This is a genomic window from Microbulbifer maximicatervae (SeqCode) (assembly GCF_052467325.1).
In genome coordinates this window covers 2020583-2251268 of record NZ_CP174310.1, presented here as the reverse complement: position 1 = coordinate 2251268, position 230686 = coordinate 2020583, and the positions used below count along the sequence as shown (strand labels likewise).

General features: G+C 46.8%; 196 protein-coding genes, 11 tRNA genes and 1 riboswitch (2 of these 208 cut by a window edge). Of the genes, 126 read left to right on the top strand and 81 right to left on the bottom strand.

The features are described from left to right. The 3 genes in view from ACJJIE_RS10160 to arsC are tightly spaced (at most 10 nt apart) and all read right to left on the bottom strand, a layout consistent with a single transcriptional unit that may run on beyond the window. On the bottom strand, nucleotides 1-68 hold the beginning of the coding sequence (locus tag ACJJIE_RS10160) for a DUF2069 domain-containing protein (protein WP_413664962.1). It extends 280 nt beyond the left edge of the window; 68 of the gene's 348 nt are visible here — the first part of the coding sequence; the start codon lies at nucleotides 66-68; its stop codon lies off the left edge, out of view. Nucleotides 69-78: 10 nt separating this feature from the next. Beyond that, entirely contained in the window at nucleotides 79-699 is a 621-nt protein-coding gene (wrbA, locus tag ACJJIE_RS10155) for an NAD(P)H:quinone oxidoreductase (protein WP_282931886.1), read from the bottom strand. After that, nucleotides 699-1043 carry an arsenate reductase (glutaredoxin) gene (gene arsC / locus ACJJIE_RS10150; RefSeq protein ID WP_282931887.1) on the bottom strand — a complete coding sequence of 115 codons (345 nt, stop codon included), beginning with the start codon at nucleotides 1041-1043 and terminating at the stop codon, nucleotides 699-701. The genes wrbA and arsC overlap by 1 nt, the downstream gene beginning before the upstream one ends. A 172-nt stretch (nucleotides 1044-1215) precedes the next feature. Here arsC and ACJJIE_RS10145 point away from each other — a divergent pair, with 172 nt between their 5' ends. The 12 genes from ACJJIE_RS10145 to ACJJIE_RS10090 all read left to right on the top strand — a co-directional run bounded on the left by ACJJIE_RS10145 (nucleotide 1216) and on the right by ACJJIE_RS10090 (nucleotide 10431). Then, the gene (locus ACJJIE_RS10145; RefSeq protein ID WP_444894512.1) at nucleotides 1216-2619 is read left to right on the top strand and encodes a YihY family inner membrane protein; all 1404 of its coding nucleotides are present in this window, start codon (nucleotides 1216-1218) and stop codon (nucleotides 2617-2619) included. After that, nucleotides 2537-2998, top strand: coding sequence for a TlpA family protein disulfide reductase (locus ACJJIE_RS10140; RefSeq protein ID WP_444894511.1), 462 nt, complete (start codon nucleotides 2537-2539; stop codon nucleotides 2996-2998). The genes ACJJIE_RS10145 and ACJJIE_RS10140 overlap by 83 nt, the downstream gene beginning before the upstream one ends. Nucleotides 2999-3160: 162 nt before the next feature. Beyond that, nucleotides 3161-4525: an L-cystine transporter gene (locus ACJJIE_RS10135; RefSeq protein WP_444894510.1), complete on the top strand. Its 1365-nt coding sequence runs from the start codon at nucleotides 3161-3163 to the stop codon at nucleotides 4523-4525. Nucleotides 4526-4674: 149 nt separating this feature from the next. Beyond that, nucleotides 4675-5091 carry a hypothetical protein gene (locus ACJJIE_RS10130; RefSeq protein WP_444894509.1) on the top strand — a complete coding sequence of 139 codons (417 nt, stop codon included), beginning with the start codon at nucleotides 4675-4677 and terminating at the stop codon, nucleotides 5089-5091. Between the two features lie 360 nt (nucleotides 5092-5451). Beyond that, entirely contained in the window at nucleotides 5452-5976 is a 525-nt protein-coding gene (locus ACJJIE_RS10125; protein WP_282931891.1) for an RNA polymerase sigma factor, read from the top strand. Further along, nucleotides 5973-6359, top strand: a complete 387-nt coding sequence (locus tag ACJJIE_RS10120; RefSeq protein ID WP_282931892.1) for a hypothetical protein — start codon at nucleotides 5973-5975, stop codon at nucleotides 6357-6359. Before ACJJIE_RS10125 ends, ACJJIE_RS10120 begins: the two co-directional genes overlap by 4 nt. Then, complete coding sequence (locus ACJJIE_RS10115) at nucleotides 6343-6582, top strand: hypothetical protein (RefSeq protein WP_282931893.1); 240 nt, start codon at nucleotides 6343-6345, stop codon at nucleotides 6580-6582. Before ACJJIE_RS10120 ends, ACJJIE_RS10115 begins: the two co-directional genes overlap by 17 nt. After that, nucleotides 6575-7276, top strand: a complete 702-nt coding sequence (locus ACJJIE_RS10110) for a DUF3106 domain-containing protein (RefSeq protein ID WP_282931894.1) — start codon at nucleotides 6575-6577, stop codon at nucleotides 7274-7276. Before ACJJIE_RS10115 ends, ACJJIE_RS10110 begins: the two co-directional genes overlap by 8 nt. Nucleotides 7277-7411: 135 nt before the next feature. Then, nucleotides 7412-7975, top strand: a complete 564-nt coding sequence (locus ACJJIE_RS10105) for a glycine zipper 2TM domain-containing protein (protein WP_444894508.1) — start codon at nucleotides 7412-7414, stop codon at nucleotides 7973-7975. A gap of 65 nt (nucleotides 7976-8040) precedes the next feature. Beyond that, entirely contained in the window at nucleotides 8041-8358 is a 318-nt protein-coding gene (locus ACJJIE_RS10100; RefSeq protein WP_282931896.1) for a PepSY domain-containing protein, read from the top strand. 34 nt (nucleotides 8359-8392) lie between these two features. Next, nucleotides 8393-9067 (top strand): response regulator transcription factor, encoded by a 675-nt coding sequence (locus tag ACJJIE_RS10095; RefSeq protein ID WP_282931897.1) that lies wholly within the window; start codon nucleotides 8393-8395, stop codon nucleotides 9065-9067. Beyond that, entirely contained in the window at nucleotides 9064-10431 is a 1368-nt protein-coding gene (locus ACJJIE_RS10090; protein WP_282931898.1) for an ATP-binding protein, read from the top strand. The genes ACJJIE_RS10095 and ACJJIE_RS10090 overlap by 4 nt, the downstream gene beginning before the upstream one ends. Before the next feature lie 28 nt (nucleotides 10432-10459). On the opposite strand, the gene ACJJIE_RS10085 is transcribed toward ACJJIE_RS10090, so the two are convergent. The 5 genes from ACJJIE_RS10085 to ACJJIE_RS10065 form a co-directional block, all read right to left on the bottom strand. After that, the gene (locus tag ACJJIE_RS10085) at nucleotides 10460-12262 is read right to left on the bottom strand and encodes an acyl-CoA dehydrogenase (protein ID WP_282931899.1); all 1803 of its coding nucleotides are present in this window, start codon (nucleotides 12260-12262) and stop codon (nucleotides 10460-10462) included. Nucleotides 12263-12432: 170 nt separating this feature from the next. Further along, on the bottom strand, nucleotides 12433-13506 hold the full coding sequence (locus ACJJIE_RS10080) for an MJ1255/VC2487 family glycosyltransferase (protein ID WP_282931900.1): 1074 nt from the start codon (nucleotides 13504-13506) through the stop codon (nucleotides 12433-12435). Then, nucleotides 13503-13988 (bottom strand): phosphatase PAP2 family protein, encoded by a 486-nt coding sequence (locus ACJJIE_RS10075; protein ID WP_444894507.1) that lies wholly within the window; start codon nucleotides 13986-13988, stop codon nucleotides 13503-13505. Before ACJJIE_RS10075 ends, ACJJIE_RS10080 begins: the two co-directional genes overlap by 4 nt. Before the next feature lie 401 nt (nucleotides 13989-14389). Continuing rightward, entirely contained in the window at nucleotides 14390-14611 is a 222-nt protein-coding gene (locus tag ACJJIE_RS10070) for a DUF1653 domain-containing protein (RefSeq protein WP_444894506.1), read from the bottom strand. Nucleotides 14612-14619: 8 nt separating this feature from the next. Further along, on the bottom strand, nucleotides 14620-14982 hold the full coding sequence (locus tag ACJJIE_RS10065; RefSeq protein WP_444894505.1) for a DUF3301 domain-containing protein: 363 nt from the start codon (nucleotides 14980-14982) through the stop codon (nucleotides 14620-14622). Between the two features lie 13 nt (nucleotides 14983-14995). Here ACJJIE_RS10065 and ACJJIE_RS10060 point away from each other — a divergent pair, with 13 nt between their 5' ends. The 3 genes from ACJJIE_RS10060 (at nucleotide 14996) to tmpT (ending at nucleotide 17423) form a co-directional block, all read left to right on the top strand. Continuing rightward, a complete protein-coding gene (locus tag ACJJIE_RS10060) occupies nucleotides 14996-15694 on the top strand; it encodes an SDR family oxidoreductase (RefSeq protein ID WP_282931904.1) in 699 nt (232 codons plus the stop codon). A 333-nt stretch (nucleotides 15695-16027) separates the two neighbouring features. Further along, nucleotides 16028-16537, top strand: a complete 510-nt coding sequence (locus ACJJIE_RS10055; RefSeq protein WP_282931905.1) for a DUF1097 domain-containing protein — start codon at nucleotides 16028-16030, stop codon at nucleotides 16535-16537. Between the two features lie 247 nt (nucleotides 16538-16784). Then, nucleotides 16785-17423, top strand: coding sequence for a thiopurine S-methyltransferase (gene tmpT / locus ACJJIE_RS10050; protein WP_282931906.1), 639 nt, complete (start codon nucleotides 16785-16787; stop codon nucleotides 17421-17423). 18 nt (nucleotides 17424-17441) lie between these two features. Here tmpT and ACJJIE_RS10045 read toward each other — a convergent pair whose 3' ends face one another. The 3 genes from ACJJIE_RS10045 to ACJJIE_RS10035 all read right to left on the bottom strand — a co-directional run bounded on the left by ACJJIE_RS10045 (nucleotide 17442) and on the right by ACJJIE_RS10035 (nucleotide 19439). Further along, nucleotides 17442-17744, bottom strand: coding sequence for a GIY-YIG nuclease family protein (locus tag ACJJIE_RS10045; protein WP_444894504.1), 303 nt, complete (start codon nucleotides 17742-17744; stop codon nucleotides 17442-17444). Between the two features lie 4 nt (nucleotides 17745-17748). After that, the gene (locus ACJJIE_RS10040) at nucleotides 17749-18840 is read right to left on the bottom strand and encodes a PA0069 family radical SAM protein (RefSeq protein ID WP_444894503.1); all 1092 of its coding nucleotides are present in this window, start codon (nucleotides 18838-18840) and stop codon (nucleotides 17749-17751) included. Nucleotides 18841-18971: 131 nt separating this feature from the next. Further along, nucleotides 18972-19439, bottom strand: a complete 468-nt coding sequence (locus tag ACJJIE_RS10035) for a hypothetical protein (RefSeq protein WP_282931909.1) — start codon at nucleotides 19437-19439, stop codon at nucleotides 18972-18974. A gap of 431 nt (nucleotides 19440-19870) precedes the next feature. On the opposite strand from ACJJIE_RS10035, the gene ACJJIE_RS10030 reads away from it, so the two are divergent. Continuing rightward, nucleotides 19871-21163 carry a hypothetical protein gene (locus ACJJIE_RS10030; protein WP_444894502.1) on the top strand — a complete coding sequence of 431 codons (1293 nt, stop codon included), beginning with the start codon at nucleotides 19871-19873 and terminating at the stop codon, nucleotides 21161-21163. 1377 nt (nucleotides 21164-22540) lie between these two features. Next, nucleotides 22541-23785, top strand: a complete 1245-nt coding sequence (locus ACJJIE_RS10025) for a cation:proton antiporter (protein ID WP_444894501.1) — start codon at nucleotides 22541-22543, stop codon at nucleotides 23783-23785. 14 nt (nucleotides 23786-23799) lie between these two features. On the opposite strand, the gene ACJJIE_RS10020 is transcribed toward ACJJIE_RS10025, so the two are convergent. From ACJJIE_RS10020 to ACJJIE_RS10005, 4 genes are all read right to left on the bottom strand, one after another. Next, nucleotides 23800-24429, bottom strand: coding sequence for a LysE family translocator (locus tag ACJJIE_RS10020; RefSeq protein ID WP_444894500.1), 630 nt, complete (start codon nucleotides 24427-24429; stop codon nucleotides 23800-23802). Nucleotides 24430-24558: 129 nt separating this feature from the next. Next, nucleotides 24559-25377, bottom strand: coding sequence for an AraC family ligand binding domain-containing protein (locus tag ACJJIE_RS10015; protein ID WP_444894499.1), 819 nt, complete (start codon nucleotides 25375-25377; stop codon nucleotides 24559-24561). 155 nt (nucleotides 25378-25532) lie between these two features. Next, nucleotides 25533-26222, bottom strand: coding sequence for a hypothetical protein (locus ACJJIE_RS10010; protein ID WP_444894498.1), 690 nt, complete (start codon nucleotides 26220-26222; stop codon nucleotides 25533-25535). A 29-nt stretch (nucleotides 26223-26251) separates the two neighbouring features. Then, entirely contained in the window at nucleotides 26252-27256 is a 1005-nt protein-coding gene (locus ACJJIE_RS10005) for a chromate resistance protein ChrB domain-containing protein (RefSeq protein ID WP_444894497.1), read from the bottom strand. 524 nt (nucleotides 27257-27780) lie between these two features. Here ACJJIE_RS10005 and ACJJIE_RS10000 point away from each other — a divergent pair. The 5 genes from ACJJIE_RS10000 to ACJJIE_RS09980 all read left to right on the top strand — a co-directional run bounded on the left by ACJJIE_RS10000 (nucleotide 27781) and on the right by ACJJIE_RS09980 (nucleotide 43560). Continuing rightward, nucleotides 27781-36678 (top strand): right-handed parallel beta-helix repeat-containing protein, encoded by an 8898-nt coding sequence (locus tag ACJJIE_RS10000; RefSeq protein WP_444894496.1) that lies wholly within the window; start codon nucleotides 27781-27783, stop codon nucleotides 36676-36678. 87 nt (nucleotides 36679-36765) lie between these two features. Further along, nucleotides 36766-37656, top strand: a complete 891-nt coding sequence (locus ACJJIE_RS09995; RefSeq protein ID WP_444894495.1) for a TolB family protein — start codon at nucleotides 36766-36768, stop codon at nucleotides 37654-37656. Further along, on the top strand, nucleotides 37653-38789 hold the full coding sequence (locus ACJJIE_RS09990; protein WP_444894494.1) for a FlgD immunoglobulin-like domain containing protein: 1137 nt from the start codon (nucleotides 37653-37655) through the stop codon (nucleotides 38787-38789). Before ACJJIE_RS09995 ends, ACJJIE_RS09990 begins: the two co-directional genes overlap by 4 nt. A 37-nt stretch (nucleotides 38790-38826) precedes the next feature. Further along, complete coding sequence (locus ACJJIE_RS09985) at nucleotides 38827-39336, top strand: tetratricopeptide repeat protein (protein ID WP_282931919.1); 510 nt, start codon at nucleotides 38827-38829, stop codon at nucleotides 39334-39336. 66 nt (nucleotides 39337-39402) lie between these two features. Beyond that, nucleotides 39403-43560: an RHS repeat-associated core domain-containing protein gene (locus tag ACJJIE_RS09980; protein ID WP_444894493.1), complete on the top strand. Its 4158-nt coding sequence runs from the start codon at nucleotides 39403-39405 to the stop codon at nucleotides 43558-43560. A 289-nt stretch (nucleotides 43561-43849) separates the two neighbouring features. On the opposite strand, the gene ACJJIE_RS09975 is transcribed toward ACJJIE_RS09980, so the two are convergent. Then, nucleotides 43850-44836 carry a transposase gene (locus tag ACJJIE_RS09975; RefSeq protein WP_444894492.1) on the bottom strand — a complete coding sequence of 329 codons (987 nt, stop codon included), beginning with the start codon at nucleotides 44834-44836 and terminating at the stop codon, nucleotides 43850-43852. 348 nt (nucleotides 44837-45184) lie between these two features. Here ACJJIE_RS09975 and ACJJIE_RS09970 point away from each other — a divergent pair, with 348 nt between their 5' ends. Both ACJJIE_RS09970 and ACJJIE_RS09965 read left to right on the top strand, forming a co-directional pair. Further along, on the top strand, nucleotides 45185-46642 hold the full coding sequence (locus tag ACJJIE_RS09970; protein ID WP_444894491.1) for an RHS repeat domain-containing protein: 1458 nt from the start codon (nucleotides 45185-45187) through the stop codon (nucleotides 46640-46642). A 62-nt stretch (nucleotides 46643-46704) separates the two neighbouring features. Further along, on the top strand, nucleotides 46705-46890 hold the full coding sequence (locus tag ACJJIE_RS09965; RefSeq protein WP_444894490.1) for a hypothetical protein: 186 nt from the start codon (nucleotides 46705-46707) through the stop codon (nucleotides 46888-46890). A gap of 228 nt (nucleotides 46891-47118) precedes the next feature. Here the strand turns inward: ACJJIE_RS09965 and ACJJIE_RS09960 are convergent, their stop codons facing one another. Continuing rightward, nucleotides 47119-48105 (bottom strand): transposase, encoded by a 987-nt coding sequence (locus tag ACJJIE_RS09960; RefSeq protein ID WP_444894489.1) that lies wholly within the window; start codon nucleotides 48103-48105, stop codon nucleotides 47119-47121. On the opposite strand from ACJJIE_RS09960, the gene ACJJIE_RS09955 reads away from it, so the two are divergent. Then, on the top strand, nucleotides 48104-48427 hold the full coding sequence (locus ACJJIE_RS09955) for a hypothetical protein (protein ID WP_444894488.1): 324 nt from the start codon (nucleotides 48104-48106) through the stop codon (nucleotides 48425-48427). The genes ACJJIE_RS09960 and ACJJIE_RS09955 overlap by 2 nt on opposite strands. 17 nt (nucleotides 48428-48444) lie before the next feature. Further along, entirely contained in the window at nucleotides 48445-48765 is a 321-nt protein-coding gene (locus ACJJIE_RS09950) for a hypothetical protein (protein ID WP_444894487.1), read from the top strand. Nucleotides 48766-49066: 301 nt separating this feature from the next. Here ACJJIE_RS09950 and ACJJIE_RS09945 read toward each other — a convergent pair whose 3' ends face one another. The 11 genes from ACJJIE_RS09945 to ACJJIE_RS09895 all read right to left on the bottom strand — a co-directional run bounded on the left by ACJJIE_RS09945 (nucleotide 49067) and on the right by ACJJIE_RS09895 (nucleotide 60107). Next, a complete protein-coding gene (locus ACJJIE_RS09945; protein ID WP_444894486.1) occupies nucleotides 49067-50497 on the bottom strand; it encodes an amidohydrolase family protein in 1431 nt (476 codons plus the stop codon). Between the two features lie 90 nt (nucleotides 50498-50587). Continuing rightward, nucleotides 50588-51664, bottom strand: coding sequence for a helix-turn-helix domain-containing protein (locus ACJJIE_RS09940; RefSeq protein WP_444894485.1), 1077 nt, complete (start codon nucleotides 51662-51664; stop codon nucleotides 50588-50590). 230 nt (nucleotides 51665-51894) lie between these two features. Further along, the gene (locus tag ACJJIE_RS09935) at nucleotides 51895-52176 is read right to left on the bottom strand and encodes a hypothetical protein (protein WP_444894484.1); all 282 of its coding nucleotides are present in this window, start codon (nucleotides 52174-52176) and stop codon (nucleotides 51895-51897) included. A 78-nt stretch (nucleotides 52177-52254) separates the two neighbouring features. Next, on the bottom strand, nucleotides 52255-52572 hold the full coding sequence (locus ACJJIE_RS09930) for a hypothetical protein (protein ID WP_282933636.1): 318 nt from the start codon (nucleotides 52570-52572) through the stop codon (nucleotides 52255-52257). A 208-nt stretch (nucleotides 52573-52780) separates the two neighbouring features. Further along, complete coding sequence (locus tag ACJJIE_RS09925; protein WP_282933635.1) at nucleotides 52781-53119, bottom strand: hypothetical protein; 339 nt, start codon at nucleotides 53117-53119, stop codon at nucleotides 52781-52783. 92 nt (nucleotides 53120-53211) lie between these two features. Beyond that, the gene (locus ACJJIE_RS09920; protein WP_444894483.1) at nucleotides 53212-53568 is read right to left on the bottom strand and encodes a hypothetical protein; all 357 of its coding nucleotides are present in this window, start codon (nucleotides 53566-53568) and stop codon (nucleotides 53212-53214) included. A 617-nt stretch (nucleotides 53569-54185) separates the two neighbouring features. Next, entirely contained in the window at nucleotides 54186-55211 is a 1026-nt protein-coding gene (gene tdh, locus ACJJIE_RS09915; RefSeq protein ID WP_282933633.1) for an L-threonine 3-dehydrogenase, zinc-binding type, read from the bottom strand. Nucleotides 55212-55296: 85 nt separating this feature from the next. Further along, a complete protein-coding gene (locus tag ACJJIE_RS09910; protein WP_444894482.1) occupies nucleotides 55297-56496 on the bottom strand; it encodes a glycine C-acetyltransferase in 1200 nt (399 codons plus the stop codon). Between the two features lie 78 nt (nucleotides 56497-56574). Beyond that, on the bottom strand, nucleotides 56575-56790 hold the full coding sequence (locus ACJJIE_RS09905) for a hypothetical protein (RefSeq protein ID WP_108732493.1): 216 nt from the start codon (nucleotides 56788-56790) through the stop codon (nucleotides 56575-56577). A 58-nt stretch (nucleotides 56791-56848) separates the two neighbouring features. After that, a riboswitch (SAM-I-IV-variant riboswitch) is annotated at nucleotides 56849-56975 on the bottom strand. A gap of 65 nt (nucleotides 56976-57040) precedes the next feature. Further along, complete coding sequence (locus ACJJIE_RS09900) at nucleotides 57041-58474, bottom strand: aldehyde dehydrogenase family protein (RefSeq protein ID WP_444894481.1); 1434 nt, start codon at nucleotides 58472-58474, stop codon at nucleotides 57041-57043. A 28-nt stretch (nucleotides 58475-58502) separates the two neighbouring features. Further along, nucleotides 58503-60107, bottom strand: coding sequence for a 5-guanidino-2-oxopentanoate decarboxylase (locus ACJJIE_RS09895; protein ID WP_444894480.1), 1605 nt, complete (start codon nucleotides 60105-60107; stop codon nucleotides 58503-58505). Between the two features lie 267 nt (nucleotides 60108-60374). Here ACJJIE_RS09895 and pdxH point away from each other — a divergent pair, with 267 nt between their 5' ends. The 3 genes from pdxH to ACJJIE_RS09880 all read left to right on the top strand — a co-directional run bounded on the left by pdxH (nucleotide 60375) and on the right by ACJJIE_RS09880 (nucleotide 64272). Continuing rightward, nucleotides 60375-61013: a pyridoxamine 5'-phosphate oxidase gene (pdxH, locus tag ACJJIE_RS09890; RefSeq protein WP_282933629.1), complete on the top strand. Its 639-nt coding sequence runs from the start codon at nucleotides 60375-60377 to the stop codon at nucleotides 61011-61013. Between the two features lie 236 nt (nucleotides 61014-61249). Continuing rightward, the gene (locus ACJJIE_RS09885; RefSeq protein ID WP_444894479.1) at nucleotides 61250-62941 is read left to right on the top strand and encodes an Hsp70 family protein; all 1692 of its coding nucleotides are present in this window, start codon (nucleotides 61250-61252) and stop codon (nucleotides 62939-62941) included. Beyond that, nucleotides 62941-64272, top strand: coding sequence for an RDD family protein (locus tag ACJJIE_RS09880; RefSeq protein ID WP_444894478.1), 1332 nt, complete (start codon nucleotides 62941-62943; stop codon nucleotides 64270-64272). Before ACJJIE_RS09885 ends, ACJJIE_RS09880 begins: the two co-directional genes overlap by 1 nt. Nucleotides 64273-64848: 576 nt before the next feature. On the opposite strand, the gene ACJJIE_RS09875 is transcribed toward ACJJIE_RS09880, so the two are convergent. Next, nucleotides 64849-65181, bottom strand: coding sequence for a hypothetical protein (locus ACJJIE_RS09875; protein WP_444894477.1), 333 nt, complete (start codon nucleotides 65179-65181; stop codon nucleotides 64849-64851). Between the two features lie 690 nt (nucleotides 65182-65871). On the opposite strand from ACJJIE_RS09875, the gene ACJJIE_RS09870 reads away from it, so the two are divergent. After that, the gene (locus ACJJIE_RS09870; RefSeq protein WP_444894476.1) at nucleotides 65872-66918 is read left to right on the top strand and encodes a hypothetical protein; all 1047 of its coding nucleotides are present in this window, start codon (nucleotides 65872-65874) and stop codon (nucleotides 66916-66918) included. Between the two features lie 674 nt (nucleotides 66919-67592). Here ACJJIE_RS09870 and ACJJIE_RS09865 read toward each other — a convergent pair. Further along, complete coding sequence (locus ACJJIE_RS09865) at nucleotides 67593-67943, bottom strand: hypothetical protein (protein ID WP_282933623.1); 351 nt, start codon at nucleotides 67941-67943, stop codon at nucleotides 67593-67595. 1342 nt (nucleotides 67944-69285) lie between these two features. Here ACJJIE_RS09865 and ACJJIE_RS09860 point away from each other — a divergent pair. From ACJJIE_RS09860 to ACJJIE_RS09850, 3 genes are read left to right on the top strand one after another with little or no spacing between them, the layout of a single operon-like run. Further along, nucleotides 69286-71814 (top strand): hypothetical protein, encoded by a 2529-nt coding sequence (locus tag ACJJIE_RS09860; RefSeq protein ID WP_444894475.1) that lies wholly within the window; start codon nucleotides 69286-69288, stop codon nucleotides 71812-71814. A gap of 16 nt (nucleotides 71815-71830) precedes the next feature. Then, the gene (locus tag ACJJIE_RS09855; protein ID WP_444894474.1) at nucleotides 71831-76174 is read left to right on the top strand and encodes a DUF637 domain-containing protein; all 4344 of its coding nucleotides are present in this window, start codon (nucleotides 71831-71833) and stop codon (nucleotides 76172-76174) included. After that, on the top strand, nucleotides 76171-76902 hold the full coding sequence (locus ACJJIE_RS09850; RefSeq protein ID WP_444894473.1) for a hypothetical protein: 732 nt from the start codon (nucleotides 76171-76173) through the stop codon (nucleotides 76900-76902). Before ACJJIE_RS09855 ends, ACJJIE_RS09850 begins: the two co-directional genes overlap by 4 nt. Nucleotides 76903-78061: 1159 nt before the next feature. Here ACJJIE_RS09850 and ACJJIE_RS09845 read toward each other — a convergent pair. From ACJJIE_RS09845 to ACJJIE_RS09825, 5 genes are all read right to left on the bottom strand, one after another. After that, nucleotides 78062-78961, bottom strand: coding sequence for an alpha/beta hydrolase (locus ACJJIE_RS09845; RefSeq protein ID WP_444894472.1), 900 nt, complete (start codon nucleotides 78959-78961; stop codon nucleotides 78062-78064). 245 nt (nucleotides 78962-79206) lie between these two features. Continuing rightward, complete coding sequence (locus ACJJIE_RS09840; protein WP_444894471.1) at nucleotides 79207-80139, bottom strand: ROK family protein; 933 nt, start codon at nucleotides 80137-80139, stop codon at nucleotides 79207-79209. A 198-nt stretch (nucleotides 80140-80337) separates the two neighbouring features. Then, a complete protein-coding gene (locus tag ACJJIE_RS09835) occupies nucleotides 80338-82842 on the bottom strand; it encodes a TonB-dependent receptor (RefSeq protein ID WP_444894470.1) in 2505 nt (834 codons plus the stop codon). Nucleotides 82843-83195: 353 nt separating this feature from the next. Beyond that, a complete protein-coding gene (locus ACJJIE_RS09830) occupies nucleotides 83196-84182 on the bottom strand; it encodes a glycoside hydrolase family protein (protein WP_444894469.1) in 987 nt (328 codons plus the stop codon). A gap of 114 nt (nucleotides 84183-84296) precedes the next feature. Further along, nucleotides 84297-85517 carry an ROK family transcriptional regulator gene (locus tag ACJJIE_RS09825; RefSeq protein ID WP_444894468.1) on the bottom strand — a complete coding sequence of 407 codons (1221 nt, stop codon included), beginning with the start codon at nucleotides 85515-85517 and terminating at the stop codon, nucleotides 84297-84299. A gap of 246 nt (nucleotides 85518-85763) precedes the next feature. On the opposite strand from ACJJIE_RS09825, the gene ACJJIE_RS09820 reads away from it, so the two are divergent. The 3 genes from ACJJIE_RS09820 (at nucleotide 85764) to ACJJIE_RS09810 (ending at nucleotide 88737) form a co-directional block, all read left to right on the top strand. After that, a complete protein-coding gene (locus tag ACJJIE_RS09820; RefSeq protein WP_444894467.1) occupies nucleotides 85764-87365 on the top strand; it encodes a sodium:solute symporter in 1602 nt (533 codons plus the stop codon). Nucleotides 87366-87523: 158 nt separating this feature from the next. Continuing rightward, nucleotides 87524-88009, top strand: coding sequence for a hypothetical protein (locus ACJJIE_RS09815; protein ID WP_444894466.1), 486 nt, complete (start codon nucleotides 87524-87526; stop codon nucleotides 88007-88009). 95 nt (nucleotides 88010-88104) lie between these two features. Next, a complete protein-coding gene (locus ACJJIE_RS09810) occupies nucleotides 88105-88737 on the top strand; it encodes an aerolysin family beta-barrel pore-forming toxin (RefSeq protein ID WP_444894465.1) in 633 nt (210 codons plus the stop codon). 609 nt (nucleotides 88738-89346) lie between these two features. Here the strand turns inward: ACJJIE_RS09810 and ACJJIE_RS09805 are convergent. Both ACJJIE_RS09805 and ACJJIE_RS09800 read right to left on the bottom strand, forming a co-directional pair. Further along, on the bottom strand, nucleotides 89347-92448 hold the full coding sequence (locus ACJJIE_RS09805) for an efflux RND transporter permease subunit (protein ID WP_444894464.1): 3102 nt from the start codon (nucleotides 92446-92448) through the stop codon (nucleotides 89347-89349). Continuing rightward, nucleotides 92445-93524 carry an efflux RND transporter periplasmic adaptor subunit gene (locus ACJJIE_RS09800; RefSeq protein ID WP_282933608.1) on the bottom strand — a complete coding sequence of 360 codons (1080 nt, stop codon included), beginning with the start codon at nucleotides 93522-93524 and terminating at the stop codon, nucleotides 92445-92447. The genes ACJJIE_RS09805 and ACJJIE_RS09800 overlap by 4 nt, the downstream gene beginning before the upstream one ends. Nucleotides 93525-93904: 380 nt before the next feature. Here ACJJIE_RS09800 and ACJJIE_RS09795 point away from each other — a divergent pair, with 380 nt between their 5' ends. Beyond that, nucleotides 93905-94279, top strand: a complete 375-nt coding sequence (locus ACJJIE_RS09795) for a hypothetical protein (protein ID WP_282933607.1) — start codon at nucleotides 93905-93907, stop codon at nucleotides 94277-94279. A 99-nt stretch (nucleotides 94280-94378) separates the two neighbouring features. On the opposite strand, the gene ACJJIE_RS09790 is transcribed toward ACJJIE_RS09795, so the two are convergent. Next, nucleotides 94379-94717, bottom strand: coding sequence for a DUF5992 family protein (locus ACJJIE_RS09790; RefSeq protein WP_444894463.1), 339 nt, complete (start codon nucleotides 94715-94717; stop codon nucleotides 94379-94381). 510 nt (nucleotides 94718-95227) lie between these two features. Between ACJJIE_RS09790 and ACJJIE_RS09785 the strand changes: the two genes are divergently transcribed. The 3 genes from ACJJIE_RS09785 to ACJJIE_RS09775 all read left to right on the top strand — a co-directional run bounded on the left by ACJJIE_RS09785 (nucleotide 95228) and on the right by ACJJIE_RS09775 (nucleotide 104167). Beyond that, nucleotides 95228-102709 carry an RHS repeat-associated core domain-containing protein gene (locus ACJJIE_RS09785; RefSeq protein WP_444894462.1) on the top strand — a complete coding sequence of 2494 codons (7482 nt, stop codon included), beginning with the start codon at nucleotides 95228-95230 and terminating at the stop codon, nucleotides 102707-102709. After that, on the top strand, nucleotides 102690-103058 hold the full coding sequence (locus ACJJIE_RS09780; protein ID WP_444894461.1) for a hypothetical protein: 369 nt from the start codon (nucleotides 102690-102692) through the stop codon (nucleotides 103056-103058). Before ACJJIE_RS09785 ends, ACJJIE_RS09780 begins: the two co-directional genes overlap by 20 nt. 776 nt (nucleotides 103059-103834) lie before the next feature. Next, nucleotides 103835-104167 carry a hypothetical protein gene (locus tag ACJJIE_RS09775; RefSeq protein ID WP_444894460.1) on the top strand — a complete coding sequence of 111 codons (333 nt, stop codon included), beginning with the start codon at nucleotides 103835-103837 and terminating at the stop codon, nucleotides 104165-104167. A gap of 253 nt (nucleotides 104168-104420) precedes the next feature. Here the strand turns inward: ACJJIE_RS09775 and ACJJIE_RS09770 are convergent, their stop codons facing one another. Next, a complete protein-coding gene (locus tag ACJJIE_RS09770) occupies nucleotides 104421-104777 on the bottom strand; it encodes a hypothetical protein (RefSeq protein ID WP_444894459.1) in 357 nt (118 codons plus the stop codon). Between the two features lie 557 nt (nucleotides 104778-105334). On the opposite strand from ACJJIE_RS09770, the gene ACJJIE_RS09765 reads away from it, so the two are divergent. Together ACJJIE_RS09765 and ACJJIE_RS09760 are read left to right on the top strand one after the other, a co-directional pair. After that, nucleotides 105335-105682: a hypothetical protein gene (locus ACJJIE_RS09765; RefSeq protein ID WP_444894458.1), complete on the top strand. Its 348-nt coding sequence runs from the start codon at nucleotides 105335-105337 to the stop codon at nucleotides 105680-105682. A gap of 352 nt (nucleotides 105683-106034) precedes the next feature. After that, a complete protein-coding gene (locus ACJJIE_RS09760; protein WP_444894457.1) occupies nucleotides 106035-106274 on the top strand; it encodes a hypothetical protein in 240 nt (79 codons plus the stop codon). Between the two features lie 518 nt (nucleotides 106275-106792). Here ACJJIE_RS09760 and ACJJIE_RS09755 read toward each other — a convergent pair. Further along, the gene (locus ACJJIE_RS09755) at nucleotides 106793-106999 is read right to left on the bottom strand and encodes a hypothetical protein (protein ID WP_444894456.1); all 207 of its coding nucleotides are present in this window, start codon (nucleotides 106997-106999) and stop codon (nucleotides 106793-106795) included. 717 nt (nucleotides 107000-107716) lie between these two features. On the opposite strand from ACJJIE_RS09755, the gene ACJJIE_RS09750 reads away from it, so the two are divergent. Then, nucleotides 107717-115189: an FG-GAP-like repeat-containing protein gene (locus ACJJIE_RS09750; protein WP_444894455.1), complete on the top strand. Its 7473-nt coding sequence runs from the start codon at nucleotides 107717-107719 to the stop codon at nucleotides 115187-115189. Beyond that, nucleotides 115179-115637 (top strand): hypothetical protein, encoded by a 459-nt coding sequence (locus ACJJIE_RS09745; RefSeq protein WP_444894454.1) that lies wholly within the window; start codon nucleotides 115179-115181, stop codon nucleotides 115635-115637. Before ACJJIE_RS09750 ends, ACJJIE_RS09745 begins: the two co-directional genes overlap by 11 nt. A gap of 656 nt (nucleotides 115638-116293) precedes the next feature. Here the strand turns inward: ACJJIE_RS09745 and ACJJIE_RS09740 are convergent. Then, nucleotides 116294-117280 carry a transposase gene (locus ACJJIE_RS09740; protein ID WP_444894453.1) on the bottom strand — a complete coding sequence of 329 codons (987 nt, stop codon included), beginning with the start codon at nucleotides 117278-117280 and terminating at the stop codon, nucleotides 116294-116296. A gap of 573 nt (nucleotides 117281-117853) precedes the next feature. Between ACJJIE_RS09740 and ACJJIE_RS09735 the strand changes: the two genes are divergently transcribed. Both ACJJIE_RS09735 and ACJJIE_RS09730 read left to right on the top strand, forming a co-directional pair. After that, the gene (locus ACJJIE_RS09735; protein ID WP_444894452.1) at nucleotides 117854-118336 is read left to right on the top strand and encodes a hypothetical protein; all 483 of its coding nucleotides are present in this window, start codon (nucleotides 117854-117856) and stop codon (nucleotides 118334-118336) included. 369 nt (nucleotides 118337-118705) lie between these two features. Continuing rightward, nucleotides 118706-119362, top strand: a complete 657-nt coding sequence (locus ACJJIE_RS09730) for a hypothetical protein (RefSeq protein ID WP_444894451.1) — start codon at nucleotides 118706-118708, stop codon at nucleotides 119360-119362. Nucleotides 119363-119771: 409 nt separating this feature from the next. Here the strand turns inward: ACJJIE_RS09730 and ACJJIE_RS09725 are convergent, their stop codons facing one another. After that, nucleotides 119772-119969 carry a hypothetical protein gene (locus ACJJIE_RS09725; protein ID WP_282933600.1) on the bottom strand — a complete coding sequence of 66 codons (198 nt, stop codon included), beginning with the start codon at nucleotides 119967-119969 and terminating at the stop codon, nucleotides 119772-119774. A 135-nt stretch (nucleotides 119970-120104) separates the two neighbouring features. On the opposite strand from ACJJIE_RS09725, the gene ACJJIE_RS09720 reads away from it, so the two are divergent. From ACJJIE_RS09720 to ACJJIE_RS09700, 5 genes are all read left to right on the top strand, one after another. Continuing rightward, the gene (locus tag ACJJIE_RS09720; protein ID WP_444894450.1) at nucleotides 120105-120446 is read left to right on the top strand and encodes a hypothetical protein; all 342 of its coding nucleotides are present in this window, start codon (nucleotides 120105-120107) and stop codon (nucleotides 120444-120446) included. Between the two features lie 653 nt (nucleotides 120447-121099). Continuing rightward, nucleotides 121100-121447 (top strand): DUF5992 family protein, encoded by a 348-nt coding sequence (locus ACJJIE_RS09715; RefSeq protein WP_444894449.1) that lies wholly within the window; start codon nucleotides 121100-121102, stop codon nucleotides 121445-121447. 405 nt (nucleotides 121448-121852) lie between these two features. Further along, nucleotides 121853-122221: a hypothetical protein gene (locus ACJJIE_RS09710; RefSeq protein ID WP_282933596.1), complete on the top strand. Its 369-nt coding sequence runs from the start codon at nucleotides 121853-121855 to the stop codon at nucleotides 122219-122221. Nucleotides 122222-122640: 419 nt separating this feature from the next. Then, the gene (locus ACJJIE_RS09705) at nucleotides 122641-122982 is read left to right on the top strand and encodes a DUF5992 family protein (RefSeq protein ID WP_444894448.1); all 342 of its coding nucleotides are present in this window, start codon (nucleotides 122641-122643) and stop codon (nucleotides 122980-122982) included. Between the two features lie 37 nt (nucleotides 122983-123019). Then, the gene (locus ACJJIE_RS09700; RefSeq protein ID WP_282933594.1) at nucleotides 123020-123352 is read left to right on the top strand and encodes a response regulator receiver protein; all 333 of its coding nucleotides are present in this window, start codon (nucleotides 123020-123022) and stop codon (nucleotides 123350-123352) included. A 124-nt stretch (nucleotides 123353-123476) separates the two neighbouring features. On the opposite strand, the gene ACJJIE_RS09695 is transcribed toward ACJJIE_RS09700, so the two are convergent. Both ACJJIE_RS09695 and ACJJIE_RS09690 read right to left on the bottom strand, forming a co-directional pair. Continuing rightward, nucleotides 123477-123773 carry a hypothetical protein gene (locus ACJJIE_RS09695; protein WP_282933593.1) on the bottom strand — a complete coding sequence of 99 codons (297 nt, stop codon included), beginning with the start codon at nucleotides 123771-123773 and terminating at the stop codon, nucleotides 123477-123479. 22 nt (nucleotides 123774-123795) lie between these two features. Further along, a complete protein-coding gene (locus tag ACJJIE_RS09690; protein WP_444894447.1) occupies nucleotides 123796-125367 on the bottom strand; it encodes a VCBS domain-containing protein in 1572 nt (523 codons plus the stop codon). A gap of 1131 nt (nucleotides 125368-126498) precedes the next feature. Here ACJJIE_RS09690 and ACJJIE_RS09685 point away from each other — a divergent pair. The 9 genes from ACJJIE_RS09685 to ACJJIE_RS09645 all read left to right on the top strand — a co-directional run bounded on the left by ACJJIE_RS09685 (nucleotide 126499) and on the right by ACJJIE_RS09645 (nucleotide 135375). Continuing rightward, nucleotides 126499-127668: a hypothetical protein gene (locus ACJJIE_RS09685; RefSeq protein ID WP_444894446.1), complete on the top strand. Its 1170-nt coding sequence runs from the start codon at nucleotides 126499-126501 to the stop codon at nucleotides 127666-127668. Between the two features lie 9 nt (nucleotides 127669-127677). Next, nucleotides 127678-128688 (top strand): sensor histidine kinase, encoded by a 1011-nt coding sequence (locus tag ACJJIE_RS09680; RefSeq protein WP_444894445.1) that lies wholly within the window; start codon nucleotides 127678-127680, stop codon nucleotides 128686-128688. Then, the gene (locus tag ACJJIE_RS09675) at nucleotides 128676-129437 is read left to right on the top strand and encodes a LytR/AlgR family response regulator transcription factor (RefSeq protein WP_444894444.1); all 762 of its coding nucleotides are present in this window, start codon (nucleotides 128676-128678) and stop codon (nucleotides 129435-129437) included. Before ACJJIE_RS09680 ends, ACJJIE_RS09675 begins: the two co-directional genes overlap by 13 nt. A gap of 467 nt (nucleotides 129438-129904) precedes the next feature. Continuing rightward, nucleotides 129905-130261 (top strand): glutaredoxin family protein, encoded by a 357-nt coding sequence (locus ACJJIE_RS09670; RefSeq protein WP_444894443.1) that lies wholly within the window; start codon nucleotides 129905-129907, stop codon nucleotides 130259-130261. Between the two features lie 461 nt (nucleotides 130262-130722). Further along, a complete protein-coding gene (locus tag ACJJIE_RS09665; RefSeq protein ID WP_444894442.1) occupies nucleotides 130723-131616 on the top strand; it encodes a hypothetical protein in 894 nt (297 codons plus the stop codon). Nucleotides 131617-132073: 457 nt separating this feature from the next. After that, nucleotides 132074-132688, top strand: a complete 615-nt coding sequence (locus tag ACJJIE_RS09660; RefSeq protein ID WP_444894441.1) for a hypothetical protein — start codon at nucleotides 132074-132076, stop codon at nucleotides 132686-132688. A gap of 23 nt (nucleotides 132689-132711) precedes the next feature. After that, on the top strand, nucleotides 132712-133395 hold the full coding sequence (locus ACJJIE_RS09655; RefSeq protein WP_444894440.1) for an ABC transporter ATP-binding protein: 684 nt from the start codon (nucleotides 132712-132714) through the stop codon (nucleotides 133393-133395). Further along, nucleotides 133383-134597: an ABC transporter permease gene (locus ACJJIE_RS09650; RefSeq protein WP_444894439.1), complete on the top strand. Its 1215-nt coding sequence runs from the start codon at nucleotides 133383-133385 to the stop codon at nucleotides 134595-134597. The genes ACJJIE_RS09655 and ACJJIE_RS09650 overlap by 13 nt, the downstream gene beginning before the upstream one ends. After that, nucleotides 134590-135375: an outer membrane lipoprotein-sorting protein gene (locus tag ACJJIE_RS09645; RefSeq protein WP_444894438.1), complete on the top strand. Its 786-nt coding sequence runs from the start codon at nucleotides 134590-134592 to the stop codon at nucleotides 135373-135375. The genes ACJJIE_RS09650 and ACJJIE_RS09645 overlap by 8 nt, the downstream gene beginning before the upstream one ends. Before the next feature lie 66 nt (nucleotides 135376-135441). Here the strand turns inward: ACJJIE_RS09645 and ACJJIE_RS09640 are convergent, their stop codons facing one another. After that, nucleotides 135442-136446 (bottom strand): tRNA dihydrouridine synthase, encoded by a 1005-nt coding sequence (locus ACJJIE_RS09640; protein ID WP_444894437.1) that lies wholly within the window; start codon nucleotides 136444-136446, stop codon nucleotides 135442-135444. A 565-nt stretch (nucleotides 136447-137011) separates the two neighbouring features. Here ACJJIE_RS09640 and ACJJIE_RS09635 point away from each other — a divergent pair. The 4 genes from ACJJIE_RS09635 to ACJJIE_RS09620 all read left to right on the top strand — a co-directional run bounded on the left by ACJJIE_RS09635 (nucleotide 137012) and on the right by ACJJIE_RS09620 (nucleotide 141115). After that, nucleotides 137012-137248 carry an OadG family protein gene (locus ACJJIE_RS09635; RefSeq protein ID WP_282933580.1) on the top strand — a complete coding sequence of 79 codons (237 nt, stop codon included), beginning with the start codon at nucleotides 137012-137014 and terminating at the stop codon, nucleotides 137246-137248. Nucleotides 137249-137301: 53 nt separating this feature from the next. After that, nucleotides 137302-139092 carry a sodium-extruding oxaloacetate decarboxylase subunit alpha gene (gene oadA, locus ACJJIE_RS09630; protein ID WP_444894436.1) on the top strand — a complete coding sequence of 597 codons (1791 nt, stop codon included), beginning with the start codon at nucleotides 137302-137304 and terminating at the stop codon, nucleotides 139090-139092. Between the two features lie 19 nt (nucleotides 139093-139111). Continuing rightward, a complete protein-coding gene (locus ACJJIE_RS09625) occupies nucleotides 139112-140428 on the top strand; it encodes a sodium ion-translocating decarboxylase subunit beta (protein WP_444894435.1) in 1317 nt (438 codons plus the stop codon). 240 nt (nucleotides 140429-140668) lie between these two features. After that, a complete protein-coding gene (locus ACJJIE_RS09620) occupies nucleotides 140669-141115 on the top strand; it encodes a hypothetical protein (RefSeq protein ID WP_444894434.1) in 447 nt (148 codons plus the stop codon). 81 nt (nucleotides 141116-141196) lie between these two features. Here ACJJIE_RS09620 and ACJJIE_RS09615 read toward each other — a convergent pair whose 3' ends face one another. Further along, on the bottom strand, nucleotides 141197-141859 hold the full coding sequence (locus tag ACJJIE_RS09615; protein WP_444894433.1) for a type 1 glutamine amidotransferase: 663 nt from the start codon (nucleotides 141857-141859) through the stop codon (nucleotides 141197-141199). Further along, entirely contained in the window at nucleotides 141860-142408 is a 549-nt protein-coding gene (locus ACJJIE_RS09610; RefSeq protein ID WP_444894432.1) for a hypothetical protein, read from the bottom strand. Nucleotides 142409-142601: 193 nt separating this feature from the next. Here ACJJIE_RS09610 and ACJJIE_RS09605 point away from each other — a divergent pair, with 193 nt between their 5' ends. Further along, nucleotides 142602-143483: a LysR family transcriptional regulator gene (locus ACJJIE_RS09605; protein ID WP_444894431.1), complete on the top strand. Its 882-nt coding sequence runs from the start codon at nucleotides 142602-142604 to the stop codon at nucleotides 143481-143483. Here ACJJIE_RS09605 and atzF read toward each other — a convergent pair. Further along, on the bottom strand, nucleotides 143480-145297 hold the full coding sequence (atzF, locus tag ACJJIE_RS09600; RefSeq protein ID WP_444894430.1) for an allophanate hydrolase: 1818 nt from the start codon (nucleotides 145295-145297) through the stop codon (nucleotides 143480-143482). The genes ACJJIE_RS09605 and atzF overlap by 4 nt on opposite strands. A 403-nt stretch (nucleotides 145298-145700) precedes the next feature. Further along, nucleotides 145701-146306 carry a hypothetical protein gene (locus tag ACJJIE_RS09595; RefSeq protein ID WP_444894429.1) on the bottom strand — a complete coding sequence of 202 codons (606 nt, stop codon included), beginning with the start codon at nucleotides 146304-146306 and terminating at the stop codon, nucleotides 145701-145703. A 236-nt stretch (nucleotides 146307-146542) separates the two neighbouring features. On the opposite strand from ACJJIE_RS09595, the gene djlA reads away from it, so the two are divergent. The 3 genes from djlA to ACJJIE_RS09580 all read left to right on the top strand — a co-directional run bounded on the left by djlA (nucleotide 146543) and on the right by ACJJIE_RS09580 (nucleotide 148959). Then, nucleotides 146543-147328 carry a co-chaperone DjlA gene (djlA, locus tag ACJJIE_RS09590; protein ID WP_444894428.1) on the top strand — a complete coding sequence of 262 codons (786 nt, stop codon included), beginning with the start codon at nucleotides 146543-146545 and terminating at the stop codon, nucleotides 147326-147328. A gap of 46 nt (nucleotides 147329-147374) precedes the next feature. Then, on the top strand, nucleotides 147375-147683 hold the full coding sequence (locus tag ACJJIE_RS09585) for a BolA family protein (protein ID WP_282933570.1): 309 nt from the start codon (nucleotides 147375-147377) through the stop codon (nucleotides 147681-147683). A gap of 430 nt (nucleotides 147684-148113) precedes the next feature. Beyond that, a complete protein-coding gene (locus ACJJIE_RS09580; RefSeq protein WP_282933569.1) occupies nucleotides 148114-148959 on the top strand; it encodes an OmpW/AlkL family protein in 846 nt (281 codons plus the stop codon). Between the two features lie 108 nt (nucleotides 148960-149067). Here ACJJIE_RS09580 and ACJJIE_RS09575 read toward each other — a convergent pair whose 3' ends face one another. The 3 genes from ACJJIE_RS09575 to recQ all read right to left on the bottom strand — a co-directional run bounded on the left by ACJJIE_RS09575 (nucleotide 149068) and on the right by recQ (nucleotide 152999). Further along, the gene (locus ACJJIE_RS09575; RefSeq protein WP_444894427.1) at nucleotides 149068-149310 is read right to left on the bottom strand and encodes a hypothetical protein; all 243 of its coding nucleotides are present in this window, start codon (nucleotides 149308-149310) and stop codon (nucleotides 149068-149070) included. Between the two features lie 273 nt (nucleotides 149311-149583). Beyond that, a complete protein-coding gene (locus tag ACJJIE_RS09570) occupies nucleotides 149584-151095 on the bottom strand; it encodes a CoA-acylating methylmalonate-semialdehyde dehydrogenase (protein WP_444894426.1) in 1512 nt (503 codons plus the stop codon). A gap of 98 nt (nucleotides 151096-151193) precedes the next feature. Then, nucleotides 151194-152999, bottom strand: coding sequence for a DNA helicase RecQ (gene recQ, locus ACJJIE_RS09565; RefSeq protein WP_444894425.1), 1806 nt, complete (start codon nucleotides 152997-152999; stop codon nucleotides 151194-151196). A gap of 153 nt (nucleotides 153000-153152) precedes the next feature. Between recQ and ACJJIE_RS09560 the strand changes: the two genes are divergently transcribed. Then, on the top strand, nucleotides 153153-153581 hold the full coding sequence (locus ACJJIE_RS09560; RefSeq protein WP_282933565.1) for a hypothetical protein: 429 nt from the start codon (nucleotides 153153-153155) through the stop codon (nucleotides 153579-153581). Here ACJJIE_RS09560 and ACJJIE_RS09555 read toward each other — a convergent pair. Next, entirely contained in the window at nucleotides 153565-154377 is an 813-nt protein-coding gene (locus ACJJIE_RS09555; RefSeq protein ID WP_282933564.1) for a glutaminyl-peptide cyclotransferase, read from the bottom strand. The two genes, ACJJIE_RS09560 and ACJJIE_RS09555, sit on opposite strands and share 17 nt — an antisense overlap. A gap of 9 nt (nucleotides 154378-154386) precedes the next feature. Between ACJJIE_RS09555 and ACJJIE_RS09550 the strand changes: the two genes are divergently transcribed. Then, nucleotides 154387-155022, top strand: coding sequence for a DUF502 domain-containing protein (locus tag ACJJIE_RS09550; RefSeq protein ID WP_444894424.1), 636 nt, complete (start codon nucleotides 154387-154389; stop codon nucleotides 155020-155022). Here the strand turns inward: ACJJIE_RS09550 and mnmC are convergent. The 4 genes from mnmC to ACJJIE_RS09530 all read right to left on the bottom strand — a co-directional run bounded on the left by mnmC (nucleotide 155015) and on the right by ACJJIE_RS09530 (nucleotide 158657). Further along, nucleotides 155015-157003: a bifunctional tRNA (5-methylaminomethyl-2-thiouridine)(34)-methyltransferase MnmC2/FAD-dependent 5-carboxymethylaminomethyl-2-thiouridine(34) oxidoreductase MnmC1 gene (gene mnmC, locus ACJJIE_RS09545; protein WP_444894423.1), complete on the bottom strand. Its 1989-nt coding sequence runs from the start codon at nucleotides 157001-157003 to the stop codon at nucleotides 155015-155017. The two genes, ACJJIE_RS09550 and mnmC, sit on opposite strands and share 8 nt — an antisense overlap. A gap of 13 nt (nucleotides 157004-157016) precedes the next feature. Further along, entirely contained in the window at nucleotides 157017-157556 is a 540-nt protein-coding gene (fldB, locus tag ACJJIE_RS09540; protein ID WP_444894422.1) for a flavodoxin FldB, read from the bottom strand. A gap of 14 nt (nucleotides 157557-157570) precedes the next feature. Further along, a complete protein-coding gene (gene trmL / locus ACJJIE_RS09535) occupies nucleotides 157571-158044 on the bottom strand; it encodes a tRNA (uridine(34)/cytosine(34)/5-carboxymethylaminomethyluridine(34)-2'-O)-methyltransferase TrmL (protein WP_108732553.1) in 474 nt (157 codons plus the stop codon). 82 nt (nucleotides 158045-158126) lie between these two features. Beyond that, nucleotides 158127-158657, bottom strand: a complete 531-nt coding sequence (locus ACJJIE_RS09530) for a glycine cleavage system transcriptional repressor (protein ID WP_282933559.1) — start codon at nucleotides 158655-158657, stop codon at nucleotides 158127-158129. Between the two features lie 131 nt (nucleotides 158658-158788). Between ACJJIE_RS09530 and ACJJIE_RS09525 the strand changes: the two genes are divergently transcribed. From ACJJIE_RS09525 to ACJJIE_RS09510, 4 genes are all read left to right on the top strand, one after another. Continuing rightward, complete coding sequence (locus ACJJIE_RS09525) at nucleotides 158789-159169, top strand: MTH1187 family thiamine-binding protein (protein WP_444894421.1); 381 nt, start codon at nucleotides 158789-158791, stop codon at nucleotides 159167-159169. Between the two features lie 207 nt (nucleotides 159170-159376). Then, on the top strand, nucleotides 159377-160189 hold the full coding sequence (locus ACJJIE_RS09520) for a class I SAM-dependent methyltransferase (protein ID WP_282933557.1): 813 nt from the start codon (nucleotides 159377-159379) through the stop codon (nucleotides 160187-160189). A 62-nt stretch (nucleotides 160190-160251) separates the two neighbouring features. Further along, the gene (locus ACJJIE_RS09515) at nucleotides 160252-160476 is read left to right on the top strand and encodes a YheU family protein (RefSeq protein ID WP_108732557.1); all 225 of its coding nucleotides are present in this window, start codon (nucleotides 160252-160254) and stop codon (nucleotides 160474-160476) included. Then, the gene (locus ACJJIE_RS09510) at nucleotides 160469-161107 is read left to right on the top strand and encodes an alpha/beta family hydrolase (protein WP_444894420.1); all 639 of its coding nucleotides are present in this window, start codon (nucleotides 160469-160471) and stop codon (nucleotides 161105-161107) included. The genes ACJJIE_RS09515 and ACJJIE_RS09510 overlap by 8 nt, the downstream gene beginning before the upstream one ends. Here the strand turns inward: ACJJIE_RS09510 and ACJJIE_RS09505 are convergent. Then, a complete protein-coding gene (locus tag ACJJIE_RS09505) occupies nucleotides 161082-161369 on the bottom strand; it encodes an antibiotic biosynthesis monooxygenase family protein (protein ID WP_444894419.1) in 288 nt (95 codons plus the stop codon). The genes ACJJIE_RS09510 and ACJJIE_RS09505 overlap by 26 nt on opposite strands. 118 nt (nucleotides 161370-161487) lie before the next feature. Here ACJJIE_RS09505 and tusA point away from each other — a divergent pair, with 118 nt between their 5' ends. Then, nucleotides 161488-161718, top strand: coding sequence for a sulfurtransferase TusA (tusA, locus tag ACJJIE_RS09500; RefSeq protein ID WP_282933554.1), 231 nt, complete (start codon nucleotides 161488-161490; stop codon nucleotides 161716-161718). Between the two features lie 75 nt (nucleotides 161719-161793). On the opposite strand, the gene ACJJIE_RS09495 is transcribed toward tusA, so the two are convergent. Continuing rightward, a complete protein-coding gene (locus ACJJIE_RS09495; RefSeq protein WP_108732560.1) occupies nucleotides 161794-162480 on the bottom strand; it encodes a hypothetical protein in 687 nt (228 codons plus the stop codon). A gap of 293 nt (nucleotides 162481-162773) precedes the next feature. Here ACJJIE_RS09495 and ACJJIE_RS09490 point away from each other — a divergent pair, with 293 nt between their 5' ends. From ACJJIE_RS09490 to ACJJIE_RS09470, 5 genes are read left to right on the top strand one after another with little or no spacing between them, the layout of a single operon-like run. Further along, nucleotides 162774-163358 (top strand): elongation factor P hydroxylase, encoded by a 585-nt coding sequence (locus ACJJIE_RS09490; RefSeq protein WP_444894418.1) that lies wholly within the window; start codon nucleotides 162774-162776, stop codon nucleotides 163356-163358. After that, nucleotides 163355-164248, top strand: a complete 894-nt coding sequence (locus tag ACJJIE_RS09485; RefSeq protein ID WP_444894417.1) for a 5'-3' exonuclease — start codon at nucleotides 163355-163357, stop codon at nucleotides 164246-164248. The genes ACJJIE_RS09490 and ACJJIE_RS09485 overlap by 4 nt, the downstream gene beginning before the upstream one ends. Then, on the top strand, nucleotides 164245-165366 hold the full coding sequence (locus ACJJIE_RS09480) for a 4-phosphoerythronate dehydrogenase (protein ID WP_444894416.1): 1122 nt from the start codon (nucleotides 164245-164247) through the stop codon (nucleotides 165364-165366). Before ACJJIE_RS09485 ends, ACJJIE_RS09480 begins: the two co-directional genes overlap by 4 nt. Then, nucleotides 165357-166508: an ATP-NAD kinase family protein gene (locus ACJJIE_RS09475; RefSeq protein WP_444894415.1), complete on the top strand. Its 1152-nt coding sequence runs from the start codon at nucleotides 165357-165359 to the stop codon at nucleotides 166506-166508. The genes ACJJIE_RS09480 and ACJJIE_RS09475 overlap by 10 nt, the downstream gene beginning before the upstream one ends. A gap of 3 nt (nucleotides 166509-166511) precedes the next feature. Further along, nucleotides 166512-167453 carry a class I SAM-dependent methyltransferase gene (locus ACJJIE_RS09470; protein ID WP_444894414.1) on the top strand — a complete coding sequence of 314 codons (942 nt, stop codon included), beginning with the start codon at nucleotides 166512-166514 and terminating at the stop codon, nucleotides 167451-167453. 34 nt (nucleotides 167454-167487) lie between these two features. Here the strand turns inward: ACJJIE_RS09470 and ACJJIE_RS09465 are convergent, their stop codons facing one another. Together ACJJIE_RS09465 and ACJJIE_RS09460 are read right to left on the bottom strand one after the other, a co-directional pair. Further along, the gene (locus ACJJIE_RS09465; RefSeq protein ID WP_444894413.1) at nucleotides 167488-167889 is read right to left on the bottom strand and encodes a hypothetical protein; all 402 of its coding nucleotides are present in this window, start codon (nucleotides 167887-167889) and stop codon (nucleotides 167488-167490) included. Further along, entirely contained in the window at nucleotides 167889-169103 is a 1215-nt protein-coding gene (locus ACJJIE_RS09460) for a pyridoxal phosphate-dependent aminotransferase (protein WP_444894412.1), read from the bottom strand. The genes ACJJIE_RS09465 and ACJJIE_RS09460 overlap by 1 nt, the downstream gene beginning before the upstream one ends. 186 nt (nucleotides 169104-169289) lie before the next feature. On the opposite strand from ACJJIE_RS09460, the gene msrB reads away from it, so the two are divergent. From msrB to cyoD, 19 genes are all read left to right on the top strand, one after another. Further along, the gene (msrB, locus tag ACJJIE_RS09455) at nucleotides 169290-169706 is read left to right on the top strand and encodes a peptide-methionine (R)-S-oxide reductase MsrB (RefSeq protein WP_444894411.1); all 417 of its coding nucleotides are present in this window, start codon (nucleotides 169290-169292) and stop codon (nucleotides 169704-169706) included. Continuing rightward, nucleotides 169703-170479, top strand: a complete 777-nt coding sequence (locus ACJJIE_RS09450; RefSeq protein WP_444894410.1) for a DUF1499 domain-containing protein — start codon at nucleotides 169703-169705, stop codon at nucleotides 170477-170479. The genes msrB and ACJJIE_RS09450 overlap by 4 nt, the downstream gene beginning before the upstream one ends. Nucleotides 170480-170638: 159 nt before the next feature. Further along, a tRNA-Glu gene (locus ACJJIE_RS09445) sits at nucleotides 170639-170714 on the top strand. Between the two features lies 1 nt (nucleotide 170715). After that, nucleotides 170716-170791: transfer RNA gene (locus ACJJIE_RS09440), tRNA-Gly, on the top strand. Between the two features lie 117 nt (nucleotides 170792-170908). Then, nucleotides 170909-170984, top strand: a tRNA-Glu gene (locus tag ACJJIE_RS09435). A 33-nt stretch (nucleotides 170985-171017) separates the two neighbouring features. Continuing rightward, a tRNA-Gly gene (locus ACJJIE_RS09430) sits at nucleotides 171018-171093 on the top strand. 118 nt (nucleotides 171094-171211) lie between these two features. Beyond that, nucleotides 171212-171287 (top strand) — tRNA-Glu (locus tag ACJJIE_RS09425). 33 nt (nucleotides 171288-171320) lie between these two features. Continuing rightward, a tRNA-Gly gene (locus ACJJIE_RS09420) sits at nucleotides 171321-171396 on the top strand. Between the two features lie 117 nt (nucleotides 171397-171513). Next, a tRNA-Glu gene (locus tag ACJJIE_RS09415) sits at nucleotides 171514-171589 on the top strand. A gap of 33 nt (nucleotides 171590-171622) precedes the next feature. Further along, nucleotides 171623-171698 (top strand) — tRNA-Gly (locus ACJJIE_RS09410). Nucleotides 171699-171901: 203 nt separating this feature from the next. Continuing rightward, nucleotides 171902-172837: an ABC transporter ATP-binding protein gene (locus ACJJIE_RS09405; RefSeq protein WP_282933543.1), complete on the top strand. Its 936-nt coding sequence runs from the start codon at nucleotides 171902-171904 to the stop codon at nucleotides 172835-172837. Further along, entirely contained in the window at nucleotides 172834-173607 is a 774-nt protein-coding gene (locus tag ACJJIE_RS09400) for an ABC transporter permease (RefSeq protein ID WP_444894409.1), read from the top strand. The genes ACJJIE_RS09405 and ACJJIE_RS09400 overlap by 4 nt, the downstream gene beginning before the upstream one ends. Before the next feature lie 8 nt (nucleotides 173608-173615). Further along, nucleotides 173616-174446 (top strand): NADPH-dependent 7-cyano-7-deazaguanine reductase QueF, encoded by an 831-nt coding sequence (gene queF, locus ACJJIE_RS09395; protein ID WP_444894408.1) that lies wholly within the window; start codon nucleotides 173616-173618, stop codon nucleotides 174444-174446. A gap of 179 nt (nucleotides 174447-174625) precedes the next feature. Further along, on the top strand, nucleotides 174626-176158 hold the full coding sequence (locus tag ACJJIE_RS09390; RefSeq protein ID WP_444894407.1) for a DcaP family trimeric outer membrane transporter: 1533 nt from the start codon (nucleotides 174626-174628) through the stop codon (nucleotides 176156-176158). Nucleotides 176159-176192: 34 nt separating this feature from the next. Continuing rightward, nucleotides 176193-176774, top strand: coding sequence for a hypothetical protein (locus ACJJIE_RS09385; protein WP_444894406.1), 582 nt, complete (start codon nucleotides 176193-176195; stop codon nucleotides 176772-176774). 255 nt (nucleotides 176775-177029) lie between these two features. Then, complete coding sequence (locus ACJJIE_RS09380; RefSeq protein ID WP_444894405.1) at nucleotides 177030-177995, top strand: cytochrome c oxidase subunit II; 966 nt, start codon at nucleotides 177030-177032, stop codon at nucleotides 177993-177995. Beyond that, complete coding sequence (locus ACJJIE_RS09375) at nucleotides 177992-180067, top strand: cbb3-type cytochrome c oxidase subunit I (RefSeq protein ID WP_444894404.1); 2076 nt, start codon at nucleotides 177992-177994, stop codon at nucleotides 180065-180067. Before ACJJIE_RS09380 ends, ACJJIE_RS09375 begins: the two co-directional genes overlap by 4 nt. Continuing rightward, a complete protein-coding gene (locus ACJJIE_RS09370; protein WP_444894403.1) occupies nucleotides 180068-180694 on the top strand; it encodes a cytochrome c oxidase subunit 3 in 627 nt (208 codons plus the stop codon). Then, nucleotides 180687-181007: a cytochrome o ubiquinol oxidase subunit IV gene (gene cyoD, locus ACJJIE_RS09365; RefSeq protein ID WP_444894402.1), complete on the top strand. Its 321-nt coding sequence runs from the start codon at nucleotides 180687-180689 to the stop codon at nucleotides 181005-181007. Before ACJJIE_RS09370 ends, cyoD begins: the two co-directional genes overlap by 8 nt. A gap of 29 nt (nucleotides 181008-181036) precedes the next feature. Here cyoD and ACJJIE_RS09360 read toward each other — a convergent pair whose 3' ends face one another. Continuing rightward, the gene (locus ACJJIE_RS09360) at nucleotides 181037-182434 is read right to left on the bottom strand and encodes an adenylate/guanylate cyclase domain-containing protein (RefSeq protein WP_282933535.1); all 1398 of its coding nucleotides are present in this window, start codon (nucleotides 182432-182434) and stop codon (nucleotides 181037-181039) included. A gap of 802 nt (nucleotides 182435-183236) precedes the next feature. On the opposite strand from ACJJIE_RS09360, the gene ACJJIE_RS09355 reads away from it, so the two are divergent. The 3 genes from ACJJIE_RS09355 (at nucleotide 183237) to ACJJIE_RS09345 (ending at nucleotide 186001) form a co-directional block, all read left to right on the top strand. Beyond that, nucleotides 183237-183324 (top strand) — tRNA-Ser (locus ACJJIE_RS09355). Between the two features lie 1091 nt (nucleotides 183325-184415). After that, on the top strand, nucleotides 184416-185291 hold the full coding sequence (locus ACJJIE_RS09350; RefSeq protein WP_444894401.1) for an RbmA family biofilm matrix protein: 876 nt from the start codon (nucleotides 184416-184418) through the stop codon (nucleotides 185289-185291). A gap of 622 nt (nucleotides 185292-185913) precedes the next feature. After that, nucleotides 185914-186001, top strand: a tRNA-Ser gene (locus tag ACJJIE_RS09345). Nucleotides 186002-186129: 128 nt separating this feature from the next. On the opposite strand, the gene ACJJIE_RS09340 is transcribed toward ACJJIE_RS09345, so the two are convergent. The 10 genes from ACJJIE_RS09340 to ACJJIE_RS09295 all read right to left on the bottom strand — a co-directional run bounded on the left by ACJJIE_RS09340 (nucleotide 186130) and on the right by ACJJIE_RS09295 (nucleotide 194198). Next, nucleotides 186130-186381 carry a hypothetical protein gene (locus ACJJIE_RS09340; RefSeq protein ID WP_444894400.1) on the bottom strand — a complete coding sequence of 84 codons (252 nt, stop codon included), beginning with the start codon at nucleotides 186379-186381 and terminating at the stop codon, nucleotides 186130-186132. Nucleotides 186382-186950: 569 nt separating this feature from the next. Next, nucleotides 186951-187466, bottom strand: a complete 516-nt coding sequence (locus ACJJIE_RS09335; protein ID WP_444894399.1) for a hypothetical protein — start codon at nucleotides 187464-187466, stop codon at nucleotides 186951-186953. Nucleotides 187467-187743: 277 nt separating this feature from the next. After that, a complete protein-coding gene (locus ACJJIE_RS09330) occupies nucleotides 187744-188151 on the bottom strand; it encodes an HAD-IA family hydrolase (RefSeq protein WP_444894758.1) in 408 nt (135 codons plus the stop codon). 53 nt (nucleotides 188152-188204) lie between these two features. Beyond that, a complete protein-coding gene (locus tag ACJJIE_RS09325; protein ID WP_444894398.1) occupies nucleotides 188205-188372 on the bottom strand; it encodes a hypothetical protein in 168 nt (55 codons plus the stop codon). A 34-nt stretch (nucleotides 188373-188406) separates the two neighbouring features. Then, nucleotides 188407-188706, bottom strand: coding sequence for a hypothetical protein (locus ACJJIE_RS09320; protein WP_444894397.1), 300 nt, complete (start codon nucleotides 188704-188706; stop codon nucleotides 188407-188409). A gap of 29 nt (nucleotides 188707-188735) precedes the next feature. Further along, nucleotides 188736-190544, bottom strand: a complete 1809-nt coding sequence (locus ACJJIE_RS09315; protein WP_444894396.1) for a hypothetical protein — start codon at nucleotides 190542-190544, stop codon at nucleotides 188736-188738. A 121-nt stretch (nucleotides 190545-190665) separates the two neighbouring features. Then, nucleotides 190666-191283, bottom strand: coding sequence for a LysE family translocator (locus tag ACJJIE_RS09310; RefSeq protein WP_444894395.1), 618 nt, complete (start codon nucleotides 191281-191283; stop codon nucleotides 190666-190668). Between the two features lie 139 nt (nucleotides 191284-191422). Further along, nucleotides 191423-191854, bottom strand: coding sequence for a hypothetical protein (locus tag ACJJIE_RS23245; RefSeq protein WP_507021869.1), 432 nt, complete (start codon nucleotides 191852-191854; stop codon nucleotides 191423-191425). Between the two features lie 88 nt (nucleotides 191855-191942). Further along, the gene (locus ACJJIE_RS09300; protein ID WP_444894393.1) at nucleotides 191943-192821 is read right to left on the bottom strand and encodes a CPBP family intramembrane glutamic endopeptidase; all 879 of its coding nucleotides are present in this window, start codon (nucleotides 192819-192821) and stop codon (nucleotides 191943-191945) included. Between the two features lie 678 nt (nucleotides 192822-193499). After that, the gene (locus ACJJIE_RS09295; RefSeq protein ID WP_444894392.1) at nucleotides 193500-194198 is read right to left on the bottom strand and encodes a hypothetical protein; all 699 of its coding nucleotides are present in this window, start codon (nucleotides 194196-194198) and stop codon (nucleotides 193500-193502) included. A 263-nt stretch (nucleotides 194199-194461) separates the two neighbouring features. Between ACJJIE_RS09295 and ACJJIE_RS09290 the strand changes: the two genes are divergently transcribed. From ACJJIE_RS09290 to hdeA, 4 genes are all read left to right on the top strand, one after another. After that, nucleotides 194462-194962 carry an HNH endonuclease family protein gene (locus ACJJIE_RS09290; protein WP_444894391.1) on the top strand — a complete coding sequence of 167 codons (501 nt, stop codon included), beginning with the start codon at nucleotides 194462-194464 and terminating at the stop codon, nucleotides 194960-194962. Between the two features lie 379 nt (nucleotides 194963-195341). Further along, complete coding sequence (locus ACJJIE_RS09285) at nucleotides 195342-196022, top strand: hypothetical protein (RefSeq protein ID WP_282933524.1); 681 nt, start codon at nucleotides 195342-195344, stop codon at nucleotides 196020-196022. A gap of 108 nt (nucleotides 196023-196130) precedes the next feature. After that, a complete protein-coding gene (locus tag ACJJIE_RS09280) occupies nucleotides 196131-196358 on the top strand; it encodes a hypothetical protein (protein ID WP_282933523.1) in 228 nt (75 codons plus the stop codon). Nucleotides 196359-196360: 2 nt separating this feature from the next. Further along, nucleotides 196361-196789 carry an acid-activated periplasmic chaperone HdeA gene (gene hdeA / locus ACJJIE_RS09275; protein ID WP_282933522.1) on the top strand — a complete coding sequence of 143 codons (429 nt, stop codon included), beginning with the start codon at nucleotides 196361-196363 and terminating at the stop codon, nucleotides 196787-196789. 301 nt (nucleotides 196790-197090) lie between these two features. Here the strand turns inward: hdeA and ACJJIE_RS09270 are convergent. Continuing rightward, nucleotides 197091-197166 (bottom strand) — tRNA-Arg (locus ACJJIE_RS09270). Nucleotides 197167-197576: 410 nt separating this feature from the next. On the opposite strand from ACJJIE_RS09270, the gene ACJJIE_RS09265 reads away from it, so the two are divergent. After that, nucleotides 197577-197756, top strand: a complete 180-nt coding sequence (locus ACJJIE_RS09265) for a PA3496 family putative envelope integrity protein (protein ID WP_108735213.1) — start codon at nucleotides 197577-197579, stop codon at nucleotides 197754-197756. Between the two features lie 339 nt (nucleotides 197757-198095). On the opposite strand, the gene ACJJIE_RS09260 is transcribed toward ACJJIE_RS09265, so the two are convergent. Then, entirely contained in the window at nucleotides 198096-198788 is a 693-nt protein-coding gene (locus tag ACJJIE_RS09260; RefSeq protein ID WP_444894390.1) for a 2OG-Fe(II) oxygenase, read from the bottom strand. A gap of 304 nt (nucleotides 198789-199092) precedes the next feature. Here ACJJIE_RS09260 and ccmA point away from each other — a divergent pair, with 304 nt between their 5' ends. From ccmA to ACJJIE_RS09220, 8 genes are all read left to right on the top strand, one after another. Beyond that, nucleotides 199093-199761, top strand: a complete 669-nt coding sequence (gene ccmA, locus ACJJIE_RS09255; RefSeq protein WP_282933520.1) for a cytochrome c biogenesis heme-transporting ATPase CcmA — start codon at nucleotides 199093-199095, stop codon at nucleotides 199759-199761. Further along, nucleotides 199748-200461: a heme exporter protein CcmB gene (ccmB, locus tag ACJJIE_RS09250; RefSeq protein ID WP_282933519.1), complete on the top strand. Its 714-nt coding sequence runs from the start codon at nucleotides 199748-199750 to the stop codon at nucleotides 200459-200461. The genes ccmA and ccmB overlap by 14 nt, the downstream gene beginning before the upstream one ends. A 14-nt stretch (nucleotides 200462-200475) precedes the next feature. After that, the gene (locus ACJJIE_RS09245) at nucleotides 200476-201219 is read left to right on the top strand and encodes a heme ABC transporter permease (protein WP_282933518.1); all 744 of its coding nucleotides are present in this window, start codon (nucleotides 200476-200478) and stop codon (nucleotides 201217-201219) included. 1 nt (nucleotide 201220) lies between these two features. After that, nucleotides 201221-201463: a heme exporter protein CcmD gene (gene ccmD / locus ACJJIE_RS09240; RefSeq protein WP_444894389.1), complete on the top strand. Its 243-nt coding sequence runs from the start codon at nucleotides 201221-201223 to the stop codon at nucleotides 201461-201463. An 87-nt stretch (nucleotides 201464-201550) separates the two neighbouring features. Further along, the gene (locus ACJJIE_RS09235) at nucleotides 201551-202000 is read left to right on the top strand and encodes a cytochrome c maturation protein CcmE (protein WP_413665106.1); all 450 of its coding nucleotides are present in this window, start codon (nucleotides 201551-201553) and stop codon (nucleotides 201998-202000) included. Continuing rightward, nucleotides 201997-203988, top strand: a complete 1992-nt coding sequence (locus ACJJIE_RS09230; protein ID WP_444894388.1) for a heme lyase CcmF/NrfE family subunit — start codon at nucleotides 201997-201999, stop codon at nucleotides 203986-203988. Before ACJJIE_RS09235 ends, ACJJIE_RS09230 begins: the two co-directional genes overlap by 4 nt. A 15-nt stretch (nucleotides 203989-204003) precedes the next feature. Continuing rightward, nucleotides 204004-204588, top strand: a complete 585-nt coding sequence (locus ACJJIE_RS09225) for a DsbE family thiol:disulfide interchange protein (protein ID WP_444894387.1) — start codon at nucleotides 204004-204006, stop codon at nucleotides 204586-204588. After that, a complete protein-coding gene (locus tag ACJJIE_RS09220) occupies nucleotides 204551-205150 on the top strand; it encodes an IMPACT family protein (RefSeq protein WP_444894386.1) in 600 nt (199 codons plus the stop codon). The genes ACJJIE_RS09225 and ACJJIE_RS09220 overlap by 38 nt, the downstream gene beginning before the upstream one ends. A gap of 5 nt (nucleotides 205151-205155) precedes the next feature. On the opposite strand, the gene ACJJIE_RS09215 is transcribed toward ACJJIE_RS09220, so the two are convergent. Next, nucleotides 205156-206355 (bottom strand): CaiB/BaiF CoA transferase family protein, encoded by a 1200-nt coding sequence (locus tag ACJJIE_RS09215; RefSeq protein ID WP_444894385.1) that lies wholly within the window; start codon nucleotides 206353-206355, stop codon nucleotides 205156-205158. A 281-nt stretch (nucleotides 206356-206636) separates the two neighbouring features. Here ACJJIE_RS09215 and ACJJIE_RS09210 point away from each other — a divergent pair, with 281 nt between their 5' ends. The 6 genes from ACJJIE_RS09210 (at nucleotide 206637) to ACJJIE_RS09185 (ending at nucleotide 211931) form a co-directional block, all read left to right on the top strand. Then, the gene (locus tag ACJJIE_RS09210; protein WP_444894384.1) at nucleotides 206637-207488 is read left to right on the top strand and encodes an HpcH/HpaI aldolase/citrate lyase family protein; all 852 of its coding nucleotides are present in this window, start codon (nucleotides 206637-206639) and stop codon (nucleotides 207486-207488) included. Nucleotides 207489-207544: 56 nt separating this feature from the next. Further along, nucleotides 207545-208072 carry a MaoC family dehydratase gene (locus ACJJIE_RS09205; RefSeq protein WP_444894383.1) on the top strand — a complete coding sequence of 176 codons (528 nt, stop codon included), beginning with the start codon at nucleotides 207545-207547 and terminating at the stop codon, nucleotides 208070-208072. A gap of 35 nt (nucleotides 208073-208107) precedes the next feature. Then, entirely contained in the window at nucleotides 208108-208626 is a 519-nt protein-coding gene (locus ACJJIE_RS09200) for a MaoC family dehydratase (protein WP_444894382.1), read from the top strand. Between the two features lie 420 nt (nucleotides 208627-209046). Further along, nucleotides 209047-209469, top strand: coding sequence for an RDD family protein (locus tag ACJJIE_RS09195; protein WP_282933508.1), 423 nt, complete (start codon nucleotides 209047-209049; stop codon nucleotides 209467-209469). 90 nt (nucleotides 209470-209559) lie between these two features. Further along, complete coding sequence (locus tag ACJJIE_RS09190; protein WP_444894381.1) at nucleotides 209560-209694, top strand: hypothetical protein; 135 nt, start codon at nucleotides 209560-209562, stop codon at nucleotides 209692-209694. A gap of 1448 nt (nucleotides 209695-211142) precedes the next feature. Further along, nucleotides 211143-211931: a DUF4393 domain-containing protein gene (locus ACJJIE_RS09185; protein ID WP_444894380.1), complete on the top strand. Its 789-nt coding sequence runs from the start codon at nucleotides 211143-211145 to the stop codon at nucleotides 211929-211931. A gap of 599 nt (nucleotides 211932-212530) precedes the next feature. Here the strand turns inward: ACJJIE_RS09185 and ACJJIE_RS09180 are convergent. From ACJJIE_RS09180 to fes, 6 genes are all read right to left on the bottom strand, one after another. Then, the gene (locus ACJJIE_RS09180; protein ID WP_444894379.1) at nucleotides 212531-213634 is read right to left on the bottom strand and encodes a 3-deoxy-7-phosphoheptulonate synthase; all 1104 of its coding nucleotides are present in this window, start codon (nucleotides 213632-213634) and stop codon (nucleotides 212531-212533) included. Between the two features lie 51 nt (nucleotides 213635-213685). Next, nucleotides 213686-214408 carry a 4'-phosphopantetheinyl transferase family protein gene (locus ACJJIE_RS09175; RefSeq protein ID WP_444894378.1) on the bottom strand — a complete coding sequence of 241 codons (723 nt, stop codon included), beginning with the start codon at nucleotides 214406-214408 and terminating at the stop codon, nucleotides 213686-213688. Further along, nucleotides 214405-215703 carry an enterobactin transporter EntS gene (entS, locus tag ACJJIE_RS09170; RefSeq protein WP_444894377.1) on the bottom strand — a complete coding sequence of 433 codons (1299 nt, stop codon included), beginning with the start codon at nucleotides 215701-215703 and terminating at the stop codon, nucleotides 214405-214407. Before entS ends, ACJJIE_RS09175 begins: the two co-directional genes overlap by 4 nt. Next, nucleotides 215700-222950 carry a non-ribosomal peptide synthetase gene (locus tag ACJJIE_RS09165; protein WP_444894376.1) on the bottom strand — a complete coding sequence of 2417 codons (7251 nt, stop codon included), beginning with the start codon at nucleotides 222948-222950 and terminating at the stop codon, nucleotides 215700-215702. Before ACJJIE_RS09165 ends, entS begins: the two co-directional genes overlap by 4 nt. A 273-nt stretch (nucleotides 222951-223223) precedes the next feature. After that, entirely contained in the window at nucleotides 223224-223418 is a 195-nt protein-coding gene (locus tag ACJJIE_RS09160) for an MbtH family protein (protein ID WP_444894375.1), read from the bottom strand. 7 nt (nucleotides 223419-223425) lie between these two features. Next, nucleotides 223426-224790: an enterochelin esterase gene (gene fes / locus ACJJIE_RS09155; protein ID WP_444894374.1), complete on the bottom strand. Its 1365-nt coding sequence runs from the start codon at nucleotides 224788-224790 to the stop codon at nucleotides 223426-223428. 458 nt (nucleotides 224791-225248) lie between these two features. On the opposite strand from fes, the gene ACJJIE_RS09150 reads away from it, so the two are divergent. From ACJJIE_RS09150 to ACJJIE_RS09130, 5 genes are all read left to right on the top strand, one after another. Then, a complete protein-coding gene (locus ACJJIE_RS09150; RefSeq protein ID WP_444894373.1) occupies nucleotides 225249-226442 on the top strand; it encodes an isochorismate synthase in 1194 nt (397 codons plus the stop codon). After that, complete coding sequence (locus ACJJIE_RS09145; protein WP_444894372.1) at nucleotides 226442-228067, top strand: (2,3-dihydroxybenzoyl)adenylate synthase; 1626 nt, start codon at nucleotides 226442-226444, stop codon at nucleotides 228065-228067. The genes ACJJIE_RS09150 and ACJJIE_RS09145 overlap by 1 nt, the downstream gene beginning before the upstream one ends. Before the next feature lie 13 nt (nucleotides 228068-228080). After that, nucleotides 228081-228968 (top strand): isochorismatase family protein, encoded by an 888-nt coding sequence (locus ACJJIE_RS09140; protein ID WP_282933498.1) that lies wholly within the window; start codon nucleotides 228081-228083, stop codon nucleotides 228966-228968. Between the two features lie 7 nt (nucleotides 228969-228975). Continuing rightward, entirely contained in the window at nucleotides 228976-229722 is a 747-nt protein-coding gene (gene dhbA / locus ACJJIE_RS09135; protein ID WP_282933497.1) for a 2,3-dihydro-2,3-dihydroxybenzoate dehydrogenase, read from the top strand. Nucleotides 229723-230179: 457 nt separating this feature from the next. Further along, on the top strand, nucleotides 230180-230686 hold the beginning of the coding sequence (locus ACJJIE_RS09130; protein WP_444894371.1) for an FG-GAP repeat protein. It continues 1194 nt past the right edge of the window; only the first 507 of its 1701 coding nucleotides appear in the window; the start codon lies at nucleotides 230180-230182; the stop codon falls past the right edge of the window.

The following is a 230686-nucleotide window of genomic DNA, read 5'->3' as shown; positions in this document are numbered from 1 at the left end:
ATGCCGATATAACAAATCCAGTTAATTCGCAGCGCTATCTTGAGCTTGCGCTGTACAGAATCGTTCACACTTTATCCTCTAGTTGTCGCCGTTATGCGAATTATCCAGCGTCTGTGCCAGGCTGCCGACTCGCTTGCCCAGTGCCCGGCACAGGGTTACTTCGTCATCGGAAAGCGATGTGGCGTGTTCACCGGACCAGTGTGAGGCACCATAGGGTGTGCCGCCAGTGCGGGTGCGCATTAAGGCGGCTTCGGAGTACGGGATGCCGGCGATCAACATGCCGTGGTGCAGCAGCGGCAGCATCATGGATACCAGCGTAGTTTCCTGACCACCGTGAAGACTGCCAGTGGCGGTAAATACCGCAGCCGGCTTACCGGTAAGGCTGCCATCGAGCCAAATATCACTGGTTTGGTCAAGGAAATAGCGCAGCGGAGAGGCCATGTTGCCAAAGCGGGTGGGGCTGCCCATCAGTAAACCGGAGCAATTGCGCAGGTCCTCGATTGTACAGTAGGGGGCACCTTCGGAGGGGACCGGCGGCTCGCTGGCTTCGGTGTCTGGGGATACGCCGGGCACGGTGCGCAGGCGAGCGGTAATCCCGCTGGCCTCTACGCCGCGAGCCAGTTCGGTGGCCATGCGCGCTGTGGCGCCGGTGCGGCTGTAGTAGAGGATGAGGACATAGCCTTCGTTGTCCCGATCCATCAGATCAGCCCCAGTACATTTTCAGGGGGTCGTCCTATCACTGCTTTGTCGCCTTTTATAACGATCGGGCGTTGGATCAAAATAGGGTTTTGAGCCATTGCGTCAATTAACTGGGATTCGGCCAGATCTTTGTCTTTCAGGTTTAACTGCTTGTAGGGTTCTTCACCAGTGCGCAACAACTGTCGTGCATCAATATCCAGTTTGTGCAGCAACTGCTGAATATCCTCGGCAGAAGGTGGGGTTTGTAGATAGAGAACCACCTCCGGTTCAATACCGTTATCCTGCAATAGCTGTAGGGTTTGGCGGGATTTTGAGCAGCGGGGGTTGTGGTAAATCGTCCACATTGTGGCGGCATCCTGTTACTGTTTGGCGTATTCTAACCGAAGAATGTTGCGGAGTTCTAAGGCGCTTCTGAATAATCCCCCCAACGTCCTGCGGGATTTTCGGGAGCTCCTTGGCTATTTGGGGCAGTAATACTGCGGCCTGGGCGAGATGTCCAGGCATAGAGAGATCACGATGAGAAGCACCGTTAAGGATTGGGGAAACCACTGGCTGCGCTTTGCGACGTCACTGTGGAAACTGTTTGATGAAAAGGATTGTCGGCAACGCGCGGCTGCTCTTACTTACCTGACACTGTTTGGCATAGTTCCCCTAGTGACGGTCAGCTACGCCATGTTGTCACTGTTTCCCGACTTTGCCGGCTTGCAGAGTAGGTTACAGGATCAACTGTTCACCCACTTTTTGCCTCAGAGTGGGCGCGAGATCCAAAAATATATCAGCAGTTTTTCCGAACAGGCACAGCGTTTGACTGGCGTTGGTATCGCGATGCTGATTATTACTGCCGGTTTGACCCTTCGCGGTATCGAGGGGACCTTTAACTCTATCTGGGACGTCCAAAAAGGCCGCAGCGGCGTTTCGAGTTTTCTTTTGTATTGGGCGATATTAAGTCTGGGTCCAATCCTATTGGGGGCGGGCCTGGCGACAAGTACTTTTGTCTTTTCACAAAAATTTTTCGTGGGTGGGGCCGATTCCTTTGAGGTAACTTCGTTGTTATTCAGGGTTCTGCCGTTTATTTTCAGCTCCATAGTTTTTACCCTACTGTTCATAGCTGTGCCCAATTGCAATGTCCCGTTGCGCCACGGAATAGAGGGGGGGATCATAATCTCGATTGCTTTCGAGGTTATGAAGTACTTATTCGGCTTGTTGGTAGCGCGGAGTTCAGTCCAGGCAATTTATGGGGCATTCGCTGTTGTTCCCCTGTTCCTGCTTTGGATTTATCTGATGTGGATACTGGTACTGGCCGGCTGTGTGTTGGTGCGCACACTATCGGTATATCAAGCTGCGACCCAGGAGCGGGAGCATTCTGACCTGGTTGCCCTCCTTATTGTTCTCTGGCAGATGTATAAGAAATGCGCGCAGGGGAGGCCTCTGAAGGAGCGCGATATTTCCCGTATGGGAATCAAGTTTGTTCAGTGGCGAAGGTTGCGGAATATCCTTCAGGCTAATCGTATGGTGACCCAGACTGATCGCAATGATTATGTTTTGCTGAGGGACCTGAATACGGTGTCCCTGGTTGAATTGGCAGGTTGGCTGAGTTCGGATTGGATGCCCAGTGGAATTCCTGCGAGTCTGGATGGATTGCCCTGGTATGGAGAGGTAGAGCAACGCTTTGCCAATGCCAGAGAGTCAACCCGGGAGCAATTAGGTATCACTGTTGGAGAGTTGTTCCTGGAGGCCGAGCAAAAGGAAGCTGAAGATAAGCCCCTTGAGCTGGGCCACGACGGCGGGACTGATGATAAGCAAACAAACTCTGAAACCGGGGGAGAAAGTGGGCCTGATGAAAATAGTCAAAGTAAAGATGGCAAGAGCAGCAGCGGTCACCTTTCTTTTGTTGGTATGCGGAATAAGCGCCTGCGCTAAAGACGATAAATCGCTTCTAGCCATTGATGGGGAAGAGTTGGATGTATCGGGTAAGGTTTTGCTGGTTAACTATTGGGCAGAGTGGTGTAAGCCCTGTCGAGAGGAGATCCCGGTCCTTAACCAACTGGCCGACGGTAACAACAATGTCGTTGTTGTTGGGGTGAACTTCGACAATTTACCGATTGCGGAAATACAAAAACAGGCGGATAAGTTGGGTATTACTTTTCCCGTTCTAGTGGCCGAACCGCAAGGGCGCTGGGGGCAGGAGAAGCCGGAGGTGCTGCCTTCTACGTTCATTATTGGTACCGATGGTCGCTGGCATAAAACATTGGTTGGGCCGCAGGATAGAGACGACTTCATTTCGGCTCTCAATCTATAGCGAGTACTAATGGAGTGTTGGTAAAAGCCGGCGGGGTAACAGTGGATTATTAGAAGCTCCCAAACTTTATAAAACTATAACTAACACATCTATAGGCTTGTGGCGGTTCGCTGATAGCATGCCGCCACTTTCCCCTTTTGTTCCGGGTGGGACCCAGACCTTATGCATATCAGTTCATTTGCTTTCCTGCTTCTATTTATTGTTTTTATATACGGACTTTTTCGCTGGCAGCGAGGCCGTGACTCCCTCGCACCAGCAGTGCTGGCTGGCCTGATTCTTGGGGTTATCTTTGGAGGCACCCTGCAACTGTCTCGCGGATGGGGGGCTGCACCCGCAGAGGTGATACCTTGGGTAGAGATGATAGGGGACAGTTACGTAAACCTATTGTATTTACTCGTGATGCCCCTGGTGCTGACTTCCATATTAGTGGCGGTAGTTAAAGTCAGCCATACCCAGGCGCTGGGCAAAATCAGTATTTCAGTCCTGGGGGTGCTATTGGGAACAACGGCGGTGGCCGCTCTAATTGGCGTGGCTATGGCCGAGCTATTTGGTTTGTCGGCTGCGGGATTGGTTGAGGGTTCCAGGGAAGCTGCGCGAGTGGAAGTACTGAATGAGCGCATTGGCAAGGTCACAGACCTTTCCATTCCTGAGATTATTACCTCTTTTGTGCCGCGCAATATTTTTCTGGACCTGACCGGAGCTCGCTCTACTTCTGTTATAGCGGTGGTTATATTCGCGGTGCTTTTAGGGCTGGCAGCCTTGGCGGTGCGCCGTGAATTTCCCGAAGAGGGCGCAGCGATTGAACGCTTCGTTCATGTGGCTCAAGTCTGGGTTATGAAGCTGGTGCGACTAGTGATGGCTTTTACCCCTTACGGCGTGATGGCTTTGGTTACAGGCCTGATCGCTAAATCCAGTATGGGGGATATTCTTAACTTATTGAGTTTTGTGCTGGCTTCCTTTACCGCTATTGGTTTGATGTTCCTGGTGCACGGTCTGCTGCTACTGTTTAATGGTATCAATCCGCTGCACTATTTCACCAAGGTATGGCCGGTGCTGGTTTTTGCCTTTAGCTCCCGCTCCAGTGCTGCAACTATTCCCCTGAATGTCGAGACTCAGGTGGACCAGCTGCGTACGTCTCCAGCAATTGCCAATTTCTCTGCATCTTTCGGTGCGACTATTGGGCAAAACGGCTGCGCCGGTATTTATCCGGCTATGCTGGCAGTGATGGTGGCAGTGCCGATGGGGATCAATGTATGGGACCCGGTATGGATTGCTACTTTAGTGGCGGTTGTAATGATCAGTTCTTTCGGAATAGCGGGCGTTGGTGGAGGGGCGACCTTTGCAGCCTTGGTGGTACTGCCGGCAATGGGGTTGCCAGTTACTATCGCGGCACTGCTAATTTCTGTTGAACCTCTGATTGATATGGCGCGAACCGCGCTGAATGTTAACGGCGCTATGACCGCTGGCACCCTGACACAACGCTGGCTTGGCGATGAAGTGCCCGGCCCGGAAGTTGTAGAGGGGTAAGTTAAAGGGAGAGTATCCGGCTTTCAGTTATGTGTGCTTTTTGAATTTGCTGACGTTTACCAGTTCCCTGTCAACCGGTTTCAGTGATCGACGTTATAGTCAGTGCTGTTAACTTGTTGAGTTTTTTGTTCACGGAACTGGAGCAACTTATGAATAAACTGATAGGGCTGTCAGTACTGGCGTTAAGTCTTGGTTTTCCACTCGCACTGCAGGCGGAAAGCAGCAGTGGGGGCGATGGACACGATCACGGTGACCATATTGAAAATCGACTTGACCGCAAGGGGGATCGTATTGAAGATCGCCTGGATGAGAAGGGTGACCGTATTAACGAGCGCTTGGATCAGCGGTCTGAGCGGGCGGCAGCTAATGGGAGAGATAAATTAGCTGCACATTTGGATAAAAAAGGTGATCTTATCGATAGTCGTCTGGACAATAAAGGTGAGAAAATTAACGAGCGCCTCGATGAAAAGGGTGAGCGAATAGATAATAGATATGATCGTAAGAATGAGCGCGGCGAGCGGAAAAAAAAGCACCACCGCAGATCCCGTGACAACGATAACGATTAATCATTACCGGTTTTAGCTGGCATTATCTATTGGGTTGTGGCGAACTGAGGAGCTTCTGACTAATTCCGTAATATTTCTGTGGGCCTTGAAGACTGCAGATGTTAGACGCGGCTTACTGTGCATGGCCTTTGCCCTTTGCAAGAATAACGCAGTAGCTGCGGTTTTTGAGGCCCGCCCCATGGGGTTTTCAGAGCAACTCATACTCTATGCTGCGACTGCTTAAAAGGTCTAGACATTCCTATAAAGCCGCGCCTTGGCTGTTAGTTGCCCTGAGATTCTGATGTATCACGGAATTATTTAGCAGCTCCTCAATCGCTGTAGAAGGGTTTCATCCTCGTCAAGGGACCTCAATCGGCTTTTATGGATCAGTTTCTCGCTTCAGTAGAAAAGCGGGCATTCACTATGGCGAAATATGCTGTAGGGGACCGTGATGATGCGCTGGATATAGTTCAGGACTCTATGCTTGCACTCGTCAAAAGCTATAGCTGCCGAGACCGTGCTGAGTGGCGCCCATTATTTTTTACCATTCTTAATAACCGCATAACCGATTGGCATCGTCGCAAGAAAAACCTGTCCCGTTGGCAGCTGTTGAAAGATAAACTTCCTATTAATAGCGAAGGCGATGAATGGGATTTGAGTGAATTTCCCGACCCCAACGGCCGCAGCCCAGATAGTGCCTTGATCGGTGAACGTACGATTGATGCCATTGACCGCGCCATTGAAAAGTTACCTCTGCGTCAACAGCAGGCTTTTTTATTGCGCTGCGTTGAAGGCTTTAATGTCAGTGAGACAGCAGGGGCTATGACTTGTAGCGAGGGAAGTGTGAAAACTCACCTATCTCGAGCATTGCGCAGCCTGCGGGTTTATTTGGAGGCGATGGAATGAGTAATTTGGGTAATAATTCATCGACTAACCAGAAGCGTATACTCGGAGCCGCCAGTGCCGCTGTTATACGTAGAGAGAAGTCACTCGATACGGAAACCCTGGCCGAGTTACGAAGAATCCGCTCCGCAGCGCAAGATCAAAATAATAAAAAACGGTACTTTTTACCCAGCACTTTGTATCCCTACCTTCCAGTTACCGCGGCTTCTGCCGCAGTGCTATTTCTTGCTCTATGGTGGCCCAGTTCTGTGACTAACAATGAGAATCGTACAGAGCTATTAGTGAGCGGTGATTGGCTCCTGGACGAAGATATGGATATCGAGATGATTGAGGATATGGAGTTTTATCAGTGGTTGGCGGAGGAGTTGGATGGACACTCTTCGTAGTGTTTTATTCATCATATCTATGTGTGCGCTCATATTTCCAGGTATTACCGAGGCGGAGGACGCTGAGCCTCTGCCGGAGGAATTCCTGCTATTCCTGGAAGAGTGGGTCGATCAACAAGGTGATGTTGTTATCCCAGAAGAGCCCGAGTTGGTTCAGGGCCGCAGGCAAACCCAGGAAGATACCAAAAGCAGAGATATATGGCTGGGGGACAGTCATGACTAAAACCCTGGTCGCAACTTGTTTGATGGCAGCCTCGCTACTTTGGGCTGGTATGGCATGGTCGGTGGAGTGGAGCAGCCTAAGTGAAAGTGATCGGAAGCTGTTACAGGGCATGGAAAAACGCTGGCCCAATATGTCTGAGAGCCAGCAGGAGAGGTTGTTGCGGGGTGCCCGCCGATGGAACTCAATGAGCCCTGAGCAGCGTGACAATGCTCGGCAGCGCTATGAAAAATGGCAGTCTCTGCCCCAGGAACGTCGTAATCAGCTGCGGGAATCTTATCGACAGTACCGCGACCTGCCGGAAGGTAGGCGTGAGAGTATCCGTGAGGCCCGTGAGAGATATCGACAGATGTCCCCCGAACAGAGAGAGCAAATGCGTGAGCGCTGGCGTGAAGCTAGGGGCGATAGGGGTGAATTGCCGAGGCCCAGAGGTGATAGGGCTCGGGGAGAGCGAGCGCAAGGGGATAGACTCAGGGAAGATGGGCCGAGGAGGGATAGGTCCGATGAGAATAGACCTAGAGGAAACCGGCACAGAGAAGACCGACCAAGGGGCGACCGGGCGAGAGGAGATAGGCCCAGAAGGGAGCACGAAAGGGGGAGAAGGCACCAGGATTCTCGGCCAAGGCGTGATCGAGAGGCCAGTGACCGACGAGAGGGTGATGAGGAGACTGATAGTTCATCTGGGGCTCCTGAATAGTGCCCTGCCATTCAAATTCCAATCCTGAGAGGCTGGCTTATCGTTTTACCTCGCTGCTACGACAGTGTAATTCAGCGTCTATTCAGATCATCTTAAGTAATCTGGCTCCCGTTGATGACTAGCGGGAGAGATATCGTGCAACTATACAAACAGCTAATCGCGGGTGCGGCAGTTGCGGCACTGGTGGGTCTAAGTTCTACTGCCAGCGCGGGCCCCCGAGGCTATGCTGCGGGTGGCTATGATTATGCGCGAGTTACCGAGGTTACTCCCGTCTACACCGATGTTCAGGTTGTTACACCGACGACTCAGTGTCGCGATGAACAGGTTGCCTATCGCGAGCCGACTTCCCCGGCAGGTACTGTAGTGGGGGGACTTATAGGTGCTGCAATCGGCAATAACTTAGGCGATCACGGCCACCGTGGACGCTACGGTTATCATCGCAGTCACAATCGTGGCGGCGCCACAATCGCAGGGGCTTTGGTGGGCGCCCTGGTAGGTAACCAGATCAGCCGTGCCAATGCTCCAATCCACTATGCAACAGAGTCCCGTTGCCATGTTGTAGATGAATACTCTACAAGAAGGGAATTAGTCGGATACGATGTCCGCTATCGGTATAATGGGCAAGTTTACTTGACCCGCACTGACCATCATCCGGGCGATAGAATCCGGGTCCATGTCGACGTCTCACCGGCTCTTTGAGCCCGGTTGAGGGCGGCAGGGAGTTTATAAAGGGTGGAAAATTGGATATCCACAGGAGCCGCACCGTGAAACTGAATCGTACCTTACTTGGCTTTATTGCTTTTACCGCTGTGTTTTTGCCGGCGCTCTGCAGTGCCACGGTACACAGCTACCCCGCTTATGAGCGGGAGAGTTTCCAGCCCCACTTTCTTCGTGTGCAAGGGGGAGAAATCTCAAGGGATCGGGCTGCTTCAATCGTAAAACAACGCTTCGGTGGAAAAATTCTCGCCATTTCTGAGACCAAGAAACAGGGGCGAGCCGTGTATCGGGTGAAAGGACTGTCGGCCAAAAGCCAGGTTTATGTGGTGTTTGTCGATAAACAGAGCGGCCGTATATCCCGCTAGCAGAATAATTGCGAGCCGCAATAAGGTAATTACTATGCGCGCACTATTAGTTGAAGATGAAGCATTACTGCGGCAGCAGCTGGCAGAGTCCCTGCGCACGGCCGGGTACACCGTTGACGAAGCCCCCGATGGAGAAGAGGCACTTTATCTGGGAAGGGAATATCCCTACGACGTTGCAGTAATGGACCTGGGTTTACCCAAAATTGATGGTATCCAGGTTATTGAAACACTGCGCCGTGAAGAGAAGCATTTTCCTATCCTGATTTTAACGGCTCGGGGACACTGGCAGGAAAGGGTCTCCGGCCTGGAAGCTGGCGGGGACGATTACCTGGTCAAACCCTTCCATACTGAAGAACTGCTCGCACGGTTGAATGCCCTGGTGCGCCGTTCCGCAGGTTTCTCATCGCCGACGATTAAAGCCGGACCTATCGTTCTGGATACCAGTGCTCAACGGGTTAGTGTGGATGAAGTTGAATTGGACCTGACTTCGTTTGAGTACAAGGTACTTGAATACCTGATGCTACATCCGGATGAGGTGGTGTCAAAAACCACCCTGACAGAACATATCTATGAACAGGACTGTGACCGGGACAGTAATGTGATAGAGGTTTTTATTGGACGCCTGCGGAAAAAAATTGATGCGGCAGCCAAGCTTAAGCCTATCGAGACTCTGCGCGGGCGCGGCTATCGCTTTGTGATTCCGCAGTGAGATCCATCAATTTCCCCCTGCTCTCCTATATTCTGGGTTCCTTAAAGGGGCGTCTGGCCCTGGTTACCAGTCTTGTGCTGGTCGGCTTTATTCTTCTTATCTCTGGAGTCCTCGAGCACGCCTATCGCACGTCCCTGAATGAAGCCAAGCAGCGGGAGCTGCAGGTTTACATTTACACCCTGCTGGCGGTTGCTGAGCCGGAAGGTAAAACCCTGATTCTGCCCCCGAGTTTGCCCGAACAACGCTTCAACCAGCCTGATTCCGGCTTGGTGGGCGCTGTTATTGATCGGGAGGGTGAGATTATCTGGCGTTCGGAGTCAGCCCTGGCAATGCCGCAGCTGGAGTTCTATCCGCTTTCCCAGGGGCAGGAGTCCTATTCGCAGGTATCGGTTCCGGGAGAAGAGGGAAGTTATAGCAGTTTCCGCCAAGGGGTTGCCTGGGGGCTGGAAGATGAAAATTTGTTTACCTTTGCAGTGCTCGAGGATGCGGCCCCGCTACAGGCTCAAGTGGGGCAGTTTCGCTCAACCATGTGGCACTGGTTGGGGTTGGGGGCATTGTTATTAATCCTTGCACAGTGGTTGGTTCTGCGCTGGGGGTTTGCCCCGCTGACAGCCCTGGCTAATGCGCTTCAGGAAATACAGCGTGGGGGTGCTGATCGATTGGAGGGTAATTTTCCTCGGGAGCTGCGCCCACTGACAGATAACTTAAATCTGTTGATTGAAAATGAGCGCCGCCAGAGAGAGAAAACCCGGCATACATTAGCTGACCTGGCCCACAGCCTGAAGACGCCATTAGCGGTATTGAAAGGTCTCAAATTTTCTGGAGATTCAACAACTGCCGGCAAGACGCTAACGGATCAGGTGCAGCGGATGGACAGTATTATCAGCTATCAACTGCAGCGGGCAGTAACCAGTTCGCCGAAATCCATTATAAGGGGGACACCGGTCGCGCCACTGCTTCATAAAATACTGGATGCGCTTGAAAAGGTGTATCGCAGTAAGCCGTGTGATGTCGAAAGTTCCTGTGCTGAAAACGCCTTGTTTTATGGTGACGAAGGTGACCTGATGGAAGTCCTGGGTAACTTGCTGGATAACGCTTATAAATATGGTGACGGGAAATTATCGATTGCTGTTGAGAATATGGAGGATACTCGCAAACTGTCTATTCGGGTTAAAGACAATGGCCCAGGGCTGGACAGTGAGAAATGGCAAGCGGTTACCCAGCGGGGCGTTCGCGCTGATGAACAGCAACCTGGGCAGGGTATTGGACTTGCCGTGGTAGTGGATATTGTTGAGAGCTATGAAGGGCAAATAAATGCAGCCCCCCTTCCTCAGGGAGGTACGGAAATTACGGTACAACTGTAATTTCCGTTTTGCTCGACAAGTCGTTTAACTAGAACCAATTTTCCTGCATGTCGAAAGGAACGCTATTGCCTGATTTCAGCAGTGCGATAGCTGTCTCTGTTTTTGGCAGCTCCCATTCAAAATAGTATTTTGCAGTGTGTAATTTGCCCAGGTAAAAATCCTGAGCTTCACTGTTAGGATTCTTTTCCAGTGCTTTTTCTGCGATAACTGCCTGCTGTAGCCACAACCAGGCGACTACGGTACAGCCAAATAAATCCAGGTATAGGGTGGCATTACCCAGGCCGCGATCCACATCTTCCTGAAGCTGGGAGAATAATGCAAAACTTGTCTCATCCAACTTTTCCAGGGCTTCTTCCATCATTTTGGCCATAGATTCGAGCTTAGGTTTATCCCTGGCCTGCATAATCGTATTGCGGATCTCTGCCTGTAACAGTTGGTAGCCAGCAAGATTTTTTGACGGTACTTTCCGGGCCAGTAAATCCAGGGCATGGATGCCTTCTGTACCTTCGTGAATTGCGTTAAGGCGATTGTCTCGATACAACTGCTCTACCGGGTATTCACGAATATAACCCGCTCCCCCCAAAACCTGAATCGCCAATTCATTAGCTTTTAGGCAGTACTTGGAGGGCCAGGATTTTACTACGGGAGTTAGTAGATCGAGCAGTGTTGCAGCATTGTTGCGCTGCTCTTCTGTAGGGGCTGTATGCTCATCCTCGTAAAGTGAAGTGGCATAAACACTCAAGCTTAAGCCACCTTCAGCATAGGCCTTTTGCATTAGTAGCATACGGCGAACATCGGTATGCTGGACGATAGGGACCTGTTTGGATTCAGGATCTCGATTGGAGGGCATGCGCCCTTGTGGGCGGCCCTTGGCGTACTCAAGGGAGTAAGTGTAACCCTGGTATCCAAGTACAGAAGCGCCAGCTCCCACACTGATACGAGCCTCATTCATCATCTGGAACATATACTTCAGGCCCTGATGGGGTTCACCGATCAGGTAGCCTACAGCGCCACCATCCTCACCAAAGCTCAAAACCGTTGATGTGGTATTACGGTAGCCCATTTTATGTAGCAGGCCTGCGAGTTTTACATCATTGCGTTTTACCGGTTTCTCCTGCTCGTCCAGAAGGAATTTGGGAACCAAAAAAAGTGATATTCCCTTCACACCTGCGGGTGCGCCTTTAATTTTTGCCAGAACCAGGTGAACGATATTCTCAGTGAGGTTTTGATCGCCACCAGAAATATACATTTTCTGCCCGTGAATGCGGTAGCTGCCGTCTTCTTCTGGTAGGGCGCTAGTGCGAATGTCTGACAGCGCGGAGCCCTGATCCGGTTCAGTTAGTGCCATAGTCCCGGCAAAACGCCCGTCCAACATTTGTGGAAGGAATTGTTTTTTAAGCGACTCGCTGGCGAAAGTGCGCACCAAATTGGCCGCGCCAATGGTCAAGAATGGGTAGCTAGCACTGGCAACGTTTGCTGCAGCCATATAAGCGAGTGCTGTGCGCAGAATAACTTCTGGCAATTGCAGCCCGCCTTCCTCAGCATCACAGTGAGCGGCAAGAAATCCTGCAGAGGCAAAAGCATCCCAGGACTGTTTGGTTTCTTCGATAACGCTGACGTTTTCACCATCAAAGCTCGGTTCAATCTCATCGCCTTTGGCGTTGTGATTAGCGAAAAACTTTTCTGCAATGGTATGTGCAGTATTCAGTGTTGCATCAAAAATTTCACGGGAATGCTCACTGTACCGAGGGCGATTGATTAGGGCCTCGGTATCTAAAAATTCGTAAAGCAAAAAATCGATTTCACGCTCGTTGAGCAGCTGATGGGCCATGTTTACCTCTTACATTATTCTTTTTGGGTAATCCGTTTAATTTCCAGGTAGTTTTCCATTGAATATTTTTATGCTGGAACACTACGATTCAAGTGTATATGTAAACGTGGAGAGGGTGCACTGGGCAATGACTGATTCTATGAATAGACTTGGCGATTATTAGAGTGCTTTTACTCGGATATTCTTTGAAATACTGGTGCTGCTTCTGCAACGGGCTTTGGAACCACCTTGCGCCACAGTTGGGAGGATAGTTCAGTTGAGCTTTGTCGGCACCCGGAAGCAATCCAGTTGCCCAGTGCTTGAGCTACATCAGGCCATACTATCCGAAGTGGAGGGGGGCAGTTGGTTAGCCACTTGTCGATCGTATAGGCATTTATCTGTTTTACGATTGTGGCCAGTTTGAGCTGATCGAGCGCTTTGGCATTGGCTTCCTGCTCAAATTGATTGGCGAGAGGCCTACTGAGAATGGGTTTTCCCAGAGCCAGGGTTTCAGCCAATAATTCAAATCCGCTATTGCAGATTACTGCTTTAGAGGTTGCCAGATCCTTTTGAAAACCATTAATTGAGGGGGCCTTAACTTGAATATTACTAGAGGTAGGTAAATTGTGGGGTATACCGTAGACGATAAACCGATAGGGCAGCCTGGAAAGTTCGTCCAGCATCGGAATAGGCTGTTCGAAAGGCAAGTAAACTAGAATATGTTCACCCAATTCTTGGGAGAGTTCAGGTTTCTGAGGGACGATTGGCGGTAGTATTGGGTTGCCGAAGTGGTGCCAATGCAAACCGATACTCTCTTGTGTTGGGGCAAATGATTTTAGTACTGTGCGGGATGCCCACTTATTGCGAGGTGCAGGGATCGGGAATTCAAAGGCGTATTGATGGCCGATACCGATGCTGCGTTTTTTCTTAAATTTTGCTGCCCAGGCCGTAACAGGTTCATAGTCACTGATAATTAAATCAAAATTATTAACCGGCAGTGTTCTTGTATCCTTGATGAATCTTACTGCATTGATGTTTCGTAGTGTTGCGAAACTATTCAAGCGGCCGTGACTGTGGATAAAAGTCATTCCCTCCCGCCACCAATAGTCTCCAAAAGAAGACATCTCAAATAAGCTTTCTCTTGGACGGCCTGAAAATAACCACTGGACCTCGAGATTTGGATACTTTTCGAATTGCTTGGCCAGCGCGCGGGAGCGACTTATATGTCCGTTACCCGTGGATTGAACGCCATAAAGTATCTTCATAAAAAGGCGGCACTCACAATTAAGCTAACGCTGGTCCCCAAAATGGCACCAGCACAAATATCGGATGGAAAATGAACCCCTAAGCCAACCCTGGCAGCTCCCACCCCTGTGGCCCAGATATAACCAAAACTCCACATGGGACTTACCTGTATAGACATTGCGGTTATGAATAAAAAGGCGCATGAGGTATGGCCTGATGGCAAACTGAATCGATCATGCGCCACAATTACCGGACGCATACCGGGAATTGCCTGAGGCGGCCTAAGGCGACGAGTTGTATTTTTTATTCCCCAGTACAGGCTGCGTTCTAGAGCGACGGCTGTACATGCCAGGTACAGTAGTTGAATGGCTGAATTAAGCCATACATAAGTGAAAAAAAGTGCCCCGGCCGCCCATCCATCCCCAGATTTGGATAGCCATAAATAGCGCCGGCGTGAGCTGGGGCGGGATGCCCGCTCAACCATATACAGTACGGCGGACACATCAAAACTCTTCAAATTCATCGGTAAGCCTCGCATGCCGACAAGTTACAAATCGATTATTGCACGGACTTGACCGATTTATGTCGCAATAATGAAATCTAGATTAGGCTGGAGGGAATGTGCGAAAGGGCATATTTTGAAGTGGGAAAGCAAAGAAATATCTGACGTGCAATTCCTTTAAATCTGAAATGGAAAGTAATTTGGTTAATTAATGTCAGTAATCTACAGGTCTATTTTGTAGCATTTAATACACTTACTTATTTGAAAAATATTGAAAAATTAATATTGGATAAAGGTTGTGATAATTGCGCGTTTTAACTTAGTTTAAGTAAGAGTCAAGAAGAGGAGGGGGTTGGAGGGGCGATAGCACCTCCAAAAAATAGTTGATATGTCAGTCCCACCTAGGCGGCAATATCAAATGCCTGAATCAATTCAAAGCGTGGCACGCAAGTACCATTTTTAGAAACCGATTCTTTAAACATACTTTGTGGCCACACCCAGACACCATAGCTCCCATAAAGGGCGCGATAGACAACCATTACCTCTTCAGTTTCACTGTGTTTTGCTGTATGTAAAACCTCGTAAAGATTTCCTTTGTAGTGGCGATATAGGCCGCGTTGCATAGATACCTCTAACTCACGTGATGGGGGGCAAGCTGTAATTGTTCGATGCGATTTGCATGTAGCACTGCAGTGCCTGAGTAACGATGTTCGCCTGTAGAAGTAAACTCAAACTTATAGCTGCGGTGAAGACTGAAAAACCCTCTCTTATCTTTTCTGATTCGAGTACGCACCAAAAGCACGGTGTCATCTAGCAGTTGAACACCGAGCTGTCGGCAATGTTCAGAGGCTGCTCGCCGGACATGTTCCTTAGCTGCCATACTGGCCCAGATATACCAGAGAACCAAAAAGAACAGGGAGAGCCACAGTATGTCGCTAAGAGTGTAATACATTGCTATACAGTTGCTATGATCGCTTTCTTGCAAGAATAACACCTAAGGAGCGCCAATGTCCGGCACGATTTTAATAACCGGTTGTAACCGTGGAATTGGGCTCGAAATGTGTGCTCAGTTTGCCGAGATCGGCTGGAAGGTTCTGGCTTGTTGCCGGGAGCCTGAAAAGGCAGTGGAACTTGAGGTACTTCAGCAGCGCTACCCCTCCTCAATACAGTTGATACGATTAGATGTAACCGACTATGAGCAGATGATCTCGCTGGGCAAGGCATTCCAGGGGGAGCCAATTGACATATTGCTTAACAATGCGGGCTACTACGGACCCAAAGGAGTAGGGTTTGGGTCTGTTGATCGTGGAGAGTGGCGGCGAGTCTTAGAGTCCAACACTATTGCCCCCTATATGATGGCTGAAACATTCTGCGAAAACGTTGCGGCTAGTGAGCACAAATTGATCGCGGTCATGAGTAGTAAGGTGGGTAGTATCGCCGATAATCGCTCTGGTGGCGGGTATATTTATCGAACATCTAAAGCTGCCGTTAATCAGGTAGTTAAGAGTCTATCTATTGATTTAGAGCCTAGAGGAATCACGGTTCTCACTTTACACCCGGGATGGGTGAAAACGGCTATGGGAGGCCCGGGAGCCCTTATTTCTGCTGAGGAAAGTGTTGCTGGAATAAAAAGGCTGCTTTTAGCTGCAAATTTGGCAAAAACAGGTCGATTTTTTAACTATGACGGAGCAGAAATTCCTTGGTAATGCTTGTAATGGCGTGTGACAAAACTTCGCCAAGAATCCTCTAGAATGCGGCTCCCGCACACAGTATACAGGTCTGATACAAGGTCTTGAGAATCTGCTCGATTTAAGTGCCGAACTCATTGTATTTACTTCTGAGCGCACACCTGCTTGTCCTGCAACGAGGTTTTCTATTGATTGCAAGATTAGGCAAGAATGTGGAAGAAGCCTTCTATCGCCTCGGGTGAAAACTCCTTGAAAATGACTCCCATACCACGGAGTGACACAAGAAAACCCTTTTACTGAATTGGCGGGTTTTACGTTTTAGGCAAGGATGCCTACGAAGGAGTGAAAATCATGAAATGGCTCGGTAGTTTAACCCGCAGTGAGAACTTTTCCCCCAGGTTACTGAAGTCGCCAATTCTAGCGGTTCTTATAGTCGCGGCATTGGTGGGTTACCTGGGAGGGATGCCAATTTGGGTAGCGGTACTGGGAGTTGTTGCTTATTACTCCAGAGGTCGTGATTTGCGGGCCGGTGCCTATAACCTCGCTTGTGTAGTGACCGGACTTGGATTGGGTCTAGGGGCACAAGCGGCAGCTTATAAATGGCAGATTGATCCAAGTATATTGATTGGACCAATTGCATTGATTTTTTCCATTATCAGCGTTTGGGCTATGGGGTTGGTGACAGGTGTTCGGAATATTCCCAGCTATACCATTGGCATCCTTATTGCGTTTCTCGCTCAGTTGGATGTCACACTGGATACCTACTTTCAATTAATCGCTACCGTATCTATTGGGGCAGTATTTGCCGGGCTGATCGATATTTTTTGGCCTCGTCAGGAAAGTACAGTGGGGACTTGTTGATTACTAAATTTTCTGCAGTGAGTATTGCGCGAAAAAGATGATCAGGTGCTAAATAAGTTTGTGTAGAGATATTATCCGGTGTTAAAGCGTATAGTGGTGTCAACGGCAATGGTGTTCGTTATAGCTTTGGCCTTTACTGAGCCCTATGAGCCCGAATTTAGTATTGAACAGAAATACTACAGAATAATTCTTCTTTGATGTAACTCGTTTTTTCGATTTTTTCAGCTTGAATTATGGGGAGGTAGGTGTGAAAGAAGATTTTTGGCATGATAAGTGGGAAAGAAATGATATTGGTTTTCATGAGACTTCCGGAAATTCATTGCTGATAGAGTTCTTTCCCAGGCTCGATTTGTCTTCAAGTGGTCGTATTTTCTTGCCGCTATGCGGAAAGACCAAAGATATCGCTTGGTTACTGCAGCAGAATATCTCAGTTGTAGGCTGTGAACTTAGTGAAGACGCAGTCAGGCAACTATTTATTGAAATGTCAGTGGCACCCAAAATAAGAGAAGTTGGCAGCCTGAAGTGTTACTCCAGTTTAAATATTGATATTTTCGTTGGTAATATTTTTGAACTGAGTAGGGAAGAGTTGGGGCCGGTTGCAGCCATTTATGACCGAGCTGCTCTGGTAGCCTTACCTACAGATATTCGCGAGCGATATGTCAGGCATTTACTGGATATTACCCAGGTCGCACCGCAACTTTTAATATCCTTTCAATATGAACAAGCCCGGATGCCAGGCCCTCCATTTTCTGTCGGCAGTCATTTGATTTATGAATATTATGATGCAGATTATGACTTGCAGGTTTTGACGGTAAGAGACGTTGTCGGGGGGCTAAAAGGAAAGGTTCCTGCTAGAGAAGAGGCGTGGCTGTTAATACCAAAGTGATAAAGGTTTCTCTGCAAGCTAAGTTTCTGGCAGAGAATGAGAGCCAAGTATTAGTTTTTCCTTTTTTGATTTTGGCCACTTCTTAATGGCTATCTCCATTTTCAAGGCGGTTGATTTATCGGGTAGCTCTACAGAGAACACGAGCGTAAGGGGCCCCTTGCCTCGTAGTGCTTTTGCCGCTTTTGGGCCATCACTACAGTGCTCAGCAAAGCGCCTCTCCAAATCATTGGTTATACCGGTATAGAGTGTTCCTCTGGCCGTTCGAACAAGATAGAGAAACCAATTCACGCCCAGCTCTTCCTTCTTTTTTACATAGCCCATAGATTCAAGAGAATAAATCCTGCTGCTCATTAGTGCGAGGTGGCGGCTTGAACTGGGAGCAATCCAAGGTTAGGCGCCGATGATCCAAGCCCAGCTTCTTAACTGCTACCTGAAAGCGTCCTTGGAGTAGTTGAGCAAATATTCCTGTGCCAATGCGCCTTTGGGAAAACTCACTTTGATAGTCCTTACCTGCACGGCTTTGCTGTACCAAGCTCATGACATGCTTTGCCCTTTCTGGGTAGTGTACCTCTAACCATTCCCGAAATAGAGGGGCAACTTCATGGGGGAGACGCAATAGGATATATGCGGCTCTTACAGCCCCTGATTTCCGCGCAGCTGAAAGAATCGATTCCAGTTCGCAGTCATTGAGAGCGGGGATCATAGGTGCAGCGAGCACCGCAGTAGGAATACCCGCTGAACTCAGCTGTTCAATTGTTCGCAGACGAGCTGCAGGGCCAGCGGTCCTTGGTTCAAGCTTGCGCTTAAGGCCGTTATCTAGTGTGGTTACGCTGATAGCGACTTGTACTAGGTTGTCTTGTGCCATTTCAGCCAGAATAGGGAGGTCCCGCAAGATTAGTTGGCTTTTGGTGATAATGGTGACCGGATGGCGAAATTCCAGCATGATTTTTAGGAGGCCTTGAGTTATCTGCTTTTCCCGCTCCAAGGGTTGATAGGGGTCGGTATTGGCTCCCAGTGCGATGGGGCTGCACTGGTAGTGTTTCTTTCGTAAAGCCCGCTCTAGCAGTTCAGCTGCGTTCGGCTTATAGAAAATCTTGGTTTCAAAGTCTAGGCCGGGTGACAAATCCATATAAGCGTGGGCAGGACGGGCGTAGCAATAGATACAGCCATGTTCACAGCCTCTGTAGGGATTTATCGATTGAGAGAACGGAATATCAGGTGATTGATTGGTTGAAATGATAGTTTTCGATTTTTCTTCAATGGAGGAGGTTTTTAACCTCACCGGCTCATCTGGTTCCGTTTGCCAGCCGTCATTTTCACTGGAGCTGTACTGCTTAGCAAAGCGCCCTGGGAGGTTGTTGGCAGTTCCTCGGCCTCTATACAATGGCGCTGATTTGTTGTGAGAGTGATCTGACATTGCGATAACAATAACTGTATTAATGTACAGTTTACGCTGTACTTTTGACGAATTGCAAGGCCTTGTGGATTTAACTGGATAGTGTGAATACGGTTCCCTGAGAGGCTGAGCCCCTCAGGGTTTACCTGTTTTTATAAGCTGGACTCAGGCAGTGCTGCAGGATTGTATTTTGAATCCATTGTTAGACCTGATCTTTCGTCATCCCAAATCATGTGTACTACTTTCCATGACTCGCCATCATTAAGGAGCTGAATACTATTTACTCCTCTTTTAATGAACTGAGTTCTTTCTTTATCGGACCAGGCTTCATAGATGCTGAAGGCATGGGCAATATTCCCAAATCGCTCAATGATGTTGTGGATCTCTATCTCGTAAAACGGACGGCCGGCAATCAGATTTTCAAAATTTTCGGGATATTCCTGTACGGTTAGGATTGTTGATTGAGGCATACCATTGCTATCAACAAATGTACGAATCATTTTTGCGTCAGAAGTAAATAATGATTCCTGCCTCTTCCAGTCCCGTTTAAATCCCGCAGGACCAGAAATTCCGCTGTAAAGTTCATCTATAACCTTTTGTATTTTTAGCTTGTCCTTCATGGTCTTCTCCTTGTTATGCTTCAGTATGAAATCCAACTGTCGGAATGTAGCTATATCAGTACCAATTGGCGTTAAAAGTAGATTGTTGATGGGGTGAATTTTCGGAGTGCCAATAGTATTTTATTAGTTTAAGTTGAGCTTAGTGTTTTTTGTTGTTTGTGTCATCAGCTCTATGCGGGTTCGATATTGTTTGCCTTTAGGATCTGTGAGGCATTTGTACCTATTGGTAATCGGCTGAATAACTGGTTGATATATAGCAACATTGCTTTTTCTATTTCTAATCTCCTTTTTCTGGCGGGCTAGCAATAGCCACTAATTTGATATGTGAACCCTTTTCGGCGAGTTTTTATAGGAGCATCACTTAGATAATGTTTTTTGGTCCCTGTTTTTGTCTAAGATGAGTAAATAGGCCATTTGCTTTTATGTGAAGTATGAGTCGAGAGCATTACTCCAGAGAGTTGGGGCCGCAAGAAGCGCTATATATTGAATTGACCAGGCAGTCACGAGGTGGATTGCAGCTTATTTCATTTATTAGGGTTTGTGAGCCATTAAGTGTAGAGGATGTACGCCAAGGCTTTAGCTACTTGCATTCGCGCCACCCGTTTTTGCGTGCCCGAGTAGCTAGGGGGCAGCGACTACGATGGGTGTGCGATGTTGATTTTTGTGACATTCCGAATCAAATCATTCCGCTAGAAGAGGCGATAAAGTTTGAAGAAGCATTTATGTTTCATGGGATGAGTTGTTTAGATAGTGAAAAATGCGTTTACAGTCTTACCTTGTACACCAATCAAATGGGAGATGTAGAATGGATTGTTATTGCTAGTATCCATGCCGCACTTGATGGAAGAGCCATAGTGACGCTTTTTTTGGACCTTGATAATTATCTATGCTCCCATAAAAAACCTATTGGAGTTCCATCACTCCCATTATTGGAGAGTATTGCTGATAGGCTTGGAAGTGCAGGGTTTTCTAGTGAGGAAGAATTTCAACACAAGAATAAAGCCGGATTTTTTTGGGCAACAGAAAAGAGTGCAAGCGTTCATGAGCGGAGAGCATGTGCTACCTCCTACTCTGTACCAATGGAAAGTGTCGGCCGGATTATAAAGGTTGCAAAGAATAACCTTATAAAGCCAACAGCACTATATAGTGCCGTAGCAGTACTGGCAGCGCGAGTTTTAGAAACTGAAAAAAACTTGTCAGAAATAATTATTGCCTTGGATGCGAGGCAGCTTTGTACTCCGCCGATTCCATTTGAGTCTGTTGGCTCATTCTCCCAAACGGTTAGTTTAAATGTACCGCTAGAGAGTACCTCGATGGGAGTTATCAAGATCGCTAAATATTTACAATCTCAAATTGACTCAGTGATGATTGGAAAGTTGCCTCTGACCAAAAATCTGAGTGCTGGGTATAATATAGAAGAAATTATTCAGGTGGCTCATGAAATTACAGCAAAGCATGATACTTTTTTGTCAGGAATTTGCCTGTCAAACTTGGGGAGTATGAGGTTTGTGGCTGAAAATATGCGTTACTTTGAGCTGGAGAGGGGAATGGTTACCCAGCATAATGGTATAAGTCCATTAATGATTGTTACTTATACAACATATCGCCATGGAGTTTTTGTGTTGGGGTATTGTGAGCCCTTAATGAGTAAGAAAAATGTGAGCCTTTATGTCGATGAATATAAAAAAATAATAAATAGTACCGTTTCTGAAGTGCAAGATTGAGCAAGATGGAAAAGTTGATTTTTCTAGCCCTCTAATTTGTCAGGGGATGGCAGCTATTGTCTTGTTGTGGTTTTTGTGTCTGTAATTTTAAATTTAATTCTTTTGTTGTTTTGTGTGCGAATAACTTTTATATAAAAAGCTAAATCTTGAGCTTAAAGAGGTGATATAAATTGCAAAACTCAGATGGGCGTAAAGTTGCAAAGGGTTTCAAGTTGAAATTTTATCAATGAGGTTTCTTTCGGGGCGGGTTTAGTTGTGAGGGTATGGGATGTTAATATGCTAATTCATAATATTGTCTATACTGAATGACTGTCCTCGCTGTGAAAGGATGTAAGCCTAGCTAATTTTCTAGACCATGCAGAAGATCTGCAGTACCAGGTGCTTTCTGCCCTGGCTAAAAAGATCCCATTAGCTAAAAGGTAGAGTCTGTTTACACAATCTTCGATATAGAAAAATGGCTGCAGGAACTACTTTAAAAAACAATGTTGCGTTCATAGGTCGATATATGGAGGTGTTACATGATCTCTTTTCTAAGGGCTAGAGTATTTGTTTTTGATAAGCAGATTTTATTTTTTTAGCTTAGTGGCTGATTATGCGAGGTCTCTAGTTGGTGGTTTGGTAATAATTGTGACCAGCTTGGCGATGAACATTGATTCAGTAGACAGGTCTCGATATTTTCTGCGAGAAGGGGAGAGGTCGGATAATTACACTTGGATGCCATAATAAATGGCTTAGGAGGTTTTTGGGTGTAATAAAGGATAGAATTACGAAGTAGAGATTTAATCGCAAATGGTTATATCAGGACATTTTTCCAGTCATCGGCTTATGAGTAGACGATGGCTGCTTAGAAAGAATAGGTGACAATGGTAGCTACTTATGCGACTTTAATGATTGATAGACAGAAAAAACGCTAGGAATGATTTTATTAAAGAGCGAATGAGAAACTTATGAGTCATAGCGTAGGAGAATGATCTTGGATGCCTATACTGAAGCAGTCGGCTTGTTGCTAGGCCCCAAAGTGCAACGACTGAACCTTACTGGATAGGCTTGGAGTTTGTATGAATAGTGGATCCCTACTAGTACAAAACAAGTTCTGTATAAAATATATTTTGAAATTTAGCATGGTGTGTTTATATGTTGGCACGGTGATCATTGTATGTTGGCAGTGACATGTATGACTTATCGAATAGTAAATGTGTCTTTGAATGCTGTGTCTCATTAACCAGTCAATAGATTGTTTAGTGCTTCTTAGAGAGCTACAGGAACACTTTAAATGATTTAATTGTAGATGGTAGTTCCAGATGAGCTTGTTGTCGGATTTTAGCGTGAGCGTTGCTGTATTTGAGTCTTGGATATATTGGCAAAGGGAGTGGCTCGGTGAGTGATGTAGTCACTGTTGTAGGGCAAGGATTATACCTTGCTGTCGCTGCAGTTATAGGTTTGGGTATCGCGAGAATATTGCGGATTGATAATACGCTTGGTTGTCTTGTTGCCGGAGTGCTGGCAGCTTTATTGCTACCCATAATTGACTATGATACAGGTTTGCGCGCAACCAGTATCAGGGAGTTGGTTTTTTTTGTTATCTTGCCGGTGTTAATTTTTGAGTCTGCATGGCAATTGGAGCCAAAAATTTTAAAGCGCTGGATTGGTCCTGTACTGTTATTTTCTACGGTAGGTTTGGTGATTTGTGCCGTTCTTATCGCAACAATTACTTATTACGGTATCGGCCATCCAGAGGGTTTTCCCTGGGTGGCGGCTATGTTAACGGGAGCTATTTTAGCGGCTACAGATCCAGTTTCTGTAGTTAATAAGTTGCGCCAGGAAAAAGCGGGAGAGGATCTCTTAACTTTGGTGGATGGAGAGAGCCTCTTCAATGACGCCGCAGCGGTAGTTTTCTATTCCTTAGTGTTGGGCTTGGCGACTTATGGTCTCGTTGAAAATTCTTCGATGGCGGTCGAAGCTCCATCGTTGGGTGTAACTTCCGTAACGTTATATTTTTGTATGGTATTTTTTGGGGGGGTTGCTATTGGGCTTATATGTGGCCTGATAACCACTCTAATCATATTATTTTTACGCTCCTCTAGTGCGGCACTTATGACTTTAGTGATCGCTGCGTTTGGGAGTTTTTATCTGGCAGAGAGTATTTTTCATGTATCAGGTATTATTTCGGTAATGGTATGTGCAATTGTTGCTCGAGGGTGTTTAAGTAAGCAAAATGATACCTATTTGGTTCATGCAGGCCCAACTTGGGAGTGGATGGGATTATTTTTTACCGGCATTATTTTTGTAATCATGGGGTTGGTAATTACCTTTGAAATGTTTAGCCATCAGTGGCTGGCAATGATTATTGCTACAGCGGCCGCTCTAGGAGCCAGAGCATTATCCGTATTCTTAGTGTCACCTTTAACTCGCTTTGTTGGCCCTCCAATACCTAAATCCTGGCGGTTGTTGATGAGTTGGGGGGGGCTGCGAGGAGTTATTGCGGTCGCCTTGGTGCTTTCTCTTCCGGTTGAATTGCCCTATTGGTGGACAATTCAATCTATGGTATTTGGTGTAGTTCTTTTCTCCTTGTTGGTACAGGGTACCACCAGTGGTCGCCTAATTCACAAATTAAACCTTTGAGTTAGTCGCCTTAATTATCCTGCAGTTAGGCTAATAGCGGCGGGATTATCAGCTGCCAACCACACGGCAACAAGAAGCAGGCTGAGCGCGAAAAACTTATTTTGTAAACTTCTATTTTTATCACTCGCAAGTGCTTTTGATAAAGTCCGGCCAAAAGTGATCCATGAAAAGTGTGTTATAAGGTTAAGTATAGTAATCATAATAATTAAGGTGATAACACTACTCTCGGCACCTTCCCCCTGTTTTGGTGCAAATACGGAAAACATGGTAATTACTATCATCCAAGCTTTAATGTTCATGCTTTGAATAAGCATTCCCTGCCAAATACTGACTGATTTTATTGTGGTATCACCAGGCGCTTTACTGGGTTGTATGAAAACGTAAGCAAGGTAAATTAAATAGATGGAGCCAGTCCATTGTAGGATGGTCATTACCAAAGGGTAGTGAATGAGCCAGCCCATAAATCCGAAGCCGACTAATAAGGCCTTAACTAGAAACACAATGTCGATGCCCGCCAGCAAAGGTAAGGAGCCGCGAATGCCCAAGCTAGCCCCAGCTGCAGCAAAAGTGATATTGGCTGGGCCTGGGCTAAAAATTAGGGGGAACATTACTGCTAACCAGGCCAACACAAACTCTAAGCTCATATGTATTACTCGTATTGATTCAGTGAGGTAACCAAGAGATATAGGCACACTCCCTGAAGGTGAACTTTATTTTCTTGGTGGTAGATGAGGTTAAGGGGAGTGGGGGCGAGTTTCTTGTACAAAATTGCGCTACACAGATTTTAGGTAGCGAGCGGGTGTAATGCCGAATGCACGTTTGAAGTTACGGCTCAAATGGCTCTGGTCAAAGAACCCACAATCGATAGCTACATCTGCAATCTGAGCCCCTGTGCGAAATAATGTGCGGGCCTTTTGGGCTTTCAGGAGTATTAGGAATTGGTGGGGGGGAACACCAAATTGGGTATTGAAACTACGGATAAGCTGATATCGATTCATGCCAGTTACTTGACATAGCTCATCCAGAGTCACATTTCTCTGCCAGTTTTCTTGTAAGTAAGCGCGGGCTCTCAAGGCGCCCTGCTTATTTGGCGATGACTTTGGGTAGATTTTTTGGTCGCCATGTCGAGCAAAAAGTTGACTGATTGCTAAGGTAAGTAAAGTGTCTGTTGATAGGGATAGAGTGCTCACTTCAAGGCTACTATGCAGCTTGTAAAGTAGCTGAAACAGCTCAGGGTCATCCAGTAGCGGCCCTTTTAGAAATGGTACGGGTGTTTGGTTGACTTGACTGTGCTCCCTAAGGGTCTCCTCAATAAGAGCTGTGTCAAAGTAAAACATACGGTAGTGCCAACCGGAGTCACTGCCGGAAAAGCCGGTGTGAATTTCCCCTGGGTTGAGTGCAGCGAGGGTTCCTTGGGGGAGGGTTACAGTCTCCCCGCGATAATCGAGCTTCTCTACACCGGAGAGGAAGATCCCGATAGCAAGCTCATCGTGCCAATGCTTGGCAAAGGAAAACTTGTGAAAGTAGGCGTGAAAAAGCTCTACGCCACTATGGCTTGGGCTCCGCCAGGCTTTAGAGAATTCCTTTTTCATTGATATTTCCCATATGAGAAGTGACTATTACCATACAGAAAGGAAGGGTGGTAACGCAAAGTTACAGGTGAGAGTGGAGAAATGAAAGAGCGGGAGGAAAATAGCTGCGGTTATATCCGCAGCTATTTGTGCTTATTATTAGCTAGGGATTATCTTTAGCTGGGTTTGGTGCCCCTCATATACTTGAGGTAGTTAGCTAGAGCTAAAGTTATGACACTGGAGATCATCAAGCAATAAGTGGCGATGATCATGACTGATCCAGCTTCAGTGCCAATTAGAATGCTGTGTAACAGACCCAAAATTAGGCCCGGTAAGCTGAGGCGGTGTAGCCAGATTGCAATGAGCTTTCGGTTCGCGCGCATTGTTCCAGCCAAGGCTGACCCAATTAACGCCCAAAATGCAATAGCTCCTATTGAAACGCTGGTTTTATAGAATCCATGAGAAAAAGTAGGTATTAGGTTGCCGAGTGTAGAGTGTCCAGTTCTAATAGATGTGGCAGCAATAAATAAGCCTGCATGCAGAAGAAAGGTAACACAAACCATACTTCCAAGAATGATATGCACCTTTCTGGTAACTATTTTCCGGGAGGCTAGTGGATTGGCCAGTGCCAAGCATACTTGTAGCCACAGTAAGAAAATACTGTGAAGCCCGAATAGTTTTGAGAGTATGTAGGCTAATTGTCCCTTAGGTATTTCATAAGTAAAGTAGTCGGCAATACTGCCAGTCGTATCACTCCAGAGTACAACTGGTGTTATTAGGGTAAAGCATAGTGCTAGAGCTTTAAAAGCTGTAAGAGTGATCGGTGCAATAAAAGTTGCTTCCGTGGATGTATTGGCTTGCTGCATGATGTCGCTTTTATAAGTGAGTGCAAATATTAAATATTCTTAATGCATTCTTTGTCGTTAATGCATTGCTCTAAGTTGGCCTTAGCTTGCTGTTCGGTCAGCGCTTTAGTGCCAGCAACGGGAAGCTCAGCTTCAATCCAACCTCTTATGCCGTAGGGATTGAGTATGGCAGTTTGCTGCAATCCCCGCCGGCGAAGTATTTTAGCCATCTCAAAGCCCCTAAAGTCTTTAACGCAATAACTTATAATGATGTCGGCGCTCTCCAGTGATTTGGGGAGCTGCTTGCCTAAGCTGCGTATGGGAATGTTTACAGCTCCTGGAATATGGGCCTCGGCAAATTCATTGCTTTCTCTAGTGTCAACAAAGACAACGTTCTTGCCGCTTCTTATGTGATCGAATAGCTCCGAGGCTTTAATCTCAGGTACAAGCCTTGTAGAACTGTTAAAAGCTACTTTAGTATTTTTTGTGCATTGCTGATCTGGTATTAGATTGGTTTGGCTGGCTATAACCTGTTCTTGGCTATCACTGTCTATCCACTCGTAAATGTTGCTAAAAAGCTGGCTGTAGCAGTCAAGTGTAATATTTTCTTCACCATAATCTCGTTGCAGCTTCCTAAATGCAGTTTCTACGACGATGGATTCCGGATTTCTATTGGGGCGCCATAGATTTACTTCAATATCATTGATAACGCTTGCTAGCTTTACCAGCTTTGGATCTGAAACTTCGAAGGACTCTACTAGTACTTCAAATGTTGATTGGTGCTGGGTGCGATGGAAGGTTGCACCTTCGGAGTCAAAACTTGCTGATTTTTTTGGCTCAAAAGTATCGCCATGTAGGGGGTGGATAATTATTCGGCTGCCGGGATCCAAGTGCTGTGAAAGTAACCATGCAGATGCCCACTTGTCTGGCCCAAGTCCATGCGTGGTGTGGTAGGTGGGTTCAGGCTCCCTGGGGGATGGGGAAATTTCAGCACGGGATGAAAGAGATATTGCAGTTGTTAGCAGGAAGAAGGGTAAAAATCTTAACTTGAACACAGAGCATTCCACTACTAAGGCACAAAAATTGCTAATTTGTATGCGGTAAAGTTTATTTGTCTTGAAAGCTTAGCAAGAATTTATTTTGTGGTGGAAGTGGTTTTTTACTGGTGCTCAGTAATAGTGAGAAGTAGTTTCACTGAAATTATATTTATCCCGTCTTGCTATTTTTGTCACTATTGACAGGTGAGTAGAATTTCCTAACTTCCTTATTTCTTGCACATTGCTTGGCGTTTCTTTTTGTATACTGCAGAAAATTGCGTCATCCAGCGCATTCAGTAATGTGTTGGTTGTGGTTTTACGGAAAAAGACACACAAACCTTGGTTTAGTGTGTGATGCATATAGGGTGTATGGATTACTGTTGGAAGTGCAGTTTTGAGCAAGTGGTATCAGTACCTATTTAGTTCTTTTAATTTCTGCAGAGCTTTCTTTCAGTTGACTGTGTGGATGGCCGAGTTGCTTGGCTTTCTAGCTGCCCGTTGTGCGTCGATTAGTTCAAGGTGCAAATTGGGAAGGCATGTTCATGCGCAGCTCAGCTTATAATCATTCACGGCTTTTGGTGTTTCAAAATAATGCCAGGCAGCTGTTGCAATACTTGTTTGTCTCATTGGTATGTGTTTCGGCATTTACGTACGCTGAAGTGGCAGTGGATGAGGATGTTTCTCCCTGGCAGCTTTCTATCGTTGGTGCCAGCACCGGTGATGTGATTCTAAGTGGTGATGATGCGGCATTAAGCCTAGGAATTTCAGAAATTTGTGTAGCTGAAAACCAGGTTTCCGAAGAGTTTTCCTCCAGTTCTAGTGAAGATCTCTCCTCGCTTGGGTTTCATAGCTTTGGTAGTGAAGCTCTATCGTTACGCAATGAGCGCGCCACTGTAACTGCCCAAACTGATCAAGTCCTGCTGGCCCCAACGGTGCTCAGCGATTCAGATGAAATTACTCTCAGCGCCCTCATTAATTCATCAACGGACGCTGGAGCCGGTACTGATTCACTCACTATCTATCTGACTGATTCTGAATATGTTGGTTATGGAGTCCAGTATCAAGGCGATGGTTCAACCGGCGTATGGGCTCTGGTTCAATTTACAGATGCCGAGAGTCAATCCAATTTAGCTCAGGTGGCTGCAACTGATAATCATCCAACAACTGGACAAACGGTTACTTTAAATCGTTCTGGCGATACGTTGACGGTTACTGTAGGAGGAAGTGATATTGGTCTTACCTATACTGTAGGTGAGGGCATTGGTGATCTTTCTCGCTACGGCATACGTTCTACCTCACTTGGCGTTAGCGACAATAATTACCTAGATGACCTAACGCTGACTTTCTCTTCTACTGCTACTTGTCCAGCCTTGGCTGATACAGGTGAGTGGGATGATGCCTACTCTCTGCACTTTGTATATCAAGAGCTGTTGCAGCAGGGAGAATTGATTGCACGTTTATCCAGCCATACCAATAGTGGATCTGGCATTGCTGGTATCGCCCTACGAAATGGCACGGAAGCAACTGATAAAGCCATTGCATTGGTAGTGGACCCGTCTGATAACAGTATTGGACTTTTCACCCGAGATACGGATGATACAGTCAACACGCTAATTACCACCGGACAGACTGGCGCCTTGCCCCAGTGGTTAAGATTAGTGCGTGATGGCGACACGATTACAGCTTATATCTCTACTGATGGTGCAAGTTGGACTCAGGTAGATAGTGTTTCGATCAGCTTCGACGATATTGTTAAGGCTGGAATTGCAGTGGCAGTTACCGGCAGTGAAGCGCAAACGCTGGAATACGATAACCTGAGTGTTTTAAATGAACTATCTGGCGATATTACTTCAGATATAGAGCTTGCTGCACATCAAACCTATGTAGTGACAGGGGATGTGGATGTTAATAGTGGGGTGACTCTAACTATTAATGAAGGCGTGACAGTCCTATTTGAGGATTATTTCACCTTTGAGGTGAACGGCAATCTCACAGCTACTGGTGAAGCAGACGCGCCGGTAATATTTACTAGTGCACAGGCCTCGCCAGCTAAAGGTGATTGGTCTGGCATTGAAGCAAAAAGCGGTAGCGTAGTGAGCTTGGACTATGTGACTTTGGAATACGGAGATCGTGCTCTTTACGCAGCCCCTGGTAGCACCTTTAGTCTCAGCAATAGTACATTACAGAATTTTTCAAAGAGCGGTATTTATGCCTACAATTCTACTGGCGTAATTAGTAATAACACCATTCAGTATGCAGATAATGCTGGACTGTATTTGCATCTCGTTGCAGATGTAACCGTCAGTAATAATATTGTCAGTGATAATAAATACGGTATTTACATTCATGGTGCTAGTGGTGGAGTTACCACCCCAACCATTACCGACAATCAAATTATCGATAATAGTAGTTACGGCTTTTATTTATATGGTGCAGGAAATGCCAGCTACGACCCCCTTCCAGTAATTAATGGAAACAGTATTTACAGTAACGGTACCTACAACGTATATACAAAAAACTATGGAAGTGGATCAACGACAAACGTTGATGCAACAGGTAACTGGTGGGACGCCACCGATCCTGGTTCTATTTCTCCAACAATTTATGACCATACCGATACTGGTAGTGACTCCAATCCATTTATCGATAATGGTGGGTTCTTGGATGCTGAAGATGGAGTGGCAGTAGTCAGTCATTCATTGATAGGTACCCTAACAGAAGATACTACTTTGCTTTCGGGCAATACCTACACCATGTTAGGACACCTCTACGTTGGTTCAGGTACGGTACTAACTATAGAGCCAGGTGCGCGTATTGAGTCGGGTGGAGGCTATCGAATTGTTGTTGATGGAACTCTAAAAGCCATAGGCACCAGTGAATCGCCAATTGTATTTACCAGTGATGAAGAGTCTGCATCCAGTGGTCAGTGGAAAGGTATTCGCGTTGACGAAGGCGGCTCGGTAGAACTGGACTATGTGACGTTGGAGTATGGAGAGTATGGTCTTTATGCGCAGTCAGGTAGTAGCTTTAGTTTGAGCAACAGTGTTGTGCAATATATTGAGGAAGATGGTGTTTATGCCTATAACGCCAGCGGCTCAATAATTAACAATACTATTCAGTATGCTGAAAATTCTGGGGTATACCTATACGGTGTAGCAGATGTCACCGTCAGTGATAACGTAGTTATTGATAACAAATACGGGTTTTACATTAAGGGCTATAGCGGTGCTGCTACCACCCCAACGATCACGGGTAACACCGTTACCGGTAGCAGTAGCTACGGCTTCTATTTGTATGGGGTAAAGGACGCAGGCTACGATCCACAGCCTACGATTACGGGCAACAGCATTTACAGTAACAACAGTTACGATTTATATACCAACTATTACGAAAGTGGTGTGCTTACCGTTAATGCCACGGGCAACTGGTGGAACACCACGGATCCAGGAGATATTGGTCCAGAGGTTTACGATTATAACGACAGTACCTCTTATCGTCCGATAGTAGATTTCAGCGGTTTTCTGGATGCGGAAGACGGTAGTGCAGTAATCACGAATGGCTTAAGTGGTTATTTAACAGAAGATACCACCTTGGTGGCGGGTACAACTTACACCTTCGAGAGCCACGTACATGTGCAGAGTGGAGTAACTTTGACGATAGAACCCGGCGCTCGTATTGAAGTGGGGGGAAGGTTTCGTCTCAAGGTTTATGGCACTTTGGATGCACAGGGCACCAGCGATAGCCCGATTGTATTCACCAGTGATGAGAGCGCACCCGCTGCCGGAGATTGGTATGGCATCGTGGCACAAAGTGGCGGCACGGTGGATTTGGATTATGTAACAATAGAGTACGGGGATTACGGTCTTTATGCTGCCTCGGGCAGTACCTTTAGTCTCAGCAATAGTACCTTGCAGCACTTTGATGGGAACGGTGTTTATGCCTATAACGCTAGTGGCTCAATTAATAACACGACTATTCAATATGCAGGTAATGCTGGGGTATACCTATATGGTGTAGCGGATGTCACGGTCAGTGATAACTCAGTAATCGATAACAAATATGGATTTTATATTAAGGGCTATAGCGGTACTGTTACCACCCCAACGATCACGGGTAATACCGTTACTGGTAGTAGTAGCTACGGCTTCTATTTGTATGGGGTAAAGGACGCAGGCTACGATCCACAGCCTACGATTACGGGCAACAGCATTTACAGTAACAACAGTTACGATTTATATACCAACTATTACGAAAGTGGTGTGCTTACCGTTAATGCCACGGGCAACTGGTGGAACACCACGGATCCAGGAGATATTGGTCCAGAGGTTTACGATTATAACGACAGTACCTCTTATCGTCCGATAGTAGATTTCAGCGGTTTTCTGGATGCCGAAGATGGTAGTGCAGTGATCGACAATGGCCTGATTGGCTACCTAACCGAAGATACCACTCTGTTAGCAGACACGACTTACACCTTAGTGAGTTCGCTGCACGTAAAAAGTGGTGTGACCTTGACGATCGAGCCGGGTGCGCGTATAGAAGTGGGTGGACGATTTAGCCTCAAGGTTTACGGTACCTTAGATGCACAGGGCACCAGTGATAATCCGATTGTATTCACCAGTGATGAAAGTACACCTAGTGTCGGAGACTGGTTTGGCATCGTGGCGCAAAGTGGCGGCACGGTAAATTTGGATTATGTAACAATAGAGTACGGGGATTACGGTCTTTATGCTGCCTCAGGCAGCACCTTTAGTCTCAATAATAGTACCTTGCAGCACTTTGATGAAAGTGGTGTTTATGCCTATAACGCTAGTGGCTCAGTAAGTAATAGCACCATTCAGTATGCTGAAAATGCAGGGGTATACCTATACGGTGTAGCGGATGTCACCGTCAGTGACAACGCAGTTATCGATAACAAATATGGATTTTATATTAAGGGCTATAGCGGTACTGCTACCACCCCAACGATCACGGGTAATACCGTTACTGGTAGTAGTAGCTACGGCTTCTATTTGTATGGGGTAAAGGACGCAGGCTACGATCCACAGCCTACGATTACGGGCAACAGCATTTACAGTAACAGTAGTTACGATTTATATACCAACTATTACGAAAGCGGTGTGCTTACCGTTAATGCCACGGGCAACTGGTGGAACACCACGGATCCAGGAGATATTGGTCCAGAGGTCTACGATTATAACGACAGTACCTCTTATCGTCCGATAGTAGATTTCAGCGGTTTTCTGGATGCCGAAGACGGTAGTGCAGTGATCGACAATGGCCTGATTGGCTACCTAACCGAAGATACCACTCTGTTAGCAGACACGACTTATACCTTAGTGAGTTCGCTGCACGTAAAAAGTGGTGTGACCTTGACGATCGAGCCGGGTGCACGCATAGAAGTGGGTGGACGATTTAGCCTCAAGGTTTACGGTACCTTAGATGCACAGGGCACGAGTGATAGCCCGATTGTATTTACCAGTGATGAGAGCGCACCCGCTGCCGGAGATTGGTATGGCATCGTGGCGCAAAGTGGCGGCACGGTGAATTTGGATTATGTAACAATAGAGTACGGGGATTACGGTCTTTATGCTGCCTCAGGCAGCATCTTTAGTCTCGATAATAGTACCTTGCAGCGTTTTGATGAGAGCGGTGTTTATGCCTATAACGCTAGTGGCTCAATTAGTAACAGTACCATTCAATATGCGAATGAATATGGGGTGAATCTGATCGGTACTGCGGATGTCACCGTCAGTGGCAATATGATCATGAATAATCGTGTCGGCATTCGTATTTCAGGGTTCAGCAGTGGGGTTACCACTCCAGTTATTACTGGCAATACCATTGCTGGTAATAGCAGCTACGGCTTTTATTTGTATGGAAGGAGGGACGCAGACTACGATCCGCAACCCGTGATCACTGGTAACAGCATTCATAGTAATAGTGGTTACGATATATTCACTGATTATTACGAAAGTGGGGCGCTCACTGTCAATGCCACGGGCAACTGGTGGAACACCACGGATCCAGGAGATATTGGTCCAGAGGTCTACGATTATAACGACAGTACCTCTTATCGTCCGATAGTAGATTTCAGCGGTTTTCTGGATGCCGAAGACGGTAGTGCAGTGATCGACAATGGCCTGATTGGCTACCTAACCGAAGATACCACTCTGTTAGCAGACACGACTTATACCTTAGTGAGTTCGCTGCACGTAAAAAGTGGTGTGACCTTGACGATCGAGCCGGGTGCACGCATAGAAGTGGGTGGACGATTTAGCCTCAAGGTTTACGGTACCTTAGATGCACAGGGCACGAGTGATAGCCCGATTGTATTCACCAGTGATGAGAGCGCACCCGCTGCCGGAGATTGGTATGGCATCGTGGCGCAAAGTGGCGGCACGGTGAATTTGGATTATGTAACAATAGAGTACGGGGATTACGGTCTTTATGCTGCCTCAGGCAGCATCTTTAGTCTCGATAATAGTACCTTGCAGCGTTTTGATGAGAGCGGTGTTTATGCCTATAACGCTAGTGGCTCAATTAGTAACAGTACCATTCAATATGCGAATGAATATGGGGTGAATCTGATCGGTACTGCGGATGTCACCGTCAGTGGCAATATGATCATGAATAATCGTGTCGGCATTCGTATTTCAGGGTTCAGCAGTGGGGTTACCACTCCAGTTATTACTGGCAATACCATTGCTGGTAATAGCAGCTACGGCTTTTATTTGTATGGAAGGAGGGACGCAGACTACGATCCGCAACCCGTGATCACTGGTAACAGCATTCATAGTAATAGTGGTTACGATATATTCACTGATTATTACGAAAGTGGGGCGCTCACTGTCAATGCCACGGGTAATTGGTGGAATACTACGGATACGGAATCGATTGAAGCAGAAATCATAGATTACGCTACCAGTTCCTCCAGCGCCAACTATAAGCCGATCGTGGATTACAGTGGCTATTTAAATAGAGCTAATGGAAGTTCAGTATATGATCACTACCTCCGCTTCGATATCGACACCGATACGAGTTTGGTCGCAGGTTCCTATATTGTTGTTGACAATATAAACGTAAATAGTGGTGTGAGTTTAACCCTAGAAGCAGGAGCAGTATTGGTATTCCCTGCTGGTCACTCACTAACAGTAGAGGGAGATCTGGTAGTTAGTGGTTCCAGCTCCCAGCCGGTACTATTCACCAGTGAGGCCCAATATCCTGCGGCAGGTGATTGGCAGGGTATCGTCGTAGCAAGTGGTGGCAGTGTCAGTATTGATAATGCTTACATCCAATATGCAGAAACTGCAGTTTCTGCGACTTCACCCTCTGCGTTCAGTGTTACCAACAGCATTATTACTGACTTTAGCGAAAGCGGAATCAGTGTTAACAATCTTGCTGGTGGCACTATTGCCAATAACTTAATCCAAAATACGGATTACACAGGTATAGGGATAGCCCTGGATACTGCATCGTCAGCAGTAACTGACAATATTGTTACTGGCTTGAATTACGGTGCATATATTACCGGGGCCTCTTCACCGAGCTTAACGGGTAATAGTTTTATCGATAATAATTATGGTATTTACCTGAATGGTTCGGGCAGTGATGCAACCAATCCCACCCCCACGATTACCGGCAATGATCTCTATGGTAATACCAACGGCAGCTTGTACCTTAATAACTATGGTAGTAGCTCGGCGCTGGTGTTGAATGTTACTGGCAACTGGTGGGGCAGTGCTTTACCAGAGTGGGGTGTAGATATTATCGGGGTTGATTCGCCAGAGACTGTCGTAGATCACAGTAATGCCCTTGCTGCAGAGAGCCGCGTAATAACATCTAACTTAAATGGGAATTACGAATATTTCTCCCCGAATAGTGATGGCAACCAGGATACATTAGCCATTACTGCCACCTTGAGTTCAAGTAGCACTTGGAGTCTGGAAATCAGTAATAAATCCGGAACTGTTGTGAATACTTTCTCTGGAACTGGTACAGCTATTAATATCGATTGGGATGGTACTGACAGTGGCAGTACCGTATTGAATGATGGTCGTTACTATTTATTCTTGAAGGTAACTGATGCGGAGAATACCAGTTATCGCGCGGGTGCTATTTGGGTAGAGCTGGATAATACCGCCCCTATAGCATTAATGAACAATGTTAATGATGGCGATACTTTATCAACTGGGACCACGACACTGGAGATTGAAGGTAGTGCTATCGACAATTTCTTCGTTGACTACTCCGTGGATTACCAATTGAGCGGTGATATCGATAACTGGGTAAGTCTTAAGTATTCAACATCAGAGATCAGTGAAAGCACCTTGGCTGAGTGGGTACTTAACTCCGTTGATGGTACAGTTGAGGCGCCGGCCAGTGGTGACTATCAAATACGTTTGATTGCCACTGATCGGGCTGGCAATATCACAACTATTATTCGCACAATCACCCTTGATCTACTCAGTATTACCAATGTCAGCCGCAATCAAACCACAGTGAATCCGATTGCCGATGAAAGCCTGATAATCAGCTTTGACTTGTCTGCCGGCGCTACCGTTACGTTGGATATTAAAGACGAGCAAACTGAAGAGCTGGTTCGCAGTGTGGTGGAAACCTTTGATAGTGCGGGTAGCTATTCCCTGAGTTGGGATGGCAAGGATGACGAGGGTAATTATGTTCCGGAAGAAGCATATACCTACTTCCTGACTGCAGTGAGTGGCAGTGTGGAAGGGGTGTATGTTATTGAAGATGGTGGAAGTACCAGCGATATCTTAATGGGAAGCATGGATACCACCATGAATGCGGTACAAAACGACTTTATGAAAACTGAAGTTACGCCCACGGCGAATGTGCGTGTCTATATGGAGGTCACGCCAGATGGGGGAGATACTCATATTGTCTATGATAATGTCCCCATGGAGGCCGGTACCCACTATATGACTTGGGATGGTCGCACCGCTGATGGCGTACTTACTACTGGGTCTTTTTACACCTATGTGCCAGCACCTGAAGTTCTGCCCACCAACGTGGTAATTATTGACGGCATAAACCCAAGTATCAGCGGCACACTGGACGCACCCAATATCGAAGTTAAATCCGATCCTTATTTGATGTACCACAGCTACGATCAAATCTCGAAAGTAGCTTACTTGTTGGATCAGGACTCCTACGTAACCTTCAAACTGTTACCGCCGGATATCGGTGACCCGACAGATGCCGGAGCGATCACCTTGATCGATAACCAGCTGCAAGCCGCTAATGACAGCGATGGTGCAGTAGCCACTCACGAGGTGGAGTGGACCGGTTATGAAGAGAGCGATGGCAACGCGATTATGGTCTCGGATGAAGGTGTGTACAGTTTCTGGATAGAAGCGACTTCGGCAACTACCGGAGCCAGTACCACTTACTACGGCGCATTGCAGCTGTATCAATAATGATTAGGGCGCTAGCGGTGTTTTAGTTCACCGTTAGCGCCTAACTGACAAGTCGGCGTTAAATCAAAAAACAACCAAGAGAACAACGTGAAAGCCTTACTAAAGTCCAACGTGGTCATTGTGACTTGTGCATTGCTATGGTGTGCCTGCGTTTACGCAGAAGAGGATATTGCTTACCTGGCCCCGGGCAAACAGGGGTACTGGCAGGTATGGGTAATGGATACCGAGGGCCAACAACACCGGCAACTCACCCACTCAGCCTTCGATAAAAATAGCCTTAGCTGGTTTCCCGATGGCAAGCGTTTGCTGGTAAATGGCAGCCAGGGTGAACTGCATGAAGTGGGGCTGGCCAGCTCCAAAGAATTGCCAATAACAATGCCGCTTAAAGGTTTTATTGATGCGAGCCTAGCGCCGGATGGAAAATCTGTAGTCTTTTCTCTCAGCACCTCCGACAGTGTTGACGATAACAACTTGTGGCGATTGCCATTGGATGGCAGCGACCAGCAAAAACTCACCAATATGCGTCATATGCAGCACGAACCCCGCTGGCATCCAGATGGCAAGACCGTGTATTTCTTATCCGGGGATGGTGGCGAAGCCCACGATATCTGGGCGCTGGATTTAGTTTCCGGAAGCAAGCGGCAGCTGACTTTTAACAGTCTTTACAACTTTGATGTTGTCGCCGATACAAAAGGCCGATTGGTATTTTCCAGTAACCGTGCCGGTAACTACGACCTGTGGTTGCGCGAGAGCAACGGAAAACTCAAACAGCTCACCACCGATGCCGCACTGGATGCCGCCCCCAGCTGGTCTCCAAAAGGTGATGCCGTTGTATTTCAGTCTACCCGCGACGGTGCCTATAACCTGTGGAGGTTAACGCTCGATGATGGTGAGTTAACCCAGCTGACCCAATTTACCAGCGGTGCCCGTAAACCCCTATGGCGGCCACAGCCCGCGCAAGGCAAATCAGTACTATGAATAAGATGTTAAAAAAAATCGGCCTCACCGCAGTATTGGCCGCTCTGGTTACACCCTTGGCTGGCTACGGGCTGTCTATTTCCGGGGTCAATATTGAATCCCGCTCGTTTGCCCCCGCCCAGGGGGAACAGTTCGCTCTGAATTACCATATTGATACACAGGCCAACGTCACGATTAATATCTACGACGCTCGCGACCTGCTGATCAAAACGGAATACCGCGAACAGCTGGCGGTGGGCGATCACCAGTGGCAGTGGGACGGCACCGACCAGCAGGGGCGCCCGGTACCCGCAGAGGCTTATCACTACACCATCAGTGCAAAAGCCGGCGAGCAAACTGCCGAGTACGACCTGACTGATATTACCGGTGGTGAAAGTGTTGCGGTCAACGATCTGAGTTGGAATGCGGAGCAGGGCAGTGTGGATTACACCCTGCCGCAAATGGCCCGCGTCGCAATTCGGGTGGGATTAAAAAATAACGGCCCACTGCTGAATAATATTATTGACTGGGTGCCGCGTGGGTCTGGCCAACAAACAGAAGCCTGGGATGGGGAGGATGCCTCCGGTGCCCTGAATTTAAAGGGCCACCCAGCACTGGAATTAATTCTCAATGCCTTCGCCTTGCCCCGCAATACCATTCTGGTGAGCGGGGATAAATTATCTTCTGACGCCCGTTTTGTGCAGGATATGCCGTGGGGACAAAGCCCACGACAAAAAAAGAAATCCCATCGCCCGCGTATTCACGCCCCCGCGCAACGGGACGCATTGAGCCGGGGAGATTTCCCGCTAGAAATTTCACTGGTGGGGGACTACCGCAAAAATAGCGAAGGCACCCCGATAGTTAGCGGCACTGTACCGGTACGCATTAATGTACAGCCGGAGCATATCGCGCAGCTGGCCTCAAAAAGGTTTGAGCCGGTGTACTTTGTCGACGGACAGTACATTTATGAGAACGAGGTGGGTTACTTCCCCACCACTTATCGCTGGGACAGCCGCAACCACAACCCTGGCGAGCACTATCTCACGGTAAATTTACGCGGCTACCTGGGCAACTTTGGTATGGCCACCCTAAAAGTGGTTATTGAAAAACCCCAAACTGAAGGCTCAGCGAACACTCTCGCTCATAAAGATTAACTCTAATGCGAATTAGATATTCAGAAGGATGTGAACCATGAAGCGAACGACGGAATTAATCCAGATTCTATCCCTGGCAATCATTGCGCTTTTTGCCAGTACTGGAGCTTACGCAGCCAAGCCGAGCGCCCATATCCAGCAGGTCTCCCAAGCTGAAGCCCAAGCGGCGGTTGAACAAAAGGATTACAAGCGGGCGCGAGCCTTGTACAACCGCCTGCTGCGACAGCAACCGCAAAACTACCCGGCCATGATTGAATTGGCCCAGCTGGAAAAGAAGTTAGGCAAGTACGAAAAAGCCAAGAAGCACGCTTCAGTGGTATTGAAACAAAATAGAACCCATCGCCAAGCCCTGCAATTATTGGCCCAAATCGCCATTCAACAGCAGCAGTGGGCAGAAGCGGAAACCTATTTCAGCCGCCTAATAAAAAACCACCCGGAGCACGGCCACGCCTATCTTGGCTTGGCCCAGGCTTACCAGGCACAGGGCAAGGATGAGCAGGAACAAACCGCTTTGAAAGATTATCGCCTGTGGCGTGCCGCACAATAATATCGTCCGATTTGTACTGAATAAGAATCACACTCCTGGCCAGTAGTTGGGGGATAGGGAATACCCATGAGCAGTTTTGCCAACAAAATACTAAAAACACCGCTAAAAGCCCTTGCTGGATTTAGCAAAACCTTGGAAGGCGCCCGGCGCGTCTGCGCAAGCGCGAACTCGATTCGTCCGCCCCTAGCTTCAGCGATGCTGGCTTTAACCCTGGCTATTGCTGCCAGCCCTACCCAGGCGCACACCTTTGGTGGTGGTACCGGCTCTAACAGTGATGATAGCGGTGGCGGTGATAGTGGTGTTGGGGGAGGCTGCCCCAAAGAGTCCGTTGAGGGGGGGACGGTCGTACTTTTCAGCGGTCAGGAACGCCATAAAGAAACTGATATGGTGGTGAAAGGCAGCTACCCGATTCAAATTATACGTAAATACAATAACCAGTCAGATTACGATAGTGCCCTGGGGTATGGCTGGGCTTTCGATCACGACTACCGCTTGTATGAGTATCCCGATGATAAAGTAATAATCCGCTATTGTGCCGGGCACCGCGCTGAGTTTGTTTACAGTGGCGGTGCCTATGTAAGCGATGTTGCAGGTTTGCGCGGTACCCTTAGCGAAGATAGTGACGGCACCTATACCTTTGCCCATAATAATGGGCGCAAGGATTACTACGATGCAGAGGGCCGACTAACTGCGCGGGAAAATAAAAGCGGTCAGCGCTTAGAGTTTACTTACAGCAGTGAACGTTTCCCTATCGTTGGTACTTCCCTCTATTCCGTTGATCCCTCTAAGCCGATGACGGTGGCCTATAGCTATCAGTTGCAAAAAATTGAAGAGCGCCTGGCAGATGGCAGCCTGAGTGGTAATTACGTTAGCTTTAGTCACGACAGTGACACCGGTCGTGTTACCCAGGCGGTGGATCACACCGGCCGTACTGTTGTTTATAGCCACGACACGCTGGATGATAGTGAAGGCAATACCCTAACTTCAGGCAACCTGATTAAAGTCACCGGCCTGGAAGGGCTGGTATCTACCTATAAATACGAAGACAGTAACGATAGCCACAACCTGACCTATTTCCAAGTGGGTGAAAACGCTACGCCCTATGAGGAAACCTACGATTCTGAAGATCGGGTGATCAAAGAGGTCTACGGCAATCTAACCTTCGAGTTTGACTATGTTACTGAGGGTTATGAAACCAAAGTCACTACCACCATTACCGATGCTGATGGTAATAACCCCTATACCACCACTGAGCGCTATGTGTTTAACGAGGATGGCCGCACAGTGGAGTACGAGGACCAAGCGGGCTACCTCACGGTAAAAACCCGCGATGCTAACAACAATGTTACCCGTGAAGAACGTTATGGCCTGGCTGATGATAATGGCGATCGCACCTTGGCCCGAGCTATTGATTACACCTACAACACTGATAACCGTCGTCTGAGTAAAGCGGTTAACTTGGCTAGTGGTGAAATCATCACCACTAGCTGGACTTACGAAGGTGGCTGGATAGCCAGTAAAGAGGTGGTCTCCTCTGCTGATGAAACCACTGTATTCCGCACCGAGTACACTTTTAACTACGATAGCGATGGAAGTCCCGAGACCTTAGCCAGCACCAAGCAATTAAAGGCCGACGGCAGTTATCAAACTACTAGCTATAGCTACAATACTCGTAACCAGCTCATTGCTACCACCTACGCTGATGGTAGTCAGAATGTGCTGGAATATGAGGGTGATAGCCTTTATCCCACTCGTGTGTATTGGAAAGACCAAAACGGCAATGCTTTGACCACCGGTGAGCAATTCTATACCTATGACCAAGCGGGTAATCGGCTGACCGCTACTGATGCTATGGGTAACACTACTACCTACACCTACGACGATAAAAACCGCCTGGTGCAGATTACTAACGCCTTGAACGAGGAAACTCATTACACCTACACAGATAATAATTTGGTTCAGGTGGAAATAGGGCGCAATACCGATAGCGCTACCGAAGAGATTACTGTTGGGCAGATCACTTTGTTCAACTACGATGGTAAAGACCGACTTATTAGCATTGAACGTCAGGATAGTACTGGAGCTAAGACTACCTACCAGAACTACACCTACGATAGCTTGGGGCGGAGTTTAAGCATCAGTGATGCATTAGGAAATACTACTGCCTCTAGTTATGATGTACGTGGCAATCTGGCTAGCACCACTGACCCTGAGGGTAGTGTGGTCAATTATAGTTATGATGCCTTTGGTAATGCCGTTAGCACTACTGACCCCTTAAATCGCGCTACTCTATATGCTTACGATGCACTGGATCGTTTGACTACAACGGAACAGCAAGGGATTAGCCCGGGTCTTGTCACATCTTATAGTTACGATGCTATCGGAAATCTACTGACTGTAACCGACCCAGAAAATAACACTACAACTTACACCTATGATCGCTTAGGGCGTAAAACTAGAGAAGCTCGCCCTGGCGGAGAAACTATTACTTATAGCTACGATGATCGTGATCGCCTTGCCATCAAAATTGGAGCTCGTGGGCAGATATTGGCTTACAGTTATGCAGATTGGGGTGCGCTGACTAGTATTGAGCATTTTGCCAGTGCTACAGATCATACCAGCAATAAGACTGAGCGTACTCAGAGTTTTTCCTACAATGATAATGGACAACTTACTCAGGCTTTTGACTCAGCCATACAGAGTACTGCGCTTTATACAAATATTTATGACGCATTAAATCGTATATCCCAAACCGCTAACCACTATATTCCTGGTGGAGATCGTATTCTTAACTATTCCTATAATTCTCTAGGTAAACTTAGTGGACTTAGTCTTGATAATACTGCCGAAACGAGTGGTGTAATCACTAGCCATAGCTTTGACTATGACGATTACGCTCGCTTAACTAATGCTACATTGGCAGGTAATGGTCACACTATAGGCTATAATACCGCCGATCGTTTGATCAGTATTACATATGCCTCTGGCGCCAGCCGCACCAATAATTACAATAGTGATGGCACTTTAAATAGCTCTAGTGTCGTTGACTCATCCAATACTACATTGGAAGCCTTAGGTTACAGTTTTGATGCAGCAAAAAATATCACAACTTACAGTGACAATGATGGTACTCAGTTATTTACTTATGATGGGGTAGATCGGCTTACTAGCGCTGACTATCCAGATAATACAGTCTTCACTGACGAAACCTTTGCCTACGATGGGGTAGGTAACCGCGAAGACCCAGTTGATAGTGAGGCCTACGAATACAACAGTAATAACCAGTTGATTAGCCAAAATAACGAGGCGTTGATTCGTAGCTATGATGATGATGGTAATTTAATCTCCGTTAAAGGAGCGGAAAGTAAATCTTTTACTTATGATTTGGGTAATCGACTTACGAGTTACACTGATGGCACTACTATCGCCAGTTATGGTTATGGAGTTAGTGGCCGCCGCCTTTTTAAGACTGTGGATGGTACTACCACTTGGTTTTTATGGGATGGTTCCCAATTAATAGCAGAGTTTGAGGAAGATGGTGGAACTACAAAGCTTATTCAGCGCTATGATTTCTTTCCCGGTGCTTACTCTCCGCTTCAGGTTGCAGATACCAATGGTACTTACGCAGTTTACAGTGATCATCTGGATACACCGAGACTGTTGATTAATGACGACGAAAAAATTATCTGGCGTAGTTCTCGTACTGTCTTTGGGGAAACCACTGTCGAAAATGATGTGGATGGAGATAGTCAAACTGTTGAATTCAATAATCGCTTCCCGGGACAGTATTACGATGGTGAGAGTGGCTTGCATTATAACTATTATCGGGATTATGACCCTATTATTGGACGGTATATACAGTCTGATCCTATCGGCCTGAGTGGTGGGTTGAACACCTATGAGTACGTGGGTAGCAATCCATTGATGTATATAGATTTACTAGGACTCGATAAATGTAATTGTCGGGCACCTCAAACAGGGACTCGAATTGACGGTGAAAAGATATGCACTTATAACTGTTTATGTAAAGATGATTGCGGAAAAGAATACAAAAAAACTATAAAGGTTTCTGCTGGTTCTAATGGGTCTGCGCGCTGCAGAGGGCAAACGGGTGATCCATGGCAACCTAGCCAAGACACTCAGTTTCATGACTTTGAAGTAGATACAGATAGTTTTCTAAATAAAATATTTGATAGTGATTTCGTCGACGCATTAGAGAATTGATCATCGATGGGGCAGGTTATAAAAGTAGTAAATTCCTGGACACCCAAAGATTGAATAAAAGTAGTAAATTCCTGGACACCCAAAGATTGAAGATTCTAGGACTCTAGGACTCTAGGACAGCCAAAGAAGGGAGGAGGGTATCAGTAATTGAACTGACTCCCTCTCTGGCGGCTCTTTCTCTTTGATTAAGAGGTAAAGAAGGCGAAATGCTGGGAATTGGTAGTTAGGTTTTGGGAATCGCTATTTTTGGATAAAAGAGCAGCTATCGAGCACTTGGAGTAGGGATAAATTAGAAGGGCGTAGCTGAGAGGAAGCGCCGGCAATCAGCTATACCATGTACCCAGCGTTTATCGAGTTGGATGCAAGCTTGCTTTACCGCCTCCACCGATCCCACTAAGCCTTTAAAGCGACTTTCAAAATTTCGATTGAGATATCGCCAGTGTTTGGGTGAAATACTGAGCCGTTCAAGGATAGGGGGCGTGTTTTCGGTAATACAGCCTCGTTTTCTGGGGTCTAAATGCCGACCACTCCAGTCTACCAACTCCAAATAGTGATCCAATTGAAAGGGTAGCCCTTTTGGCATATTCAAACGATCACCGCCGACAAATGGAAGTAAATTTTTTGGCTGCTTGCCTGAGACTGTCGTACGAATACGCTGTTGAATCGAAGTGTAATCAGATTCTTCAGGTGTCTTGGCAATATTGGCACGGATCGGGTTGAGGTCTACATAAGCCATACAGGCGGCGAGGGCCCTTTCATCCAGTAAGGCCTGGGACTTAAAACGGCCTTCCCAAAAGCGGCCTGTACAGTTGTCCTCAGCATTGGCCTGGCGAGCGATAGATTCATTTAAGCAGCGCATAAACCAGCTAATATCCATTAGGCGCTCCCGCCATAGGGAAACAACTTCTTTTAGTTTGGTTACCTCACAGTGATCGAGGGCATCGCCCTGAAGATAGCGCTGAGCTAAGCTGGAAGCCTTAAATAGCTTTTGCCAGCGAGTAATTACCTCTGGAATAGACCACTTGTTAGCCGATTCTGTGTCAATATATAGCACTATATGGTAGTGATTACTCATTACCGCATAGGCGGCAATATCTAGAGCAAACACCTCGGCCAACTTATACATACGGCTTTCAATCCATTCGCGCCGATGCTCATAATCTTTTCCGGATTCAGTATCTCTACCACACAGAAATGCACGCCGCACACAGCGGGAAACGCAGTGATAATAGGGTGTTGTATCCAGAGATATCTGGGCACTTCGCGGTAGAGTCATTGGCTGTACGCACAAAATGCTGTATGAACATACAGCATTTTGTGAGGTTTTAATCTTTTGTCAATAGGGCTGGCGGTTTATACTTTCTATTTCGTGGGTGTCCAGAACTGTTGAGTTTTCCATAATGCAGAGCGTACCCAGAGTTTTACCTACAATGATAATGGACAGCTGACTCAGGCAGTTGACTCGGCTATACAAGACACCGCGCTTTACACAAATAGTTATGACGTATTAAATCGACTATCCCAAACGGCTAACCACTATATTCCTGGTGGAGACCGTATTCTTAACTATTCCTATAACTCTCTAGGCAAACTTAGTGGGCTTAGCTTTGATAATACTGTTGAAATGGGCGGCGTACTCGCCAGTAACAGCTTCAGCTATGATGATTATGCACGTTTAACTAATGCTACTTTGGCTGGCAGTAGTCATACCTTCGGTTACGATAATGCTGATCGCTTGATTAGCCTTAGTTACGCCTCCGGCATAACTCGAACTGATAACTACAATACTGATGGTACTTTAAGTAGCTCCTCTGTTACCGATTCTTCCAGTACGACATTGGAAGCCTTAACTTATAGTTTTAATACGGCAAAAAATATCACTAGCTATAGCGATAACGATGGTACTCAATCATTTTCTTATGATGGGTTAGGCAGGCTTACAGGTGCCGACTATCCTGATAGCACGTCTCTTAACGATGAGGCTTTTACTTACGATGGAGTAGGTAACCGGGAAGATCCAAGTGATGGTTCCGCTTATGAATACAATAATAATAATCAGTTGGTCAGTCAAAATAACGAAGCGTTGATCCGAAGCTATGATGATGGTAGTTTAACGTCTATTACTGGGGCGGAAAATAAAACCTTTGCTTATGACTTGGAAAATCGCCTTACGAGTTATACCGATGGCTCTACTATTGCCAGTTATGGTTATGGAGTTAGTGGCCGGCGCCTCTTTAAAACTGTGGATGGCACTACTACTTGGTTTTTATGGAATGGTGCTCAACTAATCGCTGAGTTTAAAGAAGACGGTAACACTGTAAGCCTTACCAAGCGTTATGACTTCTTACCTGATAACTACACTCCGCTTCAGGTTACTGATGCCTATGCATCATATTCGGTTTACAGCGATCACTTAAGTACGCCCAGACTAATAATAAATAGAGACGGAGAGTCCATCTGGCGTAGTTCACGTACAGCATTTGGCGAAACCGTTACCAATAATGATGTAGATGGGGACGGTCAAGTTGTTGTATTTAATATGCGATTCCCTGGACAGTACTACGATGAGGAAAGTGGATTGCATTACAACTACTTTAGGGACTACGATCCGAGCACTGGACGTTACTTGCAGAGTGATCCGATTGGGCTTCAAGGTGGGTTAAATATTTACGGATATGTAGAAGGTAATCCCGTATCTAATATTGATCCATTTGGCTTACTTACCGTGCCAGGTGGAGCTGAATGTAAAATAGTTGGAAATAAAATGGTTTGTACTGAGCCTCGTGAATATGAAGGCCTTTCTTGTGAGCAAAAGGCTAGCAGTGCTTATAGACAGTGTTTAGATAATGCAAGTACTACTAGGCTTTTATGTGGAACAGCATTGGGACTTTTATCAAAGGGCGCTGCTTCAACACGTTTTGCTAAAGATGTCTTAGGTCCGGCAGGTGGGGCTGGTATAGGTCTTGCTGGTGGTGGTGGTGGAGGTTTTGCTACATTTTGTAGTGACATACAGAAGGACTTTGGTCAGAAGTGTGAGATACTTAAAGAAAAAGTTCGTGAAGACTGTGAATGTAGTGAATAGATTGGTCAGGATGATAAATGTATAAAAGGAAGGGTTTTATTGCTTTAAAGGAGAAGGTTTTTGTGAAAATCTTTTCCATTGTTAGTGTGGCGCTAACAATTTCCGCAGCTTTAATTTTCGCAATGCCCGATTATTTTCGAGTTGAAGAATATCTTGATAATATTTTGGGGTATTACTTTTTTATTGAGGCTGTATTGACAACTTATATTGCTGTTGGAGTTTTTAATTATTCTGCTGATGATGGCTGAATTTAAGATTTTTGATGTGGAGAATAAAAAAAGCAAAAAGGACAGTCATGGATTGGAGGGTAAAAACTGAGCGAGAACTTCTGTGCCATTGAACAGGTAGATGGAGTGCCTACAGCAAAGTGGGTGGCGAATTGGTGCCAATAACGTTTTTAGATCGTAGGTAAAAAGATGCGGGGGCAGGTAGGGATACCAGTACTCTGGGGATAACTAGGGTTTGAAATTATCTGTTCAGCTGGGCGCGGGGCTAAGAAATTGTTGGCAGTCTCGCAGCCCATGTATCCAGCGTTTATCGAGCTGAACACAGGCTTTTCGTACAGCCTCTGCTGATCCCACCAAGCTTTTAAATCGGCTTTCAAAGTTCCGGTTGAGGTAGAGCCAGTGTTTTACTGAGATACCCAGCCGATCCAGGATCGGGGGTGTATTTTGAGAAATAGCGCCGCGCTTCCTCGGGTCTAAATGCCGACCACTCCAGTCCACTAATGCCAAATAGTGATCCAGCTGAAAGGGCAGTCCTTTCGGCATATTAAGGCGCTCGCCGCCTACAAACGGCAGTAGTTCCTTGGGCTGTTTACCTAAGACCGCAGCACGAATGCGCTGCTGAACGGAGGTGTGATTAGAGTCTTCTGGAGTGATTGCCATCTTGGCACGGATAGGATTGAGATCAACATAGGCCATGCAGGCAGCCAAGGCGCTTTCATCCACTAGTGCTTGAGACTTGAAGCGGCCCTCCCAAAAGTGACCAGTGCAGCGGTCTTCTGCATTTGCTTGGCGGGCGATAAATTCATTTAAGCAGCGCATAAACCAGCTGATATCCATTAATCGCTCCCGCCATAGCTCAATCAGCTCTTTAAGTTTGTGCTTTTCATTGAAGTCTAGTGAGGCGCCCTGAATAAAGCGCCGAGCCAAATTAGAAGTTTTAAATAGCTCCTGCCAGCGAAGAATAACCTCAGTGTCAGACCAAGCCCTAGCGGTCTTAGCATCGATATAGAGCACGATATGATAATGGTTGCTCATCACGGCATAGGCTGCAATATCAAGTGAAAAGACACTAGCCAGTTGTTGTATTCTGGCCTCAATCCACTGGCGTCGATGCTCATAATCTCTCCCAGAGTCAGCATCTTTCCCGCAAAGGAATACTCTGCGCACACATCGGGAGACACAATGGTAGTATGGGGTTGCATGGAGGGAGATTTGCGAGCGGCGAGGCTGGGTCATGGGACTGGAGCCTAACTGTTTTAATATACAGTATTTCTATACTGCTGTTCGTATAGTGTCAATGGGTGTGGCGCCTTACGATCTTTCTTTAGTGGGTGTCCAGAATTGTTTCCAGAATTGTTACAAAGACCATGGCGCTGAAGTTGGTGCAAATAGCCCTGAGCAATATTTACGAAAAGCAGAGGGATTTAAGCAAAACCTGAGAGGGGCATCAAAAAGTAACGTAAATGGATTCACTTCTGGAGTGGTTAGGTTTTCAAAAAATGGGAAATATATTAATCTTGCACCAGATGGTAGGATAGTTTCTTTTGGTCTGAAGTAGTTCAGAGAAGACGAGTTATGACTGATTTTAAAGATATAGATTTGAGAGGGGGGACTTGCATTAGGAAGCAAGTTGCCCTGTTTGAAATTCAAGACCATCATAGGATTCCATATGGAAAGTACAAAATAAAAGTTTTAATGGATGCTAATAACCACTATTACGCTTTTCCTAATGTGGCCTTCAAGGATTCAAATGATAATGTTGATTGGGTGTGTGGCATGGGGCCAACAATCTTGACAGCGGTCCAAGAATCAATTGATAGCCTTGTGCGGTCAATACCAAGTTTTGTTTACTCTGATGGTCAGTATTTTGAGTGGTCCTCACCGGAAGATTTCTAATTAAATAGAAATTACCCTGGACACCCAAAGATTGAAGATTCGAAATCTTGGTAGAAACTTTTACGCCATTTTCTAGTAATTAAGGTATCTATTCCAAAATAGATATCTATTTGGCGTAAAAAATTAACACGGAATGTTATTCAGAAGTGGATAGAGAGTCCGAGGAACCAAAGAAAAGGACAAGCCAAAGAAAAGGACAGCCATGGATTGGCACTACCTTTTAATATGGAATTCCCTTCTAATTCGGCTGGTCTTTCTCTTTTGTGGGTTACATTCTTAGTTTATTTAATTGGTATCGTTGCTAATAAATATAATTATCCACAATCCACCAAAAATAGAATTTACTTTTCGATCCTGTGCTTTTGGCTAGCTCTTTCATTTCACTAAGGCTATGTCTATCGTAGTAGCTCTGATCCAAAATTACCCCTAGGGGCTTGGTGAGTGTGTTCAAGTTTTCTCGTGGATCGTCTTCGAGCAATAATAGTTCGGCATTAAAGCCTGTGGAAACTGAGCCCACCTTATCGTTAATGCCCAATGCTTTTGCTGGATGATGGGTTGCTGCTCGCAATACATCTTTAACAGGAATCCCCACCTCCACTAGTCGTTGCATTTCTTGAATAGTGCCCAAGCCGTTGGGCGTATAGAAGGTTCCTCCGTCTGATGCTATCAGTATCTCAACACCGGCTTGGTTTAGCTGCTTGGCCATATCTCCGAAAATGTTGGATTTACCCTGCCAATCCTGTTGCGCTTTAGCGCTATGTATCCCATTAACCTTCTGCTCACCCATTGCTTTTATCGCGGGGTGATTGAGCTCGAGATCATCAGCTACGCTGTGCCAGTAGTCTGGCCCATGCTGCGCGACCTGTGCTACGTTGTCATATACGATTAATGTAGGGCTAACTGGTACGTTGCTATCTAATAGTTGCTGCACAATTTCATCGAAGCTCTCCTGCTGATAATCGTAGTTCAAATGTGCCTGAAAGATCATTTCTACATGCTCTAATGATTGCGGTTTAGCCGATAAGTATTCATTGAGAGTAATACCAAAAGGCGGGTGGCCAGCTAAAGGCATGCCGAGCTTTTGCGCCTCATCAGCTATAGCGAAGAAAACCTCACGGGATAAGCCGTCATAAACTTTAACTTGTTGGTACCCCTGCTGATATTGCTGGCGAACCAGCTGGCGAGCCTCTTCTTTACTACCAATAAACTTGTGGTGTCGGCCACTGGCATAGTGGGAGTGTTGATTAACAGGTGCACCGGATAACACAATATGAGGGCCGGCTATATTCCCAGTATCGATCCATTTTTTAAGGATACGCTGAGGGGAATTGCCAGCCATAACTCTTGTGCGAGTGACTCCGTGCGCTAACATAGCTAATAGATCGGACCGCCCCCATACATGGCTGTGCATATCGATTAAGCCTGGCATCACATATTTACCCAGGCCATTAATCCTCAGCTCGCCTTCAATCTCAGGTATTACATCGCTAGTTATTTGGACAATTCTTCCACCTTGAATGACGAGGTTTTGGTTACTTGCGGCTGTATTGTGCTGGGTGTCGATGATTGTGATATCGGTAACTACAATGCGAGCATTCTGTTCAGCTAACCCGTAAGAAGAGGGAGGGATGTACCATGCACATCCCCAAGATCCGAGCGCAGCAACGCTAATGAACACTGAAATAGCTACCGCTGCTTTCCATGAACGAGCAAAATAGGAAGATAACTTCATAATGACCTCTTGTGAATCAAAGAGGCCAAAATGCCAAAATTATCAGCTTCTAGCGTCCGAAATCCAGATTTTGCACGTCCAAAGTAACCATTATTGAGGTTTTGCTGCTAAATACTGACTAGGAGTCATCCCAAGGTGGCGCTTAAACAGGCTGTTGAAGCTGGATTTAGAGTTAAAGCCCGCTTCAAGTGCAATATCGAGGAGACGAACTTTTTTGTCCGAATCACTCTCTTTTACTGAATCAAGTTGCGAAACTACATCTGCCAAACGTTGGGCATTAACATAGTCATTAAAGTTACCGCCATAGCCCTGATTGATGGCCCAGGAAATATCTTTCTCTCCAAGCCCTGTATGTTGTGCCAAGTCCCGGAGGGATAGCCTTGGTAGGCGATAGAGCTGTTGACTATGAACCTGTTTGTTAAGCTCCTCGAAAAGCGTATCCGCCTGAGTCGTTTCGTCAGCTTTGCACTTTCCCTTGTCACAACCCTCTATTACGGATAAGCCCAGCGCTTGTTCACCATCGGTTAAACCCGCAAATAGCTGCGGTTCCCTAACCGCGCGAATTACAAGCAAAGCAACAATCAAAAAATAGCTCAGTTGCATAACAAGGTACCATCTGAGCAAAAGAGGAATGGGTAAGTAAGGTTGCAAGTTATGCCGCACTGCATCCACCAGTGCAACGCCAACCAGAACCCATAGGATACGCTTAACCCAATCAGCTCTCAATTTGTTAGCATCGGAGCGGTTTTGGGGCAAGATATGTTGATATCGAATAAGCGCTTTTATACTTAATGAGAAATAAATAATCTGACTTAAAGTACCGGCCGCTAAAACCCACTGGGGCCAGTGATTAAATAATAAACTGATTGCTGCTGGTACTAAGTGCACCCAGTGTTTACGCTGTTGTTGATAATTGGTGGATATTAATTGTGCAACCACAGCAAAAAATAATGGGCCCATCAATAATGAGAACGAAGGCGTGATTAAATAGCCAAGATTAACCACTTTCGTTTCTTCTACAAAATTAAATGTCATCAATAATGCAGTGGCGCCTAACAAGTATCGCATTGCTGTAAAACGGTTTTGCGCCCAAAGTAATGCAATACCTAGAATCGATAGGGTGATAGAGGCTATCTGTAAAAAATTAGATGCGGAGTAATTTACCATGTTTGCTCAAATTATAAGCTATAAATCGATAAACAGAATTTCTTAAGTGGGAACATCGTTCGAAGCTTCCTGTTGAGCTATATTGTGAGGTGTCGGTGGCACATATTTTATAGCCAAAAGTTTCTCAATATATTGCAGTTTTCATATTTCATAATACTGGGTGACTGCTATGTCTTTATTTACTGGTTTTTCGTAATTGTATAAGCCCTTCAATAATCAGGGTCGGAGGGTTAGTCGGCTTTAAGGCCTTTGAATATGGACTTAATTAGGTGGTTATATTTCATTTGGAAAGTAAAGCATAAGCAGTCAAGCCTAAAATTATAAGGGCTCCCCCCCAAAATGTCCCACTGTCTTCCCTTTCTTGTAGGGTTGACGATAGTTTGGATGTGTGCCTCGTTTCCTCTGTCGTTTTCTTCAGCATTTTTTGCTTTTTCTATAACCCATTTTATTTGTACATTCAAATTTTTAAGTTCATCTCTGATTTCAATTAATAGCTTTTCTTGTTTATCCATTGGTATCTAATTACACATAACGTTGAGGCAGGGAAGTTCAATCAAAAGGTGATTTTGACGGTTCATTATTTGGCCGGATTAAAGAAAATCATCACTTTTACTATAGACAAAATCCTCTTCGCTAACTTTTTTGGCTGTGTTATAAAATTCTTCGAGAGTATCTATTAATGCTGCCTCCGGCGTTTCTCCGAAGCCGCTGATCCATTGGGGATGGTCATCTTGACCCATTACCGCAATGTTTGGGGTGCCAATAAATTTTCCGCTCTTATTTTCAAGGATTTTTATTTTTATGCAAGGGATGGCTAAATCCTTAAGTGGTGGCCCAACTTGAAAAACTGCCACAATTTTTGATATGGGTCCAAATTTGTCGCTGTTAATGAGTGTCCAATCTTTCATTTTTTAGGGTTTGTTAATATAGCAATAGTGGGTAAAGTTAGGTTGATTTTTGCTTTTTAATATGTCGAATAAAATTCGTTAAATCTTTATTTTATGGGAGGTTACGTATGTCTTTACTCAAAAGATGATATCAAAGGCACCTGCAGAAAATCTAAAATGAAGATTTTGCTGAAAGTGCCTTTGTTTCGCTAAAAAGACATCAAATATTTTAATCCATCATCCTGAATCTGGAAGCGTTACCAAACACATCATTGCATGAATTATCAAATGCAAATTCAACCTGCTTATTCATAGCCTTGGCAGATAGGGCCACACTGGTCATGAGACTACAGAATTCCTCACCAATATTACAGGATACAGCTTTGTACTCTGCGCATGAAGATGGTGGCGGGCTTGATAGATCTGTAGATAGCCAAATAATTGCATAATCGCTATGGATATCAATCATGGTGATTGTCTGCTCGGTATTTGGTAGTGCGGCTTGAGCTGCGTTGGATGCTACTAGTGCACTAATGGCTAGAATTTTTTTGTTGAATATTTTTTTCATTGTTACTTTTATTCCCTTTGATGTTAGTTGGTGTAAGGTTGTGCTTAGAAGCTCAGCTTTAGTGGTTGGCTGTAATATTTTGTACGGTTGCTTTAGTCGTGAAACAGCTTAACAAAACCCGCTGATTGCCCCTTTGATAGGCAGTTTGATTCCCCAACATCATACTGAAATTGTACTGGTTTATTGGCGATGAATGCACTAGTAGCCAGTGTTACTACAATGTCTGTGGCATCTTCATCATCAAGGGAAAACTTGAATCTCTTTGTCTCAGAGCAAACAGAACCCGGAACTTCTCGGTCAACATACACGACAAATGTATTTGAAGTATTGCTGACCCCCACATTTGTTATATTCATTTTCTCAACATATTCATATGCTTGTAGAGGCATAGAAAATACTAACAGTACTGCCGCTAAGCTTATCAGTTTAAAAGCTTCAATTCTTAACATACTTAATATTTACCTGGTTAGTATTATGGTTGCTGCCCGAAATCAACACAATTAGAAAGCTATAACACTCCAATATCTTGGAACGATTGTGCAAATATCAAGGTGAGCACTGTGGCTACTATCTCATGCTTTTCAGGAGTAGGTAAATATATTTTCCGTATGCTAATTTAGAGAGAATTGTTGAGGTGGGAGGTAACGGTTGCTGTGGCTATGATTTAGCCTCAGGCTGTTCGGGGCAGTGCTTATGGTTTGGTAGAAAAGAGCTGAAATATTGAGTGCTTCGATTACCTTAAATAAGGGTGGGGATTCTTAGGCTGATTATTCCAGATGCTGATTGAATGAGATCCATATGTAAATTTTTCTATCGTATTGGGAAGATAATATAACTTATTTTTGAAAATTTCATAATGGAAAAAATTAGCTTAAGGTGATTTTACGAGTCTCTATTTTAAATCAAAAGATATAATTTCCTGAGATAATTGAAGTTTTGGAAGTCTTTTTATTACCGGTCTAGCTTGAAGTGTATGCGGATACTGGGTGCTAGAAATGGGAGGGGTACGAAGTTATTGCTGAAAAGTAGGTAGGAATGGCTGCAGGAAACCTGCAGCCATTGGGACTTATTTCCAGTTCAGGATAACCTTACCGGATTCACCAGATCCCATGGTATCGAAGCCTTGTTGGAAGTCATCGATCGAAAACTGGTGAGTGATAATTGGGGTTAAATCCAGGCCGGATTGAATCAGGCTGGCCATTTTATACCAGGTCTCAAACATCTCACGGCCGTAAATGCCTTTGATCATCAGGCCTTTAAAAATAACCTGCCCCCAGTCGATCGCCATTTCACCGGCAGGGATACCGAGCATAGCAATTTTGCCCCCGTGGTTCATTGCGGCGATCATATCGCGGAAGGCGACGGGTACGCCGGACATCTCCAGGCCAACATCAAAGCCTTCGCTCATTCCCAGCTCGTTCATCACATCGCTGAGGTTTTCCTTGGCAACGTTTACGGCGCGGGTAGCGCCCATCTTGCGTGCCAGGTCCAGGCGGTATTCATTGATATCGGTGATAACTACATGGCGTGCGCCAACATGTTTGGCGACTGCTGCAGCCATAATACCGATAGGGCCGGCGCCGGTAATCAGTACATCTTCGCCTACCAGGTCGAAAGACAGGGCCGTGTGTACCGCATTACCGAGGGGATCGAAAATAGAGGCGAGATCGTCAGAAATATTATCCGGGATCTTGAAGGCATTGAGCGCGGGGATTACCAGATACTCTGCAAAAGCTCCGGGGCGGTCGACACCGACACCGTAAGTGTTGCGGCACAAGTGGCGGCGGCCGGCGCGACAGTTGCGGCAGTGGCCGCAGGTAATATGGCCTTCACCGGAAACACGGTCGCCCACCTGGAAACCTGCAACTTCCTGTCCCATACCGACAACTTCACCCACATATTCGTGGCCAACCACCATAGGGACAGGAATAGTCTTTTGAGACCATTCATCCCAGTTGTAGATATGCATGTCGGTACCGCAAATCGCGGTTTTGTGAATCTTGATCAGCAGGTCGTTGTGGCCTGGTGTGGGGGTTTCCACATCGGTAAGCCAGATTCCCACTTCAGATTTCAGCTTGGATAGTGCTTTCATTGTTTTTAAAACTACAAATGGCAGGGCGCGGTGCCGCTCCGGTGAATTCCTTGTGAGAATTACCGTATCAGCACCGCTGTTTGGTTTAGATAATATTCAGTTCGCGGCCAACTTCAATGAAGGCATCGATACACTGGTCGAGCTGCTCGCGGGTGTGGGCGGCGGACATCTGGGTGCGGATGCGGGCCTGGCCCTTGGGCACTACCGGATAGAAGAAGCCCACTACGTAGATACCGCGCTCCAGCATCTTGTCAGCCATTTTCTGCGCCAGGGCAGCATCGCCAATCATCACCGGGATGATCGGGTGGTCGGCACCAGCCAGGGTAAAGCCGGCTTCGGACATACGCTTGCTGAAGTATGCGGAGTTGTCGCGCAGCTGTTCACGTAGCTCGCCGCCTTCAGTCAGCATATCCAACACTTTCAGGGAGGCGGTGACGATCGCCGGGGCTACAGAGTTGGAGAACAGATAGGGGCGCGAACGCTGGCGCAGTATGTCGATAATTTCCTTGCGGCCAGAAGTAAAGCCGCCGGAAGCGCCGCCCAGGGCCTTGCCCAGGGTGCCGGTAATAATATCGACGCGGTCAATCACATCGCAGTATTCATGAGTGCCACGGCCGTGGTCACCGAGGAAGCCCACTGCGTGGGAGTCGTCCACCATTACCAGGGCATTGTATTGGTCGGCCAAGTCGCACACGGCTTTGAGGTTGGCGATAACTCCGTCCATAGAGAAAACGCCATCGGTGGCGATCAGTTTGGTCTTGGCGCCAGCGGCGTCTGCGGCTTGTAGCTGCTTCTCCAGTTCCGCCATATCGTTGTTGGCGTAGCGGTAGCGCTTGGCTTTACACAGGCGCACGCCGTCGATGATGGAAGCGTGGTTGAGGGAGTCGGAGATGATGGCATCTTCCGGGCCCAGCAGCGTTTCAAACAGGCCGCCATTGGCGTCGAAGCAAGAGGTGTAAAGAATGGTGTCTTCGGTTTCCAGGAATTCAGACAGGCGCGATTCCAGCGCTTTGTGAATGTCCTGGGTGCCGCAGATAAAACGCACCGATGCCATGCCGAAGCCGTACTGTTCGAGCCCCTCTTTAGCCGCTTCAATCAAGTCCGGGTGGTTGGCCAGGCCCAGGTAATTGTTCGCACAAAAATTCAGTACCTGGGTGTCGTTGTTCACCTGGATCTCAGCGGCCTGCTGGGAGGTAATAATCCGCTCGCGTTTGTACAGGCCGTCTGCATCGATCTGTTTGAGTTCGCTGCGCAGGTGCTCAAAGAATTGTTCTGGCTTTGACATGGTATTGTTTTTAGCTCCTGTCGGGTGCTCTTGGCACAGGGTAACGGGCGCGAGCTCGCGGCGCCTGTTGGTTCTACTTTATCCCGCCAGTTCGCAGGCCTCATGGGCCGAAATAGGGTGCTCACTGGCGCGGCAACTGGTGGCAAATTTTAATGCCTCTTCGGCAGTGTCGAACAGTAGTTGCCACAACAACTGACGATCACCTCTTCTCACCGCGCGTACTGCCGTGTGGCTTCTTTGGCTGGCAATTTGAATTTCGATAATGTCTTTACTGGAAAACGGTGATTCGGACATGGTCCCTCCAATGGTAAAACTATGGAGGACTGACGTGGAAGCGGCGAAGTGATGTTCGCTAATCCGGTTGGTTTGCTCTGGTAGAGCCCCATCCTCCCCGCAGGCCTTGTGTGCCGCAGAGAGAGAACCACCTTGCCCCGGTCGGCAGGTTGGCGTTGGCGTCAGCCACTCTCGTGATGTGCGAGCAAAGATAACGGGGAGGGGATTAGCAGTCAACAGTACCGCCCCCGTTAGAGGGCGGTGCAGAAGTTTATGCGGGAAGCTGCACGGATTTCAGTTCGATAAACTCACCGAGACCGGCCTCACCAAACTCGCGTCCGTTGCCGGAGCGCTTGTAACCGCCGAAGGGGGCGTCGTAGTTAAACTCACCGCCGTTGACAAAGCAAAGGCCCGCTTCAATGCGACGAACGATAGGCATGGCGCTTTCGGCGTCTTTAGCCCATACGCCGCTGGACAGACCGTATTCGGTGTCATTGGCAATGGCGACGGCTTCATCCATATCCTTGTAGGGGATCAGGCAGGTCACCGGGCCAAAGATTTCTTCCCGGGCAATGGCCATATCGTTGTGAACGTCGGCAAATACCGTGGGTTTCACATAGAAGCCTTTATCCAGCTCGGTGGGTAAATCGAGGCCGCCAGTCACAAGGCGGGCACCTTCTTCGACCCCTTTCTTGATGTAGCCGCGCACGATTTCCAGTTGGCGAGCGGAGGATAGAGGGCCCATAAAGGCATTGGCATCAGTGCCCATGGCCACTTCTTCAGCCACCTGCTTGGCAACTTCCACCGCCTCTTCATAGTGCTCAGCGGGAACCAGCATACGGGTGAGTGCGGTGCAGGTTTGGCCACTGTTAATGAATACATCTTCGCAGCCCCAGCGAACTGCTGCTTTAAGATCCGCATCCGGGGTGATAATCAGAGGCGATTTGCCACCCAGCTCCTGGGTTACCCTTTTAACTGTGGGCGCTGCAGCCTTGGCAACTTCAACGCCTGCACGGGTGGAGCCGGTAAAGGACACCATATCGATTCCCGGGTGGGATGACAGCTCTGCGCCGACGACCGAGCCAGCACCGGGGATCAGGTTAAATACGCCCGCAGGAACACCGGCTGCTTCGATAATCTCCGCCATGACGAAATCCTGCAGCGGAGTGGTTTCCGAAGGCTTGGTAATCATGGTGCAGCCCGCTGCGAGAGCCGGGGCCACTTTGCCGACAAATTGGTGCAGAGGGTAATTCCAAGGGGTAATAAAGCCACAAACGCCAATCGGCTCCCGGATTAATACCGAGTGGGCCGCCTTTTCGGTCTCTTCCATTATGGAGGTGCGACCGGCGTAGTAACGCATGGCGTAGATAGGGCCATCCACATGCAACCAACGGGTGATATGGGCGGGGCAACCCAGGGTTTGTGAGATCGCCTGAATCAAGTCTTCCTTGCGCTCTTCCATACCGTCAGCAATGGCATTTAGCAGTGCTGAGCGCTGATCTGCGCTGGTATGGCGCCACTTGCGAAAAGCGCTGCGGGCAGCGGCAACGGCAATATCCACATCCTCAGCAGAGCCTTCCACCACCTGGCAAATCATTTCTTCAGTGGCGGGGTTGATCACAGGGTGGGAACTGGTGCCGAGGGGCTCGCGCCACTCACCATTGATAAACAGTTTGTCGGTATGCAGCTTGCTGAAATCTGTCATGTCACGCTTCCGTTTGCTTCGCGCCAGTTCAAGGGGCGGTGATTTCGATAATTGTTGGTGTTTTGCGTTGCAGGGCTTCTGCGACTGCCGTAGCTAATTGCTGTGGTTTGTCGATGCGGCAACCTTCAGCGCCAAAAGATTTTGCCAGTGCGACAAAATCCGGAGTGCGAAGATTAACACCTTCTTGAGGTACTTCTGCGGCATCCATAAAGTCGCGAATCTCTCCATACCCGCTGTTATTCCAAACCAGTATTGGCAGGGGCAGTTGCTGTTCTACTGCAACGGCCAGCTCACCGAGAGTAAACATCAGGCCGCCATCGCCGATCAAGGCAACTACATCCCGCTCGCTGGATAACTTGGCTCCGATCGAGGCGGGCAGGGCAAAGCCCAGCGTGCCGTAACCGGTGGTACAGGTAATATGGCTGCGAGGGTGGTACAGCGGCAAGGCGTGGTTAGTGTTATAGGCCAGTTGTGTGGAGTCGGTGACCAGAATTCCCTCATCTGGCAGCGCTTCGCGCAGAGCTTCAACCCAAGGGAAGCGCTCCTCAGAACCTTCCCACCACTCTTTGCGGCAGTTACCGATTAATTGTGAAACTTCCTCTTCTGCGCGCTGTTTTGAGCTCTCTTCGCACTGAACCAGGGCTTCGCTTAATTGCTGAAGGCTTTCTGCTGCATCCGCGCAGATGGCCAGGTCCGGCTGGGCATTGCATACCAGCTGAGCCGGATCAATGTCGATACGGATTAATTTGCCGGAGAAAGCGTAATCCTCTCTCACCAGATTGCGATCGGTTTCCGAAAGCTCTGTGCCAACGGCCAAGACCACATCGGCAGCTTCCACTCGCTCACGCACGCAATCAAAACTGAGATTGGCTCCGCCACACAGAGGATGTCTTTCATCGACAACGCCTTTGGCCGCCAGAGACAGGAAAACTGGAGCTGCAATTTTTTCTAATACCTGTGTTGCAGCCTCTCCAGAAGATTGCGCGCCACCGCCCAGGAGAATCACCGGGCGCTCGGCAGCTTGCAGCCACTGGGTAGCAGTTGCGATAGCTGTCGCGTTGGCTGCCGGTACCATGGCATTGGGTGCCGCGCGGTAATCGTCCAGCTTGCCGGACATAGGAGCCGGGAATAAATCGATAGGGATTTCGATATGGACAGGGCCGGGGCGGCCGGACTGCAATAGCTGGAATGCCCGTGCCATCACTTCCGGTAATTGTTCTGCCTGGGTCAGGGTGTGCTGCCAGATACAGAAGCCTCGACTGGCATCGCTTTGGCGGGGTAGCTCATGTAGGCGCCCACGGCCCATGCCAAGGTCTTCCCGGCGATTGACGGCGGAAATAACCAGCATGGGAATTGAGTCTGAGTAAGCTTGCGCCATCGCAGTGGCTGCGTTGGTCAGCCCCGGCCCAGTGATCAGGAAACAGACACCGGGCTTGCCGCTGGCGCGGGCATAACCGTCTGCCATAAAGGCGGCGCCCTGCTCATGCCTTGGCGTGATATGCATCAAGTCGCTACCGGGCAGGCCGCGATACAGTTCAATGGTATGTACGCCGGGAATCCCGAAAACTTTTTCTACCTGGTATTCGCGCAGCAGGCGCATCAGCACCTGGGCGCATGTGGGCGCAGAGGACATAAGCACCATTTTCCTTATTCGTGTAAAAATGCAGTGAGCCTAGCGGCCCACCAAAAGCCGTGCAAGCAACCGCAGAGTCTGCACCTTCACAGGCAATATCGCAGGAAAATTGAGATTCACCCGGCACTGCGGCAGGAAACTTTGTACGCTTGGGTTGCTTTACCTGTCAGTAGATTTTGAGGAATTTGACGAGGTGGCTGCCGCACAATAGCCTTCCGGCACTTCGCTGAATAAACTTTGAGCTAGAACAACCGAGGAAGTATCACCATGGAAATCGATCAATGGCGTCGGGAATACCAAATGGGTGGTTTAAGGCGCTCTGAATTGAAGCCGACCCCCGTGGAGCAGTTTCGCAAGTGGCTTGCAGAAGCTGTTGAAGCAGAGTTAGTTGATGCCAGCGCCATGTGTCTTGCCACCACTAACGCGGACGGGCACCCCTCGCAGCGGATTGTTTTGCTGAAAGGCTTCGATGAGAAGGGTTTCGTTTTCTATACCAATTTACAGAGTGACAAGGCCCGGGATATGGCCGTTAACCCTCAGGTGTCGCTGTTGTTTCCCTGGTGCCGTCTCGAGCGGCAGGTGATTGTTTATGGGAAGGTGGAACCTGTTTCCCGCGAGCAGGCAGAGGCCTATTTCCAGTCGCGCCCCCTGGACAGCCAATTGGCCGCGTGGGCTTCGCATCAGAGCCGGCCGCTTTCGTCCAGGGAGGAACTGGAGCAGCAGTTTGATAAAGAGAAGGCTCGCTTTGCCGGTAAAACAATTCCATTGCCAGAATTTTGGGGCGGTTACTGTGTGGTGCCTAATGCGGTTGAGTTTTGGCAGGGGGGCGAAAATAGATTGCACGATCGTTTTATTTATCGCCGTGAAGAAAATGATAGCTGGAATATAGAACGTCGCGCCCCCTAATTTTCATATTTATCTTTTCGTGGCCCAGCCCTTTGGGCCACAACTAACCGCTGAATCACGCTTCACTTTGTGAGTACCTATCCCCTGATACTGTTTTATAGCGATGTCTTATCTGGCAATTTGTGGTCAAGGCCGCTTAGAATAATGCGCCATAAATATAGCTAAAACTATTATCTTAAAAATTCTATAGATTCGATCGTTTTTGCAATTCGAATCCAAGGGTAGGTAGGGGAAATATGGCCATTATTGGTATCGACTTGGGAACCACTAATAGTGCTTGCGGGGTACTGACCGACGAGGGGGTAAAACTAATCCCCAACCGTTTGGGTGAAATTTTGACCCCGTCAGTTGTGGGGCTTGATGATTCTGGCCGACTGCTAGTCGGCAAAACGGCTAAAGAACGTCTTATTAACCACAGTAGTACCACTGTGGCTGCGTTTAAGCGCTTGATGGGCACAGATCACAAAGTTTCCCTGGGGAAACAGAAATTTAGTGCAACAGAACTCTCCTCGTTAATTTTACGTGCGCTCAAAGAAGATGCAGAAACTTTTCTTGGTGAAGAAGTAACCGAGGCTGTAATCAGTGTCCCAGCTTATTTTAATGATAATCAGCGCCATGCTACCAAGTTGGCAGGAGAGCTTGCGGGATTAAAAGTAGAGCGGCTAATTAACGAGCCAACTTCGGCGGCCATTGCTTACGGTTTACACGACAAGCGTGAAGGAAACTTCCTTATTTTAGATCTTGGGGGTGGCACCTTCGATGTTTCCATCCTGGAATTTTTCGATGGCATTATGGAAGTCCATGCCAGTGCCGGAGATAACTTCCTCGGTGGAGAGGATTTCGTTGAGGCAATGATCGATGATGTCCTGGCTGAGTTTGAAATTAAGAAAGAAGCCTTAAGCCCTCGCGATTTGCAAAACTTATATATGCAAATGGAAAGCGCCAAACGTCGAGTCAGCCAGCAGCCTGAGCAAAAACTTGAATTACAACTTGATGGACGCTCCCTGCAATTCCAGGTGACCCCAGAGTGGTTTGAGAAACTCAGCACACCTCTGTTGTTAAGAGCGAAACGACCAATTGAGCGGGCAATGCGCGATGCAGATTTGCCCCCACAGAAAATTGATGAAGTGGTATTGGTTGGCGGTTCGACGCGCATGGCCCAGTTTCGTTCAATGGTGGGCCGAATGTTTGGTCGTCTGCCAGCCTGTCATCTGGATCCGGACACTGTCGTTGCGATGGGGGCGGCTATTCAGGCTGGCTTAAAAGAAAAGAACTCAGCACTGGATGATATTGTCCTGACCGATGTATGCCCTTACACCTTGGGAACTGGGGTTATCAATGAAGATAATCCTCAGCTCGGTGCTTACTTTATGCCTATTATTGAGCGCAATACCGTTGTACCAGTCAGTGTTGTAAGGCGGGTTTGGACTGCTCGGGATGATCAAACCCAACTTTGTGTAGACGTATACCAAGGAGAGAATCGCCTGGTATCTAAAAATGTGTACCTGGGTGAGATGACAGTTCCTGTGCCGAAAAAGCCTAAAGGGGAAGAATCGGCAGATATTCGCTATACCTACGATATGAATGGGCTTTTGGAAGTGGATGTGACCGTGGTCTCCACGGGTAAAACCTTCAACAAGTTAATCGAGTTTACGCCGGGAGCTCTCTCCGATATACAAAAGGCTGAAGCCCTGCAAAAACTGGCAAAACTAAAATTCCACCCTCGAGAAGATGAAAAAAACCAGGCAATCATTGCTCGTGGTGAGCGCCTGTATGAATCCAGTTTGGGCGAGCAGCGTGAGTATATAGCTCAGTTGCTATCATCCTTTGATAGTGTCCTAGAAAGACAAAATCCTACAGAAATTATTAAAGTGCGAACTGAGGTTAGTGAAATTCTGGATCGTTTGGATGGTGAGGACTGGATTTGATGAATCCCTGGGCCATTCTTGAAATTAACCCCGTCACTGATGCTCGGGCGATTAAGCGTGCTTATGCAAAAAAACTTAAGCAAACTCGCCCAGATGAAAAACCGGAAGAATTCCAGGCCCTTCATGCGGCTTATAAGCAAGCACTGAAACTGGCTGAGCAATTGCAAGAGGAGGCTACTGGGCTTACGGAAGCCTCCTTGGGAGCTTCTTCAACAGGGCTGGCAGAAAATACAAACCATGAGAGGGTTAATAGTGAAAGGGTAGCAGTATTAGGGGGAGCGCAGGAAGTTGAAGTGAGGCCTTCCGCTGATGGAATATCAACTCCGCCAGTAGCTGAAGAACTCTCAGTGAAACAAGAGAGCGATTCTGAACCCTTGGAGCAGAGTGAAAGAGTTTCCCCTGATAAGCAGTCAAGTGAATCTCAGGAAACGCGAGACCCGGATAGAGATTTGCGTATCGAAGAATTTCGGCGGGTACTTAAGCAAGTTGATGAGATGCTCAATAATCACTTGGAAATGAGCTTGGAAAAAAATTGGGACTTTCTCACTAAGAGCCCCTATATGCTGGATGAGGAGTACAATTGGAACTTAGGTCTTTCGGTATTTGAACGCTTTGCCCAATTTAATCAAAGTGCTGTAGAGGGAAGGGGATCTACGAGATTTCGCCCACAAGTAACGCCGAATATTTTGCAGTACTGTGATCAGCTGTTCAATTGGCGAGGTAATGCGTCTTACCTCTACCAAGCGCTCGATGAAAAGTTGTGCAATAGCATATTTAATAGCTTGGAAATCCATGAGTCCAGTATTGATCCCTTGCAAGGGCTTCGTGGCGGGGGCAAGGTGGAGGCTCAAAGTGAAGGGGAATTTGAAGAGCATTATGAAAGGTACTTTTTTGGTGATTTTGTACCCAGAAGTGTTGCACTCTTTTTAGACTTGGTTATGACTTATATGGTCGTTGGCTCTCTTGCTACTGCGGCAATGATGAAGCTGTTTGATTTTCCGGAAGCTGTAGCAGCCGCAAAAGTCATGCCTTTTTGTTTTGGAGCCTACCTGGTGTTTGCTTGGCTATTTGAGTGTTCCAAACTTCAGGCAACACCCGGCAAGTATATAATGGGCTATCGGGTAACCAGTCAAAAATTCGAGCGGATTGGATACTTGCGAGGCCTTTGGAGAACTGTAAGCTTTGCCTTCACTAGTGCATTTGGGCTTATTGCATGGATTATCAATTTCTTCCTGGTTGGAAAATTATTGCATGATCGGTTAAGTCGCACTTATGTCATTAATATGCGTAAGACCCATGAAGAGCATTTGCGCCGTTTGAGGAAAGCTTAGCTTTAGGGCGGGGATACGTTCCCGCTCTTCCCTTATTATATTTATTAACTAGCCATACAGATAAAATATTAGGCTAAAGCAGCCACCTTGCAGAGGCATCGTGGCGGGGGTGAAGTAGTAAAGGTTAATAACGAAGCTATAATTGATGACTGCGAACAGCATTATTTTGGCTATTTGTTGGCTAAGGGGGGGCTGTTTTGCGGGATTTGTTCCTACTTTATACAGTTATTAGTTTTTCGACATCGATTATTCTAATGAAGGCCTCCGAGAAACCAGACGGTATTGCAACCTTGGAGGCTGCTGGAATTTGCGTTTTGGAATATTTATTCTTTGTCTGGCTATTAGGTGGCTCTCGATTTCCGGCTACTCCGGGGAAATGCTTGATGGGCTAAGACCAATCGTCAATTTGGGCATATTTGTTACTTCTTCTCTTTTAATAGCTTTGCAGTGAGTAAAAGCTGTAAAGTTTTCTTGAATGTTTATGGTGGTACTAAGGGGGGCTAGCCATCTAACTGAAAAATATCGAATAACTGGCTAGCCAAGATGAGTTAGAATCTGAGGGTTTTTTTTGGGTGTTTAATTGTTGTTTACGTTGAAATATCCAAAGGTCGGGTAAATGCCATCTTCATAACATGAATCTAGAACATAAAAACTAGCTTTTTTTCCGGCAAAAAATGCCGCGGTTAATAAGCTTAGAGTTTCTTGGCCGTTTTCGGCATCTTTGCTCCAACGTATCGAATTGCTGCTGCAGCTATCTGGACCAACTGTTTGATCCAGATAGACGTAGCAGGTTGCATTATTCATGTGGCAGCCTACCTTGTTAATAGTGACATCACCAGATGAGCCTGCGGCGAAGGCGCTTTTTGATAGGGTCATCACAATTAATGCAGTCAGAAATTTGAATTTCATAGGGATCTCCAGCTTATAGTGTTGTTTCATTAATTCTAAAGAATTTTGATAGCTTATCAAATGGTAACTTACTAATCTATATGTTTTCTATTTTATGCCGGGTTGTTATTTATGTCATAGTTTTGAGCAAAATATCAAGCTCCACTTGGTATGCAAGCACCATTTACGGGTGTTGTGAGGCGCTGAAGTAAAGGTGGTCTTGGGTAGGTGTCTAATTTGGGGTCGATAGAATAAGTATGTACGGATCATAATGATGAGATTCTTTTTAGTATCTGGGGGTGCTTGAGTTAGTGTGTGCCAGCCCGAGTTAATTTCTAGCAGGTGTATTTTTTAAAATATCTTAGGCTAAAAGTAGAATTTTATGTTGTGTGAGATGCTTCTTATAATTGATAGATGGAACATTTGTTCATGTTTTATCTTTTGAGGAGGAGAGATTTGAAATTTCTAAGTCAGCACATCTTTTAATGTCTACCAAATAGATGCATGGGTTGGGTTTTTGGTGGTGTGACGACAGATTTACTTTGTAATGATTTGCAGTAGCTTTTTATTTTGTCGTACTATTTTGGGATGGTCTCTTTCAGGGTGGTATTGACCTGTTAGAGTTGACTAGAGATTTTTGTCGTTCTCATGGGTGAATTTCACTTTGCCGATACGAGAATAAATTTTGTACGGTTTGGGATAGGGAAGTTTATGTGGAAGAATATTAAGAAGCTACCTCTTGTTGGGTGCCTGTTGTTTACTTTGCCAGGTGGTGTGTTGGCTCAGGAGGAGGTGACGGCTGCAGCCGACTTGAAAGAGCCTGAGATACTTATATTACATGGAGAGGTTGCTGCTCCAATAATTTTTCCCCCGGGAAACGTTGTGCCTGATCATATAGAGGCATTTGGTTTTTATCACTCGGGTAAGTACGTTGATTATATTTCGGAAGTCGCTCCTTTTTCGACTTTTATTAATCTGCATTGGAGTAATGTGGATGAGAAGTTGGCAGAGGCTAAAAGGCATGGGGTAAAAGTTTGGGTAGAGCTGGCGCCTATATTTTTTGATTCACAGTCGGGCTACACCAAAAGAGAAGATTATCTTGAACAGTGGGAAGCTGCTAAAGAAAAATTAAAGCCTTATGAAGATATTATCTATGCGCTAGACCCTTTGGATGAGCCTTTTTATCGGTCAAGTATGAGCGATGGTGAAGTAAAAGAGTATTTGGATGAAATAGGCCTTATTTTGATGCAGGACTTTCCTGATGCATATAGAGCTATAACTTTCACAGAGGATAGTGTTGAAGGAGTGTTGTATTGGGGGACGTATGTAGATTGGATCTCTCCGGAAGGAGATTATAGTGGGTATAGTGAATATATGCCAATCAATTACAATTTGTTTGGTGTAGATAAATATAAGGGTGTTAATTTTCAGGGTGGAATGACCGATCTTTTGAGAGAAAACGTATGGGCAGTATGGGAGCATACGGGCGCTTTGCATGATGCTAAGTTTTACATAATCCCTCGTGCATTTATGACCGAAAACACAACTTATGGCTATCTTACGGAAGAGCAATTGATAACAAGAGCTCAACAAGCTTATGATCATGCTGTGAGGAATGAAGATGTGATCGCCATTTATCCTTTTGCTTGGCCTGAAGTGTATGCAAGTAAAGGGACTCTTTACGGGCCGCGCTATGTCCCTGAAGTAGAAGAAGAGTACCGAAAAATTGGTAAAGCGATTAAGCTGTTCAGGGATTAATTAATAGATTCCCTATGCAAGTCTTTCTGTTTTAAGTCTTGCATAGGGTGTTGTTTTAGTGAATTTGGCTTTGCTATATTTCTTTTCTCAGTGTTAGCAATAACACCTTATTGAAGGTTTATTTAGGACTTGATTGTTTTTGAGTTTCTAATTGAGCGAACTTGAGTCTGAATAAATTTTGTTCTCTTATATGGTTGTCTGAACTTAATAATCCAACCTTGAATATAATTAGTGAAATTAGGTAGCTAGAGATTTGGCTACTTTTACATCTATATTTGTATGGAGGTTAGTGTAGTGCGAGAATTGGAGCAGTTTTTCTCTTCACGGGCTTTTAAGTCATTTGTATCTCTCGGGCAATAGAAATATCTGATTTATTGTCGTACTAATCGAGATTGGAAAAAGTATTTTGGGGTCATTCTCTGCTTGGGGCTCTATTATTATATATGCTTTATTTTGATCTTAATTAAGCTTCATTTTTGCAGGATGCGCAGTCTGTAATACAAAGTGAGCATCTATCTTCTTCGGTCATGGGGGGGGCGTTTTTTGAGTTTTTTTCAGCAGTTAAAGAAATGGTGCTTAAGTGGTAGTGAAGTAAATTTATTTTTTCCAGGCGGCTGGCTTAAAAATAGCCCCTATTTGAGGTCCGGCCCCCATCCTGGAGGCCGGAAAATAAATTATTCTTCAGTCCATATCTGAAGGGAAATTAATTCAGCACGATAACCGTTGCAGGTATCCTCTACGTAAGCCATGACGGGCTTTTGTGCCATTTGCGCAGACAGTGCTATAGATAATATATGGTCCATCATCTCATTATCGTTTTTACTGACAAAGACACTTGAACTCCATTCGCAGCCTGGGTCTGTACCATCGTATGTGACCTGCCTGTCGAATTGTATCACGATACCATTCTTACCCCATGCAGTTTCGATCCATTTAACGTAGAGTTTGTTGTCTGAATCGGATTTTACTCCAGCTTGTGCAAATACCGGTAGCAGGCAAATAAATAGAGTTATAATCACTCTCATATTTTTAAGTCCTTGTCGCGCTTGTTTTTAAAGTTTTCGTAATATACTTTACTTTATGGTTTTTTCAAGGCCTTACTCGGGGGGGAATACTCTTTTTGTATATTTGTTGGTAGGTTTTATTGATTCTTATTGTGTTTGTAATCAATGTCAGCTTGTTGGTGGTTGGGCAAGGTGCGCCAGGAAGAATATTTCCAGATGGTACCTTGGTTCTAAATATCTTTTCTGTCCCTTTATCATAGCCAGGATTGGCAGCACTATCGTAGTTCTCATTTTCAAATACGCGCTTTCATAGTGTAAGGCTATTGTAGTTACGGGATTTCAGTCTTTTCGCTAGTTGAGAGAAGTCTTTTACTGCATAAGCGGAGGCGACTTTACTACAATTCCCCTCGCGACCAATAAATACACGCTTTTTCCCGAGTCGGCATTGCGTGCTGCATAGGTCAATTCATTATCTAAGATTTTCTTATCGGCCGACAAATACCGCGGCTTCCAATAACGTATCGGTTAAGGCTCTTGGCCTGGTTTAAAGGCGTATGGAGAGGGAGAACCGAATCCAGGGAATACCCCGCTAGGGTTTCGTCTCCTCCGTCACCTTTAAAATTTCTATCGATAAAGAGTTGCAGTTCCTCTTCGATAAACTCAAGAAAGTGATCGGCGCGCCCACCGAGTTAGGCTTCTCTGATTACGTTAGCATAGGGGTGAAGTTCATTGCTCGCACGGCGAAATATTGGTTGTCAGCAGCGTGGAGGATATCCAGCAGATTTACAGGATATATCAAAGCTCATCGGGAACCTGCTCTTGAATAAGGTTGGGACTACTTACAGGGGGGGCTAGAGGTCATCGGTCATAAAGTGACAGGGTGGCGATCAGTATTTTTTGGGGTATGAGAGAGTAAGTGTTACGTTATTTCATCATTGTTAATTTACGGTAGGCACTAAGAGTGCTTTTTGTGTTTTACGAGGTGGTAGTCTACCTTTTCCACCTAAAAAAGAGCTGTTCAGGGGGTTGTGGCGGCTGGTGAATAGCGACTCCTGTGGTGTAGCCAGATAGTAACACCATAATGAATATGTGCTGTTTCTGCTACTATATTTTTTGCGTTTCCTGTGGTTTTAAAGGTTAAGTTTTGTTAGGATGCCGCGTCAATTTTTAGGCTGCTGATTAATTATTATGCTGGGCTTAATAATTGCTGAGTAATTATCCAATACTGTCGGGGCGATTGAAAAATGTTGCTTGTTAAAAGCTAAACGATATAGAGAGTTAAACCGTACGGTATCAAAGGTTATTTGGGGTTGAAAAGTAGCAGCTACTAAAGAAAGATTTAGCATTCATTATTGGGGATTACATGAAGCTCAATTCAAACTATTTAGTTCAAACTATGCTAATGGGGCTCGCCCTATTTGGTGGTAGTGCATATTCAAGTGCGTCCACTATTACACCTAGCAGTATTCACTCTAGTGAAATTTCATTAGTTGATAATGAAAGTGTTGATACACTGCGTGTCAGACCTGCTAATTCTAATGGAATTTCTTGGAATCAATTCAACACCTTCTCTGTATCCGGGCAGCCACTGCAATTATTAAATATTCCCGGGTTGCTAGAGGATTCTACGCCTGTTGAGGCGGCTTCCTTAATTGTAATTATCGCTGATCGTATAAGCCTAAGCGGCCTCGTAGAAGTAATGGGGGCACCAGCAGATGTATTGTTTTTATCCAAGGATGAAAACGGTAGTATTAGCTGTCTGAACTGTAGTTTTAGTAATATTCCTCGAATCACTATGGCCGCTGCTCAGCCGTCAAAGACAATTAGTGATGATGTTGCAGATATTGGCGAGCTAACAGCCACCAGTGGCTCCATCAGTCTTTCAGGGATGAGCGCTCCGGGAGCATTGTTGGTAGAAACCCTATCCGATGAGCTATTCATTAGTGGAGCCCTAGATATTCACCAGCCGGCCAGTAAGGATAGTAATGGCCTTATTCCTGATGAAAATGGTAATTACCTACTGGGAACAGGTCTGGTAAATGCCATGGCTGGCGACATAAGCTGGAATTATGATTTACAAAAGATAGAAAATATTATTCCGAAATCTGGGGCGGTATCCCAGACGCTGGAAGGATCAATTAGGGCTGCGGCTGTCAAGCTCACTACCGCAAATTGTTTAACACTTGATACTGAGATTGATACCACCTCTGATTTCTTATCATCAGTACGTTACCAGAATCAGGTTGTGCTCTCTGGAGAGTCTGTAGAGGTACAAACTTTTGGGGTATGTGACACGACTGTTACGGAAGATATGACCAGTAATGGTGATATTACTATCAAGTCCAATGGTTCCTTATTGTTTCCTTCCTCAAATGTGAATATTGAGGGTAAGGGCGTAACGGCAATTGCAAATGGGCGACTTGAAAACAAATCTGAAATTTTTGCACATACGCTTAAGGTTGCCTCTGATGAAATTGTGAATTTCGGCCTGCTGGAAGGGGGAAGTACTTTATCGGCATGGGCAGACAATAATGTCTACAATCAGTTTGGAGGTAAAATTACCGGAGGAGTTGTAGACGTACAATCTCAAAACGGTTTTGTAAGAAATGGCTCTCGCACTCCTTATCTGCCAAATGAATCTTCCGTAGATGACTTGCTGACATTTTATGCTGGCGATTTAACTTTGGAGAAGCCGGAAACTTCTGAATTTGGTACCTATTATCGATCTGGGATAAATGTAAGCACGACGAGTAATTTTTCACAGCCTTCAGATACATCCGCTCATATTATTGGTGAATATGTCCGGATTAAAGCGAAAGGGGTTGAAAATATTAATCCCTACTGGGAGAAAGTTTCTGACGATAAGACCACTGTTCTCCTGAGAAGTCTGGTAAATCAGACCACTATTTCAGGTGAAAATGGTATAGAAATTCAAGCCCAGAATTACCTGTTAAACTCATCAGCGGTATTGCGACTAAATAAGGGTAGTGGAACTCTTAAATTAGAAGGTAAATATATTGTTAATGAGCGATATAGAAACTTAACCCTTTTAGATCAGACTTATTACACTATCTTGGATGGTAATACTACAGAAAATATTGAAACCTACGAAACCAGGGCGTATACATATTCCCCACCAGGGATCATAGTATCACTTGGTGATTTAGAAACCTATGCTACAGCAGGGTTGGTGAATAACGCTGCTTATTTAGAGGTTTATGGGCAAGCACTATTTGATACACCTGTCGTTCATGATTATGGTATCTCGCATAAAGCAATTAGCAAAGAAACTACCACAACAAAGGTTTTTTTATGCGAAGATTTAAGAGGTCCGGGAACAGTCTTTGTTCCGTGCTCCGGTAGTGATGATTATGTACCGGTAATGTCTGGCAATGAAATTGTTGTTGCTGAACCTAAAGATGCTGACTCACTATTTTTTGTGCATGGGAATGTTAAAGGTAGTGGCGAGTTTGAAAGTATAACTCACAATACTTTTGATGGGTTTCAAGAGGTGGCAATCGCCGATCTATTTGAAAGCCATGCGCCTGAATGGTGGGAAGACGAATACTACTATATGTCACCTTTGGCTTTTGGGCCTGTTGATGGAAAGATTCCAGTTCTTGGCGGTGGCTACATAACTGACCAATCATTTACAACTGATATTCAAATGTTTGAAGATACACTTGAATTATTCTGGATACATGACTGGTATTACGAGTCAACGGAATCAAGTTGCAGCACCAGTACTTGTATGCCAATTACTATCCCGAGTGGTGATAGAAATAAAACTGAAAGTGAAACCTTCTCTTTGTTTGAAATAATGAAAGATATGTACAATTCAATTAAGAGTACTATTTCTGACTTTGTTTCTGAATTTGATTGGTGGAGTTAAGGAGTAGGTGAAGATAATGAGTCAAGATAATTCCACTGTCACCAGTTGTAAAAAGAGAATAGGGATGCGCTTCTTTACCCACTTGGTCGCTTTCTGTTTCCTGTTTCAGACGATGTTACCAGCTTATGCGGCAGCTTTGTCATCAGGGCAAATTCAGCAAGTTCTGGATTCCATTGCGGAAATTGAGTTTTCTACCACTAGTGGTAGCTATCAATATACGGCGGCGCCTTATATTGATACATCCGTTCAAGATGGATATTCCAACATCCAGGACTTTTATGGAAGATTACGGGATGAATATATTGAATCCTTAGGGTCGCCTACCTATGTACCTATTGGGGTAGGGGGTATCACTACAATCCTCCCAATTTATGATAACCCCAAGTTGGTAGGGGACAGCTTTGTACAGTCACGATATGTTAGAGATCAAATACAAGAGCTTCTGGGTAGGCATTTAATCGACTCTGATAGCGCCTACTTTAAAGATGAAACCAGCCAGTTAAAGACCTTGTATGACAATGCGTTTCTCTACGCGAAGTTGGCGAGCACGACAGAGATTTACGGTGATCCAATTTCGGAAAGTAAATTTGATCGCGAAAATAGCCCTTACGATATGGTTTGGCCAGAGCGCCGGGTTATCCACGGAGAAACAGTAATTGTCCCTGTTGTTTATTTGACGGAGCAAACAATTGCTGAACGACGAGTGACTGATCACAGTGTCGGTTTTAATAGTAATGTTAGCTTTAGTCGTATCAATATTCAGGATGTTGATATCAAGCTGGGCCGTGAAGCATTCCTAAATGTAGCCGGTGATTTTGTCGCCCAAAATAGCAGTGTTAGTGGCTGCGAGCTGGATATAGTAGTAGGTGGATCACTTCGTTTACTATCAAGTCAAGTTGATGCGTGTGGCAATTTAACAATCGATGCAGGAAGTCTTGAGGCTAGGACATTAGTTCATCGCTATGATTTTGGTAATGAAACGGGTGGCTTCTTTGGAGAAGTAACCACTATTTCAGCTGATGGTCATTTAGTGGTGCGTAGTGGCAGTGACATCGTTCTACAGGGAGTCACTGTATCAGCGGGTGACGAACTGACATTTGCTGCAAATGGCAATATCTATATAGGTACGGAGAACATTACCTCTAGCTTTGAGGGTAAGCAAGGTGGCTGGTATGTACAAAGATCAGGTGTAAGCTATTTACAGTCCAAGCTTACTGCCGGCGAGACTATTCGGTTAATCGCTGGTGGTCAGATTTATCTGGATGCTGCAGAGATTGTGAGCGATCGAGGGCATATTGAGCTGCTCGCTGCACTTGGTATTACGATCGAAGATGAACTTGAATCAACCCAATCTTACAAAAAGGGTAAGTTTGGTAAGCGTGAAATTGAGGAAGAAGTTTACCAAACGGTAGCAATTCGCTCTCTTCTAGATGCAGGTAAAAGTATCAAGTTGCATAGCGAATTTGGAGATATCACCCTAAAGGCGACGGATATTCAAAGTACCCTGGGAACTGAAGTTACAGCTACCGGTGGTAAAGTTAATCTCTTAATGACCACTGAGACGGATCACTATAGTTATAGTTCCGTTAAAGAGGGCTTATTCACTACAACTACAAAAAATAAAGGTCACTATATTGAGACTGGCATCCCCAATACCATTGTTGGTGGATTTGCGGTAGAAGCACTCAATGGAGTAACCGTAGAGTACGAAGGCGACCCCAACCTGTCTTTGGATGAGCAGGTTCAGGTTCTCAGCGAATTTCACGGTTTGGAGTGGATGGCGCAAGTTCGCCAGGAACTCACGGATGCTGAATGGCAGGCTATAGAATTAGCTCATGAGGAGTGGGATGAGTCAAATACATCCCTAAATGCAGCCGCTATGGCTGTTATTACTATTATTGTTGCTGTTTGTACTTATGGTGCAGGCGCAGGCATGTTAGGTGCAGGTGCTACCGCGACAGAGGCGGCAATGGCGAATGCTGCATTTACCACAATGGTAAATACTGCAACTATCGCTTCTGCAAATGCCACGGTAAACGGTGGTAGTTTTGAAGATGTCTATAAAGCCGGCTTTGAAGCTGTACTCAGTGAGGAGGGAGTAAAGTCGATAGCAACATCTGTTGTCACCGCTGGCGTGTTAGCTTCGATAGATACAGAGTTCTTCAATTTAGAAGATTCCGTCTTTTTGGAAGAGACAACAGTAATAGTTAATGGGGTACCGGATACTGTTGGTGTGCTGTCACTAACTGGTCAGGCCATTCAAGCTGTTACGCATGCTACTGTTTCTGCAGGGGTAGAGACCGCAATCAAGGGCGGAAGCTTTGAGGAACTATTTATTAGTTCGTTAGCTACTGATGCAATTAATAGTATCGGAGAAAGCTTAACTGAAAGTATTATCAGTAGCGATTTGAGCACAGCGGTCAAATATATTGCACATGCTTCTACAGGATGTCTGACAGGTGCCTTATCCTCGAGTTTAAATGATGCAGATGCAGAATCAGCCTGCCTTACATCAGCTGGTGGCAGTATTATTGAGCGGCTAGTTAGCGAAACATTTGATCCTCAAGTTGATCCTTTGGAGGCCAAACAGCAGGAGTTGGCTGACTGGTTAGAGAGAAATATTGGTGGAGAAATTTTATTACTTGATGGAATTGAGCTGCAGCAGTATTTAAGTTCAGGGGAGATTAGCCCCGCAACAATATTCTACCTTTCTGAATTTACTAATGTTCGAAACGAGTTAAGAAACTTAACGCAGCTATCTACTGATGTTTCTCGATTGACAGCGGCTCTTGGTGCCTTTATTGCTGGAGCTGGAGGTAGTGAAATACAGATTTCTGACCGAAATGTTTCCATTCAGGGATGGTCGGATTTTAATCATGGCTCATCAGAAATAAAAAATGCATTGGTTTTATATGAAGTCTTAATGCAGGAGCAAGCATTAAATACTTTATTGAAAAATAGATATGCAGCCTCAACAGCTGCAAGTCTTGGCTTGTTAGACGAATCTATTGTTAACAATCTAGCTAGCGACACAATTTCAGGCGAGCAGCTTTTATTCCTAATCGCTACCGAAGAATTTAAGAGCCTTTATGGTGAAGAGCTAGGGTATGTGGAAGGTCAGTTTGAAGGCGTAATTGATTTTCACAATTTAAGGAGAGTTGCTTTCGAAGACGGGGTGGAAGAAGCCTTAGAGATTTTTGAAGATGATTTAAATTATGCGGTTCTTAATTATAATATCGTCAATCATGAAGAAATTCTTTGGTACTTAGAGTATTATCAGACTCAATTTGAAGAAATTAAAGAGATATCAGATAAGCTTGAATATTTAAGCTTTGGTTTTATAGGTGCAGGCCTTCGATCTTCGGTGCGTGCCGTCGAAGAAACCAGTGTAGTATTAAATAGGATGCTTGACGGCTTCTTTAATTTTGTTAAGTCTCGAAATGTTAAGAAGTTGTTGGATGATCTTGATGGATTTGATGAGCTTGCTAAAAATTCTTTGCGAAATGATTTGCTTGGCAATGAAGAGTTTCTTGAGGCGCTCCAGGGTAATCCTGAACTTGTAAAAAGCTGGAAGATATTAGCTGATTCTAATTCAGGTTTGCGGACTAACCTTGAGGCACTTGAAAAGATTGATTTCCTAAGGTCTACAAAATTAACAGAGATTCAATTAAATAATATTGCTAAACTGGATGATATTAGAGCGATAGGAATTGCAGAGAACTTAATTTTAAGAACTCAGCCAAGTGTAGCACCTAATCAAATTGACTTGATTGTGATAAATACAAATAAATTGATTTCTGTTCGGCCGACCGTTATGGATGAGATATATGAAATAAGTAGGGATGCTAATGTCTTAAACCCAGATGGATTGCATAGTTTCCTCTCTGCAGCATCAAAGGAGTTGACTAAGGCCGGATGGAAGTTTGAGTTAGATATATTGAAAAGAAGGCTAAATGAGGGAAGTCAAGTTGAGTTTTCTAGAAATGTGCCTATGAATGAAGGTAATAATAAAGAGGTTGACCTTCTGGATTATACTCGAAGTGAACTTGTTGAGATGAAGGCTTATATAAGTGGGAACAAAATTACTCTTGGGAAAAAGATTGCTGAGGAGCCCGGTATGCAAATTGGCAACATTGACAACAGTATAAAGAGTCAATTTTCTGATCATGTTGGGCAGATTAGGATTGAACCAGTAGCAAATAGTGAGTGGTACTCTGCTAGTAAAGATACGCTAATCTCTAATTTAAAGTGGATTAGAAGTGATTTTCCAACTGTTAAGCCGCACATGGATAATATGACCAAGGTAGTTATCGAGAATGGAACTGGTATTCACACTATTGAGCGAGACTTGTGGCAATGAATCAAAGAAATTCTTGGACAACATTTGATAATGACGTTCTTGCTGATTTTTCTATTAACTTCAGTGCTGGAATTTCTATAGGTGAAATTTTTGATATTGTAGAATCTATTTTGATGCTGACAGAAAAGTATCAGATTTGTATTATAGATGTTGATGGCAAACCCAATGATTACATGGATTATTTGAAGTTTACTTGGGATAGCTTTGACTTTGTTTTCCCTTTCTACTTGCCTGGCTATAGAGTTTATTCTGGTGATTTTAAGTATCCGTTTACAAAAGTATCGATGTATGAGCAAGGGGAGATAGTACATAGATACGTTTCGGAAATGTGTAATAGTGGTGGTGATGCCAGTTACATAACGTGTAAAAAGGAGTTAGGCCGCGGGATGTTTGAGTATCATAATTATTTTTCAGCCTGCCCAGAAATGGTTCCACCTATCACATTGAGTATGTCAAAATTCTCAAAGGGTAAAACAAGAAATGCTCCGTGGAGTCTGATTGGCGCGGTACGCTCAGATATATGGCTTGAGAAGGTATCTCCACATGAGATTCATGGTGATGATCATGGTATGTCTATAAATGATATGTGTAATAACAGAGAACTGGCGAGATATAATGCTCCAAGATTAAAGGGGTTCTTGCGGGAATTAAAAGATTTATCCAGTAAAAATAATGGGGAGTGGTTTTTTGAAAGTGAATTTGAAGGTGCAAATGTTCTTATGAGTTGAGTTTAAAGGTTTTCCTGGGGAAGTGTTGGTTGAGCCTGGTGAGTAATTCCATGTTAACTACAACACTTCCTTTAATTCAGGCTAAATTTGCCACATTCTCCTGAAGGGGAGGGGTTTGCTAATTTTGATGAAGGTGTCTAACCCTAAAAGTAAAGCCAAAGATAAATCCCATGATTCAAACTAATGATTGTATTATTAAACACAAGGCCGGATTACTAAATCTGGCATAGGAACTCTAGTATATCTATATTCAAAGCTTGTAAGATGGTTGGTGTATCGGGCAAAACCCTTTGGGATCTTATCCTCCAATCCTGTCTCAACCCAATTAATCTTGAGTTTGTTTTCTAATTTTGACTGGGCCCCTACCTATGTAAAGGCGGGCAAAAGGCATACAAACAAAGTTATCATATGCTCTCATATGTAAAATTTCTTGCTTGATTTTGGTGTTAATTTATTCAATATACTTTAAGCTCTTAGTTTTTATAGGTTTTAAGAGTGAAGCCTTAGTTCGAGATGTATTCCTAAGGGCAGTATACCCAAACCCTGTACTGAGTGCGCTTGAGCTTAAACGTGATGGGTTCAACGATGAAAGGTTAATTTATGTGGAATTTGGTCAGTCTGTCTGGGTTGAAAGAAAGCACTAAAAAACAATTACCTGTTCAGGGACTCTTTAAAAAGGGCGGAAAGTCACCCATTTGAATCAATCTGTTGCTTTAGCATTACGCGCTATTCATTCGAAACTCGTATGGAGATAAGTTCAGGCCTTGAATTAAAGTGCTCGTCCTCAATATCTAAATTTACGGGTTTTTAGCCATTTGGGCACCTATGCTAATGACAATGTTTCATTATTTAAGTTATTTTTATTAAGTCGAATAGCTATACTTGTTGTCCATTCACAGTGGGGGGCTATACAGCTATGGGTAATAACCCAACTGAATCCAATTGCCAGTCCGGTCAGTTCCGTCAAATTAATGTTAAGTTTATTATCATTATCGGATGTGGCCTCTGCGTATGTTAAGGTGGGTAATATGCAGGTGAATACTATTTATAGTTTTTTCATCTTTTATCTTGAACGCGATCGAGAACTGCGAAGGGAGAGGGGCATGCCAGATAACTTTACTTTTAAAGTGGTTGCTATTTCTGAATTTAATAAAAAGTTCTAGAAAGAATATTTTCTAGGTAATACCTTAGCCTTAAAGATCTTTTCTATCCCTCGATCATAGCCTGGATTAACAACACTACCGTGATTCTCGTTATCAAATACACGTTGTCTTAAGGTAAGGCTATTGTAGTTACGGGATTTCAGTCTTTTTACTAGTTGAGAGAAGTCTTTTACTGCACAAACTGAGTCGATTTCACTACAAGTCTCCTCACCACCAATAAATAAATACACACTTTTTCCTAAATCGGCATTGCGTTCTGCATAGGCCAATTCACTATCTAAAATTTGCTTATCGGCCCACCAAATACTGGGGCTTCCAATGACATATCGGTCAAAGCTATTGGTGTGGTTAAAAAGTGCATGGAGAGCCAGAAGCCCACCCAGGGAATGGCCCACTAGGGTTTCGTCTTCTTCGTTACCTTTAAAATTATTATTGATAAAGGGTTTGAGTTCCTCTTCGATAAACTCAAGAAAGTGATCTGCGCCGCCACCTAGTTCAGCACCTTTGATCACACCAGGTACGGGGGTGAAATCCATTACTCGCTGGGCGAAATTCGGGCTGTCAAAAGCGTGGGAGATACCTACCAGAATTACAGGGGGCATTTTGACATTGCCAAACTCATCGGGAACCTGTTCCTGAAGAAGGTTAGGGGCTGTCATAGGGAAATGCAGAAAGCCATCGGTCATATAAATGACAGGATAGCGTTCGGTGTTTTCCGGGGTGTACGAGAGAGGCAGCATTATGTCAATAACGTACTCACGCTCTAGTAAATCAGAGTAAAAGTTGTATGACAGTATCCCTGGGCGGGTGAAAGTTGTGGGTTCGGCACTGCCGGCCACTGCCAGCTGGCAACAGGCACTAAGAATACCTATCACTAATAATCTAATTATTTTCATTGCTATCCCTGAGGGGCGCTGAAACTTACCTGTTATCGCCCTGCTTACTAGAGGTATCTATATGGAAGCCTAACAGATAGATAAAGGGAATCGCTAGCTGGGGAGGGGGTTACTGCCGCAGGAATCACTCTGCATAGCAAGTTTTTGCTCAAGAATTGGTCGTGATCACAGAAATAGGGATATTGCGCGTGGGAACCACGTCCACTGAAAAGAGGATGGCAGGAAGGGGATGTCCCCTCCCTGGTTCAGGCAATGACGTTTTTAGTGTTGTATAGGTGCTGGGCCATCCGTAGGGAGCCGACTTCACCGGATCTTCCCACTAGTTTTGGTGCAACGATATACCGTTCAATATTACTTTCTGAGACTTGGGGAAAGTAACCACCGGCTAAGGCTAGGAATTTTTGTCTTACACGGTTGAATAGGTGCGACTGTATCATCACTCCACCCCCCAGTATGATCCGCTGTGGTGAGTAGCAGCTGGTAAGGTTGACACACATGGTGGCCAGATACTCCGCCTCCAGGTCCCAGGCCGGATGATGTTGTTCGAGGTGTTGGCCACGCAGTCCCCAACGCTCCTCTATCGCAGGACCTGAGGCCAGTCCTTCAAGGCAGTTGTTATGAAATGGGCAGTTGCCTTTAAAAGAATCCTTTTGGCTGTCTCTAGGCATCAACATATGCCCAATTTCCGGGTGCATAGATCCATTGATCAGCTGCCCGTCGATCATAATGCCGGCGCCGATGCCGGTACCGATGGTGACGTAGACAAAGTTCTTTACATCTGTAGCGGCGCCGCAGAGGTGCTCTCCAAGGGCGGCGCCATTAACATCTGTATCGAAAGCAACTGGTACCGACAGGGCTTGGCTGAAGTAGCCAGCCATATTGGTATTGGACCAGCCAGCTTTAGGTGTTTGGGTGATATAGCCATAGTAGGCGGATTCTGGGTCCAGGTTTACCGGGCCAAAGCTGGCTATGCCCAGCGCAGAAACAGTGCCGTGGCGCTGACTGCTTTCGTGAAAAAACTGAGCGACCTTGGATAGCGTATGTTCTGGGTCGGTGGTTGGGAAGCTGGCTCGCTCACGGATGTCATTAATCCCAGCGGCTACCACACAGTTAAATTTGGTACCACCGGCTTCAATTCCGCCGAGCAAGGTATCTACCGCATTGCCTTGCATTTCCATCCTAATCCGCTCCCCGGGTTACATAAGTTATTCGTATTATCAGTTGATGGTTGCTGAACTTACACCACTGATAGTTTATAGCTGGTTATATTGTTTCTGAAAGAAAAAAACCGAGCGCCGGTGGGGGCCAGACGCTCGGGGTTTGCAAAGCTATGGGCAGAACTGCAAACCACTTACTAGAGTAGGGAAGAACAACGATCAAAAAGCGTAATTGAAACTGACGCTGGTGGAGCGGCCACTGATAGCCCGTCCGCGTACTATGTCTCCAACTTCTGCGTAAGACTCTTCAACTTCGGTAACAACAAATTCATCGGTGAGGTTGTTTATATTAAAGGAAACGGTAAGGTCTTCTGTCAGGTAATAAGAACCAAACAGATTGACCAGGACATAACCTTCCTGTTTCAACTGGTTGGAGTCAGAAACAAAATATTCTGTAGACCCTTGGAGGCTTGCACCAAATGTAAAGTCATCACCAAAGTTATATTGCGGTGTAATCGTGTAAATGAAATCAGCTTGACGGCGCGGCGTATTTCCTACGACAGAACTGTCGTTGGCATCTTTTGAAATTTCGGCGTCGGTCCAGGTGAGGTTTCCATTTACGGAAAAGTCTCCATAACTGTAGGCTGCTTCCAGCTCGATTCCTTGGGCTTCATACTCGCGTACAAACGTTAAGCCGCTAGTGATTTCTGCATTGGTCTCTTCAGTGACCGTATTGAAGTAAGTTGCAAAGAAATCCAGATCGCCGGTTGAGAGTTTGTATCCAATTTCCAGCTGGTCCACAGAGTCGAAACCATCGGTGGTGTCAGTTAGGCTTCCGTCACTGTTGAGGGCGCCACTAATTTGTAGAAGCCGATCGGCAATTGCTCGACCGCCCTCGCTGTAGCGGGCAAAAATAGCCATGCTGTCGTTGAGAATATAATTCCCACCGAGAGAGAAAGAGGTGTTGTCTGCATCGTAGTCAACGAGCTGGGTGGATCCATTGGCCATTGTGATGACGCCGCCGGTGAATCCAAAGGCATCGGAAGCGCTAGCACTTTCCACGTCGCTGATAATACCATCACCATTCAGATCGTAGTCTGTATCACCACCGCAGCAGCTGGAAACCAGGGAGCCTTTGGCATTGACCATATCGTGGCGGGCACTGACATCAAAGGTAAAGTTGCCGATGTCGATCGCCACATTCATATAGGGTGCATAAGTTTCATATTCCAGGTCCCAGGCCCAGGAAAGAAAGCTTGCAGACCAGACCCCATCATCTACCAGTACATCTCCGTTTGCATTGGCAGTTATGGTGAGGTTTTCAGAATTGCTGCCGTCAACAGTTTGAATTAGGGCATTCCAACTGTTCCAGCTGGTTTTGATATTTTGGTTGGAGTAATAGAATCCACCGGAAACAACAATATTATCGCCAATTAATTTATCGACTTTAAAGTCGTTAACTATCAGACCCAAATCGTGTATTTCTGTATCAAAGAGCAGGTCGACATAGGCGAGGCCTTCGGCTTCTTCACCATTGGCATAAGTCACCGTTGTGCCGGCGCTACAGTCTATGGCCTCTCCGTTACTGCCTACGGCATTTGCACAAATGGTATCAGCCATATCCTGTGTGGATTGTGGTCCGTAATCGCCGAAAGTATCGGTAAAGGGGGAAATAAAGCTGCCGCTAACATCAGAAATTCTAAATTTGTCGGTAACAGTCCAGCCATCATTAAATTCGAATTTGGTTTCAAAGCCATAGGCTTCCACCAGTGATTCGATACCGTCGGATAAGTCGCGGGTTACCGGATTGCCGTAGGCATCAAAAGTGGAAATGTATCGATAATTATCGGAATGCAGGGTTTGGCTGCTGGCATCGAAGTTGGCAACCGTGCCGAATTCACCATCGCCTTTATAGGTTACAGGGCCAGGAAGATAAGTTGTTACCCGGTCATCGAGATGTTTGTAATAGAGGCGGACATAACCGTTATCAAATTCTTTGGTGAGGTTGGCCTTGAGTTGGCCGCCGGAATCCCCATCAAAGCCGGTCTCGCGGATGCCTTCCCCCTCTCTTAAAAATCCGCCGACATAGAATCGCAAAGAATCATTCAAGTGGTGGCCATAGCCAAAGTCCAGGCGGGATTCATCGTAGTCCGCACCAAACGAAAGTCCTACATTACCACCTTCTTCTTCGCCGGTATTGCTGATCATATTGATCACACCGCCAGGGGAATTGCTGGCAAAGGTGGAGGCAGAGCCGCCGCGTACGCTTTCTATACGTGCGAGAGAGGAGTCGGTGCGAACAAAGTTGTCAGTGTTACCGAAATTAATATCGCCGTATTCTAATACAGGCAATCCGTCTTCCTGGATTTGCATATATTTGGAGCCGCCAGTTGCCAGGGGAATACCTCTAACGGTGATATTTGCATTGCCGCCGCCACCGGAGGATTCCGCCCGAATACCGGGTAAGCTGCGGAACAGCTCTGCGGTAGAGCGCGGGGCGTACTTCGCCATTTCCTCAGTGTCCAGTGCGCTAACGGATACGCTGGATTCCATCTTGGTAACCGGTCGGGCGGTTGCGGTAACCATCACCTCTTCAATTTCCGGCATTTCCACAGCTGTTGCCGGTACCGCAACGCTGGAGGCCATGGCAACTGCCAGGGCTATGGAGTGTGGTTTAAAGTGTTTCTGTGTCTCTGAACCTGCTTGGAAGCCCTCTGCAATCACGGCGCTCTCCTCAATCATCTCTTATGGTTATTAGATTTTTCACGGCCCGTTCTCTGCGGGCTCGAGACTCTCTTCCTGTTACCGCATGGGTGGGACCTCTCCCCGCGAACACATTTATTAAATCACTGTGATTTAATAAAGGCAATACGAAAATTTGCGGAATTTATGCATTGGAATTAGCAAATAAATAAGTAGACCAAAGAGAAGTAGTGATTTTTGCGGTATCTATCTTTGCTTTTGGTGACAGCGCTGCTTGTCTTTCTAAGTAACACTGGTTGCGGGAGAAGGGGATACGGGGCAGTAGATGCTTCCGGTGAGCATCTACCTAAGGATTTTTTTGCGATTCCTGCCTACTAGTCTTTGGCCAATTCCAGTTGTCCATCGTCCATAAACTCGATGCGTTTGGGGTCGCAGATACCGCCGATAAAGTTGCCCTCGGCATCGTCCCGATTAAAAGCCAGCAGATACCAATGTTGGTCCGGCCCCTGAATGATCCGGCCAGAATAGAGTGATCCCTGCTGGTCTGCGCCGATAAAGCCATCTCCAAGTACTTCGTATGGGCCATTCAAATCATCGGCGACAAAATATTTTGTGCCAGTCAGTGGTGTACCCTGCATGGATTGTCGATGGGCAGCGCTGTGGAACTTTGTCGATACTGAGCAGAATAAGTAGTAGCGGCCATGGATATATTCAATTTGCGGTACTTCCATTTCACCATACCAGCCGGGAGCCAGTACAGGTTGCCCCACTTTCCAGTGAATTAAGTCTGTTGAACAGGCATAGCCAACTGCGCCACGCCCATCAGGGCTGCCCTGGTTACAGCGCGCAGTGAGATACATATGGTAGAGATTCTGCGAGGGGTCTTTAACGATCCATGGGTCACGCCAGGATGCATCGTGCCAATATTCAAGGTTCAGGCCATCGTAGAAATTGGGATCTAATTCCACCAGGGGGTTGTTGGGGTGTTTTTCCCAGTGTAATAAGTCCTTGGAGGTTGCCAGGCAGACCCGCTGAATCAGGCCTTTCTCCGAATATTTAGTACCGGTATAAAACATATACCAGGTATCGCCTTCTCTGTGTACACAGCCGGTCCAGGTAGTGTAAGAGTCTGCAGCTTCCTCGTTGGCGGTTGCAGTTCGAGGTGAGGGTTTTAATGCATCCTGGAGTGTTGTCCAATGAATAAGGTCCGTAGAAACGGCATGACCGACAGATACATTCCAATGGCGCAGCTCAGGATCGCCCAGTGATTTATCGGCTTGAAGGTAAAATACATGGTACTGGTCGCCGTCCTGCGCGAACCAAAAATCCCATACCCATTTATTATCGAGATTAAATGCCATGATATTTACCTCATTAGTGCTGATTGGAAATTTGCCGGTGAGTTATTGCTTTGATTATTCTTAAGGAGCCCAGAGTTATTTTTATGCTTTTCTGGGGTTCCAATTAAGGCGCAATCAGGTAGATATTCTTCCTGGTATGCCGCCCTTTAATAGAACTGTTTTATCCGGTGCAAAAATTGAGTAAAAAGGCAAAATCGCACCGCCTGTGGCGATGGCATCGACTCCAATTTTTCCACTGACAATTTTGGGCGCAAATACGCCTGAAGGCGCCACCTGCTTTATCCTGCGAGAAATCATTTCGACCAGTTCGTCTAATAAAAAGCGGGGTAAATGCGCATCGACAATAATAGCCTCCAGGTCCAGTACGCTGTTTGCCGATAGAAATGCATAAACCAGCGCATCTGCACAGTCGTCCAGCCACTCCTGGATCTGAGGGCGGGCCTGGTCCATTACCGTTTCAAGTTCGGAAGTGCTGGTAATTTCGATGCCGCACTCTCGTAAATGTCTGCGCAGCCCAAATAGTGAAGCGCGATTGAGGAGTAGCTCAAATGCCCCTTGATTTTCAGGGGTACTGCTAAGTTTTGAGGGGGGCACTGGCAGGGAAGCCAGATTGCCCGCATTGCCATGGACGCCGGTTTCCAGGCTGCCATTTAATACCAGGCCTCCACCGATAAAGGTCCCGATATAAACGTAGAGAAAATTGGATATGTCCTGGCCATTGCCAAACTGCAATTCGGCAACAGCAGCAGCGGAACAGTCGTTCTCGAAGAAGACCGGCAGATGTGTGCGCTGAGCAACTTCTTCAGCAAAATTAATTTCTTTCCACTGGGCCGCTAGTTCCTCGCTCATATTGAGCTCTTCAGTCCAGGCGCCGATAAACCAGGGCATAGCGATACCAACGCCCACTAGTTTCCCTCTGTCTTTAGCGGGTAGGGTATCAGTAAGTGCCTGGAGGCCCGATTCAATTTTTGCCAATAAAAATTCGGGCTCCGGGAATTCAAACTCGTGGCAAATCTTCTTTAGTACTGTGCCACCAAAATCCATTAGTAGCAGCTCGATATTGCGCCGTCCCACCTTGATACCGACAGAGTAAGCACCAGTAGGGTTAATAACGTACATAATCGAGGGTTGGCCTTTGCCGCCCAGTCGGCGCCCCTCTCGCATTACCAGCCCTGCGCTTTCCAAATCATCGACAATCCGGGTAACCGCCTGAGCGGTGAGGTCAGTTTGGCGCGCTAGGTCGGACTTGGAGGCTGCGCCAGTTTTCCGCAGGGTCGTAAGCACCACTCGCTCGTTATAACGGCGTAAACCACTGGAATTGCTACCTTTACCCATCCGTGCCCCCTGAGATGAAACGTAATCTGATCCGGCCACCGATTGTCCGGTTCTATTGTTAAAAGTGTAACTTTAAAGCCTTTGCTTAGTCTATTGGCTTCGTTGGTACTAAGATCTGAGTTTAGCTAACTTACTGATTAATATGAGTTTTTTTGTTTTTTGGGACTTGTCTTTACTTAATTAAACCACTGTGATTTAATTTTTAACCAAGTTCAAGCAAATCATTCTAAAAATACGCTGCTAGCAGTGAACGAGGAAGTTATGCCGGTCGATTTTGGTCTCCACCCAGTCGATGCGACCATTTTGGTCGTCTATTTCGTTTTCACCATCGCCCTTGGGCTCTTCCTAAGTCGCCGCCACGATACTGCAGAGGACTACTTCCTCGCTGGGAGAAAAATGGTATGGCCCTTGATTGGCTTATCCCTGTTCGCTTCCAATATATCGAGTACCACTTTGATCGGCTTGGCCGGAGATGCTTACAGCACTGGCATAGCGGTCTTCAACTATGAGTGGATGGCGGCGGTTATCCTGGTTTTCTTTGCCGTTTTCTATCTGCCGACAATTCTTCGCTCGCGCATTTACACGATGCCGGAAATGCTTGAGCGTCGCTTTAACAGTACCGCGCGCACTTATTTTTCGGGATTGACTATTTTCCTGAATATTGTGGTTGATACTGCAGGTAGCCTCTATGCAGGGGCCCTGGTAATGAAATTGATATTTCCTGAATTACCAATCTGGACCACGATTTCAATTTTGGCGGTGATCGCGGGTATCTACACCATCTGTGGAGGTTTGGCGGCCGTTATTTATACCGACACCATTCAGGCGCTGCTGCTGATATTTGGTTCAATCCTGATCAGTATTTTTGCCCTGGATCGCGCAGGAGGTTGGGAAAATGTTGTATCCCAGGTCTCGGCGGAACAATTGAGTCTGATACGGCCCATTGGTGATTCGAGCGTACCCTGGTTGGGGCTAATTACGGGAGTCACTTTGCTGGGCTTTTATTTCTGGTGTACTAACCAATTTATGGTGCAAAGGGTACTCAGTGCAAAAGATGTTAATCACGGCCGCTGGGGAGCCTTATTTGCCGGTCTGCTCAAACTTCCCGTGCTGTTTATCATGGTTCTGCCTGGCACTATGGCGATTGTTATTTTCCCCGAGCTAGAGCGCGCAGATATGGTTTATCCCACTCTGTTATTTGAGCTGTTGCCTGTTGGTATCCTGGGGCTAGTGTTGGCAGGTTTTGTTGCTGCACTAATGTCGCAAATTGATTCCACGCTTAATTCAGCTTCCACGCTGGTGACCATGGACTTTGTGCGGAAGTTTTTTCCGGGCCTAAACCAGCACCAGTTAATGCGTGTAGGTCAGCTGGTCACCTTTATCTTTATGATACTTGCCGTACTTTGGGCACCACAAATCGAAAGTTTTGGTTCCTTATTCCAGTATCTGCAGAAGGTGCTTTCCTATGCAGTTCCCCCTGTACTGGCACTTTTCCTGATCGGATTCTTTTGGCGTGGTGCTAACTCCAAGGGAGCCATAGCTACTTTGCTGTTAGGCGCCTTGGGCGGTGTTGGCCTCTTTTTTGTCAATGAAGTCTTCGACTGGACAAACTTACATTTCCTCTATATTGCTCCAATTTTATTTGTCTTCTGTTCACTGGTATTGGTGATTGCCAGCCTGCTTTATCCAACTGAGATTAGCGAAGAAGCCAAGTCTTTCACTTGGTCTAAAAGCGATTTTGACACTGAGACCGTATCCCTAAAAGCACAGCCATTATGGCAGAACTATCGAGTTCTATCTGTGCTACTGCTTGTCGCTACTGCGTTGGTGGTGGGCTCGTTCTGGTAGCGCGAAGTCAGATTACTTCTATTTTTCACCCCACAGGATGGAAAACTTAAACAATAAAGGCAATACAGGAGGGCTGGACACGGACGAAGTTGACAAAAGGTTGTACTCAGATAGTTGTATCCGTTTAAAAGAATAATCTTATAAAGAAGGTGTTGACTATGAAGTATTTCGTCACAGCGATGTTAGGTTTATTGGCTTCTGTGCAGATTAGTGCAACAGAAAATATTTTGGATCAGTACTTCAATACATCAGATAATGGTGGGACCCTAAGGTACGATACAATATTTCAGTATGGTAAGAGTGGGAATGGTAGCGATTTCGATATGTGCGATAGCTATGTCACCACTCGAATCCCTGGAGACAAGATCACCGCTATAACCAGTTTTAGTGGTGATGAGAGAATTAAAGGTTTAAAGCTCGAATACTTATATGCAGGAGATGAGGAGGTTGGTAAAACTACTATCTCCGGGTATCGAAAGTTGCTTGGTGCTACCGAATATATTCAGGGTTGGCGCTTCTATAAAAAGCGCGATGGCAATATTTCCAGGATTCGAGTCTACTTGAAGGACATGCTGATAACTCAACCCGTGATATTACCTTTGGAGGTAATAATGGCTGGTATAAGTGGGAGGAATACCATCTAAGTATTGGAACCCGGTCAGTAGTTGGATTTGCTGGTACTGCGAGTGATAGTAAAGTTTGGAGTATTTACCCTTGCATTGCGGATCGTTTGGAATTGGTGGAATCTGGCGTAGAGATTCACTGGGATCAGATTGTGGAAACCCCCAACAATACCAGGACATTCTTTGGTGAGAGATTACTTGAGAACTCTGGCAGTATTGCCCAAAACGACAGTACAGAAGTCTGGTATACCGACGGGAAGAGTGAAACAGATACCTGGACTAATACTATGGGTATTTCGGTTACTGCTGGAGTTAGCTTGACCGAGGGTTACAAGGTCGGTGTTCCCGGCACTGTTGAAAATAGTGGCTCCATTACATTCAGTTTTTCTGAGACTTTTAGTGTTTCAACGACCGTTGGGGAAACATCGACCAAAAGCAACCAGGAAACTGTTAAAGATGCCATGCCATCTAATGTACCCGCCTATGGATTGATGATGGCGCGGATGATGGTGGAAAATAGCGAGGTTGAAGTTCCCTATACCACAAGGGTCATGAATCCCCATAATGGTGATGAGTTCGAGTTGTCAGGAGTTATCAAAGGTTCCAGCTATTCCAATGCGCGGAAGCGCTGGGATGAAGTAGGGCGGGCCTATCCGACTCGTTATGAGATATACCAGAGTTATGCTTGGGTGGTCGAGTACTATGGGTTGGAAAATGCAAGTTTGATAGATGATCCGGATATTTTCTAGATTGACATTGGTAAGAATTGACTGGCTCAAATTATAAAGAGTCAGTCAATCATATGAGATTTGGCTATTCATCCTGAAACCTGATTGAGCCTAAACGAATCCTGTCATCTTCGCATCCATAATAACTGAACCTAACAGTTTTTTGGGACATATAAGCGGAAAGTAGAAAAGACACCTTGGTGTTGTATATGGCAGAGTCGTCATTAATAAGAAAAAAGGTGCTTTTACTCAAGCAGCTCACCTCTGTCTCTGGATTGACAAATCCTCTAAGTCTGACATCTACACCATTTGAGTGTACTTTCAAGTAATATATTTGCGCCTTCTCTGTCCAAGCGGCTTCACTGATAAGTGGCAGTGTAAATGGGATACTCAAAAGTAAATATTTTAGAGACTTCATCCTTGATTCCTTGCCCATTCATAAATGGTAATTAAACCCTTGCTCTCCGTGTTGGTTAACTACATCTTGTAAAACTATAGCAAATAAAGTCGCTTGAATAGGTGGCGCTCTGCGTCGTAAAGTGCTTTTCGAAGTAAGTATAAACGCCCATTCTGGCATAAAAATTATGCTTCCAGTTTGGGCGTGAATAAATTGAGGTCAAATGAGGGATATCACGCAGTAGTAGCTTCTGGCAATTTCAGGTCACTCTTTTGAGCAGTGGCAGATATTTGAGTGCTAAATAGCTTCCGTGATAGCAAGGCAGACATAAATGCCAAGACAAATAAGGCGCTAAACACCATTCCGCCGGTAATAACCGTAGCTAGACCGCGATAGATCGCTGCGCTACTTCCGGGGTTAAGCACTAAAGGGATATTGCCAAAGATACAGGTAATTGTCGTAAGCATAATGGGGCGGACACGCAAGTTGGCAGCCATATATATCGCCTCTAATTGATTGGCACCGTTTTGCAATGATTTATGAAATTGGTTGGCTAGTAGTATTGCATTATTAACTACCAATCCCATTAAGATCACAAATCCTATCATGGTTATTACATCCAAACTTTGCGGAGTAAATAGATTTAAAACTTGTAAGCTAAGCATTCCGCCTGCGAATGATAAGGGTACAGCACAGAGTACTGCTGCTGCTAACTTTGCGGACCTTTGGGCGAAATACATTAATAAGGCCAATACTGCGATAGCTGCTGCAAAAATCTTTAGAAACTCACTGAGGAACAGGTTGAGTTCATTGGCGCTACCTCTAAACTGTGTATGAAGATCATTGTAGGAACTTTCTGATAAAAACTCTTTCACAGATTGATCAACATCCTCGACAAAAGACTTCATAGCAACGCCTTCGGGAGGAGTTAAGTTTATTGATGCACTCACTTCCTGGCCGACACGAAGTATACTGGCTGGCGCTTGAGTGATTTTGGCGTCGGTCAATTCACGTAGAGGAATAAAACCGTGATTGTTAATCAGTATTTCTGTATTTAGGAGTATCTCAAGATTTTGCGGTTCTCTTGCTTTAAAGTAAAAAGGAAGAGTATTGGTCCCCGTATAGAAGTGGCCAATATATATTCCATCGGTTAAAGCCATCAGGTGATGATTTAATTCCGATATCGTAATACCTAAACGAGCTAATTGTACTAGCTTGGGTTGAAATTCAATACGAACCGCTCTATTTTGAAGTGCGCTTCCTTCTTGAATTTGCGCGTCTGGAAACTCTAAGCGTAAATGGCCCATCAGCTCACTCCCTGCCATCTGTAGTCGAGATAGCTCTGCCCCTTTGATATCTAACTGGCTAATACGGTTATCGGGTAGGGCAAACCTTAGTAAACCACCTTGTCTGAAATGTATTCGAGTCCCAATTAGTCCAAAGAGAGCTTTTTCATTTAGCCAACTCTTTAGCTCTTCAAAATCCCAGTCCCCTTTTGTGTATAGATAGAGATTGCAATTATTTGGGTTGCAAATTATTCCATAGGTTGAAACTTGGTTCTCTATTTCTTCTCTATTGGCTGTGACTCTATTTACGACCCGTTCCCCAATTTCATTTCTTATGGTCTCTGTGGATAAAGGACTTTCAAAGTTGATATAAACAGAGAGCATATTTTGTTTAGGGTCTGGGAGGACATCAATGTCAGGGCTAGAAATGAAAGTGGCAATGAGTGCGACGGGTAATCCTAACAAAATCATAGTGGAAGCGAGCTTAGGATTGCTTGCAGAACGGATAGAAAGCTTCACCCACCATTCAAGCACCTTATTGATTTTGATACTACTGGATCCCTCCTCAGAAATTGCTGCTTTTCCAAGTAAGTGTCTGGCCAATGAGGGTAGTATTAGTAGAGCAAACAATAGTGATGCTAATAATGCGCTTGAAATTGTGAATGCCAGGTCTTGAAAAAGCTGCCCTGTTGCTGATTGCATAGCAATAATGGGCAGGAATACGATAACACTGGATATTGTAGATGAAAATAATGAGCCCGAAACTTCTTTGGTTCCCCGCGTGATACTTTCCTGAATATTTATACCCTGCTTGCGCAGTCTTTGAATGTTTTCTACGACAATAATTGCTGCATCGACCATTAGCCCGATAGAAAGTGCAATCCCTGCAAGTGAAACAACGTTCATACTTCTATTTCCAAGATACATTCCCAGAACTACCAGAGAGATACAAATGGGAATGCTTAGAAATATCAGGGTTAGAGTTCTGGGGTTACGTAAAAACCAATAAATAACCAGGCAGGCGAGTAGTGATCCCAGCAAGAGGCTTCCGTATACCAGACTGAGGGAATTCCGAATACCCGTGGAGTCATCCCGGCTTATGGCGAGCTTCATCCCCAATCGATTTAACTCTCCGTCATTTAATTCTTCTATTGTTGATTTGAGCTGGGCGATGGTTTCTAGAACATTGACATTTTCGGTAGGGCGTAGATAGAAGTATAGAGATCTATTGCCTTCAAGGGCAAAGTATAACCAATCTGAAGCTACACGCTCTTTTACCGAAGCAATATCCGAGAGTTGAATGATTTGGCTTTCTCGTGTTGCGATAGGTAACGTTGAGAGTTCCTCTAGTGGGATCTGACCCTTGAAATGAAGGGCATAATCTTTTGACCCAATTTTTAGATTTCCTCCCGAGCGATCCGTTAAGTTGTTTAGATTTTCGGTTATCTCACCAATGGTTAAAGAGTACCGAGTCATCTTTTCCGGGTCGAACTCAATATCGACCCGTTGGGCAGTGGGTGTGCCGGCTTCTTCAATGGACTGTACACCAGGAACTTTACTAAAGGCTGGCTTAACATGATTTATAAACGCGTCGATTAATTGAAGTTCGCTAGCCGGTTTCTCAGAATATAGGAAAAAGGATCCAAGCGTAGCCCCTGCGCCATTTGCAAAATTGAATACATCCGGTGTGCGAACTTGTGTTGGCCAATTGGGTACTTGGTTGATTTTGGAGAGGACCTCAATATACATTTGCTCCATATTTGCTTCCGAATGGAAGTCAATTACGGTCCAGGCCCAGCTACTATTAACATTGGTTTGCAATTCTTTTAGGTGGCTTAGGCTGGAGAGCTCCTGTTCTAGCGGAGCAATTAGTATTTGTTCTATTTCTTCTGCGGTCTTTCCAGGCCAGGAGGTTGCGAGTGCAATTTGTGGGCGGTTAATAGATGGAAGTAGGGCATTTGGCAAATTTAGTCCAGCTATAATACCTGCAATAACTAGTGCGAAACTGCAGCTTAAAACTATTGAGCTATATTTTTCAATGGAGTTCACGTGGCTGTCCTCCTGGTTGGAGAGACAGCTTGATTGGGCTCCAACCCTTCGTGGCCTTTCACCACCAATAGATCTCCTGGTTTGATCGTTGAACGTACAATAAAGTGATTTTGAAGAGTATCTATTATTTGTATGTCTTTACTAACAATTCTTTTATCGCTATTCACAGCCCAAACTTTATATTGGTGGCCTTCGAGTAGTACTGCATCACTTGGAATCTTGGTGATAAGCTCTTGTTGGCTCATGCTCGAGAGAGAAGTCAATACTGTCATCTCAAAACGCTGTCCAACCAATAAGGACTGAAATTTCTCTCTACTCGCTTCAAAATAGAGGTTTAGGTTCTGTGTTTCCGGGTGAACTGTATAGCTGATATTTCTAAGCGCAATATCTTGTCCTTCCAGCTTAAAACTGCTATTTCGCTCTATGTCATTTTTATCTAAATGCTCTTCAGGGATGCTGCATTCAACTTGGGCCGTCGTAATGGGAAGCAGCTGCATGATTTTTTGTCCCGGATTAAGTCGTTCCCCAGGGTTGGCTTCTATACTTAATACCTGGCTATCGGCTTGTGCAAAATGCTTCAGTTTTTTTAATCGGTACTCAGCTATTTTTAGCTGTTCCTCAAGTCTTTGCTTGGTTAATCTGTGGGTATCTACATCTAGTTTAAGATTGTTTAGGTGCGATGGGGATACCATATCGGATACTCGAAGCTTTACTAGTCGGCCCAGCTCTTCTTCGGCGTAATTAAGGTGGATTTTTGTAGTCTCTATATCTGTGCGGATTATTTCAATTTCTTGATTCAGGTAAAAGTCATCTTGCTTTGCCGCCAGTTCGCCTGCTCTGATAATGGAACCTGTTGGTTTTACGTGTGTAAGCTCTGCCTCAGCGTGGCTTGATATTTGGTGTAAAGGGGGCATAGCCACTGAACAATAGATATTTGTACTAATAAATTGATTCCAGGAGTCTACCGGTTCAACTAGAACAGGAATTCTATCCATGGCAAATAGTTTTGAGCTAGACAAAAGTATTGTTAGGGAGAGTTTAATAGTAACCATATATTTAGAAATGATATTTTTCATCCTAAGGCCCTGAATAAAATTATTTTCATATCTCAAGGTGTTGCGCAATTTTCCGGTTAGAATATATGCGATCCGTTGCTGCCTGAAAGCCTATGTCTGCCATTAAGATATATTTGAGATGCTTTATACACAATTCGTGTTCGATAATATGAGAATCAGAAGGGATGAATGGTTTTCTTTAAATTAAGTGGTTGAATCAGAACGATTAGTTTCAATTTAGGAGATGTATATTTTTAATATTGATTTAGGTTTGCTGGGGTTATATTGAAGGTATGATTTGAGGTTTTGATAGCTTAATTGCACATTGGTTCCAATTGGGGGGGTGGTGTCCACTTCGGATATTGTTACAATTGCTGGCTTTACATTGAGGAGATTTGATTATGGGTTTTAAGAATATTTGGATGGTGGGTGGTCTACTTCCAGTATTGCTGTTTTCTTCTGCGAACTCTGCATCAAGTAGTATTTATTGTGTGGGTAAAGTTGAAGATTGGGATGTTACTAAGGCAGGCTATTTTTACGTGGATGGCGATTGGAATAGCTCTGATGAATCACAGCGAATGTGTAATGTCACAGCGGAGTATGACGGGGTTAGCGTTGAGGTTTGCAACGTTTGGGTTTCTGCGATAATGGCTGCTACCGTTGCACAGAAAACAGTAAAGGTTAAATATTTAGATGTAAATAGTTGCAGTGCCGATGATCTGGGTACCTGGTCAGATACCGTTGCGACGCCAGAATATATTCGTTCTTACAAATAAGTAGGTAGTATTTGAGCGGGGGGTTGTAGGCAAGCCCCTCTAATTTGAGCCCTAATAATTAATTAGGGCTCAAATTTCTTAAATTGGGCTCTGGGGTTACTAGTCAAGGATATCAATAGATGTGGCTGATTCGCAATCGCTGGTGTCATCTGCCCAAACATCTATTTTGCTATTAGAGACCAATGCAGCGGTTAATGCTGAGTAAGCTCTGTTCATTGCATCAATATTGCCATCACCATTAATAAGGGCTGAATCGAACTTGATTCGTGAGTCCGCACAAGTGCCTGTCCCACCAGAGACATTGAATCCAAAGCTGCTTGCCCCACCTGATGAAACTTTGGTTACAGTAGCACCCTGGACGATAAACCCAGAGTCGGCGATTGTTGTTGCAGGTACAAGTAACAATAAAAGGCTAGGCACAATTTTTTTTAACTTCATGGTTTCTCCGGTAGGTATCTCGGGGTGGTTATATCGTGTGAGTTTTGGATCTACTGAGCTTTTAAGGATATAAAAAAACACCTATAAAGCCTAGCGTATGTTGTGGGTTGCTGTGTTTCCGTACTTATATCGCGCTTGAAGTAAGGGTTTTGCAATATTGCCTATCATTTCGGATTTCTTAGGCTCGTGTAGAGAGCGTTAGCCGGTGTAGGGTCTATCATCTCAGCATATCTAATTCATGCAATTATAATAGAGCGAGCCGTACCTTTTGGCTAGAGATTTGTGCTTTTGTGACAAGATTCTTATGCATAGCAGGGCGGTCATTTTTTGTACTTAATTAATAGAACTCTACCTGATAGTTTGGTAGGATCGCGGCGTTTTCTGTATGTCGGGCAAGAACGCTTAATTTTGTGATGCTGATACCGCTAAATATTGGGCTTACATAAATAAGGCTGTATTAAAGCATCGAATCATCACTAGGCGCTAAATTTGATCGGGGTTGGGGGAGTAGTGAGAGATTTTGCTTCAATGGTAGAGTTCGGTCGGGTATCGGCTGGCCGGTTAGTTCAGTTGGTGTTAATAATGTGCTTGATGGCAATCTCAGCGATTGCAAACGCACAATACTATATTTATGCCCCATCACAATCCTCAAGTGGCAGCTATACGGTTAAAGTAAACTGGGGATATATAGAACATATAACGATCAAGGAGTCAAAGCAGGGTGAGGGGCAAATCCGGGAAGTAACCCTTGCTTATGGCGAAGATCTTGACGTGAGTGGCTATAGTGAGGGTGTTTATACCTATCTGGCTACAGTTAAGCTGATAGATGAAACAAATACCGGTAGGGATGTCACTTACACGGATAGCACTGAAGTACTCAAAGCCTTGTCATCCCCCTCTAGTGCTTCTATTAGCGATTCCGCAGGTACGCTCGGCGATACAATTGATCTCACTTGGAGTGCGGTTTCTGGCGCAGATTACTACGATATAGAGTTTCGAGTGGATTCTGGCGTATGGCAGGATCTAGATGAGGTGGATTCCGATCAGCCTAAATCTCTGAGTGTTGAGCTGCTACACGCAGGGTCGGTAGAATTTCAGGTACAGGCGTGTAAATTCAGTAATTACGGCACTGGGAATTATATCTGTAGTAGCGGTGAGGAGTCTGAGGCAATTGATGTCTCTTTGCCTATATCTGCTCTAGATTTCTCATTGGATAACTACGGCTATGCCGTCTTTGTTGATGACTACAACAGTGACGGTTTCTTGGATTATCACTTTTACAGTAGTGAAAGGCTTCTCATTTTACATGGTGACATTGCCACTCCTATTACGTTGCCCCCCAACCCAATCTTTACTATTTATGGTTCCGAGCCTAGAACTTGGTTTGATGGGGATACCCATTATCTGGAATACGAAAATATTTCTGAAGTCCTATTGGCTGACGCGGTCCAACTAACCTTCGGAACTGATTACCTGGTAGGTGATTTTGATAACGATGGACAGGTTGATTTCCTGTTCCGTGGTGAATCAGATGGGGAATTGCCATTCATTGTTTATGGTATTAATCAGTTCAGCTACCCCTCTGCAGCTGACGATATTGAAAATGAAACCTTGGCAGGGTTGGTTAATGATCGTAGTAATAGTATTTACATTGATGATGTAGGTGGTAATGGATCAGATGACCTTATTATTGATTCTGGAAGTAGTCTAATAGCAGATACCGCCTACTTATCAGTTTCTGGCATGCCTACCACAGAAACTGAACTTATTGAGCCTGAGCTGGAAAATGCAAATATTGCTGGTAGTCTCTCAGGTACTGCAGCCGTCTCCCCTTCTGGGGCTGCAACCTATAATTTGCAGTTAGAACTTCCTCAAGGTTCAGGTGGCCATACTCCCGAACTGTCCCTTGGCTATTCTAGCCAAGGTAGAAATGGCTTAATGGGGTTAGGTTGGGGAATCTCAGGCCTTTCTGTTATCCGTTATTGCCATCGGACCTTAGTGCATGATGACTCAGAGGTGCTGCTTGGTGAAAAAGACCGCTTCTGTGTGGATGGACAGCGTTTGGTTATTACTAGTGGTAGCTACGGATCTGTTAATTCTACTTATGCGACTGAACTAAATAGCTTCCGCACCTTTAAGGCTACTGGCAGCGGCAGTATTACAGGATTTGAGGTAACGACCAAAGGTGGTGAGACCGCTTACTACACAGTTAACAGTGGGGGCGACTCATTTGTCCTCGATAAGCTTTACGATAGTTCGGGCAATAACGCCATAGAATACTATTACATAGAAGATAGTAATGGCTTCAGGATTGACCGCATAGAGTATGCTTTTGGCACTGGCTCTGAAGCAAATGCAGTTATTCAGTTTGAGTACGAGAGTCGCTTGGACTTTGTTCCCGAGAACCTCATGGTGGGTGATTACCCATTGAAACGCCGCCTTAAGGCGATCTCTATTACTAATAATGACGCTAGTTTCAGGGAGTATAACCTTGGCTACTTATATGAATCGCCAAGCACTGAAAACCCTCCCCTAAGTCGCCTATACAGTATTCAACAGTGTGTTGGGAATAGTTGTTCAGAGGCAACGACTTTTGACTGGCAGGTAGTAGACGCCCTTGGATTTAGTTCCACAGAATATACAACCATGAAGTTCCATTCCAATGCCAACAGGTTCCAGCCTGGGCGTGTTGCTGACTTGAATGGCGATGGAATGGACGATTATATTTGGTTCTATAAGAACAGTGATGAAGAGCGATACCTACAGGTTGCTTTGTCAGATGGCGAGAAGTGGAATGTTCAGGACACCAACCACTCAATAAGAGCCTATTACTACCTGCGTTATGACTGGAATCTGTTGGATTACGATGGTGATGGTCAATTAGATTTCATTCATCGACAGAGTGATAACAGTTGGGCTGTGAGGCTGTTTGACGGCACTAAATTTTCTTCGACGGCAACAGAGATCATTCCTTCTGGAGCGGGTACTCAAAGTGTCTTATCTGATATTACCGGTGACGGCTTAGGTGATCTTATTATCAGGGATACCGATAAAAAGGGTATCAGTTTCTATTACGCTCAAAGAGGGCAAAACGGGGTGGTTTCTTATCCGACCAGCCCTAGTAAATCTATTGCCATAACGGATAGCTCAAATCAGGATTGTAATTCTTCTGTAGAGGTTGGCGATTTACACTCTATGGAAGTTATTGATTCCGATGGGGATGGTCGCACAGAATTCCTAGTACCTGTTATTTATAAGTGTGATAAAACCTATAGGGGTTGGAGAACAGTTACTCTCTCATCGAGTTCATTTTCAGGTTTCAACTGGGAGCAGGCGAACACCCATAATTATATCTGGCTTCCAGCAGACCTTAATCATGATGGCCTGACGGATATGATCCTGAAGGATGAAAATGATGATTGGTCTTATACCTTGTCGGATGACGGTGATTTAGATAACTACATTGCCTTGTCAGAAGTGACAGGGAAAAAGGTTCAGCTGGTTGATTTCAATCATGATGGGTTTCTAGATATCGTTTGGCCTGGAGACCAGTTAAAAGTTAAGTTGTGGAATGGCAGCGGCTTTGATGGCGTTATTGAAACAAGTATATCGGCTGGCTCTGGTGATAGTATTCACGCAACTTACGCCGATATAAATGGAGATGGATTCCAGGAATATGCACGGATTTACGATGGTGAAAGCAATCACTACGTGAACTTTTATGCGCCAAATGCTTCATATTCGGCTAACAATGTTATTAAAGCGGTAAATGGTGGCTTGGGCGAAGAATCCACTTTCACATATAAGCCGTTAACGGATACGAGTGTTTATGTAAAAGGGCAGGGAGCTGCGCTGCTCGATTACGAGTCTCCCGTATTTGATATTGGTGGAACCAGCTACATAGTCTCTCAGCTTGAGTTTTCCATGCCCACGGCTTCCAGCGCCAATAATACTGAGCAACTTACCTATAACTATGAAGGCCTGCGCTTCCAGGGTGGCGGTCGCGGTAGTTTGGGTTTTGAGAAAATAACCACGACAGATAGCCGCACAGGGTATACCACAACAACTTTCGCTCAAGAATTTCCCTATATCGGGATGCCTTTGAGTGTTAAGAGGTACACACCTCAAGGTAAGCTGCTCTATAGTCAAGCCAATACGCTCGCCAAGCGTGGAAGCTCTACAGCGCCCTATTGGCCGTATACCGAAGAATCTACAGAAGTTTTCTACTTGCTCAAGAGTGATGGCGCTGCCGCAGGTAGTAAGTACAAAACCGTGGTTACTGAAAACACTTATGATGATTATGGCAATCTCGAAGAGTCCACGGTAAGTACCAAAAATGCTGCAGGTGGTGTAGTACAAAAAGTTGTTCAAGAGAATGGGTTCGATGGGGAGACCTGGTACCGAGAAAAAGGACGGGTTACCAGTACTAAAATTACCACTACTCGCGGCAGTGATGTAGAGACTCGAGAAGTATCTTTTGAGTATTACCCGGAGGGCGGAAGTCAGTATGGCTTACTAAAAGCAGAGCATATTGAGCCCGAATACAGTGGTGAGGACGCCGCTGAAATTAAGCTGTCGACGACCTACACCTACGACGATTATGCAAATCGGTTAAGCACAACTAAAAAAGCAACTGAGCAAGCTTCAGAGCCGAGTCGTACAAGCTACTCAGAATATGATGCGGATAAGCGCTACGTCGATAAGGTAAGGGATTCTGATAATCGCTTGCTCTCTGAAGTGGTGAGTCGCGATGATATGGGGCTGCCCACCAAGACCCGAACTTACCTGGATGCCTCGGCTTCTAGCTATGTAACCACGACTTACGAATATGATGCCTTTGGCCGTGAAACTTACAGGGCGACTGACGGTGCACCCTCGGTAACTACCGAATATGGAATCTGTAGTGGTTCAGAGTGTAGTCACAGCGATGCTGCCACCTATGTGGTGGCCACCAGTGAAACAGGGGCTTATTCCACGACCTATTTCGATATGCTGGGCCGCCAGTTGCGCCAGGAATCCACCGGCCTCACCCAAAGCCAGATTATTGTTACCGATACGGAATACGACGAACTGGGCCGGGTTGAGCGACAAAGTGAACCTTATACCAAGGGCACCGTGGCCGAATACTGGACAACCAATTACTACGACCTGAACTCCAGAATCACCTCTGTAGAGCTGCCAGATAGCAATACAGTGAGTAATTCCGAGCTGACGCTGGAAAATAATCTGGTGGTGGCTACCAGCACTAACCCAGGTAGCCAGAATCGCACGGAAAAAACCAATGTCCTGGGTGAAGCGGTTTATATCCAAGATCACTACCAAGGCACGGTGGAATATCAGTATGACCCGGTAGGTAATGTGACAGAGGTTATCAGTCACGGCCGCTCCGGTGAAAACCTGGGCATTACCATTAGCGCCAAATACGATGCCCGTGGCCGCAAAGTGGCCATGTCTGACCCGGATAAGGGCGACTGGACTTACACCTACAATGCGTTTGGTGAGCTGGTTGAACAGGAAGATGGCAAACAACAGCGCACAGTAACGGAGTACGATCACTACGGCCGCCCACTGCGTCGCACCGACTACACGGCTGCCGGCAGTGAAGAGGGTCATACCCGCTGGTACTACGACGATAAAGATGCTGCTGGTGTTTCGGTTGCCAATGCGCTCGGCAAAGTGACCGCTGTCGTCATGTCAGCAAGTGCCAATGATGAGCAGTGCTACACTGGCACCTCCCACTATTGTGCGATCTATTCATATAACTCCCTGGGGCAGCAGACCGCAGTAGCAACGGGCCTCGGCACTGTGGGGAATGAAGAGTTTTTTGCCTCAAGTGTGGGGTACGACAGCTTCGGCCGCCCCCAGTATCAGTACGATGTTTTGGATGGCGAAGTGTCCAATGGTGCAAACGGTATCACTAGCGGTATCCAGGAGCACTACACCAATACCGGCGCTTTGGAATATGTCACCGACCTGAATACCGGACGTGAAGTATACCGGGTGCTCAGCTCCAATAGCCGTGGCCAGGTAACGGACTTTGATATCAATAGCGGCGGTGTTCGTATTAGTAATGGCTACGATAGCGCCACCGGACGCCTGTTGTCGCAAAAGGCTGATAACTCCGCATCTGCGACTACCGTTCAGCAAATGGCTTACGGTTGGGATGCCGTGGGCAATCTGGTAAGCCGCAATAACCAGCGCACCGGCAAGAAGGAGTCCTTCTGTTACGACAACCTTAACCGTCTGTTGCAGGTTAATGCCAATACCACCAGCACCAGTAGCTGTAATCCCAATGCCACAGGTACCCAGTATCAATACGACAGTATCGGCAATATCCTCAGCAAAGATGGTGCAGCCTATCTGTATGAAAGTGCCAAGCCTCACGCCGTTACCAAGGCAGCCGGGGTGGATTACGCCTACAACGATAGCAATGGCAACCTGACTTCCGATAGCACCGGCAGGGCGTTCACTTACACCACTTTCGACAAGCCGTCCCTGATTACCAATACCCAGAGTGGTGACAGCACCACCTTTACCTATGGTCCGGATCGCGCCCGCTATCAGCGTGTCGACACCCGCTCCGATGGTGAGGTGGTCACCACCCTCTATCTGGGTGGCGTAGAGCGGATTCATTATCAATCTGAAGGAAGCTACCACTGGAAGCGCTATCTGCCCGGCGGTGCTGTATTTACCTACGAAACCAACGGCGCCTATGAGCAGCAATCCCTAACGGAACGCTACCTGCTCACAGACCATATTGGCTCTACCGATGTGGTGCTGGATGAAAACGGCAATGTGCTCGAAAGCCAGAGTATGGCCTTCGATCCTTGGGGTAAGCGCCGCGATAGTGATTGGGACTCCCTGGAGATCAGTGACCTGATTGGCAGCAGTTACCAGCTGATGGATAGCCTGAATGAGGTCACCACTCACGGCTTTACCGGCCACGAGATGGTGGACGCCCTCGGTATTATTCATATGAATGGCCGTATCTACGATCCCAACCTGGGCCGCTTCCTGCAAGCGGACCCGATGATTGATGGAGTTGAGGATACCCAGGGCTATAACCGCTATAGCTATGTAAAAGGCAACCCGCTGACCTTGACTGACCCTACTGGTTACTATAGCTGGGGAGACTTTAAAAAGGATACTAAAGAGGTCTGGGATAGTATTACTCGTAGGGGTGTTCAGGTGGGTACCGATTCGAATGGCAATTATAGTTTTAGCATCGGCCAGAATCCGGACCATGCGGGTTTCTGGGCTCCACAGGGCGCAGGTGGTGCCCAGGCACCAGAGGGGGCTTCTTCTGCGACCTTTGCCAGGGATAACAACGATAGTGTTGAATTTTATGAGTATTCGGCACAGGGGCGTGGAGGTTTTGACTCAACTGTTAGTGAAGAAGCTCTACTTTACCTAATCAAGTCTTATGGTCTAGACGGTCGTATAGGTGAGGGAGATGCGCCAGTCGGGCGTTCAGCTGGGTTAAGTGGTGAAGAAAGAGCTGCGCTAGATGCGAAAATTTCAGATCTCAACAAATACGCAGGAAAGGGCTTTCAGGGTACTCCTGATGCTGTGGCAAAATGGCTGCATGCCAATGCTTATCAGCTATCTGTAGATTATGGTGTTGAGCTAGGCGCGGCCATCAGAGTTTATGACAATAAAGAATTTGGTTTTAAGGAAATAACAACCGACTATTATGCAAATAAAGTTGACATTGGCACAAAGACTCCATGGCGAGCGGGGTATAGAGGTAGGTGGCATACACACCCAGAGTCAAGTAACACTTTTTGGGAGTGGGATGTTTATCCGAATTTGACAAATGCAACAAATGGTTACTTGTCCAGTCAGGCTGGGCTAGAGAAGTTTGACTATAAAAAGATGAGTGACTCAATGCAAAGTCAACTAGGCGTTCTGATGACCAGCAAGCAAATTAAACAATTTAAATATAAAGTGATGAAATCAAGAGGGGAGCCGTATGTTTACAAGATTAACTAGCGTTTTACTCTTTTTTCTTATATCTGTCAGTGCTTTTGGCCTGGATATAATGACGGATGAGGTTAGTTTCATACAACTTGCCGCCTCTCCTGAAAAGTATAAAGGCAGAACTATAGAAATAGCCGGTGTTTTAAGTATTGGTGAGAGCGGCCGTGGGTATATTTTTATGTCAATAGAGCAGTATGAAAATCTTGTCATACCTAATGCTATCCGGGTTATTGTGAGCGAGGAGTCTCGGGAAGACATTGAGGAGGGGCAATATGTGCGGATTACAGGTGAACCTGTAGTAGATGAAAAGGGAAATTTACTTTATTTCAATAATGGAAGAGATATAGGGCCTATTCTTTGAATGAACAAATCTAGATATTTATAGATAAGAGAAAGGCGCTGGCAGTATTACTGGCGCCGATCTTTAGCGGTAATTTCTTTTACTTTAGATCTAAGCACTATGAATCCCTGAAGAGTTTCACTTAGAGCTTGAAATGCTGAATTAGGATACAAGCAGTAGGGAGAGTGTTGGGAAATCGAGTGGGAGTTAGCTGGGGGCAGTAGAAAGGAGACGCCAGCAATCGCTTATACCCAGTGCCCAGTGTTTATCGAGGTGAATGCAGGCTTGTTGTAAATCCCACTAGGTCTTTAAATCAGCTTTCAAAGTCTTAATCAGCGTGGAGCTAATGTCTCGGTGCTATACACAGCCGTTTAAGTGTAAGGGGCGTGATTCCAGATATGGCACCTACACAACTTAGGATGTATAAGGCTATGGCTGACTTGGGACTAACTTTTTCTACAGACCAAAGCTAATCGAGGGTGTTGCGGTAAAAGCTGTATCTCGCCCTGATTTTCACGCAAATGAATAATGGGAGAGGCTGCATGATGGAGTGGAGTTTCTTCAAGTATTGGGGCGCCGGTTGTAGTGCATGCGGGTAGGGCAAGATGCAGTTGGTCATTACTACGATATTCGAACCTCTTTTTCAGGGGGAGATAATGAATAGTAAACCTTTGAAGTTTTCACTTCTTATAGGTTTTTTTGCTGTGATTTCTTACTTGTCTTTGTCGTCAAAGCAGTCTCGGTAGGAGTTTTTTGATAGTACTAAGCTCATTGATGCGGAAAGCATAGAAGCTGTTGTGTTTATGGCGAGAGGGCAAAAATATGAGCTTTTGCCAGAGTATTATGATGAATTTGCTAGTTGTTTTTTAAGGGCAAGTGTCAAGCGTATTCGTTCAGGAGGAGAGGTTGCGGAGCTGCGTATCAATCTAAAACCGAGCGGATTCTTCCATGCTCAACTGGGCTTGGTTCATGATCGTGAACTTATAAAGTTTGGTGGCTTACCTATGGAATTTATTTGGCCTGCGAAAAAAATTGACATTGGGCGCGGTGAGTTTATGGGCTCAAGTGATTGTTTATATCTATACTTCAAACAAGGTTTAGAAATAAGCGATAAGGAAAGTCAAATCTAGACACCCATAGATTGGAGAAAGGCGCTGGCGGTATTGCTGGCGCTGATCTTTAGCGGCCATTTCAACTTGGTTCAGAGCTAAGCGTTATGAAGTAGTGGAGAGTTTCACTCAAGGCGCAAAATGACGAATTTGGAAACGATATTGAATTCAGGACACCCTAGATAAGGGTAGGGGGTGAGCTGAGGCACGGCTATTCCCCTTGGTGACTGGTTTTTTCTAAATTGATGCTAAGGCGTAATGAAAGAGTCAAGCATTATGCTTCGGATTCGAAAATTAGGGTTTTAGGTAAAATCTGAAAGGAATGAAGGCAGTGGAAGGAAGTCGGAATTTGCAGGGTGTCGCAGAAAGGTAGCGTTGGCAGTTGCTGATGTCGTGTACCCAGCATTTCCCGAGCTTGGTCGTACAGTCTCTGCTGATCCAGCCAGGCCATTAAAGCGGTATTCAAAATTACGACTGAGATACAACCAGTATTTTGGTGGTGTACCCAGGCGTTCGAGTATAGGGGAGCCTTCTCAGAAATGGAGCCGCGCTTTCTGGGATCTAAATGTCGACCAATCCAGCCCACTAGCTCCAGGTAGTGTTCCAATTGAAAGGGTAGTCCGTTAGGCATATTAAGGCGTTCGCCTCCTACAAATGGCAGTAGGTCTTTGGGTTGTTCACCTGAGGTTGCATCATGAATTCGCTATTGAATGGAAGTGTGACTGGAGTCTTCTGGGGTTTTCGCCATTTTTGGCTAGGATAGGATTGAGATCGATATAAGTCATGCAGGTGGTTAGGGCTCTCTCGTCCAGTAAAGCTTGGGGCTTAAAACACCCCTCCAAAAAGCAGTCTGCGTAGTTACCTCCCGCATTAAGCTGGTGAGCGATAACCGCGCATAAACCAGCTGATATTCATAGATCCTTCCCTCCAGGGGGCGACAAGCTCGTTGAGCTTTCCCATCTCACTGTGATCAAGGAGGCTTGAACTATGATAGCCTTACGAGAAAGTATTTTATATATTCGAATGAGGCTGGGTTGTTTTATTTTTTCTATAGTAAAAAGAAATGCTAGGGTTAAAGATTAGGTTTAGAAGGAGAGTTTCACAATGTTTTTTTTTAGATTCATAATTATATGTGTTGGGTTAGTTATCTTGACTGGCTGTGGTTCGAAATATTTAAAGAGTGTTTCCATGATTGAGATCATAAATAGCCCGTCAAGTTTCGATGGTGAAGAAATTATAGTTAGAGGTTATTTGCGTATTCGTAATGAAAGTAGAGCGCTATTTCTAAGTAAAAGTTTGGCTGAAGGGAGGTTGACAGAAAATTCAATTTGGGCTCAGGAATCTGAGAATACAATATATGGAGGCTCCATAGGTCAGGGTGCAGATTCTATTCATGAGCTGGAGAGCTATGATGGAAAATATGTTTTAATCCGTGGGGTATTTGATGCTGCTGATCGGGGGCATGGAGGTGCATTTGCGGGTACAATTCATGTAAATAAAGTGGTCAATATGTTGGAAGGTTATAACTCTAAATAACGCAGAGATAAGTCAAGCTCAGATAAGTGAATTCGGGACATCCATAGATAAGGGTAGGGGGCTAGCTGAGGTGTAGGTGCCTCCCTTGACGACTGGGTTTTTCTTTAATTGGTGGCAGGGTGTACAGCGAGGATATTAATAAATACTGGCCTAGACTTGCGCATGTCTGGTTTTGGGCTGATTCGTAGTGTGGCTCAGGTAGGCTCATATGGAACACCATATAATTCGAGCTGGTATAAAGGTGTTCCAGGATGCTATGAGTCGTCTTATAGGCAGGCAATTGCGACTACTTTTCGGGTCGAAGGCGGGGCAAACACTAGAACTATTATCGATGCGCTAGATGGGAAGTAAGATGGATACTGGGGTACTAATTTTTGCTATTGTGCTGTTCAGGCTGTTTTTGTTTTTAGTAAAAAGCCACCTTCAACGAGGAAGCTTCTTACTTATTGTTGTGCTTTTGACAATTATTGCCTCTGCATTACCATTGGCTTTGTTTAAAATGGGCGTATTGGAAGAAAGTGGTGTAAATATTTTAATTGCGGGTTTTGTATTTTTTTACTTCCCATTCGTTATGGGGAGAATGAACAAATAGTTTTAGCAGTTGTCGTTTATGGAAATCTAGACATACATTAATTTAAGAGAAGTGCTAGCAGTATTGCTGGCGCCGATCTTTAGCGATAATTTCAGCTTGCTTTAAACCTAAGCACTATGAATTTCTAATTATTTATTTAAGGCCCATAAATTGACACTATATGTGAATTCGGGGCACCCATAGATAGGGTAGGGAGTATCTGAGATGCAGGCATACCCCTTGATAAATGGCTTTCCTTAAGTTGATGCTGAAGTGTAATGCAAGGGGCAAGTATTATACTTCGGATTCGAAAATTAGGATTTTGGGTAAAATCTGAAAGGAATAAAGGCAGTGGCAGGGAGTCGGAATTAGCAGGGTGCACCAGAAAGGTAGCGTTGGCAATTCTGATACCGTGTACCCAGCGCTTCCCGAGCTTGTGCAAGCTTATCGCACAGTCTCTGCTGATCCAATCAAGCCATTAAAGCAGTATTCAAAATTACGATTGAGATACAACCATGTTTTGGTGGTATGCCCAGGCGTTAGAGGATGGTTGCGTTCTCAGAAATGGAGCCGCGCTTTCGGGGATCTAAATGCCGACTGCTCCGGTCCACCAGCTCTTGGTAGAGCTCCAATTGAAAGGGTGCCCCGTTAGGCATATTAAGGCGTTCGCCTCCTACAAATGGCAGTAGGTCTTTGGATTGTTCACTTTTGTGTTCTGGCTTCAGTTCAGTGACACTACTGCTCATAGCTTTTCCCAGATTGAGTATCTTTCCCACAAGGAATACCCTACGTACACTACAGGAGATGTAGTGATGGTAAAGTGCTGTATCAAGAAATATCTGCGAGCATCGAGGTAGGGGCAGGGAGTTAAAGTATATCTATTTTTATATTCAGGACTTTGAAGTGATCCCTACATTGTGTCACTGGATTTGATGTTTAAATATACTTCTTTGATGCGGGCCCGAAAATGCGACATTGATAAAATCGCAACCTTTTTAATGTGATCGGGGTAAGGCGCTTAACTTTGCGTATCTGATATTGCTAAAGGCTGGGCGCACCTTGTAAGCAAGGTGGTCTTTTAGTTTTGAAATATCATTATTAAATACAGGTAAGGGTGGGCCCGATATGTAGTCCTGTTGTAAGTAGCGGCCTTAAGTTAATTGAGTGCGTACAGATATTGTTTTTTTGTCGTGTCTGCATCATTGGGGTAATATTATTAATAGAATTTATTTCTTATTTTTGGTAAGATTGTACATGTTTGGTAGCTGTCAAATTATATAGCCTGAGGGCTGTGTAAGAGAAAGTGGCGTATATTAAAAAGGCAGTTAGGTGGCATAAAGATGCCGCCAAGAGTTAAGTTTGGTTGAATTTGGGGGTTAGTTGTGCAGGGTCATATTGTCCCATCGGTAAATAATATTATATCTCGATGGCTCATTTGCTTTATTTTGGCGGTATCACTCCTGATGTCCGCGTCTGTAGTAAATGCTGGTTTTATTATCGCGCCATCACAGTCTTCATCAAATGGAGACTACACCATTAGTATTTACTGGGAATATATACGCAGTACGACTATTGTTGAATCGAGACAAGGCGGCAGCCAAATCCGGGAAGTGACACTTAACTATGGCGATGAGCTTGAAGTGAGTGGCTATAGTGAGGGTGTTTATACCTATAGCGCAACAGCTTACTACATGCCCGGTATCGGAGATCCAGATGATGATCCCAAGATAACTGACTTTGAGACTGTTGAAGTGCTTAAAGCCTTGTCGTCACCCTCCAGTGTTTCTGCCAGTGATTCAAAGGGTACGCTTGGCGATACAATTGATCTCACCTGGAGCCCAGTTTCCGGTTCAGATTACTATGATGTTGAGTTTCGAGTGGATTCTGGTGCGTGGCAGGATTTAGATGAGGTAGATGCTGATCAGTCGGAGCATCTGAGTGTTGAGCTGCAACACTCAGGCGGGATTGAATTCCAGGTTCAGGCTTGTAAATTCAGTACCTACGGAACTGGAAACTATGTTTGCAGTGATGGGGGGACGACTGAAGAAATCGAGGTTTCTTTGCCTGAATCTATCCCGGACTTTTCCTTGGATAAGTATGGTTATGCCGTCTTTGTTGATGACTACAATAATGATGGTTTACTGGACTACCACTTTTACAGTAATGAAAGGCTTCTTGTTTTACATGGTGACATTGATACACCTATCATGTTGCCTCCAAATCCGATATTTACCATTTACGGTTCTGAGGTTAATACTTGGCTAGGTGTGGACTCCCACTCTTTGGAATATGAAAATATTTCTGAAGTCCTATTGGCTGATGCGGCCCAACTTACCTTCGGAACTGATTACCTGGTAGGTGATTTTGATAACGATGGACAGGTTGATTTCCTTTTCCGTGGTGAATCAGATGGAGAATTGCCATTTATCGTTTATGGTGTTGATCAGTTTAGCTACCCCACTGCAGCTGATGATATCCAAAATGAAACCCTGGCGGGGTTGATCAATGATCGCAATAACGATATTTACATTGATGATATCGATGGCGATGGGGAAGATGACCTTGTTGTTGAGTCTGGTAGTTCATACTTGGCTGACTCTGCTTATATCTCTAAAGACGGTATGCCTGAAACAGAGTTGGAGCTAATCGAACCTGAGACAAAGACGGTGAATCTTGCAGGGCGCATGGATGGCAAAGCGGGTGTTACTCCATCAGGTGCCGCTTCCTACATGATACCTATTAAAGTGCCGCAGGGTTCTGGTGGCCTTACTCCACAATTAGGCTTGAATTATTCCAGTCAAGCTGGAAATGGATTGTTGGGGTATGGTTGGAGTTTATCTGGGTTATCCAGTATCCAGAAATGCGTCAGCACTATCGCTCAAGATGATATTTCTCTTGCAAGCCGTGATAAGAACAGGTTTTGCCTGGACGGTCGTCGCTTAATGGCGGTTGATGGCTATGATTATGGTGATGCAGGTGCAGTTTATAAAACAGAAATAGATAGCTTTCGAAAGGTTACTGCCCAAGGAAATGATGGAGAAGATCCGTCTTCTTTTTTGGTGGAGTCAAAAGATGGTAAGACTTATACATATACCCAGAAAACAGATGAATCTTATTTTCTCACGGAAGTAGTTGATAGCTCTGGAAACAATAAGATTATTTATTCTTATATAGATAGTGATTCTTATGGGTACAGGCTGGATGAAATCAGTTATGCATTTGGGGCTGGAAGTGAAGCTAACTCATATATTCAGTTCTCCTATGAAAATCGCCCTGATTCCATACCCGCTAGACTTGCGTTGGGCGAGACAGAATTAAAGCGTCGCTTGACTGGTATTCAGGTCTATAGCAGTGATGAAGAGTATCGTACTTACAATATTAAATACTTGAGCGAGTCAAAATATACTTATAGAGCGCCAATAAGCCGTATAAGTAGTATTCAGGAATGTGTTGGCTCTTATTGCCTTCAGCCTGCAAAGTTTGAATGGAATAGCGAAGAAGTATTTTCTTATAATGGCGGGCTGATAACAGATAGCAGTTTTGTTGGCAATGGCAACAGATTTAATCCTGGTAGGATTGCCGATGTTGATGGCGATGGTAGGTCCGACTACGTTTGGATTTATAGAGAGGGTGATAACAGGTACTTTAGGGTCTCTTTGTCTAATGGTTCTCAATGGGCCACTTTAGACTCAAAGCTTAAGTCCAGTGAAACTGAGCGGAAAATGTGGAGCCTTATTGATTATGATGGAGATGGCCAGCTAGATTTGATCCATGCCACTGAGAATGGATGGGAGGTTAATCTTTTTGATGGTACAGGGTTCACCGGCGAAGAAATTACTCTCGATGCAAATGTAGATAATGCTGTTCAGTCAGTGCATGCTGATATTACTGGCGACGGTTTGGCAGACCTTATCGCTGTGTCCAGTTCCAAAGATGGCTTTGATATTTTTTATGCGAAGCCGAAAGCTTCAGGAGGGATTTCGTACTCCTCTGAGCCAGATGAGGTTGCCAAAGTCTTTGACATTAATGCCGACGGTGTAGATTTTGACCCTGGGTATGAAATTTATTCAGTTAGCTCGCATCGACTAACGGATAGCGATGGGGATGGTGTTGCTGAAATTATTTATGCCGGCAAAGTTACGCAGAACAATGTAACTTCTTATGATTGGTTTAGGGCACATAGAAAGTCAACGACGGGAGAACTCTATTCAAGCCGGATGCTTGCTGTAGGTGATTCTGCAGGCGATGCCCTAAAGTATAATTTCTTACCTGCTGATCTAAACCAAGATGGCCTCACTGATATGATCTTCCAAGATCATGAGGGGGATTGGTTTTATTATATTGAAGATGTGGGCTCATTTGCTAATAACACCTCTCTTTCAGAAATTAATAAAGACACTATAGAGTTAACAGATGTCAACTCTGATGGTTATTTAGATATTGTTTGGGCTGATGGTACCCTTAAAGTTAAATTATGGAATGGCAGTGGTTTTGACAGTGTCATCACTACGACTATAGAGGCGGATACCAGTGATAAACACTATAGGGAGTTTGGCGATCTCGATGGTGATGGATATCTTGAATATATTCAAATCTATGATGGTGAGAATAACCACAATATTAAGTACTATAAATCTGGAGCCAGCATCGCCGGCAATAACACCATCAAGAAGATCACCCACGGTTACGGTGAAGAAAGCGAGTTTACCTATAAGCCATTAACTGATACCAGTGTCTATACCAAGGGTAAGGATGCTAGCTCTCTAGATTGGGATCTCCCGGTATTTGATATTACGGGCTCGGTGTATGTTGTGTCCGAACACGAATTTTCCGTGCCAATGGCATCCAATGCGAACAACACGGAAACAGCCACCTACAAATATGAAGGTTTACGCTTCCAGGCTGGTGGCCGTGGTAACTTGGGCTTTGAGGAAGTCACTGTTACAGATAGTCGCATCGGTTACACCACCACCACTTTTGCCCAGGAATTCCCTTTTACGGGAATGCCGCTAACGGTAAAAAAATACAGCCCGCAGGGTAAGCTGCTCTACAGCCAGTCAAATACCCTAGCCAAGAAAGGGGAAAGTAGCGCGCCTTACTGGCCTTATGTAGAAGCTTCTACAGAATTGTTTTATCTGCTGAAAAGTGATGGTGCTGAAGCGGGAAGTAAATATAAAACGGTTGTTACCGAGAGCAGCTACGATGACTACGGTAACCTTGAAGACTCTACTGTCATTATTAAGAATGCTGCCGGCAGTGTGGTACAAAAGGTTTATCAGGATAATAAGTTCGAAGGGGATGATTGGCTCAGGGAGAAAGGCCGGGTTACCAGTACAGAAATTACGACAACCCGAGGCAGTGATTCGGAAACCCGCAAAGTGGCTTTTGACTACTATCCGGAAGGGGATAGTAGGTATGGCCTGTTGAAAGCGGAGTATATTGAGCCCGATTACACGGGTGGTGATGCCGACAGTATCAAGCTGACGACAACTCATGATTACGACGATTACGCAAATCGTATAAGCACTACCAAGTCCGCAACGGGTGAATCCAATCGCATAGCCTACTCAGAGTATGACTCTGAAAAGCGCTACGTTGATAAAGTCCGGGATGCTGATGGCCGCTTACTCTCTGAAGTGGTGAGCCGCGATGATATGGGACTGCCCACCAAGACCCGAACTTACCTGGATGCCTCGGCTTCTAGTTATGTAACCACGACTTATAAATATGATGCCTTTGGGCGTGAAATTTATAGAGCGACCGACGGCGCCCCCTCTGTAACTACTGAATATGGAATCTGTAGTGGTTCGGAGTGTAGTCATAGCGATGCCGCCACCTATGTGTTGACCACCAGTGAAACAGGGGCTTATTCCACGACCTATTTCGATATGCTGGGCCGTCAGTTGCGCCAGGAATCCACCGGCCTCACCCAAAGCCAGATTATTGTTACCGATACGGAATACGACGAACTGGGCCGGGTTGAGCGACAAAGTGAACCTTATACCAAGGGCACCGTTGCCGAATACTGGACAACCAATTACTACGATCTGAACTCCAGAATCACCTCTGTAGAGCTGCCAGATAGCAATACAGTGAGTAATTCCGAGCTGACGCTGGAAAATAATCTGGTGGTGGCTACCAGCACTAACCCAGGTAGCCAGAATCGCACGGAAAAAACCAACGTCTTGGGTGAAGCGGTTTATATCCTGGATCACTACCAAGGCACGGTGGAATATCAGTATGACCCGGTAGGTAATGTGACTGAGGTTATCAGTCACGGCCGCTCCGGTGAAAACCTGGGCATTACCATTAGCGCCAAATATGATGCCCGTGGCCGCAAAGTGGCCATGTCCGACCCGGATAAGGGTGACTGGACTTACACCTACAATGCGTTTGGTGAGCTGGTTGAACAGGAAGATGGCAAACAACAGCGCACAGTAACGGAGTACGATCACTACGGCCGCCCACTGCGTCGCACCGACTACACGGCTGCCGGCAGTGAAGAGGGTCATACTCGCTGGTACTACGACGATAAAGATGCTGCTGGTGTTTCGGTTGCCAATGCGCTCGGCAAAGTGACCGCTGTCGTCATGTCAGCAAGTGCCAATGATGAGCAGTGCTACACTGGCACCTCCCACTATTGTGCGATCTATTCATATAACTCCCTGGGGCAGCAGACCGCAGTAGCAACGGGCCTCGGCACTGTGGGGAATGAAGAGTTTTTTGCCTCAAGTGTGGGGTACGATAACTTCGGCCGGCCCCAATATCAGTACGATGTTTTGGATGGCGAAGTGTCCAATGGTGCAAACGGTATCACCAGTGGTATCCAGGAGCACTACACCAATACCGGCGCTTTGGAATATGTCACCGACCTGAATACCGGGCGTGAAGTTTACCGGGTGCTCAGCTCCAATAGCCGTGGCCAGGTAACGGACTTTGATATCAATAGCGGCGGTGTTCGTATTAGTAATGGCTACGATAGCGCCACTGGACGCCTGTTGTCGCAAAAGGCCGATAACTCCGCATCTGCGACTACCGTTCAGCAAATGGCTTACGGTTGGGATGCCGTGGGTAATCTGGTAAGCCGCAACAACCAGCGCACCGGCAAGAAGGAATCCTTCTGCTACGACAACCTCAACCGCCTGTTGCAGGTTAATGCCAATACCACCAGCACCAGTAGCTGTAACTCCGACGCTACTGACACCCAGTATCAATACGACAGTATCGGCAATATCCTCAGCAAAGATGGTGCCGCTTATCTGTATGAAAGTGCCAAGCCCCACGCAGTTACCAAAGCGGCCGGGGTGGATTACGCCTACAACGATAGCAATGGCAACCTGACTTCCGACAGCACCGGCAGGGCGTTCACCTACACCACTTTCGATAAGCCGTCCCTGATTACCAATACCCAGAGTGGTGACAGCACCGCCTTTACCTATGGCCCGGATCGCGCCCGCTATCAGCGTGTTGATACCCGCTCCGATGGTGAGGTGGTTACGACTCTCTATCTGGGGGGCGTAGAGCGGATACATTATCAATCTGAAGGAAGCTACCACTGGAAGCGTTACCTGCCCGGCGGTGCCGTATTTACCTACGAAACCAACGGCGCCCATGAGCAGCAATCGCTAACGGAACGCTACCTGCTCACAGACCATATTGGCTCTACCGATGTGGTGCTGGATGAGAATGGCAATGTGCTCGAAAGCCAGAGTATGGCCTTCGATCCGTGGGGTAAGCGCCGCGATAGCGGTTGGAATTCCCTGGAGATCAGTGACCTGATCGGTAGCAACTACCAGTTGATGGATAGCCTGAACGAGATCACCACTCACGGCTTTACCGGCCACGAGATGGTGGATGCCCTCGGCATTATTCATATGAATGGCCGCATCTACGATCCCAACCTGGGCCGCTTCCTGCAAGCGGACCCGATGATTGATGGAGTTGAGGATACCCAGGGCTATAACCGCTATAGCTATGTAAAAGGCAACCCGCTAACTGTCGTTGATCCCACAGGTTACTACGGCATCAATGATTTCTTCGATGATGCTAATGAAATTCTGGATGATGCGCTGGGAGGGCTCGGCATTTCATTCCAGGTTGGCGTTACCTATGGTGCCACCGGCACGGGAGTAGATATTTCCGGTGGCAACTTCTGGTCGCAGCTGGGTACTGCCGGTGCTGCTGCCCCTGAGGGAGCGGTAGGGGGAGCCTTTGGTGATGATGAGGACAATATAACTATTACGTTGGAGCCGTTTGATGAAGGCGCGTTTGCAGGAGTATTTTCACCTGAGGTTGAAAAACACCTAATACCAAACAGATCTGTAGAGGCCCCAAAGGAAGAAAATACAATCAGTGGGCTTGGTACAACTGCATATATGGGTATTACACTGGGGGGAAGTATTGGACCAGCAGAGGGGGCTGGAGCTGCTGGAATATTTGCATGGGTTCAACCCTCTGGGCAAATAACGTGGAATTGGTATGCTTCTGGCGAGGTTGCGAATCTAATTTCATCAGGCTTAAACTTTTATGATGCTGATGGAGGAGGTGAGTTTGGTTGGATTCCTAATTCTCCTGTTAATGTTCTAGAAGGAGCTTATTCTATTAACGGGGTAAGTGCAGATTATGCCTATTTTAACGCATCATATGAAATGACCCATTCAATGCCGTTTACAAAGCCAGGTGAATTAAGCTTGCCTAGCTATACTGGCACTCAAGTAACCTTCTCATTCTCGGCTCCTGGAGCTGCGACATCTGTAAGGACCGCGACAGGTGTTGGAGTTATCGGTGACCCCAGTGAGGCACTCAATACCGATTTGTCAGTATTTGTGGATGCATATAGAGCTGTATATTACCCTCTGGCAGGTCTTTGGGGAGATGCAGTTGGTCATTATTACGATTTACGAACATCTTCCACTGGAGATAGTAATGGACAATAGAGCCCTTAAGTTTGCTCTTTTCATATGCTTCTCTGTTGTGATTTTTTATTTATTTTGGTCAGTAAAGCAATCACGTCAGGATTTTTTTAACAACATAAAACTCATTGATACAAGAAACATAGAAAGCGTTGTCTTCAAGGTGAGAGGGAAAGAGTTTGAATTGTTGCCGAAGTACTTTGATGAGTTTGCTGGTTGCTTCTCTGAAGTAGAGGTTGGAAATATCCGTGTAGGGGGTGAGGTTGCGGAACTTCGTATCTACCTAAAGTCGAAGGGGATATTCTATGCACAACTTGGACTGGTTCATGATCGTGAGCTTGTCAAATTTGGAGGTTTGCCCATGAAATTTATCTGGCCTGAGAAAAATATTAATATAGGTCGTGGAGGTTTTATGGGGGCAAGTGATTGTCTATATTTGTATTTTAAACAAGGTCTAAATTTGCGTGATTAAATTCTCGCCTGATAGTCGTCTTGGGTATCCATAGAAATCAAATCTAGACACCCAGAGCCCCAAAGATTGGAAAAAGGCGCTTGTAGTATTACTGGCGTCGATCTTTGGAGGCTATTTCGGCAGTGGTTCACAGCTAGGCGCTATTGAGCCAGGTCCAGGATCGCCATAAATTGAGTGAGTGAAAGGTACTAGCTGATCCGAAGGCACTTCTTACGGCTTTTACTTCTTTGATTGATGCTAAGGCGTAATGAAAGTATTAAGAATCAGGTTTTGGGTTCAAAAATTGCGGCTTTAGATAAAAACAAAGTGGAATATAGGTTAGGGAAGGGGGGAATAATCAGCAGGGTGCTGTAGAAGGGTAGCGTCGGCAATCGTTGATGCCGTGTACCCAGCGTTTCCCGAGTTTGTGAAAAATTAATCCAGGACATCGAAAAATGGAACAATCCAGGGTGGAACAATCCAGGGCATCCAAAGAATGGAGAATCGGAAGCTAGAAAAGAATTTTTTTGCCATCACGTGGTAGCCGGTATATCTGTCTCAAAATAGATGGCAATTTGGCGTTAAAAGATCATTTGGGGAGTCCATAGGGAATCAGGCGGGGTGTAGAGTCGGGAGCGATGGAATCTAGGGGCAGCTGATAAGCGGGTTCCTGTAATCTAGTAGGAGGCGGGGCTAAGAAAGCGCTGGCAATCGCGCAGCCCGTGTACCCAGCGTTTATTTTGCTGCGCACAGACCTGGCGTACCGCTTCCGCCGAGCCCACCAAGCGTTTAAAGCGGCTTTCAAAATTGCGGTTTAGGTAGAGCCAGTGTTTTGGCGAAATACCCAGCCGATTTAAAATAGGTGGGATGTTTTCGGGAATAGCGCCGCGCTTTTTAGGGTGCAGCTGCCGGCCACTCCAGTCTACCAGCTCTAAATAGTGATCCAGCTGAAAAGGCAAGCCTTTAGGCATATCCCGGCGCTCTCCGCCCACCAGCGGCAGTAGGCTTTTGGGCTGCTGGCCTGAGATGGCTGTGTGGATGCGTTGCTGGATCGAAGTGTAATCGGATTCTTCTGGGGTTTTAGCGATACCAGCACGGATAGGGTTGAGGTCCACGTAAGCCAGGCAGGCGGCAAGGGCTCTTTCATCCAGCAAGGCCTGAGACTTGAAACGCCCTTCCCAGAAACGACCGGTGCAGTTGTCCTCGGCATTGGCCTGGCGGGCGATGGACTCGTTCAGGCAGCGCATAAACCAGCTGATATCGACCAGGCGCTCGCGCCAAAGGGATGTCACCTCCTGAAGTTTTTCCAGCTCGACGGCATCTAGGGCTTCACCGCGAAGATAACGTTGGCTCAGCGCAGAACCTTTGAAAAGTTGTTGCCAGCGTTCAATTATCTCGATAGTGGACCATGAGTTTGCTGTGTAGGTATCGATATAGAGCACAATATGGGTGTGATTACTCATTACCGCATAGGCAGCGATATCGAGAGCAAAGATTGAGGCCAGCTTATGCATCCTGGCCTCAATCCACCGGCGCCGGTGCTCATAGTCTTTTCCGGATTTAGCATCCCTACCGCAAAGGAACGCTCTACGCACACAGCGGGAGACACAGTGATAATAGGGTGTCGCATCGAGAGAGATTTGCGTGCTGCGTGGAAGAGTCATGGATTTTTATCTTTGACTGTATTTATATCCAGTATTTTGATCATTCTGCCTGTATTGTGTCAATTGACTTGACGCTTTAAGCTTCTACTTTGGTGGGTGTCCTGAATTGTCTCGGGGTGGAGCCACTTTGATACTAGGGTTATCAATTTGGTTAGCTGGCCCCTGGTGTTGGTAGCACCTTGGGTCAGCGCCTTTTACTTACTCTTACGTCACGCTACGGTTCTCCTTTGAGAGATGGGGTTGGAAAACTCTTGGGTTTCTTGATCTTTTGGTTGCGAGCCTATTCAGGCATACTCAAGTACGGCCAAAATATCGATAAATATCTGCCAATTTTACGCAGCTTTGACACTAAAGCAAACTGAATAAAATCTAATAAGATTATTTTCGTGCCTATATTTTTATGGGCATTATCTATAAAAATATCAACCTCCCATCAATAGTTCGCACTTAAATTGAGATTGTCCTGATTTAACAAGCCGAATTGAAAATTAATAATTCCTCAACAGCGGCCGCAGTAGCTTCGAGTACAATGCCTTCGATGAGCGCACTGTCAGCTCCGATGCCAAGATCCAGGTGGCAGGCACCTTCTACGATAAGCTCGGCCGGGTTCCCGGCACGGTCAATAATAACGATACCATAGCCTGGCTGTACGACCAGGACGGCCACTTCGGGCTTTTAACCACCGAAGCCCATATTCGTCTGTTTGAATACCAGCCGGGCACCTATCATCGAATGGCTACCTATACGGTGATCAATGAAGAAAAAGTCCTTCAGGAAAAACTGCCAGGGGTGCGCCTTATCACCGGCCTATCGCTACCCGCGCCGCCGATGGTGAAATCTTCCGCAGCCGTTATAACAGCCTGTGAAAGCGCCAAGCCCCACGCTGTTGCCAAAGCTACTGGGGTAGGTTGCATCTACAACAGTGGTAACCTGGCTTCCGGCGTACTGGCAGGGCGATCACTTGTACCACTTTCGATTGATCCTTGGGGTAAACGCCGCGATAGCAATTGGGGTTCCCTGGAGATCAGTGGCCTGATCGGTAGCAGCTACCAGTAGATGGATAGCCTAAATGAGATCACCATTCATGGCTTTACTGGCTATTAGCTGGTGGATACCCTTGGCATTATCTATATGAATGGTCGTAACTAGGACCCCATGATTGAGTTGAGGATACCCACGGCTATGCTCGTTAGGGAGGTTCATCAGCCGTACGCCCACCATCTATTTTAAGTCCGAGGCGGACAGAAATAAAAATACTGCTGCCCACGATTTTGTGCACGCTCTTGGGCTTGGGCTTGGGCTTGGGCTTGGGCTTGGGCATCAGAGAAATTTTACCAATAGCTTAATATCTTATGGTCAGCCTAGATCTGGGGTCCTGTATGATAAGGAATTTGATTGGCTGTTGTCCCGATACGGAGGTTAGTGATGCGTTTTCGAAAACATTATCTACTGTTCCTATTTGTCTTACTTGGTATTAATTCGCACGGTGATGTAGCCTTTGGCAAATGTACATTTACAGGCGAGAATGTCTGTGTTAGGCGTGGCGAGACAGGGAGTCGATATTTTTCCGTAGAAGCCAGGAATTATCGAGGGCATGAGATAGTATGGTTATCGAAAATAGATTCCGAAAGTGCGGTATATAAGTGGAGCAATAGCTCGGAAGGTAGGGCATCATTCTACGTTTTTCCGAAGGGATACTCTCCGAAAAGAGCGGGTGAGATTAAGGGACGGGATGCTATTCATGTAAGGCTTAACAATAGCTCTGCTGAAGAAAGTGTTGAGCAGTTTTTTAGTGTTTATGAAATCGTTTCCAGAGCTAAGTTTTCAGCGAGGGAATTTGAATCTGTTTTTTCTGGTTTAAGCCTATGGAAGCGGTTTCTTCATAGGTACGGAGATTTTAAAAAGGCTTACCTTAAAGCTGAAGGAAGACCTGTCGAGCTGAAATCGGTAGTATATGCTTCGACTCCTGAATGTAACAATTGTCTTCATTTTATATTTTCAGGGGAGGGGGGGCGCTGGTTGCTGTCTGGTGTGATGGTTGATTCAAGTGTAAATATATCTGACTTGGTGAAGCTGGATTGATAAACGAAATTAAAAGCAGCAATGAACAGGAAAAAATTTAGACGTCCATAGATTAGAGAAAGGCGATAACGGTATTGCTGGCGTTGATCTTTAGGGGGCATTTCAACTTGATTCAGAGATAAACGTTGTAAAGTCGTGGAGTTTCACTTAAGGCTTGGAATGATGAATTTGGATAAAAGGAGAAGGGGTAGTGTTGTGGAACTGAGTGGGACTTGGCAGGGTGTTGTATAAATGAAGCACTGGCAGTCGCTTATGTTCTGTATCCGAGTTGTTGCGCATCCCCTGCCGATTTGAAGTGGCTTTCAAAGTTTCGACTGGGCTAGAGCCTTTGTTTTGATGATATACCCAACCGTTTAAAAACAGGGTGTAAGAATGGTACTAGGGTCTAAGTTTTGGCCGCTTCGCTCTATCAGCTCTGAGTAGTGATCCAGCTGAAAGGGTAATCCTTTTGTATATCTAGGCGCTTACTGTCAGCAAGTAGTAGAAGTTCTTTGGCCTGCCGTCCCGAGATTACCGCACGAATACGCTGTTGAGTAGAAGCGTGATCATAGTCTTCAGGAGAGTTTGCCTTATTGGCTCGTGTAGTGTTGAGATTTACATGAGGCATTCAGGCGGCGAGGGCTCTTTCATTCAGTAGAACAAAAACTCTAGGCGTTCGTAGAGTAGCACGCGATGTTTGGCCGGTAAAATTGTGTTTTTCTGAGTTGTCGTTAAAATATGTTTTTTTGATGGAGGTGTTTATATGAGAATGTTTTTATTGTTGGTGATTTTCTTCTCCGCTAATGTTTATGCTGACTTTCCTTATGAGCAGGGTGATATTACTTTTTTACAGGTCCATAAAACACCTGATTCAAACTCAGACTCGGGTAATAGATTTATTGTCAAGTTAGATGGGGGGATGTCAGAGGATGTCTGTGGTGGCGGGCAGTGGACTGGGTACTTGACTTCAGATGCTGGTAATGCTCAATATTCAATTCTTCTTTCTTCTGCAGTGGCTGGAAAAGAAGTGAAGATTGAAGGTAGTTCGAATGCTATATGTGAGGGCACTTCTACCCTTATTCGAAATGTTTACTTAGTATTTTAAATTCGGGATATTCAAGGATTAATTGAACTCTAGATACCCATGGATTGGAGAGATGCTAGTAGTTTTGTTACTACTGATCCTTAGAGGCCATTTCAACTTGATTCAGAGCTAAACGTTATGACGTCGTAGAGTTTCAGTTCAGGCTCGGAATGATGAATTTGGATAAAAGTAGAAGGGATAATGTTGGGAATGAGCGGGGCGTTGTAGCAAGGAAGTTCCGCTCGCTTATATCCTGTACCGAGTATTTATCAAGCTGGAGTTTCTGCTGATCCTGCCAGACCTTTAGAGCAACTTTTAAAGTTTGACTGAGATAGGGTCAGTGTTTTGGTGAGATGCCCAGCCGTTTAAAAATGGTAAGGATTTCAGAAATGGCGTCGCACTTTTCTGGAATCTAAATGTAGAGCACTCCAGTCTATCAACCCCAAGTAGTGACCTTGCCGTGACTTTCTATATTTTGAATAGCTAGAAGTAAACGGTGTTCACTTCTTTTGGGTAGTCATTATTGAGTGACGGGTTTGTACCAACTAGGGCATCAGTTTTCTTGCTGGTGATTAGGGGCAGATAAGCCATCTCGCGGGGCAGTCAGGTTGACCTTGTCCGGCAGGAGTTATAAGGTTTTCACTTCTACTTAAGAATCTACAATGGAGGTGATAATGAAAAAAATTATAGCTATTAGTTTGATGGCGCTTTCTATGCAGGCATTTGCAGATAAAGGCTGGATTGCTACAGACGTTGAAGTAACAGCTGTTACAAATACCAATTCTAATGGCCAAAGCTTTTCAGTGGTTGTGACTGATGGTGATGGAAATTATCCATGTGAAGATACAACCATATCTTTCCCCCTGGGGGCTGCGGGAGAAGAAGGGGGTGATGAAGGTATTCATAATAGGGCATTTAGCTTAGCTATTACGGCCTTAACTGCAGGGAAAAGAGTTAGCATATATAGCTATTCGGATAACTCAATTTGCCATGCTGCTGCACATATTAAGTTGCTTAAATAAACTTAACTGCCTAGGTGCACCCGGTGTGCTTAGGCGGGTACGTAAAATTTAAGCTCTAGATTCTTAGTGATGGGATATATATCCAACCAGTGCTTAAACCAGCGGATATCAACAAGTCTTCTTGATTTATGGTAATTAATTTTTCGGGATTTCTTTATTGTAATTCGGTAAGGCTTTCTGAGTTGGACGCTCAGCCATATCGGAAATTTTGAATAGCCTTTCCCTGAGGATGCTGGCCTGGGTTCCTGGGCGGCTTATAGCTGTGCAGAAGTACTTTTCTTTTTAATGTGAGATATAGTACAGCAAAGGTATGGGAGGTAATAGTTTTTAGGTGGCCGTAAAAAAGTAATGGCTAAGGCTGTATGGATGATTGCTGATGAAAATATATATTTTAGGGGATGAATTTTGAATAACAAAAAATTTTTATTGTTTGGCTTTTTTCTGGCCTCCGTTAACGCTTATTCTGATAGTCAGACATGTACTGGCAATGTTGCTACAGTAGAAGTTGCTGCAAATGGAAATATTCACGCTAGCATACAGGATAGTGGTGGAGATACTAATTTTTATAGTGTTGGAATTTGCAGGGTTACAGAAACCGTGGGTGAGTTTGCTGAAGAGTCCTGTAAGGCAGCCTTAACTCTTCTAACCACGGCACATGCGACAGGAAAGGAAGTGACCTTGTGGTTTCGAGAGGAGCAGTTTTCTTCTTGTACTCAATCATGGGGGGAGGTTTGGTCTCAGGGCGTTTATCATCTTCGGTTAAAGGAAAACTAAGAGCCCAGGTTTTCCTGATAGATGAAGAGATATTAGCCGGAAGAAGTCCAATGCGCCATGTTGATCCGTAAAAGACTGGATACAGAAGCTTTGGAAGCATGGCCCCATAGATTGGAGAAAGGCACCAGTAGTATTATAGGCGCTGATCTTTAGTGGCCGTTTATAGCTTTTGTCCAGCTTTTTGTTGAGTTGGATAGAGGTCTCTAATATTGCAATGCCATGAATGCTAATTCACTTCGGTTGGTTGATTTTTTGACTTGGTACTTTCGTCAAGGTTAGCGGTGGATCTCTCTAGTTGTTACTAATTTGGTGGTGTTGTAAGACTTTATTTTCCTTAATTAATGTAATTGAGTAGGGGGTTGGTGGTAGTATGCGCGGAGTTTTCCTTTAAGTTAAAGTCTCAGAGAGGATGTTCTGAAATGAAGAAAGCATTACTATTGTTTTGTGCTTTGTTTTCGGTAAATGGGTGGGCTTCTGGTGGATACATAGCTCAAAGTGTCGAGATTACGGCAGTGGCAAATACCGCAGCAAATGGTATGTCTTTTACGGTGAAGACAGCTAATGGTAACGGCTTATGTAATGGTGAGTCCATAACCTTCCCTTTGTCGGTGGCAGGTAATGCAGGAAATAATGAGGAGATTCATAGCCGAGCCTACGCTGCTGCTCTTACCGCGCTGACAACTGGAAAGAAGGTTTCTATATATAGCTATGAGGACTCCTCGGTTTGTAATCGTGCGGCCTTTATCGAGATCTTTCAGTAAGTTATTGGTTTTTATTTTATAAATTTAGGGTGGAGACATGATAAAATTTAAGGCTTTTATTCTTTTAATTGTTCTTTCGTTTCCAGCGGTTGCGGATGAAATTTGGTTTACTTCAACGATCACAAGAGTATATCCCCATGGAGATGGCCGATTCGTTATAACGTTTGCTGACGATTCTACCAGCTGCACAAACGGTGTTGATCCAAAGTACCATTGGGTAAAGGTCGGGGAGAAAGGTGTTACAGAGGAAGGGTTAAATCTGATGTTTGGTGCAGCTTTAGCAGGAGCTGCAGCAGGAAAACAAGTTCGAGTTAATTTTGATGATAGCACGAGCTACTGTTATATAAGTAGGTTGTTTGTTATATATTGAGAATATGTATAGCGATATCCGTAAAATAGTGAAATATAACAAGCTGCCTGCGATTATATGATTGGCCTGATAGTGAATGATATTTATTCTTTCACTATCAGGTCGGCTATTACATATCTTTAGCTTACTCTTCTCGTCTCAACTCTAAACGCTGAGATTCGCGGATACGAAAACGCCGCTTATTTTCCCGCTCACCACGAATACGTACTCGTTCACCAGATTGCATTCCTTTTTCTTTCGCCTCCCGCGCATCGATGAAATAGTATTCACCGGTAGTTTCGTCTTTTACTGAGAAGCGGTGATCCACTTCTCCAGTTTGAAAGTTCTCGGAGATCTCTTCCTCTAAAACGCCAGTTACGGTCTCCTCGGCCATTACCGAAGAGGAAAGAGCGAGAAGCAGGGCTAAGGGTAGATTTTTCATTGCGGTCATACTCCCCATTAAGTTATTCATCGTAAGTTACGGAAACAGTTGCAGAGTTATTGCTGCTGTCAGTGGATAGGAATTCAATAGTGATCCCAGCGGATGAGTCAGTAAAGCTCTCCCCAATAGTGGACAGTGTGGCGACCTGATTGGCGGTAACATTGTTATTGCTAGTGCCGCTAAGGTAGTGAACCGTTACCGCATTTTCGTGATGTGGGCGGGGATTGAGGGTGTCGTGCTCAACATGGTATTCGATGTAATAGTAGTTTTCCCCATTTCTGCTACCAATACTCTCTACTTTTAAGAGCTGGGGAAGAGTGCCACTAAGCTCACCTGCAGTAAGCTCTATAGCTTGAAACTCAATACTAGTAGTACTGCCTGAAACTGCCTCAATGGTTTCAGTGTATCCGGGGAATGAGTCATACCACCCCATATAGTCACGGTGACCGCTTCCGAATAAGCGCGACTGCCAGGCATTGCCCATTAGGGAGCCGTCACTGCCATACTCGCTCTCACCACTATCGTTGGTGTCTCCATCATTATTATCGTCATTGCCGGCGTGGCTCAGGCCAATATTGTGGCCAATTTCATGGCCCATAATCAGTTGATCGCTATCGGCAATTATCATACTCCAGCGGCCACCAACAGAGGCCACCCCTGTGCCAACTAATCCCGCGCTAGCTGCAGCTTCAGGGAAAATGTAGACCCGGTGACGCCAATCACTGAGATCTACAGGTTGGCTATTGGAGTCTACATAGTTACTTTCAATCCAGCTGGTTGCGTTATCTCTCCAGGTATAGCCGTCATCGTTATACTCGCTGCCAGAGCGGGATTGTGCATCTTCGATACTCAACACCCCACCATTTTGGCTGTCAGGAATGCTGTAGTTGAAGCAGTCGATAGAGGTGCTTTCATCGTTGTCTTCTCCGTAGCAGTACTGGTCCAGTGCTGTGTCACTACTAAGGTGGCGGCTAAACTTCAGTTGTCCCAGAGAATTCTCCTGGTAGGCATTGTCGAGAGAATCTGTGTCATTGAAAGCCATATCGGCGATTTGGGAAACACTGAGATCATCTTCTACAGAGACGTCTGAGAAGTTCATAAAGATAAAGACGATGCTGCTCTCTGTAGCTTCGATGGTTTGAACTGAGAATACAACATAAAGAGTGCTGCCATCTGTGAGTTCAAAAGATATAGTGTCTTCCACCGACTCGCCATCGTTTAAGTTCTGAGAATTGGTGTTTAATTGGTATTCCCAGTTGCCACTTTCATAGAGGGTAAAATCACCGTAGTCTCCGGCAACACTACTGGCCTGAAAGGTGGGGCTATTACTATCAGTATCTTCAAGGGTGAGGGTTCCACTGGCGTATTCTTGTGACCCTACGACAAGTGTTGCCAGGGGGCTACTGGGGTTAAAGGTGTACCCGCCCGTATCTTCCCCCTCGTTATCGGAGTCGTTACTGTCACTGCTATCAGTGCTTGTTTCCGTTTCAGTAGCCTCATCGCTGGAACTGCTACTACTGGAGCCGCCTCCGCCGCAAGCTGTGAGGAGAACGGATAAGCTGAATGCTGTAAGGAATTTTAGGGTATCAGGCATGACAAACTCGACGTATTTCTTAATGCAAGTGAGCGGGGCGATCTGTATTTGATGGACAGCTGCTTAAAGGTCCGGTTCCTATTGGGTAGTAGTTAAATAACCGAAATTGGATTCTGGGTCACCGAAGGCTAAATTGCTATCTGTTTTTTGGCAGGTTGTGACGGTGTTGGACCATTGATTGTGATTATCTTTAAGTAGTGTGAACCTGGTTTCGGCAATTGATGACAAGGCTCTTAAGGGTTAATAGGTAGGATAAAAGAGATAGCCCAAAAGTTAAATGAGTCGTGCAATATATTTATGGGTTTTCTTTAGGGATCGGAGCTTATGGTTTAGGCCTGCGGTTGGGCAAAGAGAAATAAGGATGTTATCAGCTGCTGAAAAATCCAAGGAACGAGGCAACAAAGTTACGTTCATGGAGGTTCTTTCCTGTACAGGTCTTTTTCTGCTGGTAGCTAATGCCAAGTAGCTACCTTCTTAAATCTTAATTCTACTTATTCTACCGGGGATATTATCGGTTCTCTTCATGGCGTAGGGGGTTATTGCAATGGAGGAGTTAATAACGTTGATGAGCGCAATACACCCGTAGATGGTTATAATCTTGGATTAAACTATCGGTGTTTTGAGTTTGTAAAGCGCTATTATTTTGAGCGTGTTGAAAACTGAATGTTTATATGTTCGGCCACGCTAAAGATTGCTCTGACCTGACCGTTGATCATGAAAGTTTCTATACCTAAAGAGGACTTCTGCAGTTTTTCAATCAAGACACTATGCGTCCAGATGTCGGTGATATCGTTGTCTATAGCGGTTCTCTATTTAATCCATTTCTATTGTCTTAATTGCAAATGAGCTGAATGGGGTCCTAGGGGGCATTCACCGGAATACCCGCTCATTTTCTTCATCGCGATGGCGGTCCCCTCTTATTTTTAGTCGCCAGGGTGCTAGCGATTAGGTAATGATCGTATTCTTGGTTGATTGCAAAACAGCCAACAACAACTCGGGTTAGTGATCTGTAAGTAACTGCTTCCGCCAATCTCCATTAGTAGCCATTTATCCGAGCGATATACCACTTGTCTTACCGACTGGCTTGGCTCTGGGAGATTGCTAGTCTGCCTCCATTGAAGGGAGGTAACTATGAAGTCTTTCTATATCTGGGCTCTATCTCTAATGTTTGGCAGTGCCATCAGCCAGGCGGGTGCTCTTGAGTCGCAGTGGGAGCTGGCGATGGCGGCTGCTTATGACCGAGCTTCCGATAGTGCACTCTTCGAAGGAGAGTCAAATGTGTCTCGACAAGCCTTGCTGCAGGGAGCCTTCCAATATGAAGCCTGGGAGGGGCAGGTCTCTGCTTTCCATCAGGCTGAGAGAGGTGGTAGTGAAGACTCACTGCTAGTGGTTGCGGAGCTTTTCCGGCAAGGGAGCTGGCAGGACTGGGATTGGCTGATAGGTAAGCGCCGATTGGATTTTGGGGTTGGTTATGGGCATCGTCCGCTAGATTGGTTTTTGCCCATGGAGCGAAACCCCGTTTCACTTCAAGTGAACGAAGGTGTTGGGGTGATGTCAGCGAGTCATTTTACTGGCAGTGGCGAGTTCAGTGTAATGTTGGTGGATGCAGGTATTAGCCAGCATTCTGGTGGCAGGTTGCCAAAGGGTATTGCAGCTCGCTGGTATCAGCTTGGGGCAAGTGCCGAGTGGCAGTTGTTGGGCTATATCGATGACAAGCGAGGTGTTAACTTAGGTGGTAGCTGGGTTAATACTTATGGAGAGCAATGGGAAGCCCATGCAGAATGGCGTTATCAGCAAGACCATTGGCGCTGGCAGCCCCCGGAACTGAAGGCCATACCGAAACAAGAAAAAGAACATAATGGTTGGCAGGCTCTTATAGGAATGACTTGGGCAAATAGCGCTGGGCATTCCGTAATTTTGGAGTACTGGTTTGATAGTCGCTCCTGGGGCAAAAATGAGTGGGATCAGGTGTTTGACTACAGCCAGTGGTACCAAAATCAGGGGGTGCAATGGGATAGCTTTCGTCGGTCCTCTGCGATGGCGTTTTCTGGTGAAAATGCCTTGAGGCACAATCTGCTTTTACATTGGATGCTTTCCAATAATGAATATCACCCTAAAGTCGATTTAATCTATACACCTGAAGATAGCGGTCTTATTTTAACTATCGGTGGTGAAAGGAAGTTAACTGAAGATTGGGTACTTGGTGCGTCTGCAAGATTTTTTGGTGGTCGTAACGAATCTGCTTTTGCACAGCTTCAAAGCCAGGCCGCATTTACTTTTAGTACGACGATAGTTTTTTGAGTGGAGTTAATGGTGAACTTGTTCAAAGAGTATTTGCGCACTTTGATAATTTGTGTGGTGGTAGCGGTAATTACCCAGGCCGTGTGGGGGGGAGGCTATTTTCTGAATGGTGTGATTTCTTTTGGGTATGGATTTGTAGCTCTATCTACACGGCAACTAGCCTGGTTTTTTAAACCTGCTTGGTCTTCTAAAGTGAAGCTAACAGTTACAGCTTTTGTGGCCTTCACTGTAGGTTCTCTACATGCTTGGTGGTGGATATCGGGCTTTGCAACTGTTCGAGGACTTGACTCTTTAATCATTGCTATCCCTATTTTTCTTTTCGTATATCAAATCGAGCTTAATCGAGAGCAGTCTCGCCAGCTGGAGAGAGAGCTTCAAGAGGCCAAATTACATCAGGCTGAGCAGCAAAAGAGTTTGGCCCAGAGCCAATTAAAAATACTACAAAGTCAAATTGAACCTCACTTTTTATTCAATACACTGGCTAACCTCAAAATGCTTATTCGTCATGATCCCCCAAAAGCTGAGAATCTTTTAGATAACTTTAGTGAGCTTTTACGCTTTAGTCTGAAAAAATCCCGCTGTGATCAGGTATCTTTAAAAGATGAACTAAGTAGCTTGGAGTGTTACTTGGAAATACAAAAGATACGTTTGGGGTCAAGGTTAGAGTATGAGGTTGATTTGTCTGAGGATATTAGCTTGGAAACAGTTGTTCCTCCTTTATTAATGCAGCCTTTAGTGGAAAATGCGATTTTTCATGGAATTGAACCTGCAGCCAATGGTGGATTGGTTAGATTGAAGGTTAAGCAACAAGAAGAACAGTGGATTGTCGAAGTAGAAGATAATGGTGTGGGACTCGCTGCCGGTATCAATAAGCTTAGTTCAGGTAAGCACAATGGAATTGCATTGAGCAATATTCGGGAGCGACTTTCTGCTCTTTACCAAGAGCGTGGTAAGCTATTGATCCAAAGTAATAAACAGGGTGGAGTTACTGCCCGTTTGGAGTTTCCATGCGTGCCATAATTGCAGATGATGAACCCCTATTGCGCTATCATCTTGATCAAATGCTTGCAGATTTTTATCCTGAGCTTGAAATAATTGGGAAGGCGGTCGATGGAGAAGAGGCATTAAATTTATGCCTAAATAAAAAACCGGACGTGGTTTTCCTGGATATTCGTATGCCAGGGCTGGATGGGCTAGCAGTTGCAGACGCACTTAAGAAATCTGATAAGCAGCCAATCGTTGTGTTTGTTACAGCATATGATGAGTATGCTGTAAAGGCTTTCGAGCACGAAGCTGCGGATTACTTGCTTAAACCGATAGATGAGAAACGCTTGGCGCAAGCCTGTGAGCGTATTCGTCAGCGTTTAAAAGAGCGGGAGGAGAGCGGCGTTACAGCAGGCCCTGATATAGAAATCATACTCAAGCAACTCTCGACAAGTCTACCGGAGTACTTACACTGGATTCGGGCGAGCAAGGGAGAGGATATTTACCTGATCGCCTCCGATGAGGTTTCAGCGTTCGTTGCCGAAGATAAATACACTACAGTTTACTCGGAGCAAGGTCAGCATATAATTCGAACGCCATTAAAGGAACTTTTGTCCCAATTGAACCCGGATTTATTTTGGCAAGTACATCGTTCAACCATTGTTAACGTGAAGCGTATTCAAAAGATTAGCCGAGGATTGACTGGTGGCGTCACTGTAGTGATGAATGATGGTCGTCACTATACAGTTAGCCGGCGGGCTGCCTCTATGTTTAAGTCTATGTAAGAGAAGGTAGTTTGTACTTTTTACTCTCCAAAAGTGTTTGTTTTTTGATGGATAAAAATGAATGAATTCACTGCGCACCAGGAAGGCTTTGAATACATTATTAGAAGCTTGTAATCAACTTCTGTGCTCCATAGCAATTTGGAATAAAGTGTGCTTTGAGGCACTGCTTGCTCGTAAAGCTAACGTTTAGCCCCTTCTGGTCTTTTCAAGTTAGAAGTCTTTACGATTACTGAACACTAGCCCCAGTTAGGCTGTGGCTCGGCTGCCTTAGGTAATTCAGTGTTTGCTCAGTATTGATTTTGATGTCGCGTTGATGAGGTTGTGAGAATGGTGATTCTAAGTTTTAAGGCAGAATAAAAATAAATTGTGGTATTGGTCTTGCTGATAGTCTAAAAAGGGATCTGTGTGGAAATTCTACTTGTCGTATTTTCCATAAAAGTTAAAGAATTTAGTTGTAGTCCTTCAGTATGAGAAATTTGATAATTTTTATCGTCGTTGTTGTTGTAATTCAAAGGTGGGATGACATCAGTCGTGTTTTTTCGTCATCACCTTCTATGATGGATGTCACCTCCGAAGTAGAGGCGTCGGAAGGGCAGGTTATTCTATATGCCACTAAGTGGTGCGGATACTGCAAGAAAGTTAGAAAGCTAATGCGTAAAAATAATATAGACTTTGTTGAGTTTGATATTGAATCATCAAAGGAAGCGAGAGCACAATATGATCGCTTAGGTGGTAACGGGGTACCTTTGTTGCTAGTTAATGGTGAGTTGATACAAGGCTATAATGCAGGGAAAATACTTCGAGCTTATCAAGGCTCTGAATAGTGCGCCCATAGCCTGTCATGCAATGGTAAATATGAGGGGCCGGTCATTTGTTGGCATTCTCTCTCTGTAATTCGCAGTAATTTACTTTTTTAGGAATGACCAGGATAATTGCCTGCAATACGCACTTGCATATAGCAATAGTCCGCTTGAATGAATGATATAGGTTTTCGGTGTAGATAACACTTCAGGCCTCCGGATCCGACGGGGGTTTTTACTTAAAAATCAGACCTGTACTCTTACATTTTTATTAAGAAATATTGGTGCTTCTCAATAATAAGTTTGATTTTGGGGCTGCTGTGCCAATTATTTATAATTTGTGAGGCTTTACCTTACCCATTTGTGGTTGTGCTACCGAAGCCTACTTAGCTTTGGTGTTAAAGTTCTAGTGACAATTCAATAGTGTTTACCACAGTGCAGATGCTTGTGCATTAATTTTTATATCTGCTAATAATGGATCTATTATGCTAAACAGTCTCAATTTGGCTTCTTACGCTATCTCTGTTGATGGTATTGAGGACTTAATTGAAGTTAAAGCGCCTTACTTTGCACTAGAGTCTTTACACTTTGATGTTGATGGTTGGCTGATTTCAAAGGTACCGATTCAATGTAAAAGTACTTTTGAAAAGACTTTGATGGATGTATCTGAAATAGGTAGGCACTTAGCCATTTTAGGGTCATGTTTTGGAGCATTGGCGAACCCTGTGAAGTCCAGGCATTACTACTTGGCTTGTAAAGCTGACCTTACAACCTTTGATAATTTTGTGTCAGAAGAGCGTCCTGAGTTTCTCTATGCGAGAACTAAAGCAGTATTCACTAACAAAAGAGAGCTGGTTGCTGAGGCTGAGTTGTTTGATACTGTAGGTGAGGTTGCGGCTAGACTTGAAGTTACATACCACGTAATGAAGGAGAAATCCTTCCACAGAATCTACAGCGGAAGTATTCAGGATATATCCCCTTCTATTGAGGGTGTTAACCCTTACGAGAAAAGTATTGATGTAAAAGTCCTTAAGGTTAATGACCAAACTTTAAATGCAACAATCGGTCGGGTGACACCTGAAATGTGTCTAGGACATTTTGATAAGGTGAAAGCGTTACCCGTAGCAATTGCTTCTCAGTGCCTGTTGAAGTCATGCTGCCTGTTTTTAAGGAATCTGCTAGGTGAGGATGAGGCTAGATTTGTCCTGACGTCAACAGAATTGCGAGCAGCTAATCTGGCTTTAGCTGGCCAGGAGGTGGATATTCATGTTTCCCTTGATGGTATTGAAGGTGACACCTATATTGTCCGTAGTATTGCTACAAACAAGCTTGGAGAGGCGGTAGGCGAAGCGGTTAGCTACATTAAGAAAGCTATTTAATCTTCTATTCCACATACTTCAATATGTCAGTATGAGATGTATCCACCTTATACTGACAATGCTTTCCACAGAATCTATATATCAGCCAAAATCCTGCCTAAGAATAGTGATAAGTCAATATTTTTCGCTATGAAGCTGTAAAACTGTATGTCCTTTCACTATCTTCCCTAATCCGTACTACTTTTTGAAAGGAGAAGATACGTTTCACATAGAGTCATGTGGAGTGTGGATGCTGACTAGGTACACGAAGGAATCTAGTTACTGTGTATTTCGGGATGGTGTATTCGCTCTTAATTTCCAGCAGTACCCTCAATTAAAGTTGTAGATCCACTTCTATTTAGCCATTCAGTATTGCTTATTCCCGCCTATCGCACCTGGTGACTGTTTATCGCATCATAAAGATCATTAGTCATGCTTCGGTTAGCCTGCTCCCAACTTGAATACAGGGAGAGACGTAATGAAAAATTTGATAGCAGCACTGATTGTTAATTTGGGAGCAAGTACCTCCTCCTTTGCCGCAGTTGATGCGCAAATGGAAGACTTATACCAAAAAGCCACAAAGGCGGGCGGTACGGCAGTGATGGCGTCTTATAAGGCTTTCAAACTGGCGCAAAAAGAAGATCCGTCTGATCCTATTGCACTCTTTTATTTGGGGGCCAGTGAAACACTAATGGCAAAAGAAAGCTGGTTGCCCTGGAGAAAGGTCAGTTATGCAGAGAATGGAATTGCCCGTATGGATAAGGCGCTCACCATAATTGAAGAAATGGATAACCCTGGTTGTTCCTCTCAGGGGATGCCTCAAGACTTGCTGCTCAAAGGAATTGCTGCAACAACTTTTACTAAGGTGCCAAAGTTCTTTAATTCTTTTGACCGTGGGTTTGAACTTTATCATGAGTTGATGGGTGATCCACGCATGGGATATATGCCGCCAGACGCTACTCACTGGATTTACTGTGGCGCATTGCAGGCTGCAGAGCTTGAGGGTGACAAGGAGTTAGTGAATTTATGGGGAGCAAAGGCTGAGAGTCATGGCATATCAAATCCATGTGGTGATGTTAAAAACTCTGACTAATAGTGCGAACAGGTAGTGAATCTATGTTACAGCTCACTCATATTGAAAAGACTTACATTTCCGGTGAGGTTCAACTTCGGGCGCTAAAAGATGTGAATCTGGATATTCGAGCAGGCACTATGGTAGCTCTGTGCGGACCATCGGGGTCTGGTAAAAGTACCTTGTTAAATATTTGCGGGCTACTGGATCATGATTACAGCGGAGAAGTCTGCTTTGCCGGCGAGGTGCTGAGAAAAAGCCATCGGCAGTCAATGAAGATCCGTCGTACTCAGTTGGGTTTTGTATTCCAAAAGTTTAATTTGGTTCCGGTAATGACAGCCTTTGAGAATGTAGCCTTTCCACTTCTTTTAAATGGAATGAAAGAAGGTGAAGTAAGACGGCATGTAATGGGCATGTTGGATCATGTCGGGCTGTCCCAGTTTTCCAACTACAGGCCAGATCGACTTTCAGGTGGACAACAGCAGAGAGTAGCAATCGCTCGAGCACTGGTGCACCAGCCCAAACTAGTAATTGCCGACGAACCTACGGCCAGCTTGGATAGTGTTACCGCACAACAAATTATTGAGTTAATGAAAAATTTAGGAATGGAGCAAAAAACAGCTTTTATTGTTGCCAGTCATGATGATCGAATGACTCGTCATTGCGATAGAGTTGTTGATCTGAAAGATGGTGTAATTCTGCAGGAGAGTGCTTTATGCGTCGCTTAAAAGTCGCGGTTTTAAATTTATTGCGCAATCGCCGCAGAAGCTTTCTTGCCGTTGCAATAATTTCCATTGTGGTGACGGCCTTGATGACCTCCGGAGGTTTTGGCCTATTTACGTATCAATCCCTTAAAGAGAACGCGGCGCGTAGTGAGGGGCATTTGGTGCTAACACAGCCGGGATATTTCTCTTCTGATGAGGATTTTCCTCTTCAGCTGGGTTTAGATAATGCCAATAAATTACGTAGGGACTTGTTGGTTGGGGAAAATGTGAAGGCTGTGCAGCCTAGAGTTTATCTGCAAGGGTTAATTTCCAATGGTGATAAATCTACTATTTTTTTAGGTCAGGGGATATTGCCAAGTGAATTTCGGGTGAAGGGGCCTTTTCTAAATGTCACTGAGGGCAGTATTTTATCAAACCGTGAAGATGTCAGTGATCCTGAGATTATGCTGGGTAAGGATCTCGCAAGAAATCTTAATGTAAGCCCTGGGGATTATATTACTTTAATGTCCTCTACCGTTCATGGGGCTCTCAATGCAATGGATTTTAAGGTTAGGGGAATTTTCGGGACGGGTGTTCCGGATATGGATAAGCGTCAAGTATATATTTCGGTTCAGGCTGCGCAGTTCCTGTTAGATAGTGAGCGGGTCTCAACCATGGCAATCTATGGCTACAATCTTGATAAGGCAGCGAGTTTGCAAGAAAAACTGCGTGAGTTAGTTCCAGAGCTGGAAATTACCACTTGGGAGGATCGTGCCTTTTTCTATCAGGGAGTAAAGAATCTTTATGACCGAATTTTTGGGTTGATGGGGATCATTATGGCGTTGGTTATCTTTGTCTCGCTTTTCAATACGCTGGCAATGTCGGTAACAGAGAGAACACGGGAAATAGGTACCCTGTCCGCATTGGGTGCATCCAAAGTGGAATTGATAACAGGGTTTATATTGGAGGCTTTAGTACTTGCTGTAGTGGGTTCTTTAGTAGGTGTTATTTTGGCTGGTCTGATAAGCGCCGGGTTGATGATGTTTGATATTACTATGCCGCCACCTCCGGGAAAAACAACGGGATATCCTTTGACTGTTTATTTCTCTATTAACTTGGCTTGGATGATTTCGGTTGCAATAGCTGCGATATGTGTTTTTTCATCCTTCCTTGCGGCGCGGAAAGGTGTCAATAAACCGATTACTGAGGCATTGGTCCATGTATAAATTAAGATTAGGCAGAGTTAGCTTGGCGATTGGTTTGTTGCTGATGTTCTCTCCCTTTGTTTCAGCTGGGACTGAGGAGAAGGAAAGTCATTTTTCCGCTGTACAGGTAGAAAGCATGTTGGCCAAAGCGGATTCCTATCGTCTTGGAGAGTCATCTTCAAAAGTTGTCACCAACATCCAGGTTTTTAAACAGGGAGAGTTAGAAAGCGAAGATCGCTACCATGTTTATACTCGCCCTGAGAGAAAATCATTGGTGGTATTTAAAGGTGTTGGTGAAGAGGGGCAAAAAATGCTGATGCTGCAGGATAACTACTGGCTATTGATGCCCCGCAGCCGCCGCCCTATCCGCATTACACCGATGCAAAGATTGCTGGGGGAGGCTTCAATTGGTGATATCGCCACTTTGACTTGGAGCCAGGACTATCGGGGGCAATTCGAGGCAAGTGAAATTCTAAAGGATAAATTGACCCACAAACTTCAGCTGGAGGCAAAAACCAAAGGAGCCAGCTATCAAAAGATAACATTGTGGCTTGATAGTGAGAGTCTCTTCCCAATCCAAGCGGAGCTTTACTTGAAATCTGGAAAATTGGCTAAGGTTGCGCATTTTGTATCAGGGATAAAGGATGAAGAACTATTTGTGGAGGAGATGGTTTTAGTTGATAGCATCAAGGCTACCACTGAAACCAGAGTTCACTACGAAAGTAGTACTGCGCATCAGTTAGCGGAAAAATTCTTCAATCCGGCATACTTGAGTCGACAGTCAAAAATGGATCTGTGAGAGTGGATCTGAGCGGGTAACTTCCTCTGCCAGTATCAATTCCGATACTGGCAGAGGTGCGGAAAATTAGGCTGCCTCAATTGATGCTATTTGAATTTTCCGCTCTTCGGAAAAAGCTCTATCAAGCTCTTCTGCCTCCCTGAGACGTTTTATTTTATCAAAGAACAATTGGGCTTCAGGAAAAGCCAATTTCAAGTAAGCGAGCCATTGCTTAATACGATTGCCCAGATACTTGGAAGGGTAAACTTCTCGGGTGGTTTGATAGTAACCCCAAAGAATTTCAATAATCTCTTGCCAGCCCAGTGCTGTATAGCTCTCACCTGAGCAGTAGGCTTTTATCTGCTTGCCCAAATCTGGCCTGGCTAGCAGGCTGCGACCAAACATAAATGCTTGGCATCCGGTTACTTCACGGCAGCGTTGAAATTCCTCAAGTGTCCAGATATCCCCGTTGGCAATGACTGGGATTTCGAGTTTTTGGCGAATTTCACCGATGTATTCCCAGTAGGCTGGGGGTTTATAGCCATCGACTTTGGAGCGAGCGTGTACTGCCAGTTCATTTGCGCCGCCAGCTGCTGCGGCCTGGGCGTTATCCATATAGCTAGAGCGATCATTAAAGCCCAGTCGGATTTTTGCGGTGACAGGGATGTTTTCCGGGACAGCGCGGCGAACCGCTCCTACAATAGCTTCCACTCTGTGAGGGCTTTGCAATAGGCAGGCGCCACCGTCGCTGTTATTCACTGATTTTGCAGGGCAGCCGAAATTGAGATCAATTGCTGTAGCACCGAACTCAACTGCTTTTACTGCATTAATTGCCATTGCATTGGGGTTGCCGCCTAACAGCTGTAACCGTACTGGAATCCCGCTTGGGGTCTTCGCACCTTTGTCGACCTCTGGGCACAAGCGGGTGAATACTCTGCGAGGCAAGCGAGTATTAGTGACACGAACAAACTCAGTAACACAGATATCGACCCCTCCAATGGCGGAGAGCAGGGCACGTACGTGATGGTCGATTACCCCCTCCATTGGTGCCTGGTAAATCGTAGGTTCTGGGGTAGGTGTCTTGTCGGTCATAAGTCAGTTGAGAGGTAAATCATAAATCTAAAGGCGCATATTCTATCAGCAAGTTATTGTAATGGCGCAAAAACGATCATTCTTCAGTATATAAAAGTAGGAGAAATAAACTCGGCCTATTGATGTTTTGCACCAAAATTGGGCGTGGTAATTTAGACCCCTCCGTTGCCCCTGAAACCAATAAGTGTTTGATTTTAAAAGCAACTTGTATTGATAATAGAAAAATATCAGCATTTTGGAACTAACGAATTTTTTCCTGTGTGCCCGCTGTTTTTGGGGGAGGATCAGGTGCAGCGGCGGTTGAAATTACCGGTCTAGGCAATAAGATTCCGATGTGCAGAAATTTGGGACGGCTGGGCTAAGTGAGATTTTCCCGGGCAAGTTTATTGGTTGTACAACATAAATTTGTTTAATTGTGAGCGAAGATTTTACATACGCACAAAATATTAATTGGGGTGTTTCAGCTGTCCTGAATAAATAGATACGTAAATTCATAGTGTTACGGGCACGGATGAAACCGTCCAGGATGGCTGGTTTTATTGCCTGGTGCCAGGGGGAATAAACAGTGCAAGAAACACTTTTGCAACAGGGGCTAGATATCACCCTGTTTGGTATGGGAATTGTTTTTACTTTTCTGCTATTACTGGTGATCGGTACCGGTATTATGTCGAGAGTCATCTCCCGCTATTTCCCCGAAGCGGAGCCCGTATCCCACGCGCCTTCCCCAACCGCTGGGAATGATAAGGCCCATTTACATGCGGTGATTAAAGCTGCGATCGAACAGCATCGCAAAAGACGCTAACCGCCAATCGCTTCCAAACAATTTCCAATAATTTCTGCCGAGAGAGATAACCCATGACTGAGGTTAAAAAGCCATTGGGGATTACCGATGTAGTCCTGCGCGATGCCCACCAGTCACTGTTCGCTACCCGACTGCGACTGGACGATATGCTGCCGATTGCTGAGAAGCTCGATAAAGTTGGCTTCTGGTCTCTGGAGTCCTGGGGGGGTGCCACTTTCGACTCCTGCATTCGCTATCTCGGCGAAGATCCCTGGGAGCGTATTCGCGAACTGAAGAAAGCTATGCCGAACACGCCCCAACAGATGCTGTTCAGGGGACAGAATATTCTCGGCTACCGCCACTATGCGGATGACGTGGTTGAGAAGTTTGTAGAGCGCGCTGCAGTCAATGGGGTAGACGTGTTCCGCGTGTTCGACGCGATGAACGATATGCGCAACCTGAAAACCGCACTGGCTGCGGTGAAGAAACAAGAGAAGCACGCTCAGGGCACCATCTCTTATACCGTGAGCCCAGTACACACCATGGACTTATGGGTGGATCTGGGGCGCCAGATCGAGGATATGGGAGCGGATTCCATCGCGATCAAGGACATGGCCGGTCTGCTGCGCCCCTATGAGGGCTACGAGCTGGTGAAACGTTTGAAGGCCGCCGTGGACATCCCCATCCATATGCAGTGCCACGCTACTACCGGTTTATCTACGGCTACCGCTCTCAAGTGTATCGAGGCGGGTATCGACAACGTGGACACCGCGATCAGCTCTATGTCCATGACCTATGGTCACAGCCCAACCGAAGCGTTGGTGGCGATTTTGGAAGGCACTGAGCGGGACACCGGGCTGGATATTAACCTGCTGGAAGAAATTGCGGCTTACTTCCGTAACGTCCGCAAGAAGTACGCGAAGTTTGAGGGTTCCTTGAAAGGCGTGGATTCCCGCATCCTGGTGGCCCAGGTACCCGGTGGCATGCTCACCAATATGGAAAACCAGCTGCGCGAACAGGGTGCCGGGGATCGCCTGGATGATGTACTCGAGGAAATCCCCCGGGTGCGTGAAGACCTGGGCTGTATCCCGCTGGTTACTCCCACGTCCCAGATTGTGGGTACCCAGGCGGTACTCAATGTCCTGACTGGAGAGCGTTACAAATCGATCTCTAAAGAGACTGCCGCCGTCTTGAAAGGCGAATACGGTGCGACACCTGCCGAAGTTAACCAGGAGCTGCAGGTCCGGGTACTGGATGGGGCGAATCCGGTTACCTGTCGTCCGGCAGACCTGTTGGCACCAGAGTTGGACAAGTTAACCTTGGAGCTTCAAGAGAAAGCGGGTGAACAAGATGTGGCCCTGACCGATGGTGAGGGGGAGATCGACGATGTACTTACCTATGCACTCTTCCCGCAGATTGGCCTGAAGTTCCTGAAGAACCGTGGCAATCCAGAAGCTTTCGAGCCAGTACCTACCGGTAATGAAGGTGCTGCAGTCAAGAACGACAAAGGTGAAGAAGTTTATACGGTAACTGTAGAGGGACAGAGCTACACCGTCACTGTGGCCGATGGTGGCGACTTAACCAATATTGCCCCAGTGTCTGGTGGTGCTCCCGCATCTGCAGCTAGTGCACCTTCCGTGCCTGCTACCGGAGGTGAGCCGGTTAATGCGCCCCTCGCTGGGAATATCTTCAAAGTAATGGTGAAGCCCGGGGATCAGGTGAGCGAAGGTCAGGCGGTGTTAGTACTGGAAGCGATGAAGATGGAAACTGTGGTGAGTGCCCCTCGTGCCGGTAACGTCGCCAGTGTGGCAGTAAAAGAAGGCGATTCAGTGGCGGTGGGTGATGCCCTGCTGTCCATTGCATAGCCAAAGGTAGGAGTCACACGTGGATAATCTGATTACTCTTTGGCATTCCTCCGGCGTCGCGCAGATGGCATCGGGCCAGTTCATTATGATTTTGGTGGGCCTGGGCCTGCTGTTTTTGGCCATTCGCAAAAACTTTGAGCCCCTGCTTTTGGTGCCTATCGGTTTCGGCGGAATCCTGGCCAATATTCCTGGTGCCGATTTGGCACTCTCAGCCGCAGAGACAGCCCTTACCCAGGGAGATGGAGCTGTTTTGGCGCAAATGGCCCAGATCCTGGGCCTTGATAGTACTTCAGCTTTACCCGCGCTAAAGGAAGCTCTGGGCAGTGCGCCGGCAGCCGTGCAGGTACAAGCAGCTGAGTTTGCCCGGGATGCCGGTTTCAACAACGGTATGTTGTATAACTTCTATTCCGTAGCTATTGCTTCCGGCATTGCGCCGTTGGTAATTTTTATGGGCGTAGGGGCTATGACCGACTTTGGTCCGCTACTCGCCAATCCGCGCACCTTGTTCCTCGGTGCAGCGGCCCAGTTTGGGATCTTTGCCACGGTGCTCGGTGCTGTGGGTCTCTCAGTAGCGGGAATCATGGACTTCTCAATCGCCGATGCCGCTGCGATCGGTATTATCGGTGGAGCAGATGGTCCCACAGCTATCTATGTTTCCAGCCTATTGGCCCCAGATCTGTTGGGGGCTATTGCTGTAGCGGCTTATTCGTATATGGCGCTGGTACCTATGATTCAGCCGCCGATTATGCGTGCTCTGACTACTGAACAGGAGCGCAAAATTGAAATGGTGCAATTGCGCCATGTGAGCAAGCGGGAAAAAATTGCCTTCCCGATGTTGCTGTTGATTTTGGTGGCCCTGTTCCTGCCAGCTGCTGCACCGCTGTTGGGTATGTTCTGCTTTGGTAATTTGATGCGTGAGTGCGGAGTCGTTTCCCGATTGTCAGACACTGCTCAGAATGCGCTGATCAATATCACCACTATTTTCCTGGGACTTTCCGTTGGTTCAAAATTGGCGGCAGACAAATTCCTCGACCCTAAAACCCTGGGTATTTTGGCTTTAGGTATTGTGGCGTTTGCGATCGGCACTGCGGCTGGCGTGTTGATGGCTAAGTTGATCAATGTATTCAGCAAGCACAAGATTAATCCATTGATTGGTTCTGCCGGTGTTTCTGCCGTACCTATGGCCGCGCGGGTGTCCAACAAAGTGGGGCTCGAATCCAATCCTCACAACTTCCTGTTGATGCACGCAATGGGCCCCAACGTAGCTGGTGTTATCGGTTCTGCGGTGGCTGCGGGTGTGATGATCAGTATGGTGCGGAGCCTTACTGGGGGTTAGTTGGGGGCCGTTGATTTTCAAAAAAGGGCGAACTTTGTTCGCCCTTTTTTATGGCTGCAGGAAAAGGCTGAAATAGTGTTGTCTTTAATTGAGGCTTTGCTGGCCTTTTGTGCGCTTTAAATGTAGGGGTTCGATGGTTGGCTATTGTCAATCGACGGGGTTCATTTTGAGTTAAGGTTGATTGCGCTATATTCATCATCAAGTTTTAGTTGAAATAGAAATTTACTCGGAAGTAAGTTTATGCGCAGCCTGCCATTTATTATTTTTTTTACACTTCTCTCCTCCACCGTTTTTGCTCACGATAATCATCAAACTGCAGAAGAGGTCCGCCAGCTAAAGAAAGAGGTGATTAAGCTCCGTAAAGAGGTGCATGCTGATCATAAGCAGAGTGTTGGAGCTGAAAGTGTCCGTGATCTAGAGAAGGAGGTAGTTAGGTTGCGGAAAAATGTCCACCAACTACAGGATTTGATTCTTGAATTACAGGCGACTATCGAAGCTCAACCTCACATAGTGCAGTCGGCTCCGGTAGCGGAGCGCCCTAAGTGGGTTTGCTATATGAAGGATGCCAGAGCTGGCGGAATGCATGCAAATGGTTTTAGCCGTGTAGAGGCGAAAGGAAAACTGCTTGAAACCTGTACCCAGCGCGGTGGTATTTGCTTTGAGAGCGGAATCAAATGCTCTGAGTGAGGAAGCCATTTGATTCTGAGTCATAGGAGAGTGGCGGTTAAAAGAGATTGCCACTTTCCATTTATTTTAAACTTCTTTTCCTCACCCAATACCGTCAAAGTTAAGGCTGCTTGACTTTAAGAAGTGAGCGTCAAGCATCTTAAATAATGAGTTGCGCCCTTTTTGGTGCAGCTCTTCAGGGGAACCATGGACTTTATAGTATTCAGGGAATAATTGGGCGATATCTTCACTTGACCACTCTAGGTGAAACTGTAAGCCCAGCACTTTTTTGTCGAACAAAAAAGCTTGATGAGGGCATAAGTTGGACTCAGCCAGGCATCTTGCGCCCTCTGGGATAGCAAAGTAATAGCTATGTGCCTGGAATACCGTGTGTAAATTTAAATCCAGCTGAGTAGAAGATCTTATAGGTAGCCAGCCCATCTCTTCGTGGGGGAGTTGTTGTATCTCTGCACCTAATGCATAAGCAAGAATCTGTGCCCCTAGGCAGATGCCTAATATTGGAATAGGTTGTTCAATGCGGCTTTTTACCCAGGCAATTTCCTCGGCAAGCCAGGGCAGGTTTTTATGCTCGCAAACATCCATTAATCCGCCTAATAGAATAATGCCGCGAAAGCCGTTTTGAGGAAGTGGTGACTCCTGTGGTTTAATGATAGTAAGCGGTATTTGATTCTCTACAGCCCAGTCATAAATATACCCAGGGCCCTCTTTTTCTTCATGTTGAATAACCAGAATTGGCTTGCTCATTTATTGGAAATCCTGGCTTTCAAAATACAGCTCTTCTTTAAAGTGAATTCCCGCTGCAGTTAGATTCTCCGGCCAATTGCTCTCTGAGAGTGGATTGGTGCTGCCGCTGTAAATTTCATTGGGTTTAGCTTCGTTAGTATTAACTAACAGTACTTGGTCGAAGCTGGGGGTGGATCCAATTTTATGTACAAGCAAAGTGAAGTTTCTATGGGGTATTAGTTGATAATGCCCATTTTCTGTTCGGGAAAGGGGGGTATCCATTAGTCGAGAAGTCACTCGGAAAGTAACAGCCCGCAAAGCAAGTTTTCCACCTCGTTCAAAGTGCCCTGTAAATATTTGGGCGTTAAAAGTATTGATTTCTCCCTCGCGTAATTTGCGCAAAGAAAGCTTCTCCGGAAGTAGTGTGACCAACTCGTTTCGCTTGAGAAGATTTTGTACTTCTTCCTGGTCTTTGGTCTCCAACACCAAAATAACTTGATGGTTGTGTCTTCCGCCATGTAGCGGCATGTGAGTGGCAATGACTTGCCCATCGACGGTAAACATGGCCATTCCATGAGTTCCGATCGAATTGTCTTCCTGTGCTAACGATGGCTGGGCAGCGCACAAGCTTGTACTGATTATCAATGCTAAAAAGAGAAGAATATGTTTCATCGATTTTGTGTCGCTATAACCTTGGATACAGAGGATTCTAAGCGTACATTAGTGATCAATCGATTCTGAAATAGAGACAATTGATTCCATTATGGAAATAGAGGCACTTGAGAAGTTTCTCATTATTGCGGCGACGGAGAACCTGCAACGCTCTGCAGACAGGCTGGATACCAGCCCGGGTGCATTGAGTAAAACCCTGAAGCGCCTGGAGACTGAGCTGGGTACTCGACTGTTTGATCGAGTCGGCAAGCAACTGAAAATCAATGACGCAGGCCGCAGACTGCAAAGTCGGGCGGTTGAAATGGTGGCGATTGCCAGAAGGGTTCGCTCAGAGGTTGGTGAACTAGGGGGAAACCAGGAGTGCCGGATTGCTGCTCCAACCATGTTGCAACTGGCCTGGGGTGCGTTCATTCAGCGAAAATTCCTCGCCGAAGAAACCGCAGTACGGTTGTCATTTACCTCGGCCTATGAAGCCTTGGCATTGAAAATGTTATCCAGGGGGGAGGTGGACCTGGCCCTGATAACTGGGGCGGTGTTGGGGCAGGTTTCCTCCACGATGGAGGTTCTACCTTTGGGTTCACTCTCTATGTATATTGCCGCAGGACCTGATCACCCATTGATAGCGGAACCAGGCACGCAAGTGAAGGCTGCATTGTCAGATGTCCTGCAATACCCATTTGCCGCTCCGAGAATTTCTCCTTTCTGTGGTGAAGAGCGGGGGATAGGTAGCGATGGTTGGCCAGAAATAAATTATCCTCGTAAGGTGCAGGTCGTTGTAAATGACTATGGAGTTCTTTGCCAACTTGTACTAAATAGTGGGCTACTCGCTTTTTTACCTGAATCTCTCATAACTGAAATGGGTGGGGTGATCGTTAGGGTGGAGGATGGCCCTGTAAAATCTAGAGAAGAACTCTTTGTTGCGGGAAGGAAAGCGGACACCACTTGGTTAAGTAAATTCCCAGCTTGGGTTTAGTGCTTGGAGTTGAGCCAGTTAGGCCAGCTTCCATAGTGGGTGATATCGTTTGCCCCCTGGATGCCCCAGCTTTCACAAATAAATCCTGTCTCCCAGCTTCCATTGGCCAGCTCAACTTTTCCTATTCCAACTGGAGCGGGTATTGCAGCAACAAAACTGCCGAAATATTCAGCTGGTAACTGCCATATTTCTACCCGGATGGCTTGTCCTCCTCCGGATTCATCGCGAACCAGAGCGGGGCGCTCCCCCTCGGGGAGAACATAGAGTCGGTATTGGTGACTGGTTGTTGTTTCCTGAAATAACTGTCCTCCCCGCTCAGTGAGCTGCCAGTTGAGAGGTTGCCCTTCGAGATGTGCACCACATACTACAATTTTGATCAGCTTGTCCGCTGTAGCCAATTGGCAAGAGCTGCTGTCTTGGTTGGATATCTCTCCTGGACGTTTTCCTGTAGCAGCCAATGGGAGATTGCAGGTCTGGTGTAAACCATTAGCAAAACTCAGTAGGGACATATCGCAATATTTCTGGCTAAACAAAGTAACTCCCCAGCTAATTCCGGAACTAAGAAAGCCAACGGGCACTGCGGTCGCAGAATAGTCCAATAAGTTCATAAAATTTGTGTAAGTTCCGAGAATGGAGTTTCTTTGAATGGGTTGTTCGGCTATTTCGTGGCGGGTGTAGACAGTCGGTATAGTTGGAATAATGATAAAATCGATATTTTCCAGTGTTTTATCACAAATTCTCTTTAGTGCTTTTAAGCGATATTGTCCCAAGAAAGCATCAGCGGCAGTTTTTGTTTCGGCGGAGTTAATAATCTTCCGGATTACCTCTAGCATAGATGCCGGTTTTACGCCTTGAGTTGCAATCCAGCGCTCGGCTACCCAAGGACCTTCGTACAATAGCTTTGCGGCTTCTATAAAAGGGTTAAAGTCTACAGTTACAGCCTGTCCGCCCAGCGCTTTTAATTGTTTGATAGATTGATTAAAGAGTGCCTGGGTTTCCTTGTTCCCTTGAAAATCGAGTTGCTCAGGTATACCAAAAGAAAAGCTTACTTTCTTATTAGAGAAATTTTCCTGGAAATACCGCAGCCTATTGAAAAATGGGGTGGTACGACTATAGATATCAGCCGAATCAAATTTCGCAGTAATATCAAGTAGCTTGGCGGCATCTCGACAGCTTAGAGCGAATATTGATACACAGTCGAGACTCTTACAGGCCGGGACAACCCCTGTAGTGCTCAGCAGTCCCCGAGTGGGTTTGTGGCCTATTAAATTATTGAGTGCTGCAGGTACCCGCCCGGAGCCAGCAGTATCAGTTCCCAAAGCAAAACTGACTTGCCCAAGTGCTGTGGCAATAGCTGATCCCGCACTACTCCCGCCAGAAATATACTCCTGGTTAAAAGAGTTTTTACCTTCTCCGTAAGGGGAGCGAACACCTACTAGGCCGGTGGCGAATTGATCGAGATTGGTTTTGCCGAGCGGCACGGCTCCTGATTTAATCAATAGCTTTACAACAAATGCGCTTTCGCGAGGGGTATAGCTAAAGTCTGGGCAGGCTGCTGTTGTGGGCACTCCAGCAAGATCAATATTATCCTTGATAGCAAAGGGCACTCCGTATAAAGGTAGATCGATGGGCCTTACTCGGTCCAATGTTTCTAGATAGGGCTCTAGCTCTTCTCTGGTTAATAAGGTGATCCAAGCGTTATAGTTGGCTTGCTGCTGTGCTTGTTTTAATAGGCTCGTAATGAGTTCACGCGGTGTTGTAATACCTTTCGAGTAGGTGTTTCTTAGATGGTCTAGCGTTAAATCGTGGGCCATAAAAGGGTTCCGAGAATAACTTCAACTAGGGAGCCTCTGAATAACTCCGTGATACCTCTGGCATGCAGAGCGGTTCACAATCAAGGCGCGGCTTCGCAGGAATGTCTAGACCTTTCAAGAAGTCGCAACGCGGAGTGTGAATCGCTCTGCACGCCCCGAAGGGCGGGCCTTGAAGGCCACAGCTGCTGCGTTGCAGCTCTTGCAAAGGGCTACGGCCATTCGCGGCGAGCTGCGCCTAACATCTGCAGCCTTCAAGACCCGCAGAGGCATTACGGAGTTATTCAGAGGCTTCCTAGATACCGGACTGTTATTTATTTCGATGTTTGTATTACTAAGATTATATTTTTTCAAGAATTATCATCTCACTGTAAACCGCATAACTTTAGATTTAGCAAATACATAATTAGTTTGATGCCCTCTCTGGTGGACAGGGTGTCCCTGCTGCAATCCAGCCTTTCATTGCTTCAATGAACTTGTCGTGGGGGATATTTACCGGCTGACGGCTGTCACCGGGGTGCCAGCCCCACAATACCAGTGGGCTGGTACTAACAAACTCCAGTTGACTGGTTGGTGCTCGCCCGCCGTTGTCCTGGGGAGTGGTTAGAAGTTTGCAGATTTGAGCTGAGGATTTTTGTGACCAGTTCAACTCAATAGGTGCCATGACCCACCCCGGAGCTCCAGGTGCACCGGTAACAGGGTTGTTTTTATTTGAATGGCAGTTATTGCAACGCATGGTACCTGCCCCCATATTATCTGGACCACGCTCCACCCTGGGAACATGGGGAGACCCTTCATTTATAAGCGGCATCTCCAGCTGGTGGCAATTGAGGCAGCGTGGGTGCAGAAGGACCTCTACGATAGTTTCCCAGTCCTGGTGCCCTGGAGTACTAGTGGCCTCCTCTTGCTGGGATGAACCTCGATGTTGATCGCAACCGGTTAACGTGAGGAGTGCTATGGCACACAAAGCCAATAGGGGGCGAAAGAGAGCTGTGTCTGGCCGCATTTTCATTCGGCTTGCCTTTAAGTTCGATTTTCACTCTCAAACATAATTGGGCCTGAGGACTAGTGATAGTTTCGAGATTGATTGCCGCGTCAAAAGATAGACCTGGCGGGTTCAGCTCTATTGAGCTGTGACCAGCAATTCATGCTTGGGGGTTAAGGCGCCGTAGTACGTGGTATGATAGGCGCGTTTTACTTGTTTGATTCTTATATAGCGGGCGCGACTTTTAGCGTCTAGGAGAGTGTATGTCCTGGTTAGGGGCGGGATTAGGTGCAGGCTTTGGTTTTATGTTTGGCGGCCCAATTGGTGCGGCATTGGGAGCCTGGATCGGCAGTTCATTTGGTTCCAGTTTGCAGCAGCGCCTCGGGAAGGCTGCTTCGGCCCTGAGCAGGGATGGAGCCCAGACAATCTTCATCGTGACTCTATTTTCGATGTTGGCGAAAATGGCCAAGGCAGATGGCCTGGTTTCTAAAGCTGAAGTGGAGTTTATAGAGGGGTTTATTAGAAACAACCTCCGTCTGGGCACTGAAGAGCGCAAGCATGCAATCCGTATTTTTGAAAATGCCAAGACTGATAAGTACAGCATTTACGATTACGCAAAACAGTATCGCCAACTGGTTCGCGATCAAGCAATGCGGGAAATGGTGTATCGCCTATTATTTGCAGTTGCTTATGCCGATGGTGAATTACATAGCGCAGAAGAAGAGATTTTAAAACGCATCACTGTTGATCTAGGGTTGCATGAATCTTTATTTGCGGCAATGCAAAATGAGTTTGTGAACGGGGGGAGGAATACAGTTGCAAACCTGGAGCAGCATTACGCAGTGTTGGGTTGCACCCCGGAGACTAGCGATAAAGAACTTAAATTAGCTTATCGCCGAAAAGCAGCAGAGTATCATCCAGATAAAATTGCTTCCAAAGGGTTGCCTGAAGAGTTTATGCGTCACGCTGATGACCAGATGAAAAGTATTACTGTTGCCTATGAAGCGATTGTTGAGGCGAGAAAGCAACAGGCTAAGGTTGTCAGTTAGGTTCTGGAGAGCAGCCTTGCTGTATTGCAAATAAAGGAGTTGATAGATGAGTCTTGCTGAGACAATTAAAGATAAACTGACTGCGGAATTTTCACCTCAGCATATTGAAGTGCAATGTGAAAGTCATATGCACAATGTACCTGTTGGCTCTGAAATGCACTTTCGGGTCGTTTTGGTAAGTGAGGCGTTCAATTCTGCAAGGAAGGTACAGCGCCATCAAAAAGTCTATGCGGCTTTGTCTGAAGAAATGGCTGGCCCAATACATGCTCTGGCTCTGCACACTTACAGCCCGGAAGAGTGGGAGGGACAGGCCCCCCAGAGTCCTGAGTGCCAGGGTGGTGGAAAAAAGTCGTAATTTAGAGCTTTATTTAAAACAATTCAGACAGGTTCCAGTTCTGGGGCCTGTCGCGTTTTTCATGTAAATAGCCATCCAAAGATTTTCAGTTTCTTTTTGCGTCACGAAAGCCCTCATAAATTCTTACTGGTTGATAAGAATCAGTAGTGAATTGGCGTCTATTTTTTGTTTATAAATTTAGATCTCTTCATACCGCTCTTGCTCTGGTGGCAGCTAGAATTCCAAGAGGCGCCTATCCATTTTAAAAATCATACTTTGTTCGGGAAAACTAAACGCCAAAAAACGGTTTAAGTGCCAGAAAACAATAAATACTTTTTTACACGCCAACATTTGTTTGTTTTTTCTACACCTGTTACTTCGTGCGACTAGACTGACCATTGATTGGGCTGATTGCTGTTTGATCTGCTGAATATCAATGGAGTTACCACAAATGAAGATGACGCGTATTCTGATCCCCGTTATGACGCCCCTCGCCTTAGCAATCTCTAGTGTCGCTTCGGCAGGACCGGCTGGCTATGCCCCTCCCCCACCAAAGACCCAGGAGTTTAAGGTTCGAATTGGTGGGGCCTATATCTCGCCCAATTCGGACAATGTCACATTTGCTGACAGATGGCTCGAAGGGCCAGATGATTTTATTGACGATTGGGGTGCATTCCGCTCCAACGTTGATCCCAGTGATGAGTGGGGCTGGTTTATCAATGTAGAGTGGCGGGCTACCGACCATATGAGTGTATCCCTGAGTTACACCGAGGGTGACCGCCATACAGGAGGAGATAATAGGCCCTGGCTACGTCGCTTTAACCCGGACTTTGACGAGTTCCATCGCCGCCGCGATTTCGCTAGGTGGAAGCCTCAGATCACGGCCGCCTATCTGAATTATTATCCGTTAGACCCCAGCTGCATGGTTCAGCCTTATATGGGAGTAGGTATCAACTATACCGACTTTACCGATGAGCGTCTGAGACATTGGGGTTGGTGGGATTACGATGATGATAATGAAGTATTCCGTCCTTGGGATGGTCGTGTAAATCTGGGTGACAACTGGGGATACACTTGGCAAATTGGTGTCGACTTTAATTTCGGTCATGATAGTAGCTGGCTGATTAACCTTGCCGCTATTTACTATGATGTAGATACCGATATTGAGGTGGATGCCTTCTGGTTCGATACCAATGATGATAATGAGTTCTATCGTCACAGATTTGGTGGTGATTATCTCTTTGACCCCTGGTCATTCAATATTGGTGTAGGCTACAAGTTTGATTTCCATTGGTAATCAGGCGCGCAGCCAAAAAAGGGCGCTTCGGCGCCCTTTTTATTTAATACTGGAGTGACCGCAATGGAGTCTACTAAATACTTTTTTGGGGTGGAGCTGAATTGTCGATTACAAGTGACGTTTATATTGATCGCAGTTGTAATCTTTGAATTTTTCTCTTAGCTTACGGATTTTGTCTTTCCACTTTTCCATTTGCTCCCCTGATCCACCATCTTTTCTTTCTTCCCGAAAGTGCTCAATTTTTTGTTGCCATTTTTTACATTTCTTAAAAGATGCATCTTGCTGTGCTGCTGCCGGGATGGCAGCTGTGAGTGCGGCAATAAGAATGATAGTCAGACTAGTGGTTTTCATAATAATTATTCCAGGCATTGCTGGATAAATGATCTCACTCTGTTTGCACAAAGTAAATCTAACTGATCTTAAAAAACTAACTTATTTGATTTCTTGTGAGCTGTTTAAGACGTTTTAAGCACGGAAGTGATATTTGGAGTGGGAGAGGGTAAGGGCTCCTTGGGGAGTGTTTAGGGGCTAGCTCCAGTGGTCTGTGGCAGTTAGCGGCTGCAATTTAATGATAAAAAGGCCCGTCAAGTTACGGGCACTTCTTATAATGACTTACTTCGGTGATTACTGATTTGAAGGAAAACTGAACTGAATGCCTTCCCTTACGCCACTGGCAGGCCAGCGCTGGGTAATGGTTTTGCGCTTAGTGTAAAAACGCACTGAATCGGGGCCGTAGGCGTGGAGGTCGCCAAACAGTGAACGCTTCCAGCCACCGAAACTGTGATGTGCTACCGGTACCGGCAGAGGTACGTTGATACCGACCATTCCAACTTTAATATTGTCGCTGAAATAGCGTGCGGCCTCACCGTCGCGAGTAAATAGACAGGTGCCGTTACCGTATTCATGAGCATCGATAATATCCATGGCCTCCTGCATGGTTTCGACACGCATCACACAGAGTACCGGGCCAAATATCTCCCCACTATGAATCGACATTTCCGGAGTGACTCGATCGAACAGACAGGCGCCCAGGTAATTACCATTTTCAAAACCGGAAACGGTTTGGTTGCGCCCATCTACAGCCAACTCGGCACCCTCTTCGATACCAGCGGCAATATAACTCTCCACTTTTTGTAAGTGTTGCCGGGTTACCAATGGCCCCATATCGCTTTGGCTGTCCATACCATCGCCGATTTTCAGATCAGCAATTTGTACTTTGAGCTTCTCAATAAGGGCGTCGGCGGTTTCATTACCTACCGCTACAGCGACAGAGATGGCCATACAGCGTTCACCACAGGAACCATAGGCTGCGCCCATTAGAGCAGCGGCAGCGTTGTCCAGGTCGGCATCGGGCATGATGATCGCATGGTTCTTGGCACCGCCAAACGCCTGCACTCTTTTTCCATGAGCGGTACCTGTGGTGTAGACATACTCTGCGATCGGAGTCGATCCCACAAAGCTCACCGCTTGGATACGTTTATCAGTGAGGAGTGTATCGACAGCCTCTTTACCGCCGTTAACCACATTCAGTACCCCTGTAGGGATGCCGGCTTCTATACCCAGCTCCGCGATAAACAGTGCGGAGGAGGGGGTGCGTTCGGAGGGTTTTAGTACAAAGGTATTGCCGCAGGCAATTGCCATGGGCCACATCCACAGGGGGACCATAGCGGGGAAGTTAAAGGGGGTTATGCCGGCACAAACACCCAGCGGTTGGAATTCGCTCCAGGAGTCTATTGCCGGCCCGACATTTTTACTGTGCTCGCCCTTTAGCATTTCCGGAGTAGAGCAAACGTACTCGATATTCTCGATGCCCCGCTGTAATTCCCCCATCGCATCGTCGAGGACCTTGCCGTGCTCCAGGGTAATCAGTTCACAGATCTTTGCGGCGTTCTCCTGCAGCAGGTCTCGCAGGCGGTACATAATTCGTACTCGCTTGGCCGTCGGAAGGTTTCGCCAAGCGGGGAAGGCTGCTTCAGCTGCGCTAATGGCCTCTTCAACAGTCGCTTTAGAGGCTAGCGAAACCTGGGCGATCACTTCGTTGGTGGAGGGGTTGGTGACCTCTTGGAGTTCGGAGTTACCTGCGGCACCGGTGTCATTAACCATGTTGCCATTAATCAGGTGGCCGATTACTTTCATAGTTCTCTCTCAGTCGGGTTTATCAATTATTGTTCTACTGCTTTGCCCCTTTGTAACACAGCTCTGTGTTTTGGGGAAAAACTCCCGACTGTTCGGAGTTATTCGTGTTTGGGAAAATCCCTGAGAACCGCCAAAAATGCATCGCCGAACCGTTCGAGCTTACTGTCTCCAACGCCGGAGACCGCTAATAGCTCGCTGCGTGTTTGTGGGTGGGCTTGTACCATGCCGCGCAGGGTCGCATCGTGGAAGACGACATAAGGCGGCACGCCGCGCTCTTCTGCCAACTGTTTGCGACAGTTGCGCAGGGCTTCCCAAAGGACCTGGTTTTCTGGGCTGAGATCATCCAGGCTGCGACTGTCACGGCTCTGCGAGCGCGCTGCTTTCGGGGGAAGCTTGCGCAGGTTGAGAGTCTCCTCTCGGCGCAGCAGCGGGCGACAAATTTCAGTGAGCCTCAGCCCTTGGAACTCACCTTCTACCTCTAAGTAACCGCGAACAATCAACTGCCGCACCATCGCCCGCCATTCGGCTGTGCTCAGGTCTTTGCCGATGCCATGAGTGGAGAGCTGGTCGTGCTCAAATTTGCGGACTTTCTCGTTCTCGGAGCCGCGCAGTACATCGATCACGTGGCTGGCGCCAAAGCGCTGTCCGGTGCGATAGACACAGGAGAGTAGTTTTACCGCTGCCTCACTGGCATCCCAGGTGGCCGGTGGCTCCAGGCAGGTATCACAGTTGCCGCAGGGGTTGTCCAGTGGTTCCGCAAAATAGTCCAGCAGGGCCTGGCGGCGGCAGCTGGTGATTTCACACAGCCCGAGCATGGCATTCAAGCGGCTGCGTTCCTGTCGCTTGTGCTCTTCGCTGCCCTCTGAGGACTCCACCATCTGGCCGATCTTTACCACATCCTCGAGACCGTAGAGGAGTAAAGCAACTGAGGCCCCACCATCGCGGCCTGCACGGCCCGTTTCCTGGTAGTAGGCTTCGATACTCTTGGGCAGGTCCATGTGAACAACGAAACGCACATCCGGTTTATCGATCCCCATACCAAATGCAATGGTGGCGACAACAATGACGCCCTCTTCACGAAGGAAGCGGCGCTGGTGCTCGGCGCGGGTCTCGGCGGGTAGCCCGGCGTGATAGGGTAGGGCAGTGAAGCCCTGCTGGCTCAACCACTCCGCAGTGTTCTCCACTTTGGCTCGGGACAGGCAGTAAATAACCCCGGCGTTGCCCTGATGTCCGTTCTGTAAGAATTGCAGCAGCTGGCGGCGCTGGTTGTCCTTGGGCTCAATGCGGTACTGGATATTGGGGCGGTCGAAGCTGCTGACGAAGTGGCGGGCCTCTTCCAAGTCCAAGCGGTGAGCAATTTCTGCACGGGTGCGCTTGTCTGCTGTCGCTGTCAGGGCAATACGGGGCACCCGGGGGAATTGCTCGTGCAGGCAGTTGAGTTGCAGATAGTCGGCGCGAAAGTCGTGCCCCCACTGGGAAACACAGTGGGCTTCATCAATGGCAAACAGCGACAGTTCAACCCGTTGCAGTAATGACAGGGTTCGTGGCTGTAGCAACCGCTCCGGGGCTAGATAGAGGAGATCCAGCTCACCGTGTAATAGCTGGCTTTCGATTGCCTGGATTTCGTCGTAGGCCACTGATGAATTCAAGTAAGCGGCGCGGATGCCGGCTTCCTGAAGAGCTTCTACCTGGTCCTGCATCAGGGCAATCAGGGGAGAGATAACAACTCCACACCCGGGGCGCGCCAGGGCGGGAATCTGGTAGCACAGGGATTTACCACCGCCGGTGGGCATTAATACCAGGGCATCATTGCCGGCTACCAGTGTGTCGATAACCGCTTTTTGAGGATCGCGGAAATCGGTATAGCCAAAAACGTGTTCGAGAATATGCTGTGGGGAATTCATGGGCGGGGAGTATACCTTGTGGCTCGACCGTGCGCGGTATGTTTATTGATGAGTATGCCGCTGAAATTGAATGAAATTGACGGCTTTACGCCTGTGACATAATTCGCGGGTTATAATCCTACGCCATCACAGCGGCAAGCTAAGGATAGGGCTATGCGCACATTGATTTTGTCAACTGTGTTGTCGTTGACGGTTCCTGCCGGACTTCTGGGGTGCACCTCCACTTCCCCTCATAATTTGGTTCAATCTGTTGTTGCTGACACCCACCTGGGGTGGCAGTCAGCACCGGAAAACCAATTGGCATTTTCCCTGGCGACTGCATCGGGTGTTGCCCAGGTTGAGCTGCAGCCTTTACCGGAAGAGTTTACGGTGGTCACTCTTGAATTGCCCGGTATGCAAAAAGTTGAAAATGTTCAGTGGGAAAATGAAGAAGGGAAATTCACTACGCTGTATGACGGCGAGGCGAGTTTGGAGGGCGTCAGCCTACAGAGCAGGGGGCATGGCTATCGCTTGCAGCTGCAGTTGTCTGCGATGGACTATATCAGGGATGGGGGTGTGCTGACCGTTACAGATCAGCGTTAGAAACTCTAGTGGTGCTCTCAAAGCCCAGTCCCGCAGGGCGAATCAAATAGAGCTGTTTCCAGTACTTTCCAGTTACCCAGAGCCCATTTTTGGCTTTGTCCCAGGCGATCCCATTGGCTACAGTATCTGGATGGTTCTTGCCGGCGGGATTGAGGTCACTTAGATCGATAATGCCGCGCACTTGGCCACTTTCCGGATCTATGGCAATAATCCGTTTCTCTTGCCAGATATTTGCCCAAATCAGGCCCTGGGCAAATTCTAATTCATTAAGCCTGGACCAATTTTCACCTCCGCCTTGAACTTTGAGATGCCGGATCACCTCAAAAGTATCGGGATCGCGGAAAACCAGTTCGCCACTGCCATTACTCATGATTAGCTGCTGGCCGTTACTGGTGAGGCCCCAGCCTTCACCTTGATAGTGCATGACCTTCAGATGTTGGAGCTTGTCTGCGTGGTAAATATGGACTTCTCCTGCCTTATAGGTCAGCAGGTAGAGTTTATTGTTGAGAACTGTGAGCCCTTCGGCGAAACGGTTCCTAGCCAGCCATTTGCGTCTTACGGGATTGGCTCCAGGGTCGGTATACTCGGCGAGCCAGGAGCGGCGGTAGCGACCACTGCTCTCCCACCAGCGTTGACCATCGTAGAAAAGCCCCTGGGTGAAATGGTCCCCTCCACGCTGGCGCTCTTCCAGGATGGAAAAAGGGATTGTCTGGAGTTGTGTCTCTGCAGCTGCACTTTGCGGCCACAGGGCGTAAAGCAATAACAGTATCCAGCTGTTCACGAGAAGTCGGTTCATTAATAGCCTATGACCAGAATTAAAACTTTTATCACTTTGACGCTGCTGGGTGGACTTGCAGTAGTGCTGCCTATAGCTATCTTTGCCCTGCTGTTTCAGTGGCTGTTCGGTCAAGTTAGTGATCTTGTAGCCCCCGCTGTGGTGTGGCTTGAGGCGCATACAGAGTTTAAGGATACCCTTGCCAGGCTTGTGGTGATAGCCCTGATCCTTGGTGGTTGTTTCGCGATTGGTTTGTTGGTGAAAACCAGTATTGGCAGCTGGTTGCACCGCCATGTGGATCACTGGTTGGGGCGCCTGGCGCCGGGTTACAGCACCATCAAAGATGTGGTGATCCAGTTTATTGGTGGCGGTGGTGAAGGTGTGTTGGCGGGGCCGGTAGCCAAGGTCCGCATTCATGGCATTGATAATCCGCTCACTGTCACCGCAATTGTCACTTCTCAACACCCCAATGGAGATATGACCGTCTATGTGCCCACAGCGCCGGTACCCACCTCCGGGTTTGTGTTTCACGTACCGGCAGAGTGCGTAGAAATACTGCCCGGCGTGAGTGTTGAGGCGGCGATGAAGACGATCGTCTCCTGTGGTTCCGGTAGTGCCAACTTGCTGTCTTCAGAGAAGAAGGAGACTGGAGTCCCCTCTACTTGATATCCCGGTTTCTCCCCAGATCGCGAATGGCAAAGCGAGCCGGGTGCAGTGCTTTGGCCAGGGTTGCGCTGACCGGAAGGGGCTCGTTGAGCATCCAGGCAGTCAGTACCTCGGCTGTTAGTGGTGCGTAGGTAAAGCCACGGGAACCCAGGCCACCCATTACATAGAGACCTTGCTGGTAGTCAGCCCGCTCGGGGACGTACTGCTTGCGGTTCTTGCGCAGTGCGACAAAGGTAGCGTTGATAGAGTCCCAGATGGGTAGGGGGCCGGCTAAGGGTAGGTAGTCGGGGGTCGCTGCGCGCAAAGCCGCTCGGCCAGAGAGAGACTGTTGTGAGAACTCATCTGCTATTTGCGGCAGTAGCTCTGCCAGGGTTTGTAGATTCTCGCTGTGCTCGCTAACCCGGAGGTCAGTAGCGGTCTCCTTAAGCTTAAAAGTGGCCCCAAAGCTCTGACGCCCTTGGTAGGCAGGAGTGATATAACCCTCACCGCACAGAGCCATTTGTAACTGCGAAGAATTTTCAGTGGCGATAGCCCTGGATACCTGCCCGCGAATTGGCTTCAGGGGGAGGGCCGCCGCAGGGGCAAATTGGCGAATGTCATTGGCACCGCACAGAACTACCGCATCAAATTGAAAGTCACTGCGGTCTGTTTTTACTGACCAACCGCTCTCTTCTCGCTCTAATTCTTTTACCAAGCTGTTGCTGTGCAGGGTGATATTTGGATGCTGCAATAAAGTGGCGCAGACTTTGCGCGGTTCAATCCACCCGGCGTGAGGAAAGTGCAGTCCACCCACGGGTAGGTCGACGCCGGCCAGGGAGCTGGCCGCTCGAGCATCGACAGGTTCAGCCAATAGCTGCCCATCGCTCTCCGCCAGTGTGGCGGCAACCTGACTCTGTAATTGCTGTTCCCGCTCAGTTTGCGCCAATTGAAGCAGACCGCTGAAGTGGCTCACTTTAGAGCAGCGGCTGCGATAGTAGCGCTGGGCAAACATCAAAGCGTGGAGATTGAAGTCTCCGTTGGGGCCGGGCTTGGGAGATAACTTGGCGTATAGAATTCCCTGGTCATTCCCAGAGCCGCCAGAGCCGGGTTCCTCACCCTGTTCAAATACCTGAACATCGATGCCGCGCTCTGCCAGTGCCCGGGCAATAGTGGCACTGGCTATTCCCGCGCCGACAATAGCGACGGTTTTAGGAGGCTTGCTTTCCTGGTGAGGCAGGTGCCACGGAGTTTCTCTGGTTTCGCTCACTTGTGGGCTCTCCAGAGTGCCACACAGCATCTCTCTTTTGCGCCCGAAGCCGGGAACCTTGCGCAGGGAAAAACCGGCATCGCGGAGTCCGCGTTTAACCAGCCCGGCACAGGTAAAGGTGGCGAAAGTGGCGCTGGGACTGCTCAGAGCGGCCATGTTGTTAAACAGCTCTGGTGTCCACATATCCGGGTTCTTGGCTGGGGCAAAACCGTCCAGGAACCAAGCATCTACCTGGTGATCGCTGTCCCTTTGCAGGCGCAAGCTGTTCAGGGCCTCACTTGCCTCCCCGATAATCAGGGTCAGGCTGATTGGACCAAAGTGCAGTCGGTGAATACCGGCGGCCAGCAGGGGAGGGTAGCTATCAATCAAAGGCTGGGCGAACGGGGCCAGTTGTGGCCAGAGATCCAGTGCCCGGCGCAGGTCGTTGGGACGCAGCGGGAACTTCTCGACCGAAATAAAGTGCAAGCGAGCACTTTCCGGGGCCGTTTTCTGCCAAAGCTCCGCAGCGGCGAGAAAGTTCAGGCCGGTGCCGAAACCCGTCTCGGCGATGGTAAAGGTGCCGTTCTCCGCGAGCTGTTGCCAGCGTTCAGCCAGGGCATTTTGCTGCAGGAAAACGTAGCGAGTTTCCTCCAGGCCGGAGGCGCTGGAAAAATAGATGTCGTCGTAGGCGCGAGACAGCGGTTGGCCGTCTTCACGCCATTCAATTTCTGCGTGCTTCTTGTCCGGTTCGCTCACAATAAGACTTCCGTCAGCCCCCATCCTGCAAGCCAAACTCACGCATTACCTGGTCGCACCAGCGCTGGATACGCTCATCGCTCAGATCGAATTCGTTCTCCTCATCCAGGGCCAGCCCGACAAACTGGCTGCCATCGGCGGTTAGCCCCTTGGACTCTTCAAACTCGTAACCTTCTGCGGACCAATAGCCCACTGCACGGGCACCGCAGGCGAGGAGCTGTGAATGCAAATAGCCCAAGGCGTCCTGGAACCACTGGGGGTAGCCTTCCTGATCACCCAGACCAAACAGCGCGACCTTTTTCTCGTGCAGGTCCAGCGCGGCCAAGTCGTCCCAGATATTTTCCCAGTCCTCTTGCAGTTCGCCGTAGTCCCAGGTGGGAATGCCGAACAAAAGGAAGTCGTAGTCTTCGGCGAGGCCAATATCCGCCTCTGCGATATTGTGGATATCAATCCATTGAGGACCGATACACTGGCGGATCTTCTCCGCAGCCATTTCGGTATAGCAAGTGCTGGAACCGTAAAAGAGTCCGATTGGGGCTTGGGAACTTTGCATAACAGGTGAACTTCTTACTGCTGGGACACGGCGCCACTAAAATCCAATTGTCGCCAAGCCTCGTAGATAACAATGGCGGCGGCATTGGACAGGTTGATACTGCGGCTCTCGGCACGCATGGGGATACGCAAAGTGTTTTCGGCCCCTACTGCTTGCAGGAACTCTGCGGGTAGCCCCCGGGTCTCCGGGCCAAACACAATGGCGTCATCCGCCTGGAATTCGATCGCGGTATGGCTTTTGCTTCCCTTGGTGGAGAGCGCCAGCACCCTGGCGGGTTGTTCGCTATCGATAAAGGTCTGCCAGTCCTTGTGGCGCACCACGCGACTGTACTCGCTGTAGTCGAGGCCGGCGCGACGCAGGCGTTTGTCATCCATATCGAAACCCAAGGGCTCGATAAGGTGCAGCTCTGCCCCGGTATTGGCACAAAGTCGAATAATATTGCCGGTATTTGGCGCTATTTCAGGTTGGTATAGAACAATCTTGAACATGAGGTGGCGTTTGCGCTGGAGAGACTTCTAGCTAGACCGGACAGCAGTGCCCGGCCCTGTACGGCTGCGGATTATTCCACAATTAGATGGGGGTGGCGATCTCCTCGCAATCGATCTCGACCCCAAGTTCATTGGCAATCTGGTCCAGATCGTCACGCAAGCCGTCGAGATCTATGTCTTCGGCCACACTGATAGTGCACTCGGCATTAAACAGGGGCTCACCGCTCCAGGGAGTGCTGCCGTAAGTGGTTTCCAGGTGCTCCATATTGATATGGTGGGCGGTAAGGGCGCGCGAGATCTCGCGGACTATGCCGGGACGGTCGTTGCCAACCAGTTTCAGCGTCAGCGTTTGCTGGGGTTTGGCGGACACTGCAATGGCATCTTCAATAACCAGGTTGTAGCCTGCGTTTGCCAGGGCTGATAACGCCTCTTTAAGTGTCTCACTTTTATCTGCGGGCACCGCCACCCGCAGGATTCCGGCAAACTTCCCAGCGAAGTGGGCCATATGGCTGTCTTCCCAGTTGCCGCCGTTATCTGCGATAACTGCTGAAAGCTTTTCCACGACACCGGGCTTGTCATCAGAGATCATGGAGATAACGAGATGCTGTTGCATATAGGGTTCCTTTGCTTCACGAGAGACGTTGAGCTGACATTGTAATAGGATCTTGTCGAATAACTCTATCGGCCAATCTCAAAAGCGTTATTTTGAAACCAATATCCAAGTACTTTAATGAGGGACTGTTGATGAACGTGATTGCGGACTTATGTGTGATCCCTATCGGCGTTGGTGTTTCCGTCAGTAAATACGTTGCTGAGTGTGAACGGGTGCTGGAAGAGGCGGGGCTTTCCTATCGCCTGCACGCATACGGTACCAATATCGAGGGGGACTGGGATAAGGTGATGGCGGCAGTTAAAGAGTGCCACGAGCGAGTGCATCAAATGGGCGCCGACCGAATCAGCTCCAGCCTGAAATTGGGAACTCGTATTGACCGCGAGCAATCTATGCAGGATAAGGGAGCCTCTGAACAGCTCCGTGATACCTCTGGCATGCAGAGCGGTTCACAGTCAAGGCGCGGCTTCGCAGGAATGTCTAGACCTTTCAAGAAGTCGCAACGCGGAGTGTGAATCGCTCTGCAAGCCCCGAAGGGCGGGCCTTGAAGGCCACACCTGCTGCGTTGCAGCTCTTGCAAAGGACTGAGCCATTCGCGGCGAGCTGCGCCTAACACCTGCAGCCTTCAAGACCCGCAGAGGTATTACGGAGCTATTCAGCGGCTCCCAAGATCGACAGTGTGCAAACGAAGTTGGACCAACGATAACAACACAGGAAAAACTATGACGAGCAATTTTAAGAAATCCCTGGTGGCCCTGGCCGGTGCCCTGGCTTTGGCGGGCACAGCCCAGGCCGCAGATTTCTCTGCTGCCATTAAGGGGGATCATCGTAACAAGGATTATGTCGCCCGCGATCAGTACCGCAACCCAGCGGAGACCCTGGAGTTTATGGGGATCGAGCCGGATATGACGGTAGTGGAAATTACCCCGGGCGGCGGTTGGTATACCGAAATTCTCGGGCCCTACCTGAGCAAGAAGGGGACCCTATACGCGGCGCACTTCCCTGAGAATAGTGAGTCCGACTACTTCAAGCGCTCGCTGAAGAACTTCAAAGCAAAGCTGGCTGCTAACGATAAGGCTTACAAGAAAGTAATTGTGACTGAGTTTGCCCCGCAAACCGGTCGCGAGATTGCTCCGGCAGGCAGTGCCGATGCCGTAGTAACTTTCCGCAACGTGCACAACTGGATGTATCGTGATTATGCCGATGAAGCTTTTGCCAGCTTTTTTGCCGCGCTGAAGCCCGGTGGTGTTCTGGGGATCGTTGAGCACCGTGCCAAGCCAGGTACCAGCCTGGAAGATATGGTGAAAAGTGGTTATGTCACCCAGGAGTATGTTATCGACCTGGCTAAAAAAGCGGGCTTTGAGTTCGAAGAGGCCAGCGAGGTAAATGCGAACCCCAAAGACACTGCTGACCACCCCAAAGGCGTATGGACCTTACCACCGGTAATGCGCTTGGGTGAAGAGGACCGTGAAAAGTATCTCGCTATCGGCGAGAGCGATCGTATGACCCTGCGCTTCCGCAAACCCAAGTCCTGATCGTTTTACAATATTCTGGGGGTGGCTATGGCTGCTCCCAGCCTACCTGAATTAGTCGCTGTATGATTATTCCCTTCGAACAACTAGATGCCGATACCCTGCAAAGTCTACTGGAAGAGTACGCCACTCGCGAGGGCACCGAATACGGTGAGCGTGAAGTGGAACTGGTGGACAAAGTTGCCAGCCTGCGCCGCCAGCTGCAATCCGGCCAAGTGGTGATCTGGTTTGAGCCCGGTGAAGAAACTGTAAACCTGGTCCTGGCCGAGGACCTGCCCCCCGATGTCTGAATGGTTAATCGATAGCCCGAGTGAGCCCCGTGCGCGCTTTCTATTTTCCCATGGCGCCGGGGCACCGATGGACAGTGAGTTTATGCAGTTCTTGGCGCAGGGGTTGTGTGAGCAGGGTGTGGAAGTTGTCCGTTTTGAGTTTCCCTATATGGCGCAGCGGCGCACCGGGGGAAGTAAGCGGCCACCCAATACCATGCCCCAGCTACAAGAGTCTTTCCGCGAGCAAATCGTCCAGCTAGGCCCCGAGTTGCCCCTGTTTATCGGTGGTAAGTCCATGGGCGGGCGCGTGGCGAGTCTATTGGCGGATGAATACTGGGGGCAGAAGGCGATTGCCGGTGCTGTATGCCTGGGATATCCGTTTCACCCCCAGGGCAAGCCGGAAAAGCTGCGTACCGAGCACTTGGTGGATATTCACTGCCAGACCTTGGTGATACAGGGAGATCGGGACCCATTAGGCAGCCGGGCTGAGGTAGAAGGTTACGGTTTGGCGAACACCATTGAGGTCGAGTGGCTGGAAGATGGCGATCACGACTTTAAACCCCGTCGCGCCAGCGGTTTTAACCAGCTTCAGCATTGGCAATCCGCAGTAGAGTTGGCTGCCCAGTTTATGCTGCGATCTCCAGGACAGTAATGCGCTCTTCCCGCACCATCAGTGGGTTGAGTAGATTCATCTGTGCGCGGCGCTCCTGGCTGGTATACCAGTGTTGCCAATGGAGCTCAGATTGCCATTTGGAGAGTGTAAAGCGCCGCAAGGGATCGCCCTTCTCGATATAGGTCTGCCCCTCAATAAAGCCTACGGTGCGGTAGGCGCAAGTGAGGATTTTGCGGGCGGCCTCTTCATAGCTGCCCTGCATTTCTGCCGCAATTTCCCGTTCTATCAACACATAGATCATTGTCAGCCCGAATTGCGTAAGTCCTATGAGGATTTTAGTGCGGGCGCAGGGGAATTACCGCGCGGCCCTCATGCCTCTGGAGATGACGACGGCGGTAAAATTGCGCACAATGATACCTATGAAGTCAGATCACACCTTAGATGCCCGTGGCCTCCTGTGCCCGGAACCCGTCATGATGCTGCATTCAGCGGTGCGTAATGTCGCCGATGGTGAAGTGTTGAAAATGGTTGCTACCGACCCCTCCACTCAGCGGGATGTGCCCAAGTTCTGCCAATTTCTTGGATATGAGCTGGTACAGCACGCAGAGGAAAATGACGAATTTGTCTACTGGATTAAAAAAGCGGAATAGCGGGTCGCGGTTGCTCCAGCCCCCATGCCATTGGCGGGGGCTGGCACACTCCTGAATATTAAGACCCAACAGTCCCTAGGGGGCTGTCACCAGGGCTGCGATAGCGGCCAGGGCTTCGGGGTCCTCGGATTTAATTTTGTTAGCGATATGGTGTTGGAAAAAGTACCGGAATCCCTCGCTCTCCTGCGCGGGGTACAGGCAGTGATCCCCCGGTAAAACCGGAGTGGTTTCAACAATATCGTGGTCTATCAGCATGCCGTGAATCTCCCCGTCGGCGTGCAACCTCCAGCTGACGACCTCAATCAGTGTCAGGTTCTCGCGCTGTTCATCCATAAACACAGCGTGGGTGCCGATGGTGTCGGGGATCTCCTGGAGTACTTCCTCAGCTTTATTGCTCTCGTATTCAAAGTATTCCGCCGCAGTCTCCAGCTCGACGATCTTGTGAATGGGGGGCTGATGGAAGATTTCCTCGATGCCGGGGTCATAGTAGCCCTCAAAGCGTCCGTCGAGAGGGTCCTTGATGTCGGGACAGGCCACTATGGTGTTTAACCAGGGAACGAGGCCTACGACCTCGCCATTTGCTTTGAGACCCCAGCATAAAACTTTCAGGCTATATAGATCTGTGCCGCTGGAGTTGTTGGAGTAGAGCATTTCCAAGCCGTCTAGCTCCGGCGAAAGACGAATAAAGCGCCTGTCCGCAGAAGTTTCGATGGGCTCGCCGGTGAAGAGGTCAACCACATTGTTGATGCTGTGGTCTGTCATGGAACACCTCCTTGCAGGGCCGGTTGTATACCGTCTCCACGTCAGATGAAGGTGCGACAGCGAAATGCCCTACCTCTGAAGGAAGACTGGGGCAGGAGGGTGTTTGATTGCTTTAATTCCCTCCTCGGGGAGACGCTAGAAGGACACGCCCTCTGCGGCATCCCTGTTCCTAAAGGTATATGTTGATTTGCCGAAATACAACCAGCGCCTTTTGCGCCCCGCAAGCGCCTGCACTTTGATCGGGGCGCAGGCGTTGATATAGTCCCCGCCTTTGAGGTATCCCGGAGAACGCCTTGCCTGTTGCAACCGCAGAAATGGCTTCTGTTCCTACGAAACTGCCAATGGCTGATCGTATCATCAGAGTCTTCGATCACTGTTTTTCAGACCCAAATGGGCTCAATACCCGACTTCGCGGGGGCTTCTGCGAGCCCTATTACCGGCCCAGGGGGGAAGGTCAAACCTACCACCAGGTAGAGTTCACCCTGGACTATGCCGCCAGCGCTTTGCATGAAGTGGCGCACTGGTGTGTCGCCGGAGAGGCCCGGCGGCAGTTGCCAGATTACGGTTACTGGTATGCGCCGGATGGTCGCAGTGCCGACCAGCAGGCTGAGTTCGAGCAGGTAGAGGTCAAGCCACAGGCCCTTGAATGGATCTTTGCACGGGCTTGCGGACTCAAGTTCCGCGTGAGCGCCGACAATCTGGAGAATGGATTGGGCGCCAGCGACCCGTTTAAAAAGGCCATCTGGCAGCAAGTTCTGGACTATTGTGATACCCGGCCCAACCCTCGGGCCTGTGCATTCGCCGAAGCCCTGATGAAGGAATTCGGTTGCCCCAATCCTTTTGATCGGGGCAGCTACCAATTGGCGGATCTCTCTTGAATAGTTATCTCATAGACGCATCGGTATATATTTTTCGCTACTACTTTGCGCTGCCGCCCAACTGGGAGAGTCGCAGTGGCTACTCCACTGAAGCCGTTTACGGCTTTACTAACTTCCTGTTGGATATGTTGGCGCGACAACCGGGCTATATTGCCTGCGCCTTCGACGAATCATTGGGAAGCTGTTTTCGTAATGAGATTTACCCGGACTATAAGTGCAGTCGTGCATTGCCCGATGAAGCCCTGGCTTTCCAGCTGGCGGCGTGCCGGGAAATGGCTGAGGTACTGGGTATTGCCAGCTTTTCCAGTGAGCGCTTCGAGGCCGATGACATACTGGCCACATTAACCCGGAAGCTGCACCGGCATAACCCAGTGGTCGTGAGCCGGGATAAGGATCTGGGGCAGCTGCTGGCTCGGGGCGCTGTATCCCTGTGGGATTTTGCCAACGACCGGCACCTGGATGGCGAAGGCGTACGGGAAAAGTTCGGTGTGCGCCCGGAGCAGATTCCCGACTATCTGGCCCTGGTGGGAGACACTAGCGATGATATTCCCGGGATACCCGGCGTTGGCCCAAAGACAGCGGCACGCCTGTTAGAGACATTCGACACTATAGAAATGTTGCTGGAGCAGCTCGATACCCTTGCCACAATGCCCATTCGCGGAGCCAAGGGTTTGGTGGCCCGGATAGAGGAATACGAAGAGCAGCTGCACCTCGCCAAGCGCCTGACCAGTCTTGAGGAGCGGGTTCCCCTGGATATAAAGCTGGCAGATTTGCGCCCACAGCCGGTAGATGTCTATCTGGCCCGCGCCCTGGCGGAGGAATTTGGTATCGGCGGCCTCAGCAAGAAGATTGAACGCACCTTAGCGGGTGTTGATGGAGAACTTACATGACGGATAGCGCTGCACAGAGTGCGGGATTAAAAATTGTCGCCGATGAGAATATTCCTGCGTTGGAGGCGTATTTCGGTGATCTGGGAACGCTGGAGCGCTACCACGGCCGCACCTTGAGCCGAGAACAATTAATTGATGCGGATATTTTGTTGGTGCGCTCGGTCACCCAGGTTGATCAAAGCCTGCTGGAGGGGACCCGGGTGCGCTTTGTTGGCAGCTGCACCATAGGCACTGATCACCTGGACACCCAGTGGTTGGAGCGCAATGAGATCTTCTGGAGCGCCGCGCCTGGCTGCAATGCCAACTCCGTGGTGCAGTATGTTTTCTGCACCCTGGCCGCACTGGAAATTGACTGGCATGGGCGCAGCTTCGGCATAGTGGGCTGCGGCAATGTGGGTGGATTATTGCAACAGCGCTTGCATGCCCTCGGGGTTTCCTGCGCAGTTTACGATCCCTGGCTACCGGAAAACCCGGATGCGAGTGAGCTGGCAAAGGTGCTGAGTCAGGATATTGTTTGCCTTCACGCACCGCTGGTTAAGGGCGGTACCTACCCCAGTTTCCATATGATTGGAGCAGAGCAGTTGCGCCAGCTTCGCGATGGCAGCGTACTGATTAGCGCTGGCCGGGGTGGGGTTGTTGACAACCGGGCACTGCTGGCGGAAATCCAGCGGGGCAAGCGTTTTACTTCCGTACTGGACGTATGGGAGAACGAACCGGATATCGATACTGAATTATTGCAGCATGTTGACCTGGGGACACCGCATATTGCCGGTTACAGCCTGGATGGGAAGCTGGCTGGCACCCGTATGATTCGCGAGGCCCTGTGCCGGGAATTGGGTATTGCACCTATGTCTGCGGAATGTCAGCCGGCTGTCACATCTAAAGAGATCGCGGGAGACTCAGCAGAAGAATTACTGTTGCAGATGTACAACCCCCGTGCGGATGATCGCCGCCTGCGCGCGGCGGCAGCAGGTGATGTGCCGATGGAGAAGGTTTTTGATTTGCTGCGTAAAGAGTACCCCGAGCGCCTGGAGTTCAGTCACTACAAAACTTCAGCCCAGACTTTGGGTGACGAAGAGAAGCGGCAACTGGAAGTGTTGGGGTTGGCGTGCAGTTAAGTAAACAAGTAAAAAAGCTTGGTTTAATTATTAACCCCTGGGCTGGCATTGGTGGCCCGGCGGGTCTCAAGGGGAGCGATGGTGCCGAAACGGTGCAACGCGCGCTGGACGCAGGTATTGAACCCCAGGCAAATCAGCGTGCGGCGCTGGCTCTTGAAGAGTTAAAACCCTATAAGGATGAGCTGGAAATCCTGTGCTTTGCCGGCGATATGGGGGCCAGTACAGCGCGTAAACTCGGTTTTTCTGTCTGTGAAGTGGGCGTGGCCGAGTGCTCGCCATCCTCCCCGGAAGATACAGAGCGTGCAGCAGCTACTATCCGCAACAATGGTGCAGACCTCATTGTTTTTATTGGCGGTGACGGCACTGCGAGAAATATCGTCAATGCCCTGGGAGATAATTTTCCGGTACTGGGTATTCCCGCCGGAGTGAAAATGCATTCCGCCTGTTTTGCGATTTCCCCTAAAGCGGGTGGCGAGGTTTTGCGCCGTCTGATGGCTGGTCAGCTGGTGGACCTCGCTGAGCGTGAAGTGCGGGATATTGATGAGCAGTCATTCCGCAGTGGGCGGGTAACCACGCGTTACTACGGCGAATTGCTGGTGCCCCAGGAAGGTCAGTTTTTACAGGCGGTAAAAAATGCCGGCCGCGAAGTGGAAGAGCTGGCAGTTGCGGATATCGCCGCAGAGATTACCGAAGACCTGGACCCGCAAACCCTGTATGTCGTTGGCCCAGGCTCTACTACATTGGCAATCCTCAGCGAGTTGGGCTGTGAGGGAACCCTGTTGGGGGTGGATTTATTACTGGATGGCCAGTTGTTGCAGTTGGATGTCAGTGCGCCGCAAATTGAACAGGCCATCGCTGATCACAGCGGGCCGGTAAAAATCATTCTCACCGCCATTGGTGGCCAGGGTCATTTAATTGGCCGGGGTAACCAACAATTGTCAGCCAATGTACTGCGGCGCGTTGGGCGCGATAATTTAATCGTGGTTGCGACTAAGACAAAAATTACGGAATTGCATGGGCGCCCGCTATTAATCGATAGCGGTAACCCCAAGCTTGATAAACGGTGGAGTGGTTTTATTCGAGTGGTTACCGGCTACCGGGATGCCATTCTTTATCCACTGAGTAACGGGGATATTCAATAAGCGATGAGTGCAGATTGGCAGTTACTGCTGGAGCAGGTAGAAAATAAACTAGGACAGAATGTTGGCGACAGCCGCCGTTTTTTTCACGGCCGGGGTCGCAGTTATGAGGGCTTGGAGCAGGTCTGCGTCGACAGCTTTTTCCCCGCTTTGTTAGTAACTTTTTTTGAAGAATATGAAGGTGAAGTAGAGCTGTGTGAAAAACTCTGGCAAATGGCTGAGGCGCGAGGTTATCAGGGGGTCGCTGCGCAGCGACGCTATCTCCCTGGGGCACCTTTGCAGTGGCACTTTGGGGAGCCGGTAACAGACCCGGTCGCGCAGCGTGGAGACCTTAAATTCCCCCTCACGTTTGATCGACAAAATGTGGGTTTCTTCCTGGATATTGAGCCGGGCAGGGCCTGGCTTGAAGAGCAGGTACGTGCAAGGGCTGGGCAGGCGTCAGCAAAAATGCTCAATCTTTTCGCTTTCACCTGTGCTTTTTCTGCGGTCGCGCGAGCGGCAGGTGATATCGATATTGTAAATGTGGATGTCAATCGTGGTGTTTTAAATCGCGGACGGGAAAATCACGAAGTTAATGGGCTGTCCCTCAAAGGGGTTCAGTTCCTGCAATTCGATGCACTGCGTCAATTCAAGCGCTTCGACCGTCGCGGTCCCTTTGACCTGGGCATTGTCGATCCGCCGACACGACAAAAAGGTCGCTTCGATGTCAGCCAGAATTATGAAAAGTTGCTGAGGCAGCTGCCCGCTTGTCTCGCCGCTGAGGCGGATCTGCTGATGGTGATCAACTCGCCCCGGCACAGCGAAGCCCAGTTTAGGGAGTTAATCCTCGGATCTGACAGCGGTTATGAAGTTGTAGCGCGCTTGGAGCAGAACCCGGATTTCCCTGATCGGGACCCGGATGCTGCCTTAAAAATGCTGCACGTTAAATATCGTCGCCAATCCCAGTAATGGCGATTGCCAATGCCGCGCCTTAAGGAGCCCCTTACAGCGCGGTAAACTCCCGCATCAAGCGCTCCATCAGCGCCTGCAACTGGCCTGATGATCCCTCGCGCACAGCGCTGTTGAGCAACTGGGCGTTGCTCTGTCCGGACTCAGCTTCGGCATTAATCATTAGCAGGAAACCCTTGTGGGTTAATACCGCATCCTCCATCGCCTCCTGGCGCACCAGCTGGGAAAAGTTGATATAGCCGCTCTGCTTTAGCCAGGTCATGGAACCCAGGCAGGCTAAATGGCGGGGGGAGTGCAGCCCGTACTCATCCGGTGAGTCGGGGCCGGAAATATCTTCCACGTAAACGGTTGCCGGTACCGGGAATTGATTAAACATTGCCAGCAGTACCCTGCCGGCATCCCGGTAAAAATCGTGAATATGTAAATCGTCCAGCATCAGCAGGAATATCGCTCCAAAAAGTCGCCCAAGCGTTCCATCGCATGCGATAAGTCGTCGGCACGGGGCAGGAAGACAATGCGCAGGTGGTCCGGTGCATCCCAATGGAAGGCACTGCCTTGAGCCAGTAGTATTTTTTCCTGGCGCAGGAAATCCAGCACCAGCTGCTCGTCATTTTCGATCTTATGATGATCCAGATGCAGCTTGGGAAACAAGTAGATAGCACCGCTAGGTTTGACACAGCTCACACCGGGAATGTCATTGAGCATGCGGTGGGCCATATCTCGCTGTTGGCGCAGGCGCCCGCCGGGCAGGACTAAATCGTTAATACTCTGGTAGCCACCGAGCGCAGTTTGCACGGCGAACATGGCGGGTACATTGCCACACAGGCGCATAGAAGAGAGTATTTCCATCCCCTGGATAAAACCCTTGGCGCGGTGTTTGGTGCCGCTGATAACCATCCAGCCAGAGCGGAAGCCGGCCAGGCGGTAGGACTTGGACAGGCCGTTAAAACTCAGGCAGAGCACGTCCGGGGCCAGTTTGGCCATCGGGGTAAATTCCGCATCGTCGTAGAGAATCTTGCTATAAATCTCATCGGCGAAGATCACCAGGTTGTGACTGCGGGCAACCTCGACAATATCCTCCAGTAGTTCCCGGGGATAAACGGCGCCAGTGGGGTTATTGGGATTGATAACCACTATGCCGCGGGTTTTTGAAGTGATTTTTGCTTTGATATCCTCAATATCAGGCAGCCATCCGGACTCCTCATCGCAGCGATAGAGAACCGGCTTGGCACCGGTGAGGTTGGTGGCGGCCATCCACAGGGGGTAGTTGGGCATTGGCAACAGCATTTCGTCGCCATTGTTGAGAAGGGCCTGGGTGCTCATGGAGATTAACTCGGAGACGCCATTGCCCAGGTAAATATCGTTAATTTCGACACTCGGGATACCCAGGGTCTGGCACTCTTGCATAATGGCCTTACGCGCAGCGAAGAGCCCTTTGGACTCGACGTAGCCCTGCGCCTCAGAGAGATTGTGAATGACGTCTTGGATAATCTCGTCGGGGGCGTTAAAACCGAAGGGGGCAGGGTTGCCAATATTCAGCTTGAGGATGCGGTGACCTTCCTCTTCCATGCGCTGGGCCTGCTCCATCACGGGGCCGCGAATTTCGTAGCAGACGCCGTGCAGTTTTTCTGATTTATTGATGTCCTTCATGGTGACCTGGAAGCTCTATTGCAGAGCAGGAGCGGCCCAGGGCCGCGAGTTCAGTGCGCGAAAACCGGGTAATGTCCACTGGCGGTAGGTACCACTCCTGCGGGAAACCGGGAACCGATACATATAGGCATTGCCACAAAGTGACGCCTGACCGGAAACCCCAATTGATTACGGAAACACTAGAGTATGTCAAAACAGATGGATGAGAACTACTGGCGGGATAAGCTTACAGATGAGGAGTTTGAGGTCTGCCGGGAAGGTGGGACAGAGGCGCCGTTTAGCGGCGAATATTGGGATGTTTTTGACGATGGCGTCTATCGTTGTCGTTGCTGTGGCGAGGTTTTATTCGGCTCGCAGTCAAAATTTGAGAGCGGGTGTGGTTGGCCCAGCTTTGATGCAGAGCATTTTGAAGGTGCGGTGAAGGAGCTGCCTGACAGCAGCTACGGTATGCAGCGTGTAGAGATTCGCTGCAGTAAGTGCGATGCCCATCTCGGTCATGTATTCGACGATGGCCCCACCGATACGGGACTTCGCTACTGTGTGAACTCTCTATCGGTGAAGCTGGACCAGGGCAGCGATGAAACGGAGGATGACACTGAGTGACGGAATCACACTGGAGTAATTGGTTATTGCGGGTGCAGTGGATTCTGTTACTGCTGATCGTCTTTGCGGCTGCCGCTTTGCGTTATGGGTTGCTGCACTTCTCTGTGGTTTTCAAAATATTTGTGTTTTCTGGCGGTGCAGCCTTGGCAATTGCGCTACTGAGCCTGTTTGTTTTTGTCTGGGGAGTGAGCAAGAGCAAGCCGTTGGTGCGCAGCAATGCTCTGTGGGCGGCGTTGCTCGGACTGCTGCCGGTGGCAATACCTCTGGTAACCGTAGGCAAGGGCAACTTCGATGTGCCAAGAATTCACGACATCAGTACCGATACCCGCAATCCCCCCCAGTATCAAGAGGTACTGAAGTTGCGCAAGAAAGGCGACAACAGTGCCGAATACGGTGGAGAGAAGGTGGCCGAATTGCAGCGGGAGGCGGATATATATGCCGATATAATGCCATTGCACGTGGACTTCCCGATAGCTCGTACCACTGAGATCGCTGCTGAAGTGGCCGAAGACCTGGGCTGGAAAGTGGTTTCCTATGAGCCTCAGCGGGGCCACCTGGAGGCTGTAGCGAAAACACCGATCCTCGGTTTTACGGACGATATCGTTGTACGGGTCAGCGCTGACGTGGGTGGTGGCTCCAAAGTCGATGTGCGTTCCAGCTCCCGAGTCGGGGTCAGTGACTTGGGTACCAATGCGAAGCGTATCCGCCAATTTCTGGAAGAGTTGCACCTGCACGCGCTGGTGCTCGAGGGAACTGGCACAGAGCGGTACTAGAATGCACTCCAGAAATGGCTGGGTTTTGTAAGTGTCTGACAACAAAAGAAAAAAAATCAAAAAGAGTGTTGACAGGTTTAGCGGTGATCCATAGAATGCGCCCCACTTCTGACGCAGGGCTACACTCAAAGGTGGAGCGAAACGACAGAAGGTTTCTGGGTCCCCATCGTCTAGAGGCCTAGGACACCGCCCTTTCACGGCGGTAACAGGGGTTCGACTCCCCTTGGGGATGCCACGCGGGAATAGCTCAGTTGGTAGAGCGCAACCTTGCCAAGGTTGAGGTCGCCGGTTCGAACCCGGTTTCCCGCTCCAAATTTCCGCTTTGCGAGATGATCTCTAGTCAACTCGGAAAGCACGCCACCGAGAAATCAGTGGCATTGCCATGGACAGCATGGCAGCACCGGATCGAAAGGTCGAAGTGCAAGTTCTGTCCCCATCGTCTAGAGGCCTAGGACACCGCCCTTTCACGGCGGTAACAGGGGTTCGACTCCCCTTGGGGATGCCAATACGACCCGGTAGCAATGCTACCGGGTCAATTGCGGGAATAGCTCAGTTGGTAGAGCGCAACCTTGCCAAGGTTGAGGTCGCCGGTTCGAACCCGGTTTCCCGCTCCAATTTTCTGCTTTGCGAGATGATCTCTAGTTAACTCGGAGAGCACGCCACCGAGAAATCAGTGGCATTGCCATGGACAGCATGGCAGCACCGGATCGCAAGGTCGAAGTGCAAGTTTCTGTCCCCATCGTCTAGAGGCCTAGGACACCGCCCTTTCACGGCGGTAACAGGGGTTCGACTCCCCTTGGGGATGCCAATACGACCCGGTAGCAATGCTACCGGGTCAATTGCGGGAATAGCTCAGTTGGTAGAGCGCAACCTTGCCAAGGTTGAGGTCGCCGGTTCGAACCCGGTTTCCCGCTCCAAATTTCCGCTTTGCGAGATGATCTCTAGTCAACTCGGAAAGCACGCCACCGAGAAATCAGTGGCATTGCCATGGACAGCATGGCAGCACCGGATCGAAAGGTCGAAGTGCAAGTTCTGTCCCCATCGTCTAGAGGCCTAGGACACCGCCCTTTCACGGCGGTAACAGGGGTTCGACTCCCCTTGGGGATGCCAATACGACCCGGTAGCAGTGCTACCGGGTCAATTGCGGGAATAGCTCAGTTGGTAGAGCGCAACCTTGCCAAGGTTGAGGTCGCCGGTTCGAACCCGGTTTCCCGCTCCAAAAATAAAAAGCCGCTCAATCGAGCGGCTTTTTGTTTTTCCGATATAGTAATTCTTATCTTCTGCACGGTTACTTTTGCCCGGGACTCCTGCAAGTTCCGGTTCATCCCACCAAGTGACGTGTATGAAAAACCCTAGCTCCCCTCAGGTTGAAATTATTCGGGCAAGCGCGTTGAATAACGCTCCCCACTATAGGAGTGCAAGATGAGCGCTGCGCTATCGATCCATAACTTACAGAAAACCTACGACAATGGTTTCCAGGCCCTGAAAGGCATCAGTTTTGACGTGCAGCCGGGAGACTTCTTTGCGCTGCTGGGTCCCAATGGGGCGGGGAAGTCCACCACCATCGGTATCATCTGTTCCCTGGTGCGCAAAAGCGGTGGTTCAGTGTCGATTTTTGGTGAGGATATCGACGTCGATTTTGCTGCGGCTAAGCGCCTGTTAGGTGTTGTGCCACAAGAATTTAACTTCAGCCAGTTTGAGAAAGTGTTCGATATTGTCGTTACGCAGGGCGGTTTTTACGGTATGCCGCGCAAACTGGCTGAAGAACGCACTGAGAAGTACCTGAAGCAGTTGGGGCTGTGGGATAAGCGCGCTACCCAGGCGCGCATGCTCTCCGGTGGTATGAAACGTAGATTGATGATTGCCCGCGCGCTGATTCACGAGCCGAAATTACTGATTCTGGATGAACCCACAGCCGGAGTGGATATAGAGCTGCGGCGTTCTATGTGGAGTTTCCTGGAAAAAATAAACCAGCAGGGCACCACAATTATCCTCACCACCCACTATCTGGAGGAAGCCGAGAGCCTCTGTCGCAATATAGCGATAATCGACAAGGGCACTATTGTCGAGAACACTTCGATAAAGTCACTGCTGAAAACCCTGAACCGGGAAACCTTTATCCTGGATTGCGCGGAATTTTTCACTGAGTGCCCGGACTTGTCCGGTTATGAAGGGCGTTTGAGGGACAATCACTCACTGGAAGTCACTATTGAAAAGGGGCAATCTCTGACCGAGGTATTTGCGTCATTGCAGCGGCAGGGCATCACAGTTACCAGTATGCGAAATCGCGCTAATCGCTTGGAGGAATTGTTCCTGTCCATGTTGTCGGAAGAAAAAATGTCGGGGCTAGAAGAGTGAAGGGCAGATTAATCTGGATATCATTCAGCACTATTTACCGTCGGGAAGTCCGGCGCTTTATGCGTATATGGCCACAGACCCTGGTACCGCCGGTAATCACTATGTCACTGTACTTTGTGATCTTTGGCTCCCTGATTGGTCGGCGAATCGGTGATATGGGGGGGTATCCGTATATCGAGTTTGTTGTACCGGGTTTGATCATGATGTCGGTGATTACCAACTCCTATGCCAACGTAGTTTCGTCTTTTTACAGCGCTAAATTTCAGCGCAGTGTGGAGGAGCTTTTGGTCTCGCCAACGCCGAATTGGGTGATTATGGCGGGCTATGTTCTCGGTGGTGTGTCACGGGGATTAATGGTGGGGTTGATAGTGACTCTCGTAGCGATGTTTTTTACCTCGCTGACGGTAGAGCACGTCTTTGTCACGGTAGCGATTGTATTTTTGACGGCGGTGCTGTTTTCCCTGGCCGGGTTTATCAATGCTATTTTTGCCAATAGTTTTGATGCTATCTCTATTATTCCGACCTTTGTATTAACTCCCCTCACATACTTGGGAGGCGTGTTTTACTCTATCGACCTGCTGTCGCCTTTTTGGCAGGGGTTGTCGAAATTGAACCCAATTCTTTATATGGTGAACTCCTTCCGTTACGGCATTTTGGGTGTTTCCGATATTAATGTTGTCGGGGCATTTTTGGGCGTCCTGGTATTTATTGCGCTTTTGGCATCCTGGGCCATTTATCTGATGAGCCACGGTAAGCGACTGAGACATTGAGCAAATTTATGACAAGAGAAGACTGGCAAAACCTCCCCCTGGGGCAGGAGACCACCTACGAATCCACTTACAACCCCGAGTTGCTCCATCCAATTCAGCGCTCTGTATCCCGAGCCCAGTTGGGGCTCTCTGCCGGCGCAATGCCTTTCTTTGGAGAGGATGAATGGTGGGGTTTTGAGCTTTCCTGGCTGAACCCCAGGGGCAAACCACAGGTGGCGGTGGCTCGTTTTAGTTTTCCTGCGGAAAGCCCCTGCATGGTGGAGTCAAAATCCTTCAAGTTGTATTTAAACTCTTTTAACCAGAGCAAGTTTGAATCCTGGAGATTGGTACAGGATGCACTGGTGCGGGACCTCTCTGCAGCGGCGGGGGCAAATGTCGGCGTTACCCTGATGGATGTGGAAGATGCAGCGCTGGCAGTTGAGAAGCCAGAGGGTTATTGTCTGGATCATCTCGATATAGAAGTGAATAATTACGAGCCGGATCCTGCACTTCTCGCCTTCGAAGGCGGTGAGGAAGATGTGAGTGAGGTTCTTTATAGCCACTTGCTGCGCAGTAATTGTCCGGTAACGGGACAACCGGATTGGGCGACAGTGGTTGTGGACTATAAAGGGCCGGCACTGAAGCGAGAGGCACTGTTGGCTTATATTGTTTCCTTCCGCGAACACCAGGATTTTCACGAGCACTGTGTCGAGCGTATCTTTTGCGACTTGCAACAGTTGGCGGAATTTACCGAGTTAACTGTATGTGCTCGCTATACCCGTCGTGGCGGCTTGGATATTAATCCGCTGAGATCGACTCGCATTGAGAAACGTATGCCTTCGCGTTTTGCCCGTCAGTAATTTCCTTTCTTAAGTACCACCGGAGTCTCCGGTGGTACGGCCCTTCAATATCACTCTTTTCCTAAGGCCGACCTGGGTTGGCGCTGCGGTCTCTTAAGCTACGCTTTCCAGATAGGCCGGGGAAACCGACAGTGTAGTTGTGTTGGCCGCCCCACAGGAGGTGGAGTTGAGGCTGACAGATGGAGATTAATACGAAGTCCCCAGTAATCCCTGCCGTAGTAATCGGTTTTGCCCCACTTCTTTTTTCCCAACCTTCCACTGCAGAAGTTTATGTTAAAGCTGATGAACTGATACGGGTGATTGAGGCCCAGCAACAGCAGCTGGAAGAGCAGCAGGCCCAGATCCAGCAACAACAGGCAGACCTCGAAGCCCTGCGCCGGCAAATTGAGCAAATGCAGCGGGCATCACCACCCCGCCCCTCAATGGAAGTAATTCCTGTGCAACCCGCTGAAGCGCCAGCGAGTAAGGGAGAGCTAAATGATTTGCAGCGACAGATTGAGGAGATACGCCAAGTGGTCCCGCCCGGTTCGCTGCCTCCGCCGCGGGCCCAGTCTGATCAGGCGGTACCTGACCCCAGTGACATCGAAGATGTGATTGCCAATGCGACAACGGAGTGGCCTGGCTCCATTCCCTTGTTGGGAAACACTATGAAGGCGAAGATCAGTGGCTTTGCGGACTTAGACGTTAATTATGATACCGACGCGATCATCAGCCCCGCACAATTTGTACCTGCCGATATTGTGACTTTCGACAAAACGGCTGCAGAGGGAGCAGATGGGCAGACAGAATTTACCGTGCAGACCTCCAGGTTGGTATTTGAGACCCTGCAGCACTGGGAGGGACGTGAATTTAAAACTCTGATTTCGATGGACTTCCTGCAGGACTCCAGTGTTACCACTCCAAACCCCCGTATGCGCAAAGCTTATGGAGAAGTGAGTAATGCGCTTTGGGGGGGCAGTATTCTTGTGGGGCAGCAGTGGTCAACATTCGCGAACTTGGAAGCGGTCCCCAATACCCTGGATTTCCAGGGGCCTAATTCGGCATTTGGCTTGCGCCATTCAATGGTCCGATGGATTAAGAGGTACGGGCCACAGTATTACTTTAAGGTGGCTATTGAAGCGCCGGATTCACAAATATTCGAGGATGCAACCGAGGTTGCCCGCTGGCCCGATGCGGTATTTGCGCTGGAGTCGGACTTGCCTAGGTCCCAGGTACAAGCGGGTTTGGTATTAAGGGATTTGCGCGCGAGTGGCGATCCGGATTCAGCCGTATCGACTACCGGCTGGGGATTAAATTTAAGCGGCACTTTCAATATGCCCGGCGTACTTTCCAAGGATGTCCTTTATTACTCTTTGTCCGTCGGTGCGGGATATAGCGGTCTACTTAATGACGCGCCACCAGATGCAGCTTATGATTTTTTTGATAACTCCGTAGAGGCACTAAACACTACAGCCTGGTATCTGGGGTACCAGCACTGGTGGACTCCTTGCCTGTATACCGTAGCGACCTACGGCAGGGTAAGGCAGGATAATCTGGACTTCCAACCCGGTGAGGCCTACAAAGCAACCCAATACCGCAGTATCAATATTGTCTGGTTACCCTTTCCCCGTTGGTTGACTGGAATCGAGGTGCTCTACGGCGCTCGCAAAGACAAAGATGGAGATAGGGGGTCTTTGGTGCGGACACAATTTACGACCCGAATGACATTTTAAGAAAGTAAAGTGTTTAAACGAGGTGTTCAGGTATATGCGAGTCAAACGAGAGAAGCTATTTCAAGCACGAGTTATTCGGTTGTTATGCAGCCTTTCAGTGATTTCTCTTTTGCTCGGATGGACTTCAGCCAGTACCGTGGTTACGCGGGTATGGCAGTCCCCATATATTGGTATTCAAAGCTTAGGAAAAACCCTGGTACTCGCATATACCCTGGTACCGAGGCCGATAGTCGGTGGGCAGGTAGAAAGGGAGTGGGTCATGCAACTGCAGGATACGGGTATTGATGCGCATTCCTGGAGTGCTCTCGGGGCAATAACGGGTGTTCCCTCAATGGGGGAGATTGCACCCTTACTCCGGGAGAGGGGATTTGACACTTTATTGGTTACCCAATTGTTGGCATTAAAACGGATCAACCCGAATATTCGCAACTCCCAGGTTGCTGTTGTGGAGACACGTTTATATTCGGCGCCTAGTGACGAAGTTTATTGGTCGGTTCAGTCGGATACTTTTTTATACAAGTATTCAGGGGAGGAGCTGCGCCATCCCAATGAGAGAGATTTACGCGAGTTTGTAGAGGTGATGATTCGCACTATGTCTGGCAATGGCGTTTTATAGCCGCTAATTTATCGTGATTTTTATCGAACCTTTCTCCAGGCCAATAAAACTGTTGTATTCAGCTATTCTGGTGAGACAAACCGTTGATGGGCCTATCAAAGAGTGCGCGTTCAATGGTTCGAAAGGGAATTCAAAGCGTTAGCTGGAATAGATGCCGGCTAACTACTTTTGGCGGTAGGCTTTACCATGGATTGGAATCTAAAAGCCCCTGTGGTTTTTTGGCGTGCGTATCTAAGGTACTGGAGATGTGTTGATGTGCATGCTCCACGATTATTATTTATTCTGCCAGTTTTTCTCTCAATTTTATTAATCCCCTATTCAGCCAGTGCTTCTGAAACCTTTTTGATGCCGTTGGGACCAGTGGCAGAGGAGCAGAAAGTACACTTCTTTTGGGCTATGGCACTCACCATGGTCGCTGTTCTCCCGGTATTTATCTTGGTGCCAGTAATCCTCTTTAAATACCGAAGAAAAAAAGGTCATGGATTCTATGCGCCAAAATGGGAAACCTATGGCCCGCTCGAAGTAATTATGTGGGGTGTGCCATTCCTGGTCATAATTGTGCTGTCAGTGATGCTCTGGCGTGCAACGGCGCGGCTAGATCCCTACAAGGAAATACAGGGCGTTGTCCCCCCGGTAAAAGTGCAGGTGGTAGGGCTCGACTGGAAGTGGTTATTTATCTATCCGGAGCTGGATATTGCAACAGTCGGTGAATTGGTCGTACCAGTACACACTCCAGTCTCAATGATATTGACCAGTGATACGGTAATGCAGTCGTTCTTTATTTCTGCACTGGCTGGGCAGATTTATGTAATGCCGGGTATGACGACAAAGCTCAATTTTATCGGTACAAAAACCGGCGACACCAGAGGGGAGAATACCCAATATACCGGCAATGGTTTTGTCGATCAGAATTTTGCAGTCAAGGTTGTGACTGATGAGGACTTTGAAACCTGGGTAAAGCAAGTACGGACGGATGGGATTGTCCTGAGTCCAGAAAATTATAACCGCCTGGCACAGCGAAACACCAAAAAACAAGCATACAAAGTCTTGGGAAATAGCAAAATGCCAGAAAATACACTGTATTTTAACTTGCCGGGCACAGACCTTTTTCACGAAATAGTAATGCGTTATCACTCCGGTAAACCGCTGAGCATTGAAGAGCAGCCCGGTACCCGAAAATTCGGCCGGGGCGAGGATGATGCCGAGGGAGCGCAGCCATGAACAATTTGGATTACGGTTGGCTGGGTAAGCTCAATTGGGATTCTCTGGTATTTAGCGGGTTTCTTGAGCGGCCCTCTGTCAGTGAGGCAGTCGCCAGTGTGGCGGGCTCGATAGTAATACTGGCAACAGTGGGAATCCTGTTTTTATTGACCTGGTTTAAAGTCTGGGGAACACTCTGGCGGGATTGGTTGACCAGCACTGATCACAAAAGAATCGGCATTATGTATATCGCTTTTGCGATCGTGATGTTGGTTCGAGGGTTGCTGGAGGGAATGGTAATGCGTGCCCAGCAAGCCGCCGCACCGGAAGGCTTCCTCTATGCAGATCACTTTGCCCAGTTGTTCAGTACGCACGGCACCATAATGGTGTTTTTTGTGGCAGTTCCGTTTTTGGTGGGCCTTATTAATTTCGCTATGCCGCTGCAAATTGGTGCCCGTGATGTGGCCTTCCCGGTACTTAATCAAATCAGCCTGGCGGTGACAGTTTCCTCCGGTATTTTGTTGATGGTCTCTCTGGTGGTAGGGCAGTTTTCTACTGGGGGTTGGTCGGCTTATCCGCCTTATACGGGGGCGGATTTTAGTCCTGGGGTTGGGCCTGACTACTGGATATGGGCGATCGTATTTTCTGGGGCGGGCACGACATTAACGGGGATTAATTTCACCGTCACCGTGTATAAATGCCGTGGTCCAGGAATGCACCTATTCCGTATGCCACTGTTTTGTTGGACCGTACTCTGCGCCTCCATTCTAATGATTTTCGCAATGCCACCTCTCAGCGTTGCCGCCTTAATGTTGGGCTTGGATCGCTACCTGGATTTCCATTTCTTCACCAATGACCTCGGTGGAAATATGATGAACTATGCCAATTTGTTTTGGCTCTTTGGACACCCTGAGGTCTATCTGTTGGTGCTGCCAGCCTATGGGATTTTTTCCGAGGTCTTTTCCACCTATTCGGCCAAAACCCTGTACGGCTATAAATCCCTGGTGATTGCCACCATGTGTATTGCAATCCTGTCCTTTACGGTGTGGTTACATCACTTTTTTACCATGGGGCAGAGTCCGACGATCAATATTGCCTTTGGTATAGCGACTATGCTGATCGCGGTGCCGACCGGGGTGAAAGTTTACGATTGGATGGCGACCATGTATCGGGGGCGAATACGCTTTACCACTCCAATGGTTTATGCCATCGGCTTTTTAATCCTGTTTGTGATTGGTGGCCTCTCCGGCGTTATCCTGGCTAACCCCACTGTCGATTTCCAAGTGCACAATACACTGTTCTTGGTGGCGCATTTCCACAATGTTCTGATTCCCGGCGTGCTGTTTGGAATTTTGGCAGGGTACAACTACTGGTTCCCCAAAGCATTTGGTTTCCGCCTTAATGATAAATGGGGTAAACGCTCAGCCTATCTCTGGTTTGCAGGATTTATGGTGACATTTTTCCCGCTCTATGGCGCCGGCTTATTGGGAATGCCAAGACGATCATTCAGCTATGCCGATCTCACATTCAAGCCTTATATGATCGTTGCTTTTATCGGCGCAATGATTGTTCTGGCGGCCTTAATCTCGCTGGTTATTCAATTTATCGTAAGCATCAGAGACCGAAAGAAAACCCAGGTTCCTGTGGGTGATCCTTGGGATGGACGCTCCCTGGAATGGAACTCTCCCGCTCCGGTACCGGCTTATAACTTTGTTGAAATACCCAAGGTTACTGATCGGGATGCATTTACTGAGGCTAAGGAGCACGGTGAAGCCTATAAGCGGCCTAAAGCTTATCGAGACATAGAGCTCCCTAAAAATAATCCTCTCGGATTTATTTTGTGCGTTGTCAGTGGGATTTTGATGTTTGCCCTGGTTTGGTACATCTGGTGGCTTGCACTGATCTCCGCATTAACCATTTTGGTTGCAGTTATCGCGGCCACCTTCCGCAAAGAAACGGAATATATTATTCCTGCCAGTCAGTTAGAGAAGGATACGGAAGCTTGGTTGGCCTTGGTCGAGAAGAGCGAGGCAGTGAGCCGGGACCTGGAAGATTCCCCGCGAAATGTCGGCCTTGCGAAGCTGGAGATCTAAATGAATCCCGTCTCTTCACCGAAAAGCCCGGGCAGCATCAATCCCCACGAAGCCATCCACAGAGATCCCGATATGGTGATCTTTGGCTTCTGGGTCTTCATGATGAGCGACCTGATTTTCTTTGGGGTGGTATTTGCGATTTATATCACCATGGTGGGCGCTACCGCCGGAGGGCCGGGCCCGAAAGAGCTTTTTGATTTCGGCAGCTTGTTCGCCCAAACGATGCTTCTTCTAACCAGCAGCCTCACTGCAGGTATTGCGACAGTTATTGTTAAGCATGAACGCAGTCGCGCTGCCTTTCTATTTTGGGTGGTGATAACCCTGTTATTGGGTATGGGCTTCCTGGCGTTGGAACTTTACGACTTTGCCGGGATGGCCGAGAAGGGAGGGGTGCCACAGCGCAGTGGATACCTGTCAGCCTTTTTTGGCTTAGTGCCCTTGCACGGTCTCCATGTCACTTTCGGCTGTCTGTGGATGATAGTTTTGATCGTTCAGGTTTTCACTATGGGATTGGGGGATGTCGTAAAGCTGCGCTTTCTGCGCCTGGCATTATTCTGGCATTTCCTCGATTTGATTTGGATCGGAATTTTTTCCGTGGTTTATTTCGGTGGCTGGGTCTATGGCTAAAGAACCGACTTTTGCACAACACCTGCGTCTGTATATCACAGGTTATATCCTGTCTATTGTGCTCACTCTGGCGGCTTTTGCCGCAGTGCTGACGATCGGTAAGGAGAATAAAAGTGTCTTGATTCTCGTTGCATTACTAGGGGTTGCGCAACTGGTAGTGCAATTAAAATATTTCTTGAACGTAACAACCCAACGGGACCGTAGGGATAACCTGGCGTTAATTCTTTTCTCTAGCTTAATTCTTTTGATTATTGTGATGGGTACAGTCTGGATTATGGGGAATCTGGCGGTGCGTATGCATACTACTATGTAGAATTTTACGCTTACGCACCTTTTATAAAATTAGATAATGACTTTGCTCTTCAGGTTGGATGCTGCTTTTTGTAGGGACTGTAAGACCTTTTCCTTATCGTAATTTCGGATTTTATCCAGGTCTAAATGCATTGAGAATCCGGGGGCATGCTCCTCCAGGTAACTCTGCTGGCCGCCCAGGTTCTTACGCAGATCAGTAACCTGGTAAACCTTCACCGGGGTACTAATACCTTTTACGGTGATATGCCCTTTGTCCCGGCACATTACCGTGTGTTTGATCATGGCCCAGGTCTCGTGGCTAATCAGGATTTCTCCCGGCTGGGCGGCGCCTTCCAATCGCGAAGCGAGGTTAACGTGGGTACCCATCACCGTGTAAGACTGGTAGTTAGCGGTACCAAAAATGCCGACAGTACAGTAGCCGGTATTAATACCCATACGAACCTGCAGGGGGCGCGAGATACCTTTGTTATACCATTCCTGCTTCATTTCACGTACGCGTTTACGCATCGCCAGGGCCATAGCTACGCAGCGCAGAGCGTCTGACTTTGGTCCTTTACTCTCATCGTCCCCAAAAACAACCATTACCGCATCGCCGATAAACTTATCGATAGTGCCGCCGTATTGCCCAGCGATGCGTGCCATTTCAGAGAGGTAATTATTGAGCAGCTGGGTAAAGGTCTCTGCCTCTAACTCCTCGGTGAGCTGGCTGAAGTCTTTGATGTCAGAAAAGAAAACGGTGAGGAGCTTTCGCTGGGTCACCAGAGCTTCTTCATCCCCGGTAGTGACAGAGCGCCACAGCTTTTGTGGCAGATATTTGGAAAGCTTGTAGGAGCGAACCTTGCTAACGCGTTGCTCAACCATCAGGGAGTGATTGGCTTCCTTGAGCTGGCCAATCTGGCGGTGGGTAAAGAATGCATAGGCGCATAAATAGGCCAGAATACAGATCAGGCTTACGGTGCTGATAGTGAGGTCAGCGCTCACCAGTAGGGATGGTTCGTGCATCAGGTACCCGATAACGACCCCAACCAATAAGCCGGTATTGTGCTCAAACCAAGCGCGACCACCGCCTCCCCCAGTGAGGGCATTCAGCTGGACCATGGTAACCAGCAGCAGCGAGGGCAGCATGCTGAAGTCTGCCAGGGATATGGTGATGCCGATCAGTACTGTATCCAGGAAAGAAAGGCAGCGGCGGGTTTTCAGTGCTTTCTTATCGCCAGTTTTGTAGAGGATAAATTGAGCGAGAGCGGTATAAGCAATGATAAAAAGAGCAGATCCGGTAATAACCAGCTTGTCTGATTGCCATGGCGCATCCCAATTCACCGCGTTTGCCAGGGTACCGGCAGCGGCAAATAAAATCAGGGTGCGAAAATAGGTGGAGTAGCGAGGGTTAACATTCCGCCCCGTGCTCTCCTCAAGCTGGTCCTGCATTTGTGTTGTTCTTTGTCCGTTTGAGCAGAAAGTGAACACCTTGCGCGTTGGCGACAGGTTGGCTCCGAATTACCTATCCACCGTATAGCCACGCCGTGACCCCAGCAGCCCAGTTTACTCCTCCGAGGAACAGAATGCGAAAAAACTGTGCATGCAAGTGATATTTTTCTCATTGTTGTTGCCAGAGATATTACCGCACCTCTAGCCTCAGAACCTCCCAATTTTCATGGCAGATTTGCATTTAGGCAGGCGGGGCACCGTCAAGGCTTTGCGTAACAGGGGGTATATAGATAGCGATCACTGACTCTACAGCGGATGGAGAATTATGACAGAGTGCCTTTCTGACATTATTAACCTAGATCAAACCGAATTCTGGAGTCCGGGTGTTTTGCGCCGTGATGAAGGGAGGTGTGTCGGCAAAAGATAAGTTGCGCTATAACTACTTACTTTAAGGGCCCAAGGAAAGAGAAGGCCCCGAAAGCTATGTTAGTCGGTACTAGTGTAGAGCCTGGGTTTAGGTGACTAATCGAGCCTTCCATCTAAACCTGCGACATCTCCTGAGCCCATTTGAAAGAGTATATAGCAATGGTACTTGAGGCGGCTGGCCCAAAACACCTTGATGAACCCCCGTTTTTACTGTCCGAGATACTTTTTTCGCATTAGTGCTTGCACAACCGGGTACATTTGGGTAAAGTGCGCGCTCTCTCGACGACACAGCAGCTATCTTCCTGATTTCCTTGAAGATTTCTCTGAAGAGAGAGACCGCTACAAGGCGGAGAGCCCTCATGGAGGGTGACAATTTGGTGAGGTGTCCGAGTGGTCGAAGGAGCACGCCTGGAAAGTGTGTATGTCGCAAGGCATCGAGGGTTCGAATCCCTCCCTCACCGCCATCTTCTAAAAGCCCGGTTTATACCGGGCTTTTTTGTTTCTTTTCTCGCTTAATTCCATTCTGTCTTTTGGTAGTTCCAGCCGTTATTTGTGACACTTTTTTTGGTTCTTCAGGACGGGATGCCCCAAAGATTGGCCCAAATTCGAATGGGCTTAAAATCGATGAGTTATTTGATTTGAGGGAGCTGTAAAAGGCTATTTTCACTCAAGATGTTTAATTGATCGTTTTATATTTCCTCTCATTTTGGGGCAATTTTTTCGTCTGCCCAGGTTATTTTATTTAAGTTAGTTTCGTGAGAGTGTTCACTGCGAATGTAATTCTCTGCCGCTATTTTTAAATTGTAGCTACATTCTCTAATTCGCAGCTAATTCACGGTTATATATTAAATTTCCTGGCTAAATTATCTTCGTGATTATTGCCTGCTTGGTGGTGAATTCTTACTTACAATCCTTATATATTTTCACAGTATGCAGGGTTTGGCATGTAAAATTTACTTATGCTGTCAATGACGGCCACTGCTTCGGTATTATCGAGCGAGATACTATGAATCAAAAAATTGCTAAGGCTGTGAGCTGCTATTGCGACTGAGGTCAAAATGGTGTGTGAATTAATATGGCTGGAAGATCTACGCATATGTTTTATGTGATAACAAAGATATTAGCCAATGATGAAAGCCTTCCAGTGTATGTATCGATCAATATCAGCACTGGGGATTCCCGGTGCTTGATTGTTAGAGCTACTTATCAGGCTGACTCTATGTCAAGAGTCCGATTACTTTAATGGATTTTATTGAGCGGTTGATCAGCGATTTATCAGGGTTGGTTGTGTAGATACTATCCTTGAGTTTTTCAATTGGGACGATTGTGGAGTGAAAATTTTTGTGGAGGCAGGGAGAGTTGAAATACAATATATTGGACAGATTTAATTTAGTTGGTCTTTAGTGGATGAATGGTATTTACCATAAGGTGAATCTATACAAGATCGGCGATAAATATGGATTACTATGATGTGAACCATATTTTCTCAGGAAGTGGCTCTAAAATCTGTTCGAAGTTTTGTTGTATCTCATAATGTATTAAATGGAATGTGATTTTGAAAAACCTGGATGCAAGCTACCCTATGCACAGTGGTGTGCTGAAAAATTCTATCGCTGGTATTGCTTTAATCTGCGCACCGTCATTGATTCAGGCGGATACATTAAGTTCAAAAATAGACCTCGGTGAGGCATTTCCTTTCAGGTTGGAGGATGGGGTTGATCATGAGGTAGATTTAGATATTGGCTATCAATTCGATAATATCGAAAGAGTTTGTGTCAATACTGAAGTTAAAGATGGAGATGCGAATTCGGCAGTTTTTATAGTAGAAAAAGAATTTATAGATCCAGATATCCCTTGGATTTCTGCCCAATATACTCTGGTGGACCTGTTATATAACCATGCTCTGCCAACTCCGGACAACTCCAATCCTTCTTCACAGTTACAAAATTTCAACTACTGTGTTGATGAAAATAGCTTATTGTCGAAAAACCTACTGGATGGGGAGGGTGAGATAAAGCTCAGAGTGCAAGGTGGTTATGTAGAGCTATGGGATCTTGAACTGGTTGTTGAGGGTGACGTCTCTGACACTCAGTTAGCGATTGTGCTTGATGAGCCTGCTGAGTTTTTAGTTCCTTCCTACGGGGGAAGAGTCAATTATGATGCGAGTATACGTAATTTAGACTCTTCACAATCGTTGGTTACACTTGAGCAATGGAGCCTACTCACTTTTCCCAATGGGGATAGTTATCCCATTCATAATTCACGAGATGTTGTGCTGAATTACTCTGAGACAAAGGACTACACTCGGAATTATCTAACTATACCAGAGTGGTTTGAGGCCGGAGATTACGAGTTAACTTGGTATGTAACTAATCCAAGCACTGGGGCTCGAGTAAAAGACAGCCTGTATTTCACAAAAAGTGCTGACTAAGTTTTAAATTGTCAGTGGGCTGGGGCACTTGTGCGCCCCAGCTTTCTATTGAACTGAAGTAGCGAGCACTGAGAAGTATCACCGACGAACCTTGGAGCGTTCTGGAAGAAACTTGCCCTGGTGGCCACGTTATAGTTTTCTTTTGTTGCCTTTAACAGGATGGGCAGGACACTTTCTTGAGGTAAGTTTTAGACACCGATAGGTTATGAAAAGGTACTAGCAGTCAATTTACACCCTGTACTCAGGCTGTATCGGGTTGGATATAGATTTGCCATGCAGTCTTGACTGGTTCCACTGGGCGTTCCCCCTTTCTTTCCCAGATCCTCCGCCATACCAGCCCCTTATTACTTGGTCGGCGTGCGGTGTTCAAATTCTAAACGGTATTGGTCGTATGAGCGCACACAATTTGTATGAAATCTAACCAGGAGCATTGGATGTGCACCAAAGAGAATGTACGGAGCTCATTCATCTCAGATTTCACTGGAACTTTCTCTAACATTTGGGTAAAGTGCACTCTCTCTCAAGGCTAAAGTAGCTATCTTATTGATTTATTTGAAGATTTCATTAAGGCGAGAGAACGTTGAAAGACGGACCGCCCCAACAGGGGGTGACAAGAGAACTTGGTGAGGTGTCCGAGTGGTCGAAGGAGCACGCCTGGAAAGTGTGTATGTCGCAAGGCATCGAGGGTTCGAATCCCTCCCTCACCGCCATCTTCTAAAAGCCTGGCTTATGCCGGGCTTTTTTATTTCTGAAGCTTTTGTTCTTTAGTCTTGAGTATCAAAGACCTTAGTTGCCACCGTTTTCTCCTATAGTCGGAGGAGGCTGCTAGGCAGAGACCCTATTTATTACCGCAATACTCATCAAAATTACTGGGAGTGTTAGTAAAGCCAGCCTTCTCTGCAAGTTCCCATGGTCGTTCGCATTCTTTAGTTTTACTACACCAAAGGTAGCCGGCTGAGTTTATACACCCGTGGGCATCCTTGTCTGAACCGACCGGTGAAGAGGGTTTGGGATCCTCTGGAGTATCTGAGGAGCACCCCATTAGGGAGGCGACTAGAATAAAAGCGGCGGCTTCTTTGATTTTGAGCATTACAATCACCAGAAAGTTAAGGTTATTGTTAAGGAGCCTCTGAATAACTCCGTGATACCTCTGGCATGCAGAGCGGTTCACAATCAAGGCGCAGCTTCGCAGGAATGTCTAGACCTTTCAAGAAGTCGCAACGCGGAGTGTGAATCGCTCTGCTTGCCCCAAAGGGCGGGTCTTGAAGGCCACATCTGCTGCGTTGCATAGGGCCATTCGCGGCGAGCTGCGCCTAACACCTGCAGCCTTCAAGACCCGCAGAGGCATTACGGAGTTATTTAGAGGCTCCTTGAGTATACGATTTAATGCAGCACCCATCACAAGCCGTGCCTAATTGTTACTTCAAGGCCAGTTCAAGTGGGTCCTTTAATATTATTATTAAGTTCGAAAGGGTATGGGGTTGATAAGCCCCTTCAGTCTAGTAGCTTATCTGCAAATCTGGCTATACTTAAAAATCACCCTCTCGATAACTCTCAAAAGTCCTGGTTACTTTAATATCCTGACTTAGGCTGTGATATCTCTATCGCAGGAAAAAATAAGTCCGTAAGTAGTAGCGGATTGCCTAAATTTACAGCATTTCATACTGACTTCACCATACTGGCAAGCAGCTTTTCACATGCTCTATAGAGAATAGGTTCTAGCTCTTTTGCTCCAAAAACAGGCCTATATCTGAGCATCCCTCTTAGGCTGAATACTCCTGAAAAATATTCTCTCCATGGCATTTTCTCTCGAGCCCTATAAGAGGAGTGTGTTTTTTTGGAGTCGGCGTAATAGAGTCGAGCTGCGACTTCAATCTTTGGACGCCAGAATACAGGCATTGCACCAAATTCTCCAAAGCATGCGGTGTCAAACTCACCCCCTCTTACTTTTAAGACTACAACCTCTAGTGCTAAATCATTGGATTTAGGTTCTATTCGACTCGATATATGTGGTAGGGAGAAAATTTCTACCAGTCTATGCCGAATACCTGCCTCTAAATCTTCGCCCTTAAAAGCCCCCCAAGCACCAATCTTGCTAAATTCATTCTGTGAGACGACAATCATTTTATCCAGATAGACTCGTGGTTTACTCTTTTTAAATAACTTTGAGAACATTCTTACTGTAGCCAGATGTAGGTTTTGTGAGGATGGGTACAAGGGTTAGTGCTAGAGGTATCGAGTGAAACCGACATCCTATTAGACATGGAATGATAGGTTTTCTGTCTATATTTTGTACTATTGTTAATGGCTAAATTGTACCTCCCATGGGCAAAGAGCCAAATAGATATTGCTTGTCGGGAACCATCTTTTCTCTGCCGCCCATGATGACCGGTTGTAGCATGAGCTTGAATGAATGATGTTAATAAACTAAAGGTATAGTGTTCTTGGGGGATTAGTTACCTATTAGTTTTGGTAACTCTCTCATCGCTAGAAAGGACACTACGCCAACGGTATTAGATTCTTCATTAAAACGATTAAAAAAGTAAGTTTTCATGCCTGCTTCTATACCAGCCTGAACTCCCACTGGCCCATCATCTATAACGGAGCAGTTCTCAGGATGGTAGCCCATACTTTTTGCGGCATGCAGGTATATGCCTGGATCAGGCTTCCATATGCCTACTTCATATGAACTGAATAAATTATTTCCGAAATACTTAGATAGTCCACATATATCTAATGCATGCTTGATTTTTTGCAGGGGGCCGCTAGATACTACCGCTTTCTCACCATCAAGTGCCTCAAGAGCGTCTGCTACACCTTCAATAGGTTTTAACTCTCTGGTAAAGAGTTTTGTGACTATATCGCGATAAGCTGCAACAAAATTTCTTTTCAGTTTGATATTATTCTCTTCTTCTAATAGGGGTAGAATGCTTGCCAGTTTCCAGCCCCAAATCTTATGACCAGTTCATCAGCATCTAGTTTTATTCTGTAATTTTCGAACATCATAGCTAAGCCAATACTGGAGAGATGTTCGCTATCAACTAAGGTGCCATCGTTATCAAAAAGTAGGCATTTGCTCACGGACGAAGCTCCTATTGATTTCTATTATGTTACGCTATTTTTCCCATAGTGAGTTTATATAAATGATATATAAAGCCGCCGCCGCAATAGGCATGAAGTGCCACCAATAAGAGGAGGCACCCCCTCCGAGGTTGTATTGGTATATAACAATACCGGCGGCAAGTATGCTAATTGAGGGTAGTAAGTATATGGAAGCAGCAAGTATCACTGATGAAAGTTTTGATAAATTTCCTCTATTAGCTACGCCACCTCCAGCGAATGCGGCCATCATAAAAAGGAATCCGCAAAAAGACAATTGAAGAAATGAGCCTACAATAACCCAAGTTAAAGACATGTTGATCCGTCTCCTTTGTACAATTAACTCTAAAATCCTGCCGTGCTAACTGACCCTGGTGAGAGTATTTCTGCTTTTTCTTTTTTGTGGCTTATTATTCTAATTATATGATTTATTGCGGGGTCTTCTCCTGTGAAATACTCTTCAGATGAGAGTGTTACGGGAACATGTGGTGCAATCCAGATACGATGATCTTCGGCCTTTGAGGCCTGATGATATTGAGATGAAATAATCCCCCAGACACCGCTGTAAGGAAGTTTAAACCATCCCGCTTCACCTAAATGGTTGGGTCTGCTCCCACTTGGTTCACCGACAATGATGATGTCAGTCAAGCGATCGAGGTCTGCAAGTAACAAATGTGCAGCGGAGAAGGTATTCCGTCCAATAATCACAAATAGATTATTCTCTTCGCTATTTTCTGAAAAATGAATTAACGATCTTGTTAAGGGAGGGATAATAGAACCATTGCCGCCGCTGTTGTGACGCAAATCTAGAACAAGATTTTTGACTTTTCTACCCTTGGTGAATGCTGTGATCTTTTTGCTGAATACGTCCAGTGGGTGTGACTTATCTTGTGCGACCCTATTAAATTGTAAATATAGGAGATCATAGTCAGAATTGTATTCAAGCCAATAGTTTTCTTTCTTGTTCTTTAGGTAAAGTAAGTTGTCCCTATTATTAGGTGCGGGTAAGGTTGGAAAACCTGTAAACTTGAAAGGTTTTCCTGATAGAACTACTTGCTCTTTGGCTCCTGATTTTTCTTCCAAAGTTAGTGGGATCTTCGATGCACTTTCTACTATGCCTAAACCCTCGAGAACCTCCGGTAAGGCCAGATAGTAAGGCCCCAGCCAGTATTGTTGCATTTCGTTATCGCGGGCATTTACAGTGGCAATCTTTTTCATTGCTGCATCTATCGGCTGGTTGGCTACAGAAAGGAGTTTTTTTCCTACAAGATGCTTATATTCAGTATCGGCACCTACAATGAATATCCCATCATTAAACCAATAGAGCTGGATGGGTAACTTGCTGAATGAGCCATTCCTAGAGTAGGTTGGGACAATAAAGTTGTGTCCATTCCCTAAGCTGGCAAGTAGCGCCATCATTCTAAATACGATTTGTTGGTCGGTTAAGTGAGGGATTTCTGTTTTAATTTTGTTTATGTGTAATGCTAGATCTTCCTTTGATGAGTGATGGTAGGGGTTAACATGTAGGCGTAATATTTCATCAGCTAGGAAGTTTAAATCTGTCATCCAGCGTTCATCTCTCGATAAATTTTCCAGCTGGCTTTCCCCCGAAAGCTTCTTATACATATCGTCTTGAGATATGTATTGAAAATCGCTGCTGCCAATGAGACTCTTCCGGTCATCCCATCTGGAATCGAGTGCTTTTTGAATCCAGCCCAGCGCTTGGTCCTTCTCTTCCATTTTGGAATGACATTGTGCAATTTTAATCATTATATCGTTAGAGGGGGATGAAGCTGATCTTATCCCCGACATGATTGTCCCTAGTTCTAGGGTTCGTTTGAGTGAGGGAATTGCTTTGTTACATTGGTTCGTCTCAATGTATCCATGCCCGAGTAAAAACCAAATGTCTCCATCATCTTTATATTGGGCGGTTAGTTTTTCGAGCAAGGGAATAGCTTTTTCCCAGTCATCGGTTTTTGCGAAACTTACTGCTTGTTCTCGCTCTATCCAATATTCGGAGCCGCTAGAGGGAAAGGACTGGGAGGGCATTTGACCAATAGCGCTGTTGGTCATAAGGTCTGCCTTTGAAGCGACTACTTCAGGTGATGGAGTTAAGAAAAATCCGAGTACCGAAAAGGTCAAAAAAATTTTCATGCTTGTTTGTGCTTATTCTTTTACGATTGAGATTCTTAGGGGTAAGCTTGAATCGGGTATGCCTGAAGCAACATTAAACTTAATGTTAGTAATCGCTTTACTGTTTTTGTTAATGGGGGGCTCATTCCCTGCTCGTAAAGGCGAGTTTGAGTCCTAAAGCTGCGAAGCTACCAGCAAAGGCTCGTTGAATGATAACGCTAATTTTTTCTGAGTGAATAACATAATTTCGAATGACTGTTGCTAGTAAGCCATAAACAATGAAAACCAGAAAGGTCATAACCATGAAGGCAAGCCCAAGTATCAGCATACTATCTACGGGGTTCTGTATTTGAGAGGGAATAAACTGGGGTAAGAATGCCAGGAAGAAGATGGTTAGCTTTGGGTTTAAGATATTAATCATAAATCCCTTGAAAGCAATTGAAGTTAAACTCTGTTTCTTTTGATTTTCTTCTAGAGTCAGAGAGTTGCTGGATTTAAGCATTGACCAAGCTAAGTACAGTAAGTACGCGACCCCTGCATATTTTACAAACTGGAATGATAATGCACTGGTATGAATGATTACGGACAGCCCCATGATGCAAGCAAGGATAGAGGGGATGATGCCTAGCGTACAACCTAACGCTGCAGAAATACTTGCCCTTTTACCCTTGAATAGCCCCGCAGCAACTGTATATAGAACTCCCGTTCCCGGTATCAACACAACGATAAAAGAGGTAATCAAAAACTCAATGCTTATCATAAGGACAAGTCCTGACATAAATTATAGATTTAAATGCTGGATTCAGGGATAACCCTTTTGAATGGTGGCCTCTCAATCTTCTTCAATTTTTAAGCTTACACTAGCTATTGGTGTTCCTGGGGGAAGGCCGCTGAGTTGCTCATGTATCTGTCCTAACAGATCTAGATGGACTTCCCAAGATATAGATTGATAATTTTCTGTAATGTACTCCCCGCCCATTATCGGTGGTTGGATTGGTGAATAGCAACAACCATTGAGTTAATGGTTGCTCCACTAACTCAAGTAATAATCTATATTTAAACCAGTGGCCCGGAATATCTTTCATTGCTGCCATTATCTCTCGGAATGCATTCCGGGATTTAGCGGCAAGTTCCATTTCTCCTGTGCCAGTATCTAGGAAATAGACACGTTCCTTGTTCAGTAGGCCTTCCTTCCTTTTGAAGAATAAATCCCCCATGGAGGTCAGAAGGCACATGGAGGCCTTTTTGCCAACTAGCCATCTCCAGCATTCAAGGGCATCTCTTTTTCCTGGATCAGTAACTGGAGCAAAAATATCTACTTCATTATCCATAATGTATTTCTATATGCCTGCGGTAAAATTGCCAAAAACTAATGATTGTTCTTAATCAAAGCCTCTGTCACACGTCCATGGTGCTACGTCAAGAGTTTTGTGGAGATAATAGTTCGCTTGCAGGTTGAGCGGAGCCGAACTCTTGTTGGCCCTTTCTCCAGAAATAAATGCTGATACAAAAAATAACTACAGGTAAAACCATACCAAATTCATTGAGATACCAACCTGAATCTGTGCTTTGTAGGGTCAATGGATTAAAGAATTTTTGAATAAATGCATTGTGGCTCATGTGGAAAATAACGGCAGGCCAAACACTGTTAGTCTTTAATCTTACGTAAGTCATGATGACTGACATTGACATTAAGCCTAGCGTAAAGAAAAACAACTGATAGCTGAGAGGGGCTGTTTCATTCCCGTAGACACCTGCTACCATCATGGGCCAATGCCAGGCGGCCCATATAAACCCAGAGGTTAGTGCGATCCCTGAGAAGGACATAAGCTTTGAGAGTTCAGGTACAAGCAATCCACGCCATCCAATCTCCTCTCCTAAAACTCCAGGCAGTATCAATAAAAAGCTGATACTTGCAGTAATTAAGAATCTAAAGAGGATTACACTGGTATCACTCCAGCCATCTACTTTATACCCTTCTCTTAGTGCCGTAACGTATTCTGAGTTATACCACTCCCCGAAACCTAAGATCCACATAATGAGGTAGGCAGCTGCTACATAACCCAAGGGTACCAAGTAGCTTAACCACTGATATCTCCAGCTTCCCCAAGACCATCCTAAGGAGCCCAGGCTCTTCTTGAATATCAAGCATGTTGTGACCGTGGCAAGCCCAACAGAAAGCATTAAGGGTACTGCGCTTTCCATGTGAAAAATTAGCCAGTATCCGATAGGGTAGAGGCTCGCTGTGAGAATTAAAAAAACAGCGATAATTTTGAGCGAACTCAGCGATTCTTTCATCTAGATCGTTAACTCCGTGTTATCTTGAAAATGGCTAATCTACAGTATGTCTATGTGCGAAATAGGATATCTCTTGTACTGTTAATGAGTGGGGATTACAAGAGGCGTAAAGTGTTGAAGGTTGACCTGCAGAGTACTGTTATTGAGGTAAGGTTAAATTTACATTTTCTGAATCATATTTTCTAAATGCGGGAGGAATTGCCTATCAACTGTCTCTCGAATTAATGTTCCTTGGATTTTTTACTGAGCTATTCGATTATAGTGAATTCGATCAGTTTTTCCTTACTTTTACCTAAGCGGTTTTGATCTTACCAGACGGGTCATTGTATTTTCTTGTAGATTCGTTCAATGACATTCTGTATGGGATGTTTAGAGTTGTTAAAACAAGTGTATTAGCCTCAGGTAAGTATTTTGTATTTGATAGAAGTTAGGCCATGACTGTAGCCGCTAGGTTAATAACTGCTAACCGAAGTAGTTGAGGTGCTATATGTGGTTGAATGCCTGTACACTTGTACAATGAAGGGGCTACGTCCTCCTTTCTATAGCTTAATGCTGTTAAGTAACCTAGAGGGTAAGACATCGCTCGGAAAGTGACGTATAGGTAGTGTCCGGCGATTTAGTTATTGAGCCGTTTAATGTGAAGCGCTGTGCTGCTCCTGAGTTATAAAAGGGCATTGGTTAATGTTGTTTCCACTCTATGGTATCGCCTAAATTTTGTTTTATGTTTTCAAACATTGCGACTCTGCTAGAGTTGGGGAATTTTTGGATAAAGAAGTCGATTTGCTGTTTTGCTTTGGGGATGTCTTGGTGATAGATATGCAAGAATACATAACCAGATTCGACCTCACTGTTAAGATTGGGGCTAAAATGTTCTTTTAGTATGGATAAGCTTAGCTCTGCTTTGTCTAAGTATGCGGGGCCAATTGACAGGTAGAAATAGGATGCTGAAAAGTTGCACATCACGGACTTTTTAAAAGTGTGAAGACACGCACTTAGGTTATTGAATGCTTTTTCCGCGCTACCCTCTACATCCATGTTATGGCCCTGTCGGTAAAGTTCTGATAGCAGGTAAAGCGACTCTTCTGAGCCATTATGTACTGTGTAAAATGCTTCTGCTTCGGAAACTAATACAAGCCATTTTCGATAGATCAACTCTCTTTCTTTCTCATTTGTAAAACTGGGTGGGTATCCACCAATAAACTGATTGAGTTTTAATATACTCTGTCTAATCTCCGAAAAGGACATCGTGGGTGAATCTATTACTGGGGGATTTAGTTCAAATATCCGTTCTTGGAGTGTGGTGCCAGGGATGTTGACTTGAGATGAAGCGTTGGCAGAAAGAAGTGTGATGAAAATTAGTGCTAAAGATAACTTCATTATTCTGCCTCTTATATCCTTGCTGTAATGGTTCTCGACCTATAAGTAGTATAGGGGATAGCTATTGTTACTACATACCGATTTCTTAACCATCTAAATTTTTTCAGTCGTATATTAGCTTAATGATATTCATTCGTTGGAGTGGGTGGATACAGCACACTTGTACCGATTTGTGCTCATGTCAAAGTGGATTGGCTTCTTGACGGAGCTCAAAGCTATAATCAAAATGCTCCCCCAGCAGTAATTAGCCGCAGTTTAGCTTTATGCGACTTAAGTCTTTATTAATAGTGTCCATGCTGACCCTCAGCGGGTGTTATGAAGTAACCCCTCAATCTTATGATCGCAGTGAGTGGTTGCCACGGTGGTCTGATGTCGATGGTGATTGCCAGAATACTCGCCACGAGCTATTGATCCGTCTCTCTTTGGCTCCTGTTGCCTTCAGCAATGAAAAGAGCTGTACAGTGGTTTCAGGCCTGTGGATGGATCCCTATACGGGACGGTTTTTTGAAAAAGCTTCGGATCTGGATGTGGAGCATATAGTACCGCTATCTTGGGCTCATAAGTACGGTGGTGCTAGCTGGAGCCGGGAGCAGCGTAGAGCTTTTGCAGAAGATCCTGCAAATTTGTGGCTGGTTGATGATGGCCACAATCGCAGTAAGGGAGATAAAGGGCCCGATCAGTGGCTGCCGCCCTATAAGCCAGCTCAAGCCATTTATATTCGTCAGTTTGAGGTTGTGGCCCGTAAGTATCGGCTTGGAGACTGAATACGACACTCTACCGTTAGAGCTGACATTGAGCTGATTTTTAAGTAAATCGGCTCCTGATGGAAATCACTGATCTCCGGATTATTTAGATCCTTCACTCCTTGCTCCCCATCCTATTATCTCCTTCGGGTTAATTGGCAATAGTGATATTTAGCTATCCACCTAACCTACAGGTCCTGGCATGAACGCTAGTCAGAAATGGCATTAATGTACACTTCGGTTAAAGCACTGTGACTTTCTTCTCTTGCTGAATATTCATTTCTGCGATTACTTGCTGCTTAGATAGGGTGGGGTGTTACGAATTTGGCTTCCTTGGGTTACATAATTAAAGTGATATTTACAGGCATTGAATTGAGTTCAAAGATGATAGGGGAGAGCTATGGATAGAGTTGCTGGTATCTCGGCGTTTGGCATGGGGTTAATTTATATTAGTGCGTTTGTATTCTTTGGTGCTTTTTGGCCTTTTCCATCGGATGGGAGCCCCATAGAAAAAATGACGTTCTTGGCAGAAAATCAACTGATTTTTAATATTGCCTATACCCTAATGTACTTGGTCTTTGCGATCTTACTGGGCTGTGTGGTAGTTAACTTATATGAAAAGCTAAAAAGCAAGAGGAGAGAGATTGCTGCATTGGCATCCTTGTTTGGAGCAGTCTGGGTGGGCCTTGTAATAGCGAGCGGTATGATCGCAAATATAGGGCTCGCCTATGCTTTGGGGCTTATGGAGGTCAGTGTTCAGAAAGCTTTCGATACCTGGGGAATAATATACTTGATGGTTGAGAGTCTTGGTGGTGGCAATGAGTTGGTGGGTGGACTTTGGGTTCTGCTAATTAGCATTGCTGCATTGCAAATTGGACTTTTTTCCCGGCCATTAAACTTTATCGGAGTGTTAGTGGGAGTGGCGGGAATTGCGACTATCTATCCGGACGATATCTTTACAGAAATATTCGGAATTTCCCAAATAGTCTGGTTTATTTGGTTAGGTTTCTCTTTGCTAAGGCTGGGTAGGCACAGTCAAAAATGGGAGGCAGCAAACTCTATTCCGAGCGCTAATAGCTAAAGGTGTACATAGGTAAAGCCTGCTTCTTCACATGGAATGCGTCTGGACAATAAAGTTTGTATGCAAGTGGGTAAGGAAGTGTTTTTGATTTTCCCCAAAAAATGAAAAATGCGTCTATCCTTTCAATGGGCCAAGCATTCGTTGATTCAGTGTCTTGGCTTGCGTTTCCGCTGTCGTAAGGCTGGTGAATCCGGGGCTATTCCTTGCCTCGCTGTTTGTCGCAGTCATTTTAGTGACTTGCCGGCCAGTCCTCCCCGGCCCGTGGGTAGCGAGCGGATTGCACATTACCTGCAATTGATTTACGGGGTGATAACCCTGGATATTTTGGAGATCTAATTGTGAAAAGTAAGCAGTTCATTCTTCCTTTGGTAATTGCCAGTCTTGCTGCTTCTGCTGCCTTCGCGGATAACCATCCCAAGAAGCCGGCGAAAGACTGGACCTGTGCGGATTTCCTGGCTATCGACGATGAGTTTAAACCTAAAGCAGTTTATTGGGCTGCCGCCTACGCCAAGAAAGGCACGGAAGAGGGGGATATGCTGGATATTGAAGGCACAGAAAAAGTGACGCCGATGGTGATTACCGCCTGCACCAAAGCGCCAAAAGAATCTTTCTGGGCTAAGTTCAAAGATGAGTGGCACAAGGTGGGGATGCACCACAAGAAGGACAAAGCTGAAAAGCAGATGATGAAGATGCAGAAAAAAATGCAGGATGGCACTCAGATGAACAATAGTAATGGTGGCAGTGGCACAAACGGGACTAACCAGTAGGCGCTGTTCGTCAATACTTGCATTGCTATTGTTCTGGGCCCGGCTTGTGCCGGGCTTTGTCTATCCTGAGATGGAGATTCACCAGCGAAATGGTTTCGGTTAGTATTTATGGTGAATGGACGAAAAGTAGGCAAATGGATTTGTGATATGGGAAAGACTGTAAGAAACGAAGCCAGGCGCGGGAGAACAATTAGCCGTTCTACCAGGCTCTTCTGGGGTGGGGTGCTGTTGGCTGGGTTGTTCCTGGCGCTGTTTATGCATTCGGCAAAGGCAGTCGTTTGCTAATTTGCCTTGATATGTATGGCGCCCCCGGGTGGACTCGAACCACCAGTCCGGACTTAGGAGGTCCGTGGTTTATCCTGTTAACCGACGGGGGCGGGTATCAGCACTGCTGAAGAGCGGCGCTATTCTAGCCTGTGGAAAGCCCTGTGTCATGTCATGCTTTTCACTATTAACTCACCTTCCATCAAATCGTACCAATTTGTTGTGTCACTGAGGGTAACATTGGCGCCACCCGGTTACTGCTATTCCCGTCGTTCCCTTTTCTTAAAATTTTCGAAAAACTTTCATAAATCTGTCTTTTTTCTTCGCTACTTTGACTTCGAAATGGCGGTTTTTGCGGATAGCTTTGTTCAGGGATCAGTTGGAAAGTTTTGAAGTGAAAGCGGCATTTCCACTTGATAAATTATTGCTTGACCACGATTGATTGAGCTGGATAACCTGCAATTGCACCCTTGGTGCGATAAGGATATTTCTGCTTTCTCTAATCAAGATTATGGAGTTTCGTATGAGCGGCCACGTTAACGAAAGACGCCTAGATTTTGATAATGTGGGTATTCCACAAATTGCAACTGAAGTGCTGAAGGAAGCTACCTCTCAGCCACCACGCGACGCACGTCGAATGGTAGAAGACAAATTGGAGGAAAAGCGTTTAAGGCGTGAATTAATGGACTATGATTTCGACTAACGAAATATGCTGAAACTTTAACGGCTACAGCCAGCTATGCAGGGTGCAGATAATAAATAAAAGTAATCTAAAAATAGGGTTGCTTAAACTGTACTCTGCGTAGTTAATAGATTTTATTGAAAATTTGCCTTTCCTGCCCAAGTCACTGCTGTTTTTCCCTAGCTCTTCTCTGTGTTTTTAAATCGTTGGGCTCTGTTTCCCCGTATTGTATTTCCCATTAATTAAAGTTGTTAGGTTTATTGCTTTTACAATGGTTGCTTTGAAAAGAGGGAGGAAGATGTGTATGTACAGAGCCCGTAAGGGATGCGGGCTCTATCGTAGGTATTGAGTTGACTGTAGCTACATATTTTGTGTGGCCGCAGAGTTGCCTCCAAAGCAGCCCAGCAGACGCTTGAGTTTTGAAGTTAATTTGCCGCGCTTGGCCTTTCTGTTCTTGTCAGCATCGCTGACTAACCAGGCTACCTGGATAACCAATCTTTTACCCTCAAAAGGCAAGTGCCCATGGAACGAGTTATCGGCTCGCTTAAATGCGGCCAGGGTACCGTACGAAGGTTTTACTTCCGGGGCTGCGGTATCTTCAAAGTTATCGCCGCTTTTTAAGAAGCGCAGGCAGCCTGTGCCGTCCAAGGACCACTCCGGGTTTAGGTAGAGCAGGGCGGTAGCAATTTTTGACTGTCCGTCGGTATGGATGCGGCCGTGGCGTTTCTTGAGTGTACGGCTAATGGAAACATAGGTTGGGTATTGAGAAAGATTCTCAATACCCAGGTTGTTGCCAATAGCATCGGCAAATTCCGGAGCCCTAAACTGTTCAATCAGTTCATTTATTGTGGTGCCACAACTGCTTTTATCGTAGGGAAGGTAGCCTGCCCCTTTAAGCTTTGGGAAGTCTTTGACAAAGGATGCCATCAGGTTCTCGGCCAGCAAGTTCTTGGCAACGAAGAAAGGAAATGGCTGTTGGTGAATCTGGCTTTCTTGGCCAATTAAAGTAGTAGCGTCGAGCCACGGACCGATATGGGTGGCGAGATTATTCATAGACACGCATCCTTACGAGCAGAGGGATAGGCCCTTCTTGGGGGCCAGCTTTATGTCGACCTCTGAGATTACCCACTTCCTTGAGGGTACAGCGAGAAACAGGTACACCGTCTCACGACGGTGTGAAAATACCAAAACTACAATTCAGTGCCAATTTAAATAGCGCTTTTCAGTGTGAATCAGTGGGCATTCTTGCGAAAGATCAAGGGTTGCTAAAATGTTGCTCGCTGAGACAATGCAATTAGCGCTGGTGCCGGTATAATGCCGTTCAGATTTGTCAGAGCGGTTTTATCCTGGAATGTCTGTGACCCCTAAGTCCCAAGTTGTGCTGCAAGTGAGAGATCTCGCCTGCGAAAGGGATGGTCGGCGCTTGTTTGAGGGCCTTCAGTTTTCCCTTCAAGCCGGCGCTGCAATTCAAATCAAAGGCAGTAATGGCGCGGGTAAAACGACCTTGCTGCGCACTTTGATTGGCAGTAGCAGTGATTTCACTGGAGAGATCCTTTGGTGTGATAGCGCCTATCCGCAATCGCTCTCGGCGATGCGTGAGTCCTTACTATATATCGGGCATAGGGGCGGAGTGCGCAGTGGCCTGACTCCGCTGGAAAACCTCACCTGGTATGGTGCTGACCATGAGGACGCGCTCAATGCGCTCGACAAAGTCGACCTGACCGGCTTTGAGGATAGCTTGTGCCACTCCCTTTCCGCCGGCCAGAATCGCCGTGTTGCCCTGGCGCGATTATTTCTACCTGATTCCCCTCGATTATGGATACTCGATGAGCCTTTGACTGCCCTCGATGTTGTGGGTGTTGCTGCTTTGGAAGAGCAAATGGCGGTTCATCTTTATAGCGGTGGTTCAATTCTGCTGACCTCACACCAACCTCTGTCATTAGCCGGACTCAGTGAGGTTAATTTGTCTGACTATTCAGTCTCTGAGCCTTTTGAGGATTTTGGGGGAGAGCATGTCGACAGTTGATGTCCAAACGCCGGTGAGCGAAGTGCGCAGTGGCCCCGGTTTTATGGCGCTGTTCCGGATTGAAATGCTCTTGGCGTTGAGAAAAAGAGCAGATATTGCCAACCCCTTATTATTTTTCGTGACGGTTTTAGCACTTTTGCCGTTAGGGGTAGGACCTGAGCCCGAACTTCTGGCAAAGATGGCTCCGGGCATGATCTGGGTAATGGCCCTACTGTCCACAATGCTATCCCAGGAAAGCCTTTTTAAAGGTGATTTTGAAGATGGCACCCTGGAGCAGCTCACCCTGTTACCACAACCGCTTTACTTTGCGGTTCTTGCAAAATCCCTGGTGCACTGGATTGCCACAGGCTTGCCGCTGGCATTGCTGTCGCCGCTGCTCGCCTTAATGCTGAATCTGCCGGTGGATGGTTATGTTTGTTTGCTGGTTTCCTTATTGCTGGGAACCGCGAGTTTGAGTTTGATCGGAGCTATTGGCGCAGCACTCACTGTTGCCTTGCGCCGCCCCGGTTTGCTCTTGGCACTAATTGTTATGCCGCTGTATGTGCCCGTGCTAATCTTCGGCACCGGCGCAGTACAGGCGGCAATTGATGGCTATGCCTACAGCGCCCAACTGGCGATATTGGCAGCACTCCTAGCGGCTGCTGCGGCACTGGCGCCACTCGCTGCTGCGGGTGCAATACGTATTAGCCTGGATAATTGATTTGGAGGTCTTTCTTGGCTTGGCAATGGTTTCACCGCCTGGGTTCGCCCCGCTGGTTCTATCAAAAAACTGAAGCCTGGCTGCCATGGCTGGCGCTGGCTAGTGTTGTATTGCTCGCTGTAGGCAGTGTTTGGGGCCTGGGTTTTGCCCCAGAAGATGCCAAGCAGGGCAATAGTTACCGCATTATCTTTATCCATGTACCCGCCGCCTTCCTGGCACTGGCCGGTTACTACATTATGGCGATCAGCGGTGCTATCGGCTTGATCTGGAAGATGAAGCTCTCCTTTGCCGTGATGCGCGCTGCCGCGCCGATCGGTGCGGTATTGACCTTTGTCTCGTTATTTACCGGTGCTGTGTGGGGTAAACCTACCTGGGGTGCTTACTGGGTATGGGATGCCCGCATTACTTCAATGCTGATACTCCTGTTTCTCTATGTCGGCGTTATGGCACTTACCCACGCAGTGAACCGGGAGCAGGTCGCCGACAAAGCCTCTGCGTTGCTGGCCCTGGTGGGCACCGTGAATATTCCCATTATTTACAAGTCCGTAGACTGGTGGTTTACCTTGCACCAGCCCGCGACCATTCGCCTGACCGAATCCAGCAGTATTGATCCGAGTATGTTCTACCCGCTGTTGACCATGATTATCGGTTTCTACTGTATGTATGCCTGGACCCTGCTGACTCACACCCGCACTCTGCTGCTCAAGCGCGAGATGCGCACCAAGTGGGTACAGGAAGAACTGGCGGGAGGTCGATAAAGTGGAGTTTCAATTTGCCAACCTGGCTGATTTCCTAACGATGGACGGCCACGGTGTATTTGTGTGGGTGTCTTACGCGGTGACTTTCCTGAGTCTCGCGGGGATGGCTCTCTACCCTTACATTGCCCGCCGTGGCCTGAAGGCAGAGCTGGTGCGACAGCAGAAAATTGCCCAGCGCCGCCGTCAGGCAGTGAGTGAGCGCACAGTAACCACAAAGAAAGAAACAGCAGAGGAACCGGTTTAATTTCAATTTGCCGGGTTCCAGCGGATAGGGCGATGGAGAACCTATCAGCGCAACAGAATTAAATAGTTATGGAGTAGGACTTAGACAATGCACCCTGTACGCAAGCAACGCCTGATACTCGTACTTGTCCTGGTGGTATTGTCCAGTGCAGCAGTAGGTTTTGTAGCCTATGCGATGCGCGGCAATATCGATTATTTCTATGCCCCCAAGGCCTTTGCAGCGGGTGAAGTCCCGATGGAAAAGCGGATTCGCGCGGGAGGCTGTGTTGTCCCGGGCAGTGTGCAGCGAGCTACTGATAGCCTGGAAGTCCAGTTTGTGATTACCGATGGCGAGGCTCAACTCTCCGTAGTCTTCGACAAAATCCTGCCGGATCTATTTGCCGAAGGCGAAGCGGCAGTGATTACCGGCCAGTTGATGCCAAGCGGTGTTCTGCGTGCGGACCAGGTGCTGGCCAAGCACGATGAAACTTATACGCCACCTGAGGTAGCCGACACCATGGTTTCCCATGAAGGTTGTTCCGATGGAGCGAAAATATGATCCCTGAGCTGGGCCATTTTGCGTTAATTGTCGGCTTGTTGCTTTCGGTTGCTCTCGCAACAGTGCCGATGGCCGGTAGCTATTCATCGCGCCCTGTGTGGATGGATGCGGGGCGTCCGCTGGCTCTGGGTATTTTTGCGTTCGTTCTGATCGCTTTTGCCTGCCTGACCACTTCTTTTGTGCAGAGTGATTTCACGGTTAATTACGTAGCACAGAACTCCAACAGTATCCTGCCGGTTTATTACAAAGTTACCGCTGTATGGGGTGGGCATGAGGGCTCCATTCTGTTGTGGCTTTTGATTCAGGCTGGTTGGGCTGCGGCAGTAGCGCTGTTTGGTAAGCAGCTGCCCCCAGAGCTTTCCGCGCGGGTTTTATCCGTACTCGGTTTTGTACTGATCGGGTTTTTCCTGTTTATTCTGTTTACCTCCAACCCATTTGATCGCACCCTGCCATTCCCGCCGATGGAAGGTTCTGACCTGAACCCGCTGTTGCAGGACCCGGGTATGATTTTCCATCCGCCCTTGCTTTATATGGGGTATGTGGGTTTCTCGGTAGCCTTTGCTTTTGCCATTGCGGCACTGCTCGGTGGCCAGTTGGATGCGGTGTGGGCCCGTTGGGCAAGACCCTGGACGGCTGTGGCTTGGGGCTTCCTGACTTTGGGTATTGCCCTGGGTAGCTGGTGGGCTTATTACGAGCTGGGCTGGGGTGGCTGGTGGTTCTGGGACCCGGTTGAGAATGCATCCCTGATGCCTTGGTTGGTAGGGACTGCCTTGATGCACTCCCTGGCGGTAACTGAGAAACGTGGGCTGTTTAAGAGCTGGACAATTCTGTTGGCGATTTTTGCCTTCAGTCTCAGCTTGCTTGGAACCTTCCTGGTACGCTCCGGAGTGATTACCTCGGTTCATGCATTTGCTACTGACCCACTGCGAGGCAGCTTTATTCTGGGCTTCCTGGCCGTAGTTGTCGGTGCATCCCTGTTGCTGTTTGCCCTGCGCGCACCGACAGTCAGCGCCCGCAGTGTTTTCTCTTTCCGTTCACTAGAAACCTTCCTGCTAGGCAATAACATCCTGTTGATGCTGATAATGGGTATGGTTTTGACCGGTACTCTTTACCCGCTGCTGGCCGATGCCATGAACTGGGGCAAGGTAAGTGTAGGCCCGCCATTCTATAACCTGTTTTTTGTTCCCCTGATGGTGGTTCTGTGTCTGCTGGTAGGGATGGGGGTACGAGCTAACTGGAAAGACAGCCGCTGGGACAAACTGCTGAGCGCATGGCGTTTGCCATTTGTCGCCTCGTTGGTAGTTGCGTTGCTGTGGACCCTGGCCCTGGGAGATTTCCACTGGGGAGCGGCGCTCGGAATCTTTATTGGTATCTGGGTCTTTGCTTCCAGCCTCGCTGATATCGTGGCTAAAACCCGCAACTCCAGCTCATTCTTTGCCGGCCTTAAGCGTCAGAGAGCCAGTTACTACGGTATGCATATCGCACATATTGGCCTGGCAGTTTCGGTGTTGGGGGTAGTACTAACTACCGTTTACAGCATTGAGGAAGATGTGCGTATGGGGGCTGGGGACAGTTTCCAGGTTTCCGGTTACGACTTCAAATTTGACGGAGTTCGTATGGTTCAGGGGCCTAATTACCGAGCCTTTGAAGGTGTATTGCATGTCAGCAAGGACGGGAAGCCGGTTGCAGAGCTGCATCCCCAGAAACGCAATTACCTGTCTGGTGGCAACACCATGACAGAGGCGGCGATCGATACCGGACTCTTCCGCGATATTTATGTGGCCCTCGGTGAGCCGATGGACAGGTCTAACCCAAGCGGTGATTGGGCTGTGCGACTTCAGTACAAAGCCTTTGTGGTATGGATTTGGCTGGGCTCGCTTCTGATGGCGATCGGTGGAGCTATTGCTGTAGCGGATAAGCGCTATCGCAAAGCGAAAGCCGCTAAACCTGTAGATGTAGAAGTTACAGGCAATGTTGCTACGGCGTAATAGTTGGAAAGGATAATGTCTAGACTCAAACTCTTTTTGCCCCTGGTAATATTTGTCGTGTTGGCCCTGTTATTTTGGCGGGGCCTCTACCTGAATCCACAGGAAATGCCATCGGCCCTGCTGAATAAACCGGTGCCGGAATTCTCTTTGCAAAAAGTGGCGGATAACAGCCAAATTGTAGAGAAGAAAGATCTTCCCAATGGCCCGCATTTGATGAATGTGTGGGCCACTTGGTGTGTAGCTTGCCGGGTAGAGCACCCCTATTTGAATACTCTGGCTGAGCAGGGTGTGCCGATCGTTGGCGTTAACCTCAAAGATGAGGATCAGGCAGCAATCAAGTGGTTGGAGAAATTCCACAATCCCTACTTGTATAGCCTCGCCGATAGAGATGGCCGTTTGGCTCTGGACCTCGGTGTTTTCGGTGCGCCGGAAACTTTCCTGGTGGATTCCGAAGGGACTATTCGGTGCAAACACGTTGGCGTTGTCGACAATAAAGTCTGGCAGACCAAGCTCCAGCCCTTGTACGAAAAATTAAAAAACCAGCGCTGGGACGATATTGTCGGTGAGTTATCAGATTCCCTCATCTCCCGTTGTCAGTGAGACAGAAGAAAAGAAGAGCCGTTTTATTTGTTGGCTGGGGCCAGTAGAGAATAAAGCGGCTTTTCAGCAGCAGCTGGAAACTGTCCGCGCTCAATATCCCGATGCAAGCCACCACTGTACCGCGTTGGTGATCGGCAATCCTTCCAACCCGGAAGTAATGCAGGCAGATGACGACGGCGAGCCCGGTGGTAGCGCGGGGCGGCCAATGCTGGAATTGCTGCTGAAGCAGGGTGTCGGCAATGTGGGCGCTATAGTGACCCGCTATTTTGGTGGCACCAAGCTTGGTGTGGGTGGCTTGATGCGTGCCTATCGCGGTGCGGTAGGTGCCGCGCTGCAAGATATTCCATTGCAGCCCTTTGTTCCCCTGATGCATGTTTTGGTTCGCTGTGATTTTGCCCATGAAGCCCGCCTGCGCTTTTTAGTGGGGCGTCACCTGGGGAATTGCGGGCAGGTGGAATATGCCAGTAACGTCACTGTGCCAGTTTCACTTCCCGAGGATCAGTGGTCACAATTGCAGGCACAATTATTGGCAGAGAATTTTCAGGTTCTCGATGATCAATAGTTCTTTCAAATGATGCCGTATTTGGCGAGCTTGGCTATCTCAGCCCCGGAATAGCCAAGCTCAGCCAGGATATCCTTGGTGTCCTCTCCCAGGGTAGGAGCCCGCTTGAAATTAACCATCTCTCCATCGCAGCGAATTGACGGCGCCAGTATTTTAATATCCTTGCCGTGATCACTGGGCATTGTTTGGATGCGGTCAGTATCGGAAACAAAGGGGTTTGTTAGCGCTTGCTCAACGTCATATACCGGGGCTGCTGGCACCTGACCAGCTAAAATTTTTAGCCACTCTGCGGTATCTTTTTTTGACAATATCTCATCGAGTATTTCAGTTAACTCCGATTGGTTTTTCCTACGCTCCCTAAAATTTACAAACTTGGGTGCGTCAGCTAATTCCGGATATTCAATACATTGACACAGGGCTTTCCAGAACTTTTCCTTATTGCACATCAGGTAAATCCAGTCGTCCTTTGTTTTATAAAGTTGACAAGGGCTCAGGGAAAAGTGTGCTGATCGCGGCACCCGCTTTTGGTTGTGCCCTGCATTTAATTGCCACATGGCCACATAACTTAAATTATATAAAGCGTTGTCAAAAAGACTGACATCAATATCTCGACCCTTGCCAGTTTCCCTAGCACTAAGCACTCCGGAAACAACGGCCAGCGCGAGAGCTACTCCAGTGGATAAATCCACCAAGGACAAGCCACACCGGGTGGGCGGACCGTCAGGGTCACCTGTTAATTTGAAATATCCTGCTTCCGCCTGCACGGGGTAATCATACCCTGGCCATTTGGCCCTTTCGCCATTCCGGCCGTAGGCCGTCAAGTGGGCGCAAACAATTTTGGGGTTCAGCTTTCCCAGTTGTTTGTAAGTAATACCCAGCTTGCCCGGTACGTCTCCCCGTAAGTTATCGGTCAGGGCATCTGCGCTAAGAATTAATTTGTGCAAGATTTCTTGCCCTTGGGGTGAAGAAAGATTCAGGGATAAGCTGCGTTTGTTGTGATTGAAAGCCTGGAAAAAAAGGCTGCTATTATCCCCAGGCTCACTTTCCAGGAAGTAAGGGCCTACGGTACGACCGACATCTCCGCCACGAGAGATATCTTCGATCTTAATGATTTCTGCTCCCAGATTTGCCAGATACAAAGTGCCAAAAGGGCCGGCACCATATTGTTCCACTGCCACAATCCGCAATCCTGAAAGAGGTAACATGTCGGAATATTCCACTAAATACAGATACGCCGTACCCCTCAGCATAGAGCAGGAGCTGTAAATTCGATGGGGTTGATTGGTAGATATTGAGAATAACTGGTCACTCGTATTTTGGTGATCTGGCCGCTAGGTAGAGCTCACGGAAGGTGGATGTCGCGATTTAATACAGAGTTGCTAGTCTTTTGGGTGAGCTACTGGATTGGTTCTGAATCCGGTCGTTGAGAAGGGCACCGGGAATGGATATCCGGCTATCTGTCAATTTGTTGAAAGGGTGCCGCTAGATGGGCAGTGTCATTAACAGAAGCAAGTACTTTCGCAGTGTCCTGTTTGTTCCTGCGACCCGGCCGGATCGCTTTGAAAAAGCGGTGGCCAGCGGAGCAGATATTGCCTGTGTGGATCTGGAAAATGCTGTTTCCCTGGCAGATAAAGATACCGCAAGGGAGCAGGTGGTCAAATTATTTACAGGAAAAGAGGTTACCCCCACTCAGCGAGCATTGAGAATCAACCAGCTTGACAGCGATTGCGGCATCAAGGATATGTTGATGCTGCTAGATCTACCGCAGCTGCCAGATGTTGTGATTCTTCCCAAGGTTCAATCTGCAGAAGAAGTGATTGGTTTTTGCCAGGTTATGGCCCCCTCCCACAAGTCGATCCGAATAATAGCCCTGATTGAATCCCCTAAAGGTTTGGAGAATGCGTTGAGTATTGCCCAGGTAGAGGAGGTAGTCTGCTTGGCCTTTGGTGCAGCTGATTACAGTGCGGCCGTTGGGTCAGATATGAGTTGGGATGCTCTTCTATACGGCCGAGGGCGACTAGTTCAAGCTGCTGCATTTGCCGGTATTGATGCTGTCGATGGCCCCTTTTTGGAATTGGAGGATGAAAGAAGTCTATTGGAGGAAACACAGAGAGTCTCTGCCCTGGGTTTTTCCGGAAAAGTAGCTATTCATCCAAAGCAAATTAAGCCAATTCACCGAGGATTAGCACCATCCAGTGAAGCGCTGTCGCATGCTCAGCGAGTACTGAAAGCTTATAAAGAGAACCATGGTGGGGTCCTTGTAGTTGATGGACAGATGGTGGATATGCCTGTGGTTGAGCGGGCACTGAAAACTGTGGCGGCCTCGAAGGGATTGTGACAAAGCTGTTGTAGAGTCAAACTCACTGGAGCCTTTCGGTTATGTAAGAGGTTTCTATGCCCCGCTATTACTTTCCTGCGTATATTAAAACCGGCGAAAATCACTACAGAGAACGCTATGGTCTCGATTTCGAAGACTTTAAAGTCGGGCAGGTTTTCCGGCATCGGCCTGGAGTCACCATAAGCCAGCATGACAATAAAGAAGAATGTATCAATACATTGAACCAAGCAATGCTACATTTTGACGAATGTTACACTGCTCAAACTGAGTTTGGTCGACCGTTGATAGATACTACTCTGGCTGTTCAGCAACTAATGGGGCTAATCTGGAAAACTTACAATCGTAGAAAGAAAATAATAGGGTGGAGAAAAATTTCTATGGTAGCACCAGCTTTTGGCGGTGATACTTTATACTCTGAAAGTGAAATTCTGGAAGTGAAGGCAGGAAGCGAACATTCAGAAGCTGGTTTAGTGCGAATTGGGATTTATGGTAGGAACCAGGATAAAAAGACTATTTGTGAAATGCATTGCGATATGCTGATCTACAAGCGCAATCGCCTACCTTTCTCAGCTAATGGATATTGATGTGAACCCATAGCCTCTACGCTTAGGTAGCCTCGATGAAAGAATCATTTAATTTTTTACGAGAAATCGAAAAGGATGTCTACGTAGAAACTGTAGGCATCGATTTCGAGGATTTTGAAGTGGGGCAGGTATTTGAGCATCGCCCAGGAAGAACATTTACTGAGGCCAGTTGCACTAACTATGCGCTTCATTCATTTGATCTTACTCCATTTATTACAGATCAGGTTTATGCACACCGAGTGTACGGTAGTAGAACGCGTGTTTTGGAAATTTTCGTGCTCAGTGCTATGGCACACACAACAAAGACATTCGGTAAAGTTGTTGCAAATTTAGAGATGGTTGATTGTGAATTACAGCCTGTTTTTGTGGGAGATACGCTCTACTTTGAATCAGAGATACTATCTAAGCGGGAGTCAAAGTCACGTCCAGACCAAGGGCTGCTCAGTATATACTCGCGAGCAAAAAACCAGCACGGTGAAAAGGTGTGCTCTTATAAGCGAACACTGTTAGTGTACCGCAAAAATTTCGGCCCTTATGAGGCGGCTGGATATTGAATGATGAATTCCATATGGGGAAAGGTGTCGTTTTTTTGCTGTGTTTTTTGGAGAATCTATATTCTCATCGGTGTTGATCAGGCTGATTCTTGATATCTAAAGTAGAGAAGTTGTTTGTTAAATGCCTAGATTATAGAGTTGGCTGATATAGATAGCCTTAAGTTGGAAGTATTTTGGGGCTTTCATTTATTCTTCCAAATACATCTCTTTCGAGTTCAGTTTGTTGATCCTGTAAATTGTCAATAGCTGGGGTCAAGCTCAGCTTGGCGTATTTACTTGTATATTTTGTACCAATTATTAGTTGTTGGGCTTTTAACTGATTGCTCGTTTATCCTTCTTTGAGTGTTGTAACAAGTGATACAATAATGATTCGGTTTTAATATAATGATATGAATGTAAAAATTAATGAAGGAATGGTAAGTGGTGGATGATAAAAAATATGCAGGGTTTTGGTTGCGGTTCGCTGCAAACATGGTTGATTCTATGTGGCTGACAGTGGTCATGTTTACTCCAATTATAATTGTGATATGGGGTGAATATCTTGAGGCGGACAGCGCTGCCTACATAGCTCTATATCTTTTTTCCCAATTTATTCTGCCTGCCATACTTGTGCTCTGGTTTTGGCAAAAATGGCAGGCTACTCCAGGTAAAATGGTTTGTGGTATTAAGGTTGTAGATGCGGAATCGCACGAGCCTCCAGGGCTTCTTAAGTACTCTTTAAGGTACGTTGGCTACTTTATCTCAATGATTCCTTTATGCCTGGGCTATTTCTGGGTGGGGTGGGATAGCAAGAAGCGGGGGTTTCACGATTATCTATCCAAAACTGTGGTAATACATTCCTAACAAATCTAGGTGATCGGGGAAATTACGAGTCTTTTGGATCTGTAATTTCCCACTGCTGAAGGTCTTAATTTTCAAGGGTAGAGATCTGCAATGAAGTCGAAAGAAAGATGGGAAAAGATTCGTACTAAAGGGTCGCTTTATTTTGTATTGACGAGAGGGGTGCTGGCGGCAGGTTGTTTGTTTATTTTCCCGGGGTTTTTATCAAGGCAGTTGGCTAATAATTAGCCTGTTTTCAGCATGGAGACATTGCCGGTATTATTAGGCTGCCTTGCTTCTGGTTATCTTTTGGCTGGCATAATCTGGACGATCAATGAAGCCAGGTACAATGGGCATAACCTTTAGCAAACAAAAGTTAACGACCGTTCGGATACTCTGATCTGAATTATTTTATAGGGAATTTTCATTAGACTTAAAAGAGTTGAATTTGAAGGCAACCTATCGATTTTAATTTTGTTCCTTTTAGGGTGCTTATACGTATTGTATCCAATCTGAATGATTGGTGAAAGGATTTTTATTTTTTACTGGAAATTTCCGTATATATATCTTCTTGTTCTTTAGGAGTCGTAGATATGGGATGTGTTTGTGGAAGATCCTGTCTTTTACAAGCAGGGAAAGCACTGCTGGTGGTATCTCTTTGAGTAATAAGTTTTTAAATGCTGTGGAATTAAATAGACTGATGGACTTTAGTTGACTGATTGAACCAGTTCCAGCTATAAAAGCGATTTCCCGTCAGGCTGCCTGCGCTTAATTTCGTTTATTGCTTAAAAAAATATTAGGATAGCTAAGATGTGTGGTACAAAAGATACAGTTATAGGCATCCATTAAGTAGCGGCGGTATCTGCTATCTAGATGTATTCGTATAGGTTGTTGGCGGCTTTACGTCTGCATTTGTGGCATCGCTACTAAAGAAAAATTCGTGCTTCTATGGTTTTATATTCCGTTTACTTTTCTCGGTTTCTGGATGGCAGAGAAAAGCTTTGCAAATGAAGGTGGGAGAATACGTAAGCGTCGATTTTAATTATATATTGAGCAAGCTAATAAATACCGAAGGGAGGGGGTGAGTAAGGTAGAATACTCAATCAGAGGGTGGAAATATATGGAGATATACCTGGGGGTCTGGAAAAGTATAAAAACTTTAATTGGTCATTTAATAGTTGCCCTAAGTTATGAGTAATATTAGTTTAAAGTGCGTTTTACTTTAATATCAATTTTCGTTAATTGAGAGGGTGTCCCTGTAAAAAGGTGGGGGTTATAGAAAATATAAAAAGGCCTGATCTTGGTGGGTTTAGATGGTTATCTTAAATGTCAATGTATTTAAAGTTCAAGCTCAAGGCGCTTAATAGGAAATGTGATCGAATATTTTTCGATAACATAAAGTGATAGGTGGCTTACAATCGATTTGAGAGAAGGTAAATTGATGGTGTCTGAGGAGAAATTAGATTTGGGGTCTATGATTGATGCTGTGTCTGATAAATAGTATTGAAAATTTGATGAGATATGGCAATATTTGTTGATTAACTATGTTGCAAGGATTTTGGGTGGGTGAATCGATAGTCAAGTTATTTTAGTTTGACTGGTGGGAGGTTGATCTAATGTTTGGCTGGATGAATTCTGGTTGAACAAGAAGTATAGTAAAATTTTCTGCAGATTTATTTTCCCTGCTAGGGAGTATTATGTTAGACACAGAAGAACATGACATTATTGATACGGCTAAGACATTAAATGTTGGGGCAGTAGTTCCAGAGCTTTATAAGGATGCTATTAGTCCTGCCGCAAAAGAAATTGGAAAAGGTCTTCAGACTATTGCTAAAGCCGCGAACCTTGCACTGCGGCCAGTGGCTGGGCTTGTTTGGGGGTATGAGAAAATTGAAGACTATATTGCCTCAGAACTCCCCAAAAAGATAAGATCTAAAGACCCTAAAAAAATTGTTACTCCAGAACTCCATTTGGCAGGACCGTTACTTGAGTCTTTAAAGTTTACAGGTTATCAAGATATATTAAGGGAGATGTATTTACACTTACTGGCTACTTCGATGGATAAGGATGCTGCTATTAGAGCTCACCCAACATTTGTTGAAATTATTCGGCAATTATCGCCAGATGAAGCTAAGTTATTGGCATTTATTGGCGCTCTTCCAGGTTATCCAGAAATAGATGCTAACTGGTTTGCCCGTAGTTGGTGGAAGTATGAAGTTTATGGTGATATGAAAAATCGATTCAAAGCCATATGCGAAAGGGCTGAGGTGAAATGTCCTGAGCTGTATTTAAGCTATCTTGATAATCTTCGGAGGTTACAGCTTATTGATTTTAAGCAAGAAGTCGGCGAAATTGAGATTTCAAATTCAGGCGGTAACTTGAAAGTTGAGCAAGAAAGCCGAGAATATATGTTTGTAACAAGCCTTGGTCAACAATTTATAGATGCGTGTTTAGGTGAAAATATGGAAGATGTTGGGGAGGGATAGGTATGTAGTTTGTTGGTAGCCAAGTGTGTACATTGGGAGTATTTGAGAAGGTATCCATTTCACTTTGGTTTTCTAGGCGTACTTTGAATATTTTTCTGGTGAAAATTAAAGCGTTTCGCAAATTTCGAAATTTGTATGTCCGGCTAAAAATGATTGGTAACTCTAAAGGTGGATGGGGCAGGCTTGGCCTATCAGGAAAATCTTGATGTTATTGATGGTGCTATTGATTAGATAAAAGGCTAAATTGTTTTGGGTGCTCTAATTATATTAGTTCTATGAGAGATCTAGGAAAAAAGAGAACTTATCTGATATGTCAGGATGATCTTATTGATTTATATACTAAATATGGGCTTATTCATCTTGGTAAATCCGATTCTAGTCATGGTGGGTTGAACTGCCATGAAATATCTCTTTTGCTATAGGGTAAGCAATACTAGTATGCCCATATTTCCTCAATTACTTTCTGGGTATATTTTGGATTTAATCTATATCTATTGGATTAAGTTATTTCAAATAAAGTTGCTTTAGGGATTGCAGAATTTGTTCATTGCTGCCTACCCCGCCTTCGGGGATAGCAGCTTAAATCTAACGTAGAATAGTTATATAGCACTTTGACTCAGCTCCACTTCCATGTTGTGCGATGCGGTGAATAGATGGCGGCGCCTGACAACTGCTTCAGATAGCAGCTCTAAAATATGGTAGGTATCCTTCCATCCGATACAAGCATCGGTAACGGATTGCCCATAGCGCATATTGGCTGGTTTGCTGATCTTTTGATTGCCCTCTTCGAGGAAACTCTCAATCATTACGGCTGAAATGTTTTGTTGTCCTGAACCCATTTGATCGCACAATGAATCCACAACAACCATTTGGTTACCATGTTTCTTTTGGCTATTACCATGACTGCAATCAACCATAATGCCGGTCGGTAGCGATACAGAGTCAAGTTGGGATATCGCCAGTTTGATGTCTTCGGGGTAGTAATTGGGTATTGTTCCTCCGCGAAGAATTAAGTGGCAATTAGAGTTGCCTGTAGACTGAACTGCTTCAAATTTTCCATTGCGAATCGTGGTGCAGAATATCTGTTGAGATTGGGCAGCTTGGATCGCATTCATTGCAACTTTGATATTTCCGTCGGTACTATTTTTAAATCCGATAGGGCAAGGAAGTGCTGAAGCTAATTCCCGGTGTGTTTGTGATTCTGTGGTGCGGGCACCAATGGCTCCCCAGGAAATCAGGTCTGCGATGTATAGTGCGTTCAAGGGACAAAGAAATTCGGTGGCTGCTCCCAGGCCCAGAGCATTGATATTAAGCAATAGTTCCCGAGCCAGAGTGAGCCCAGTATGCATATCGGCACTACCATCTAAATTGGGGTCGTAAATAAAACCTTTCCAGCCGATGGTGGTACGTGGCTTTTCAAAATAGGTACGCATTACCAGGCAGAGATTACTTTCAAACTGGGACTTAATCTCAGATAGCTTTTGCGCATAATCTAGTGCGGCGATGGGGTCATGAATTGAACACGGGCCTACCACAACCAAAAGTCGATCATCCTCCCCTCGTAATATTCGGGAAATCTCATTACGGGTTCGTTCAATAGTTAAAGCGGTAGTAGATGGGCATGGCATTTTTCGGATTAGCTCATCATTACCCGGAAGTTGCATATGAGTCCGTGCGCTCAAAATAGCAGGAACGTCAGACATAAAATGGTCCTTTTCTTTTAACTGAGATAGCGCTGTTATTGTCGAGATTGACTAATACTCAACGATGCTCAATATGCCGTCTTGATGTGGTTGATATGTACCAGTGTAGGTATTTCCACTGAGAACTCTGGATGAGAGATCCCGCAAAATTTTCAGTTCTAATTTTTGTTGCAGGGGCAACAATGTTGTAATTTCAGCATCCAGAAAGTCAAAGTATTTTCCAACTAGAGGATATAGTGCCTTGAAAAGGCTTTCTTTAATGGAGAAAGCCATAGTCAGCCACTGTTCCTGGAGGAAACCGCTCTCTGAAAGTAGGGATTCTTCTGAATCACTGACTATATTACGCTTGATTTCTTCAGCAGTTTTACCTGCAATAGTTGTTTCATAATCAATCCCAAGTCCTTGAGAAGTAGTGCTGGCTGCACAGATTGCTCGGTTGCCTGCATGGGTAATCGAGGCTCGTACTCCCTCTGGCCATACTGGACTGCGGTTTATACCTATAGGGATTTCTCTCACTGGCACACCCAGCTCGTTGAGTGCAAGGTGAGCACAGCTTCGTCCAGCAAGAAATTCAGCTCGTCGTGATGGGACGGCTTTTACTAATGAACTTGGAAAAGGAATATTCAACTGGGAGAAGAACTGATCATCATACCTTTCCGGGCAAAAAGTAGTCTCTACCATATGGCCCGTAAAGTACTTGGACTTCACCACCTTGTATCCACCTAAAAAGCTGGGTATCGGGTTGTCAATTTTATAAGAGGATTCCCAATTCATGATGCTGTGGCTTCAGTATCCATTTTTTCTTTTTTCGGGGCGGGGCTTTTAGGAGGCGTTTGCGATTTATTTTTAATAAATACAGCGTCCTTCAAACTTCTGAATCCCAAGGACATAGCAACAGTAATGCCAATTGCTGTAGCAGCAAAGTAGAGAGTACCGGCCATTGGGGCAAACAGCTTGCCTAAGATGCCGAATCCCATTGCGCCAAAAGTATCGCCGGTTACATTTTGGGAAGCCCAGAGACTGTTAACTCTTCCTTGTAATTGGTTAGGAGTATGACTCTGAACCAAAGTAATCTGAATTAGTGAACTAATAGCCCCTAAATAGCCATAAGCGACTAGTGCAACTAAAGCGATATAGAGATGGTTGGCGAGAGTGAGGCCGCACAAGGCAACAAAAGAGAGGGTGCAAGTGAATAGTAAAACAGCACCGGGACGTTTTAATTGGGGCGCCCAGCCGCTGGTTAGGGCACCCAACATAGCCCCTAAGGGCACAGCAGAATACATCAGACCGATTTCGAATGCACCTCCACCAAAAATAACGGTAACCATTGCGGGGAATAGAACGCGGATGCCTTTGCCCAGGGAATCCAATGTCCCTACTGCAATCGCACTGCCAACAATTCTATGACTGAATAAAAATGAAAAACCCTCAGCTAGTGCTTTTAGAGGTTGCTTTTTCGGCTGCTTTCCTGGCGCCATGGAGGGCAATCGGGTCAGCGGGATCAGCGTGGCAAAAGTACCTAAGGAGGCTGCGGTATAGTTCCAGCTGATATCAGTGGCGGCAATAATCAATCCGCCAATTGCCGGCGAGATAACGGTACCGATACGTACGGTGAGCATGCCCAAAGCATTGGCAGAGGCAAGATTCTCTTTGCCTACAATTGAGGGAATTGAGGCCATTAATGCAGTGATACCAATTGCACCAAACAAACCACTCCAAATTGAAAGAGCATACAGGGCTATTAGTGAGGGTGATGTAAAGAAGCAATTTATAGCTAATGCAGCAAAACCCAAGCCGCAACCGAAGCGTCCGATCAAAATCAGTGTCCGGCGGTTATGGCGGTCGGCGAGCACACCTCCCCACAGCAAGCCAATAAACATGGCTATACCTTCCAGAGCCATAATGACTCCTACCTGGATAGTAGAGCCTGTCATTGCATGGACTTGTACCGGCACCGCGACTGTTAACATCCCCAGGGAGATAATCGAAATCATCCTGGCAATAAAGATCATGCGGAAGTTTGCATTGCTCTTGAGCAAGTCAAATCTCATAAATAGTGAACGGTTCATAGGGATGTTACAGCCTCTTGGGGATCTGCTTTTTCTGTCTGTTTAGTTAAAGTTGGAACCTTTGCCAATATACCGTTGAGTAGGGGCCCGAGCACTTCAAGAGATGTCGGCGATAGAATATCGTCATGGGCAAAAGGCAATCGGTGTTGTTGCATGTCATTCAGGAATGGAGTCCAGCACTTATCTACGTCCCAACCTTCAGGCAGTGTCTTTTCCGCAACAAATAATTGCACATTACCAGAATAGGGTTGGGTGTCTGCATCCGATAGCAGGCGTACAGTATCATCGTAATTCGCTACGATATCGTTAAACATTTTGGTCTGCTCTGCCAGTGTTGCTTCATCGGCAAATTCGCCTTCAGCTGAGCTGAGGAATTGCCGTTTCTCGCGCTCTACTTCTTCCCTGGCTTCATCTTCGGTGGGTCGTTTCCATTCCTGGCCTTCAGGTGGGTAAGTATCGAATAATCCGACAAATGCTACTTTGTGGCCGAGTGCCGTCAGCTTGGTTGCCAGGGCTACGGCAACAGTACCGCCAAACGAGTAACCCATTAAGTGATAGGGGCCTTTGGGCTGTGCACTTAAGAGGGTTTGTAAGTAGCGCTCAACGGCTTCGTCCATCGATTCACTGATAGCTACAGGGCCGTTAGGTCGCGGTGATTGAAGGCCAATAATCGGCCAGTTTCCTTTAAGGTATTTGGGGAATCCGGTGTACTGCCATGAAAAACCTGAACCGGGGTTAATACAGAACAGCGGCGTACCTGTTCCACCCCTAATCGGAAGAATATTGCCGAAGCCCGCTTTTTCAGGATCTTTGCGCAAATTCTCATCGGTCAAAACCGCCGCAAGTCCCTCAACAGTAGGAGATACCATAATTTGTCCTACTGTTACTGGAAGGGACAAGCATTGGCGTAGTTCTGCAGCTAGCCGCATAGCCAGTAGTGAATGACCACCAAGCTCAAAAAAGCTCACTTCTGCTGTTACAGATTCCAAGTCCAGCATCTTGCAGAAGGCATTGGCAATAATTTGCTCAGCCCCTTCACTGGGGGGACGGCCGGAATCAGTTTTATTGCTTTCTGGGTCTGGCAGTGATTTTCTATCGAGCTTGCCATTGGCACTGAGTGGGAACGTTTCCACAGCAACCAATGCTGACGGCACCATATGTGCGGGTAAGGATTGAGCCAGCTGGTCCAAAAGTGGGCTAAGAGTCTCCGGGAACTTTTCTGGGTTATCGAGTATTACGTAACCGACCAATTGACGGTTGTCACCTGTTGCTTTGCTTTGGCTCAATACGCGCGCGTGAACGGCAGCCTGCCTCACTCCCTCCAAGGAAGATAGCGCTTTTTCAATCTCACCAATCTCAATTCGCAGTCCACGAATTTTAACCTGATCATCACTGCGCGCCAGATATTCAACGTTACCATCAGGCATCCAGCGAACGACATCACCGGTGCGATACATTCTCTCGCCTACTGCATAGGGGTCGGCTACAAACCGCTCGGCAGTCAGGCCGTGCCTGTTGAGATAACCGAGTGCGAGCTGCATACCGCTTAGGTAGAGTTCTCCGGGAACACCGATGCCTACCGGGCGTAAAAATTGATCGAGAATCCTCAGTTGGGTATTCCAAACCGGTTTGCCAATAGGTATGCCTGTACCTTCTCCAAGATTTAACCCTAAATCAGCGGGGCAGTATGTAACGTCAACAGCAGCCTCAGTGGGGCCGTATAAATTGTGCAAAGGCGCTTTAAAGTAACTTGCATAGGCAGAGGCAAGTTCTTTCGAAAGTGCTTCGCCACTACAAAATACCCGGCGCAGCGACTTGGTAAGAGGTACTGAAGATGGCTGGCTATCCAGGTAGTCCACCATGGCTGCAAGCATTGAGGGTACAAAGTGCATGGTTGTTACCTGGTATTTGGAGATAATCTGCAGTAGATGCTCGGGATCTCTGTGTGCTTCCGGTGGGGCCATGACCAGCTCTGCCCCCCGGATCAGTGGCCAGAAGAACTCCCATACTGAGACATCGAAGCTTGATGGTGTTTTCTGCAGCACTACATCATTTTCTGTGAGATTGTATTCCGCTTGCATCCAAAGCAGCCGGTTCACTATGGCTTCATGGGAAACCAGAACACCTTTGGGGCGACCTGTCGACCCTGACGTGTAAATCAGGTAAGCGGGATCTTCCGGTCGAATTTCCACAGCAATTAATTCAGTGGGTGACGACTGCTGGAGAAGATTTTCAATAGCTAGTACAGGTGCGGTGCAGGGCACCGCAGAATTTTCACCAAATCGGTGAAACTGATTTTCTCCAGCAATTATCAGTTTGGGGTTAGCATCCTCCAGCATGAGCGCCAAGCGTTCATCCGGGTAGCTAATGTCCAATGGTAAGTAAGCGGCTCCGGCTTCTATTACAGCTTGTAGGGAGATGCTGAGCTCAACACTGCGCTCAACAGCCACGGCGACAATATCGCCGCGACCCACGCGCTGAGCGTTGAGTTGTGCAGCAATACTGCGAACACTTTGACGCATACTTTGATAGTCAAAGGAGCTGATTTCGTCTGTGAGCGCTCTACCATCTGGGCTAACTTGAGCTTGCCTAATTAATAAATCGCGTAAAGTGACACGATCAAATGTCTGTTTGGTGTCATTTATACTTTCAAGAAGCTTGTGCTCAGTGTCCGTCTGCAGGGACATGGCAACCAACGGTTGTTCTGGATTTTCGGCAACCTGTGTAAGCAGGTCGATAAATCGATGAACAAGGTTTACAGCATTGACAACCGCATCCCGATATTCAAAAAGTATTCTCGGTTTTTCTCCAGGTAATACTAATAGTGTCAGTGGATAGTGAGTAAACCCGCGATTTTGAACTGCATTTAAATGAATCCCGGCGTGATTCTGCTGTGTCAGAGCTTCGTCGGCCGGGTAATTTTCCACAACCAGAAGTGTATCGAACAGGGTATCTGTGCCGGCAATACGTTGGATTTCACCCAGGCCAATCCCGTCATGATCAAACAGTGCGATTTGTTGCTTCTGCAATGATTGCAGCTGCTTGATCAGGGGTTGTTGAGGTTGCAACTGGACACGAACGGGTAGGGTGTTACTGAATAAACCAATCACCTCATCAATCCCATCTACTGCACTGGATCGTCCAGAAACTGGGCTGCCGAATACTACGTCATTGCGCCCGGTTAATGATCCCAACATTGCGCCCCAAACACCCTGGATCACTGTATTGAACGTGAGCCCTTCCTGTTGGCAGAGCTTTTTCAGCTGTTTGTGTAAGTGCTCACAAAGTGGGACTTCTATTTCATGAACTGTTTCTTTATCGCGACTCTCTGCGAACGCGATAGTAGGGATGACACCTTTGAGAAGATCTCCCCAATGCTTGATGGTATTTTGTTTTTCCTTATTAGACAGTTCCATTACTACCGGACTATAACGGTTAGGTTCTGATGTGACTTTCCCGGTATCCTCTCGATAAGCTTCAAGCAGGTCCTGCAATAGAATTGGAGTCGACCAGCCATCGATAACCAGATGGTGTGCAGTGATTAGCAGAGCGTAATTTTCTACTGATGTTTTTACAACATGAGCATGTAGCAGAGGTGTACGGGTTTCGGCATGCATACGAATATCAAAATGCAGCCCGGCCTGCTGCAGCTCCAGATTAAGTAGCATCTCCTGTTGCTGTGGTTCTGGTAGCTGGCTCAAGTCAATTTCTGTCAAAGGCCATTTTCCAGCAGTATCGGCATCGCTACTGATTTGGGGAATAAGCTGCAGAGGGGCATCCCAGGATTCGCAGTCGAATAGGGCTCCTAGTTGAGGGTGCTTAGCTAAAGTGGAGTTTAGGGCTCGGCCCAACCGGGAGATATCCAGTTCGCCTTCGAGAGTTAATTTTGTCGTAAAGCTATAGGAGTTTTCCTCGCTACCCAATTGGGTCTGGAACAGTAGACCTTCCTGCAGGGGAAGCACAGGGAGTATAGCGGTCAGAGGGCCATATTTGGTCTCTGCTTCAACCAGGGGTAATCCCAATGTCGCCGGTAAAATTTCTTTGGATTGCTTCTCTAAAGGTGTGAGATTGAGGGCAATCTGCTCAGCAGAGCGCAACTTGAAAATTTCTTTTGGGCGCAGATCGTAGCCAGCTTTGCGCATTGCCGTGCAAAGGCGCATTGCTGAAATGCTGTCTCCTCCCAATTGGAAGAAATCATCTTCTGCTCCAATATTGTCGATCTCCAAAGTGCTCGCAATAGCGCTACACACAAGTCTCTCAGCGGTTCCTATTGCCGCTCTTGAACTTTTTTGAGGGGTGGCAGAAGGCATTGGCAAGGCTTTCTTATCGAGCTTGCCACTCACAGTTAGAGGAAACTCTTCGAGAATAATTAAGCTAGCAGGCACCATATAATCTGGCAGCTGCTCGTTCAGTTGTTGTATAAGTCGGCTCTCAATCTCCTGCTTATTGCCGTTAGACGGTGTCTTCAGCGTACAGTAAGCAAGCAATTGATTTCCTGTAGCAATTGGTTTAGCAATTACAGCCACTTCTTTGGTTTCGTCGAGAGATGAAAATGCAGCTTCTACATCGCCGAGCTCAACCCTAAATCCGCGTACTTTTACCTGGTTGTCACAGCGCCCGATAAACTCCAATTCTCCATGGGTGCCCCAGCGAACCAAGTCCCCAGTTAAGTACATAACTTTACCGGGGCGGTAGGGGTTTGCCACAAAGCGGCTGGCAGTGGTTTCTGGGCGGCGCAGATATCCAATGGTCATATTGTCCCCTGCGAGATAGAGCTCGCCGGGGACACCAATGGGAACTGGACGCAGTCGTTTATCCAATACATAAACTTCGGTGTTGGCCAGCGGACTACCAATAACCGGCTCCGCCAGATCTGTGGATACCTGTGCACTGGTCGCATAGACGGTGAATTCTGTGGGGCCATAAATATTATGCGCTTGCAGTTTGGGGAATTGTTGTAAATGAGACCATAAGGCTGGAGATACGGCCTCCCCGCAAATATCCATCAAGACCGGGTGATGGTGGCCTTCATCCATCAGTCCGGCTTCCATTAGCTGAGTAGCCAATGATGGAGCGACGGCAAGAGTATCTATTTTTAATGTGCGGATAGAATCGATTAACCCATAAACATCTCGTTTGGCATCGTCACCAAACAAGTGCAGCTCATGGCCGAGCATCATAAGAAGAATTGGGTCCCAGGATGTATCAAATGAAAATGAGCCAGTCAGTGCTACCTTTAGGCGGGTGTTGGCACAGTGTTCAATGGCATTTTCAAAAATTTCCTTTTGTAGGGCCAGCGCCAGGTTAAGGAGCGCCCCGTGAGGTACCATTACACCTTTAGGCTTTCCGGTAGAACCTGAGGTATAAAATATATAGGCCCTCTGCTCCCCAGAATTAATCAATGCCTGGTCGCTATACATTTTGGGGGTGGCAAGCGCTGCTGTATCCAGATGCAGTTGGTCAACAAAGGATGGTAGCCTGTGGGCATAATTGGATAATGTAATAACCTGTGCCGGCTGCGCATCGTCACACATAATGGCAATACGCTCATCCGGGTGCGTAAGGTCGAGCGGTAGGTATGTGGCACCAGAGTAGAACACTGCCAGGATGGCGGCAATAGAGTCAACGGTTCTTGGCAGAGCCACGGCAACAATGTCCTGTGGTGTTATTCCCTTGTTCTGTAAGGAAGCACAAATCTGTAGCGCGCGCAGCGAAAGTTCACTGAATGAAATTTCCTGCCCCTCGAAAACCAGGGCAGTTTCATTGCTGCGAGTGTGCACTTGCTGTAAAAAAATATCCAAGGCACTGATATGATTTTCAGTGTTGGTGACTTCTATGCCTTTAGCCCAGCTGTCGATAAGGCCTTTTTCACCGATAGGTATTAGAGAGAATTCACTGGATAAACAGTGGCTATTATGGTGAGCCTGAATAAAGAGATCGCTGATTCTATGTCTGTGGAGTTCTAGCTCCTTTTCACTGTATCGATGAGCGTTGGCTGCGAGTTCAATAGTTATTGTTTCTTTGCCGAAGTAAATTGAAAACTCTATATCTTCAATGGGGCCTGTTGCTATTTGATAGGTTTTACCGGGGACCCCATCAAAATTGAGTGTGTAGTCAAAGATCTTGCAATTGATAGTGGGGCCATACAGACGTCTGTGTGAGCCGACCAGCCCAAGATCTCTTTGTAGCTGCTCGGATTCGTAACGCTGATGTTTACGGATTTTGCGTAACTCCCTGGATAGAGAGCGGGCAATATCAAAAATATTTTGCTCGGCACTGATTTCAAGTTGTAATGGCAGTACATTAGCAACGGGGCCTGTAGAGTTAAGCGCGGAGGAGCCCATACGCCGCATAAATGGGTAGCCTACGGTAACTTTATTGCTATCACATATTCGGGATAAATAAATAAAGATCATTGCTGTGGCAAGGTCGACCACCGACAGTTTCTTTGCGTCCCTCAGCTGGGTTAGATCTTCAATTAAACTTCGGGCCATCGAAATACTTTGACGATGCACAAGGCTGTTGGCGTTGTCGAGCGAGCTGGTAGTCTTATTCGACAATGTCAGTGGTGCTGCCAAGCTCTTGGCGTATTCTGCCCAAAAGGCTCGATCCTGTTTGAATTTTTCCGATTCGGCATACTCTAAGTACTCATCAACGACTGCGGAAAACCCCGTAAATGGAGAGCTGGCTATTGGTGCACCGTTAGTAAGTGCATTATAAATTTTCTCGATTCTTTTAGTGAGGGCGGTAAAGCTGAAGCCATCCACCATTAAATGGTGATAGCGCTGGTACCAGAAAAAGTGTTGCCCATTTGAACTATCGGGTAACTGAAAAATAATATGATGATAGAGGCAAGTTTCGCTATCTGCTCTTAATTCCCCTTGAATATCATTGAGCATCAAGGATTTTGCAGAAGCTACCGGATCAAGCGGATCTTCAATTTTTATGAGGTCTACAGCGTTTAAGGATTCAGGTTCGGGCGCTGACTGGAGCTGTTGGACCGGAACGTTATCTTCCTGGTGATATTTTGCATGAATCGTGTCAGCTTCACTTAATCCAATATGAATAGCTTTTGTCAGCAGCTCCACATTAATTGCGCCGTGGATCTCTACATACTGGGCCACGGCGAAGGTATTGCTGCTTTCCGAAAGTTGATCAGCCAACCAGATTCCTACTTGAGGTCCCACCAAAGGGTACGTGTTATCGCTAAGCTTACTTGCAGAAATGGTTGCGCTTTCTTCTTGCACAGTAACAATCCTTTTTCAACATATTGAGTTGGCACAATGTCTAGGTGGGAAAAAAGTGGCCAAATATTTCGTCCTGATCTACTTGGCCACGCCCCTGAAATATGAAAATAGTGTGGCACAGACCTTAGCCGTATTTTCAAGCGGGTGTTGCTGGCACTTTCCAGCTGCAGTTAGTCCCTTAACCGCCAATAAATAGAGTCTTAAACCTCTCAAGTCTCATTGGTTGTATTTACTCTTTACGAGAAGTAGCACAACCGCAGAAACTGACGGCTATCAATGATTGAGGCTTTTCCAGTTCTCTTCTACATATTCAACACATAGTCGACGATCCTGAGGTCCATATACTGTCTTCCAGCCCCTTGGGATTCCTGCAAATTCTGGCCACAGACTGTGTTGGCCAAGATCGTTAGTTAACACAAAAAATTGGTGGCTCTCATCATCAAATGGATTTTGGTATTCTGATTGCATAGCAACTTTAATCCTGATAACTGAAATTTTGTAATAAATATGAAAGACCCGTGATTAGTCCCTCACGCCAACACAGCGTGTCGTGTCCGCCGACAAATTTCTGGTACTTAACATCAAAGCTTTTACTATTTAGGAGTTTATTCAGCTGGTCATTTACTCTGATTAAGGAATATTCCCGAGTGCCCACCTGCTGAAAAATCTTCAGTCTGGCTGGCTGGTAGGTTTCCGATAAGATCTGCTCTGTGAGCCAGCCTTTGTCAGCGCTGTTATTATCTTTACCCATGAGTTTATTGTTTGGCCACCAGAAGGAGCCTGATTGGCTTAATACACAGCCAAATCTTGCGGGCCACTTTAATCCTGCAAACATCGCAGCTAGTCCACCATAGCTTTGTCCAGTAACAATTGTATGCGCTGGATTTTCAGTATGAGGTAGCTCTTCTTTAATCTGGGGGATCAGTTCTTTCTGAATTGCCAGCCAAAAGTCCTCACTACAAGTAAGATCTTTCTCTCGCTGTTTCTCGTTGACTGAATCAATTAATAAATAGAGTGCCGCAGGTAAATGTCCGGATTGTGTCTGTTCCTTCAAAACTGAGAAAATAGGCATTTCTTTTGCCCATCGATCACCATCCAATAGAATTACAAGTGGGCGCTTCTCAGGATCAGATGCTTTGCCACATGCGTAGGTCCAGACCCTGCGGCTAATTCCCAGGATGGAACTTTGCCAGCACACTTCTCCCACGCCGGAAGAATTTTTATTTTCCGACTCTGAAGACTCAGGTTTTAGATCGAATTTTTGCCATAGACTTTGCTCCATAAGTCCTGGCAAATGAATTGCAGAAAACTTTTTGTTCCACGAACCGACACTCGGCGCTTGTCGATTCAGCGGGTCGGGTATGGCTGCTTTAAGCAGGTTGCGCCACCAATGTCTTTGCATTTTCCGGGAATCGTCGTTGGGTTGAAGTGCTTTTTCCCAGTTGGAGCCGATCCATTTTTCTGTAGTTGGAATTAAGCGATAGCTACCCCGCCAGGATTTTTCGATCTCTACTTGCCAATACCACACATCTGTATTTGGCAACCGTTCTAGGGAGGGCGGTGAAAATGTATGGTGGTTCGTTACACAATTTATATCGATATAAACTTGTTTGATCGGTGAGTGAGATTCGCTACCATCTGGATCTCTCCACAAAAATGTCAGAATTAAATTTTCTTTATTCGAGGGATTTTTATTAACAAGCGGTAGCCCCTGCCTTTCCATCTCCGACCACCAAAGCGCGCTGCCAATCTCAGAAACACTGGATTGAGTAATACGCAACAAATTTGAGTGCATGACAGCGGTCATGGCATTCCCGTTTTTAATGGTTAAACTTTCCATGAGTTTTATGAAAAGTCATGTGCTTAGTTCTACTTTTCAAGAAGTAGTAATAACTTGCCAACAGGCTACCGCAAGAGGATGCTTGGTGTAAATAGAAATTATTATCATTCGCGTCTTGTGTGGGGCAATTCAAAAACTCAGCAAGGAAAATTTTATTTAGTTGCATGGTTTGACGGCAATTAAATGTGACGGAAATTGCAAGAGGTTACTGAAAAACAGAGAAAATCTGCCTGGGTGGTTACAACTGAAATAAATAAAAATTTATTTTTTAGATCACTCTTGTTTTTTTGTCTCGCACATTTAAACGTTTGCCTAGCTTCTTAGCTCGTGTGACGCCTCCCTCGCTGCCTTTCTTGCAGATACTTCTCAAATATTGAGTACACCAATTGACAAATGCTTTTGGGTGTGAATTATAATGATAGTCATTCTCATTTGCATATTCAATGGAGTGTCCGTTTATGCTCTTCCCGACTCAGGACATGGAATCTGGACGATCGCCTATTTCCAATTCCGCTGATTTTTTGTTTTCCTCCTCTTACAGAAGCTTGCGGGGCAAGGGAGTTTTTGCAGAGATCAACCAGCCGGTGATACCGGGAGCGAGTGGAGGTAGCCAGCTATTTCACGAGTCGGTGCAGGGGGCTCTTGCCAAGGCGAGAGAGGCGGGAATCTGCAACCCTATTGTAATTGGTGCAGTTCCTTTCGACCTCAGCCAGCAGTCTCGCTTGTTTATTCCTGCCGACTGTGAGTTTTTTGATCGCAGAGAAATGGTTTCAGCCCTTGAAGGAAAGTGCACGTCTGTCCCCCGGGTAGAAAAGATGCAAAGCGTTCCCAGCGAGTGGCGCTTTAAGCAATCGGTGGAGCAGGCGATTGCTAATTTCCAACACAGCGAATTACGTAAAGCCGTACTGTCCAGGGTACTAAACGTAGAGTTGGCTGATAAAGTTTCTGTTGATGAAATTTTTTCAAGATTAATTGTGCAGAATCCCTCCGGTTATCATTTTCGGGTCCCCATTGAGGGAGATCAGGAGCTTATCGGTTCAAGTCCTGAGTTGTTAGTACGAAAAGTAGGAAGCGAACTGACTTCCAATCCCTTAGCCGGTTCAGCTAAACGGCAGAACGATCTGGAGAAAGATAAAGCTGTAAGTGAATCGCTACTTACTTCTGCAAAGGACAGCTACGAGCATAAATTGGTCATTGATGAAATTCGCCAAGTACTCACACCGTTTTGTAGCTCGCTCGATATCCCTGCTGCTCCTGCACTTATAAGCACCCCGGCTATGTGGCATTTATCGACTCTCATCCACGGTCAGCTGAAAGACCCTGAAATTTCTGCTTTGGAACTTGCTTGTCAACTGCATCCAACGCCTGCTGTTTGTGGCTTTCCCACAAAAGATGCTCGTAATTTAATCCGCTTAGTGGAGTCTTTTGAAAGAGGTGTTTTCACTGGAATGGTGGGGTGGTGTGATGCTGAAGGTAATGGTGAGTGGGTAGTTACTATTCGCTGTGGCACGGTTAACGGCAATCATGTTCAATTATTTGCTGGGGCGGGTATTGTTGAGGACTCCTGCCCTGAATCGGAGTGGCTGGAAACTGGTGCGAAGTTGGGCACAATGCTCAATGCTCTGGGAATTACACAGCAGGAAGCACTTTAATGAGTATTGAATTTACGCCCTGGCCAGAGTCGGAGGCTCGCCGTTATCGGGATCTTGGCTATTGGGAGGATAAGCCGCTAACGGATATCTTGAGAGTGTCTTGCGAAAGGGATGCTAATGCCACAGCAATTATTTGTGGTGGTCGACATTTCTCATATGCCCAATTAGATCAGCTTTCTGATAACCTGGCTCGCTCCCTGAAATCAAAGGGGGTTAAACCTTACGATACGGCCTTGGTCCAGCTACCGAATATTGCCGAATTCTATATTGTATTCTTTGGGTTGTTAAAAGCAGGTGTCGTTCCTGTCAATGCGCTGTATAGTCATCAGCGCTTGGAGCTATTGGCTTATGCTGAGCAGCTTCACCCTACTCTTATTATCGCCTCGGCCTCCCACACGTTATTTTCTAATGTTGCTTTTTTAGATGAGCTAAAGCAGAAAATTCCCTCTGTAAATCATGTATTGCTGTGGGGGAAGGATAGCTATACCGACTCACTTGATGACAACATAAATATAACTAAACCTAATGGGGAGTTAGAGCCCACTCCTCCTGGCGAAGTGGCTTTTTTTCAGCTTTCGGGTGGCAGTACCGGTACACCAAAGCTCATTCCCCGCACCCATAATGACTATTTATACAGCGTTCGTAGAAGTGCAGAGATATGCGATCTGAGTCCTCAGACCCGGTATTTATGCGCACTTCCCGCTGGACATAACTTTTCATTAAGCTCACCAGGTTCTCTTGGGGTGTTTGATAGCGGCGGCACCGTAATAACAGCTTCTGATCCAGAGCCATTAAATTGTTTTGCGCTGATAGCAAAGCACGAAGTTAATATGGTGGCACTGGTACCTCCGGCGGTTTCACTTTGGCTTAAAGCTGCCCCGCAGCACAGTGAAAAGTTGACCACGCTTTCTCTAATACAGGTGGGTGGAGCAAATTTTGCTGAAAGTGTCGCTCGCAGAGTGCCGGAAGAGCTAGGATGCCAACTGCAACAAGTATTTGGTATGGCTGAGGGTTTGGTTAACTATACCCGCTTGGATGATGATACTGCTTTGGCTTTTTGCACCCAGGGATGCCCCATGTGCCCTGATGATGAAGTCCGGGTCATTGACGAGAACGGAGATGCGGTTCCTGCCGGAGAGACCGGTATGCTGGTTACTCGAGGCCCATACACAATACGCGGTTACTACAACAGCCCGGAGCATAACAAAAAAGCTTTTGACAGTGAGGGTTTTTACCGCACCGGGGACCTGGTGCAGCGTGATGACCGTGGATACTTGAAAGTAGTGGGTCGGCAAAAGGATCAAATCAATCGCGGTGGAGAAAAGATAGCGGCTGAAGAGATAGAAAGTCTTTTGTTACGTCATGCATCCATTACTCAAGCGGTCTTGGTAGCAATGCCGGATGATTTACTGGGCGAGAAAAGTTGTGCTTTTTTAGTGTCAAGTGATGATAGCTTGCGCCCTGTAACTCTGAGAAAGTACTTGCGAGAGCTCGGGGTAGCTCAATTCAAGCTGCCAGATAAATTTAAATTTGTGCAGACTTTGCCGCTTACTCCGGTAGGAAAAATAGACAAGAAAATTTTGCGCAAAGAACTGCTTGAAAGTATAGCCGCTCCAAAGATTTAAGGTCTTAATATTTATGTCAATTCCATTACTGGATAACTATAGTCTACCCACGATTGATTCTCTCCCCCAAAATAAGGTGGGCTGGAAGATTGACCCCTCCAGAAGTGCTTTGCTTATTCATGATATGCAGGAGTATTTCGTCCGCTTTTTTGGTGAAGGAAGCGAGTTGGTCCGCAATATAGAAAACAATATTGTTGCGGTGCGGGCTTGGGCTAAAAAGCATCAGGTACCGGTAATTTATACGGCTCAACCCACTGAGCAAAGCGATAAAGATCGCGCATTGCTAAACGATATGTGGGGGCCAGGACTTACCAAAGCTGACCCCAGCTTGCAAAAAGTAGTGCCTGCTTTGACGCCAGATGAAGATGATATTGTATTGGTTAAGTGGCGATATAGTGCTTTTTACCGATCTGAGCTTCAGGAAATTCTTGCGGAGAAAGGAAGGGATCAACTCTTGATATGCGGTATATATGCGCATATCGGCTGTTTAACCACAGCATTGGATGCTTTTATGCGAGATGTTCAGCCATTCATGGTGGCTGATGCTGTTGGTGATTTCTCTGAAGAAGAGCATCTTATGGCACTTAAATATGTAGCTAATCGTTGCGGAAGTGTCATTGCAACAGATGATGTCGTATCTCTCGGGGTTTCATCAAAGGATAAGTTAACCTGGTCTTTTCTCAAGGAGCAATTGCTGGAGCTGATTGATGAAGAGCCTGACCAATTTGATGCAGATGAAAATCTCATTGATTATGGGCTGGACTCGGCCCAGCTAATGGGCTTGATTACTGATTGGCAAAAGCTCGGAGTCCAAATGATATTCGAAGAGCTGGCTGTTGCCCCCTCACTCAATGGGTGGTGGAAGCTGATTCAGGGTAAATACCCTGAATTAAAAGAGTAGTGGACATATGAATTTTTCAGGGAAGAGGGTTTGGGTTACCGGTGCCGGTAGGGGAATTGGAGCGACCATAGCGGATTTATTTTGTAAAAATGGTGCTGCTGTATTTGGTTTCGATATTAAATTTCCAGAGGCTGAGTATGGATATGAGACTGTCCCTTTGGATCTTTCAAATTCAGATCAGATTACTCAGGTTTGTAAGGGGTTACTTACTGATAACCTGGGCCCGGATATTCTAGTTAATGCAGCGGGTATTCTACGGATTGGAGGTATATCCGAACTGACACTTTCCGATTGGCATGATTGCTTATCAGTAAATGTGACAGGCCCCTTTAGTTTGATAAAAGAGCTGGCGCTCCATTTCAAAAATCAGGGTAAAGGGGCTATTGTAAATGTAGCCTCTAATGCAGCCCATGTTCCAAGACTGGGAATGACGGCATACTGCGCATCAAAATCTGCCCTGGTTGGACTGAGCCATTGCGTAGCTCTTGAGCTAGCAGAATATGGCGTCCGTTGTAATTTAGTTTCGCCAGGATCTACAGATACTGAGATGCTGCGTGAACTGTGGGGAAGTGAAGGCAGTGAGGCTGCTACTGTTGCCGGTAATCCAGAAGGATATAAGCTGGGTATCCCCTTAAAAAAGATCGCGAGTACTTCTGATATAGCAAATACTGTTATGTTTCTAGCCTCGGATATGGCTGCGCATATCACCATGCAAGATATTGTTGTTGATGGTGGGGCAACTTTAGGAAGCTAAATAGCCTTTTATTGTTTTTTCCTCCAGGTTCTGATATTTGGGGCTTGGGGGGAACAAGTTTGACATTCAACGCCAAAAAGCAGCTTTATCTAATCAGGTTCACCCCACTTCTATTTCCTTTGCTCTGGTATATTTTTATCAGAAAGGCGTCTTTTTTTACTCCTTTTCTGTCTTTATTTGATTGAAAGCAATACTGTATCCTGCCAAATCTACCCCTTGAGTGAGTCATTTTACCTGATACCCGACAGTTGCCAGTAACCAATAGGTGTAAGAAGTGTAGTCGGTACAAGTATGCCAATTCAAAAGTGATGTTTTATATGAAGCTTAGACATTAGCTGTTGCGACTGTCTTCTAGTGTTGTCTCCTCCGTCTTTCGCTTTAACCTTTTATGGTTTTGCTTTTTGTTGAAGTTTGATAGGGTGCGCGCGAAAAAATTGTATCCTTGGGGAGGGATGTTGTGAGATTTATTAATATACCGGTCATTGTTGCATGCAGTTTATTTCTAAGTGCATGTGGGGGTGGTTCATCCGATGGGGGGGCAGATGATACTGTTGCCACACCAGCATTTTCAGAAGCGGCGATCCCCTATCTATATTTTGATTCCGCAAAAGTTTTCACTTTTGAATGGTCAGATATTGATGGTGCTACTTATTATCAGCTTCTTGAGAACAAGGATGGCCAGTCTGGCTATGAGGTGGTTAGTGACCCAATTTCTGTAGGCTCTGAAGTTGTGGAAATCAAGGTGCCTGTATTTGAGCGACTGAACGCTCGTTATATATTGCAAACCTGTGATGATATAGCCTGCCTGGATTCAAGAGAAATATCGATTGATGAAGAAGTGTTCGAAAGTATTGGTTATTTTAAGTCTGGTAATACTGATGCCGGCGATCAGTTTGGTTGGTCTGTTGCGGTTAGTGATGATGGCTCTGTCATAGCTGTTGGTGCTACAGGTGAAGATAGTAAT

Bases quoted from the DNA above. Each gene is read 5' to 3' on its own strand.
- ACJJIE_RS10145 (WP_444894512.1), top strand. From the start codon at position 1,216: ATGAGAAGCACCGTTAAGGATTGGGGAAACCACTGGCTGCGCTTTGCG.
- ACJJIE_RS09175 (WP_444894378.1), bottom strand. From the start codon at position 214,408: ATGAATTGGGAATCCTCTTATAAAATTGACAACCCGATACCCAGCTTT.
- ACJJIE_RS09935 (WP_444894484.1), bottom strand. From the start codon at position 52,176: ATGGATAAACAAGAAAAGCTATTAATTGAAATCAGAGATGAACTTAAA.
- ACJJIE_RS09845 (WP_444894472.1), bottom strand. From the start codon at position 78,961: ATGAAAATAATTAGATTATTAGTGATAGGTATTCTTAGTGCCTGTTGC.
- ACJJIE_RS10095 (WP_282931897.1), top strand. From the start codon at position 8,393: ATGCGCGCACTATTAGTTGAAGATGAAGCATTACTGCGGCAGCAGCTG.
- ACJJIE_RS09825 (WP_444894468.1), bottom strand. From the start codon at position 85,517: ATGGGTAAAGGTAGCAATTCCAGTGGTTTACGCCGTTATAACGAGCGA.
- ACJJIE_RS09665 (WP_444894442.1), top strand. From the start codon at position 130,723: ATGCTAAACAGTCTCAATTTGGCTTCTTACGCTATCTCTGTTGATGGT.
- ACJJIE_RS09210 (WP_444894384.1), top strand. From the start codon at position 206,637: ATGGGCAGTGTCATTAACAGAAGCAAGTACTTTCGCAGTGTCCTGTTT.
- ACJJIE_RS09855 (WP_444894474.1), top strand. From the start codon at position 71,831: ATGAGTCAAGATAATTCCACTGTCACCAGTTGTAAAAAGAGAATAGGG.
- ACJJIE_RS09595 (WP_444894429.1), bottom strand. From the start codon at position 146,306: ATGAAAATGCGGCCAGACACAGCTCTCTTTCGCCCCCTATTGGCTTTG.
- ACJJIE_RS09225 (WP_444894387.1), top strand. From the start codon at position 204,004: ATGTCTAGACTCAAACTCTTTTTGCCCCTGGTAATATTTGTCGTGTTG.
- atzF (WP_444894430.1), bottom strand. From the start codon at position 145,297: ATGGCCCACGATTTAACGCTAGACCATCTAAGAAACACCTACTCGAAA.
- ACJJIE_RS09515 (WP_108732557.1), top strand. From the start codon at position 160,252: ATGATTATTCCCTTCGAACAACTAGATGCCGATACCCTGCAAAGTCTA.
- ACJJIE_RS09480 (WP_444894416.1), top strand. From the start codon at position 164,245: ATGACGGATAGCGCTGCACAGAGTGCGGGATTAAAAATTGTCGCCGAT.
- ACJJIE_RS09730 (WP_444894451.1), top strand. From the start codon at position 118,706: ATGCGTTTTCGAAAACATTATCTACTGTTCCTATTTGTCTTACTTGGT.
- ACJJIE_RS10120 (WP_282931892.1), top strand. From the start codon at position 5,973: ATGAGTAATTTGGGTAATAATTCATCGACTAACCAGAAGCGTATACTC.
- ACJJIE_RS09550 (WP_444894424.1), top strand. From the start codon at position 154,387: ATGACCAGAATTAAAACTTTTATCACTTTGACGCTGCTGGGTGGACTT.
- ACJJIE_RS09470 (WP_444894414.1), top strand. From the start codon at position 166,512: ATGAGTGCAGATTGGCAGTTACTGCTGGAGCAGGTAGAAAATAAACTA.
- ACJJIE_RS09465 (WP_444894413.1), bottom strand. From the start codon at position 167,889: ATGCTGGACGATTTACATATTCACGATTTTTACCGGGATGCCGGCAGG.
- ACJJIE_RS09200 (WP_444894382.1), top strand. From the start codon at position 208,108: ATGAAAGAATCATTTAATTTTTTACGAGAAATCGAAAAGGATGTCTAC.
- ACJJIE_RS09335 (WP_444894399.1), bottom strand. From the start codon at position 187,466: ATGTTCTCAAAGTTATTTAAAAAGAGTAAACCACGAGTCTATCTGGAT.
- msrB (WP_444894411.1), top strand. From the start codon at position 169,290: ATGTCAAAACAGATGGATGAGAACTACTGGCGGGATAAGCTTACAGAT.
- ACJJIE_RS09575 (WP_444894427.1), bottom strand. From the start codon at position 149,310: ATGAAAACCACTAGTCTGACTATCATTCTTATTGCCGCACTCACAGCT.
- ACJJIE_RS09760 (WP_444894457.1), top strand. From the start codon at position 106,035: ATGGATACTGGGGTACTAATTTTTGCTATTGTGCTGTTCAGGCTGTTT.
- recQ (WP_444894425.1), bottom strand. From the start codon at position 152,999: ATGAATTCCCCACAGCATATTCTCGAACACGTTTTTGGCTATACCGAT.
- ACJJIE_RS10125 (WP_282931891.1), top strand. From the start codon at position 5,452: ATGGATCAGTTTCTCGCTTCAGTAGAAAAGCGGGCATTCACTATGGCG.
- fldB (WP_444894422.1), bottom strand. From the start codon at position 157,556: ATGCAAAGTTCCCAAGCCCCAATCGGACTCTTTTACGGTTCCAGCACT.
- ACJJIE_RS09695 (WP_282933593.1), bottom strand. From the start codon at position 123,773: ATGAAAAATCTACCCTTAGCCCTGCTTCTCGCTCTTTCCTCTTCGGTA.
- ACJJIE_RS09235 (WP_413665106.1), top strand. From the start codon at position 201,551: ATGCACCCTGTACGCAAGCAACGCCTGATACTCGTACTTGTCCTGGTG.
- fes (WP_444894374.1), bottom strand. From the start codon at position 224,790: ATGGAAAGTTTAACCATTAAAAACGGGAATGCCATGACCGCTGTCATG.
- ACJJIE_RS09875 (WP_444894477.1), bottom strand. From the start codon at position 65,181: ATGAAATTCAAATTTCTGACTGCATTAATTGTGATGACCCTATCAAAA.
- ACJJIE_RS09865 (WP_282933623.1), bottom strand. From the start codon at position 67,943: ATGAGAGTGATTATAACTCTATTTATTTGCCTGCTACCGGTATTTGCA.
- ACJJIE_RS10140 (WP_444894511.1), top strand. From the start codon at position 2,537: ATGAAAATAGTCAAAGTAAAGATGGCAAGAGCAGCAGCGGTCACCTTT.
- tdh (WP_282933633.1), bottom strand. From the start codon at position 55,211: ATGAAAGCACTATCCAAGCTGAAATCTGAAGTGGGAATCTGGCTTACC.
- oadA (WP_444894436.1), top strand. From the start codon at position 137,302: ATGACTGAGGTTAAAAAGCCATTGGGGATTACCGATGTAGTCCTGCGC.
- ACJJIE_RS09690 (WP_444894447.1), bottom strand. From the start codon at position 125,367: ATGCCTGATACCCTAAAATTCCTTACAGCATTCAGCTTATCCGTTCTC.
- ACJJIE_RS09385 (WP_444894406.1), top strand. From the start codon at position 176,193: ATGCGAGTCAAACGAGAGAAGCTATTTCAAGCACGAGTTATTCGGTTG.
- ACJJIE_RS10110 (WP_282931894.1), top strand. From the start codon at position 6,575: ATGACTAAAACCCTGGTCGCAACTTGTTTGATGGCAGCCTCGCTACTT.
- ACJJIE_RS09315 (WP_444894396.1), bottom strand. From the start codon at position 190,544: ATGAAAATTTTTTTGACCTTTTCGGTACTCGGATTTTTCTTAACTCCA.
- ACJJIE_RS09555 (WP_282933564.1), bottom strand. From the start codon at position 154,377: ATGAACCGACTTCTCGTGAACAGCTGGATACTGTTATTGCTTTACGCC.
- ACJJIE_RS09505 (WP_444894419.1), bottom strand. From the start codon at position 161,369: ATGATCTATGTGTTGATAGAACGGGAAATTGCGGCAGAAATGCAGGGC.
- ACJJIE_RS09970 (WP_444894491.1), top strand. From the start codon at position 45,185: ATGGGCGGCGTACTCGCCAGTAACAGCTTCAGCTATGATGATTATGCA.
- djlA (WP_444894428.1), top strand. From the start codon at position 146,543: ATGTCCTGGTTAGGGGCGGGATTAGGTGCAGGCTTTGGTTTTATGTTT.
- ACJJIE_RS09960 (WP_444894489.1), bottom strand. From the start codon at position 48,105: ATGACCCAGCCTCGCCGCTCGCAAATCTCCCTCCATGCAACCCCATAC.
- ACJJIE_RS09580 (WP_282933569.1), top strand. From the start codon at position 148,114: ATGAAGATGACGCGTATTCTGATCCCCGTTATGACGCCCCTCGCCTTA.
- ACJJIE_RS09150 (WP_444894373.1), top strand. From the start codon at position 225,249: ATGCTCTTCCCGACTCAGGACATGGAATCTGGACGATCGCCTATTTCC.
- ACJJIE_RS09390 (WP_444894407.1), top strand. From the start codon at position 174,626: ATGGAGATTAATACGAAGTCCCCAGTAATCCCTGCCGTAGTAATCGGT.
- ACJJIE_RS09950 (WP_444894487.1), top strand. From the start codon at position 48,445: ATGACTGATTTTAAAGATATAGATTTGAGAGGGGGGACTTGCATTAGG.
- ACJJIE_RS10035 (WP_282931909.1), bottom strand. From the start codon at position 19,439: ATGAAGGACAAGCTAAAAATACAAAAGGTTATAGATGAACTTTACAGC.
- ACJJIE_RS09885 (WP_444894479.1), top strand. From the start codon at position 61,250: ATGGCCATTATTGGTATCGACTTGGGAACCACTAATAGTGCTTGCGGG.
- ACJJIE_RS09985 (WP_282931919.1), top strand. From the start codon at position 38,827: ATGAAGCGAACGACGGAATTAATCCAGATTCTATCCCTGGCAATCATT.
- ACJJIE_RS09620 (WP_444894434.1), top strand. From the start codon at position 140,669: ATGCGCAGCCTGCCATTTATTATTTTTTTTACACTTCTCTCCTCCACC.
- ACJJIE_RS09190 (WP_444894381.1), top strand. From the start codon at position 209,560: ATGAAGTCGAAAGAAAGATGGGAAAAGATTCGTACTAAAGGGTCGCTT.
- ACJJIE_RS09680 (WP_444894445.1), top strand. From the start codon at position 127,678: ATGGTGAACTTGTTCAAAGAGTATTTGCGCACTTTGATAATTTGTGTG.
- ACJJIE_RS09925 (WP_282933635.1), bottom strand. From the start codon at position 53,119: ATGAAAAAAATATTCAACAAAAAAATTCTAGCCATTAGTGCACTAGTA.
- ACJJIE_RS09715 (WP_444894449.1), top strand. From the start codon at position 121,100: ATGAAAAAAATTATAGCTATTAGTTTGATGGCGCTTTCTATGCAGGCA.
- pdxH (WP_282933629.1), top strand. From the start codon at position 60,375: ATGGAAATCGATCAATGGCGTCGGGAATACCAAATGGGTGGTTTAAGG.
- tusA (WP_282933554.1), top strand. From the start codon at position 161,488: ATGAAGTCAGATCACACCTTAGATGCCCGTGGCCTCCTGTGCCCGGAA.
- ACJJIE_RS09740 (WP_444894453.1), bottom strand. From the start codon at position 117,280: ATGACTCTTCCACGCAGCACGCAAATCTCTCTCGATGCGACACCCTAT.
- ACJJIE_RS09900 (WP_444894481.1), bottom strand. From the start codon at position 58,474: ATGACAGATTTCAGCAAGCTGCATACCGACAAACTGTTTATCAATGGT.
- ACJJIE_RS10130 (WP_444894509.1), top strand. From the start codon at position 4,675: ATGAATAAACTGATAGGGCTGTCAGTACTGGCGTTAAGTCTTGGTTTT.
- ACJJIE_RS09530 (WP_282933559.1), bottom strand. From the start codon at position 158,657: ATGCAACAGCATCTCGTTATCTCCATGATCTCTGATGACAAGCCCGGT.
- ACJJIE_RS10060 (WP_282931904.1), top strand. From the start codon at position 14,996: ATGTCCGGCACGATTTTAATAACCGGTTGTAACCGTGGAATTGGGCTC.
- ACJJIE_RS09750 (WP_444894455.1), top strand. From the start codon at position 107,717: ATGTCCGCGTCTGTAGTAAATGCTGGTTTTATTATCGCGCCATCACAG.
- ACJJIE_RS09745 (WP_444894454.1), top strand. From the start codon at position 115,179: ATGGACAATAGAGCCCTTAAGTTTGCTCTTTTCATATGCTTCTCTGTT.
- ACJJIE_RS09790 (WP_444894463.1), bottom strand. From the start codon at position 94,717: ATGAAGTTAAAAAAAATTGTGCCTAGCCTTTTATTGTTACTTGTACCT.
- ACJJIE_RS09185 (WP_444894380.1), top strand. From the start codon at position 211,143: ATGTTAGACACAGAAGAACATGACATTATTGATACGGCTAAGACATTA.
- ACJJIE_RS09815 (WP_444894466.1), top strand. From the start codon at position 87,524: ATGAAGTATTTCGTCACAGCGATGTTAGGTTTATTGGCTTCTGTGCAG.
- ACJJIE_RS09725 (WP_282933600.1), bottom strand. From the start codon at position 119,969: ATGCCTCATGTAAATCTCAACACTACACGAGCCAATAAGGCAAACTCT.
- ACJJIE_RS10055 (WP_282931905.1), top strand. From the start codon at position 16,028: ATGAAATGGCTCGGTAGTTTAACCCGCAGTGAGAACTTTTCCCCCAGG.
- ACJJIE_RS10010 (WP_444894498.1), bottom strand. From the start codon at position 26,222: ATGCAGCAAGCCAATACATCCACGGAAGCAACTTTTATTGCACCGATC.
- ACJJIE_RS10115 (WP_282931893.1), top strand. From the start codon at position 6,343: ATGGACACTCTTCGTAGTGTTTTATTCATCATATCTATGTGTGCGCTC.
- ACJJIE_RS10020 (WP_444894500.1), bottom strand. From the start codon at position 24,429: ATGAGCTTAGAGTTTGTGTTGGCCTGGTTAGCAGTAATGTTCCCCCTA.
- ACJJIE_RS09295 (WP_444894392.1), bottom strand. From the start codon at position 194,198: ATGAAGTTATCTTTAGCACTAATTTTCATCACACTTCTTTCTGCCAAC.
- ACJJIE_RS09570 (WP_444894426.1), bottom strand. From the start codon at position 151,095: ATGAAAGTAATCGGCCACCTGATTAATGGCAACATGGTTAATGACACC.
- ACJJIE_RS10040 (WP_444894503.1), bottom strand. From the start codon at position 18,840: ATGTCAGATCACTCTCACAACAAATCAGCGCCATTGTATAGAGGCCGA.
- ACJJIE_RS09360 (WP_282933535.1), bottom strand. From the start codon at position 182,434: ATGCAGGACCAGCTTGAGGAGAGCACGGGGCGGAATGTTAACCCTCGC.
- ACJJIE_RS10030 (WP_444894502.1), top strand. From the start codon at position 19,871: ATGAGTCGAGAGCATTACTCCAGAGAGTTGGGGCCGCAAGAAGCGCTA.
- ACJJIE_RS09655 (WP_444894440.1), top strand. From the start codon at position 132,712: ATGTTACAGCTCACTCATATTGAAAAGACTTACATTTCCGGTGAGGTT.
- ACJJIE_RS09840 (WP_444894471.1), bottom strand. From the start codon at position 80,139: ATGGAAATGCAAGGCAATGCGGTAGATACCTTGCTCGGCGGAATTGAA.
- ACJJIE_RS09260 (WP_444894390.1), bottom strand. From the start codon at position 198,788: ATGAATAATCTCGCCACCCATATCGGTCCGTGGCTCGACGCTACTACT.
- ACJJIE_RS09880 (WP_444894478.1), top strand. From the start codon at position 62,941: ATGAATCCCTGGGCCATTCTTGAAATTAACCCCGTCACTGATGCTCGG.
- ACJJIE_RS09675 (WP_444894444.1), top strand. From the start codon at position 128,676: ATGCGTGCCATAATTGCAGATGATGAACCCCTATTGCGCTATCATCTT.
- ACJJIE_RS09945 (WP_444894486.1), bottom strand. From the start codon at position 50,497: ATGAAGTTATCTTCCTATTTTGCTCGTTCATGGAAAGCAGCGGTAGCT.
- ACJJIE_RS09375 (WP_444894404.1), top strand. From the start codon at position 177,992: ATGAACAATTTGGATTACGGTTGGCTGGGTAAGCTCAATTGGGATTCT.
- ACJJIE_RS09320 (WP_444894397.1), bottom strand. From the start codon at position 188,706: ATGTCTTTAACTTGGGTTATTGTAGGCTCATTTCTTCAATTGTCTTTT.
- ACJJIE_RS09560 (WP_282933565.1), top strand. From the start codon at position 153,153: ATGCGCACATTGATTTTGTCAACTGTGTTGTCGTTGACGGTTCCTGCC.
- ACJJIE_RS09405 (WP_282933543.1), top strand. From the start codon at position 171,902: ATGAGCGCTGCGCTATCGATCCATAACTTACAGAAAACCTACGACAAT.
- ACJJIE_RS10085 (WP_282931899.1), bottom strand. From the start codon at position 12,262: ATGGCCCATCAGCTGCTCAACGAGCGTGAAATCGATTTTTTGCTTTAC.
- ACJJIE_RS10070 (WP_444894506.1), bottom strand. From the start codon at position 14,611: ATGCAACGCGGCCTATATCGCCACTACAAAGGAAATCTTTACGAGGTT.
- ACJJIE_RS09705 (WP_444894448.1), top strand. From the start codon at position 122,641: ATGAAGAAAGCATTACTATTGTTTTGTGCTTTGTTTTCGGTAAATGGG.
- ACJJIE_RS09145 (WP_444894372.1), top strand. From the start codon at position 226,442: ATGAGTATTGAATTTACGCCCTGGCCAGAGTCGGAGGCTCGCCGTTAT.
- ACJJIE_RS09265 (WP_108735213.1), top strand. From the start codon at position 197,577: ATGAGCGGCCACGTTAACGAAAGACGCCTAGATTTTGATAATGTGGGT.
- cyoD (WP_444894402.1), top strand. From the start codon at position 180,687: ATGGCTAAAGAACCGACTTTTGCACAACACCTGCGTCTGTATATCACA.
- ACJJIE_RS09905 (WP_108732493.1), bottom strand. From the start codon at position 56,790: ATGTCCGAATCACCGTTTTCCAGTAAAGACATTATCGAAATTCAAATT.
- ACJJIE_RS09605 (WP_444894431.1), top strand. From the start codon at position 142,602: ATGGAAATAGAGGCACTTGAGAAGTTTCTCATTATTGCGGCGACGGAG.
- ACJJIE_RS09285 (WP_282933524.1), top strand. From the start codon at position 195,342: ATGGATAGAGTTGCTGGTATCTCGGCGTTTGGCATGGGGTTAATTTAT.
- ACJJIE_RS09720 (WP_444894450.1), top strand. From the start codon at position 120,105: ATGAGAATGTTTTTATTGTTGGTGATTTTCTTCTCCGCTAATGTTTAT.
- ccmB (WP_282933519.1), top strand. From the start codon at position 199,748: ATGTCGACAGTTGATGTCCAAACGCCGGTGAGCGAAGTGCGCAGTGGC.
- ACJJIE_RS09685 (WP_444894446.1), top strand. From the start codon at position 126,499: ATGAAGTCTTTCTATATCTGGGCTCTATCTCTAATGTTTGGCAGTGCC.
- ACJJIE_RS09585 (WP_282933570.1), top strand. From the start codon at position 147,375: ATGAGTCTTGCTGAGACAATTAAAGATAAACTGACTGCGGAATTTTCA.
- ACJJIE_RS09340 (WP_444894400.1), bottom strand. From the start codon at position 186,381: ATGCTCAAAATCAAAGAAGCCGCCGCTTTTATTCTAGTCGCCTCCCTA.
- ACJJIE_RS09830 (WP_444894469.1), bottom strand. From the start codon at position 84,182: ATGGCATTTAATCTCGATAATAAATGGGTATGGGATTTTTGGTTCGCG.
- wrbA (WP_282931886.1), bottom strand. From the start codon at position 699: ATGGATCGGGACAACGAAGGCTATGTCCTCATCCTCTACTACAGCCGC.
- entS (WP_444894377.1), bottom strand. From the start codon at position 215,703: ATGAACCGTTCACTATTTATGAGATTTGACTTGCTCAAGAGCAATGCA.
- ACJJIE_RS10135 (WP_444894510.1), top strand. From the start codon at position 3,161: ATGCATATCAGTTCATTTGCTTTCCTGCTTCTATTTATTGTTTTTATA.
- ACJJIE_RS09510 (WP_444894420.1), top strand. From the start codon at position 160,469: ATGTCTGAATGGTTAATCGATAGCCCGAGTGAGCCCCGTGCGCGCTTT.
- ACJJIE_RS09300 (WP_444894393.1), bottom strand. From the start codon at position 192,821: ATGAAAGAATCGCTGAGTTCGCTCAAAATTATCGCTGTTTTTTTAATT.
- ACJJIE_RS09230 (WP_444894388.1), top strand. From the start codon at position 201,997: ATGATCCCTGAGCTGGGCCATTTTGCGTTAATTGTCGGCTTGTTGCTT.
- ACJJIE_RS09795 (WP_282933607.1), top strand. From the start codon at position 93,905: ATGGGTTTTAAGAATATTTGGATGGTGGGTGGTCTACTTCCAGTATTG.
- ACJJIE_RS10080 (WP_282931900.1), bottom strand. From the start codon at position 13,506: ATGAAGATACTTTATGGCGTTCAATCCACGGGTAACGGACATATAAGT.
- ACJJIE_RS09910 (WP_444894482.1), bottom strand. From the start codon at position 56,496: ATGTCAAAGCCAGAACAATTCTTTGAGCACCTGCGCAGCGAACTCAAA.
- ACJJIE_RS09850 (WP_444894473.1), top strand. From the start codon at position 76,171: ATGAATCAAAGAAATTCTTGGACAACATTTGATAATGACGTTCTTGCT.
- ACJJIE_RS09640 (WP_444894437.1), bottom strand. From the start codon at position 136,446: ATGACCGACAAGACACCTACCCCAGAACCTACGATTTACCAGGCACCA.
- ACJJIE_RS09955 (WP_444894488.1), top strand. From the start codon at position 48,104: ATGGGACTGGAGCCTAACTGTTTTAATATACAGTATTTCTATACTGCT.
- ACJJIE_RS09460 (WP_444894412.1), bottom strand. From the start codon at position 169,103: ATGAAGGACATCAATAAATCAGAAAAACTGCACGGCGTCTGCTACGAA.
- ACJJIE_RS09290 (WP_444894391.1), top strand. From the start codon at position 194,462: ATGCGACTTAAGTCTTTATTAATAGTGTCCATGCTGACCCTCAGCGGG.
- ACJJIE_RS09870 (WP_444894476.1), top strand. From the start codon at position 65,872: ATGTGGAAGAATATTAAGAAGCTACCTCTTGTTGGGTGCCTGTTGTTT.
- ACJJIE_RS10015 (WP_444894499.1), bottom strand. From the start codon at position 25,377: ATGAAAAAGGAATTCTCTAAAGCCTGGCGGAGCCCAAGCCATAGTGGC.
- ACJJIE_RS09940 (WP_444894485.1), bottom strand. From the start codon at position 51,664: ATGGTAAATTACTCCGCATCTAATTTTTTACAGATAGCCTCTATCACC.
- ACJJIE_RS09615 (WP_444894433.1), bottom strand. From the start codon at position 141,859: ATGAGCAAGCCAATTCTGGTTATTCAACATGAAGAAAAAGAGGGCCCT.
- ACJJIE_RS09930 (WP_282933636.1), bottom strand. From the start codon at position 52,572: ATGAAAGATTGGACACTCATTAACAGCGACAAATTTGGACCCATATCA.
- ACJJIE_RS09520 (WP_282933557.1), top strand. From the start codon at position 159,377: ATGACGAGCAATTTTAAGAAATCCCTGGTGGCCCTGGCCGGTGCCCTG.
- queF (WP_444894408.1), top strand. From the start codon at position 173,616: ATGACAAGAGAAGACTGGCAAAACCTCCCCCTGGGGCAGGAGACCACC.
- ACJJIE_RS09980 (WP_444894493.1), top strand. From the start codon at position 39,403: ATGAGCAGTTTTGCCAACAAAATACTAAAAACACCGCTAAAAGCCCTT.
- ACJJIE_RS09310 (WP_444894395.1), bottom strand. From the start codon at position 191,283: ATGATAAGCATTGAGTTTTTGATTACCTCTTTTATCGTTGTGTTGATA.
- ACJJIE_RS09495 (WP_108732560.1), bottom strand. From the start codon at position 162,480: ATGACAGACCACAGCATCAACAATGTGGTTGACCTCTTCACCGGCGAG.
- ACJJIE_RS23245 (WP_507021869.1), bottom strand. From the start codon at position 191,854: ATGGATAATGAAGTAGATATTTTTGCTCCAGTTACTGATCCAGGAAAA.
- ACJJIE_RS09990 (WP_444894494.1), top strand. From the start codon at position 37,653: ATGAATAAGATGTTAAAAAAAATCGGCCTCACCGCAGTATTGGCCGCT.
- ACJJIE_RS09645 (WP_444894438.1), top strand. From the start codon at position 134,590: ATGTATAAATTAAGATTAGGCAGAGTTAGCTTGGCGATTGGTTTGTTG.
- ACJJIE_RS09610 (WP_444894432.1), bottom strand. From the start codon at position 142,408: ATGGCCATGTTTACCGTCGATGGGCAAGTCATTGCCACTCACATGCCG.
- ACJJIE_RS09800 (WP_282933608.1), bottom strand. From the start codon at position 93,524: ATGAAAAATATCATTTCTAAATATATGGTTACTATTAAACTCTCCCTA.
- dhbA (WP_282933497.1), top strand. From the start codon at position 228,976: ATGAATTTTTCAGGGAAGAGGGTTTGGGTTACCGGTGCCGGTAGGGGA.
- ACJJIE_RS09180 (WP_444894379.1), bottom strand. From the start codon at position 213,634: ATGTCTGACGTTCCTGCTATTTTGAGCGCACGGACTCATATGCAACTT.
- ACJJIE_RS09765 (WP_444894458.1), top strand. From the start codon at position 105,335: ATGATTGAGATCATAAATAGCCCGTCAAGTTTCGATGGTGAAGAAATT.
- ACJJIE_RS10000 (WP_444894496.1), top strand. From the start codon at position 27,781: ATGCGCAGCTCAGCTTATAATCATTCACGGCTTTTGGTGTTTCAAAAT.
- ACJJIE_RS09780 (WP_444894461.1), top strand. From the start codon at position 102,690: ATGTTTACAAGATTAACTAGCGTTTTACTCTTTTTTCTTATATCTGTC.
- ACJJIE_RS09650 (WP_444894439.1), top strand. From the start codon at position 133,383: ATGCGTCGCTTAAAAGTCGCGGTTTTAAATTTATTGCGCAATCGCCGC.
- ACJJIE_RS09895 (WP_444894480.1), bottom strand. From the start codon at position 60,107: ATGTCCTCTGCGCCCACATGCGCCCAGGTGCTGATGCGCCTGCTGCGC.
- ACJJIE_RS09215 (WP_444894385.1), bottom strand. From the start codon at position 206,355: ATGTTACCTCTTTCAGGATTGCGGATTGTGGCAGTGGAACAATATGGT.
- ACJJIE_RS09660 (WP_444894441.1), top strand. From the start codon at position 132,074: ATGAAAAATTTGATAGCAGCACTGATTGTTAATTTGGGAGCAAGTACC.
- ACJJIE_RS09920 (WP_444894483.1), bottom strand. From the start codon at position 53,568: ATGTTAAGAATTGAAGCTTTTAAACTGATAAGCTTAGCGGCAGTACTG.
- ACJJIE_RS09975 (WP_444894492.1), bottom strand. From the start codon at position 44,836: ATGACTCTACCGCGAAGTGCCCAGATATCTCTGGATACAACACCCTAT.
- ACJJIE_RS09140 (WP_282933498.1), top strand. From the start codon at position 228,081: ATGTCAATTCCATTACTGGATAACTATAGTCTACCCACGATTGATTCT.
- ACJJIE_RS09280 (WP_282933523.1), top strand. From the start codon at position 196,131: ATGCGTCTATCCTTTCAATGGGCCAAGCATTCGTTGATTCAGTGTCTT.
- ACJJIE_RS09525 (WP_444894421.1), top strand. From the start codon at position 158,789: ATGAACGTGATTGCGGACTTATGTGTGATCCCTATCGGCGTTGGTGTT.
- ACJJIE_RS09160 (WP_444894375.1), bottom strand. From the start codon at position 223,418: ATGCAATCAGAATACCAAAATCCATTTGATGATGAGAGCCACCAATTT.
- ACJJIE_RS09205 (WP_444894383.1), top strand. From the start codon at position 207,545: ATGCCCCGCTATTACTTTCCTGCGTATATTAAAACCGGCGAAAATCAC.
- arsC (WP_282931887.1), bottom strand. From the start codon at position 1,043: ATGTGGACGATTTACCACAACCCCCGCTGCTCAAAATCCCGCCAAACC.
- ACJJIE_RS09860 (WP_444894475.1), top strand. From the start codon at position 69,286: ATGAAGCTCAATTCAAACTATTTAGTTCAAACTATGCTAATGGGGCTC.
- ACJJIE_RS09755 (WP_444894456.1), bottom strand. From the start codon at position 106,999: ATGAGCAGTAGTGTCACTGAACTGAAGCCAGAACACAAAAGTGAACAA.
- ACJJIE_RS09670 (WP_444894443.1), top strand. From the start codon at position 129,905: ATGAGAAATTTGATAATTTTTATCGTCGTTGTTGTTGTAATTCAAAGG.
- ACJJIE_RS09370 (WP_444894403.1), top strand. From the start codon at position 180,068: ATGAATCCCGTCTCTTCACCGAAAAGCCCGGGCAGCATCAATCCCCAC.
- trmL (WP_108732553.1), bottom strand. From the start codon at position 158,044: ATGTTCAAGATTGTTCTATACCAACCTGAAATAGCGCCAAATACCGGC.
- ACJJIE_RS09700 (WP_282933594.1), top strand. From the start codon at position 123,020: ATGATAAAATTTAAGGCTTTTATTCTTTTAATTGTTCTTTCGTTTCCA.
- ACJJIE_RS10045 (WP_444894504.1), bottom strand. From the start codon at position 17,744: ATGGGCTATGTAAAAAAGAAGGAAGAGCTGGGCGTGAATTGGTTTCTC.
- ACJJIE_RS09770 (WP_444894459.1), bottom strand. From the start codon at position 104,777: ATGCCTAACGGACTACCCTTTCAATTGGAACACTACCTGGAGCTAGTG.